Raw genomic sequence first — 227266 nt, forward strand, 5'->3', positions numbered from 1 at the left:
CGGCTCGCAACGCTGCCGACCCGCACCGCGCCAGCCTTGCTGCCGATCATCTACCTGGGCGTGATCGCAAGCGCCGGCATGCTGTTCCTGCAAGCGGTCGCGCAACGCCACATCTCGGCCGAGAAGGCGACCGTGATCTACGCAATGGAGCCGGTGTTCGCCGCGCTGTTCGGCTGGCTCTGGCTCGCCGAATCGCTGGGCCTGCGTGGTGCGGCCGGCGGTGCGCTGGTGGTCGTCGCAGTGATCCTCAGCGAGTGGCGCTTCAACCCGCGCGCAAGCACCGACGCCGCCTGAAAGCCGCGGATCGCGCGGGCGGCCAGCGCCCGCGCAGCTTTCATCCGGCTCGGCCGTGCAGCGGCGGCACCCGCTACTTGAGGATCAACTCCTGCATCATCTGTGAGCCGAGCACCTCGCGCATCACGCCACGGTCAGCGCCTGCCTGCTCCATCTGCTTCATCGTGCCCATCACCTTGGCCGAGACCGCCTCATCCTCGGCAACCCGATCGAGCGCCGCCCAGTTCGGATAGGTGGTGCTCAGGATCATGTCCGGCTCGGACGGGTTGCGTGCCGCAAACGAATAGACCGCATAGCTCGTAATCAGGCCAGCCTTCTTACGCGCCTCCATCAATGCCTTGTAAGGCCCTGCGAGATAAGCGACGTAATCGCTGAACTTGCCGGGCTTGATCTTGATGAAGCTCTGCTCCACGACCTGGCCTTCCTTGTACTGCTTGTCCTGGGACATCGCAGTACCGGCTATCAGCGCAAGTACGGCACACAACGCATAGCGGAAGATCGTACGCATCACGTTACTCCTCATGAGGGTGCCGACCGGACGGCCGGTCTGTTGGGTATAGACGGCGCACGCTCGGAAGCAAGGCTGTTGGCGTAGCCGAGGGGTACAGCTGCGCAGCTGACCGTTCATCGCCCGGCCGACGGGCGCAAGTGGGCCAGCAGCGCAATCGCTTTGTCGCCCACCGGCTGCAGCAATGCGCGCGGCGGCGATCGGCACCAACGTCACCGCAAGTCGCCACCACTGGCGGACTCCGTGACGAAAGTCGCGCTCAGGCGCCACTGCGGGGGCGGCCGTCACAGCCGCGTCATTGCCTGGCAACAGGCTCTTCCGGCCTTGCCGACCTTGCGTGCGGCACCGGCGATCCGACCACCCGACCCTGACGGACATCCACCATGCACAAGAAGACCCTGATTGCCGCCCTGCTCGCGGCCATCACCACGCCCGCCATCGCCGCCTTTGACCTGGTTGCGATTGGCGATCTGAACGGCAGCGCTGCCGGCTCATTTGCCGATCTCTCGGGCCTGAGCGGAACCCTTGAAAATGGCGTCGCGGCCAACATCCTCGGCGGCCTCGGATCTGGCCTCGCTTGGGCGGGGGGCAACACCTTCATCGCACTGCCGGATCGGGGGCCGAACGCCGTCTCCTACAACAGCGCGATCGACGACACGACCAGCTACATCCCGCGCCTGCAGACGGTGACGATGAAGCTGACCGCCTCGGCTTCCGGCGCGCTGCCCTACACGCTGACGCCAACGCTGAGCGCCACGACGCTGCTGTACAGCAACAGCGCGCTGGCCTACGGCAGCGGCGCCGGGCTTGGCGTCGGCAATGGCGCGCTGGCGCAAAACAGCGCCGGCAAGTATTACTTCAGCGGGCGTTCGGACAACTTCAACGCCGCGCTGCCCTCGACCAGCGGCAACAACGCGCGCCTCGACCCGGAAGGCATCCGCGTGTCGAACGATGGCAAGAGCGTGTTCGTCTCCGACGAGTACGGCCCCTACGTGTATCAGTTCGACCGCGCGACCGGCGCACGTACCAACAGCTTCGCGCTGCCGGCCAACCTCGCGGTCAGCAACCTGAGCCCGAAGGGTGACATCGAGATTGCAGGCAACACGATCGGCCGTGTCGCGAACAAGGGCATGGAAGGCCTCGCGATCACGCCGGACGGCAAGACCCTCGTCGGCATCATGCAGGCGCCGCTGGAACAGGACACGAAGAAGAACGTGCGCATCGTGACGATCGACATCGCCAGCGGCACGACTCACCAGTACGCCTACAAGCTCACGACCGGCAGCGGCGTGAGCGAGATCGTCGCGATCAACGACCATGAGTTCCTTGTCGACGAACGAGACGGCAAAGGCCTCGGCGACAACAGCAGCGCGGCCGTGAAACAGTTCTTCCGGATCGACCTCGCCGGTGCGCAGGACGTCAGCGCGCTGAGTGGCGACCTGAGCAGCAAGGCCGTCGGCAAGACCCTGGTGCTGGACTTCGCCAGCAAGCTCAGCGCGGCGGGCGTGAAGGCCAACGACATCCCGGCGAAGATCGAGGGCCTTTCCTTCGGCCAGGACATCGTGGTCGGCGGCGAAACCCGCCACACGCTGTACGTGGCGAACGACAACGACTTCCTCTCCAGCGTGACGGACAGCAATCACCCGGCCGGCATCGCGAATCCGAACAAGTTCTACGTGTTCTCGTTCAGCGACAGCGATCTGCCCGGCTACCAGGCCCAGCTGATCAGCGCCGTGCCGGAACCCGAGACCTACGCGATGCTGCTTGCCGGCCTCGGCATCGTCGCGCTGGGCGCGCGCCGCCGCCGCACAGCACGCTGAATCAGCACGCCGAACACCGCCCCGCGAAGGGGCGGTTCTGTTTCAGGGCACGGTGCGCGGTAACAAGCGGCCGCTGAACCCAAGCCATGCGGTACGCAGCGCCAGCGTGCCGATGAACAGATTGGCCGCGATGAATACTGGCAACGCCAGCATGCCGGCCGCCGGCACGCCCGCAATAGCCAACTTGAGGCCAACCACCGTCGCCGACGCCACGCCGAAGGTGTAGGCCCAGTAAGAGGGCGCAAACGGCTGTGCGGCAAGCCAACGACGCAGGCGCACACCCAGCAGCAGTTGGAAAAGGCCATAGCCCCACAGCATCAGCAGCCAATGGTCGTGCCCCGCGGGCTCCAGCATCAGCCAGGCCATCGCGCAAACCACCGGCGGCGCAAACTGGATGCCGATCAGCGGACGCTGTGGGGCCGGCACCGCAGGCCCCTGCCAAAGCCGCTGCATCACCAGCGATTCAAGCGCAAACCATGAGAACACCCCAGCGCCAAGGAACAGCCAGCCCCAGTCCGCATGCCCAAGCGCACCGAGCGCCGCTGCGCTGGTGAAGTTGCCCGCGACCGTCGGCAGGTAGATCGCTGGCACCGTGTGCTGCGCCTCGCGCCCGCCCTGCCACAACAAGCCCGTGTGCCACAGCGCGAAGGCCAGATGCCAACCGATGCCGGCAAGTGCCAGCCCCCACGCCGCCGCCAGCGAGTAGGGCAGCACCGCCAGCACCATCAGCAAGGTCGCGACCCCCAACAAGGCCGGCGTGCTGCCTTGCACCGGGTGTTTGAACTCGGCGGCTGCATGCGCAGGTGCGCGCAGTGCCTGAAGTGCGTAGGCGAGCAACAGTGTCGCCCAGACCAGGGCCGCCAGCAGCAGCACGGCTTCGCCGATCCATGGCGGCACCCCCCACATGCGATGCGCCAGACGCCAGGCCTGCCCGAGCCCGGACAAACCGAGCACCATGCCGAAGAACGAAGCGGGGAGGGGAGCTGCACGCATGGTCGACTGCACTGGAAGACGAGAAGGCCGCGATTGTAGGGGCTACCGCGCCGGCCGCCCTTTGCGTATCGCAAGGTATCGAATGACACTTGCGCGCCAACGCACCGATGCTAGCCTGATGAAGTCGCTCCTTCCCCCCGGAATCCGATGCCAGCCGCACCGCAAACCCCGCTGATGACACCCGCGGTCGCCGACTTCATTGTCAGCGGCCTCTCGATCACGGTCGCATCCTGCGACAGCCGCCTCGTCCCCTCGATCGCGAAGGGCGTTGGCTGCCGCCCGGCGGACGACCTGACGACGCTCACCGTGTTCCTCTTCGCTGAAAGCGCGGAGGCCACCTGCCGTGACATCGCCGCCAACGGCCGCATCGCAGTGACTTTCAGCCGCCCGAGCACGCATGAGACGGTGCAGATCAAGGGCCGCAACGCGCGCACCGTGCCGCTTGAGCCCGGCGACGTCGCCCGCGTCCGACGCAATCTCGACCTCTTCACCGAAGACATCGGCCTGCTCGGCTGGGGTGGGGACTTCGTCGACGCCGTGTTCTGGCGCGACCCGGCCGATCTGCTCGCGGTGCGTTTCACGCCCGATGGCGTGTTCGGCCAAACCCCCGGCCCGCGCGCCGGCGAAGCCCTGGCGAGGCGCCCATGATCCAGCTCGAAGCGATCCGCGGCTGCCTCGAAGGCTCGATTCCAGCGGTGCTCGCCACTGCCAGTGCCGATGGCACGCCGAACGTGACCTACGTGTCGCAGATGCATTACGTCGATCCGCGCCATGTCGCCCTGTCATTCCAGTTCTTCAACAAGACGCGCGAGAACATCCTTGCAAACCCGCGCAGCACGGCGCTGGTAATCGACCCGATCAGCGGCGAGAGCTTCCACATCGAACTGCTCTACCTGCGCACCGAGACCGAAGGCGCGCTGTTCCAGCACATGAAGGCGAAGCTCGCCGGCATTGCATCGCACTCCGGCATGGTGGGCGTGTTCCGCTTGCAGGGTGCAGACGTTTACCGCGTGCTGGGTGTCGAGCGCATCCCCGGCCCGGTGCTGCCAAATCCGCAGCCACGCCGCAACCTGCTCAACGCGATGCGCAGTGCCAGCGCACGGATCGCGGCCTGCGTTGACCTCGATGGCGCCGTCGACGCCGCACTCGATGCGCTCGCGAGTGACTTCGGCATCGAGCATTCGATGTTGCTGTTCGCCGAGGAAGCCTGTGGACGCCTCTACACCGTGGCAAGCCGCGGCTATCCGGTGACCGGTGTCGGCTCCGAAATCGCCTACGGCGACGGCGTGATCGGCGTCGCGGCGCAGTACCGCACGCCGATCCGCATCAACCACATGACCATGGAGTACAGCTACGGCCGTGCCGCGCTCGACGGCGCTGGCGCCCATCCATGGCCGCTCGAAACGCAGATACCGTTTCCCGGCCTGCCGGAACCGCACAGCCAGCTCGCCGTACCCGTACTCGCGCACGGTCGCCTGCTCGGTGTGCTGTGCGTCGAAAGCCCGCAAGACCTGCGCTTCACCTATGACGATGAAGATGCCCTCGTCGCGCTCGCGACCCAGCTCGGCTCTGCAATCCATGCGCTGCAACAACAGGCACTGGTCGAATCCGCCGTCACCGAACGCGAAGCACGCCCTGCCGCGCCACTCGCCGGTCAGGCGCTGGAAGTCCGCCACTACGCCGCCAACGACAGCATCTTCATTGGCGGCGACTACCTGATCAAGGGCGTTGCCGGCGCGATCCTGTGGTGCCTGCTGCAAACCCGTGCCGCAACCGGCCGCGAAGACTTCTCCAACCGCGAACTGCGCGTTTCACCTGACCTGCGGCTACCCGAGATCAGCGACAACCTCGAAGCCCGCCTGATCCTGCTGCAGCGGCGCCTCGACGAACGCAACGCCGGCATCCGCCTGCGCAAGACCGGGCGCGGGCTGTTCCGGCTTGAGGTCGACATGCCACTCGATCTGCGCGACCTGTAGGTTCGTCGAAAGAACGGAGGCGACCATTGGCCGCCCCTCGTTTTTTTTCAGCAGATCCGGTCACGCCGCCGCAGCGCCGGCCGGTAAGCGATGCCTGATCACATTCACCGCGAACAGCACGACCGATGCGAACACCAGCACGCTGCTGACGGCCACCACCGGTTCTGCTGCTGGGGTGCCCAGCAGCAGGGCGGCGAGGCCCGCCATCATCACCGGCAGCGCGAGGTTGTAGAGCCAGAAGTGCAACGTTGCGGCGCGATTGGCGGCTGCGCGAGGGAACTGGGTGTAGACCCAGCCGGTCAGCGCGAGCGACACCCAGCCGAGCAGATTGAGGTGCACGTGGATCGGGCGCAGGCGGAAGTCGTGGCTCGCCGCCATACCGACGCCGAGCGCAACCGCGATGACGAAATAGAGCAGGGCGAGCAATACCCAGCGTTGTGCCTGTCGGGTCATGGTCGCCTCCTTAAATGCCCAGCGCGAGCGTGAGCTTGCGCCAGTCTCGGCCGCCGAGCAGCGGGCGGATCAGGTTGAGTACGCCGTCGAAGACTTCCGCCGGTGCGGTGCGCCGCATTCCGCCCAGCATGCCGGCACGCTCGTTCGGCGTCATGTGCGGCAGCATCCAGCGCATTGCAAGTTGCAGGCGATCCGGGGCTTCGCCGGACACGATGGCGTGCTCGATTGCGCGGATCTCGTCGTCGCTGTAGTGCGCCCACAGCACCGCGTTGTGCTCGCGCTCTTCCTTGCCCATGTGCTCGAAGTTGTGGCCGACGAAATCGGACAGGCGGCGGTAGAGACCTTGCGCTGCCTCGTCATTGCCCGGCACCCGTTCGAGCAGCCAGCGTAGTTGTGCGATCTCGAGGGCGTGCGCCTCGTGCTCCGCGGCGACGTCGGCGCACGAGCCGGGCTGGCGCGCTTCCATCGCCGGGTGAACATGGCGGTTTTCGTTCTCAAGATGGTGCTCGCAGATATCGAGCAGCGCACGCACTTCTTCGCTGACTACTGCGATGTCGGCACTGTCGTGCGCATCGAGCCGGCCGACGCGGACCAGCGTATGCGCCATGAAGGCACGCAGCCCTTTGTGGATGAAGGCGTAAATGTCGTGACGGGGGTGTTGCATGATGTTCTCCAGCTGCTGTCTTGGGGTGAGCCGATACCTGCGCATCGGATGACTGGAGAATAGAAAGGCGGCGCCCACGCCGTTCCTAAATCTTGGCTCGCGGAATCCTAATTTTTCCCTATTGCCGGCGGCCGCGTGACGCGCATCACGCGCGATGCGGCGTCACTGGGCAATGCCGGCAAAGCGCGCTGCGCTCTCGTTGCCCTCTGCGTCGAGCGCAATCACGCCGAAGAGGTAGTCGTCCTTCGATATGCCCTTAAGCGTCAGTTCGCGCGCCTTGCCCGCGTCGCGCTGATGCTGCCAGACCGGCGAGGTGGTCTCGCGCCATACCACCCGATAACCCGCTACGTTCTGCTCCGGGCTCGCCTCCCAGGTCAGCCGTGTGTCGTTGCTTAGTGACTGCGTATCGAGCACGACGCGCGCGGGTGCTGCGGGTGCACGCGCCAGGCTGGCCAGCCCGGCCGCATTGGCCCGGGCAACCCGCGCGACGTAGTCGAAGTCGACATAGTCCGGCAGATCGCCGTATCGATGGCCATCGGACTCACGCAAGTCCTGGTGCTGGTGCCGGAAGTCTTCAACCGGCTCGGTGAAGCGCAGCGCGGGGAAGCCCCGCTCGAGGAAGGGCAGGTGGTCACCCCCGCGCAGGAAGCGGTCGCGTCGCGCGACGAGCTGCACCTTGAAGCCCGGCTGCCACTGCTCGGCCGCCCGCTTCACGGCACGGGCGAACTGGTGCGTGGGCGTGTCGTGCTCGCCGCCGATGCGGGCGATCTGCAGCAGTTGCTCGCGTGCCTGCTTTGCGAAGCTGTCTTCACCCGGCTGGTTGCGCTCGTTAGCCAACACCGTCTTGAGCATTGGCGTCAGGCCGTCGGCGAACAGTCGCACCGTATCGGCGCGGCGCACGCCGTCGTCACCGAGCGAACTACCGATGATGTCGTTGGTGATCATGCCCTCGATGCGGGTGTGCTCGGCAGCCGCGTCGCGCGCGAGCCGGTCGGCACCGAGAAGGCCCTGCTCTTCGCCGGCCACGGCGGCGAACACGATCGTCGCACGGGTGGGCTGATCCGCCATCGCGCACGCTATGGCAATCACCGCAGCAACGCCGGAGGCATCATCGTTCGCGCCCGGTGCGTCGGACCTCGCGTCCATCACATCACTGGCGCGCGAATCGTAGTGGCCGCTCACGAGATACACCCGCTCCCGGCCAAGCGGGTCGAAGCCGGGCAGGGTGGCGACGACGTTGACGATCTCGGTCGGCCGGTCGATGCGCCGGCCCGCCGGCTCCACATGACTGAGAAAGCGCACGCTCAGTCGCCCCTTGCGCTCAGCGTTGCAGGCTTCAAGCCGCTGCTTGATCCAGCGCCGCGCAGCACCGATGCCGCGGGATTCCGATTGCGTGTCGGACATCGTGTGGCGGGTGCCGAAAGCCACCAAGGTACGGATGTCCGATTCGATCTGGCGACCGTCGATGCGTTCGAGCACGCGCGCGATCACGGCATCGTCGGCGAGGGCTGAGGCGGCAAGCGCTGCGGACAACAACAGTGCAGCGCCATGGATGGCACGCGAGCGGCGCATGTTCGGGGCTCCTTGCGGGAAGCCGCCAGCATACACACGCCTCCGTTGATCGGCGTGTGTGGCGCTACGAGGCCGGTATCACCAGATGTAGCCGACGCCCGCGATCACTGTCACTTCGTTGTCGTGCGCGACGATCGGGCTCTTTGCGGTACCGCTGTCAAAGTGTTCGATGTTGCCGGATACCGTGCCGAGCCAGTGGCGGTCGAAACGATAGCTGGTGATCAGGCTCATCATCGGCGACCAGGTCGCGCCGGTGTCGTGCTGCGGGCGGCCGGGCCGCGCTTCGTCGGCCGACACGCCGCCGAAGTAGTAATTCGCGAGCTTGCTCGAACGCCACAGCAGGCCCAGGCCGGGCATCACCAGCAGGCGGCCGCGGATCACGGGAAAGTCCGACCACAGCAGGCACTCCTGCCCCTTGCTGGTACCGCTGATGTCGCTCGCCGCACGCATCGTCAGCAACGCATACGGCGTAATCAGATTGGCGCCGATGCCAGCCTCGGGCTCCCATTCCCGCTTCGTCATACCCGCCAGCTCCGGCGCATCGGCCGGGTCGAGATTACCGAAGCGCACGCGGCCGTATGCGAAGGCCGCAAAACCGCCTTCGCGATAAAAGTAGTAACGGGCACGGTCGCCGAGGTACATGAAGCGTTCGCCGAAATACACGCCGCCCGGCACCACAAGGTTCATGTCGTCCAGCGCCTTGTAGCGCGCATTCGCGCCGATATAGACGCCACCCAATACCAGGCCCTGCGGCACTGGCGAATCCTCGGAGGCACTACTGATCAGATCCAGGGAGCCCAGATCGGTCTCCGCCCGAACCGGCGAACCCGTCATTGCGCCCAACGCGAGCAGTGCAGCAACCGCCATGCGGAAACGACGAGAGGGCTTGGTCATCGGATGGATTGGCACGTCAGCACTCCTCGGCGTCGGGAAAGGGTCACTTCAGTGTAGCGACTCGCGCAACGGCGGAGCTTTGCGCCCGCGCAATTCGCCCTCATGGGCCAGATCACGGCCGTGCCGGATCAAAGCGGCCTACTCACGCGACGTTTGAGCGACACAACACACGGTCGGCCGACTCAGAGGCGGGACGACTTGACGAGAAAGGGCAGAGCGTTGCGGAAGCGCTCTGCCCATGCGGCCTCGCAATGCTCAGCATCCTGCTCGCAGTAGCGCAAATCACTACCCGCGCGGTAGCCCTGCTGCTCTAGCAATGCGCGCAGCCGGCGCGCGTCCGCCAGCATCTCGTCGCCTTCAAGCGTGCCAATATCGAGATAGAAACGTCCGCTGCGCCGGCCTTGAGCGACGAGCCAGGCGAAAAGCGGCTCGCGTCCGTACCAGAGCGACGGGCTCATGACCGCAGCGCAGCCGAACACATCGGGCCGTGAGCGTTGGGCATAGAGACTGATCAACCCGCCCATCGAGGCGCCGCCGATGACGGTGCTGGCCGCGTCACGACGGGTGCGGAACGCCTGGTCGATGATCGGCTTGACGGTCTCCACAAGGAAGTCGACATAGGCCTCACCGCGCCCGCCGCCGCACTCCCAATCCGCGAAGGGGCTGTACTCGGCCATGCGCACCGAATCGATGTTCGGGATCGCCACGACAACCGCCTCGCAACCCGTTGCGACGATGGCGTCGTCGATGCCCCATTCGCCGGCAAAACTGATCGCCGGATCAAACAGGTTTTGCCCGTCGTGCATGTACAGCACCGGATAGTCGGCGGAGGAGCGGTGGTAGCTCGGCGGCAGATAGACATGGATGTCGCGCCAGTTACCCAACTGCCGGCTGTGCAGCGCCGGCAGCACATGCAAGCTGCCGGCGCTGCACGCAAAGGGCGCGCTGACTGTGCCGAAGTACTCGTGCCAATCACTGTGTTTCATGCGTTAGCGCTAAATCCCTGGCGACCCCGCTCTTCGGCTACTTTGCCAAGTCATCGAACGAGCCCTGCCCCGTGCCGCCAGTCACATCATGACTAGACAGCGGTACCTCGGGCACAGCATCGGCATATTGCGGAAGATACTTCCGCACCAGAGAGGCTGACACCTCCCGCCCGACGGTCAACCTTCCGGGTTGTTGCACGAACTCGCGCGGTACCAGCTTGTGTATGTCGGCTGGCAATGCGGCACCTTCAGGCTTCGTCCGGGCAATGGCAAGATCGAGCGCCTGCCAATCTGCGATCGAGATATGGAGTCCGGACAGCATATTCCGTCCAGAGCTGGGGCGAACTTCAAGGTTGCCAACATAGGCGCACTCGCCAGCGTCCAACGTGAAATTGACGCCAGACGTCCACGGCGCCCTTACGTCGAGACGGACAGGCGTAGTGGTCGCACGGCTAACCTCAACATTTATGAGCTCAAAATGGCCGGGCGCCATGCGCAGCACCCGTACCTCCCCGAACGCGACCTTGCCATAGTCCGACGCAGCGCCAAAGGGCCACGGGGCATGGTTCATCATGACGCGCCCAACTTTTCCCGACTCGACGTGGCGCAAGTACACAGTGACCAAGCCTTCGTACTGGAAGCGGATCCCGAGAATGACCGTCGCAGCTTCCGGCGCGCTTGATTTGAAGTCAATTTCATCTTCGCCACTGCTGAACAGCCCCGCACAAGCGACGTTCGGCAACAGCGTCAATGCGCCACAGAAGGCCAATAGCATCAGGAAAGAAAGGCGCTGACGCATCACAACACCGGCGCCAGCCAGCGCGCCGCTTCTTCCACGCTCATCTGCTTCCGCTTCGCCCAATCTTCGAGCTGGTCGCGACCGATCTTCGGCACGGCGAAGTAGTGCGATTCAGGGTGGCTGAAGTAGAAACCGGACACCGCGGCGGCGGGGGTCATCGCGAAGGATTCGGTCAGGTGCAGTCCGGTCGCACGCGGAGCGTCAAGCAGGTCGAAGAGCGGGCCCTTCTGCGTGTGGTCCGGGCAGGCGGGGTAGCCGGGCGCCGGGCGGATGCCTTTGTACTGCTCGGCGACGAGGGCCGCGGTGTCGAGCGACTCGTCGGCGGCGTAGCCCCAGTCGGACTTTCTTACCTTCTCATGCAGGTACTCGGCGAAGGCTTCGGCGAGGCGGTCGGCCAGCGCCTTGAGCATGATGCCGCTGTAGTCGTCGTGCGCGGCGGCGAACTCTTCGAGCTTCTTCTCGATGCCGACGCCGGCGGTGACCGCAAAGCCACCCAGCCAGTCGGGCTTGCCGCCCTCGGGCGCGAGGAAGTCGGCGAGGCACCAGTGCGGCTTGCCGTCCGGGCGCTCGTGCTGCTGGCGCAGCTGCGGCAAGACCTGGCGCACTTCGCTGCGTGACTCGTCGGTGTAGACGACGATGTCGTCGCCACGACGGGCGGCCGGCCAGATGCCGAACACGCCGTGCGCGGTGAGCCAGCGGCCGTCGATGATCTTCTTCAGCATCGCCTGCGCATCGGCATATACCTGCCGCGCGGTGGCACCGACCACCTCGTCGTCGAGGATGGCCGGGAAGGGGCCGGCGAGATCCCAGGTCTGGAAGAAGGGGCCCCAGTCGATGTACTCGGCGAGCTTCGCCAGATCCATGTTGCGCAGCGCGCGCAGGCCGGTGACGTCCGGCTTCGGCGGCGTGTAGGCGTCGAAGTCGAGCTTCGCATGGTTGGCCGCAGCCGCGGCGTAGGGCACCAGCTGCACGCCGCGCTTCTTGCCGTGCTGCTCACGCACCTTCTCGTAGTCCTCGGCGACTTCGGCGACGAAGGTGTTGCGGTGGTCGATGGAGAGCAGCTTGGTGACCACGCCGACGGCGCGCGAGGCGTCCGGCACGTAGACCACCGGGCCTTCGTAGTTCGGTGCGATCTTGATCGCGGTGTGCGCGCGGCTGGTGGTGGCGCCGCCGATGAGCAGCGGCACTTCAAAACCCTGGCGCTGCATTTCGGCCGCGATATGGCTCATTTCTTCGAGCGAAGGCGTGATCAGGCCGGAGAGGCCGATCGCCTGCGCGCCGTGTTCGCGCGCGGCGTTGAGGATCTTCTCCGCCGGCACCATCACGCCGAGGTCGACCACGTCGTAGCCGTTGCAGCCCAGCACCACGCCGACAATGTTCTTGCCGATGTCGTGCACATCGCCCTTCACGGTGGCGATGACGATCTTGCCCTTCGCGGCGGCGCCGGTGCGCAGCTTCTCGGCCTCGATGTAGGGGATCAGGTGCGCGACGGCCTGCTTCATCACGCGGGCGGACTTGACCACCTGCGGCAGGAACATCTTGCCGGCACCAAACAGGTCGCCAACGACGTTCATGCCGTCCATCAGCGGACCTTCGATCACCGACAGCGGCGGCTTGCCAGCAGCTTCGAGCGCAGCGCGCGCTTCCTCGGTATCAGCCACGACGTAGTCGGTGATGCCGCGCACCAGCGCGTGCTTCAGGCGTTCGCCGACCGGCTGCTCGCGCCACGCGAGATCTTCCACGCGCTCTTTCGCGGAGCCCTTCACCTGCTGGGCGTACTCGACCAACGCTTCACCGGCACCGGGGTGGCGGTTGAGCACCACGTCCTCGACCAGTTCGCGCAGCTTCGGTTCGAGCTCGTCGTACACGCCGAGCTGGCCGGCGTTGACGATGCCCATCGTGAGGCCCGCCTTGATCGCGTGGAACAGGAACACGGTGTGGATCGCCTCGCGCACATGGTCGTTGCCACGGAACGAGAAGGACACGTTCGAGATGCCGCCCGAGGTCTTGGCGTGCGGCAGGTTCTGGTGGATCCAGCGCACCGCCTCGATAAAGTCGACGCCGTAGTTGTCGTGCTCGGCGATGCCGGTGGCGATGGCGAACACGTTCGGGTCGAAGATGATGTCTTCGGGCGGGAAACCGACTCCGCCTTGCTCCGGCGATGCCGTGAGCAGCTTGTAGGCGCGCTCGCAGATCTCGATCTTGCGCTGGTAGGTGTCGGCCTGGCCCTTCTCGTCGAAGGCCATCACCACGGCGGCCGCGCCGTAGCGCATCACCAGCCGCGCCTGTTCGAGGAACTTCTCTTCGCCTTCCTTCATCGAGATCGAGTTGACGATGCCCTTGCCCTGCAGGCATTTGAGCCCCGTCTCGATGACTTCCCACTTCGAGGAATCGATCATCACCGGCACGCGGGCGATGTCAGGCTCCGAGGCGATCAGCTTCAGGAAGCGTTCCATCGCCGCCTGCGAGTCGAGCATCGCCTCGTCCATGTTGATGTCGATGACCTGCGCGCCGTTCTCCACCTGCTGGCGGGCCACCGCCAGCGCGTCGTCGAAGCGGCCTTCGAGGATCATCTTCGCGAACACGCGCGAACCGGTGACGTTGGTGCGCTCGCCGACGTTCACGAACAGCGAGTCGTCGGAGATCGCCAGCGGCTCCAGGCCAGAGAGGTGCATCACATGCGACTTCTTCGGCCGGTAAGCGGGCTTCACACTCGACACCGCTTCGCCGATCGCCTTGATGTGATCCGGCGTCGTGCCGCAGCAACCGCCGACGATGTTCACGAAACCGCTCTGCGCCCATTCGCCGACCTGGCGCGCCATGTTCTCCGGCGTGTCGTCGTACTCGCCGAAGGCATTCGGCAGGCCCGCGTTGGGGTGGGCCGAGCGCCAGGTCTCGGACACGCGCGCCATCTCCTCGACGTACTGGCGCAGTTCCTTCGCACCGAGCGCGCAGTTCAGACCAATCGTGAGCGGATTGGTGTGAGCGAGCGAGTCCCAGAAGGCTTCGGTGGTCTGGCCCGAGAGCGTGCGGCCCGAGGCGTCGGTGATGGTGCCGGAGATCATCACCGGCCAGCGGCGGCCGGCTTCGTCGAAGAAGCGTTCGATCGCGAACAGCGCGGCCTTGGCGTTGAGCGTGTCGAAGATGGTCTCGACCATCAGGATGTCGGCGCCGCCCTCGACCAGGCCCTTGGCCGACTCGATGTAGTCGGCGACCAGCGCATCGAAGGTGATGTTGCGGAAGCCGGGGTCATTCACGTCCGGCGACAGCGACGCGGTGCGCGAGGTCGGACCGAGCACGCCGGCGACGAAGCGCGGGCGCCCGGTCTTCGCGGCGAACTCGTCGCACACTTCGCGCGCGAGCCGCGCACCGGCGACGTTGAGCTCGTAGGCCAGATCCTGCATGCCGTACTCGCCTTGCGACACGCGGGTGGCGTTGAAGGTGTTGGTCTCGATGATGTCGGCGCCGGCATCCAGATACGCCGCGTGGATGCCGCGGATAATCTCGGGCTTGCTCAGCAGCAGCAGGTCGTTGTTGCCCTTCACGTCGCTCGCCCAGTTGGCGAAGCGCGTGCCGCGGTAGTCGGCCTCCTGCAGCTTGTGCTTCTGCACCATCGTGCCCATCGCGCCGTCGAGCAGCAGGATGCGGGTTTCGAGCAGGTCGCGGAGTTCTTCGGTACGGTCGGCTTGCATCATCGTTCTCGTCTGTCGTGTCGCATCGCCGGTGTGCGGTGGCAATGCTGAAATCTGGGGGGCAGAAGGCGCGTCAGCGGCTCTGCATCAGGGTGTTCATCATCAGGCTGGCGATGGCGTCAGCGTCCGGGTTGTCCTGCTGGCCGAGGGCGCTGACGACGCGCAGTCGATCGGCCGGCGACTTGTTCTGCGAGAGCTTGAACTTGGCCTCGACCCGCTGCATCTCAAGCGCGAAGCAGTGGATGTGGGCCAGCATGCCGGCGCGCTCATCCTGCCGCATGTGCCGCGTACCCGCCTCGCCGAGCGGATCGGGGTCGAAGGTATCGACCAGGTGGTCGAGCATTGCCTGCGCGGCCTCGCCGTTGATCACGCGCACCTTGGCATGCACATGCACTGTCGCGTAATTCCAGGTCGGCACGCCGGGCTGTTCGTACCAGGTCGGTGACACATACACATGCGGGCCGTGGAACACCGCGGTAACGGTGGCGCCTTCAGCCAACAGCGCGGCGTGCGGATTGGCACGCGCCACATGCCCGACCAGCGTGCCGGTGGCGTCGGCCACCAGCGGCAGATGGGTAATCACCGGTTCGCCGCCAGCCACGCTGATCAGCGTGGCAAACGGGTGCTGCGCGATCAGTTGAACGATCGCGTCGCGGTCCGGTGCGGCAAAGTGGTTGGGAACGTAGAGCGTCATCGCGGCCCTGAAAACAGAAAACCCGTTCGGCCTCGGCGGCGGAACGGGTTCTTGTGAAACGCGTCTCGCTTTAGCTGATTTCGGCCCGGTCGGGGTCGGCGCCCAGCAAGCTGAGGTCAAAGCGGCGCAAGGGGTGGCAGTTTGTTGCGACCCTGCAAAATTGTCAAGAAACCCTTGGATTCAGGGACTTGCCGCGCGCCAGCCTGGCCGGGCCACGCGCAGCAGGACCACCGCCTTGCCCGGTTCGCGCCGCGGGGGCAGCATGTGGCCCAGTCGTCCCAATCACCGGAGCTGCCATGACCCTCATCCTTACGGGCATTGCCTTGTTCATGATCGCGCATGTGGCAAGCGTGTTTCCGCCGATCCGCAGCCGCATCGTCAGCCGCATTGGCGTCAACGCGTGGCGCGGCACGCATTCGCTGTTGTCTCTGGCCGGGCTGGTGATTGTCGGGATGAACTGGTCCCACGCACCGACGACGGCGATCTTCGCGCCAAGCCCGCTCGCGATCCGGCTCGCCCCCTATACCAACACGCTGGCATTGATCCTCTTCGTCGCCGGCGGGTTCAATTTCCCCGGTTATCTGCGGGCACGGCTGCATCATCCGATGGTGATCGGCGTATTGATCTGGTCAGTCACCCACCTGCTTGCGAACGGTGGCATGCGCCAGACGGTGTTGTTCGGTGGTTTCGCGGCCTATGCGAGCTTCGCTTTGCTGGTGGCGGTGGCATTTCGCAAGCGCGCAACGCTGACGCCGCACTTCGCAGCGGACATCAAGGCCGGCGTGATCGGCGTCATCGCGAGCGCGGCCGTCATGCACGGGCACGTCTGGCTATTTGGCGTGCCCGCGGTGCTTGGCAACTGATCAGACGCGGAAGCGGGACGTCACGCTATCCAGTTCAGCGGCGGTCTGCTCGAGCGCTTGGGCGGTATGCGCTGCGCTCGACATCTCGGTCGCGGTTTCCTCCACCTGATGTGCGATCCGGTCCACTTGCTGCGCAAGGAGGCTGCTCGCCTGGCTCTGTTCGCGTGTTGAAGACGCAACGTCGCGAACCAGGGCCTCGGCCGCCAGCGAGCCGGCCGCGATGCGCGACAGGGTTTCCGCCGCCGTCGCCGCAGCATCGCGTGCCTTGTCGGCCAGCGGCATTGCATGGTCCATGGTCTGCGCGGCGTCGAGCGTGTCGCGCTGGATACGCTCGACGACATGCGAGATCTCGGAGGTTGCGGTTTCCGTTCGGGCCGCGAGCTTGCGCACCTCGTCCGCCACCACCGCAAACCCGCGCCCGTGCTCGCCCGCTCGCGCCGCCTCAATCGCAGCATTGAGGGCAAGCAGATTGGTCTGGCCGGCGATTTCCTTGATCACCTGCGCGATGCGCGATACCTCTTCCGCGTTCTGGGCGAGCGCGCGCACCTGCGTCGCGGCACCGCTGAGCGTGGAAGCCATCGTGCCGATATCCTCGGCGGCCCGCGCGACCTGGCCCTTGCCCTCGCCCGCCAGCTCCGCCGCGTCGCTGGCGTGGCGTGCCGTCTCGCTGGCGCTATCGGAAATATGGTTGATCGACACCGTGAGTTCTTCCATCGATGCCGCCATCGCTTGGGTACTGTCGGTCTGCTCGGCGGCAGCGGCGGCCACCGCCGATGAGGCGGCGTTGATGTCCTTGGCGGCCCGCGTAACACGGGCCGAGCCGGCGCCGATCTCGCCAATCACCGCGTGAAGTTTGCGCACCAGGCGATCGAGCTCGCCCAGCAAACTGTCGCCATGCGCGTTATCGAGGCTGACTTTCAGGTTGCCGTCCGCCACTTCGCGCATCACCGCAACGGCCTTGGCCGGCTCACCCCCAATGTCACGCATCACCGCCCGCACCACGGCAACAGCGACAAAGCCGACGACTGCGAGGATCACGGCGATCGCGGCGAGTACCTTGAGCAGCTCTTCCTTGAACACCGCGTCCAGGTCGTCGACGTAGAGCCCGGTCCCGATCGCCCAGTCCCACGGTTCGAAGTGCCGCAGGTACTGCAGCTTGGGCACCTGCACATCGCTGCCCGGCTTGGCGGTCAGCGTGTTGGCGAAGCCGCTCTTGTCGAGCGCGGCGGTGATCATGGCGCGGATCGTGTAGGTGCCCGATTTGTCCTTCCGGTCCCAGTGATTCTTGCCTTCGTACTCTGGCCGGATCGGGTGCGCGACGCCGTTGCCCTTGGAGTCATAAACGTAGAAATACTCCTTGCCCTGATAGCGCATCGATTTGATGGCCTGCTTGGCCAGCGCCTGGGCCTGATCCTTCGGCAACTCACCCTTTTCAACCCGCTCCTGCAGGCCCGCGGCCACGCTGTAGGCGATGTCCACCGCCGAGGTCAGCGTCAGCTTGCGGTCGTCGAGCAGTTGCGTTCGCAGGTGGGCAATCTGCAGCGCGGCGAGGAACAGCATGCCGAGCAATGCAACCGCAACGAGCACCAACAAGCGGGTCTTGAGGCTGAGTTTGGCGAACATCGGGCGTACTCCTTCTTCACGGGCGTTCTCGGGGCGAAGCGTTGAAGCACCTGGCCTGAAGGCCAGACCAGCTTTAACGGCAAGGCGCCAAGCCAACTTGAGGCGATACGGACGACCGAAGCGCGGCATGCGCTACAGTGGCGTCCGATTCTCATTCGCCCTGCCCCATGAAGCTCTACCTTGCCGGCCCCGATGTATTCCGAACCGATGCGCGCGAATGGGCTGCAGCCGCCCGCGCGCTGTGCCAGCTCTTCGGCCATGACGCGCTGGTGCCGCTCGACAGCGATGCGCACGACGCCGCCGGCATCTACACCGCCAACATTGCAATGATCCGCGCCGCCGATGCGGTGCTCGCCAATCTGGCGGAATTCCGGGGTGCCGAACCCGATTCCGGGACGGCGTTCGAAGTCGGGTTCGCCATCGCGCTGGGCAAACCCGTGATTGGCTACCTGCCTACGAACGAACCACTGGCAGATCGGATCACGCGCCATTGCGGGCCATTGACGCAGGACGACGGCGGCCTGCTCGATGGCAGCGGCTTGCGCGTCGAGCAGTTCGGCCTGCCGCTCAATCTGATGCTCGCGGTGCCTGCCCGAATCGTCGTGGGGGATCTATCGGTCGCGCTTGGCGCCTTGCCTCGCCAGCCAGCCGGCGGCTGACCCGCATCAATCGGGATTCATCGTATCGCTTGGCGGCGTCACACACTGGGGCCAGAATCGGGTCTCCCTACTTCGTACGAGCGCCCGCCATGCATGCCTCCAGACCGGAAGTAACGCGAACTTTGCTCGCCGTGATGACGATTGCGCTGCTGATCGTCACCTCGCTTTGGGTACTGAGACCCTTCCTGGGTGCCCTGATCTGGGCAACGATGATCGTGGTGGCCACCTGGCCGCTGATGACGGCGCTGCAGAGACGGTTGTGGGGCAAGCGGGGCCTCGCGACGGCGGTGATGGTGGGCGCATTGCTGCTGGTGTTGTTCGTACCGCTCACGATTGCGATCACAACCGTCGTATCGAACGCCGACAAGGTGGCCGAACTCGTACCGAAGTTGCAGGAAGCCACGGTGCCCGAACCGCCTAGCTGGGTCTCGGGCCTGCCGATGGTGGGCGACAAGATCGCCAGCTTCTGGCATGGGGTCGCCGTCAACGGCGTGGCGCCGCTGCTCGCGAACATCAAGCCCTATGCCGGCGATGCGCTGAAGTGGCTGGCGTCGCAGGCGGGCGGCCTCGGCATGGTGGTGATTCAGTTCCTGCTGACCGTAGCCGTGGCGGGGATTCTGTACAGCACCGGTGAAACCGCGGCGCGCGGCGTGCGTGGTTTCGCGCGACGGCTCTCCGGCGTGCAGGGCGATCGCGTGGTGATCCTGGCCGGTCAGGCGATCCGCGGCGTCGCGTTGGGCATCGTGGTCACGGCTCTGGTGCAATCGACGCTCGGAGGGCTCGGGCTGCTGATTACCGGCGTTCCGTTCGCGGCGGTACTGTCAGCGATCATGTTCATGTTCTGCCTCGCCCAGCTCGGCCCTGTGCTTGTGCTGCTGCCTGCGGTCGGCTGGCTGTTCTGGAGCGGCGACAACACGATGGGTAGCGTGCTCTTGGTGTGGACACTGATCGTCGGCTCGCTCGACAACTTCCTGCGGCCCTGGCTGATCAAGAAGGGCGCGGATCTACCGTTGCTGCTGATCTTCTCGGGCGTGATCGGCGGCCTGCTTGGTTTCGGCATGATCGGCCTCTTCATCGGCCCGGTGGTGCTTGCCGTCACCTACACGCTTCTGGATGCCTGGATCGGCGACGCCTGGCCGCCTGAAGACAACGCCACGCCTGCCAACGACGGCAAGCAGACTTAATCGCCGAAGAGCTTTCTCAGGCTCTCGCCAATCCCACCGGCGGCCTTGCCAACCCCTTCCGCAAGGCCGCCGATGCTGACACCCAACCCTTCGGCCACCGCAGCCGCAAAGCGCGAAGCCATCACCTCGTTGAGCGAGAACTTCGGATCATCGAGGTTGCCCTTCAACGTGAAGTCGACCTGAATCCGCCCCGCTCGGTCCTTCAACGCCGATACCACCAGCGCGCGCGGTAGGCCCAGCGCGCTGTGGCCATGCTCAACCAGCTCAAGTTCACTCAGGGTCAGGCGGCCGGGCGCATCGAGACGCCGCTTCAGCACCTTGGCGTGCATGGAAAGATCAAGCACGCCGCGCTTCACTCCCGCATCGGCCGCTTTCACCAGATATGGCTCCACGCTGCGCAAGTCGACGCCCGTCAGGTCCAGCTTCAGATCCATGTCACGCGTCGCCATGGTCAGCGAACCTTCGAGCGCCAGATGACCGTCGCGGGTCGGGCCGGCAACGGTGCCGGCCAGTCCCAGCGTGCTCGCCGCATCCAGGGTCGGAATCCGCAGATCAGACAAACGCCCGTCGAGCGCACGCAGCGCAATGCAATGCGGCTTGCGTGCCACGGTGGCATCGCAGTAGTCCAGCGCGCCATCGACCAGTACGATCGAATCGAAACGGATGACGCGGGCTGGCGCATCGTCGGAATACGCCTCCACGGCCGCATCACTTTGCGTTCCCGATGGGCCATCCTGCCTGCCCTGCGGTGCGGCAGCCGGCTCCAGCACCGCCGGCAACACCCGCAGACGCCCGTTCCGCGCGCGCAGCATCGACAGATAGGCACCTTCGAGACGGAGCGCACGTACCTCGATATCGCCGCGCAGAAGACTCATCAGCGCCGGCACCACCCGCACCACCCGCGCCCGCAGCTCGTCCTGCACCGGCCACCCATCCGCCGCCCGCACCACCACGTCGTGCAGTTCCAGCGCGTTCCACCGCACCACCACATCCCCGACCTGCGCCCTCGCCCCCAAGCCCTGCTCAACCGCCACCTTCAAACGCTGAACGGCCAGGTAGTAGGCAGCCGGCACGAGCAGAAAAAGCGCGAGCAAGGCGGCAAATAAGAAACGGGCGGCGCGAGAACGGAGCATTGGAATAGAGGAAATCGATCAAGACGATGGGCGCAATTGTAGGAAATTGGCTAGCAACGCTGCGCTGGGTCGAATCGAACGCACCGGCCCACTGGCTGGCCCGGTGAGGTTCTTCCGTTTTGCCTTTAGGTTCGCGCAGCGCGGTAAGGGCGATTTTGCCGTTTGCGTTGACGCTTCCGCCGCTGACTTCGTTGCCTTACGCGTTGTCTTGCACACAGCTTTTGTGGGCGAGCCCTATCACGATTTGTCGGTCGATGTCGCCCTCGGAGAAGTCCATCAGCGCTTCCACCTCATACGCGGCGTGAATTGCGCGCCCTGGTTGTATCTGGCCTAACCTGCCGCTGCTCCACAACTCTCAGTCAGGACGGTTCGAAAGGGCCCGCCCTGCAAGACTAGCGTTGTGGTCTCTCGCTGCTCGATAGGCAATCAGTTCGGAAGATGGCCGAGCTCTGGGCCCGAAGAGCAAGAGTCGCGCGTACACGCGTGCTGCGCTTATTCGTCGAATGACTCTCTCTCGATCTCGGTCTTCAGGATCAGTCTGAGTACGCGTCCATTCCAAAGGTGGTAGACCTTTCCCCCGTCCTCGTCGTTCTTGCGTCCAGTGATCACGAATAGACGGCCGTTGAGCCGATAGGCCAAGCGGTCTTCAGCGTTCCCCATGACGCCGGCGACGTAGTCAACGCCTGGCATCGTATAAACGTTGCCATTACGTTTGTTGATGATCGCAAAGCCGTGGCAATCGGTGCCGCATCCCCAAGTAGCAACACGGTAGTGGCCGGCGAGGTCAGCGCCCTCGCGGGACGGCTGAGTGATGACCGTACGGTACTGCTTGGCGAGTCTGGTTTGCAGGATGAGGCTGATCGACGGAAATGGCTGGCTGTGTTCGACCACAGGGTAATCATCAAAAGACGGGGCACACTTCGCCGCGCCACATTCGGTGGCGGAAGCGGAAGCCGGTAAGGCGAACGCGATCGTTAGCGCGGCAAGTACGGTAAGTACCCTATTTATGATTTTGATACAGCCGCTCGCCTTCGCGCGATAAGCAGAGCGGTGTTTGCCCGTTGTCACCAGCCAGCGCGGTTACCACACGCAGCCACGTGATCGGTCTCGTTCGCACGCGCGTTGTCGTCACCGTTCGGGTGGGCGAGGTGGTTTTGTGCGTTGCCGCCGCGCCGCCACGAGAGCTGAATCTGATGCGGCGACCCTAATCGGCGGTGCGCGGGTTGCCACGCAGTCTTTGCTTGCGCTCGCACCGGGTTCATTCGCACTCGCTGGGTGCGTCCTTCAACTGCTCGGGGGTGAGTTTCGTCGCCGATTCGTAGCCGCAGGGCCGCGTCTGAAAAGAGGCCTTACCGAGGATCGTCAGGACGTTGGTAATTCGCCACCCAATTTCGGTCTTTGACAGATAGAAAATGTTCCGGTCGTACAGGGCTTGCCCGGGCTCCTTGTTCTTGAAGCCCCGCACATAGACAACCACCCTGGCGCTGCTATTGGTCACAGACGGGGGCTCGATCAAGGGGCGGGCAATGTCCTCATAACGGGTGCTTGCAGAGAGCTGTTCTGGGCCGAGGTGGGGGAATAGATTGGGTGCGTAGCACGCAACGAATGTCTTCTTTTCCGTTCGCGTAATGATCGAACGGTCAAAGAATTCCTCGATAAGTTCGCACTTTTCTTTAGGCATGTACTTCGACGCCGTGTGACTGTCGGGTGCCTTATTCAGGAGATATGGCTTCCGGGTCTTCACATCAAACTGGCCGTTATCAAAGGATTCTGGATCGTATGAGTACAGTCGTTTCATGAAAGCCTGAACCTCCAGTTGCTCTGCGTTCAAGGGTGCCGCGTTTGCGGCCAAGGCGTTCAGCACTAGCCCCATGAAAAGCGCATTCACAATTCCGCTCATTCCCATCTTATTCTCTCTTCTGACAAATACTGGTCAAACAAGCTCTGCAGGTACGTCATATTCATCGGCTTTCCATCAGCGGTTCTCCTGCGCGCATTCTCGCCGCCACCAGGAAGGCTGGTCCATTCTTTGGGCAAAGTTGTGCCTTCTATCGCTTCCTTAATCTTGCCCATACGGATGAGGTGCAAGGCGTTGCGTTCCTCGATCTTCATAACGGCAATACGATCCTGAATCGCCGGGCTGAATATGTCACCTCTATCGGTAATCAAACCCTGGTCAATCTTCTCTTGCCACGTGCTCGCGAGGATCTGATAAGCGCCAGCCGCCGTGGAATAGGGTCGGGCGGGCGGCGGGAAGCCTTTCCAGGGGTGCGTCCGGTAGCTACTGAAGCGCCGCGCTGACGTACCCGGGACTGCGCAGTTGAGCATCTGGTAGCGCTTGGTATCGTCCTGCTCCGCCTGGCACTCGAACTCGCGCAGGCAGCGCAAGAACGCTCGTATCCGCTGAGTCGGCAGCGGATCGAACACCTTGCGGTAGATGCGGATGTTCGTGTATTCCGCCCATCTCGGGTGTGCGGGTTTGTTGGGTGGGAGCGTCAGGAAGTCGCTCACGTAGAACTCGTAGTCACGAATATCGATATGGCCGTGGTTGGGCAGTTTGTCGTTCTTCTTCTTCTTCTTTCTCCTCGCCCAAGTCTCGTCAGTCCATTCGTAGACGATGACATCTCCCGCTGCGGCCCAGCGGGCGTCAGGCACTGAAGCGGTGACATCGCGAAAGCCCTTCGCCAGCAGCGCGGGCCCGGCCTTGCTGGCGCTGTCTTGCATCGCGTAGTGCTCGGCCGCGCTCTGCCTATCCAGTTTCTTATCGCCCAAAATGCCGTCGACGATCTTGCTGCGTGTAAGTGCAACCTTGACGTAGGTGTAGCAAAGACCCGTGGAATCATAAGCTTCCTTCTCGCCGCTCTTGTGCTTGAACGTGCGATTGGTCATTGATGTGAGGACGCCAGCCGTGCCTTCCGTGTAGTCGTATTCAGTCTGCTCCTTCGCAAACGCCAACAGGGCCTGAACCTGCTGGACCATCTCGGCGTTGACCGCCACACGGGTTTTCGGCGCAGTCCCTTGCACCGCTGACTCACCCCACAAGTTGAGCGTCGGTAGGCGCCAACTGCCCCACCAGTCAATTAACTTCTGCGTGTGAAACGCGATCGGGTGGCCACGTTCGTTGCGCCCGGTCTGCGGCGCTTGCTTGGTATTGTCAGCGCCCGAAATCTTTCGTGGGGCGGAAGTCGCGCTGTGCGCGGCAGTCGGCACCGCTGTGGCTGGTTTTGGTGTGGCTTGAACTGGCACAGGCTTGGTCGACTGCGCTGGGGCAGCCTTGCCTGTAGCCTGCGGCGTCGCGGCTTTGTCTGCATTCCTTGCGGGCGGAGCAGATGGCGCGTGCTCCGGCGCTGCACCCGTGGCGATGCCCGGGGGCGTCGGCATGAGGTCGCCGGCATCGCTTGCCTCCGATTTCGGAATCGCCGCCTCGGCCGTGCCCGGCGTGCCCACATGGATTTCGGTCTTGGTTTCAAGTACGAGACTCGGGCTGATCGCGGTCAGCAAGCCATTTGAGGCGGGCATCACCGTTGCGCCTATCTCCTTGTATGTCTTGTTGAAACGCTGCACCGCCAGTGTGAGCACGGCCCCCGGGGGCGCTTTGACAGGGGGCAGCAAGCCTTCGGCATTTGTGAAGGCGGTAAGCTCGCCACCGTCCCAGCAAACATTCACGCCGAGTTTGACGATTGGCTCGCCGTCAAGCGCGCGCACACAGATCGACAGCTCTGGCGGTTGGGCAGTCGCTGATCCTTCCGCAGGTGCTGCTTCATCTACAGCGGAAGTCTGTAGTGCGGACTCTTCGGGCGCTGGTTCATGCGGCGTGGCAGCCTCAATGTCAGCCAGCTCTTCATAAGTGTTCATGAGGGAATATCCAGTGGGCAACGGGCGAATCAAAGGTGCTCGATGTCTTGCAACAGAATCCACTCACCGGTCTTGACGACCACTTTGAGTTTTTCGGATTTGCTGGTGAATACCCGGTCTGTGTTGCCATCGGGTTTGATCTGCCCGGCCGCAAGTCTTTGCCCGCTTTGGTCGAAAACCTCATAGCTCATGTTTCCATGCAGTGCTTTCGTCTCAGGGTCCAGCCCGAGAAGGCCCGCGACGTTGAGTTTCTGGCTGAAACGGCTGTGTTTTTGCAGCGCGGGAAACTCAGGGGTGCTCACAGGGAAATTGGGCGTCACTACTGCCGCGCTCGCCCCCCCGGTCAAGTTCTTCTGACTCGCCTTGAGCATCACGCTGCCAGGTGCGGTCAGCGTGATGTTGCCGCCTTCGATCTGGATCGCAGCACCGGCAGCGGTGAGCTGGACGTGGCTCTTGGCGCTGATCTGGATGCTGGCGTGCGTGCTCGCGATCGTGACCTGCTTTTGCGCCGCCACTGCGGCGGTGTTGTCGTGGGCGTGCGCGGTGACTCTGCCGGCGGCGGCGTGCAGCTTTATTCCAGTGTCGGTGATCGGTCGTGCGCCCTCGGGCTTCTTGCCCACGGAGTAGAGCACAAGGCCGGCACCGCTCGCCCAGCGAATCGCGCCTTGCGCGGCGGCCTCAAAAGTCTGGCCGCCGGTGACGGTGAGGTCGTTGGCCACGGTGGTGCTGTGGGCCGGGGTGGTGAGTGCGATGCCCGCTTCACCGAATAGTGAAAGGTGCGGCGCAGCCCAAGCGCTGACGGTACCGGTGCCGCCTGCGATCCCGGCGGGGCTTTGGTTGATGCTGGTCGTCTCGGCCAGTTCCTTGGATTGCGTGGTTTGGCCTTCCAGCGGCGGCAGCTGCTTCGGTTCCGACGGGTCTTTCGGGAACTTGGCGCGCGAAGTGTTCGCGGCCTTGGCGAGGGCGGTCGCGAGTTCGCTGCTGCTTTCCAGCACCGAGGTGGCGCCACTCGCATCAACGTGCGGCACACCACGATGGCCGGATTCGCCGGCGGAGAGTTGCAGACCCTGTGCGGCGCGCACGGCGCCGGCGGCACTGGTGGCTAATTCCGCACCGTGGCCGCGAGCGGCTTCGCGGGCGTTGTCAGTTTGTGCGCGCAGATGCCCGAGTTGCAGACGGCTGTCGTGTTGCGTGGTGGACAGGCGTAGTCCGTCCTGCCCCGGGGTAGCGTCAAACACCAGTGCGTTGTGCTCGCCGCTGCCGGCTTGGCTGGTCGCGAGTGCCTGGGTCTTGATGCCGGCGAACACCGGTTTGTGCGCATGGGCACCGGCAGTGCCGGGGAACCAGGCTGGCGCGTTGCCCGTGGCATTGGCGCTGCCGCTGGTGACCTGATTGCCCTGCGCATTCTCTTGCCCGCGGCCGTTGTAGGCGAGCCCGATCACGATCGGGCGGTCGATGTCACCCTCGGAGAAGTCCACCAGCACTTCCTGGCCTAGGCGCGGGGTGAAATGGGCACCCCAGTTGTCACCAGCTAGCGCAGTCGCCACGCGGACCCAGGTACCGACGGTTTCGTTCGCGCGCGCGTTGTCGTCCCCGCTTGGATGGGCGAGGCGGCTTTGGGCATTGCCGCCGCGTAGCCACGGCAACTGAATCTTGATGCGGCCATCGCGATCCGCAGTGAGCGGCGTACCCGAAACGCCGACGACCAACGCCGTCTGCGTGCCACGCACGGTGGGTTTGGCATGGATGCGTGCACCGTGCTGATCCCAAGTCAGCGGGCGGTAGGGTGCGTCGGCGGGAATGCTGTGCGCGCGGTTGCAGTAGAGCGGGGCGTCTGCGTCATTGCGCACTGCTTGCGCGCTGTTGGTTACATCAACCAATGAATCGAGCAGGGCCATTGAAGGTGCCGGCCCCAGGACTTCGCGGATCTGTGCCAGTACATCGGCGGCGAGGTTGTTGCGCGCTTCGTGCTCGACGCTGAGCACAGCAATCGGCACACCGGTCGGCAGGCCAAACGGGCCATCGGTAATCACGGTACGAGTACCCGGTGCGAGCCGGCGCACGGTGCTGCGGATCGGGTATGTGTGAATTCGGCACTGCCAAGCTTGCAGCTGGCGCTGAGCGTAGCGCTCGCCGTCTTCGACTGTCGGGAAGGCGTAGAGGCCGGGCGAATCGCTGCGCACGAGCGAGATTGGGCCGCACTGCTGTCCACGCGCTTCCACGGTGACACGCTGGTGGGCACGGTAGTCCCAAGTCACGATACGCACGGTGTCGGGCATCACGCGCGAGCTTCGCTGCAGGCTTTGCACGGTGTCGGCCACTTCGGTGGCATCGGCGCGGTGAAAGCGCATCGGCGGCACTTGCTTGAAAGCGCCGTTGTGATCGGCGATGACCAGGGTGTGGGAGTCGGCGGCGTGCTCGAACCAGTAGAACAGGCCTTCCTCGGCAAGCAAGCGTTCGACGAAGACCAGATCGCTCTCGCCATGCTGCACACACAGGCTGCGCGGTAGCAACGCGTCGGGCTCAGACAGCTCCCAGCGCCACTGCGGGACCAGCTTGCCTTGCCCTTGCCAGCCAGCGAAGAGCTCATCGCAGATCGCAACGACGTTCTGATCCTGGAAGGCCCAGCTATCGCGGTTGTGGCCAAGGAAGGCGAGCCACGGCTGTACCCGCATGCGGTAGCGCGCAAGCCCCCCATCAGCGCCTTGCAGACCAAATCCGGTCACATAGCCGTGAAAGGGGCGATCTCGACTCACGAGGCCATCGGTTAGCAGCGTCAAACACACCGGTTGCCCGATCAGCGATTTGTGCGCGATCTGCGCATCCTCGCTCAAGAGCATCAAGTCGAGTTCAAAGCCACCTTCCCCCACCGACTCGCGGATTCGCGCGGTTTCCACCAGCAGTGCATCGTTGCCCAGCGGGGTGGTAAGACGCAGCAAGCGGTGGGCGTCGGAAAAACTGCGCGAAAGCAGACCAGGGATTGAGAAACCAGGCATCGGAACGGTCCGTCGAGGCACGACATTTTGGTTAGGCCGACAGCATATCGCTATGGCATATCAAGGACCGTGAAATGCGACAGGTTGCCGGCGCCTTTGGGCAAGCGAATCCGCCTCCGTCTGGTGTTGAGGCTGTTTCGCCCTTGGGACCGATAGGCAATTGAGCCGCACTGTGACGCCCGACGCACGGCCGCTCACGCTTTTGACGTGAGCCAGTCACGCGCGGGAATGCCGACGGTATGATTTGTTCGCCAACCGGATTTGAACCAAGCTCCGCGCCTGGGCGCACTCAGCAGAGGTAATCGTGGGACTTTTCGATCAGCTCAAATCGATACTTGCCAAATCGCCGACCCCCCAAGCGCCGGCAAACCACGCTGACGCGGTTGGGACCAGTCTTGGCCAGCCCCCGGAGCGACGCGTCCGTGATCGCCAGAATGCGCGGCCGGGTACGAGCGCGCTGATTGTTGACGACTCGCCAACCATCGTTGCCGCGCTTCGCAAGATGCTCAATTCCGCCGGCTACGTCACCCTTGAAGCGCTGACCGCCGAAGAAGGAATCGAGATAGCCCGCGACCTGACGCCGGACATCATTTTTCTCGACATCGTCCTTCCCGGCATGAACGGCTTCGCAGCACTGCGCACGCTACGGCGTGATCCGCTGACGAAGGATATTCCGGTGATCATGATCAGCGGCAACGAACAAGCCACCGAACAGTTCTTCGGCACCCGAATCGGCGCCGACGATTTCATGAAGAAGCCTTTTTCACGGCTTGAAGTGTTCGCTCGAATCGAACGACTTCTTGATGCAGATATGGTGCCGCGCCGGCTGGTTACCGCTTCGCAGCCAGAAGTGGCGAGCACAGGCAGCGTCTAGCCGATACGACAGAGATTGCCGCTGGTGAGCGGCGAACGAACTGGCGGGAATGCTATTCCCAAAAGAACAAAAGGCCCTTTATGGGCCTTTTGTTCATTCGCATCTCAGAAGTTGTTCAGAGACAAACGCTTTTCATATCAGACATCGATGTTGCGCGCGTAGAGCGCATTGCTTTCGATGAATTCTCGACGCGGCTCTACCTGGTCGCCCATGAGCGTGGTGAAGATTTCGTCGGCGGCGATGGCGTCGTCGATCTGAACTTTCAGCAGGCGACGAACGGCTGGGTCCATGGTGGTTTCCCACAGCTGGTCGGGGTTCATTTCGCCGAGGCCTTTGTAGCGCTGCTTGCTGAGGTTACGTTCGACTTCGTTGAACATCCAGCGAATGGCATCGGCGAAGGATGTAACCGGTGCCGCTTTTTCGCCGCGGCGCATTTCCGCGCCTTCGCCGATCAGGCCATTGATCATTTCGGCGGCGCGACGGATCTGCGCGTAATCACCGGAGACAAGGAATTCAGCGTCGATGATGCCGCGGCGTACGTTGCCGTGGTGCATGCGCTCCACCGCCAGTTCCCACGCTTCGCTTTCCTGATCGAAGTGGGGCCGGACGTTAACACCCTTGGGCATCGAGGCTTGCAGTCGCGCTGCGGAATCGGTTGCAGCGGCCTCGTCGGTGAGCGAAACGTTGATATCGCCGGCCAGCATGGCGTGCAGCGCAGCGGGGTCGATGAAGCCGGAGACCCGGTTGATCACCGCTTCGGCGAGCAAGTAGTTGCGGGCGAGTTCGCCGAGCGTTTCGCCTTCGATTGGCGCTGCTCCCGATGAGGGAATGAGTTGCGCGGTGTCGAGGCCCATCCGCAGCAGGTGGGCGTCGAGTTCGGCGTCGTCCTTGATGTAGCGCTCGTTCTTGCCGTGCTTGATCTTGTAGAGCGGCGGCTGCGCGATGTAGATGTGACCGCGCTCGACGAGCTCGGGCATCTGGCGATAGAACAGCGTCAGCAGCAGGGTGCGGATGTGGGCGCCGTCGACGTCCGCGTCGGTCATGATGATGATGCGGTGGTAACGCAGCTTCTCTGGCTTGAAGTCGTCCTTGCCGATACCGGTCCCGAGCGCGGTGATCAGCGTGGCGATCTGTTCGGAGGAGATGAGCTTGTCGAAGCGCGCGCGTTCGACGTTGAGCACCTTGCCGCGTAGCGGCAGGATCGCCTGGAACTTGCGATCGCGGCCTTGCTTGGCTGAGCCACCTGCGGAGTCACCCTCGACGATGTAGATCTCGCACAGCGCGGGATCCTTCTCCTGGCAGTCGGCGAGTTTGCCGGGCAGACCAACGCCGTCGAGCACGCCTTTGCGGCGCGTCATTTCACGCGCCTTGCGGGCGGCTTCACGGGCGCGCGAGGCCTCAACGATCTTGCCGCAGATGGTCTTGGCATCGATCGGGCGTTCGAGCAGGTATTCGGAAAGCTTGGCGGCGACGACTTCTTCCACCGCCGGGCGGGCTTCGCTCGAGACCAGCTTCATCTTGGTCTGCGAAGCAAACTTCGGATCGGGCATCTTCACCGACAGCACACAGGCAAGGCCTTCGCGCATGTCATCGCCGGTGATCTCGACCTTGGCCTTCTTGGCGATCTCGTTTTCTTCGATGTACTTGTTGATGACGCGGGTCATCGCCATGCGCAGGCCGGTGAGGTGGGTACCTCCGTCGGACTGCGGAATATTGTTCGTGAAGCACAGCACCTGTTCCTGGTAGCTGTCATTCCACTGCATCGCGACTTCGACGGTGAGTTCCACCGTGCCGCCGCCACCGCTGACCGGCACCTGAGTGGCACCGGCCGCGTAAAAAACGTTGGGGTGCAACACCGTCTTCGCACGGTTGATGTACTCGACGAACCCACGCACGCCGCCGGAGAAGGCAAAGTCTTCCTCGCGGTTGGTGCGCTGATCGATCAGGCGGATGCGTACGCCGTTGTTCAGGAAGGAGAGTTCGCGCAGACGCTTGGCGAGAATCTCGTAATGGAACTCGACGGTGCCGAAGATTTCTTCATCGGCAAGGAAGTGCACTTCGGTGCCGCGCTTCTCGGTGTCACCAATGACGCGAAGCGGCGAGACTTCGACCCCGTTCTGCACTTCGAGCAGGCGGTCCACGGCGTGGCCGCGGTTGAACTCGAGGAAGTGCTTCTTGCCGTCGCGACGAATCGTCAGCCGCAGCCATTTCGAGAGCGCATTCACACACGACACACCAACGCCGTGCAGACCACCAGAGACCTTGTAGCTGTTCTGGTTGAACTTGCCGCCTGCGTGCAGCACGCACATGACGATCTCAGCCGCCGAGCGCTTGGGTTCGTGCTTGTCGTCGAATTTGATGCCGACCGGAATGCCACGACCGTTGTCGGTGACCGAGATCGAGTTGTCGGTGTGGATCGTGACGACGATGTCGTCGCAGTGGCCTGCCAGCGCTTCGTCGATCGCGTTATCGACGACTTCGAACACCATGTGGTGCAGACCGGTGCCGTCAGAGGTGTCACCGATGTACATGCCAGGGCGCTTGCGTACGGCCTCCAGCCCTTCAAGCTGCTGGATGCTGTCTTCGTCGTAGGCGGGTTGCTGGTTCTGTTCGGACATCGGGTGACCTTGCTTCAAAAACTGAGATTCATCGCCGCGGATCATACGACCAGGCGCGAACGGCTGAATGAGCCGTTCGCGCCCGCCTGCAATTCCGTGGCCTAACGCTGGGAATGACTGTCGGCTTAGATCCGCATCGGCATCACGACGTACTTGAAGCGCTCGTCGCCCGGCAGGGTGATCAGCGCGCTGGAGTTGCCGTCGTTGAGCCGCAGCTCGATCTCGTCGGTGGCTGAGTTCGTCAGCACATCGAGCAGGTAGGTGACATTGAAACCAATGTCGACCGAGTCGCCGGCGTAGTCGACTTCGATCTCTTCCTGAGCCTCTTCCTGCTCGGCGTTCGAGCTGATGATCTTGAGGCTACCGGAGGACAGTACCACACGAACGCCCCGGAACTTCTCGTTGGTGAGAATTGCGGCGCGGTGCAGCGACGCCAGCAACATCGTCCGGCCAAGAATCAGCAGCTTCGGATGGTTTTGCGGAATTACGCGCTCGTAGTCCGGGAACTTGCCGTCGATGAGCTTTGTGATCAGTTCGATCGGGCCAAAGCGGAAGCGTGCCTGATTGCCGGCGAGGGCGATTTCGAGGGGTTCATCGCTATCCGCCAGCTGGCGAGCGAGCTCAAGCACCGTCTTGCGGGGCAGGATGACTTCAGTTTTCGGCAAATCCGCGTCGATTTCGGCCGAAGCGAATGCAAGGCGGTGACCGTCGGTGGCCACCATGCGCAGTTCGTTGCCCTGTGCAACGACCAGCAGGCCGTTGAGATAGTAGCGGATGTCCTGTGCCGCCATTGAGTAGGCGACTTGGGCAAGCTGGCGTTTGAAGGCCTTCTGCGACACCGTGAAGCTGACCGCCTCGGCATCGTTGAACTGCATACGGGGGTAGTCGGACGCGGGCAGCGTCTGCAGCGCAAAGCGGCTCTTGCCGGCGTGCAGGGACAGGCGGTTGGCCTCGAGCTTGAGGTTGACCTCGGTGCCATCAGACAGGGCGCGGAGGATGTCCTGGAACTTGCGTGCGCCGACTGTGAAGCTGGCGTCGGTACCGCCGCTGGCAAGGCCAGAGGTGCGGATCTGGATCTCGATGTCAGTGGCAAGCAGCGTGACGTCGTCACCGTGCTTTTCGATCAGCACGTTCGACAGGATCGGCAGCGTGTGCCGCTTTTCGACGATCCCTGAAACCGACTGCAGGGGGCCCAACAAGGCTTCACGAGAAGCTGTTAACAGAAGCATTTAAGTAAACCTCTATTATTAGTTAACTGCACCCGGTTTCTGTGGATAAACACAGAATATCCAATAGATACAATCGCTTAATGCACTTAAAACCCTGTTCATAAACTGCGTAGCGTTTGATGAACAACTGGGGAGTGTTTTGCTGATCGACCGAATTGATGCGCTTATCCCCAAATCTTGCCACGGTCTTCCCACTGAATATTCACACGGATGCGGTTTCGATTTTGGTCAGCCGATGGTCAAACAATCGACGCAGAACACGCATTCGCCTCACAGTCAGTTGTTAACAAGATCTTGTAAACATATAACTACTATTAGTAAACCAAGACCTGTTTCTGTGCATAAGTGAAAATTACACAATAAAAACAATCGCTTGAACGGTCTGAAACCCTGTTTGAAACGACGGTACTATCCGATGAACAAGTGGGGACGGTTTCCAGCCATCTCGATATCTTCACGCTTGTCCCCAAACGCCCCCTTGCTCTATCCACTCTGAATCCACAGTTTTCGGCGTCAACCACGCAATGTCTGCGTCAACACATGCAGATCGTGGTTGAGCTGTTGATCAGCGAGTCGAAGCTCAGCAATCGTCCGGCATGCGTGCAACACCGTGGTGTGGTCGCGCCCACCGAAGGCCTCGCCGATGGACGGCAGCGAGGACGGTGTGAGTTCCTTGGCGAGAAACATCGCAACCTGGCGTGGGCGGGCGATGGCGCGAGTGCGTTTCTTCGAATGCATGTCGGCGACCTTGATCTTGTAGTAGTCGGCGACGGTCTTCTGGATCAGCTCGAAGGTGATCTGGCGGTTGTGTGCGGCCAACAGGTCGCGCAGGGCTTCCTTGGCGAGCTCAAGGCTGATATCCCGGCCATGGAAGCGGGCGAAGGCCAGCACCTTCTTCAGCGCGCCTTCGAGTTCGCGGACGTTCGAGCGCAGGTTTTTCGCGATGAGGAAGGCGACGTCGTCGCCAAGCAGCGTGCGTTCGGCTTCCGCTTTCTTCTTCAGGATCGCGACGCGCATTTCGAGTTCCGGCGGCTCGATCTGTACCGTCAAACCCCAGTCGAAGCGAGAGATGAGCCGGTCAGCCAGCCCCTCGACATCCTTCGGATAGGTGTCGCTGGTGATCACGATCTGCTTGCGTGCCTCGACCAGCGCGTTGAAGGCGTGGAAGAACTCTTCCTGCGTTCGATCCTTGTTCTTGAAGAACTGGATATCGTCGATCAACAGCAGGTCCAGCGAGCGGTAGTACTTCTTGAACTGGTCGAAGCTCTTCTGCTGGTAGGCGCGCACGACGTCGGCGTAGTAGTCCTCGGCGTGCACATAGCGGATCACCGCTTTCGGGTTGTGCTTCCAGACCGCGTTGCCGAGGGCGTGGATCAAGTGGGTCTTACCGAGGCCTACGCCGCCGTAAACGAACAAGGGGTTGTAGCTGGTGCCGGGGTTCTGCGCCACTTGCATGGCTGCGGCGCGTGCGAGGTCGTTGGCGCGGCCGGTCACCAGGTTGTCGAACGTGAAATCGGGGTTCAGTCGCGTGCGCTCATAGGCATCGGTCTTGCGTGCTTCAGCGGGCTGCGCCGCACGGGCCTCGTCCTGCGACTTCTGAACGGCGGGTGCGCGGGGCGCGTCGGCCGTGTGCACGGGCGAAGTGGCTGCGGGCTTACTTGCGGCCACGGCGCGCGGCGCAGCGGGCTTGGCGGCACCGCCAATCGCAAGGCTGACCTGTACCGGTTCGCCGTACAACTCGTTGCCGATCTCTTCGATGCGCCGCAGGTAGCGCTCGCGCACCCACTGCAGAACGAAGCGGTTAGGGGCGAGCAACTCCAGGCTGCGGGGGTTGGCAGCCGGAGAAGCGGACAGGGCCCGGATCCAGGTGTTGAACTGTTGTTGAGGCAGTTCAGCTTCGAGGCGGGACAGGCAGGTGGACCAGAATTCGTGACTCACGTTTTGCGCGAATGGCGCCCACCCCGCGGCGGCGCGGTTAGCGTCGTGCGGTTCGGCATCAACTCTTTGTTTTTTATGTGGTTTTTAAGCGCGTCCGGGGCTTGCGACCGGCTCTTCCCGGTGCATGTCGGACGGCCATGGAAAGCGGGTTATTCTACGCTTCATCGACAGATTTATCCACAGGCGCTGAGCTGTGGAAAAGATAAAAACGCTTGACAAACAGAGCTTTACGCTGTGTAATCGCGCGTTTTTCCCGGTTAGCAAGGAAACAAGAACATGAAGCGCACTTACCAGCCTTCCGTCGTCCGCCGCAAGCGCACGCACGGCTTCCTCGTCCGTTCGCGCACCCGTGGTGGCCGCGCTGTCCTCGCCGCTCGTCGCGCCAAGGGCCGTCATCGTCTCGCCGTCTGAACGGCAGGCTGAATCTGTCGGATTCGAGCTGCTGGCAGCCTACAGGCTGCATACCGGCGACGAGTTCTCGACTGTTTTCGCCTTCCGCAGGGTTGTGAGGGGCAGGGTTTTCAGCCTGCACTACCGACCCAATGCCTTGCCAAGTGCGCGAATCGGCTTCGTTGTTGCAAAGAAGCTGGCGCGCCAGGCAGTGCAGCGCAATCTGATCAAGCGGATCGCCCGAGAGGCGTTCCGCCTGCGGCGCGCGCAGCTGCCGTGCTGTGACCTCGTACTTCGACTTTCGGCATCGCCCAAGACTGCCAGCCGCGCGGAAATGCGCGCTGAGGTCGAGGCCTTGTTCGACCGATTGCCGCAAGGATGATTCGCGATGAAAGCCGTGTTGATCATCCTGCTGCGCGCCTACCGATTTTTCCTCAGTCCGTTCCTCGGACGTAACTGCCGCTTCCACCCGAGCTGTTCCGCCTACGCGATCGAAGCCCTGCAACGTTATGGTGCTATCAAGGGCACTTGGCTTGCTGCTCGTCGCGTCACGCGCTGCCATCCGTGGAACCCCGGCGGGTATGATCCGGTACCCTGAGTCGCGTCGCCGACGCCACTGTCTGATACACCTATCCGAAACGACCGAATCCGATGGACAACCGCCGCCTGATCCTTCTGGTGATCTTCAGCATGTCGCTCGTCATGCTGTGGGATGCCTGGCTAAAACATAACCAGCCTAAGCCTGTCGCCGGGCCGAGCGTGACGCAGAGCGCTACGCCGACGCCGACTGCATCGGGGCAAGTCGCCGCGCCCGCAGCGTCACCAAATGCCGCGACGACTGCCGAGCGCGCCAAGGCGCCCAAGCTGACCGTGGAAACCGATACGGTGCGTGCGCAGATCTCGGCGCTGGGTGGTGATCTGGTCCGCCTTGAATTGCTCAAGCACGGTGCGAACAACGATCGCACCAAGCCGTTCGTGCTGTTCGAAGAGGGTGGCGCGCACAGCTACATCGCACAGAGTGGGCTGATCGGTGCTGGTCTGCCGAATCACAAGACCGTGTTCGCGCTGCCGAGCGCCGACAAGCTGGTGCTGAAGGATGGCGAACAGGCGCTGAGCGTTCGCCTTGAGGCGCCTGAGCAGAACGGTGTGAAGGTCGCGAAGGTACTGACGTTCCACCGCGGCAGCCATGTCATCGACGTTGCTTACGAGATTGCGAACGGCGGCAATGCGGCTTTGGCCGGCCACTCCTACTATCAGCTGACCCGCGACACGAAGGCCGCCGAGAATACGGCGGGCTTCTTTGGCGGTGCGCAGACCTATACCGGGCCGGCTTTCTACACCGATGCTGAGAAGTACAAGAAGGTCGATTTCAAGACGATCGGCAAGGGCGAGGCGAAGTTGCCGAAGACTGCACCCGATGGTTGGGTGGCGATGGTTCAGCATTACTTTGTTTCGGCCTATGCGCCCAAGCAGGGCCAGCGCGAGTTCTTTGCCCGTCCGCTGGACGGTGATCTTGTCGCAGCTGGTCTGATCCAGCCTTTGCCCCAGATCGCAGCGGGTCAGAAGGCGACGGTGTCGGTGCCGCTCTACGCGGGTCCGCAAGAACAGCGTGAGTTGTCTGACCTGGCGCCGGGTCTCGATCTGGTTGTCGACTATGGTTGGCTGACCGTGATCGCCGCGCCGATCTTCTGGGGCCTGTCGTGGCTGCACAAGCTGGTCGGCAACTGGGGCTGGGCGATCATCCTGCTGACGGTGCTGATCAAGCTGGCGTTCTTCCCGCTGTCGGCGGCGTCCTACAAGTCCATGGCCAAGATGAAGACGGTCATGCCGCGCATGAAGCGGATCCAGGAGCAGTACAAGGATGACCGGATGAAGATGAACCAGGAGATGATGGAGCTGTACAAGAAGGAGAAGGTCAACCCGATGGGTGGCTGCTGGCCGATGCTGATTCAGATGCCAGTCTTCATCGCCTTGTACTGGGTGCTGCTGGGTGCGGTGGAGATGCGCCAGGCGCCGTGGCTTGGCTGGATCACCGACCTTTCGATCAAGGATCCGTACTTCATTCTGCCGATCATCATGGGTGTGACGAGCTTGGTGCAGATGAAGCTGTCGCCCTCGTCGCCGGATCCTGTGCAGCAGAAGGTCATGATGTTCATGCCGATCTTCTTTACGGTGATGATGGCGTGGTTCCCGTCCGGTCTGGTGCTGTACTGGGTGGTGAACAACATGCTGTCGATCGGTCAGCAGTGGTATATCACCCGGATGTTCGACAGTGGCGCAAAACCTGCGAACAGCTGAGTCAATAGCGGCGATTGCCACGGCGCCAGGGCGCGGTGGCATCGGCGTGGTGAGAGTGTCGGGCGGCCAATTGGCCGCCTTTGCACTGGCGCTTACCGGAAAGCAGCCGACACCGCGGCTCGCGCATTTCGCGAAGTTCCTCGACGCTGAAGGCCGGCCGATTGATGCCGGCCTCATGCTTTTCTTCCCCGGACCGAATTCCTATACCGGCGAGGATGTGCTCGAACTTCAGGGCCACGGTGGTCCGGTGGTGATGCGCATGTTGCTCGGTCGTTGTATCGAATTGGGCGCTCGTTTGGCGCGGCCGGGTGAATTCACCGAGCGGGCATTCCTCAACGACAAGCTGGATTTGGCGCAGGCCGAGGCGGTTGCGGATCTGATCGATGCGGATACCTCTGCGGCGGCGCGTTCTGCGCTGCGCTCGCTCGACGGTGACTTCTCGCGACGGGTGCATGACTGGCGCGACAAACTGGTCGACCTGCGGATGCTGGTTGAAGCGACGCTGGATTTCCCGGAAGAGGAGATCGACTTTCTCCGCGCAGCGCGAGCATTCGAGCGCCTCGATGTGCTAGGTGCTGACCTTGATGCGCTGTTGCTGAAAGCCAAGCAAGGTAGTCTGCTTCGCAGCGGTTTGCATGTGGTATTGGCGGGTCAGCCGAACGTTGGGAAATCAAGTTTGTTGAATCGTCTGTCGGGCGAGGATCGAGCGATCGTGACCGACGTGGCCGGTACCACGCGGGATGTGTTGCGCGAGACGATTCAGATCGAAGGCATTCCGCTGCATATTGTCGATACCGCTGGTTTGCGCGACGCAACCGACACTGTAGAGCGGATCGGCATCGAGCGTAGCTGGAAGGAGATTGGTCGGGCCGACGTTGTACTGCGTCTGGTGGATGCACGCGCAGGAATCAGTGCGGCCGATCACGAGATTGATGCGCGCTTGCCGAAAGGCGTTCCGGTGGTCTGGGTCTTCAACAAGATCGACCTGGCGGGCAGGTCGCCGGCGCGCGTCGATGAGGAAGATGGCGTCGAGGTGTTTCTGTCGGCGGCAACGGGTGAGGGGATCGACCTGTTGCGTTCAGAGTTGCTGAGGATCGCCGGTTGGGAAGCGCACGGCGAGGAGGTGTTTCTTGCTCGCGAGCGTCATCTCGAAGCCTTGAGAGAAGGGCGTGACAGCATTGCTGCTGCGTTGGCGCGGGCGCATGAAGACGCGCTGGACTTGATGGCGGAAGAGTTGCGTCTGGCGCAAGAGGCAGTCAACAGGATCACCGGAGAATTCGGTGCGGACGATCTCCTCGGAGTGATCTTCTCCCGCTTTTGTATCGGTAAATAGATTTCCCCCCCGGTAAAGGTATTCGCGATGAGTGAGTTCGATCTGAAGTACTACAACGAAGAGGCCTCGAAGCTTGCACTGGAAATTGAACGCAAGCTGGTGATTCTTGGGTTGGATTGGCAAGACGATTCGACGATGCGGAAGCTCGCGCTTGAGGTGCTGGAGGTCAATCACGCAGGTCGTCAGATCGGCAGTGGTGCCGAGTTCTCACAGGATCAGACCTACGAGGAGTTGTGTGGCCTGATTGGATTGATGAACAAACTGATGGGCGAAGCTGCGGGTAAGGGCGTTTCGGTCCATGGTAACGATGCGTGGAAGGCAATCGCGCGGGCTTTGTGGGCGCAGAAGGAAGTCAGGGATACCAGCGTCTGAGTGACGCGAGCGATGTTCCACGTGGAACATCGCTACGGAGGTCTGCATGGATTCGGCGGTACTTGTTGTGGGCGCGTTCCTCGCCGGCATGGTGGACGCAGTGGTTGGCGGTGGTGGCCTGATCCAGATACCGCTCCTGCTCTCCGCTTTTCCGGCGGTCTCTATTCCGGTGCTGTTCGGGACGAACAAAGTATCGTCGGTGGTTGGCACCTTGAGTGCTTGTGTCCGATACGCCCGCACGATCTCGATTCCGTGGCGAATCGCGATGTGGGCAGCCACAGCTGCTTTCGTCGGATCGTGGTTTGGTGCGCAGGCTGTATCGCTCTTGCCCAAGGAGACGATGAAACCGTTGGTGCTCGGGCTCCTGGTCGTGGTCGGCGCATACACTTTCTGGCGGAAGGATTTTGGCAAGCTGGAGCGCCACGCAATGACCCCCCGGTGGGTGGTTCCGGCTTCGCTCGCCGCAGGCGCCGTGATCGGCTTCTATGACGGGTTCTTCGGTCCAGGCACCGGCAGCTTCCTGATCTTCATCTTCGTTCGCTGGTTTGGTTTTGATTTCCTGAAGGCCTCTGCATCGGCCAAGGTGGTGAACGTTTCGACGAATCTTGCAGCGATCGCTTCGTTCGCGACGCACGACGGTATCCTCTGGCGCGTTGGACTCGTCATGGCTGTGGCCAATCTTGGCGGCGCCCAGGTTGGGTCTCACCTGGCGCTGAAGCACGGCAATGGTTTCATCCGCTGGCTGTTCCTGATTGTGGTCGTCGTGCTCGTTGCTAAGCTTGGATGGGAACTCACCGCGGCTCAAATCGAAGCTGATGTTCCACGTGGAACATTCATCGGTTTGCCCAGCCGCGACGACCCCGCCTAGGCATTTTCAGGCTCACGCCTTATCATTCCGCCCCTTCCCCTGAACCGGTCCCTCCGGGAGCACAACATGCTGTACCCCACTCGTTTTGATGTCATCGTTGTCGGCGGCGGTCATGCCGGCACTGAAGCCGCGCTCGCCGCTGCCCGTATGGGTTGTGCCACGCTGCTGCTCACCCACAACATCGAGACCTTGGGGCAGATGAGCTGTAACCCGTCGATCGGCGGAATTGGCAAAGGGCATCTGGTCAAGGAAGTCGACGCCCTTGGCGGTGTGATGGCGGAGGCCACCGACGAGGGTGGAATCCAGTTCCGCATCCTGAATGCCAGCAAGGGCCCGGCCGTGCGCGCAACGCGCGCTCAAGCCGATCGGATTCTCTACAAGGCGGCGATTCGACACCGGCTTGAGAATCAGCCGAATCTGACCTTGTTTCAACAGGCCGTCGACGACATCACCGTCGCCGGCGATCGTGTCACCGGTGTCATCACGCAGATCGGCCTGCGCTTTGAGGCGCCCACGGTCGTGCTGACCGCAGGCACTTTTCTGAACGGGTTGGTCCACGTCGGGCTCGAGCACTACACCGCTGGCCGCGCCGGTGATCCGGCGGCTGTCACGCTGTCACATCGCTTGCGCGATCTGAAGCTCCCGGTCGGGCGCCTCAAGACGGGCACGCCGCCCCGCATCGACGGCAAAACGATCGACTTCTCGCAGATGGAAGAACAGCCGGGCGATGATCCGGTGCCGGTGTTCAGCTTCCTTGGCAACGCGGCCCAGCATCCGAAGCAACTGCCTTGCTGGATCACGCGTACCAACGAACGCACTCACGACATCATCCGCGCCAATCTCGATCGCTCACCGATGTATACCGGCGTGATCGAAGGGGTCGGCCCACGCTATTGCCCGTCGATCGAAGACAAGATTCATCGCTTTGCCGACAAGGACGGCCACAACGTCTTCCTTGAGCCGGAAGGTCTGACCACTCACGAGTTCTACCCGAACGGGATCTCGACTTCACTTCCGTTCGATGTGCAACTGGCGATCGTGCGCTCGATCCGCGGCATGGAGAATGCCCACATCCTGCGCCCGGGCTACGCGATCGAGTACGACTACTTCGACCCGCGCAACCTGAAGAGCAGCCTTGAGACCAAGTCCATCGCCGGCTTGTTCTTCGCCGGTCAGATCAATGGCACAACGGGTTACGAAGAGGCCGCCGCCCAAGGCCTGCTCGCAGGTGCGAACGCCGCGCTGCTGGCACAGGGCAGGGCGAGCTGGTGCCCGGCGCGTGGCGAAGCCTACCTCGGCGTGCTGGTCGATGACCTGATCACGCGCGGCGTCTCCGAGCCGTACCGGATGTTCACCTCGCGTGCCGAATACCGCCTCAGCCTGCGTGAGGACAACGCCGACCTGCGTCTGACCGAGGCAGGCCGCGAGCTTGGCCTGGTGTCCGATGCGCGCTGGGATGCCTTCTGCCGCAAGCGCGATGCGATCGACCGCGAGACCGAACGCTTGCGCTCGACCTGGGCCGTACCGCACAAGCTCGCCGAAGGCGAGGCTGAGACGCTGCTCGGGCAGCCGCTTGAACGTGAGGCTCGCTTCTTCGACCTGCTGCGCCGCCCCGGCATCAGCTACGGCGCCCTGATGGCACTGTCGACGGCGCCGGCTGATCCGGTCACCGATCCGCAGGCCGTCGAGCAGATCGAGATCTCGGCCAAGTATCAGGGCTACATCGACCGTCAGCAGGACGAGGTTGCGCGCCAAGCGGCGCAAGAGAACACCGCCCTGCCGATCGACCTCGACTACGCACAAGTGCGGGGCCTTTCCAACGAAGTGCGGCAGAAGCTTGCCGCGCACAAACCGGAAACGATCGGTCAGGCGAGCCGCATCCAGGGGGTGACCCCGGCAGCCATCTCGCTGCTGCTGATCCATTTGAAGAAATCCAGCCAGATCCGCGACGCTGCCGCATGACGCCCAATCAACTGCTCGAAAAGGGCCTCGCCGAGCTTGGCCTCGACCTGCCCGCCGATACCCGCGAACGCCTGCTCGCCTATGCCGCGCTGATCGCGAAGTGGAACAAGGTCTATAACCTCACCGCGATCCGCAACGCGGACGAGATCATCACGCTGCACCTGCTCGACTCGCTCACCGTGCTGCTGCACGTGACCGTCGATCGCATCGCCGATATCGGCGCAGGTGCGGGCCTGCCGGGCATCGTACTGGCGATCGTTCGGCCGGACCTCGAAGTGCACACCGTCGATACGGTGCAGAAGAAAGTCACCTTCATGCGCCAGGCAAAGATCGATCTCGGGCTGAAGAACCTCGAATCGCATCATGTCCGCGTCGAGCAGTGGCAGCCGGCGAAACCCTTTCCGGCAGTGATCTCGCGCGCCTTTTCCGACATGGCCGACTTCGTCCGGCTGACGGATCACCTTGTTGCTGACGGCGGACACTGGCTGGCCATGAAGGGCGTGTATCCTCATGAAGAACTCGCACAGCTGCCCGCTGGTGTGCGAATGAAAGAAGCAATCGCCCTGCGGCTGCCCGGCGCAGCCGATACCCACCGACACTTGATCGTTCTCGAGCGCAACTGATGGCCCGCATCTTCGCAGTCGCCAACCAGAAGGGTGGGGTCGGCAAGACCACCACTACCGTCAACCTTTCGGCCGCCCTCGCGGCGCACGGCCAGCGCGTGCTGCTGGTGGACCTCGACCCGCAGGGCAACGCCACGATGGGCTCGGGGGTCGACAAGCGCAGTCTGGCTGCTTCGGTCTACCACCTGCTGGTCGGTCTGAAGACCTTGCCGGAAGTACGTGCGAAATCCGAGGCCGGCGGCTACGACGTACTGCCGAGCAATCGCGACCTCGCGGGCGCTGAAGTCGAGATGGTCGACCTCGACAACCGCGAGAACCGCCTGCGCGACGCTTTGCGCGCGGTGGATGACGAATACGACTTCGTGCTGGTGGATTGCCCGCCATCCTTGTCGATGCTCACCCTCAACGGCTTGTGCGCGGCGCACGGCGTGATCATCCCGATGCAGTGCGAGTACTACGCGCTGGAAGGCCTGTCGGACCTCGTGAACACCATCAAGCAAGTCCATGCCAAGCTCAATCGTGACCTGAAGATCATCGGCCTGCTGCGCGTGATGTTCGACCCGCGCAGCACCTTGTCGCAGCAGGTTTCGGCACAGCTCGAATCCCACTTTGGTGACAAGGTCTTCAAGGCCGTGATCCCGCGCAATGTGCGGCTCGCCGAAGCGCCCAGCCATGGCTTGCCGGGCGTGGTGTTCGACAAGGCGGCCAAGGGCTCGCAGGCCTACCTCGCATTTGCCGCGGAAATGATCGAACGGATCAAATCGATCTAGTCCGACGATGGCTGCCGCATTCGATCCGCGCTCGGTTCCCGAGGCGCTGCGCGATGCGCGTGATGCGCTCGCCGCCCAGGCTGAAGATGCCGGGCTCAATGCCACCCATGTGCGCGAGCAGGCACTGGTCGACGGTTGGCTGGTGCGTTTCGCCAACAGCCGGGCAAAACGGGCACGCTGCGTGAACGCGATCGGCGACGGCCTCATGCCGGTTGACGAACGCATCGAACGCGCTGCTGCCCTGCTGGCGGCTGCGGGTTTGCCGCTGACCTTCCGCATCACGCCGTTTTCGCAGCCACAGGGGCTCGACGCCGCGCTCGCCGAACGGGGCTTCGTGGCCTTTGAGGAATCCCGCGTCATGTACCGTACGCTCGAGGCTGGCACAGCCCCGGCAAGCGCCTTGCCCCTGCATGAAGTCGGGCCGCGCGAATTTGCCGACAAGGCCGGGCGCCTCTACGGTGACGCACCGGAGCGCATCGCGGTGGATGTTGAACGCGCTGTATCGTTTGCGGGCACCGGCATTCGTTTGCTGATGGGCGAACGGGACGCGCCGGTTGCGGCAGGCTGCGTGCTGTTCGATGGCAGCATGGCGGGCCTCTATGGCGTGCATACGCAGGCCGAGATGCGTGGCAGGGGGTATGCCGCCACGCTCGTCGAAACGCTGCTCCAGCGGGCACAAAACGCCGGCGCGCGGCATGCATGCCTTCAGGTGGGCGCCGGCAATGCCGTGGCGCGTGCCCTGTATCAACGACTCGGCTTTTCCGATTGCTACGCGTACTGGTATCGGGCGCGCGAGATCGAATAGCCGGCCGCAACACCGAACACCGGGCGCTGCTGCACTCTGCGCGGCGACGCCCTTGAATTTGCACACCAGGAATCAGAAACATGGTCAAGAAACCCAAGGGCCTCGGCCGCGGGCTGGAAGCCTTGCTCGGCGCCGACACTTCGGCCGACAACAAGGGCCGCCTCGACACGCTGGCGATCGACGAGCTGCAGCCGGGCAAATACCAGCCACGCACCCGCATGGATGCCGGTAGCCTGGAAGAACTCGCTGCGTCGATCCGCGCGCAGGGCGTGATGTCGCCGATCCTGGTGCGCCCGATCGGTGGTGGCCGCCACGAGATCATCGCCGGCGAACGCCGCTGGCGTGCCGCGCGGATTGCCGAGCTGGCCGAAGTGCCGGTGCTGATCCGCGAGATCCCGGACGAAGCCGCGCTGGCGATGTCGCTGATCGAGAACATCCAGCGCGAGAACCTCAACCCGCTTGAAGAAGCGCAGGGCATCCAGCGCCTGATCGACGAATTCGGCATGACGCACCAGCAGGCGGCCGATGCCGTCGGGCGTTCGCGTCCGGCGACGTCGAACCTGCTGCGGCTGCTGGCGCTGCCGGAACCGGTGCGCGAGCTGCTGATGCTGGGCGATATTGAAATGGGCCATGCGCGCGCACTGCTGGCGCTGGATCCGGCTCAGCAGATCCTGCTTGCGAATCAGGTCGTCGCACGCCGCCTGTCGGTGCGCGAAACCGAGAAGGCGGTGCAGAACGCGCTGAAGCCGGAAGCCGAAAAGCTGCCGAAGGTCGTCAATCGCGACGTCGCCCGGCTTGAGGAAGACCTAGCGGACAAACTCGGCGCCACGGTGAAGATCGCGGCCAACAAAAAGGGCGCCGGCAAGCTGGTGATCGAGTTTGGCAGCCTCGACCAGCTCGATGGCATCCTTGGCCGGATCGGTTGATCCGGGTTGTGCCCCAAGCAAGCCGCCTTCGGGCGGCTTTTCTATTTTTTGGACTTTTTACATCTCGCGCTCAAGTCGATACCGGAAAAACCCGTCAACTGCCTGACGGGGCAAGCTGCACCAGGAGACGGAGCGTGTAATGAAGCAACTGCAGTTGCTGGCCGACCATGTGAAGATCGGCGTACCACTGCCGTGGAATGTCCGCGATGCAGGTGGCAACCTTCTGCTCAGTCGCGGCTACACCATCCAGAGCGAAGCGCAGCTGCACTCCCTGCTGGCGCGAGGCATGTTCGTCGATGAAGACGAATTCCGCCGCCAGCGGCAAGCCTCCGAGAAGCCCAAGGCGCAGGCCTTCGATCCGATCTGGTTGTGGTCCGATCTGCAGGTGAAGCTGTCGCTGCTGCTGCGCGACAACGTGAAGGATCCGGACTTTCTCGACAAGCTTCAGCAGCTGTCGATGCTGCTCCAGCTGCTCACCGAACGAGACGCCGACGTCGGTGTCTTCGTCATGATGCAGGCGGATGCGACCAAGTATGCGGTGGCGCATTCGCTGCACACCGCAGTGATCTGCGAGCTGATTGCACGCAAGACCGAGGCGTCCGACGACGAGCGGCGCACGCTGATCAACGCCGCGCTGACGATGAACCTGGGCATGCTCGAACTGCAAGCGGTGCTTGCGGCGCAAAGCACGCCGCCCACCGATCGCCAACGCGCCGAAATCCAGGCTCACCCGGCGCGCAGCGTGGCGATCCTGCAGCAGGCAGGCCTGCGCGACACCGATTGGCTGCGTGCAGTCGCCGAACACCACGAGACGCCGGACGGCAAGGGCTATCCGCGTGGCGTCACGAATATCTCGCCACTGGCCGAGCTGATTCGCCACGCCGACATCTTTGGCGCCAAGATCAGCCCGCGTGCCGGCCGCAGCGCCTTGCCGCCGAATCGCGCTGCACGCGAGAGCTTCCTCTCGATGGGAGGGCAGGAGAACCCGCTCGCGGCTATGCTGGTGAAGGAGATCGGCATCTTTCCGCCGGGGGCGTTCGTCCGTCTCGCCAATGGCGAGGTGGCAGTGGTGTTGCGTCGCGGCAAGCTGGCCACCACACCAACCGTCTACAGCGTCAGCAACAGCAACGGCGTGCCGTATGTCGAGCCGGTGCGGCGCGATACGTCGCGCAAGGACTTTGCGATTGATTCGATCGTGCCGCGCCAGAGCGTGATGGTGCGGATCAACCCGTCGCGCCTGTTCGGCTACGAGGTGCATTGAGCCGCCGTGCCACGGCCATCCACGGGAATAGCGGCCCCTTCGAGCCAGGAGGTGTTGGATGAAGTTCTGGTCGATCCTGTTTGCCCTCATCACCTGGGCGCCGGCCTTGGTCGCCGACGACACGATTCCCGTCTTTGGCGACGACAACTATCCGCCGGTGATCTGGGCCGACAAGGGAGAGCCGCGCGGCGAGCTGCCGCGAATCCTGAAGCTCCTTGAGCCGGCCATGGGCGTGCGCTTCCGGCTAGAGCTCTCGCCTTGGCGCCGCGCCTACGAGAGCGCCGCTGCCGGTCGCGGCGGCCTGATCGGTGTGTCATTGACCAGCGAGCGGCAGAAGCTGTTCGACTTCTCCGATCCGGTGTACGGCGACAACATCAATATCGTCGTGCTCCGCGGCAAGGAATTCAGCTACCGCGAGCTGGGCGACCTGAAAGGCAAGCGTCTAGGGGGCCAGCTTGGCGCAAGCTATGGCGAGGTGTTCGACCATGCCCTGCAGCAGGGCGAGGTGGCCGTCGAACGGGATACCAGCCAGGTACAGCGCCTGCGCAAACTGCTCGCCGGTCGGCTCGATGCGGCCTTGATCGGCAATGGTCAGGCGGGCATCGACGCCACCATCGCGGCCGACCCGGAACTGCAGCGCAACCGCGATCGCTTCGTCGCACTCGATCGGCCGTTGACGGTGGATCAGCTCTACCTCGCGTTTCCCAAGAGCATGGGGGCCACTGCCATGCTTCAACAGTTCAACGCTGCACTGCGCACGATCAGGCCGCTTGCGAAGCGCTGACTAGGCGGGGGCGGCTGGCCAGCAGACGCGCACGCGCAGCCCGCCTTCTGCGCGGTTTTCCAGCACCACGGTTGCTGCATGTCGCTCGGCAATGCTTTTCACGATGGCGAGCCCGAGCCCGGTGCCCGGCTGTTCGGCGCCAGCGAGTCGGAAGAAGCGCTCGAACACGCGCTGGTGTGCGTCTTCCGGAATGCCTGGCCCGCTGTCTTCCACACGCAGTTCGACAGCGCCGGTTGCGGTCCTGTGCACCGATACGTCCACTTGCCCTCCGGCCGGGGTGTAGCGCACCGCGTTGTCGATCAGGTTGTTGAGTAGCATGCGCAATTCGGCGTCGCTGCCCTCGACCGACACCGCATCGCAATCGCCAAGGCCAAGGTCGATGCCGCGCGCCTCGGCAAGCGGGGATTGCGCAATCACGCCCTCGCGGGCGATCAATTCAAGGGCTACCGGCGCGCGCCCGGGGCCATTGTCCGGGTCCAGTCGCGCCAGCGCGAGCAGTTGTTCGACGAGGTGGGTCGCGCGCAGGCAGCTCGCTTCGATGTTCGCGATCGCACTATCGCGGTCCGCTGCGGTGTCGGCGCGCTGCGCCAGTTGCGCATACAGGCGGATCGCGGTGACCGGCGTACGCAGTTCATGTGCCGCATCGGCGATGAAGCGGCGTTGGCCCTCGAGCAGCCCTTCCACGCGTCCAAGCAGCCCATTCAGCGTGCCGACCAGCGGCACCAGTTCGCGCGGCGCATCGTCCACCGGCACCGGCGTCAGCGAACTCGGGTCACGCGCCGACAAGGCGGCGCGCAGCGAGGATAGCGGTGCCAGCGCACGATTGACGCGTATCCCGAGCAATACCGTGAGCAGGGTTGCGAGGCCGGCCAGCACCGTCAGCATCGGCAGCGAGATCCGCATGAACAGTTCGCGCCGTGCACCGGCCTCGCGCGCGACAAGGATGGTCTGACCGCCGTAAGTGCGCGCGAACCCGTGCCAGGAACGGTCGTCGTACAGGAAATCGAATTCGCCCAGCTTCTTCGGCTTCGGCACCGCCGGGTCGTGGCTCGCGTAGGCCAGCCGCCCGTTGGCGTTCCAGACCTGGCTGAGGAAGTCGCCCGGTTGCTCGTCGTCGTCGGTGTCGGGCTCCACGCCGTGGCGCGCGACTGCGTCGGCGATCTGTGCGAGTTCCAGGTTACGCAGCGTCTCGAACGAACGCACCGCCAGCGTGTAGGCGGCCAGCACCGCGACGCATCCGAGCAGCAGCATCGCGCCCAGCTGCCAGCCGAGCACCGTGGCACGGATCGAGCGCGGAGCGCTCACGCGACCACCTTGTAGCCCACGCCGCGCACATTGCGGATGCGATCGGCGCCAAGCTTGCGACGCAGGTTGTGCAGATGCACTTCAAGTGCATTGGAGGAGGGCTCCTCGCCCCAGCCGAAGAGCTTTTCCTCCAGCTTCTCGCGCGACAGCACCGCGCCCGGCTTTTCGAGCAGGATTTCGAGCAGCGACAGCTCGCGTGCCGACAACGTGACCGGTTCGCCATCGAGCTTGACGGTGCGTGCCTCGGTGTCGAACGCGATCGCGCCGCAGGTGATCACGCGCTGCGTGCGGCCGCTGTTTCGCCGAATCAGCGCGCGCAGGCGGGCGACCAGTTCGTCCAGGTCGAAGGGTTTGGTCAGGTAATCGTCGGCGCCGGCGTTGAGGCCGGCAACGCGGTCCGACACCGCGTCGCGCGCCGTGACCACGATCACCGGCAGCCGGTTGTCCTGCTGGCGCAGATGCGACAGCAGCGACATGCCGTCAATCTTCGGCAGCCCCAGATCCAGCACCGCGGCGCTGTATTCGTTGGCTTCGATCGCCAACTCGGCGGCGCGCCCGTCGCGCACCCAGTCGACGGTGAATCCAGCTGCAAGCAAACCCAGCCGGCTTGCATCGCCGACCATCGGATCATCTTCCACCAGCAACACGCGCATCCAGCTCGTCCCTTCCGGTTTTCGTGGCGGCGATTATCGTTCAGGCGCCGCCAAAAAAAACGGGCTCCGGCAGGTTGCCGGAGCCCAACTCTCCCCCTCCGCCGCTAGGGCGGCCGGATGGGTTACTGCTTGGCCGGCGCAGCCTTGCTGGCTTCGTCGGTGGTCGTCGGGGCAGCTTTGGTCTTTTTCTTGGTGCTCTTCTTCTTTGCCGGGGCGGCGGGTTTGCTTGCTTCGGCGGCCGGCTTTTCCGCCGGGGCCGGGGCAGCGTCAGCGGCGAATACACCCGCGGCAAAGCTCATCGCAAACAGGGCAGCTAACAGCTTCTTCATGTTCATGGTTCCGATTTCCGTTTCAATTCAAGGGGTTTTCCGCGGCTCGCGGAGCTCGTCCAGCGCGAGCCGGGTGCTGGTCTGTTGATCCGATTACTTGGCCGGGGCCGCTTCGGTCTTTTCGGCGGCGGGCTTCTCAGTCTTCTTGTGACTGGTCTTCTTCTTCGTCGCCTTGGCCGGCTTGGCGGCTTCAGCAGCCGGCTTCTCGGCCGGCGCAGGTGCGGCGTCGGCGGCGAACACACCGGCAGCAAAGGTCATCGCAAACAAGGCAGCAAGCAGCTTCTTCATGGTCATCACTCCTGATCGGTTGGGTTCGTTGGTGTTCAACGCGCTTGCATCTTGCAGGCGCGAGACTTAACACCGACTGAAGCCGACTTAAGCGAGACTTAAGACTGCCACCGCGCGGCCGAGCGCGAGATCGAGCCGGGCGAGGCCGGCGGCATCGGGCGGCAGGCCGAAGCGCAGGCTTTCCGGGTAGTCGAAGCGCCGCACCAGCACACCCTGATGTGCCAGCGTGTGGGCGATTTCCGCCGCATGCTCAGTGCGTACCCACTGGAACAGCGCGTTGCAGCCGGTGGGCGGCAGGCCGTGGCGCGCGAGCAGGGCGCGCAGCGCTTCGGCCTGTTGCGGCAAGCGCTGGCGTTGGGTTGCCTGCCATGTGTGGTCGCCCAGCGCGAGCATTGCCACAGCCCGCGCCGGCCCGCTGACGGCCCAGGGGCCCAGCAGATGTGCCAGCCGGCCGCGCAGGGCCGCGTCGGCGAAGACAAAGCCGACGCGGGCGCCCGCCAGCCCGAAGAACTTGCCTAGCGAGCGCAGCACGATCAGCCCGCGCATGCCGGCATGGGTGACCAGGCTTTCCGCCGGCGTGGCGTCAATGAAAGCTTCATCGACCACCAGCCAGCCGCCGCGCGCTGCCAGCTGGCGGTGCCAGGCAAGCAGCTGGCCGATCTGGTAGCGCTCGCCGGTGGGGTTGTTCGGATTGACCAGCACCAGTGCGTCGAGCGCCGGCAGCAGGCTGTCGATCGTGTCCGGCTCGACGTCCTCAACATGGTGCCCGGCGCGCAGCCAAGCAGCGGCGTGCTCCGCGTAACTCGGCCCGACCACGCCGACGGCGCCGTGCGGCCGCAGCCAGGGCAGCGCCTGCAAGGCGGCCTGCGAGCCCGCCACCGGCAGCAGCGTCTCGCTGCCGTAGTACTGCGCGGCTGCGATTTCGAGCCCATCGTCCTCTTCCGGCAGGCGCTGCCAGCAGCTCAACGGCAGCGGCGGCACCGGCCAGGCGACCGGATTCACGCCGGTCGATAGGTCCAGCCATTGGTCGAGCGCAATGCCATAGCGGCGCGAGGCTTCGCGCAAGCGTCCGCCGTGCGGGCTCGCCAACTCAGGTGCCGATGCGGGTCGCAATGAGGCCTCCCAGTGTGATTGCCGCGAGCCACAGCAGCAGCGCGCGGCGCGTCAGGCGCAACGCCGCGTCGATGTCAGCCGGCGTGGCATCGCGGCCACGGCCCAGCGTCGGGCGGTGCTCCAGCTTTCCGTGATACACCGCCGGGCCGCCGAGCGCCAGCCCCAATGCACCGGCGCCGGCTGCCATGACCGGCCCGGCGTTCGGGCTGTCGTGTCGGGCCGCCTGGGTGTGCCAGCAATGCAGTGCGTTCGCGCAGCTCCCGGCGAGCGCATAGCCCAGCGCGGTGAGCCGCGCCGGGATCAGGTTGAGCAGGTCGTCCAGCCGCGCCGCGGCCCAGCCAAAGTGCAGCAGGCGTGGCGTGCGGTAGCCCCACATCGCATCCAGCGTGTTCGCCAGGCGGAACAGCAGCGCCCCCGGCGCCCCCGCGACGACGAACCAGAACAGCGCACCGAAAACCGCGTCGTTGCCGTTTTCCAGCACCGATTCGCAGGTCGCGGCGGCGACACCGGATTCGCTGAGCGCGGTGGTGTCGCGGCTGACGATCATCGACAAGGCCTGCCGCGCTGCCGGCAGCTCGCCGCGCAGCAAGGGTTCGGCGACGGCGCGGGCGTGCTCGGCGAGGCTGCGTGCGCCGAGTGCGAAGTACAGCACCAGCGCGCCGAAAAGCGTACCGGCCGGGGCAGGCAGGGCCAGCGCGCACAGCGCCACCGGCGGCAGCACCAGCACGGCCCAGCAGAGCAGACCGGTCATGCGCCCAAGGCGATTGCCCTGCCGGTTGCAGCGCACTTCAAGCGCCTGCGCCAGCCGGCCGAAGCCGACCAGCGGATGCCAGCGCCGCGGCTCGCCAAGCAGTGCGTCGAGCGCCAGCGCTAGCACCACGCTGGCCAGGGTGCTCATTGCGTGCGCCCTTGCTGCGCCTGGCTCATGTGCGCTGCCCGCGCGGCGCGGTGTGCGCCAGCATCGCAAAGCAGGCGTGCACACCGGTCGCCATGACGATCCAGAAAGCCGCGTTGCCCAGGTCGCCCGGCAGGTAGGTCGCCAGCCGTTCCGCGAACACCGCAAGCGTTGGTTCGGCGAAGCGGCCGGAGAAGAAGTAGAAGCTGCCGCTCGAAATCAGTTCGCAGATCACGACCCCGCCGAGCGCGCACACCGCCAGCCAGGGCAGGGTACGCACGGTGTCGCTGTGGCGCGCGGCGTACAGCCGGCCGGCACCCCACAGTGCCGCGTAGGCCGGGATCAGTGCCACATAGGCGGCACTGACGCAGAAATCGCTGACGCCTTGCCAGGCAATCGCGACATAGTCGAGCGAGAAGGCCAGGCCGAGCAGGGCAGGCAGCGCCGAGCGCGGGCGCAGATAGGCGCCGGCGAGGAAGAACACGGCCCAGGATGCGCCCGGCAGGTGCGCGAGCGAGGCAAGGTGATGGCCACGGCTGGCGGTCATCAGCAGAACGAGTGCGGTGGCGATGGCCAGTTGCGGACGGCGGGCGGGTGCGAGCATCGAATAACCCTTTCGGAGCGGACCGGGGCCACGGCGGGCCGGCACGGTCGCATAGCAACACCCCGAGGCAGCGCAACGCCCGCGCCACATCGGGAACGAACGGGCTGGCCGGAGGGAAGCTCGCGCAAGGGGATACACCTCACGCGGCATCGCCCACCCGCAATGCCCGCTGTCAGCATCAGGCCGGTCTCCGGGCTTGCGAGCGTGCCGGCTGGCACCGACGCAGCGCCTTCCCGTGTTGCCACAGTGGCGTCTTGCCGCGTCTTCACTCGCTTACCGTTGCGGGGGCAGCGCCGGAATGGCCCGAAGGCGCACCGGCTTCCCGTTTCACCCCTCCGGCGAACGCCATCGGGGCACCTGCTGCTGTAAGGGCTGAGTGTACCCGCACGGCGTGGCGGCGGCGAGCGCGGCGCGTGTGATCGGATCGGCACCGAAATCGATCGACTTGGCACGCACGGCGCCCTGCTCAGTGCCGATACTGATGACACCGAAACCCTGCAAGGAAGCCTGCCATGCAACTCAGATCCCTCGCCCTGATTGCCACCCTTATCGCGATGCCGGCCAGCGCGGCCGATTTCACGCTCAAGAGCGATGCGCTCGCGAGCGGCAAGCTGGCGCCCGCGCAGTACGCCAATGCCTTCGGCTGCAGCGGCGGGAATGTCTCGCCCGATCTGCGCTGGGACAACGCGCCCGCCGGCACCAGGAGCTTTGCGGTGACGGTGTACGACCCCGATGCGCCGACCGGCTCAGGCTGGTGGCACTGGGTGGTCGCGAACCTGCCGGCCGACACAAGCGCCTTGCCGGCCGGCGCCGGCAGCGCAGCGGGCAAGCTGCCGGCGGCCGCGATGCAGCTCAACACCGACACCGGCCAGCCCGGCTTCCTCGGCGCCTGCCCGCCGGTGGGTGAAACGCACCGCTACATCGTCACCGTGCATGCGCTGAGCGTGGAGCGCTTCGACCTGCCCGCGCACGCCACGCCGGCGATGCTCGGCTTCATGATGCGCAGCGTGACGCTCGGCCGCGCGTCGCTGAAGGCAACCGGCGGGCGCTGAGCGGCCCGGATCGGCGACACTGGCGGGCATCACCGCCCGCCACGCAATCCATGAGCCCCGAGATCCATACCCGCCCCGGCGTCGGCAGCACCGCGCGCATCGTGCAGCGCCAGGCGCTGCGTTTTGCGCGGGTGTTCATCGACACGCCGATCCTGATCTTCATCACGCACGGCGAGAAAGCGCTCAGCTGGGCCGGTGGCGACTGCGTGTTGCACGCTGGTGAGGCCCTGGCGATTGCCGGCGGGCAGCATTTCGATGTGACCAACCGCGTTGGCCCGGATGGCCACTACGAGGCTTTCTGGCTGGTGTGGGAACCGGCGCTGCTCGCCGCACAAGTTTGCGACGCGCCGCCGATCCGCGATGTGCTGGCGATCCATCCGCAGGGCGATGCGTTTGCCAACGCCTGCCTGCATGCGCGTGATGCGATCGCACAGCCCGACGTGGTGCCTGAAGGCGTTGCGCGCCATCGCATGGCCGAGTTGCTGGTGTGGCTCGCGCATCACGGCGGCCGTTTTGCCGAGGCACCGCCGCCGTCCTTCGTGCGGCGGGTGCGCGGCCTGCTCGACGCCGAGCCGGGCCGCGCGTGGAATACCGACCAGATCGCTGCTGCGATGGCGATCAGCGAAGCCACCTTGCGCCGCCGCCTGGCGGCCGAGGGCACCGCGCTGAGCGAACTGCTGGTCGATGTGCGGATGACGCGTGCAATGCAGCTGCTGCAATCCACCGCGATGCCGGTTACGCGCATCGCCGAGGCGGTCGGTTACGAGTCCGCGTCCCGCTTCGCGTTACGTTTCCGCAGTCGCTTCGGCTTTGCGCCCACAGCGATCCGCGGCCACCGCCGCGCAGTGGCCGAGCCGGCGTGAACTAGGGTTGTTGCGGGCTTGACCAGCCCGCACCCGCGGCACCACCATCGGCGACTCATCAGAACCCGTCGGAGAGCCCTACATGGACCGCAGCGCGCCGCAGATCACCTCCTTCCACCCGCCTCGTCGCGTGCTGATGGGCCCCGGCCCGAGCGATGTCCCGGCGCGTGTGCTGCAGGCGATGGCGCTGCCCACAGTGGGCCACCTCGACCCGGCCTTCAGCGGCATGATGGAAGAGCTCAAGACCCTGCTGCGCTGGGCCTTCCAGACAAAGAACGAACTGACTTTCCCGGTCTCCGCGCCCGGTTCGGTCGGCATGGAAACCTGCTTCGTGAACCTCGTCGAACCGGGCGATACCGTGATCGTGTGCGTCAACGGTGTGTTCGGCGGCCGCCAGGCCGAGAACGTGCGCCGCTGCGGCGGCACGCCGGTGATCGTGGAAGACGAGTGGGGCGCGCCGGTCGACCCGGACAAGGTGCGCAAGGCCTTTCAGGCACATCCGCAGGCGCGCATCCTTGCCTTCGTGCATGCCGAAACCTCCACCGGCGCACTGTCGGACGCCGCCACGCTGGCGCAGATCGCACGCGAACACGATGCGCTGACGATCATGGACTGCGTCACCTCGCTTGGCGGCGTGCCGGTGCTGCTCGACGAATGGGGCATCGACGCGGCGTACTCGGGCAGCCAGAAGTGTCTTTCGAGCACGCCAGGCCTCTCGCCGGTGAGTTTTGGCGAGCGCGCGGTGGCCAAGCTCAAGGCGCGCAAGCACCCGGTGCAGAGCTGGTTCCAGGATCTGAACCTGGTGCTCGGATACTGGTCCGGCGCCGGCAAGCGCACCTACCACCACACTGCGCCGGTCAACCCGCTCTACGGCCTGCACGAATCGCTGGTGATGCTGGCCGAAGAGGGGTTGGAAGCCTCCTGGGCGCGCCACCGCGCGATGCACGAGATGCTGCGCGACAAGCTCGAAGCGATGGGCATCGAATTCGTCGTGCGCCCTGACGCGCGCCTGCCGCAACTCAACGCGGTGCGCATTCCGGCCGGGGCGGACGACGCCGCGGTGCGCGCGGCGCTGCTCAACGACTACGGGCTGGAGATCGGCGCAGGGCTCGGCGCGCTGGCGGGCAAGGTGTGGCGTATCGGCGTGATGGGCTACGGCGCGCGGGTCGAGAACATCCGCCTGTGCACTGCCGCGCTGCGTGAGGTGCTGGGCCGCCAAGGATAACGATGCTTCGCGTCGCGCCACTCGGTATTGCTGGCTTTGTGCTTGCCGCGATGTTGACCGCTTGCACGCTTGGCGATGTGATTGCCACATGGGGCGTGTTGCACTACGCGATAGACCAGCAGTGCGACGCCGCCGATCGCTTCGATGCTCGCGCGCGTCGCCAGTCTCCACTGGGCGAGGGCATGGCGCGCCTTGTTGTGTTCCGCCAAGCAACGGTAATCGCCTCAGGTTTGCGGCCGGATCTAGCCCTTGACGGGCGCAACCTGGGCGCACTTGAAGCTGGCCGGGTGATCGTGGTCGACGTGCCTGCAGGCGAACACCGCCTCGACGGAGGTAGCGACGCGAAGCACGCGCTCGTGCTGGCGCTGACTGCGGGCGAGACAAGGGTGGTGCAGGCGACGCCGCAACCCGGTTGGTGGAACGGTTGGTTGCTTCTTGCCGAGATTACGGGCGAGCAGGCGGCTGGTCAGCTGGGCACGCTTTGCGTGCGCCCCCTTCCGGATAAGGCCACGGTCCAATGACCCCGCTCTGCGCCAACGCTCGTGCGCTGCACCAATGTTTCCGCGCAGGAAGTCTGGCTCTTTGGGTGCTGCTGGTCGCTTGCAGTGAAGGCCGGCCCGAACTTGCGCAGGCGATCGAAGGTTGCCGCCGCGGCGTCCGCTTCGACGCGAAGGAGCGCAGCGCGCTCGCATCCACCAAAGCCTTCGTTGCGTGTGTCGATAGCCATGCTGGCAAGGATGGTCGGCGCCTGTTTGCCGAGAAGCGTGCAATTTTCGATGCGTTGCCCAACACGCCCTGCGAGTACGTCGGCATCTGGGCGGCGACTCGCGGCAAAGAGCACTACCGCGTGGTGCTGGACGAAGACGGCAGCTTCCATGCCGACGCTTACCGCGACACCGCCCGCCCACGCACCGCGATGTCCGGTTCCTGGGGAATCGCCGGCCAGCAGATCGTTTGGATGTACGACACCGGCCTGACCTGGCCGCCCGATGTAAATGCGATCACGCCGCTCGGCAAGGATGCCTTCGAGTTGAAGGAAGTCGATGGCAGCACGACTCGCTACGACCTGCTCGATCGCTCAGTGTTCGAGCGGTGCGGGTCGAATTCCTGAGGCCGTTTGCGTTAGCTTGTCAGCCGGATCGGCAATGTAACGAGGAAGGCGCTGGCGCCAGTCCCCGATTCAAGGCATCGCGCATCACCGCCGTGGTGGCGGGCGATCTTGCGCACCAAGGCCAGTCCAAGCCCGCTGCCGCGCGTCGATACCGCGCCGGCGGGGCGGTAGAAGGGTTCGAAGACGCGCTCACGGTCGCTTGAAGGCACGCCGCTGCCCGCGTCGGAGACGCGGATCACCGCCTCGCTCGGCGTGGTGTGCAATCTGACGGTGGTCGGGGCTTGCCCATGCTTCTGTGCATTGTCGAGCAGGTTGCGGATCAGCCGCCGCAGCAGGCGGCCGTCACCGGCAATCACCGCAGCTTCGCCCGCCAGCGTGGTGTCCGGGTACTGCGCACACTCTTCGGCGAGCAGCGCCAGCAGATCGATCGCTTCGGTGGTGGTGGGCGTCGCGATGGCGTCGAGGCGGCTCGACAGCAGGATCTCGTCGATCAGGGCGTCGAGCTCGGCGATATCGCGTTCCAGCCCCGCTTTGCGTCGCGGCTCGGCCGCGTCCTTCATCAACTCGACCGCCATGCGGATACGCGCCAGCGGTGTGCGCAGCTCATGCGATGCGTGGGCGAGCAGCGAGCGTTGCGCGCCGACCAGCGACTCGATACGCGCGGCAGCATCGTTGAAGCGCGCGGCCAGGCGTGCCACTTCGTCGTGCCCCTCCACCGCCACGCGCGCGCCGAGGTTGCCGGTGCCCAGCGCGGTGACGCCGGCCTCCAGGCGTTCCAGTCGTCGCGTGATGCGGCGCACGATCGGGTAGGCCGCCAGCGCAACGAGCAGCGCCAGGGCCACCAGCGCCAGCAGCAGAACATGCGCCGGGTGGCCGAACCCGATCGGCACGCTGGCCAGCAGCCAGCGCCCGTCCGGCAGTCGGATCACCCAGGCGGGTGAAGGACCGCCGTGTTCGGCGGCGTGACGCAGGCGTAGCGGCATGCCGATCGTTGCGATCGGCGTTCCATCCGCGCGCAGCAGGCTGACATTGGCCGAGAGGCCGGATACCAGCCGTGTGACGGCCGACTGTTGTTCGGCGAGCGGCGCATCGGCCGGCGGCAGTGCGTTCTGCACAACCCGCGCGAGTGCTTCGGACGCTTGCGAAACCGGCCCGCCGGCGCGATGCATGACGAGCGTTCCGGCCAGGGCGAACAGCACGAGGCAGACGAGCAGCGTGAGGTAGAAGCGCAGGTAGAGGCGCGACATCTCAGGCCTGCGCCTTCGCGAACAGGTAGCCGGCGCCACGTACGGTGATGATGCGGCGCGGCTGCTTGGGGTCGTCTTCGATTGCCGCACGGATGCGCGACATGTGCACATCGATCGAGCGGTCGAAGGCTTCGAGTGTTTCGCCCTTGGCGTGATCCATCAGCGCCTCGCGCGACATCACGCGGCCCGCGTTCTCCGCCAGGGTTCGCAGCAAGGCGAACTGGTAGCTGGTGAGGTTGCACGCGTGCCCGTCGAGCCGCGCGGTGTGCGCGGCGCGGTCGATCTCGAGCCGTCCGAAGTGCAGCGCCTGTTCGGCGCCGAGCGGCCCGCGGCTGCGTCGCAGGATCGCGCGCAGCCGAACCAGCAGCTCGCGCGGCTCGAATGGCTTGGGCAAGTAGTCGTCCGCGCCCAGTTCGAAGCCGACGATGCGGTCGATTGCGTCGCCGCGGGCGGTCAGCATCAACACTGGCAGATCCGACCGGGCGCGCAGTTGGCGGCAGACGTCGAGCCCATCCATGTCGGGCAGCATCAGGTCGAGCACGAGGGCATCGAAATCCGTCCGCGCGAGCTGTTGCAGCGCGCCAGCGCCGGTGGCCGCATGCGTGACCACGAAGCCCGCACTGCCGAGGTACTCGGTAAGCATCTCGGCAAGCGGGGCGTCGTCTTCAACGAGCAGCAGGTGTGCGGCCATATTGGCTATGACTCTAGCACCCGATGTGCGGCGAGCGCCGGGGGCCTTCAGCCGCGGCCGAGGCGGTGATGTTCCGCGATGTGCTCGGCGAGCTGCTTGCGCTGGGTGGGCGTCAGCACGTCGCTGACATCGGCGATCAGCTGTGTGAGGCGCCGTGAGGCCTGGTCCATCGCCTGCATCTGGCCGGCACGGAAGCGTTCCAGCGCGGCGCGGTCGGGTGCTTCGGCAAGCAGGTTGAGCGCATCGGCGTGGCTGGCGTGAAAGCGATCGTGCAGCGGCATCAGTTCGGTTGCAGTCTGCTTCACCAGCGGTTCGATGCGCGCGCGCTGTGCGTCGGTGGCGTCGATCTCTGCATAGAAGTGCTTGAGCATGTGCTCGATGTGCCGGTTCATCTCGTCCGGGCTGTGCTGTGTCGAGGACGCATGGCCGTGCATGCCGTTGGCGAGGCCGTGCCCGGCCGCGATCGCGCCGACACCCAGGGCGACGGCAATGCCGCCAAGGAAGGCAGCGATGGTTCTACGCGCCGGCAGGATACGGCGTGCGGTGCGGAGGAATTCGGTGGCTGGCATGGTGAGACCTTTCATCAGAGTGTGGGAGAGCCCGATGAAGAGTCTGCGAGCGCTGCGTTGGCGCGATTTGTAGGCTGGGTAAAGTTATGTGAAGCGGGTTATGTGAAGCGACGCCGGGCCCGGCTGTGCGCCGGCGCGCTTCGATCAGAGCTGCGATTCGATCGGCAGCAGGCCAAGGAACCACACACCGATACGGCGCATCAGGCCAACATCCGGCTCTTCGGTGCGCGTCAGTGCGCCGTCCGGCGTTTGTTCGATCCAGACCAGTTGCTTCTGGCCGTTCGCATCGGGTGCCAGCGCGAGCCGCCAGGCGACGGCATCGAGATTGTTTTCCAGCCCTTCGGCCATGCGGCGCGTCATGTCCGCGCTGTCGCAGAGCAGGCCGATCTCGGTGTTGAGTTCGATCGATCGCGCGTCGAGGTTCAAGGATCCGATGAACACGGCGTGCCGGTCGAACAGGAAGGTCTTGGCGTGCAGCGATGCGCGCGACGCGCCGAAAAGCTTCTTCTTCTTGTCCTTCGCTGCTTCGATGGCGGTGGGCTTGAGTTCATAGAGCCGCACGCCAGCCTCAAGCAGCGCCTCGCGATAGCGCTTGTAGCCCGAGTGCACCGCGCCGACGTCGCTGGCTGCGAGCGAGTTGGTCAGGATGGTGACCTTCACGCCGCGATCGGTGAGCTTGCGAAACCAGGCAACGCCGGCGTCACCTGGGATGAAGTAGGGCGACACCACGAACAGGTCGGTGCGCACCTCGTCGCCGATGTTGCCGAACTGGGTCAGCAGGGTGCCTTGTGCCTGCCCGGGTGCATGCTGGATCTTGTCCGGGTCGTCGTGCAGCAGCCGCGCTTTGCCCCAGAACCACTGGCCGTCGCGCTCGTCCGTCACGCGTGCAACCTCTGCGGCAAGACCCTGGACATAAGGGCTTTCGTTTTCTGCCGCTACGAAGGCATCGAGTGCCGCGCGGGTACTTGCAAGCGCCGCTGCGTCGCCAGCGCGCCCGGCGAGCGCTGCGATCGGCAACGAGGCCGCGGCGTTCCAGAAACTGTCGAAGCTGGCCGAGACCTCCGGCACCACCGGGCCGAGCGTCAGCACGTCGAGGTCACCAAAGGCGACATCGCTGCCGGCATCGAAGTACTCGTCCCCGATATTGCGACCACCGAGAATGGCGGCCTGGTTGTCGGCGATGAAGGCCTTGTTGTGCATGCGCCGGTTCGTGCGCGAAAAGTCCGACGCCATGCCCAACATGCGGAAACTGCGGTTGGCGACCGGGTTGAAGAGCCGGATCTCGATGTTGGGATGGGTGTCGAGCGCCAGCAGCACGTCGTCGTCGGCGCCGGTGCCTACATCGTCGAGCAACACCCGCACCCTCACGCCACGGTCCGCGGCGTCGATCAGCGCATGGGCGAGATGGCGGCCGGTCAGATCGTCACGCCAGATGTAGTACTGCAGGTCGAGCGTGCGCTCCGCCGCCTTGGCAAGCGCGAGCCGTGCGAGCAGCGCGTCGACGCCGTCTGGCAAGGGGCGGAAGGCATTGCTGCCGGCGTGGGCGCCGGTCAGCGTTGCCGACGCTCGGCCCAGCCGCGTCGTGGCGGTGTCGGTCGCTGCATGGGATTCGTTGCGCGCGATGTCGGTCGGCAGGCTGGCGCAGCCACCCAGCGCCAGCGCGATGGCGAGCAGGGCGGCGCGCAGTCCGGTCAGCGGCCGCATTCGAAGGCGAGGTCCGCGTAGTCGCCGGCCGCCTTGGCGCCGGTGTTGTCGGTGTCGCTCATCACGGCCACGCCGAGCACCGGGCCCGGTTCGCTGCCCCAGGCGCGGCGGTAGTCGGCCGCCACATCGCGCGACAGGGTTTGCCATTGGCCCAGCGTGCCCGGTGCGATCGCGATCATCTTGACCTGGCTGCTGTGTGCCGAGGGCACCACCGTGTCATTCGCGATCTTGTCGCTCCAGGTGTACATCAGCACCGCGTAGGGCACGCTCTTGCCAAGCAGGGTTTTGGCACGCTTGAAGCGCTTCTGCTCCTCCTCGGGCAGTGTGCTGACGTCGCCGTCGAACGCCACGATCACACGCAGCGGGGCGTCTTCCTTCTTCTTGTCACGGTTGTCGGCGCCGGGTACCGCGGCGTCTGTCTTCCAGCGCCATCGCAGCAGCGGTGGCGCGGCGACCGGGCGCGCGAAGGCGTTGACGAAGTACGAGGCCGAACCATCGGCATCGGCATGCAGCACCTTGGTGCCGCCGTCGTCCGCCACGCTGTACTTGGTGTCGCGTTTGGTCTTCGACAGCGGCCGGTGTGCCCAGCCGGGCTGGTCGAAGCCCAGCTTGCGCGGGGCGCAGGGTGCGTCGGCGAGCGCGGCGCCCGCGAAGCATCCAAGGATCAGGACAAGCAGCGACTTGCGAAGGGCAGCGGGCATGCGGAACTCCGATCGTTGGCGGAACGCCGGCATCTTGCACCGGATCGCTCGCCCATGCATCCCGCTCAGCGGGCCAGCTTGTCGCGCAACAAATCGATCAGGGCCTGGTTGGCCTTATCCGGATTGATCGGCGTGCCATAGCCGTAGTACAGCGCAAAGTGGTCCTCGTGGTAGCTGTGCCAGGTCCAGGGCAGGTTCGCGGCCTCGGCGAGGTCGATCATGTCCGCCGCCCAGGCCAGGCCGTTGCGATTGGCTTCAAAGGCAGCACGGATCAGCCCGAACTCGCCGAGATAGAGCGGCACACCCTGGCGCGCGCCCCAGTCGAGGTAGCGCTTGAAGCCGGTGGTGATCTCCGAGTGTCGTTGCGGCCCCCACTGCCCGCCCTCCACACGGGCCATGCCGGCCCAGGGCGCATGGGTGTGGGTGAAGGCGAAGGGTTCGTAGAAGTGGAAGGTGTAGACGACGTTGGGGTCGCTGATGGTGACGAAGTTCATCTCGGCATCGTTGTCCCACTTGCTGGCGACGGCATTCACGCGCTCGACGATCACGCTGTGGCGGCGATCGACTTCGCGGATCGCGTTGGCGGTGCGCTGCGCGAGTTGCTGCCATTGCTGCTTGCCGCGCGGCACGACGGGTTCGTTGAGCAAGTCATAGCCGGCGATGACCGGTTCGTCGGCATAGCGCGCGGCGATCGCCCGCCACAGCGCAACGAAGCGGTCCTGGTTGGCCGGCTGCGACCACAGCGCGCCGCCTTCGCCGAGCGACTGGAAGCCGCCCTGCGGGACGTGGAGATTCAGGATCAGGTAGATGCCGTGCGCGCGCGCCCAGGCGACGTTGCGATCCAGCCAGTCCCAGCCGCTTTGCTTGTATCGGAACGGCGCGGTGTCGTCTTCCAGCGTGCCGTAGTAGAGGTAGAAGCGCACCAGGTTCATGCCCATGTCGCGCAGCCGCGCGTAGTCGGCCTCGCCGTGGTGGGTCGTCGGAAGCGGGTTCTTCGAGTACACCTCGTTGCCGAAGGCCATGCCGCGCAGCCGCACCGGGCCGCCTGCTTCATCCACCCATTGCGTGCCGGCCGCGTGCAGGAAGCGGTGCGGCCCCGTTGTTTCGGGTAGGGCATGTTTGCGCGAGGGCTCAGCAGGCGGCGGGTAGTCCGGTGTGCTGGCGCACGCCGACAAGGCAAGCAGCAGAAGGGCAGCGAAGAGACGGGGCATCGGTGGGGTCTCGGCTCACGAGGCGCCCATCTTCCCGCCCCGCCACGGCGATGCATAGCGCCCCGCTGTGGCTTTGCTGACCCAGCTCAGAAGCAGGCGGCAACGAGGTAGAGGTCGAGCAGCACGATCAGCGTGGTCGCCGCGATCAGGGCTGCCTTCGCGAAGCCGCTGAGCGCCAAGCGCCCCATCAGCGTGCCGCGGCACGCCAGCCAGGTGAGCGGCACCAGCGCGAAGGGCAGAGTAAGCCCGAGTACGACCTGGCTCAGCACCAGGAGGCCGTCGGGGTCGCCCACGCCGCGCCAGGCCATGAAGGCGAGTGCGATGCTCACGGCTGCCAGGCGCGTCATGATGCCGCGATGGCGCTCAGAGCCGGCGTCGCCGCGGAAGCCGCGCGTCAGCGCGCTGCCGGCCATCACACCGGTGATCGCCGAACTCTGCCCCGCCGCGTAGAGCGCCACGCCGAAGGCGATCGCAGCGAGCGGGCCGAGCTGGTCGCGCATCGCGCTGTAGGCCCCATCGAGGCTGCTGACGTTGGCACCGCCGGCGAAGGACGCGGCGGCCACGATCATGATGGCCCCATTGATCGCCATGGCCAGCGTCAGCGAAACCAGCGTGTCGTTGCGCGTCACGCGCAGTGCGTCGATTTGCGCTGTGTCGTCGAGGCCCTGCGCACGGTGCGCGATCTCGCTGCCGTGGAGGTAGAGGTTGTGCGGCATCAGCGTCGCCCCGACGATGCCGAGCGCGATCATCAGACCTTTGGGGTCGGCCAATGCAGTACCGGTCTGCGCCACACCCTGCGCCGCCGCGCCCCAGTCCGGCCCGATCTTCACCAGCAGCAGCAGGAAGGCCAGCGCGACCACGGCCACCAGCGCGCTGACGAGCTGCTCATGTGCGCCACTGCGCAGGCGTGACACCGCCAGCACGCTGATCGTGCCGATCGCGGTGAGCACCACCCCCAGCGGCAAGGGCAAGCCCAGCAACAGCTTGAGCGCAATGCCGCCACCCACCAGTTCCGCCAGCGCGGTTGCGAGAATCGCGGCTTCTCCGGCAAGCCAGGCCACTTTGGCGAGTGGCGTGGGCAAATGGCGGCGTGTGAGGCTTGCAAGGTCTTCACCGGTGGCCAGCGCAAGCCGCGCCACGAGCACCTGAAAGCCCATCGCGAGCACGCTGGCGAATACCACGACGGCGAGTAGCCGATAGCCGAAGCCCGCACCGCCGGCGATGTCGGTCGCCCAATTGCCCGGATCCATGTAGCCAACCGCGACCATCAGCCCGGGGCCGACCATGCGGCGCAGCGTCGCGGGCGGCAAGTTCGCTTGGCGGCTGCCCGATATGGCAAGAATCAGCTGGGTCATGCAACGGCTCTGGACGGTTTGGTCTAGGCGACAGTGTCGCGTGCCGCCCGAGGCCCGGTCGAATTGCATCTTGCTGTTGTGGCGATTGATCAGTGCTATCGCTACAAATAGAAACGAGCCGGACTCGCTATCGAGTCCGGCTCGTCCTGGCAGCTTGTTCAGGTAGTTACTTTTTCTGCGTGTCGGTGCTGGCCGGCGTTGCAGGTGCCTTGGTGGCCTTCACCTTGTGCGTCTTGGCCTTCTTCGTCGGCGCGGTCGTCTTGGCCGGGGTGGTCGCGGCGGTGGCTTCACTTTGCTTGGCCGGCGCGGCTGCTTCGGTCTTCGTCGTCTTCGCCGGTTCGGCGGTCTTCACCATCGGTGTTGCAGTCGGCGCGGTCTTCGCGGCGGGCGCCGCATCGGCAGCAAACACGCCGGCAGCGAAGGTCAGGGCGGACACTGCAAGGATCAGCTTCTTCATGGTCATTCTCCGGTTGTTGGCTTGGTTCGGCGACTCGTCATCGAGTGCACGACCGCATTCTGCAAACCGCCGGCTTAAGCCTTGATTAGCGAGGCTTAAGCGGAAATGAAGGCCTCCTTCACGGAAAGCTGCACAAAGCCGATCGTCATAATCCAGCGCCACCTATACTGACGTCCCCCGTTGATGGAGTGCGTCATGAGATCGTGTCGTCGTTCCCTGATTCTGGCTCTGCTCGCGAGTGCCCTTATGGCCGCTTGCGGCGGTGGTAGCGATGCCAGCAAAGTTGAGCCGCAAAGCGGCCAGCTGGACTTATCGCCGGTCGCGGTGGCGGCGAGCCCGAGTGCGCTGCCAGACGGGTGGTATCGCGATGCCGTGTTTGTCGAGATCTACGTGCGCGGCTATCAGGACAGCGATGGCGATGGCCAGGGCGACATCGACGGCCTGATCTCACGTCTGGACTACCTCGCCGAACTCGGCGTGAAGGGCATCTGGCTGATGCCGGTGTTTGCGTCCGGCGATCACGACCATGGCTACGGCGTTGCCGACTACCGCAAGATTGAAACGGAATTCGGCGGCGAAGCAGCACTCAAGCGCCTGATTGATGCCGCCCATGCGCGCGGCATCGGCGTACTGCTCGACTATGTGATGAATCACAGTTCATCGAGTAACCCGCTGTTCCACGATTCGACCTATGGCCTTGAGAACAAGCGCGACTGGTACATGTGGCGCCGCGAAGATCCCGGCTGGTCGTGGTGGGTGCCCAGCCCCTGGCGCCGGCTCAACAACGCGTACTACTACGCGCCCTTCGACGTGGCGATGCCGGACTTCGATCTGACGAACGAGGCGGTGGTGAGCTATCACATTGCCTCGATGCGCAAATGGCTGAACCTCGGCGTCGATGGTTTCCGCATGGATGCGGTGCAGAACTTCATCGAAAACGATTACCTGACCGAGAACCAGCCCGAGACCTTCGCGCTGCTCAAGCGTCTTCACGACGAACTCGACAAGTACCCGAACCGTTTCATGGTTTGCGAAGACGTGCCGGCACCGGAATATGCGGCGCAAAACGGTTGTGGATCGGCGTTCTTCTTCGGCCTGCATTCGGCCCTGGTGGCCAGCGCACGCGACGGCGTCGTCGACAGCAAACTCGGCGCCTACCTGGCGAGCCCGGCACTGCCGCAGATGTCCACGATCCTGACGAATCACGACACCTTTGCCGGCGACCGCTTGTTCAACCAATTCGGCGGAGACGAAGCGAAATACAAGCTCGCGATCGCATCGCTCCTGACCTTGCCAGGTACGCCCTTCATCTACTACGGCGACGAGATCGGCATCAGCCTAGCGACCAAAGAGTCCGGAAGCGCAATCAACCATGACCACCAGCTGCGTCCGCCGATGAGTTGGACCGCGGATGCGAAGACCGCCGGCTTCACCACCGGCAGCCCCTTCCGCAGCCTTGCCGACAATTCGGCCGCGTACAACGTCGCGTCGCAGCACGCCACGGGCGGTTCGATCTACGCGACCTACAAGCAGCTGATCGCCTTGCGCAACGGGGAAGCTGCGCTGCGGCGTGGCGACATCACGCCAATCGCGAGCGGGAGTGCGTCCGTACTTGCATTCACACGGGTGCTCGGCGGCGAGAAACTGCTTGTCGTCATCAACTACGGTGACGCGGCAGCCGAGCTCAGTCTGACCACGCCGGGCGGCAACGCCACTTGGAACAACCGTTATCCGGGTAGCGCCGCGTCACTGATCTCGGATGCGACCGGGGTGGTGTCCTTCAAACTTCCAGCCAGGAGCGCGCAGGTCTACAAGCTGGCGCCCTGAAAAGCCCTAAGGGGCGCCACGCAACCAGCGGTGGCGCCCATGCGTGGCTCAGCGCCAGGCGTCGAACATCGGGCCGACTTCGATGGTGGCCACTTCAGCGCGCGCGCTGAACCAACCCTCCACCGCTGCGCGGTTGGCTTCGCTCGGCGAGCCGCGGTCGCGAGAGGCGACGCTGCCGAAGATCGCGCCATCTTCCTCAAGGCGCGCCATACCGCCGACGATCGGGCCGGTGTCACCGACAAAGCGGCCGAAGGCCTCGGAGAAATGGGCGAACTCGCTGGCGGACAGCGGCGCATGCGTCGCCAGCCGGAACGCGAAGACGAACTCCTGGAATTCGCCGACGCGGATCTTCTTGCGTTGGCGGCGGTTCATTCCACGGATGCGGGTTCGGGTATTGGCGTGGGGCATGGCAGATCCTTCGCGTTGACGCGGCAAAGCCCGGGCACACCGGTGGGTGTGCAGGGCGGGTGGTGCGGGATGGCGCATCGGCGGGCCGGGTAGGCCGCGCCAGAGGGCAATCGGTGTCCGAGCGGGAACCGAACTGAGGAGGGCCGGTGACCGGCGCGGCGCGGGGCCCGACGATCAGCGAACGGCCTCTGAGCGATCGTTGCTGCGGGCGCCATTATCGCCCGGATTCGTGCCCGTAACGGGAGCCATCGCAACTTGCCGGCAGCCGCCCGACTGAACCGCCTGCACGGGCCCGGCACCGCCGATGACGTGGGCATCGGGTAGACTCCGCCTCAGGCGGCGCGCAGGCGTATGCGTGGCCCGCCCGATGAACGGAATCGCACACATGCATGCAGCCAGATTGACCTTGCTCGCGCTGACCGCAGCGCTCACCAGCCCGATCGCACAATCCGCCACACCCAATACGGTGTGGCAGAACGGCGGCATCACGATGTCGCTCTACGGCCCGGATTCGGCCAACGAAGCGCAACAGAACTGCATCAACAACCGGCTTCAGCCCTTGGTTCGCCAGATGCGCGATGAACGCCTCAAACCGGTTGGCGAGGCGTTGAACTTCAACCACCCGACCGTGCTCGCGTTGATGGACGGTGCCAGTGTGAAGGTGGTGCCGGTGGTCGGCGGCCGCACCGAATACTGGTTTCCGCTCAAGCCCGACGCGAAGTCGGTGATTGTGCGTCGTAACGGCATCAACTACGAGGGCGTCGCGAGCGCCGAACGCACGCCGCTGCCGGATCTGCAGGGCTGCCTGGCTGGCCGCTGACAAAGCGCCCGGCGACTGCCGCAAGCCTGCCGCCTACACCTCGCCGATCTCTTCCAGCTCGGTGTGGATTTCCAGCCAGCGTAGTTCGCCGTCGTCGATCAGCGTTGTCAGTTCGCCCTGGCGTTTGAGCAGGGTCTGGATCTGCGCGTTGTCGGTGCTGCCGTTTTAGAGCGCGGGGTCGGCTAGGCGGGCGTCGAGCAGTTTCCTTTCGCCGTCAAAGCTTCTTCACCAGCGGGCGACGGCGAGAGGGCGCCACACTTCCGGCTGGGCGAATCCCCTCTTCGTTCGCGAACCGCCGCGAGGCCTGGCATTCAATTCAGTGAGAGGCTGCGCCGGGTTTGAGGTTCCATTAGCCAAGTCTCCCTCTTTTACGGGTTTGGGCTGCCCATCGCTCATTTGTCGCAGCGGTTTGCCAATGTAAGTTCCCCCGCGAAGTTTACGTTTCGTGCAAAGACCGGGCGGAATACACGTTGCAATGACAGCAAGTTGATGCACAGCCCAAGTATTGGATCGATCATCCGGTTCAACGCTGCTGCGTTCCCAGCGAGCAAAGAGATAACGAAGGAGATGTGGATGTTCTGTCACGTCGGCACGTGCCGGATTTTGGCGATAGCGGCACTTTTGGCGTTGGCTGCCTGCGGAGGGGGCGAAGGTGCGTCTACGCCCGTTGTCTTACCCCCAGCAATCACCAGCCAGCCTCAGGCGATGGGCGATGGCACCGGAAGTACGGTCCAATTCCGAGTTGAAGCGTCGGGAGGAGAGCTCGCTTACCAATGGCAAAAGGCGAGCGGCAAGAACGCCGCGTTTGTCGACATTCAAGGCGCCACGGCTGCCACACTCAGCGTCGTAGCCTCTGGGGATGCCGACGGCACTTTGTATCGTGCCGTAGTCACCAATCCTGCTGGTCGGACGATCAGCGACGCGGCCACACTGACAGTTTTCTTTTCGGCGCGGGCGCTTTCGGTAGGGGCCCCGGCCGTGAGCTGGCGTATTCCAGGGACGACCGAGTTAGTCTCCCTCTCATCCTCGGATATCGGCACCACCGACTGGATTGATCGGTTACCTGATTTCGGCCCGGTTGACACCGTACTTGCTGCAGACGGTAGAGCACTCGTTCGCTGGAGTGCCATGACTGGCTCGGAGTATCCAAGAGATCCATTTCCCCACCGCGAGGTCTTTGTTTCGCGTGGTCCGTCGGGCAGTTGGTTTCCGGCCGAGCAACTCGACGTGACAATGTGGATGCCGAGGCTCGTTGCAAATGAGTCTGGCTGGGTTTCAATGTTCAAGCAGGATATGCGTCTAACCTCCTACTGGCGGTCCACTGTAACGGCCAAGGCGCAGCAGATCGGACCGGGAGTTGGCGCGCAGCTTCTGGCGTCCAGCGAACTCGAAATTCCCGACGAAAATAGTGGGGCGTGGATTGCATCGGATGGAACCCAGTTTGTGAGATGGGCGCCCGCAGCGATCCGCGATCGGGATACCTACCTTCAGGTCATCTCCCCGGAGGGAATCGCATCGCCGGCTCAGAGTATTCTTTCATCGTCCGGGAACGTTGATGCGCCAGCATTTTCAGAAAGCGCTTGGGAAGATCGAGCTGACGCGTTGCCAATTGTCTGGAAAGACGTCGCTGATAACTCGATAAACGTCAAGTTTCTCGCGCCGTATCTAAATAGCATCAGCGATACGGGCAAAATGGCGCGGCTGCCGAGCAACGCTGTGTCCTGTGGCAAAAACCGTGTTTTTCACAACGGTGCGCTGACGGTCGCGATTTGGGCTGAGTATGACGGTAAAAGCGCTATTGAATTCTGTCCCCTTCATGTGTCCGTTCTTGATCAGCGCAATCATCGCCAATTGTCATACGATCAAGTTGTGAACGACGCTACGTCGACCGTAACAGGCCCAGTATGGGTGAGCATCGACTCGGTGGGTAATCTCGAAGTGCTATGGGTTAGCGAGCGGTGGCAGCGCGTGCTTATGCACAGTCACACCTCCGTTCCGGATCCGGAACGCGCGACCAGTGGTTCGAATGCATTGGTTTGGTCCGTTCCGCAGACCTTGAAGGACGATAATGGGGAAACAATCTCGCCTTTACGCCTTGATCGGCGGGACCCTGTGATACGTACTGGACCCGCGGGCCACATCGCGATTGCCTTTCCCAAGCCCCATGATCGGCTGGCGCTAAAGATCTATACGCCGGGACAGGGGTGGAGTGCGGATAAGCATTTTGCGACGGGCTACGTTGACATGCTTGGAAGCGGAAATCTGGCTTTGGATCGGTCAGGGAAGGTACTGGCGACCTACTTTGCGGCTACGGTTCTGAATTCCTTCACCGGTGCAGTGGATCACAAGAGGCGCACGCTGATGGCCGCTGTAATCGAATGACGTCCCCGGAGGGGGACGAGATGCAATGCGAATTCGGACGAGTGAAAGGCCGCGTGGTTTTCCAGTGCGGCCTTTCTCGTTGATATGTTCTTGCCAATCCGCCCTGGTTCAGACTTCGCCGATCTCTTCCAGCTCGGTGTGGATTTCCAGCCAGCGTAGTTCGCCGTCGTCGATCAGCGTTGTCAGTTCGCCCTGGCGTTTGAGCAGGGTCTGGATCTGCGCGTTGTCGGTGCTGCCGTTGTAGAGCGCAGGGTCGGCGAGGCGGGCGTCGAGCAGCTTCTTTTCGCCGTTCCAGCCTTCCATCTTGCGTTCGAGTTGCTCGAGCTCCTTCACCAACGGGCGGCGGCGGGCGATCTTGGCTTGCCGCTCCGCCTTCTCGTCGGCGCGTGCCTGCAGGCGTTCGGCCTTGTCCTGCGCGGCGACCTGGCAGGCGTTGGCCGCGGCGGTGCGGGCGCGGCGCGCCTCAAGCCAGGCGAGGTAGTCGTCGAGATCACCGTCGAAGGGCTCGACCTTGCCATCGGCGACCAGCAGGAAGGCGTCGCACACCGTGCGCAGCAGCGCGCGGTCGTGCGACACCAGCACCATGCTGCCCTCGTATTCGGCAAGCGCCTTGGTCAACGCGTGGCGCATTTCTAGGTCGAGGTGGTTGGTCGGCTCGTCCAGCAGCATCAGGTTGGGCTGGCCGCGCACCAGCAGCGCCAGTGCGAGTCGCGCCTTCTCGCCACCCGAGAAGGGCCCGATCGGCGTGTCGGCCATCGTGCCGCGGAAGTCGAAACCGCCAAGGTAATTGCGCAAGTCCTGCTCGCGTGTTTGCGGCTCGCGGCGGATGAAGTGGGCGAGCGGCGATTCGTCCTCGCGCAGCTGTTCGAGCTGGTGCTGCGCGAAGTAGCCGACCGCGAGCCCCCGCGCTTCGGTGCGGGTGCCGCCAAGCGGCGAAGTGTCGCCGGCGAGCAGCCGGATCAGGGTGGATTTGCCGGCGCCGTTCGGCCCCAGCAGGCCAATGCGCATGCCGGGCCGCAGCGTGAGCTTCACATGTTCCAGCACGCGCTTGTCGCCGTAACCGGCGGCGATGTCCTCAAGTACCAGCATCGGGTCCGGCGCCCGCTCGGGTGCCGGGATCGTGAAATCGAAGGGTGTGTCGACATGCGCGGCGGCAATGCGCTCCATCCGATCGAGCGCCTTGATCCGGCTTTGCGCCTGGCGGGCCTTGGTGGCCTTTGCACGGAAGCGGTTGATGTAGCTTTCCAGATGCGCCACTTCGCGTTGCTGGCGCTCGAACATCGATTGCTGCTGCGCTAGCTGCGCCGCCTTCTGGCCCTCGAAGTCGCTGTAGTTGCCGGTGTAGAGCGTCAGTCGCTGGTCGGCCAGATACAGCACATGGTCCACCGTGCCGTCGAGGAAGTCGCGGTCGTGCGAGATCAGCACCAGCGTGCCGCGATAACCGGCCAGCCATTTTTCCAGCCACACCACGGCATCCAGGTCGAGGTGGTTGGTCGGCTCGTCGAGCAGCAGCAGGTCGGAGCGGCACATCAGCGCTTGCGCGAGGTTCAGGCGCATCCGCCAGCCACCCGAAAAGCTCGCCACCGGGCGTTCGATCTCGTTCGGCAGGAAGCCGAGGCCATCGAGCAGCGCGGCCGCGCGGGCGCGGGCGCCATAGGCGTCGATCTCGAGCAGCCGGGCGTGGATCTCACCGATGCGGTGGCCGTCGTGCTTCTCCTCGGCCACCTTCAGTTCGGCCTCAAGCCGGCGCAGCTCGGCGTCGCCGTCGAGCGCGTACTCGATCGCCGGCTGGTCCAGCGCCGGGGTTTCCTGCGCCACATGCGCGATGGTCCAAGTTGCCGGCATCTCGAGGTCGCCCGACTCGGCATGCAGCAGCCCGCGCAGGGCCGCAAACAGCGTCGATTTGCCGCTACCGTTGGCGCCGACCAGGCCGATTCGCCAGCCGGGGTGGATCTGCAGGCTGGCGCCGTCGATCAGGCGCTTGGCACCGCGGGCGATGACGAGGTTGCGGAAGAGGATCATGGGAAGGCCGGGCAGCGAAAACCCACAATTGTAACGGCGCGCTGCGCTGCAAAATCGGCTATCGTTCTGCCTCCCCGATTCCGTCTCTTCGCATGTCGCGTTCCGTCACGCCCCTTCTGCTCGCCCTATGCCTGTTTGCCACGCCGGCCTTGGCCGAAGACGAGGGCTCGGCACGCGACAAGGCCGATCGCCAGCAGGCCGAAAAATTGCGCGCCGAGGCCGCGGGCGAGTTCGCGACCATCGAGCGTGATCGCCTTAGCGGCGAGGCCGAGTGCGCAAAGAAGATCCTCGTCAATCGCTGCCGAGATCAGCTGCATGAAGCCTTGGTCGAACGCCGCAAGGCTGTCCGCGAAAAGGAAATCGCCGCGAGCCGGCTCGAGCGTGCGGTCAAGGCGCGAGAAGTTGCCGCACGCGAAGCGGAGCGCGAAGCCGGGCGGCCTGAGCGCGATCGAAAGCAGGTGCAGGAAGCTGAACAGAACCGGGCGGACGATGTGAAGCGCCGCGCCGATATCGCCAAACGCCAGGCCGAACACAATCAGCGCTTGGCGGATGCCCCGGTGCGTGCGCAAACGGAGCTCGCCGGAAGGGCCGCGAAGGATGCGGCGCTCGCGGAGAAACGCACCAAGGATGCCGAGGCGGCTGCCAAGCGGGCCAAGCAAGCAGAGATCGACAGACAGCACTACGAGAAGAAGCGCCAGGAATACGAAGCCAAGCGCGCAGCGAAGGCCGGTGCGGGCAAGCCGGATTTGCCGCCACTCGAAGAGCAGGGCGGTGGCGCGCCGAAAGGCGCCGCACCGCCGCCACCACCACCGGCGGGCAATGTGCCCGCGCAGACGCCGGCACCGGCTGCGGGCGACGGCGCGCCGCCACCGCCACCGCCACCACCCGCGATCTAACGCGCACTCACCTACTCCAATTCACTGGGACAAGTCGTTTGTCCCCGAACCGATATGAAGCTCAAATACTTGATCTGTGGCGCCATGGCCGCGGCTGCGGCCGTTTCCGGCCAGGCACAGACGGTCAATTTCTCCGCCCACTACGACATCAGCGCCGCGGTGGATGCAAAACGCGCCAAGGATCATCCGGACATGGCGCGCTACGCAGAGAAGATGATCGGCATGTTCGGCGGCGCTATCCCGGTGGGCGGCGTGACCGATACCGTTGCGTTGACCCCGACCACCTATCGCATCACCTCCAGCGGTAAGGCCGCCATGGCGATCTCGGCGGTGCTGCCCGGTGACACCCTGGTTCGTACCAGCGAAGGCACGGCCGGCGGCGGCGCTTACCTGACGTCGCGCCGTTTCTCCGAGACCCGCGGCAACGGTCAGCCACGTCTGGTGACGCTCGATTACGGCCAGAAGATCGCGGCGTACTACAAGGGCGGCAAGATCACCAAGCGTGAGGCGATCAAGTACCGTACCGCGGATGTCGCGGCGCTGCCCTACCTGTTCTACAAGCAGCCGCTGCCGAAGGCCGAGACCACGATTGCGGCGACCGACGGGATTTCGACGCGCCTGATGAGCTTCGTGCCCGGCAAGGACGTTGTGAAGCTCGGCGGAGCCACGATTCCCGCCGTCAAGCTGACGCGCAAAGCCTACAACCGCGACGATGCAATGATCGAACTGTGGCTGCGCGAGAGCGACGGCTTCCCGCTGCGCGTGCGGCTCGACCTGAACGCCAAATATGGCGTGGTATTCGATCAACGCTTGACCGCGCTGCCGGCGCTGCCCCGCTGAGGGGGCTTCGTTCAGCCTGCCGCGATCTTTACTTCCGCTTCCAGTCCGCCATCCGGATGGTTGCGCAGCTTCAGGCGCCCGCCCTGGGCGTTGACGAGGTTGGCGGCGATCGCGAGTCCGAGACCGGTGCCGCCGGTTTCGCGTGAGCGCGAGCCTTCGAGCCGGAAGTAAGGTTTCAGCACGTTTTCCAGCTGGTCGGGCGGAATGCCGGGGCCGTGATCGCGCACCCGCACCGCGATCTCGCCGCCCTGGCGGCTGACGCTGACCTCGGCGTCACCGCCGTACTTCACGGCGTTGTCCATCAGGTTCAGGAATACCCGCCGCAGGGCGTTGGCCCGTGCGGGGATGATGATGCCGGCCTCGCCCTTGAATGCCACCCCTTGCCCGGTGTCGCGGGCGTCTTCGCACAAGCTGTCGAGCAGGGCCGAAAGGTCGATCCGTTGTGCCTGTTCCTGTGCATCCACACTGCGGGCGAAGTCGAGGCCTTCGTCGATTAGCGACTGCATGGCGCCCAGATCCTCGCTGAACTTGTTGCGCAGCGCGTCCTCGTCGATCAACTCCAGCCGCAAGCGCATGCGCGTGAGCGGTGTCTTCAGGTCGTGTGCGATCGCGGCCAGCATCTGCGTGCGCTCATCGATCTGGCGGCGGATCTGCGCCTGCATCGTGTTGAAGGCATGTGCGGCGTCGCGCACTTCGGTGGGGCCGTTCTCGTCCAGCGGCTTGCGCCGCAGGTCGCGCCCGAGCCCGGTGGCGTGCTCGGCCAGGGCACGCAGCGGCCGGGTGGCGATGCGTACCGACAGCCACGCAAGCACCACCAGCATCGCGATGCCGATCACCCAGGGTACCCAGTCCGCGTCGCCGATCTTGATCCAGCGCGTCGTGTATTCGACCCGCACCGGTTGCCCGTCCGCGAGCGCCAGTTCGGCCGCGAAACGTTTGGCGAGATCCTTGCAGTCCGGCATCACGTCGGGCGTGCAGGGCGGCGGCGGCAGCGCCTCGAGGCTGACCTTGCCCGGCGCGCGGCGAATCCCGCGCGCGAGTTTCTCGCTCAACGCCGGCTCGACCTCGGCGCCGTTGCCGATCTGTGCCGGAAAGCTGACCGCCAGGCGCTCGAAGGAAATGCCGGCGGCCGCCTGTGGGCGCGCTTCGCGCGGTATTGCATCGAGCACCCGCACGACATCGCTGATGCGTTCGATCGCCGAGGTGCGGCCGAGCTGCTCCAGTTCGTTGATGTAGAGCTTCTCGATCACCCAGCGCGACAGGAAGGTCGCCGCCACGATGCCACCCGCCATCAGGAAGAAGATGCGGACCGCAAGTGACTTCGGAATCAGGCGCAGCTGCATCAGGCGGCCTCGGTTTCGACCGGCACTGCGAAGACATAGCCCTCGCTGCGCACCGTCTTGATCAGTCGCGGGCTGCGGGCATCTTCGCCAAGCCGCGTACGCAGCCGACTGACCTGAAGGTCGATCGAACGGTCGAAGGGGTCGGCGTCGCGTCCCTTGGTCAGATCCATCAACTGGTCGCGATTGAGTACGCGGCCGGGGTGGGTCAGGAAGGCGTTGAGCAGGCGGAACTCGGCGCCGGAGAGCGGCACCAGCACACCATCGGGGGACGTCAGCTGGCGCGTCTCGACCGCCAGGTGCCAGCCCTCGAAGCGGAAGTTGCGCGCCCCCGGGGTGCTCAGGTTGGTCGGCAGGGCCTGCGCGCGGCGCAGCACACTGCGGATGCGCGCGAGCAGTTCGCGTGGCTCGAAGGGCTTGGGCAGATAGTCGTCCGCGCCCATTTCCAGGCCCAGGATGCGGTCCACCGGCTCGCCACGCGCGGTCAGCATGATCACGGGCGTGCGATCGCCGGTGCCGCGCAGCGTGCGACAGAGTGAGAGGCCGTCCTCGCCGGGCATCATCAGGTCAAGCACGACAAGGTCGATGCGTGAGGCTTCCATCACTTCGCGCATCTGGCGGCCTTCGCCAGCGAGGCTCACACGGCAACCGTTGCGGCCCAGATAGGCGGCGAGCAGGGCACGGATCTCGCGATCGTCGTCGACGATCAGGATGTGGGGAATCTGTTCCATGCTGCGTTTATACCGCCAAGCGCGGTGCTCCGACAGCCACGCGGTAACACCAGTTGTCGCTCGGCGAGCGCGACACAGAACGATACACGGCGCACGGTCACCGACATGGTGCCGACATGTGGCCGGGTTCAGATGCCGACCTGCGCGGTACCGCTCTACCCCGAGTCCTCCCGCCGCGCGGCCGAAGCCCGTCCGGCGGTACGGGCAGAAACGAGGAAGCCATGAAATCCACAGTCTTGCTGCTGGCCGCCCTGCTGGCGGCTGGCGCCGCGCATGCCGCGGAGCAACGCCCGCGCCCGGCCAAAGCGCCGATCACCTTGCCCCTTCAAGCCGATGCGCCGGTGCCGCGCATCGTGGTGGTCGGGCATCGCAGCCCCGCTGCGCAAGCGCGCCTGAGTGCGGAGAAACCTGTCGCGGTGGCGCAGGCGAAGGCGCGTCGCGATGCGAACTGCCGGGGGTGACGCGGCGCGCCCACCCCTTCTGAAGCGTGCCCTTGGCCGAGCCGCCGCCCACGAGGCGGGCTCGGCTTCTTTTTATGCGCTGCCGACCGCCGCGAGGTAGGCGTCGCGCAGGTCGCGTTCGCGTCCGATGCTCATGTCCAGATCGCGCACCAGACCATCCTGCAGGCCATAGCACCAGCCGTGCACCGTGACCGGCTGGCCGCGTTGCCACGCATCCTTCATGACCGTCGTCTGCGCAATGTTGACGACTTGCTCGACGACGTTCAGCTCGCACAGCCGGTCGACCTTGGCTTTGTCGTCGTCGATCGTGGCGAGTTGGTCGCGATGTTTGTCGCGCACGTCCTGCACATGGCGCAGCCAGTTATCCACCAGCCCAAGGCGCAGATCGTTCAGTGAAGCCTTGATGCCGCCGCAGCCATAGTGACCGACGACCAAAATGTGCTTCACACGCAGCACGTCGACGGCATACTGCAGCACTGACAGGCAGTTCAGATCGGTGTGCACCACCAGATTGGCGACGTTACGGTGAACAAACACTTCACCCGGCGCGAGGTCTACGATCTGGTTGGCGGGCACGCGGCTGTCGGAACAGCCGATCCACAGGTATTCGGGGTTTTGCTGGGCGACCAGACGCGAGAAGTATTCAGCGTCCTCCGCGACCATCTCGCGGGCCCATTCCTGATTTCGTTCAAGCAGTTGGTCAAGTCGTTTCATGTTGGCGGCCAGAGCGGGGGGATGCGCGATTTTACCCGGCTGCGGCCGCCCTGCCTGCACCGCAACAAACAGCGCAACAGGAGGGCAGCATGTCCATCGTTACATTCAAGTCCCGCGCAGCGGGCGACGTCATCATGTTCGGCAAGGTTGCGCGCGTTCTGCTGGAAGTCATTGGCAAGGATCCGGACGACGCCCGAGGCATCGTCACCGTTGCACAGTTGCCGGGCGCGATTGCTGCACTGCGTGAAGCGGTGGCCGCGGACAAGGCGCGTACGCCGGCACCCATGGACGAGGCCGACGACGAGGAAGCGCCGCGGGGCATGGATGGCCCGGTTGCGCTGTGGCAGCGAGCAGCGCCGTTGATCGAGCTGATGCAATACTCGCTGGCCGAGGAACAGCCCGTTATCTGGGAATGATGCGCAGGCTACTGCTTGCACTGCTGCTGCTCTTCGGCGCCTTGCGCGCCGTGGCGGCCGATGACGTGCCAACCCTCACCGTGGTTGGCGACGCGGCGCCGCCCTTTCGCATCTTTGCCGGCGCGGAGCCCCGCGGCATCTATTTCGACCTGATCAAGCGCCTTGCGCAGCGCGTCGGTTGCCGTTTGCGTTTTGTCGAAGTGCCGCCGGCGCGGGCACTCGCGATGATGCGGCAAGGTGAGGCCGATCTGATGATCGGCCTGCTGCTGACGCCCGAGCGCGCCACTTTTCTGCACTACCTGCAGCCGAACCTGCCTCCGGTGGACAAGCGCTTCCTCGTGCGCCCCGACGGCCCGCGGATCGAGCGCTACGAGGATCTGGCCAAGCTGCAGATTGGTGTCGAGATGGGCAAGTCCTACTCGCCCACCTTCGACCACGATGCAAAACTCAGCAAGGATGTCTCCGACAACTACGCCGCGGCCCTGCGCAAGTTGCGGGCCGGCCGCATCGATACCGTCGTGATCCCCGAGGCCGAGGCGGACTGGATGATGCGCGAAATGCAGTTGCATTTCGACAAGGCGCCCTATCGCATCGTAGGCCAGCCCACCTACCTCACGCTGTCGCGCGCATCACCGCACCAACGCCTGCTGGCACCGCTTGAGCAGGCGCTGAGCGAACTGGCGGCCGCCGGCGAGTTCGCTGCCCTGATGCAGCGCTATCGCTGATATCGCTCAGCTGCTGCGCACCTCGTTCGCGAGCGCCTCGCCGCGCGCGAAGGCACTGGCGTTGCCGAGCGCGGTGCTGGCAATCGCGGCGAGCGCTTCCCGCGTCAGGAAACCCTGGTGCGATGTGATCAGCACATTGGGGAAGGTCATCAGGCGGGCCAGCGTGTCGTCCTGCAGCGGCTGGTCGGACAGGTCGTGGAAGAACACGCCTTCTTCCTGTTCATACACATCGAGGCCGACGCCGCCGATCTGCCCGGTCTTCAGGCCGTCGATCAGGGCCTGGGTGTCGATCAGGCCGCCGCGGCTGGTGTTGGCGATCACCACACCGCGCTTCATCTGGGCGATCGCGGCTGCGTCGATGATGTGGTGGCTTTGCTCGCTCAGCGGCAGATGCAGCGAGATCACGTCCGCTTCCGCCAGCAGCCGGGCCAGCGACACATACTCGAAGCCGATGTCGGCCGCCACCGCGGGGTTCTCGTACGGGTCATAGGCCAGCAGCTTGCAGCCGAAGCCCTTGGCGATACGTAGTGCGCACTGGCCGATGCGGCCCGCGCCCAGCGCCGCGTAGGTCTTGCCGTGCAGGTTGAAGCCTTCGAGGCCGTCGAGCGAGAAATTCTGTTCGCGCACCCGGTTGTAGGCGCGGTGCGTCTTGCGGATCAGTGTCAGCAGCAGTGCGAAGTTGTGTTCCGCCACCGCTTCGGGCGAATACGCCGGCACGCGCGTGACCTTGATGCCCAGGCGTTCAGCCGCGGCGATGTCGATGCCGTTGTAGCCGGCGGCGCGCAGCGTGACCAGCTTGACGCCAAAGCCCGCCAGCTTGGTCAGCACGCGCTCGCCAAGGCGGCAATTGACGAAGGGGCACACGGCATCGAAACCCTGCGCGAGGTCGGCAGTCTTGCTGTGCAGGCGCTCCTCGAAGAACTCCAGCTCATGTTCGCCGGCCGCATTGGCTTCGTTGAGCGCGCGCTCGTCGTAAGGGTGGGTATCGAAAACGGCAATTCGCATCGGGGCCTCCGGGGGGTGAGGAATCTGACTTATTTGCGGGCGTCGCGGTCGACCACGACGAAGTGTTTGCGTACTGCTTCGAGCACCTCGAAGCTGCCTACAAAGCCGGCCGGGATCACGCCTGCATCGCCCGGCCCGAATTCGCGTGCGGCACCGGCGGTATCCGCGATCCGGATCCGCCCCTCCAGCACATGGAAATACTCCTCCTTGCCGGCCGGGAACGCGATCCGCCATGCGCCGGGTTCGCACGCCCAGATGCCGGCACTGGTCTGGCCGTCGGCGCTTTCGTGCAGCGTCCAGGTCAGGCGGGCCGGGTTGCCGCGGATCAGGCGGTCCGGCCGTGGCCGGTCGGGCGTCGGGGTGGGGAGTGGGTCGGCGAAGTGGGTCAGGGTAGGCATGGCGGAGAGGGCAGGGCGGCGTTGTACTCAGGTTCGGGCAAGGGCGGATGGCAGTGCAGGGCTGTTACATTGCTCGGCATCGATTTCTAGATTCTGTTCCATGCGCACGCACGACGACGACCCCTTCGATCCGATGCCCGAGCCGCCTGAACCGCCGCACGACGGCGAGTGCTGCGAAAGCGGCTGCGGCGATCAGTGTGTGTGGAACCGCTACAACGAGTCGCGTGCCGAGTTCGAACGGGCGATCACCGCCTGGCGCGCGCGGCATCCGGCCGACGCGCACTTTCCGTAAAACACCCTACATCGCCCGCAGCGGGCTGTGTTCGATCAGTGCTGCGAAGCGGTCGAACAGCCACGGGTCAAGCTTGCGGCCGCGCTCGGCCTCCAGGGTTTCCATCGTGTGGTGATGCGGGCGCGCATCGCGATACACGCGTCGTGTCGCAATCGCATCGTAGCTGTCGGCCATCGCGATGATGCGCGACACCACCGGGATCGACTCGCCTGCGATGCGGTCCGGGTAGCCCTCGCCGTTGAACTGTTCGTGGTGATGGCGGATTGCGAGCCCCACCGCATCCGCGTGGTCGAGCCCGAGCGTCGAGAGAATCCGCTGACCGCGCTCCGGATGCGTGCGCATCACCGCCCAGCCCGCGGCATCGAGCGGGCCCGGGTTGTGCAGTACCTCATCGGGCACCCCCAGCTTGCCGATGTCGTGCAGGCAGGCCGCCACATGCAGCACGCGCAGTTCAGTGCGGCTCAGCTTGCAGGCGGTGCCGAGCATGTCAGCGAGCGCCACGACGCGTTCGCAATGCGCACGGGTGCCTTCGTCACGTTCGCCCAGCGCAGTGGCCAGGGTGCGCGCAACACGCAGGGTAATCGGTACATGAGAACGGCGGTCAGGGGGCATGGGTGGCGCGGGGGAGTGAGGCCAGCAGCGAGATTACACCGGCTTGGCGCCCGCGCGAATGCTAGCCCGACACAGCACCGCGGGAGGATAATGCCGGCGTGCTGAAAAGCACGCGCCGGACCACGATAGCCTTCATCGCAGCGAGTGGGAGGGGACATGGAAGTCATGCTTGCCGACATGGTGTTTGCGCTGTCCGACGCGGTGGATCTGGTCGGCGTGGACGACGATCTGCACGGCAAGCGGGTCGCCGTGATGGCCGCCGAATGCGGGCGCGAACTGGGTTACGACGACGACCGCTGTGCGCGCTTGCTGCACGCCGGCATGCTGCACGACTGCGGCGTCTCTTCCACCCGCGTGCATCAGCACCTGGTGGGCGAGTTCGACTGGATCGGCTCGCAGGCCCACTGCGTGCTGGGCGCCCGCTTGCTGGCCGATGTGCCGGCGCTTGCGCGGCTCGCGCCCGTGGTGCGCTGGCACCACACGCACTGGTCGGCGATGCCGGCTGATCTCGACCCGGAGCTGGCGCACGATGCCAACCTGATCTTCCTGGTCGACCGTGTCGATGCGCTGACCGCGCCCTTCTACGGCGCGCCGGATTACCTGATGCGCAAGGAAGAGGGGCGCCGCACGATCGCCGCTAACGCCGGCGGCCTGTTCTGCCCCGATCTGGTCGACGCCTTCATGGCCGCATCGCGGCGCGAAGCCTTCTGGCTGTACCTGGAACGCCGCTATCTGTGGCGCTACCTGCACGACGTGGCCAAACGCGGCCTCGCCACCGACATCGACCTCGCCGGCCTGCGGCAGTTCGCGCTGATGTTTGCGCAGATCATCGACGCGAAGAGCCCCTTCACGACCGAGCATTCCCTCGGGGTCGCGCGCCTCGCGCTATATCTGGCGCGCCGACTGGGTCTCGACGACGCGACCTGCGCGCGGATCGAGATCGCCGCGCTGCTGCACGATGTGGGCAAGCTGCGGGTGCCGGATTCAGTACTCGAGAAACCGGCGCCGCTTGAGCCGGGCGAGCGCGCGGCGATGCTGCGGCACTCCTTCGAGACCTACCAGATCCTGCACTGGATCGGTGGCATGGAAGAAATCGCGCTGTGGGCCGCAAGCCACCACGAGAAGCTCGATGGTTCGGGCTATCCCTTCCACCTGGCGGCAGGCGAATTGCCGCTTCCGGCGCGCATCATCGCGGTGGCCGACGTGTGTCAGGCCTTGGTGCAGAACCGCCCCTACCGCGCGCCGATGGCTGATGCGGCGGTGCTGGCCGAACTGCATCGCCTGATCGCGGCAGGACTGCTCGACCGAGCGGTGGTTGAAAGCGTTGAAGCGGACCTCGCGCCGTGCTTGGCGGTGGCGCGTGGTGAGGGTTTGCCGGCCTAGTCGTTGCGCGCGTGGGCGGCGGCCATCGCCTGGCCGAGCGTATGCGCGCCCGGGTGCAAGGTCTGCACCGCAAAACCGAGCAGGGCAAGCATGAGGGCGGTTACCGCGAAGGGGGTTCGGGTTCGCCGCCAGGCGGTCTCGAGCCAGTGATTCGCGTCGCCGTGGCGCATCCGATGGTAGAGGCTGGCACTCAGCGCACTGTCGACCAGCAGCTCGGCGAACAGCGTGGGGGCGCCGGTCACGATCCACAACGCCGCGAGCAGCAGCGTCACGACAAATACGATCGCGATCAAAGGCAGCGCGAATTCATCGGCCGCGGCGAGGCCATCGAATAGATCGCCGGCGCCGGCGTCCGATGCGGCGTTGCCAGCACGGGCGGGTGCGCCGCCGCTCTCCGGCAGCAAGTCGAGCGCATCGCCGGCATCGGCGACGTCTTCCCTTTCGCGTGCCTTCAGCCACACCCACAGCAGCGCCAGAAAGGCGCCCCACGCGACCAGCACTGCGAGCGGATAGCGCAGCGCCATCTTGCCGAAGCCCGCGTGCAGCAGACCCCAGTTGCCGAGAAACCCCGCAGCCCCCGCGAGCGCGACCAGCAGACTCATCTGCAGGCGTGGCCAGCCCTGTGTTTCGAGCCGCTGCCGCATGGCGCGGACACGTTCGTTGCGCGATGGCCACTTCATGACCGGCAGCGACCCAAGCCGGCGCGCAGGCCGTGTGTGGCAAGTGCGGCGGCGGTGGCAAGGCCAAAAGCCGGAACGGCCGCCAATGTCGGCAACAGGGCGGCGAGCACGCCGCAGAAGGCGACCACCGAGATCATGCCGCGCACCATGCCTTGCAGCAGCCGCGCGGCAAAGCTTGCGCCGTCGTGGCGCTGCGTGGCGATCGCCATCACGCTCATCATCACGGGAAACAGCGATAGCAAGCCGCTGATGCGCGCATCCAGCACTGCGGCGGATAGGGTTACTGCCAAGGTCAGCAACGCGCCGGCGAGCATGCGCCCGGCCAGCGGCGGTGCGTGGCCGGATGCGCGCGTGGCTTCCTGACCCGACGGGAAACAGGAGGGCAGTGCCAGCACCCCCGCCAGTGCGAGCAGCGTTGCGAGCGGCAACTCGGGCTGCCACGCCAGCACCAGCGTGCCGAGCAAGGCCCACGCTACCAGCGCGACCAGCTCGGCCTGCGCCCAGCGTGTCCGTTGCGCAGCCCATGCGTAGGCAAACGCAAAGCCGATCGATGCAGGCACCGCTGCGAGCGCCCCCAGCGCGGCGTGAGCGGCGTAATCAGCGCCTTGTTCCCAGGCGACCAGCGCCAGAATCGGCCCAACGATGATCGGCAGGCCGGCGAGGAAACCGGCCATGCCCGCCCCCCAGCGACGGCCTGCCGCCGTGACCGCCGCGATCAGCAGCGGTACCAGCCCCAGCTTGAGCAGCAGCACGGTCATGCGGGGGCTTGGGCGATCAGGCCGGCGGGTGGGTCTGGGCGAACGAGGGGCGCTGCATCAGCCGTTCCACCCAGGCGGCGAGCGCCGGGTACTGGGCAGGCAGACCGGCGTGTGGGAAGCGCAGCAACAGCCAGCCCCACATGCAGCCGATCGCAATGTCCGCAAGGCTCATCGCATCGCCGACCACCCAGGTACGCCCGGCGACGAGCGATTGCATTGCGTTGAGCCCGCTTTCCACCTTGCCCCACTGGCGCGCGCGCCAGGCCTCGCTTTGCTGTTCGGCGGCGCGGCGGCTTTCCATCAGCACCAGAATGCCGGCGTCGGTCACGCCGTCGGCGAGTGCTTCCACCTGCCGCACTTCGAGCGCCGCGAGGCGGTCTGCCGGCAGGAAGAAGGGGGCTGCGGAGAGGGTTTCGATGTACTCGGCGATGACCGGCGAATCGAACCAGGTTCGGCCGTCGTCCGCCACCAGCGCTGGCACCTTGCCGAGCGGGTTGAAGCGGCCGATCGGGCTTGCCGGATCGTGCGGGTTCTCCGGCACGAGAACGAAGGGCAGGCCTTTTTCGGCCAGTTGCACGCGGATCTTGCGCGCGAACGGGCTGGTCAATGACGCGATCAGTTGCATGATGGCTCCTTGTACGGCGAGGGGCGCAGCATACGCTGCGCGGCGGATCGGCGCGTCAGCGGCGCGGTCTTCTTTGGCGGGCTTCGATATGCGGCAAGGCGCGCAGGTAGATTTGCGCACCGATGCCGCATACGAGGCAGCCGATCACGGAATCGGCCAGCCGCGCGAGCGCGAAGGCATGCGCCGATGGAATCTCGTAAGGCTGGCCCATGTCCAGCACCACCATCACCAGGCCGGTGATCGTGATCGTCGCGACCCAGTAGTTGCGCGCCTGTGCGACCGGCGTGAGTGCCGCCATCAGCGTGACGATCGCGGCCAGCATCCAGTCGGTGTGCACATACTGAACCACGGCCCAGCCGAACAAGGCACCGAAGAGTGAGCCGGCCAGCCGCTGTATCAGGCGCTGCACGCTGTGGCGCGGGTCGTAGACGGTGACGATGACGATCGTCAGCGGCACCCAGTACGGCCGTGCCAGGCCCAGTGTGTGGCCCAGCACATAGCCGATCACCACGAGGCTGGCGAAGTAGAACGAGAACGCACCGTTGTTGTGGCGCCGCCGTAGCAGGTTGCGGGCGGCATCTGCCAGCATTGGCGCGCTTTGCGGTTCGGGCGAGCGCCACAGCACGCGGTCGATCAGCACCGAAAGTACGCCGGCGAGCCCGCCGAGGATCACGTAGGTGCCGCACAGCGGAGGCAGATCCCCGCCGCCATCACCGAACAGGAAGGCGAGCAGCCAGTACTTGCCGATGAACTCCACCGAGGTGCCGGCGCCCTGCAGCCAGCCGGCCAGTGTGGCAAAGCCGAGCAGCAGGATCAGCGGCGCGCCCGGCACGAAGTGGCCCACCACGCCGGCAATGCCGGCCAGCAGCATGCCGACCGTCATGTACAGGATCGCGGTGATTCGCTCGTAGGTGGAGCCGCCGTAGTCCACGAAGATCGTGTAGAAGCCGGCGATGGCGCCATACACGGCGGGGAGTAGCTCGTGGCGGATCAGCGCGATCACCAGCGGCAGGCCGACTGCGATGATTGCGCGCAGTACCTTGCGGCGATTGACCGGCTGGGCGTCGAGCGATAGTGCTGGGTGAAACAGGGGGCGTCTCCGCGGGGCTACTCGCGCCAGGCGCGCACGATGATGTCGCGCAGGATGTGCAGGCGGGTGTGGAAGAAATGATCCGCGCCCGGCACCACCACCACCGGCACCTGGAGTGGCTCTGCCCACGCCAGCACATTCTCGAGCGGCACCGTCTCGTCGCGGTTGCCGTGGATCACGATCGTGTCCGGCGTCACCGCCTCGGTGTCGTAGGTGCGCGCGCCTTCGATGAAGCCCGATGCGGTACCGACCAGCACCAGCCGCTTGGCCGGCCTGCCGGCGGCAGCCAAGCGCTTGGCCACCCGCGTCTGCACGAAGGCGCCGAACGAGAAACCGGCCAGCACCAACGGTCCGTCGCCGAACCCTGCGCCCCCTGCTTCGCCGCCATGCGGCGAGCCACCCCCCGAGGGGGTATCGGGAAACTTGGGGCGGCCCGGCGTTTCCCTCGGCGCCTGCGCCCAGTCGATCACCGCGAGTAGGTCTTCCGATTCGCCGTCGCCGTGGTCGTGCGTACCGGCGGTGCCGCCGACGCCACGGAAATTCGGCCGCAGCGCGCAGTAACCCAAGCCGCACAGCGTGCGTGCCAGCGTGTGTGCCACCTTGTTGGTGTTGGTACCGCCGAACAGCGGATGCGGGTGCGCGATGATCGCCAGCCCGTGGGCACCTTCCGGCGTGTCGCGCAGGATCTCGATCGGCCCCACGGGGCCATCGATGAAGAACTTCTCGGTCGGCAGGACTTTTCTCATGCGTCGTTCTCCGGCGTGCGCCGGGCAGCCCCAAGCGCGCCGCGGCCCTCGTCGGGGGCCGGGAACCGTGTGATCGTGGAGGCCGTCATTTGAGCTTCAGGCGCTCCACGACCTTGCCGCCGACGATGTGCGAATCGATGATCTCGTCGATGTCGGTCTTGTCGACGTAGGTGTACCAGGTCCCTTCCGGGTACACCACTAGTACCGGCCCTTCGTCACAGCGATCGAGGCAACCCGCCTTGTTCATGCGGACCTTGCCCTCGCCGTTGAGCTTCAGTGCCTTGATGCGGTCCTTCGCATAGGCCTGCATCTCCGCCGCCCCATGGTCGGCACAGCAGCTCTCGCCCGCCGGGCGCTGGTTGCAACAAAAGAACACGTGATGCTTGAAATAACTCATTACCGGACTCCGCGTTGGAGCCGGAACTATAGCGCTCCTGGTCCGCATCAGAGCGGACGTCGGATTCAGGCGAGGCCGAGCAACTCAGGCCTGGCTGTCCAACGGTGCAGTTGCCCTGCCGCTCAACCAGTCTTTACATGCGGTTTGCGTTCGGTCGAGCAGGGAACGAAGCCTGCCTTCAATTCGCACCAGCGCTCGGTGAGCGGTGAAGCTCACCCGGTTTCGCAATGTCTGGCGAACCAGGTAGATCCGCGCTCGTTCGACGAGGCGGTTTGACGAGCTGTAGGTTCGGCCTGGTTCCCCGAAGCCGAAATCGACCAGACGGAAGCCCGAGTTGGCAATCATCCACTCGTTGAGCATGTGGAGCGTGGAAGTGCCGGGCGAATAGGGTGCGAGACTCTGTGCGTAAAGCACGCGGTGAATGCGATACACCGAGCCCGAGGGGATACCAAGGATCACGGCGATAGGGGTCCCGCCGGCCTGGACCACGAAATTCAGCAGGAGCCCCTGCGTGGCAAGGGCCTCGTACTCGCTCCGAGCAAGCAGCGACCCGCCGTCATTTCCGATCGTCTTTACGGCCGAGAACAGCGTGTCGATCTGGTTGACTTCGGTGATCGGTACCACGGTTGCCGTGCCGCCAAGGTTCTCACCGATCTGACGAATCTGGCGTGAAAGGTTGTAGCGCTTCTTGCGGGGAAACTGCGCAAGATAGGCTTCCTGACTATCCGGCAATGGAGACTGGTGGCACGAGCGAACGCCATTCGGAAGATAAACCCGGAATCTGCGCTGCACCTCAGGCGAGAAGACCGCTCGCCACAGGCCGCTATCAACATCTACCGACTGCAGTTCAAGCGCATCGAATTCGCCGGGGGCGTCACCCAGTGCGCACAGCATTCGCGTGATTGAATCATCGGATTTCTGGGGGTTGGACACGAGCGGTTCGCTGCCCGACAACCCCCAGACCCGCATGTGACGGCGAAGAATGCGCCCCGCGATGCCGTGCGGATCGATCAGTTGCTCGCGCATTCTCAGCGGGGCGATGCCGAGTATTTGCCCGGTCGCAAGACAACGCCGCGTCGCGATGACCAAGCCACTTGCGGGCTCTGTGCGTGATAGCGCAGCAAAAAAGGCTGGGCTCGAATAGACCGACTCGTGGTTGTTGTATCCAGCATGTAGTTCCCGCCATGCCTCGACGACAGCCGCGGTCATTCCATCAAAGCGCTCGAAGGCGATTTGGTCGACGGTCGGGGAAGCATGGGCTTGATCGAGCACCTGCACCGGTTGTGATCCTAGGGGGAGTTCGTGGGCCTGACCGAAGGCGGCGACGCTTCGGCAGAATGGGCGATAGCGTATGCGCCCGGCACCTCGGAGGGCGCCAACTACCGCACGTGGATCACGTTTTTACAATCTATGCAAATGGGTTTTTCGATGCGAACGAATTGCGCCGGAGGGCGCACTGGGCGGTCGGGTGGCTCTGGTTTGCCCGTCTGCAACCGTTTAGCGACGAAAACGACACTGTGCAGCAAGTCACAAACGGAATGTTTCCGGGCGGTCGGGCACGAGCGGGGACACGCTGCCCTTCCTGGCGGAGTGATCACGCCGGCGCCACTCTGGATAAGCGCGGCGATTCGGGGGTATGAACCGCCGCGTTGGGCCAAATGCCGCCCTCAGTCGTGCCCGTGCCCCTTCCCGTGTCCTTTGCCGTGGCCCTTGTCTTTGCCCTTGCCGTGCCCCTGGTCGTCATCGTCGTAGCGGTCGCCTTCGCCGTAGCGGGCCCGGTAGGCGGGCACGTATTCGCGCTCGTACCAGTCGTCGCGCACGAAATACACCGGCCGCCCGCATGCGTTGTACTTGGCGCAGTGCTTGCCCCAATGCTTCTCGTGACCGGGCGGCACGCGGAGGTAGACCGGTCCGCCGTAGCTTCGCCCGGGTTCGATGATCACCGGTTGCCTGTAGATCACCTGCGGTCGCGGGAAGCTGCCGATGTCGATCTGGCCGTAGAAGCCCGGTTGGCCGATGCTGATCGATACGCCGACATCGGCCGCCAATGAGGGCGCGGCCGACAGCGCCAGCGCGATGGCGCACAGTGAGTGTTTGACGGACATGCTCTGGTTCCCCCGTTGGCTTTTGCTATTTGATTGTGTTTCGGGCGCGAAGGTTGCAACGACGCCAAGTCATTGTCGGCATCCTGGCCAACACCTGTAGCCATATCCAATGCGCGGGGCCGGGTTTTCGATGACCGTCGTGGCTTGGCCGCAAGTTCTGGCGCGCCGAACCAGGCATTTCGAAACCTTGAAGCAATCGCCTTGTCGGACAGCTTTGCCGCGCCGCCCCGGTTCCGGAGTGCACCGCATGCGCGTGCAGGCTGGCAATTTATACAGTTAGAATATCCGATCCCCGCTTCCGAAAGCCCAGGCCAGCCATGACGACCCCCGGTCCCGACACGATCCAGATCCGCGGCGCCCGCCAGAACAACCTGAAGAACCTCGACCTCGACATCCCCACCGGCGAGTTGGTCGTGGTGACCGGGCCGTCCGGTTCGGGCAAGAGTTCGCTGGTGTTCGACACGCTCTACGCCGAGGGCCAGCGGCGCTACGTCGAGACCTTCTCGCCCTACGCGCGGCAGTTCCTCGACCGCATGGACAAGCCGCAGGTGGACCGCATCGACGGCGTGCCGCCCGCCATCGCCATCGACCAGACCAACCCGGTACGCACCTCGCGCTCCACGGTCGGCACGATGACCGAGCTCAACGACCACCTGAAGCTCTTGTTCGCGCGCTGCGGCCACCTGCATTGCAAGCGCTGCGGCGCGGCGGTGAAGCGAGACAGTTCCGAGAGCATCGCGGCGGCGCTGGCCGAGCGCACCCAAGCTGAAGACCCGCGCCTCGCGCTGGTTGCGCCGGTGGCGATTCCGGCCAACTTCAGCGAGGCCGAGATCCGCGCCGCGCTCGAAGCGCAGGGTTATGCGCGGATGCAGCCGGTGGGCGAGCGCACGATGGCCGTGGTGGCCGACCGCTTCCGCTTCTCCAACGCCGAACCTGCGCGTCTGGCCGAGGCACTGGAGGCGGCGCTGCGGCTGGCCAACGGCCGCGTCGAGGTGCATGTTGGTGGCGAGGTCAGCGACGGCACCAAGCCAGTCTGGAAGTTCTCCAGCGATCTGCACTGCGCCGACTGCGACATCCACTACGCCGACCCCACGCCGGCGCATTTCTCGTTCAACAGCGCGGTGGGCGCCTGCGAGGCCTGCCGCGGTTTCGGCCGCGTCATCGGCATCGATCCCGGCCTGATCATCCCCGACGAGTCGAAGAGCCTCGCCGACGGCGCGATCAAGCCTTGGCAGACCGAGAGCTACAAGGAATGCCAGACCGACCTCGCCAAGTTCGCCAAGAAGCGCGGCGTGGCGATGGACATCCCCTGGCGCGACCTGCCCGAGGAGCACCGCCGCTGGGTCTTCGAGGGCGACGACGGTTGGGTGAACTGGGACAAGTCCTGGCCCGGCAAGTGGTACGGCGTGCGCCACTTCTTCGACTGGCTGGAGACCAAGGCCTACAAGATGCACATCCGGGTGCTGCTGTCGCGCTACCGCGCCTACACCCCCTGCACCGTGTGCGACGGCGCGCGGCTCAAGACCGAGCCGCTGCTGTGGCGTGTCGGCAGCCGCGAAGAAGCAGATCGCGCGCTGGCACCCAAGCTGCGCCGCTTCCGCCCGCACGGGGTGACGATGCGGGCCGAGATTCTCGACACGCTGCCCGGCCTCAATGTGCAGGACGTGATGCAGCTGCCGATTGCGCGCGCCAAGCAGTTTTTCGACACCCTAGCGCTGCCCGGCGCACTCGACCAAGCGACCGAGCAGCTGATGGGCGAGATCCGCAGCCGACTCGGCTTCCTGTGCGACGTGGGGCTGTCCTACCTGACGCTGGACCGCCAGAGCCGCACGCTCTCCGGCGGCGAAGTGCAGCGCATCAACCTCACCACCGCGCTGGGCACCTCGCTGGTGAACACGCTCTTCGTGCTCGACGAACCCTCCATCGGCCTGCATCCGCGCGACATGGACCGCATCAACGGCGTCATGCACCGCCTGCGCGACGCCGGCAATTCGCTGATCGTCGTCGAGCACGACCCGGCGGTGATGTTCGCCGCCGACCGCATTCTCGACATCGGCCCCGGCCCGGGCAAGCAGGGCGGCGAGATCGTGTTCTGGGGTTCGCCCGATGAACTGCGCGCCCGTACCGATACGCTCACCGCGCAATACCTCGGCGGCCACCGTCGCGTCGATGCCGGCCTCACACCGCGCGAAGTCGCCGGGTGGACGCCGCGTCTCACGCTGCGCGGCGCGAGTGCAAACAACCTGCGTGGCGTCGACCTCGCGCTGCCGTTGCACCGCTTCGTCGCGGTCACCGGCGTGTCGGGCTCGGGCAAATCCACGCTGATCCAGGACGTGCTCTACCCCGCGCTGCAGAAGCATTTCGGCGAAGCCACCGAAGCGCCCGGCGCCTTCGATTCGATCGACGGGCTGGACGAAATCACCGGCGTCGTCATGGTCGACCAGACGCAGATCGGCAAGACCACGCGCTCCAACCCGGCCAGCTACGTCGGCGCCTTCGACAGCATCCGCAAGCGCTACGCCGCGCTGCCCGAAGCCGCGCAGCGCGGCTACACCGCCGGCACCTTCTCCTTCAACGCCGGCGACGGCCGCTGCCCCACCTGCGGCGGCAACGGCTTCGAGCACGTCGAGATGCAGTTCCTCTCCGACGTGTACATCCGCTGCCCGGACTGCGACGGCCGCCGCTTCCGCGCCGAAGTCATGGAGGTGAAGCTCGAAGGCAGGTCGATCGCCGACGTGCTCGACATGACCGTAGCCGAGGCGCTGGACTTCTTCTCGAAGGACGGCGAACTCGCGCGCGCGCTGCAGCCGCTGGTGGACGTTGGTCTCGACTACCTGACGCTCGGCCAGCCGGTGCCCACGCTCTCCGGCGGCGAGGCGCAGCGCCTCAAACTCGCCGGCCACCTCGCGCAGACCGCCGAGGCGCTGCACCGCAAGGGCAGCAAGGCGAAGAAGGCGGCGCCCAAGGAACACCTGCTGTTCCTGTTCGACGAACCCACCACCGGCCTGCACTTCGACGACGTGGCCAAGCTGCTGCGTGCGCTCTCCAAGCTGGTCGATGCCGGCCACTCGGTGCTGGTGATCGAGCACAACCTCGACGTGATCGCCGCCGCCGACTGGGTGGTGGACCTCGGCCCCGAGGGTGGCGACGGCGGCGGGGCCATCGTCTTCGAAGGCACCCCGGGCGCCCTGCAGCAGGCCGACACCCACACCGGCCGCGCGCTGGCCGATTACCTGGTGCGTCTCACCGCGCCCGCACAGCTGGCCAAGGCCGCTGGCAAGGCCAAGCGCGTGGGGGCCGCGGCGGCGGCCAACGACAACGCCGCGCGCCTCGTCGCCGAACCGAAACACCGCTACCTGCCCGCGCGGCGCGACGCCATCGGCGTGGTGCGCGCACGTGAGCACAACCTGAAGAACGTCTCGGTCGAGATTCCGCACCGCCGCTTCACCGTGGTCACCGGCGTGTCGGGCTCGGGCAAGTCCACGCTGGCCTTTGACATCGTCTTCGCCGAAGGCCAGCGCCGCTACCTCGAATCGCTCAACGCCTACGCGCGGCAGTTCGTGCAGCCGGCCGCCAAGCCCGATGTTGACGCCATCCACGGCATTCCGCCCACGGTGGCGATCGAGCAGCGCACCAGCCGCGGCGGGCGCAAGAGCACGGTCGGCACGCTCACCGAAATCCACCACTTCCTGCGCCTGATGTTCGTGAAGCTGGGCACCCAGCACTGCCCGGACTGCGACTGCGCGATCGAGCCGCAATCGCCTGAGGCAATCGCCGCGCGCCTGCTGCGCGACTACAAGGGCCGCGAGGTCACGCTCGCCGCGCCGCTGGTCATCAACCGCAAGGGCCTCTACACCGATCTCGCGAAGTGGGCTGCCGGCAAGGGCTACGCGCAGCTGCGGGTGGATGGCGACTTGCTGCCCACCAAACCCTGGCCACGTCTTGATCGCTTCAAGGAACACATCATCGAGCTGCCGGTCGCCACGCTGAAAGTTGGCGCCCGCAACGAGGCCGAGCTGCGCGATGCGCTCGCCAAGGCGCTGGAGTTCGGCAAGGGCGTGCTGCACCTCATCGACGGCGATGAGGTCGTCGTGTTCTCCACCAAGCGTGCGTGCCCAAGCTGCGGCACCAGCTTCCCGGAACTCGACCCGCGCCTGTTCTCTTACAACTCCAAGCACGGCTGGTGCCCTGACTGCATGGGCACCGGCAACACGCTGCCCAAGTGGCTGCGCGACGCGATGCGCGACCCCGAGGGCGACGCCACCGCCGCCGAATTCACCGGCCTGCGCTACGAAGGTGAAGCGGGCGAGGACGAAGAGGTGGAGCCCGAAACCGAGTGCGCCGCCTGCGAAGGCGCGCGCCTCAACCCCACCGCGCTTGCAGTGCGCTACCGCGACAACAGCATCGCGGACTATGCGCACCTGTCGGTCGAGGGGCTGGCGGATTGGGTCGGCACGCTCAAACTCGCGGGCCGCGAGGGTGAGATCGGCCGCGATATCGTCGCCGAACTCAAGTCGCGCCTCGCCTTCCTGAAAGACGTGGGCCTCGGCTACCTCGCACTGGACCGCGCCGCGCCCACGCTCTCCGGCGGCGAGGCGCAGCGCATCCGCCTCGCCTCGCAGCTGGGCACCAACCTGCGCGGCGTCTGCTATGTGCTCGACGAACCCTCGATCGGCCTGCACCCGCGCGACAACGCGATGCTGCTCGACACGCTGCACGCGCTCGAAGCCAAGGGCAACACCGTGGTCGTCGTCGAGCACGACGAAGAGACCATCCGCCGCGCCCACCACGTCATCGACATGGGCCCCGGCGCCGGCACGCGCGGCGGCAACATCGTCGCGGAAGGCGATGCCGCGGCGCTGATGGCAGTGCCCGAATCGGTCACCGGCCGCACGCTGCGCGCGCCGCTCGCGCACCCGCTGCAACCGGCGCGCAAGGTGGATGCCGAGACGCCCATGGTCACCGTCGAAGGCGCGGCGCTGCACAACCTCAAGAACGTCACCGCGCAGATCCCGCTCGGCCGTCTCATCGTCGTCACCGGCGTGTCGGGCTCGGGCAAGTCCACGCTCGCGCGCGACGTGCTGCACAAGAACCTGCGCCGCCTCGTCGCCACGCAGGCCTTCAACAGCCGCACCAAGGGCGCCAAGGTGGTGCTGGAAGGCTGCGAGGCGATCACCGGCTGGCAGCCGGTCGGCCGTGTGCTCGAAGTCGACCAGACCCCGATCGGCAAAACGCCGCGCTCCTGCCCGGCCACCTACATCGGCTTCTGGGATGCCATCCGCAAGCTCTACGCCGACAGCGAAACCGCGCGCCTGCGCGGCTGGGCGCCGGGCCGCTTCTCCTTCAACACCGCAGGCGGCCGCTGCGACGCCTGCGACGGCCAGGGCCAGCGCACCGTCGAGATGAGCTTCCTGCCGGATGTGAAAGTGCCCTGCGACGTCTGCAACGGCGCGCGCTTCAACACCGACACCCTCAGCGCCACCTGGCGCGGCAAGAGCATCGCCGACGTGCTCGCGATGGAGATCGACGAAGCCGTCGACTTCTTCGCCGCCCACCCGACGATCCAGCACCCGCTCAAGCTCTTGCAGGACGTCGGCCTCGGCTACCTCACCCTCGGCCAGCCCTCACCCACGCTCTCCGGCGGCGAAGCGCAGCGCATCAAGCTCGTCACCGAGCTGGTCAAGGTCAAGACCGACCCCGCCGCGCGCGCCCGTGCCAGAACGCCGCACACGCTCTACGTGCTGGATGAACCCACCGTTGGCCTGCACATGGCCGACGTCGAAAAACTCATCCACGTCCTCCACCGCCTCGTCGACGCCGGCAACACCGTGCTCGTCATCGAACACGACCTCGACGTCATGGCCGAAGCGGACTGGATCGTGGACCTGGGGCCGGAAGGCGGCGACGGCGGCGGCGAAATCGTCTTCGCCGGGCCGGTGGCGAAATGCGTCAAGGCGAAGACGCATACGGGGCGGGCGTTGAAGGGGTTTCTCGCCTCACGGGTGCGGCAAGCTTAGAGCGTGCGCACGGAGACGAAGGCCCGCGGTTCTCGCACAACCTGCCTTACGGATCGAGAGCGTTGGGCTTTGCCTGCTCAACCCGAGCGACCTGCGGTCGGTTCCGAATACGCAAAGAGATAGCTGCGTCCGTTTGAGCTGTGTTGCCTTGGGCGGCTTTAAGACTGTGATAATCCGAGGACTTTTGTTTGTCACCATCGGATCAAAAAAATGCAGAAGGCCTTCGTCTTGTCGTGTTTGTCCGCCGTGCTCGTAGCGGCGTGTGCTGCGCCGAAATTGATGGTGGCGCCTGAAAGCGTGCAGCCCGTCGGACGTCTTGCTGTCTTCGTGGTGCTTCCCAGCCCAGATCCTACGACGATAATCGGTAACTGCTTCAAGGGGCTTGGCTACTTTGGCCCGACGTTCCAAAAAGACTTTGCCGCCAAAGCTGCGGATACGTTCGGCTACAACCTTGCGGACGTCACCTTCACGCTAGCTTACGACCAATATGCCCGCGTTCCCGACAGGGAGCCTCAACCTACGCACGTCCTCACAGTCGTGCCGAAGGAGCTTCATGCGACAAAGTCGTGTGACGGACTTGGCGCGAGCGCCCGATTCGAACTCTTCGAGAGAAGCAGCAGCCGGATCGTGGCGCGCGGCTCAACGGACATGGCATTTGACAAAGACGCACGGGATTCCGCCGATCTCATCTCCCTCCGGTTGCTTAACGACCTCGCAGGAACAGGCGTTAAGCTTCAGCGCACCCAGCCAAAGTTCACTACGCGTGAGGGTAAGACCCGCTGGAATCCGCTGGGTGGCGGCTTGATCTGAACTCTGTCGCCCCGCAGCGTCGGGCGGGTTCGTCGACGGCCAATCCGTGCGCCATCAAGGGATGCCGAATGGGGACGTCATGAAAGGCGGGTTACGCCTTTGGCTAACCCGCCCTACCGCTACCGCAGGTCAGCGTGCCGACTGCGGGGGCTCCCAAGTACCGACTTCCCCCCAAACGCAGCATCAAAAGACGAACCAATCATGCCCACAGGAACCATCCGACTTCATCGTGTGCTTCGGGCGACGCCCGCGCGTGTCTTTCGTGCGTTTCTGGACGCTGATGCGATGGCGAAGTGGCTGCCGCCGTACGGCTTCACCTGCAAGGTGCATCAGCTCGACGCCGTGGTCGGTGGCAGTTACCGGATGACGTTCACGAACTTCTCGACCGGCCACGGGCATTCCTTCGGCGGCGAGTATCTGGAGCTGGTGCCGTTCGAGAAGCTTTGCTACACCGACAAGTTCGACGACCCAAACCTGCCCGGCGAGATGCAGACGACGGTGACGCTGAAGCCCGTGTCCTGCGGCACCGAGATCAGCGTGGTGCAGGAGGGCGTGCCGGAGGTGATTCCGGTCGAGATGTGCTACCTCGGCTGGCAGGAGTCGCTCGCGCAACTGGCGACGCTCGTCGAGCCCGATATCCCGGGCTGACCCGTGATCGAACCCGTAGCGAAGAATCGCCCGCCCGCTCCACCTGCGGCCCAGTAGGGCGGGTCGTTCCGACCCGCGCTGGCCGAGCTGACATGCCCGCAAGCCCGCGCCGGACGATGACCCGGCGCAGCCGACGCCGCGCCCGGTGCGCTTATGATTCGTCCCTCACCCAGCGCAATGCCATTGCGCGCGCCAAAGAAGGGACATCTCTTGCTGGACTATTTCCTTCCGGCCCTCATCTCGCTTGTTTGCCTCTTTGCGGTAACCGGCCTGGCGAGGCACTTCACCAAATCGGCGGCCTTACGAAGCACCCTCTCGGTTGTCCTGGTGATCCTCGGGCTGCTGATCTCGTTCTTCTTCTTTTTTGGCCTTGGCACCCTGCGGCGCGGCCATCAGCAGCCGGCCCCGACGCACGGCAGCATCGAAGCGCCGGCGCTGCATTCGCCTGTGCGCCTGAGCTGATCGGGCGCGCTACGCGGCGGATGCGTTGGGGATGAGCTTCTCGGCGGGCACCGGCGGCGAGAACAGGTAGCCCTGGAGGTATTCGCAGCCCAGCCCGGCGAGGATGCGGGCCTGGTTTTCGGTCTCGACGCCCTCGGCGACGATGCTCATGCCGAGGCTGTGGCCCATGGCGATGATGGCGCGCACCAGCGCGAGGCTGCGTTCGTCCTGGTCGATGCCGTTGACGAAGGCGCGGTCGATCTTGAGCGTGCGCAGGTGGAAACGGGTGAGGTAGCTGAGCGACGAGTAGCCGGTGCCGAAGTCGTCCAGCGAGGTGCTGAGCCCCTTCTCGTGCAGGGTGTCGATGACGCGCACCACCGTGTCCGCCTCGTTGATCAGCACCCGTTCGGTCATCTCGATTTCGAGTTCCGTCGGCGCGGCGCCCGCGTCGGCGATCGCGCGGTCGACCACGTCGATGAAGTCCGGGTCGACAAGCTGCGCGGCGGACACGTTCACAGCGATGCGGATCGGCCCTTCCGGCCGCGAGTGCCATGCGCGGGCTTGTCGCGCAGCTTCCTGCACGACCCAGGTGCCGATGCTGATGATCTGCCCGTTGTCTTCGGCGATCGGGATGAAGCGGTCCGGCCCGACGAAGCCCAGCGTCGGGGTGCGCCAGCGCAACAGGGCTTCGACTTTCACCAGCCGACGGCTGCGGGCATCGACGATGGGCTGGTAGACGAGCTGGAACTCGTTGTTGGCAATCGCCTGCTGCAGGGCTTCTTCGATCAGCAGCGCGTCGCGCGACTTCGCGCCCATCCGCTCGTCGAAGAACTCGTGACGATTGCGGCCCCTGTCCTTGGCGGCATACACGGCGGCGTCGGCTGCACTGAGCACGCTCTCGGGGTCGAGCCCGTGGGCGGGTGCGAAGGCAATGCCGATGCTGGCCTTGATCGAAATGCGGAACGAGGAGAGCGGGATCGGCTCGTGCAGCGCGAGCAGGATCGCGCGCGCGAAGCGTTCCGCGGCATCGTGGGCGGTGGCCGGGTCTGCTTCGGTGAACATCAGCGCGAACTCGTCACCGCCGAATCTCGCCAGCGCCAGGTGGGGGAGCTGCAGTTGTTGCAGGCGCGTGGCCACCCGCTTGATCAGGGTATCGCCGACGGTATGCCCCAAGGTGTCGTTGACGCGCTTGAAATGGTCGATGTCGATCAGCAGCACGATCGTGACCTCGTCTTGCCCGCGGCTGGCCGCCAGCCGATCCCCCAGCGTCTGCCTGAAGGCGAAGCGATTGAGCAAGCCGGTGGATTCGTCGAGCATCGCCGCGCGCTGGCGTGTGGCCTCAAGCGCCTTGCGTTCGCTGATGTCGATGACCTGGCTCAGCACATGCAGCTCGCCGCGATCCTCGAAGGGGACGCTGATGATCTCGAGCGGTACCTCGCGCCCATCCCGGTGCTGATGCACGACTTCGTCGATGCATGGCCGCGGCGCATCCGGCGCGGTGACGTGCTGAAACCAGGCGGCGCCCTCTTCCTTTGAGCGACCGTAAGCGAGCGAAGTGATGTGTTGGCCGACCATCTCCTTGGCGCCAGCGAGGCCGATAGAGAGGGCCAGCTTCTCGCTGGCAAAACGGACGATGCCACCGGCGTCACGGATCAGGAAGCCGTGCCCGAGCCCGTTGAGCACATCGAAGATCCGCCGCTGGTTGTCGGCAAGGATGGCGTGGATCAGCCCGAACGAAGCCAGCAGCTTGAGTACGAATCCGATGGCGAACAAGCCTTCGAGGTGGGTGCCCATAAGCATGTTCAGCGAGAAGACCACGTTCGTGGCCGCACGCAGCCAGAGCGTGAGGGCGAGTAGCTTGTAGGGGTGCTTGCGGCGAGAAAGCTGCCAACCGCACCAGGCGAGCACGGCCCCCAGTGTGAGGAGGCTCAAGCCGTGGCTCAGCCGTGGCCACGCGGCGGCAATGAGGGTTTGCACGCAGGCGTAGGTGATCCAGCCGAGCGCTTGACGGCGCCAGAGGATGGGTTTGCCGCAGAAGAGCAGGGTGCCTGCGACATGGCAGACCATACCCAGGGTGCCCGCGCCGATGATCAGCACCGAGGCCCAGAGTTCGAGCACGCGCAGACTCCATACGGCTGCCGCGACGGCGAGCAGGATCTGCGCCGAACCCCAGTAGAGCGCGTGGCGGTCGCCTCTGCGCATGAGCCAGAGGAAGATCAGCATGCCGCCGAGGATCAGGTCGGCGAGCAGTGAGAGGTGGATCGTGGCGACCATCGGCAGCCCTCAGTGACCGCATGCGGTGCAGCCGCACCACAAGACTCATGCATATCGGCATCGCCGGGCGTAACTTGACCTGCGCGCGGCGCCTGTCCTGCTGAGCGCGCTGGTCACCCCTTCGGCGCCCTGATTCAGGCGCCGATTACGCCGACGGCCTTGCGTTCGACCCCGATGAGCCCGTGCCAGTGCAGCGCTTTGCAGGCTTTGCCGTTGGGTACCCGGCGGCGATCTGGTCGTTGCGCCGCATTCCGCTGAATGGGCCGCATGGCGGTCGATTGGCCAGCTTCCAGGCGTTTCACGCCCGCCTTCCCCGCGAGCTCTGCTTTGCCAAGCGACTTGCGCTGCCGCGGCGAGCGGCAGAAACTGAATCGGTCAGCGGCGCTGGTGACGGCGACCCGCGGACTCACTCACGCTGAAGGACGCCATGAAAACAATGCAGAAAGCGATGAGCAACCCATCTTTTCCCGAGGGTTTTGTGCCGCTGACCGGCACGCAACGGGATTGTGAGGACTGCGGTAAAGCCGAGCGTGTCGGCTTTCAGTTCGAGTTCGCGTACCAACCCATTGTCGATGTGAATCAGAAGCTCCTCTTCGCGCATGAAGCCCTGGTTCGCGGGCCGAACGGCGAGGGCGCGTTGAGTGTGCTTTCGCAGGTCAATGACCAGAACCGCTACCGTTTTGATCAAGCCTGTCGCGTCAAGGCGATCAAGGGGGCGAAGGAACTCGGGATTCGCGAACACATCTCGATCAACTTCCTTCCGAATGCGATCTACAAACCGGAACTGTGCATTCGGACCACCCTCGAAGCGGCGCGGGTGCATGGTTTCCCGCTCGATCGCATCATCTTCGAGGTGACCGAGGGCGAACGCATTGAAGATGGCCCCTGGTTTGCCAAGATCCTGCGCGAGTACAAGCGCTGCGGGTTCAAGACCGCGATCGACGATTTCGGTGCGGGTTATGCAGGCATGAAGCTGCTCGCGGATTTCCAGCCCGACATCGTCAAGATCGACATGGACCTGATCCGCGGCATCGAGGGCCATCGGCCGCGGCAGGCGATCGTGCGTAGCCTCGTCCGGCTGTGCGAAGAGCTGGCCATCACGGTCGTGGCAGAAGGCATCGAAACCCCGGCGGAACGAGACTTTCTGCGTGACGCCGGCATTGCGCTGATGCAGGGTTATCTGTTTGCCAAACCGGCGTTCCGGGCGGTCGCGGATATTCCGGATACCGCCTTCCCTGCCGGTTGAAAACCGCGGCGGGCGACCTGCCGCAGAGGTGCTGGTGGCTCAGTCCGCCGGTGTCCTGATCCACGCCGCAATCACCCCCACCGCCTCCCGTTCCATCCCGATGTATCCGTGCCAGTGCAGCGCCTCGCAGACGTTGCCGCTGGGGTTGTCGCCGCCGCTGACCATCTGCAGCTTCTTCACCGGTGCGTTCTTCAGACCGCGCAGGATGGCGGGCACGCCTTGCGGATCGCAGACCGGGCAGGCGTCCTTGCTGTGATGGAGGACGAGCGTCGGCACGGTGATGGCGGCGAGGTCCTGCGTGGGGACGGCACCGGGCTTCTTGGCACTGACAACGCTGGAACTGAGCACCAGCCCGGCGATCTGGTCGGGCATGCGGATTGCGGCTGCCGTGGCTGACACAGTGCCGCGGCTGGTGCCGACCAACCAGATCGGTACGTCGGCCTTCTCGCGCACGACGGCCATCACCTTGGCGATGTCGGCGAGGTGGGGTTCGGCGATGCGGTCGGCGTAGTCGAGATCTTGCGAGTCGCTCGGTCGGCCGAAGATTGCAACGTTGAAGCCTTGGGCAATGAAATCGCCCTCCGAGCGCACGAGGAAGTTCTGGCCCGTGGGCTTGCCGTCCTCCACCCGCCCGAAGCCCCCGCCACCGCCGGGGAAGAGCAGCACGGTGGCCCTGGCGTTCGGCGCAGTCTCCCAGAAGACGGCGGTGGTGACGCCGTCGCGTGTCGGCACGCTCAGCAGGCTGCCCTCGGCGTGCGCCGCGCAGGCACAGAGCGCGATCAGCGTAGCGAGAAGGTGGCGTGTCATGACGTGAGCCCTACGAAGCGTCGGGAATCGGGAGTGTTGCACGCCGTGCCGGAGCACAACAACGCGCAGGGGAGGCGGCGCCCAGCTTCTCGCGGCCACGCGATGCCGGTAGCATGCGGCGCTCCAAAACCAAAAAGTATAAGGCCCCCCAATGAGCGTTGCCGGCAGGATCTCGCAGTGTCTGTTTCTCCTCGGTTTGTCTCTTGGTGTCGCGCACGCGGCCACCGTGATTGATGAAGGTTTCGACTCACCCGATGCGCTCAAGGATTGGCGCTGGCTGAGCGATGTCGAAGGCTGGGCGGACCAGGTAGCAAAGGTCTCGGTGGCGGGCGGCGAACTGCTGATCGAGCCTTACACCAGCTACTGGCTTGCCGGCTTTCACGCCCCTTTCCTGATGCAGGAATTCGAGGGCGATTTCGTCATGACGGCGCGGGTGAAGGCGGAGGGTTTGAAACCCGGCTCGGTGCCACGCAGCTATTCGGACACCTATATCGGCATCATGGCCCGCCAGGCAGCGCCCAAGGCGGCCGACTGGAAGCCGAGCGACGAGAACTACGTGTGGCTGGCGATGGGCGCGGACGGCACCGAAAGCCCGTCGATCTCGGTGATGCGCACCGTGAGTGGCAACTCGCAACAGCTGGTCTATGCGACGCGGCAGGCTTGGCACGAGCTGCGGCTGGTGCGGATCGGCAGTACCTTCGTCGCGCTGCATCGGGTTGAGGGCAAACCGTGGCGAGTCACGCAGCGCGACACCCAGAGCCTGCGCTTCACATGGCAGAAGATGAGCGAGCGCGACATGACCCATCCGGGCTTGCCAAGCCGGTTGCAGGTCGGCATCACCGCCACCACCGATTTCCTGCCGACGATGCAGCAGCGCTTCGCGGGCTTGTCCGACGAACCGGCGGCGCGCGAATTCAACTTGCTCACCGTCCGCGATGGCAAGCGCGACCTGCGCGCCCACATCGACTACTTCAGGCTTGCCCGCTTCCAGGCGCCCGAACGCTGGGTCGGGAAAGACACCAACAGCTTGTCGGAGGCCGAGTTGCTGTCAGAGCTGGGGGAATCGCTACGCTAGGCGTCGGCGCAGGCGCAAGCAATCATGCTCGCTGGGCCGCTTCCTTAAGCGCGCCGCAGGCCGGCCGATAACAGGGGGATGGCTTCTGCTCTGTTCCTGATAACCCGCCACGACCCGCTGCTCGTTGTTGCCTCGCTGGTCGTTGCGGTGTTCGCTTCCTACGTTGCGCTGGATCTGGCGCGCCGGGTGCGCGTGGCAGAGACCGGGCTGCGGCGGTGGTGGCTGGCGGGTGGTTCGGTTTCACTGGGTACCGGCATTTGGGCGATGCACTTTGTCGGCATGCTCGGTTTCGATGCCGGGGTGCCGCTGGGCTATGCCGGCGGCCCGACCCTGCTGAGTTGGCTGGCTGCCATTGGCGCCGCCGCGGTGGCGCTGCGTATCGCGACGCACGACAGGCTGACGCCGTGGGTGCTGCTGGGTGGCAGCAGCAGCATGGCGTTGGGCATCTGCGCGATGCATTACCTGGGCATGGCCGCGCTCGAACTGGTACCGCCAATCGTGTGGCGCTGGCCGGTGGTGCTTGCCTCGGTGGCGATCGCATGGCTCGCGTCAGCCGCCGCCCTGAGGCTGTTCTTCGCGCTGCGTGAACAGCACGGTGCCCTGCGCCTGCGTTTGCAGGGGCTGGCCGCGGTAGTGATGGGCCTCGCGATCGGCGGCATGCACTACACCGGCATGGCCGCGGCGCAACTGCCGCAGGGCACGATCTGTCGCAGCGTCGATGGCCTTTCCGGTCAGCCGCTCGCCGCGGTGGTGGTGACGGCGGCGCTGTTCCTGCTTGCCGGCGCATTGGTGCTTTCAATCAACGATGCAATGGCGCGGGCGCGCGAGGCGCAGCTGGCCCGCTCGCTGCATCGTGCGACCGAAGATCTGCAGGAGGCCAACGAAACCCTGCAGCGTCGCGCCTTTGAAGATGCGCTGACCGGCTTGCCGAACCGTGCCCTGTTCAACGACCGCCTGCAGCACGCAGCGGCGCGTATCGCGCGACGTGGCCCAACGCCGACGGCTGTGGAGCGGCTGGGGGTGCTGTTCCTCGATCTCGACGGTTTCAAGCCGATCAACGACTCCTTCGGCCACGAGGCGGGCGACGAAGTGCTGCGCGAACTCGCGCGCCGGCTGCAGCTCACGCTGCGCGAGAGCGACACCGTGGCGCGGCTCGGCGGCGACGAATTCGTTGCAATGGTCGAGTCGCGCGATGCCGAGGCAGCGGCGGTGACACTGGCGCAACGTATTCTTGACGCGATGCGCCAGCCGATTCGCGTGTCGGGGCAGGATGTTTCGCTGTCGTGCTCGATCGGTGTGGCGGTGTTCCCGGATCACGAAGACCACGCCCCGCGCCTGCTCGCGCGCGCCGAGGCTGCGAAGGGCGCGGCCAAGCGCGCCGGCGGCGGTTGCTGCGTGGTCTACGAGGCCAGCATGGCGGGCGACGCGGCCGAACAGGTGCTGCTGCAACAGGCCCTGCGTCACGCGGTCGCGCGCGGTGAGCTGCTGCTGTACTACCAGCCGAAGGTCGACGCGCGCAGCGGCCAGGTGCACGGGCTTGAGGCCCTGCTGCGCTGGCGCCACCCGGAACGCGGTCTCGTCAGCCCCGCAGTATTCGTGCCGCTGGCCGAACGCTTCGGGTTGATCGGCGAGATCGGCAACTGGGTCATCGACGAAGCCTGTGCGCAACTGGCGCGCTGGCATGAGCAAGGCCTGCGCTGCCGCGTCGCGATCAATTTGTCGCCCTACCAGCTACGCAACGCTGCGCTGCCGGAGCGGATAGCCGCTGCGCTGGAACAGCATCGCCTGCAGCCTTCGCAACTGGTGTGCGAGATCACCGAGACGGCAATGATGGAGAACCTCGATGCCGAACGCAGCGTGCTCGACCAGATTGCGGCGCTCGGTGTGCGGCTGTCGATCGACGATTTCGGCACTGGCTATTCCAGCCTCGCGCACTTGCGCAACATCCCCGCGCGGCAGTTGAAGATCGACCGCAGTTTCGTCATCGACCTCACCGCCAACGCCGACGCCCAGGCGGTGCTGGAAGCAGTGGTGGGGCTGGCCCACGCGCTGCGCATGGAGGTGGTGGCCGAGGGTGTGGAGACCGCCGATCAGCATGCCGCGCTGGTGCGCCTTGGTTGCGACATCCTGCAGGGCTATCTGATTGCGCGGCCGATGCCCGCCGAGGCCGTGCCGCAGTGGCTCGAAGCGCTCAAGGCGGGCGCGGCCGCCGCCGGCCCCTGACGCGGCCGCCCGCTTGCGTTCAGACGAGCAGGGCCTCGATGCGGTTGCGCCCGCCCTGCTTGGCTGCGTAGAGCTGTTTGTCGACCGCCTCGATGAAGCGCGTCGGCGTCAGGTCGGCGCTTGGCGTCACGGTGCCGACACCGATGCTCACGGTGATGCGCTCGCCGTGGGGGTTCTGCCTGTGTTCGATGGCGAGCTTGTCGATCAGGCGCTGGCAGCGTTGGGCGACGATGTGGGCGCCGGCGGTATCGGTTTCCGGCAGCAAGAGCACGAACTCCTCACCACCGTAGCGGGCGACCAGATCGCGTTGGCCGACCAGCGCAAGGTTCAGCGACTGCGCGACGTCGATCAGGCACTTGTCGCCAGCGGTGTGGCCGTAGAGGTCGTTGAACTGCTTGAAGAGGTCGACATCGAGCATGATCAAGGACAGGGGTTTGCCGCTGCTGAGCGCGCTTTGCCACTCGAGTTCGAGGGTGTAATCGAAGCGGCGGCGGTTGGCGATGGCCGTCAGGCCGTCCTTGAATGACAGGGCTTCGAGTTCCTTCTGCAGCGCGAGCAGCTTTTCTTCGGTCTTCTTGCGTTCGCTGATGTCGAACATGAAGCCGATCAGCGATTCCACCTCGCCCTGCGCGTTGCGCACCACGTGCACCACATCGCGAATCCACACATAGCCGTTCTGTTTGGTCAGCGCGCGGTAGTCGGCTTCGTGGTCGACGCCGGCCTTTGATTGCGAGATGCAGAAGTTGACGACGTACTCGCGGTCTTCCGGGTGGATGCGCTCAGCCCAGTCGTTGGCGGAGACCCAGCTCTCCCTGCTCCAGCCAAGCAGGGGTTCGATCTGCGGGCCGATGTAGGCGAACTGCATCGTCGCCCAGTCGATCTTCCAGGGGATTGCCTTGGTTGATTCCAGCAGGGTCTTGCAGACCGCGCTGTCACTGCTGAGGTCGCTGAGGTCAGACATGCGTGAGCGTCTCTCTGATGGTGCTTATGGTGGTGGAGCGGGCATGTAGCTTAAGGCCAAGCGCGCAACCTCAGGCTCTGAGCGGAGCCGGCGCGGCGTTCAACCGATTTGACCAGCGGCTTACGAGGCGAATCCGCGTATGCCGGCGAGCGGCGACGCGGCGTCGTGGTCCAGGCTTGCCGTGTGGCAGGTGCTCGATGGGTGCTTCAGGCCGGGGCTTTGGGCAGCCGCATCACGACGCAGGCATCGGCTCAATACAAGCGCACAGCCGTATCGAACTGCCAGGTGCGCCGGATCTCGACCACGTCGTACTGCCGCGCCAGGATCGGCGAGAAGGCGGGGTAGGGCGCGTGGCTCTGCACGATACGGCGGATCGCTTCGTCCACTTCCGCGACGCCGCTGGAGAGCGCGAAGGTGATCGCCTCGATGCTGCCATCGCTGCGGATCGCGACCGTGACCATCGGTTGCGTGTGCGGCCGTTTTGCGATGTCGCGCACGGCTTCGACCGGCGTGTTGAGCTGGATGCGGCGTGCCCAGGCCTCGGCGTACTGCACCAGCTCGGCGTTGGGGTCGGCACGCCCCCAGAGCCTTACCCGCCGCGCAGTGCTCAGCGATAGTGGCAGGCTGTTGGGCGCGCGAGCCGGGTTGGCGGCGTCGCGTCGCGCAGCCTCTTCATCGAGCTGGCGCCCCATGGCGCGGCGCCGTGCTTCGCGCCGCTCGTTCTCTTCCTGCTCCGCCTTGGCGGCGGCAACACGGGCTGCGTCGCGTCGCGCGGCTTCCTGGCGGTCGTCCTCCGCCTTCGCGGCAGCGACGCGCGCCGCCTCACGACGCTCACCCTCCAGCCGATCGGCTTCGGCCCGGGCAGCGGCCTGGCGGGCGTCTTCGATGCGCTTGGCTTCAGCCTGAGCGGCCGCAACGCGGGCGGCTTCGCGACGCTCTGCTTCAAGCCGCGCCGCCTCGGTGCGGGCTGCTGCCTGGCGGGCTTCCTCAACCCGCAGGGCTTCGGCCTTGGCCGCGGCAACGCGAGCAGCTTCCCGACGTTCCGCTTCCAGCCGCTCGGCCTCGGCGCGCGCGGCAGCCTGGCGCGCCTCTTCGATGCGCTGGGCCTCGAGCTTCGCGGCGGAGAGTCGGGCGGCTTCCTGGCGCTGCGCTTCGGTGCGGGCGGCGGCCTGCCGTGCCTCTTCCTGTCGTTGGGCCTCTGCCTTGGCGGCGGCCAGTCGCGTCGCGTCGCGACGTTCCGCCTCCAGTCGATCGGCTTCCGCGCGTGCGGCCGCCAGGCGGGCTTCCTCTTGCCGCTGGGCTTCCAGCTTCGCCGCTGCGACCCGCTCGGCTTCCCGGCGTTCTGCTTCCTTCTGCGCCGCCGCCTTGGCTGCCGCCTCGCGGGCTTGTTCCAGGCGTTGCGCTTCAACCTTGGCGGCGGCCAGGCGGGTGGCTTCGCGGCCCTCGGCTTCCAGGCGATCGGCTTCGGTGCGCACTGCGGCCTCGCGCGCTTCCTGTTGCCGCAGTGCCTCAAGCTTTGCGGTGGCCAGCCTTTCCGCTTCGCGTCGCGTGGCTTCGGCGCGTTGGGCTTCGGCCAGGCGGGCTTCCTCCTGGCGCTGCGCTTCCAGTTTTGCGGCGGCCACGCGCGCAGCTTCGCGCTGCTCTGCCTCTTTCCGCGCAGCTTCAAGGTTGGCGGCCGCCAGGCGTTCGGATTCTGCACGCGCCGCGGCTTGCCGCGCGTCCTCCAGGCGCTGGGCTTCCAGCTTCGCGGCGGCGAGCCGCTCTGCCTCACGACGTTCGGCGTCCAGCCTTGCGGCCTCGGCGCGCATCGCTTGCTGCTCGTCGGCAAGGCGCTGCGCTTCACGCGCTGCGGTGTCGGCCTCCGGCGGCTGGGCGGGGGGTTCCGTTGGCGCCTCGTCGGCTTCCGGCGTTGCGGCATCGCTGCCGCGCTGGCGTGGCGATGGGTTGGCGACGGTGTTGAGCGACTGTGCCCCGAGCACCCCGCCGGGGCTCGACACGGCGTGCGGTGGCGGGACGAAGAAGGCCGGGTCATCCGAGCGCTCCACCGCGATCAGTGCAACGGTGGATGCTGGCGTCGCCGCATCGGCGGGTGGCGGCGTGTCGGCCGTTGGCTGGCTGCCGGAGTCCGGCGTGGCGCTGGCCGGTGCGCGCGGGATGACGGCTTGTTTCGCGAGGTTCAGGGCGGCGAGCGCACCCTCGGGCGCAGGCTGGTCGGCGTTGCCTGTCCGCTCGAGCGAGTCGGGCCATTGCGGCGCGGTGATTGGCGGCAGCGCGGTCTGCCCGTTCTCGATCGGGGCTGGCCGCAGCACCACGCGCAGTTCGGGCGCAATGGCCCAGCGCTTCTGCCAGGCGAAGACCAGGCCCGGCAGGCCGAAACCCTGGCCGCCGAAACTCAGGCTCAGCATCAGCGCATGCGCGAGCAGCGAGATCAACAGCGATAGGCTTAGCCGCCGGCGTTCAGCGTTCATGCGTCCGTTCGGCGGCTTGGGTGGCGGAAGACATCGAATCCGTAAAGGTCGACCAGAGGGGGGATTGTGCCAACTGCGCTCCCCCGCGTGACGCGGGTGTTGCACCGGCGCCTAAGGCGGGCGCCGCGGCCCACCGCAGCCTGGCTATCGGAGTGTGCCACCGAGGGGGCGGGCCGAGCACGCGCATCCAGCTAGCGCCGCGTCGTCACTGACTGGAAGAAGTCCCAGATCACGTCGTTGGCGTTGATTGCCTGGCTCGGCTGCTGACGCGACAGCGTGGTGACCCCGCCGCCGGGCCAGCTGTGCTTGCCGTCTTCGGTCACGCACAGCTCGATCGTGGCGCCACCACGGCAGCCCTCGTGCACTTCGCAGCGCGCACCGGGCACTGCCAGCACTTCCCGCGCGGCGCTGCGGCAAGCGTTGCGGGTGACCCAGTTCGAGATCGTCTGCGGCACCGAGACAAACTGCGTGACCTTGCTTTCGTCGCGGAACGCACCCGGCCCGGCGCCGCCGTCGAACAGCACATGGTCGTCGTTGCGTGCGTGGATATGCAGCACCGGAATCGGCCTCGCGGGCGCGCAGCCGAGCGTGTTGTCGGTGCCCGCAACCGAGGCGATGCCGGCAAACAGATCCGCCGCATCGCAGGCGAGGCGGTGGCTCATCATGCCGCCGTTGGACATGCCCATCGCGAAGATGCGCCCCGCGTCGATCGCGTAGCGCCCTTGCAGGTCGGCCACCACTGCGCGCAGGAAGGCGACGTCGTCGACCCGCGTGTCGCGCGCCTTGCCGCAGCACGCGCCGGCATTCCAGGTGGCGAACTTGTCGCCCATCGCGCCGGTGCCATTGGGGAAGGCCACGATGAAGCCGGCACGATCGCTCTTGCTGACGATGCCGTAGTGCTCATCCTTCGCCATGTGCTGCATGTCCCCGCCGCCGCCATGGAGTGCGAGGACCAAGGGGGCGGGCCGCGTCGCGTCATAGCTGGCCGGGATGTGCACCAGATATCGCCGCGTTGCGCCGCCAACGTCGAGGCTGTACTCCGCGTTCGCTCCGGCGGGGGCTGACTGGTTTCGGCGTTGCTTCAGAAGCTCGCGCAAGGGGCCGTCAGCGTGGGCGTCGGCGCAGACGAGTCCGGCGACGGCGATCAAGCCGATTGCAAGGCGACGGGCATGGTGGATCAGCGGTCGCGGCATCGCGGTGCTCCTCGGTGAGATGTCGTTCCCCAGCGGACGTGAGCGCCAGCGGAGATCGCGTTGAATGCTATCGGCGCGGCTGGCGGATGTCATGCGACATGAATGAGCCTGCTCGCGGCGTTACAACGGGTCGGCCAGGAAACGGTCGCAGGCATGTGCGTCGGGCAGCGCCGCGGAGGCCTCGTCGAGCAGGGCTGCCAGAAAAGCCGCGCGCCATTGCTCGGGTGCGTGGGTGTGGGGCCACCAGCGCAGCTTCACGGTGCCGCCTTTGGCGTGCAGGCGCTGCGCGAAACACGCCGTGGCGAGTGCGAACGGTGGCTCGAGCGCGCCGCCGCTGAGCTCGAAACGAGTGTTTGGCGCATCCGGAATCGCATACTCCACCACCATGATCGGTGACATGACGACGGCGCGCCCGAACAGATCCGGGTGCCGCAAGGCCATCGCTGCGGCCCAGTCCGCGCCATTCGAAAAGCCGGCGACGCTGCGCGAGCCGGGCTCGTTGGCAGCGCCGAACTTCGATTCGGCCCATGGCAGAACTTCATCCACGAAGAAGCGTTCATGCGCCGCAAAGCGTGCCGGGTCGCTCGGAATGCCCTCGCGCTTCGGAAAGTCCACGTACTCGGCAAAGCGCGCCGCCTGATCGGCCTCGATCCCGACGACCACCATGGCAGGCAAGCGGCCCGCCTGCATCGCGGCGAGCAATTCGTTGCCGAATTCCGCGGCGCCGTCGGCGATGTAGACCACCGGGTAACGCTGGCTTGCCGAGTGTCCCGGCGGTAGCCAGACGTTCACCTGGCGGCTTTGCGAAAGGTGCCGGCTCTCAAGCGTAAACGCCTCGATCGCCCCTCGTTCGGGCGTCGGCGGACTGGCCGCCGGGCCGTTGAAGTGCATCGTTTCGCGGACGACTTTGCCGTCTGCGTTGGTGGCGACGAAGGCGAAGCGTTCAACGAGTGTGGCGAGATTCGGGACGCGCACGCTCGCGGCCCACTCGTTCGCCCCGATTCGGTTCAGCGCAAAGCCGTAGTCGCCATACGCGCCCTCAACGCGCACCGCGCTGGCGGCGCCACGCCAGCGGAAGTCGAGCGTGTCGCCACGGCGACCAATTCGCCCGCCACGCTCGTAAGCCGGCGACTCGGCCATGGTTGTGGGGGTGGCCAGACAGGCGAGGTAAGGCATGGCAGCGCTTGCCGAACAATCAGGCAAGCCGTCCGGCGCCGCCTGGGCGTTGGCGAAACAGAGTCCCGAAAGCAGGGATAGGCAAGTCAGTGTGCGTAGAGAGAGCATCGCGCGATTGTGGTGCCGTGAAGCGTGTCGACTCTAAAGCCGAACGAGGGCGCATGTACTACGTGGCGCGCGGTGCTGCGTTGCACCTGTCACAAGGTTCGTCCCTGAGACCACGACGGCGTCTGAGAGCTGTGTCGCCGTGCACGGCGACGATCGCCGTTCGGCGCGGCCGCAATCGCAAGGAAGAACGGGGCGCCCGCTGAGGGCGCCCCGTGAGGCCTACTTCACCAGGGTGTAGAGCACTGCGTGGGCAACCGGCGCGCCGCCGCTGCTGATCCACAACACGGCTTGTTTGCCGCCGGCTGTTGCGCCTTGTGCGGCGTTGGCGCTGACGCTGACAGTGGTGCTCGCGCCGGCGGCCAGGGTCACGCTCGGTGTCGAGACGCTGAAACCGACGCCGCTGCCGCTGACCGGGCTGACGGCGAGCGAGTAGGTCTGCGCCGCGCCGCTGAGGTTGGTGAGTGTGACGGTGGCGGAACGCGTCTGGCCGCTGCCCGAGGGCACTGCACCGAATGAGACGCTGACCGGATCAAGTGCGACCTTGGCGTTGACCGCCGCGGCGAGGTTCTCGCGGCCTGCGCCGGCGGTGTTGCCGTCGTAGACGATCGTGCTGCCGTTGCTTGCGGCCTTCAGCACACCCCAGTCGGCGGTGTTCACGATGGCCGAACGCACGTTTGCGGCAGACCAGTCCGGATGCTGCTGGCGCACGATCGCCGCCGAGCCGGCGAGGTGCGGCGTGGCCATCGAGGTGCCCTGGAAGAAGGCGAAGCAGGGCGGGGCGCTGCAGAACTGATGCGGGATCGAACTGAGCACGTTGACGCCGGGCGCGACGACATCTGGCTTGACGCGGACATCCACATCGGTTGGCCCCTGGCTGCTGAAGCCGGCCATGATGTCCGCGTTGGCGCTGCTGGTGAGGAAGTAGGCGGCGGTGTTGCTGATTGTCGTGGCGGCACCGGCAGCGGCCTTCAACGACATGCCGTCCTCCAGCGCGACCATGTAGGCGGGGATCGTCGGCTGCCCCGCGGTGCCATCGGTGCCCATTGCGATCGGCGTGCCCGCGACGTTGTTCGACACCACCACGGCGGCGGCGCCCGCACCCTGCACATTGCGGATCTTGGTCGAGAAGCTGCAGCTGCCACGTGTGATCAGTGCGATCTGGCCACTCAGGCTGCCGGCGGGCAGCGCCGAACACGCGGTGTTGAGGCCGTTAACGCTGCCGGTGACGACGGCGAGCGGGGCCGTCAGCGGCGCGGTAACGGTTCCGAAGTCGCCGGTTGCGCCGCCGTAGCTGCCGCCCGCGGCGCTGATCGGTACGCCAACGAAGTGCGGCACCGTGCTGGCGCCGGCGGAGAGCGCACGGGCCGCCATGCCCGGTGATTCGACGGTGGAGAAGCCGGGGCCCGAATTGCCGTTGGCCACCGCGACCACCATGTTCGCCTGGTCGAGGTTGTCCACCGCCACGGTCAGCAGATCCTGCGCGCCATGCGAGCCGCCACCCAGGCTCATGTTTGCCACGTCGAAGCCATCGGCGTAGGCGGCTTCGAGCGCGTTGAGGATGTCTTCCGAGCGCGCGTTGGCGAGGTCGCCCGGGAACACGTTGTAGTTGCCCAGCAGTGCGCGCGGTGCGACACCCGAGATGCCGTACGGGATCGTCACGTTGCCGACCTTGGCCGGCGTGGCGTAGTTGCACGCCACCGTGCCGGCCACATGGGTGCCATGTTCGCCCACCGCTTCGGCGGTATAGCCGCGCTGCGGCGTGCGGTTGCTGAAGACCTTGGCAGCGATCACCTTGTTGTTGGTGAAGCTGCGGTCGCCGACCTGGGTTTGCGCCGGGTAGCCGGTATCGGCAAAACACGGGTGGGTGGTGTCGATGCCGCTGTCGACGATTGCGACGCGGATGCCATCACCTGCCGTGGCGCTGCCGCCCGCCGTGGCCCATGCGGCTGGCGCCGAGATCAGCGCGAGATCGGGGTCTGCCGCGCTCGGGTAGTAGAGCGCCTGGTACTGCGCGGATTTCACCATGCTGGTGCCGGACACCTGCGCCAGGCTGGCGCCATTGAGCTGTACCGCCACCGCATTCAGGGCGATATCGAATTCGCCGGTGACCTTGGCGCCGGGCACGTTCGCGCGCAGCCAGGCCTTGTAGTCGTTGCGCAGCGCGGAGAGCTGGGCACGGTACGCCTTCACGTTGGTGTTGCCGAAGTCGATCTTCTTGCCCTTGGCGGGCTTGGTCTTCACGTAGGTCGAGAGCGGATCGCCGTTGAGCACCACCAGCGCGACGCTGTTGTCCTGCGTGGGGCGCGCGGCGGTGTTGTCGCTGTTCTGCCCGGCCACTGCTGGTACGCTCAACGCACCCAGGCCGAGGGTGGAGATTGCGGCAGCCATCGCCGCCATGCGGAAGGCGTTTCTTGTCATCGTGAGGATCCTCTCTGTGGACGTGAAGCGGCGTGCCGGCACCGGATGGGCACCAGCCCGGTGAAAGGACCCAGCCTAGTGATCGCTGCGCTGCGTCGTCCATGGGCGATCCCGAGAAAATGTGAAAAATTCCCGGGGTTGTCTGGGCAGCAGACTGCCCTGGCCCCTTTACCGCAGCGTCACGGCTCCCGCACCGTTGGCATCGAGCGGCAGTGTTTCGGTGTGCAGCCGGCCCGCGAGCCGCACCCCGATCGTCGGCGTGGGGCCCTGCAGGCCCTGGTGCGGCGTGTGGATAGATAGCGCGCTGGTGGCGTCAGACCAACGGATGGCGCGAGTGGTGTAGGCGCCGCGCTCGTACGCGTAGCCGTCGCGATCGTCTTCGTACAGCGTGAACGCGGCGTCGGCGCCGGGATAGACCAGCAACTCGATCGGCGCGCCGCGTTGCGCGTCGCTCTGCGTGACGACCGGCCCCAAAGGCAGGACGCTGCCGGCGCGCACGAACAGCGGGATGTGCGAGATCGGCGTCGGCACCGTGAGCGTTTGCCCGCCGCTGTGGCGCTCGCCGCTGTGGAAGTCGTACCAGTCGCAGCCGGCAGGCAGGTAGACGCGGCGCTCGGCCGGCACCAGCTCGGATTTGGGCGCATGGCCGGGGCGGCGCCACGAGAGGCTCATCTGCGCGGCGCCATGGCGGTGCAGGTGCTCGACACGCAGGCGGATCTTCGTGCCGGCGGCGAGCGTGCGGCGCAGCGTGGTGGTCTGCATGCCCTGCGCCTGCCATGCGTCGATCACGGGCTCGTCGTCGAACCACATGCGGCGGCCGTCGTTGCCGTAGAGCAGGAATTCGTAGTCGCCGCTGTCGGGTACGGTCAGTTCGGCATCCCAACGCAGGCGGTAGCCGGCGAAGGGCAAGCCCGGCGGCGGCCCGCCCGCCCAGCTGCCGTTGAGTTCCCCGACCGGCTTGGCGAACACGGCATCGTCGGATGCTTCATCGGCATAGCCGCGCCAGATCAGGCCCTGTTCGCCCTCGGGCGTGCGCAGGAAGTCGGCCGCGAGGATCTCCGCTTCGCGGCGCGGCTCATGGAACATCGGCGCGAGTACCGGGCAGACCATGATCGCCGGGCCGAACATGAACTGGTCGGCGATGCCGTAGGTGGCCGGGTCGTCGCGGAAGTCCATCGCCAGCGGGCGCATCGGCGTTCCCCCCTGCGAGGTGACGTCCCACGCCAGCGAATAGATGTAAGGCAGCAACCTGTAACGTAGTTGCGCGGCGGCGAGTAGCGCGTCGTAGGCCCAGCTGCCGGGCGCGCCGAAGTGCCAGGGTTCTCGGGCGGTGTTGGTGCCGTGCGAGCGGAACAGCGGGCAGAACGCGCCGTACTGGAACCAGCGCACATAGAGCTCGCGGTAGGCCGGGTCGCGGTTGCCGTCGGGGAAGCGTGCACCCAGGCCAGTCGTGAAGAAGCCGCCGATGTCGGTGGTCCAGTACGGCATGCCGGCTGCCGCGAAGTTCAGCCCCGCCGCCACCTGCTCGCGCAGCACATTCCAAGTCGCTGCAATGTCGCCCGACCAGCTCGCGGCCGCGTAGCGTTGCTGCCCGGCAAAGCCGGAGCGCGACAGCGTGAACACCCGTTTGCCGTTGTTCAGTGTGCGCTGGCCTTCATAGACGCCGCGCGCGGTGAACATCGAGTAGCCGTTGAGCACCCGGCGCCAGCTGCCCAACGCGGTGTCGCGCTGCGCGTAGCAGGCGCGCACGCCGTCCATCGGGTCGTGGGTGGAGACGAATTCCGGCTCGGTGCCGTCCATCCACAAGGCGTCGACCCCCTTGTCGATGAGCCCGCGCTGCACATGCTTCCAGTAGATCGCGCGGCCGCGCTCGCTGAAGGCGTCATAGATGTGGCCCTGGGCCCAGTGCGGATACTCGAACAGCTCGCCCGCAGCCTTGAGTTCGTCGAATAGCGCGCAGCCCTCGCCGACTACCGGCCACAGCGTCGTCATCAGGCGCAGGTGGTGCTGCTCATGCAGTTCGCGGATCATGCCTTCGGGGTCGGGGAAGACCTTGTCGTCCCATTCCATGCTGCTCCAGGGCTTGTCGCCCCAGTACTTCCAGTCCTGGATCAGCGCGTCGATCGGGAACCCCAACTCGCGGAAGCGGCATGCGGTGTCGAGCAACTCGGCGCGGTCGACATAGCGTTCCTTCGATTGCCAGAAGCCGTAGGCCCAGCGCGGGAACAAGGGTGCGGTGCCGGTGAGCAGGCGGAAGCCGGCGACGATGCGGTCGAAATCCGGCCCCCACACGACGTAGTAGCGGATGCCGTCGGCGCAGTCGGTTTCGAAACGGAAGCCCTGGCCCTTGCTCGCGAAGCGCGTCAGCGCCATTGAATCCCACAGGATGCCGTAGCCGGCGGTGGAGACCAGGCAGGGCACGGCGATGCCCTGGTTCGACTGCGCCAGCAGCACCTCGCGCCCGCGCCAGTCCCATGCGCCGCCGGGGTACTGACCGAGGCCGTAGAGCGCGTGTGCGGGGTCTGCGCGAAAGTGCTGCACGACCTGCAGGGCCTCGTCGGCGGGCGACCAACTGCTTGCCACCTGCGTCAGAAACACGGCGCCGCCAGCGTCGGCGAACTGTAGACCACCGCCGACGCGCGCGATGCGCAGCGCGGCGGTGCGCAGGCCTGCGGCGTCAACGTTGGCCTCTCGGGCATCGGTTTGCGGCAGTACGAACAGCGACTCTGCGAGCGCATGGCCATCGGGTGCGATGCTGACGCACACGATGTTCGCGGCCACCGCGCGAACGCTGACGCGCCCACCGATGATCGAGTAGTTGAACGGCGCGGGCATACCGATACCTCCAAGACGCGTTGGCGGCCAGCATAACGCCGCGTTGCACGGGCGAGGCCGGGCAGATCAAATCGGCGCCTGGCTGCCGCGCAGCCGTGGGGGTGTGGATCAGGCCGCGACCGGTTCCGCGAAAGCCGCCAGGGCTGGGTGGGCGGCGCGTGCGACGAACTCGATCACGCGGTAGCGCACCACGCCGGCCAGCACGAAGGGGTCGCGCTCCATCATCACATCCACCTCGGCGTGGGTTCGCACGCAGGCGACGATGACACCGCCCTCGCGCGGCACTTGCGGGCCGGACAACAACAGCCGCCCGGCGGCGTACTGTTCCGCCAGATGCGTGCGGTGCGCGTCGACATGGCGGTCGATCTCTGCGGCCGGTGCGACGTAGTCGAGCAGGATCAGGAACATCGCCTCAGGTCCTCAGCTGATTGATCGAGACCAGTGGCTCGAAGAAGTCGACCTCGGGCGCCACGGCGCAGAGTTCCGGCACGCGTTCGAGCAGGCGTTTCAGGTACGGCGTGGCCATGTGTGCGTCAACGGCGCCCTGATCCGCATAGCGCTCGTAGAAGTAGAAGCGTCCGGGTGACGTAGGGCTGCGATGCAGCGTGTATTCGATGGCACCAGGCTCCAGCGCGACGTGGCGGACGAGTTCGCGCAGCGCGGTTTCTAGTTCGGCTTCGCGGCCGGGGTGGGCTTCGAACAGGGCGGTGACGACGGTCATGTGTGCTCCTTGGTACCAGCGCCGGAGCAGGTGGGCGCTCCGTCTCAACGCGGCAGGGGCACCTTATCGGGCGTGAAGATCGGCGGATTGTAAAAATGCGCCGTCGGTGTCGTCGTTTGCAGGAAGCGCGCCGGTGCACGGCCGACGAAGCCCTGGAAATCGTGGATGAAGTGCGCCTGGTCGTAGTAGCCGTGGTCGAGCGCCGCGGCGAGGTAATCGCCGTCGCCGCCTAGCAGCAGATCGCGCACCGTAAGATGGAAGCGCGCGGTGCGATGGAAGGCCTTGGGCGTCAGTCCGATCTCCTCGCGGAACACGCGCTCGAAGTGACGCCGGCTCATGCCCAACTGCTCGGCCAGCGCGTCGATGCGGACCTCGCGGTGGCGGTAGTACAGCGCACGCACCGCCAGTTCGATCGCCGGCTGCCGCTTGCCGTAGCGGGTCAGGCAGGTGAGCAGCCAATCCTGCAGCAGCGCGATGCGTGTGTCGGTATCGGGCGCCAGCGCCACGCGCTCGGCGATTGCGGCGCCCTCGGCGCCCCAGATGTCGGCGGCCGGGATCGCGTCGTCGCCAAGCGCCAGTGCCGGCAGCGGGCAGAAATGCCGAAGCGCGCCGGAGCGCAGGCGTATCGATACAAAACCCACATCGCCTTGCACCACTGGCTGATGCGGCGCACGCCGCGCACACAGCAGGTAGGCTGCGCCGAGATCGCGCCGACCGCGCACGCCGTCGATCGCCATCGGCGCGCGGTAATGGAACATCAGCTCTGCCCCGGTGCCCGGCAACAGCAGCGGCATCGTCGGCGCGCACGCGCTCTCCCAGCCCCACAGTCGGTCAACGTAGGGCTGCAAGGCGGGGCGGGGGATGACGAAGTAGCGATGCACGCGGGCGCCTCCGAAGTCAGCCCGATTCTATCGCTGCAGTGTTGAAAGCCCGCGACGTGACGGGGGCCGGGCGGGGGATCTTGCACTTCGCGGCGCGAGGCGAGCATTAGTGCGATTGCTAAACAAATGACGTCCGCATCGACGACCTGCGCTGGCTCAATTGCAGGCGACCTGGCGACCGGTACGGTGGCGACTTTCACACGTTTTGTGCTGCGCCAGTGCGGCACCCACCCTACGAGGAGCCCCCCAATGCTGCCCCCCGTTCGACATCTGCTGTTCGCCACCTCGTTCAGCCTTGCCGTCTTCGCCGGCACCGTGCAGGCCGCCGAAGCCCCCGGCATCACCGACAAGGAAATCGTGATCGGTCAGACCGCCGCACAGACCGGCCCCGCCGCAGATTTGGGGCACGACGTGCGTCTTGGCATCGAGGCCTACTTCAAGGAGATCAATGCGAAGGGTGGCGTGCACGGGCGGCAGTTGCGGCTTGTGTCGCTGGACGACGGTTACGACCCGGAACGCGCCGCCGCCAACGCGAAGCAGCTGATCGAAAAGGACAAGGTCTTTGCGATGCTCGGCAACGTCGGCACCGCCACCGGGCTGGCGGTGCTGCCGGTGATGAACGAAGCCAAGGTGCCGCTGGTTGGCCCCTACTCGGGTGCCGAATCACTGCGCGGCCCGGACAGCGGGCTGATCTTCCATGTGCGCGCCAGCTATTCGGATGAAGCGCAGGCGATCATCAAGTCGATTGCGAATCCGGCTGGGCGGCGCCTTGCAGTGCTGTACCAGAACGATGCCTTCGGAAAATCCGGCCTCGCCGATGTGGAGCGCGAGCTCAAGCGGCTCAATGTGGCGCTGGTTGCCAAGGCACCGGTGGAGCGTAACTCGACCGACGTCGCCGCGGCCGTGGACGCGATCAACAAGGCCAACGCCGACGGCGTGATCATGATGAGCGCCTACAAATCCAGTGCTGCCTTCGTGCGCGAACTGCGCCGCCGCGATCCGCAATCCTTCACGCAGTTCTGGGCGGTCTCCTTCGTCGGCGGCAAGGCGCTCGCGAGCGAGCTGGGCGCGGATGGCCGTGGCGTGGCGGTGTCGCAAGTCGTGCCCTTCCCGTGGGGCGATGTGCTGCCGGTGGTGCGCGAGCACGCCAAGGCGCTACCGGCCGATGCAGTTTCGTTCGCGACGCTGGAGGGCTACATCGACGCCAAGGTGCTGGTCGAAGGCCTCAAACGCGCCGGCAAGAATCCGACTCGCGACGGCCTGGTGCAAGCACTCGCCAGCGCCGGTAAGCTGGACGTTGGCGGCTTCGCGGTGCAGTTCTCGCCGACGGACCACAAGGGCTCGCGCTATGTGGATCTGACCATGATCGGGAAGGGCGGCTTCATCCATTGAGCGTTGCCAACGCGGGCGCCGGGCTTTGGCGGATAATCCGGCGCCACAAGGCGGTCGCAAAAGGCCGCCGCCACTTTCTCCAGGATGCACCGATGCCGCGCCGCCTTTGTCCGATACCTGCCTTGCTCTTCGCCTGCGTGACCGCCGCGGCGGACGCTGCGCCGCTCAAGATCCTGGGCTTCGACGATATGAGTTGCGCTGCATGGAATGCCGCCAAGGGCGACGCCGACGTCCGCGCCCAGCAGCTGGCCTGGGTGCGCGGTTTCCTGAGCGGCCACAACTACGCGCGGCAGAGCCAGCAGGTGTCTGAAGTCTCGAATGGCACGGTGGAGACCTTCGTGAATCGCTACTGCAGCGAGAAGGCGCGCGGCAACTTCGCCGAGGCCGCCCAGCGCATGAGCGATCAGTATTCGGGTCGCAACACAGCGATCACCAAATGAAAAAGGCCGCGTGAGCGGCCTTTCTCTTCTGCGTGGTTGGTTCAGAGCTTCGGAATCCGGATCCGGCTGATCATCAGCGAACCGGAGATCGCGAACATCAGCACCAGCGGATGCAGCTGGAAGCCGGCGATCTTGACCACGCCGCCCCACATTGCGTCGCCCAGCGCGTCGTTGGCAGCGGCAATGGCCAGCACTGCGACGAGAGCAAATGAAGTCGGGATCGGCGTGCCTTCGAAGTACTTCACCTTGCCCGAATCGTCGGCCAGCTCTTCCGCGGTGACGTTGTAGCGTGCGAGGCGCGACACGCCGCAGGCGACGAAGAAGACCAGGATGATTCGGTCGTAGAGCCCTTGCATGCCGGCGGCGTAGGCGATCGCGGCGGGCGCAACGCCGAACGAGATCACATCCGCCAGCGAATCGAGCTCGCGCCCCATTGCCGAACTCTTCTGCCGCCAGCGCGCGATGCGGCCGTCGAGCACGTCGAATACCAGCGCAAGCGGGATCAGCGCGCAGGCAAAGTAGAAGTGCTTCACGTCCTGCAACTGCAGGAAGCTCATCACCGCAAACAGCGCACCGACACCGCAGAAGGCGTTGCCGAGCGTGAACCAGTCCGCGAGGTGGAACTCGCGGATCATCGAGAACGGTTTGGGTTTGTTCATCGCAGAGCCTTGCGCCGCTCAGCGCGGCAGTTGGGATTCGGCATACAGCGCCGCGCCCACGATGCCCGCCTGGTTGAGAAAGCTCGCGGCCACCACTGGCGCCCGCACGGTGATCTGTGCGGCGTATTTTTCGAGCTTCGCGCTCGCGCCGCCGCCGAGGATCACCAGATCAGGCCAGAACAGCGCTTCCATGGTCGTCAGGTAGCGGTTGAAGCGCTCGCCCCATTGCTTCCACTTCAGGCCCTCGGCGTCGCGCACCGCTTCGGACGCGTAGTGCTCGGCTTCCATGCCGTTCTTCAGGTAGATGTGGCCCAGCTCGGTGTTCGGAAGCAGTTGGCCATTGGTGAAGAAGGCGGTGCCAAGGCCCGTGCCGATCGTCACGATCAGCACCACGCCGCGGTGGTCCTTGCCGGCGCCAAAGCGCATCTCGGCCATGCCGGCAACGTCGGCATCGTTGGCGACGAAGCAGGGGCAGCCGGTCTGCTCGGAGAAATAATCGGCGACCGACAGCCCGATGAAGGCCGTGTCGATATTCGCGGCGGTGCGCGCGATGCCATGCTGGATCGCTGCCGGGAAGCCGATGCCGACCGGCCCGGTCCACCCATGCTGCTGGACCAGCTCGCGCAGCGTCAGGCCCACCGCTTCGGGCGTGGCCGGCTGCGGTGTCTGGATACGGATTCGTTCGGTCAGCAATTCACCGGTTTCGGTGTCGACGATGGCGCCCTTGATGCCGGATCCGCCGACATCCACTCCCAGGATCTTCAAGGTGGTTTCCCCAAGTCTTTTCGCGGCTGCTGCCGCACCGCTGGCGATTATCGCCGACACAGCCCCTTGCGCGTGCATCGTTCAGATCAAGGATTGCGGCTCGGGCGGAACGGCCGTGCCGTGCTGGCAGGCACGTAGAATCGCCCCACGTAACCCGCTGGCCCGTTCATGCACCGTCTGCTACTGATTCCCGCCCGTATCGCCGCACGTCTGCGCCAGGATGAGTTGTTGCTGATCCTGCTGCTCTTGTGTGTCGGTTTTACGCTGCTTCACCCTTCCGCGGTCACCAGCTATCCGCAGCTGGTGGATTGGCCGACCATTGCTGCCCTTGCGGGCCTGCTGCTGCTGACCACCGGACTGGAGGAGAGCGGCTTCCTGCAGCATGCCGCCTTCCATGTGGTGACCCGCATGCACACCGAGCGCCACCTTGCGCTGCTGCTGGTGGGCGTGTCGGCGCTGCTCGCCACGGTGCTGACGAACGATATTGCACTCTTCATTGTGGTGCCGCTGACCCTGGGCCTGCATGGCATGGCCCAGCTACCCACCGCACGGCTGGTGATCTTCGAAGCGCTTGCGGTGAACGCCGGCTCGGTGCTGACTCCCATGGGCAACCCGCAGAACCTGTTCCTCTGGCATCGTTCCGGCGAGTCGTTCGGGCGCTTTGTCGCCGAAATGGCGCCCCTGGCTGCAATCCTGCTCGGCACCTTGGCGCTGTTCACAGTTGTCGCCTTCCCGCCCCGCCGCATCGACACGCACGAAGACATCGCACCGCCGCCGCTCGCGCGCCGCTTGCTGTGGGTGAGTCTCGCGCTGTACCCGGTGTTTCTGTTGCTGCTCGATGCGCACCAGCCCTGGCTTGGTCTCGCCCTGGTGGGCGCGGTGTTCCTCGTTGCGTTTCGCGCCGTGGTGCGCGAAGTGGATTGGGCCCTGATCGTGGTGTTCATGTTGATGTTCATCGATCTGCGCCTGATTGCCGAACTGCCAGCGGTCCGCGACGCGGTCGCCGCGATCGGCCTGCACGACCCGCAGCGGCTGTACGCGGCCGGCGTGCTGGCCTCACAGCTGATCAGCAACGTGCCGGCAGCGATCCTGCTCGCCGAGCATTCGGATCAGTGGCGCGTGATCGCCTGGGCGGTAAATGTCGGCGGTTTCGGCTTCCTGATCGGTTCGCTCGCGAACCTGATCGCCTTGCGCCTGCTGGGCGACCGTCGCGCCTGGCTGGGCTTCCACTTCTGGTCGCTGCCCTTTCTGGCCGTGGTCGCCACCCTGGTTTGGCTGTGGCTGTTCGTCGCACGGGGCGGCGCATGAGCGCATGGCGTTGCGCCTTGGTGGCGCTGTTCATCTCGGTGTCGCTGCCGGCGAGCGCGATTCTCGGCGGCTTGCCCGATGGCGATGCGCCGGACTCGCCGGAGCGTCGGGTCGATCCCGATGGTTGCGAATCGCCCTGGGCTGGTGTGGTGAGCGTGCTGATCGGCAATGGCGTGTTCTCCGGCGTCGTCGTGGGCGATCGCTGGGTGCTCACCGCCGGCCATGTGGCCGCTGGGCGGCGCCTGAGCCCCGGTGACGTGCGTGTGCGGGTGCCCTGCGGCCCGCTCACCGAGGGCGTGCTTGAAGTCGTGCCGCATCCCGGATTCACCGGCTACAAGTCCGACCGCATCAACCTCGATGATCTGGCCTTGCTGAGGCTGCGCGAGCCGCTCCCCGAGGCCGTGCCGCGCTATCCGCTGTTCGATCGCCCGCCGGCGCGCGGCATTGTGCTGACGCTGGTTGGCTACGGTGGTGGCGGCAACCCGCGCGATGGTGTCACGGTCGGCGCGCGCGCCGACACCAAACGGGTTGGCGAGAATGTGCTGGACGATTGGGTGAGCCGCCCGGGCCAGGGCCCTGCCGCCTACGTGTGGGATTTCGACGGCCCCGACCCGGCCAGCAGCTTGCTCGGAGGCCCCAGCCTCGGCAGCCGCCGCGAGGCCACCGTGGCGAGCGGCGACTCCGGCAGCCCGGCCTTCGTGCGCGACGGCGAGCACTGGTCATTGGTCGGCATCAACACCTTCCAGATCCAACTGCCCGCGAAGCCGCCGAAGATCTCGGTGCCTCCGCCTCACTTCGGTTCAGGCGGCGGAGGCATGCTGATCGCGCCCTATGCGGCGTGGATTCGCAGCGTAATCGACGCGGCGCGCTGACATGCCCGTGCGTTTGCGGCGCCAGCAGAGCGGAAGCCACGTCGCGGCGCTGCTGCGGTACCTGCCAAAAAAAGAGCACCGCTGATCGGTGCTCTTTTGTCGTCTGCGCGTAGCGCTTCAGCGCATGCGACGGCGCCGTGCGGCCGCTCCGACCAAGCCCAAGCCGGCGAGCAGCATCGCGTACGTCTCGGGTTCCGGCACCGCATGCACCGCGGTCAGCGTGAACTGCACGTCGCCACCGGTGCGCACGGCATCAAAGGTGTAGGTGTCGGAATGCGCACCCGCATGCGCGAGCAGCGACGTGGTGCTGCCGCTGAAGCTCGATACGTTGCTTTGCACCCAGACGTAATGGAAGGCATCGCCGGTACCCGCGTCGCCGCTGTGCGGGGCGCTCACGTGCTGCGCATCCAGCGTGGCGGCGAGCATCGCAAACGACCCCAGATCTGGCACCGATACCGATTTGGTGTAGGAGGCGAGGCTGACATTCCAGTTCACCAGCTTGGGTGTGGAGAACAGATTCAGCGTCGAACTCGCGTTGAGCAGATCCCAGGTCCACTGTACTTTCAGATCGGTCGCGGTGTCGGTGATCACCGTCGGCGTCAGATCAAGCGCCAGCGACGCGGGCAGCGCAGAGGGTTTGCTTGCGGCAGCAAAGGCGTGCGCATTGCCCGCCGCAAGGGTGGCCAGGGACACGGCCATGGAGAGAACGATCGGCTTCAAACGCATGCATGACTCCCGGAGAGGGCATGCGGACAGGGTTTGCTGCGCATGCCGGATTCAGACTGGGTGTCGCCGGGGTTTGTGGCCCGCGGCGACGCTGCGCTGCACAAGCAGAAACAGTGCCAATGCGCTGCATGGTGGGCCGACGGGCCGCCGACGATGCGGTGATTGATCGGGCGTCGGACGATCAAATCAAGCATTGGCGCGGTTTTCGGGTGATCTAACCTGGCGCGGTGATGGCTGCGAAAGCGGGCACTTCCGCTATGGTCGGCGCAAGAACACGCCGGGCGCGCTGTAAATTGGGTCGACACCACGTCTGAGGTGCCGCCTCCGCAGTCTGCCCGGTTGTCTATCCAGGCGACTTTGCACGCGATAAACGTCGTCGACTTCGCCGCCGATGACGGGCTGCCGGTGGTATTCGGTTCCTCGGCGATGCGGTGAGGCAGTCGATCAGCGCGTCCGACACGCAAACTGGAACAACTACGCAGCGTTGGCATGAAGTCTTAACCTTCGCGCAAATCGCATTGGCATACTTGTCGTCCCCCAATCGTTGGAGTGACGCGATGCCGTCCATTCGTCGCAGGAAGTTCCTGAAGTCTGTCAGCGCGGCCCTTGGCGCCGCACCGCTTCTTGGCGCATGCGGCGGTGGGGGCGGTGGCGGCGAGCCCGCGAGCAATGCACGGGAATGCACGGTGACAGGAGTTCCAAGCAGTAAGCCGCCCCTGCTGCCGAGCGGGCCGGCGCTGCCGGCGATCTCGAATACCGCCCTGCCACGGTTGCGCGGCGCGCACCTGAATGAATACGCTGACTGGACCGATCCGCATTACTCAGGCTGGATTCAGCTTCCCCAATTGCCTGCATGGGGCGCGAACGTGCTTCGTGTGTTTCTCTGCCCCTTCGACCAGACCGGCGCGCCGTATTTGCCAGGTAGCCCGTTGAAGGACCGGCTTGCTGCGTCGCTCGCGTCACGTCAGCCGGTCATCGAATGGTGTCTTTCGAACAATGTCCATGTGATGCTGTGCTTCAGCAGTTTCCTGATTTGGCCGGTATCCCGGAACTGGCCCGAAGACGACGGCCGTTCGCTGTGGCGAGACGCCAGCGCGCAGTCCGAACTGATAGCCGCGTGGGCCGCATTGGCCGAGCGTTTCAAAGGTCGCCCCGGTCTGATCTTCGAGATCCTCAACGAGCCTCAACCGCATTACCCTGGCAGCCCGAACGGTGACGAGCGCCTGCCCGCGGGGGCCTTGAACAAGCTCTATCCTCCGGTCATCGAGGCGATCCGAGCGGTCGATCCTGAGCGCTGGGTCGCCATCGGGCCAGAGTGGAATTTCGCCGACTATATCGACGAACTTGCGCCAATTGCCGATCCGCGACTGCTATACGCCGTCCACTTCTACACGCCAAGCTCGGTGACCCACCAAGGGATCGCGGACCCGTCAACCGCCGGGACAGTCCACTATCCGACATCCGGTGGCCAATTCGAGACGGCCCTCAACAAGGCGACGCTGGAGGCTGCGCTGAAACCGGCGCTGGATTACCAGGCTGCGCATGGCGTGAGAATCGCGGTCACCGAATTCGGATGCAGCAAGACGGCACCCGCTGAGACGCGGCTTGCGTGGACGACCGACGTTTACAGCCTTTTCGAAGCATGGGGCTGGGATTCGGTGATATTCCGCTACGAGGCCGGGATGTGGCCTGCGTGCTTTCGCCAAAGCTGGGCGCTCGAGAATTCGGAGATCGAGGGGCTCTGCCGAAGCATCTTCGCGCGTAATCTGCCGACGGCTTAGGGTTTAGTCAGGGCAGGTGCGCGTCGTCGTGCAGTGTCGTACAAGACGGGCGCGTCCTGCCGACGTGCGAACGAAAACGGCCGCTTGCGCGGCCGTCGACGGTACTGCGCGAGAAGCCGGCGTTCAGAACGCTGGCACCACCGCGCCCTTGTACTTCTCTTCGATGAACTTCTTCACCGCCGGCGTGCGCAACGCGGCGACGAGCTTCTTCAAGGCTGCATTGTTCTCGTTGCCGGCACGTACGACGAGGATGTTGGCGTAGGCCGATTCGCCGCCTTCAATTGCGAGCGCGTCGCGCGTCGGTACGAGGCCGGCTTCCAGGGCGTAGTTGGTGTTGATCGCGGCGAGGTCCACCTGGTCGATCACGCGCGGCAGCGTCGCGGCTTCGAGTTCGCGGAACTTGAGCTTCTTCGGGTTGCTCGCGATGTCCTTCGCAGTGGCTTGCAGGTTCTTCGGATCTTTGAGCTTGATCAGGCCGGCCTTCTCAAGCAGCAGCAGGGCGCGCCCGCCGTTGGTCGGATCGTTCGGAATCGCCACCGTGGCGCCTTCCTTGACGTCTTGCAGAGACTTCACCTTGCGGCTGTAAACGCCGAAGGGCTCGACATGCACCGCGGCGATCGATACGAGGTGCGTGCCTTTCTCCTTGTTGAAGCTGTTCAGGTAGGGCTGATGCTGGAAGAAGTTGGCGTCGAGGCGCTTTTCTTCGACCTGCACGTTCGGTTGCACGTAGTCGGTGAATACCTTGATATCGAGCTCGACACCTTGCTTGGCCAGTTCGGGCTTGATGAACTGGAGGATTTCGGCGTGCGGTACCGGCGTCGCGGCGACGGTGAGCTTGTCGGCGGCGGAGGCGTTCAGGGCAAGCGCGGCGAGCAGGCCGGCGGCGAGGGAGGGGATGATTTTCTTCATTACGCGTTCCTGCAATTCGGACGAAATAACAAGGCCCGGGCAGTGCCGGGCCGGTGTGTTGATGATCCTTGCCGTGGCAGGCAGGGTCAATGGTCAGCTTGGAATGAGGAAATCAGAATTCGTGATTAGGACGAAGCGATATCGGCTCACTTGCGGCTGAAGTGGTGCACCAGCCGGTCGCCGGCCATTTGCAGCACTTGCACGAGGATCAACAGCAGCAAGACGGTGACCACCATCACGTCGGTGCGGAAGCGCTGATAGCCGAAGCGTACCGCGAGGTCGCCAAGACCACCGCCGCCGATGACGCCGGACATCGCGGTGTAGGCGACCAGCGTGATCGCGGTGACGGTCAGCGCAGCGATGATGCCCGGCAGGGCTTCCGGGAGCAGCGCCCACAGCACGATCTGCCGAGTACTGGCACCGCTGGCGAGCATCGCCTCGACAATGCCGCGGTCCACCTCGCGCAGCGATGTTTCGACCAGACGCGCGAAGAAGGGCGTGGTTGCAACGACGAGCGGCGGAATGGCCCCGGCAACACCTAAGGAGGTGCCGGTGATCTTCACCGTGATCGGGATCATCAGGATCAGCAGGATGATGAAGGGCAGCGAGCGCAGCACGTTCACCGCGAAGGACAGCGCACCGTAGACCGCCGGTTGACGCAGCAGCTGGCGCGGACCGGTGAGGAACAGCAGCACGCCCAGCGGCAGGCCGGCCAGCGCGGTGAACAGCAGCGACGCGCCAAGCATGATCAGCGTATCGAGCGAGGCGGTGCCGATCTCGGGCCAGTCGATCGCCAGGATGATTTCAAGCAGGGCCTGCATCATTGGCCTCCTTCGGCCGTTGCCGTAGCGCGCAGGGTTTCCACATGGACGCCGCGCCCGGCGAGTTGAGCGAGCGCCGCATCGACCGCGGCGGGATCGCCGTCCAGCGCGAGCGTCAGCTGGCCGCAGGGGGTGTGTTTGATGCGTTCAACGCGGCCAAAAAGGATCGAGAAATCCACGCCGTGCTCGCGCGCGACGCTGGCGAGCAGCGGCGCGTAGACCTGTTCGCCGACGAAACTCAGGCGCACGATGCGCCCGCCCACATGGGCGAAGTTGTCGTGTTCTTCGTCCGCGTCGAGGTGCTCGGATTCCTGCACGAAGCGGCGCGTTGTCGGGTGCTTCGGATGCAGGAAAACGTCGGTCACCGGCCCTTGCTCGACAACTTCGCCGCCGTCGAGAACCGCTACGTGGTCACAGATCGCGCGCACCACGTCCATCTCGTGGGTGATCAGCACGATGGTGAGCCCGAGGCGTTCGTTGATCTGCAGGAGCAGGTCCAGCACCGAACGGGTGGTCTGCGGGTCAAGCGCGCTGGTGGCCTCGTCGCACAGCAGCAGCTTCGGTTCGTTGGCGAGCGCGCGCGCAATGCCAACGCGCTGCTTCTGCCCGCCCGAGAGCTGCGAGGGGTATTTGTCGCCCTGGTCGGCGAGGCCCACCAGATCAAGCAGTTCGGCGACGCGTGCGGCGATCTGTGCCTTGTCGCGCACGCCTGCGATGCGCAAGGGCATCGCGACGTTCTGTGCAACGGTGCGCGAGCCGAGCAGGTTGAAGTGCTGGAAGATCATGCCGACACGCTGGCGTAGCTGGCGAAGGCCCGCATCGTCGAGCGCCGTGATGTCGTCGCCGGCCAGTTCAATGCGGCCGCTGCTCGGCGATTCGAGCCGGTTCAGCAGCCGGATCAGTGTGGATTTGCCCGCGCCCGAATGACCGATGATGCCGAAGATTTCGCCTGCGGCGATACTCAGGTTCACGTCGCGCAGGGCGTGGATGTCGCGATTGCCGGCCCGATAGATCTTGCCGACCGCTTGCAGTTGGATCATGCGCTCCTCGCTTGGCTTGCCCCGGCGCAAAAACGAAAAACCCGCAGAGCAAGGCTGTGCGGGCGGCCGGTAGCTTCGTGGGCGAGGCGGGAACTACCTCTTCGCGGTGGATTGCCCGGCAGACGTCTGACGGATCCGGCGTTGAGGCTGGCAGGCCTGCCGCGCCACGGCAAAGCGCAAGTATACCAAGTTCGCGCAGGCCCAGCCGGCGCCCAAGGGCGACCAACTCCGGGCCCGGATTCGCCCGGGCGCGGCGGTGTCGTTCTGACCCAAGTCATGCCTGCGAACGATGCAGGATGACAAGTTCATCGGTCGAACCTAGAGTGCCGGGGCGCCGTCGGCCTGCAAGGTGCGGCGCTTCCCCCCAACTCGCCGGGTCAAGACCGATGATCGTTTTCCGCCGCGCGCTGCGCCAGCTTTGCCTTGTCCTTACCGTTTCGCTGTTGGCCGCATGCGGCGGCGGCGACTCCACGCCGGTGGATCCGGCGACCCAGCCGACGCGCGATACCAGCCTGCGCATCGAGTCTGCCGGCAACCAGGTCAACTACCCGATTCACGTCTACCTGCCACCCGGCTATGCGACGAGTACCAAAACCTACCCGGTGCTCTACACGATGGATGCGGAGTGGTCGTTCCTGCCGCTGAGCACCGAGCTCTTCGAGCAGCATAAAGAGGTGATCGTGATTTCGATCGGCAACTCCGATGGCCAAGCCACAGGCCAGCGCTGGATCGACTATCAGATGCCGGGCGCTGCGGCGCACTACCGCTTCCTGACGCAGCAGGTGATTCCATACGTCGAGGCGCGCTACCGCATCGACCCCACGCGACGCACGCTGATCGGCCATTCGATGGGTGGGCTCTTTGCCGGCCTGGTGCTGCTGCTGGAAGACCCGGCGCACCGGTATTTCGCGAACTACATTTCCCAGGACGGCAGCTTCTGGGTGCAGGAGGATGTCGTCGCCGGCCTGGAGGCGGCCCTGGCGCAGCGCACCCAATCCGTGCCGGCGCGACTTTTCATCTTTTCCGCGTCGCAGGGTGACGGTAACCTGTCCACGGTTGAACCGTTCCGCGATCTCTTCGTTGCACGCAACTACCAGAACCTCGTGTATAGCTACGAGGCATTCCCGACGACGCATTCCGGCATGGTGATACCGTCGTTTCGTCGCGCGATCGCCGAGCTCTATCCCTGAGCCCGGTCCGCACTCAAGACCTTGCATCACTGCGTCGTTGAAGCCTTGGGCTGCGCTGCAGCCCGGTTTCATTTCGCCGCTGCACGATCGGGGGGCTCGGGATGTTGCTGCAAGCAGGTCACACGGATGACGCAAGGCGCGGGCGCTGGCCCAGCCGTGCGCTGGTCTGTGCGCTGCTGGCCGCGATGCCGATTCTGGCCGCCGCGGCGGGGCCTGCTTGTCGCAAGGTCGTCATTTCCGCTGATCCGAAGTACCCGCCGTTGCACTGGTACGACGGCACGACGCTGACCGGCGCCAGCGTCGAGATCGCGACGCGGGTGTTCACTCGCCTCGGCGTGCGCTGGGAGCTGCAATACCTGGGCCCGTGGCCGCGCGTGCTGAGCGCTGCGGAGCATGGCGATGTGGACGTCGTGACGACCTTGAAGGACACGCCTGAGCGGCGTGCCTTCCTCGAGTTCACCCAGCCGGTGCTGAACAACCCGATCGCGGTGTTTGTGAAGGTGGATTACCCGATCAACTACCTTGGCCGTGATTCGCTGATCGGCCGCAAAGGCGGGCTGACGCGCGGCAACCGCTTCGGTGAGGAAGCCGACCGTTTCATTCGCGAGCGTCTCGATGTGGAGGAGCTCAACGATCCGCTCACCGGCTTCCGCATGTTGATGGCGGGGCGTATCGACTATTTCATGACCGGCCTGCACGCCGGGCGCGCAACGCTGATCGAGGCCGGGCTCGAAGGCCGCATCGTTGCGCTGGCGCCGTATGTCGCCGAGACCGGCAACGCAATCGGCTTCGTACGTAACAGCCCATGCCGTGCGCTCGTGCCGGCGGCCAACCGTGTGTTGTCGGAGATGGCCGCACGTGGCGAGATCAAGCAGATTGTCGATCGCAACCTCGGGCGCTGGCGCCAGAACCCGGTGCTGCCGGAGGGCTGATCGACGCCGGGTTCGACAAAGGCGGGCGCTGTGGTGCCAATCGGTGCATGCTGGTCGACCATGCCCAGCAAACCGGCCGCACCATGATCGAATCCCTGTTGCTCAGCACCACGCCGATTGCCACCTTCTTCGGCAACCAGCGGCTCACCGGCGCAACCGGCTTCTTCTTTGAACGTAACGGTTGCAGCTATCTCGTCACCAGCCAGCATGTGCTGCTCGACGATGCCACCGGGCATCGGCCCGACCGCATCGAGTTCGAAGTCCATGTTGATGACAGCAACGTGGCCGCGGTGCACGTGATCAGCCTGTGGCTATACCGCGATGGCCTCTCGGTCTGGCATGTCGGCGACGACGCGGGCGGCGCGGTGGACATGGCAGCGATACCGCTCGACCCAGCCTGCTGGCCGCCTGGTTGCCGGCGCGCGGCCTTCGGCCCGCAGCATCTGGCGCAAAGTGCGCCGATCGAAGTCGGCGCCTCGGTGTTGATCGTTGGTTATCCGCTGGGCTTTCACGACACGCTGCATCACCTGCCGATTGTTCGACAAGGCGTCATCGCGTCGTCCTTCGGCCTTCGTTTTCAGGGTGTTGGCTATTTCCTGACCGATGCGCGCACGCATCGCGGCGCGAGCGGCGCGCCGGTCGTGATGCGCATCGAACACCCCTCGCCCGAGCAGGCGGCGCTGCCGTGGCAGCTCCTGGGCATCCACTCCTCGCGGCTCGACATGGGCGGACGCGACCGCGTCGAGGATGAAGCGCTGGGCCTCAATTGTGCGTGGTACGCCGACATGCTGATGGTCATCACCTAGGCCCTCGGGTAACGATTCCGTACGCGGCGGCGAGGCCGCGGCCGGTCTGGCGCAGTCCGGCGCTGGCGCGCAGAATGGCTGATCGTTTGCGCCGTGAGGTCGCCATGACCGCGCTACAGTCCCCCGCTCTGTACAAACTAGAACGCCTGCTGCGCCTGGCGCGAGAGCTGATGCAGGCGGCCGGGCAGGAGGGCGTATTCGAACTGGTCGGCGCCGCGATGCGCGAGCTCTTCGAACCCGACCGCGCGCTGATGATGGCGCCGGTGGGCGATGCAGTGCTGGCGCGCGAGTTCGACGCAAGCGGCGTGCCGCGCATCAAGGATGGCGATCCGCTGCTGCACTTTTGCGCCCAGCGGGCGATTGAACAAGGCCGCGCCCAGCTCGACCCGCCGGTGCCCGACGATGTGCGCGCCCGCGCGGCACTCGACGCACCGTTCCAGCTTTGCGCGGTGCCCTTCCCGGCGATCGAACCCAGTGGCGTGATCTGCCTGCTGTGGCGTCGGCGGCGCATCGGGCGCAGCAAGGAGCTTGCCGCCCTGCGCCACATCGGCGAGCTTGCGACCGCCGCCCTCATCAACGCCACCTTGCGGGACCAGCTCGAATGCCGCATCCGCGAGGGCTCCGAGAGCGCCGATCGCCTGGATCGCGCCCACGAAGCCGAGCTGACGCGGCGCAACCAATCCGAGCGCCTGCTGCACAGGTTGTCGGTGACCGATGTGATGACCGGTCTGCTGAACCGCCGGGGCTTCGATTTCTACGCGCAGCAAAGTCTTGTGCTGGCGCGTCAGCAGTGTCTGCCGGGCCTGCTGCTGTTTGCCGACATCAATGGCCTCAAGCAGGTGAACGATGAACTCGGGCACGAGCAGGGCGATGAGCTGATCCAGGATTGTGCCGGCATCCTGCGCGAGGCCTTCCGCAAGAGCGACGTCGTCGCGAGGCTGGGCGGCGACGAGTTTGCGGTCTTCAGCATCGACGACGAACTCCCCGACGGGGTGCGCGAGCGCGTGCAGCAGCGGGTGGCACGGTTCGTCGCCGAGCACCCGCGCCCGTATCCGGTCTCGATGAGTCTCGGCATCGTGCATAGCCCGTCTGGCAGCGAGCAGCCGCTGGCCGCGCTGGTCGCAGAGGCCGATGCGTTGATGTACGCGCAGAAGCGGCTCAGCCACGCGGTACGCGGCGCGCGCGACCCGCAGCGGGGCCGCTGATGCGCTTGGCGGCCCGCCACACGCGTCTTCGCTGAACGCGATCCCTCGCGCCACCTCATTCCGGCCGCGCGGCGCCTGATCCGCAGGCGTGCCGGACAATCCGCGCCGCCGTACTCAGGCGGTCGCGTCCGCGCGTTCCAGTTGGCGCTTGACCCTGTGGAAAAAGTTTTCTAAAGTGAATTGGAAAACTATTTCCAATCGCCATGAAACCAGCCCAAAACGCGTCACTCCGCCTGCCTCCGGGCGACGAAACCCGGACCGCGCTGATCCTCGCCGCCACCGAAATCTTCATCGACGAGGGCTTCCGCGCCGCGCGGGTGCAAGACATCGCGCAGCGCGCCGGGGTGCGCCTGTCGGCGATCAACTATCACTTTGGCGGGAAGGAAGGGCTTTACCGCGCGGTGTTGCAGCACCATGCGGAGCTCGCCTTGAGCCGCACACCGTTGCCGGCACCTGACCCGGCCCATCCGCGTGCAGCGTTTGAGGCTGCGGTGCGAACCCTGGTCCGCCGCTTCCTGGACCCGGCGGGCGAGAGCCGCATCGCGGCACTGTTGATGCGCGAGCTGGTGAACCCGACCGAGGCGCTGACGATGATGATCGAGCGCTTCACCCGCCCGCAGGCGCAGATGCTGCGGCCAATCATCGCGGCGGTGCTTGGGCCGCGTGCGAGCGACGAACAGCTGTCGCGCGCGATGCTCAGCGTGCTGAGCCAATGCATGGTCTACATCAGCGCGCGTCCCCTGATCCTGCAGGTCATGCCGGTCGCGCTGAGCGGCGATGACCTCGTCGAACGGGTTGCGCAGCATGTCACCGCCTTCAGCTGGGGCGGGCTCAACGCGCTGCGCGCCGAACTGGAGTCCGCCGAATGAGCGCCCGCGCCGCCCTGCTTGTCCTGGTTTCGTCTGCCTTGCTCTGCGCCTGTGGGCCAAGCGGCGAGAGGCCATTGCTCGGCTATGTCGAGATCGAACCGACGCGCGTTGCCGCGCAGCAGGCCGGTCGCCTGGTCAGCCTGTCGGTGCAGCGTGGTGGCGAAGTGGCCGCCGGTGCGCCGCTGTTTGCGCTGGATACCGAGCTCGAGCGCCCGGCCCTCGACGAGGCCGAAGCCCGCCGCGCGCAAAGCGACGCGCAGGCGCAGGATCTGGCGAGCGGCAAGCGGCCGGCCGAGCTCGATTCCTTCCGCGCTCGCGAGGCCGCCGCGCGTTCTGCGCTATCGCTGGCCGAGAGCGACCTTGCGCGCCAGCAATCGCTCTCTGCCCAGGGCTTCGTCAGCCCGATGAGCCTCGACAGCCTGCGCGAGCGGGTGCGCAGTGCGCGCGCGCAGCTCGACCAGGCCGCGGCCGACTTGCGCGCGGCCGAACTTGCCGGGCGCGAGGCACAGCGCGCCGCGGCAACGGCGGCGGTGAAAGTGGCCGAAGCCCAGCGCGCGCAGGCACAGACACGCTTGGCGCAGAAGCAGCTCGTAGCACCGGTTGCCGCACATGTTGAGGACACCTACTACCGCATCGGTGAATGGGTGCCGGCGGGTAGCCCAGTTGTCAGCCTGTTGCCGGCGGGCAGCACCAAGCTGCGTTTCTACATTCCGGAAGCCAGGCTCGCGGCGATGCGGCCGGGCCAGCGCATCCGCGTTCGCTGCGACGGTTGTGGCGAGGGCTTCACCGCGCGCGTCACCTGGGTCGCCAGCAGCGCGGAATACACACCGCCGGTGATCTACTCGAAGGACAACCGCGCCAAGTTGGTCTTCAAGGCCGAGGCGCAACCCGAACGCGCAGTCGCCCTGGCGCCGGGGCTGCCGGTCGACGTGTTGCCCGAGGCGGGCCAATGAACGATCTGATCGCGCCGCTCGACATTCCGCCCGAACAGCGTGCGGTGGATGTGGTTGGCCTCACCAAGCGCTTCGGCGACAAGACGGTGGTCGACCAACTGTCGATGCGGGTGCGCCGGGGTGAGGTGTTCGGCTTTCTCGGCCCCAACGGCAGCGGCAAGACGACCTCGATCCGCATGATGTGCGGCCTGCTGACACCCGACGCCGGCAGCGGCCACACGCTGGGTTACGACATCCTGCGCGAGGCGGCGGCGATCAAGCGCGAAGTCGGCTACATGACGCAGCGCTTCGGGCTCTACGAAGACCTGACGATCCGCGAGAACCTCGACTTCGTGGCCGGCGTGTACCAGATGGACCGCCGCCGCCAGCGGGTGGATACCGCGATTGAGCGCCTCGGCCTCGGTGGCCGTGCGAACCAGCTTGCCGGCGGGCTTTCCGGCGGTTGGAAGCAGCGCATGGCGCTGGCGGCGTGCATGCTGCACGAACCTAAACTGCTGCTGCTCGACGAGCCCACCGCCGGCGTCGACCCCAAGGCGCGACGCGACTTCTGGGAAGAGATCCACGCACTCGCCGCCGAAGGCATCACTGTGCTGGTGTCCACCCACTACATGGATGAGGCCGAGCGCTGCCACCGTCTCGGCTACATCGCCTACGGTCAGCTACTGGCGCTGGGCACGCCGGCTCAGCTTGTGGAACGCAGCGGGTTTGCGACCTGGCATGTGCGTGGCAACGATGTGTCGCCGCTGGCGGCACAGCTGCGCGGCGCACCCGGTGTCGACATGCTGACCCGCTTTGGCAACACGCTGCATGTCAGCGGCAGTGATGCGGCGGCGCTGGTCGCCGCGATCGCGCCGTGGCGCGACGAGCCGGCGTTCGAATGGTCGGCGGCGGCGCCGCAGCTGGAGGATGTGTTCATCCATCTGATGGGGCAGACGCGCGACAACTTCCAGGAGGCGCACTGACATGTTCGCCCTGCTGCGCGGCTTGTCGTTTGCGCGCCTGATCACCGTGATGCGCAAGGAATTCATCCAGCTGCGCCGTGACCGGCTGACCTTCGCGATGATGGTCGGCATACCGATCATCCAGCTGACGCTGTTCGGCTACGCAATCAACGGCGACCCCAAGCATCTGCCGATCGTGGTCGTGGCCGAGGAGCAGAGCGCATTTGCGCGCAGCCTGACCGCCGCGCTGACGGTGTCGGACTACTTCGACATCCTCAGCACCTCGGCCACGCAGGCCGACGCTGACCGCATGCTCGCCGAGGGCAGCGCACAGTTCGCGCTGGTGATCCCGCCAGATTTCTCGCGCAAGCTGATCCGCGGCGAACGCGCTCAGGTGCTGCTCGACGCGGATGCGACCGACCCAACGGCCACCGGCAACGCCATCGCCGCGCTCAACCAGCTGGCGCCCGGCGCGCTCGCGCGAGACCTGGGTGGCCCGCTGGCTTCGCACGCCGCCGCGCCACCGCCGTTCGACGTGGTGGTGCAGCGCCGCTACAACCCGGATGGGCTCACCGCGTGGAACGTCGTCCCCGGCCTGATGGGCGTGATCCTGACGATGACGATGATCATGATGACCGGGCTCGCGCTGACGCGTGAAGTCGAACGCGGCACGATGGAGAACCTGCTCGCCACGCCGGTACGGCCGGTAGAGGTGATGGTCGGCAAGATCCTGCCCTTCATCCTGATCGGCTTCGTGCAGGTGGTGCTGATCCTGATTGCCGCGCGATTGCTGTTCAACGTGCCGTTCATCGGCACCAAGCCGGTACTGCTGCTCGGCGTGCTGGTCTTCATCGCCGCCAACCTGGTCGTCGGCATCACGATCTCGAGCGTGGCGCGCAACCAGATGCAGGCGATGCAGATGACCTTCTTCTTCTTCCTGCCGTCGATCCTGCTGTCCGGCTTCATGTTCCCGTTCCGTGGCATGCCGGGCTGGGCGCAATTCATCGGCGAGGCGCTGCCACTGACCCATTTCCTGCGGTTGGCGCGTGGGGTGATGCTCAAGGGCAACGGTGTCGTCGAGATCTGGCCACACCTGTGGCCGCTGCTGTTGTTCATCACCGTCGTGCTGGCCATCGGGCTCAAACGCTTCCGCAAGACGCTGGACTGAGCGGGCACGCACCACGACGGGGCGCGTCCGGGCGATGCGCCGGATTGGTGCGCCGCCGCGTCGCCCCATCGTTTTCGCGCGCCGTAAGCGTGCATGAGCGGCCCTGGATGACCCGGAAAACCCATGTTTTCCGGTTGGCACAGTTCTCGCAAAGCCCCTGCTGCCGGCTCGCAACGCAGCGAGCCGTACGCGGAGGCGAGCATGGGAGCAAACGGGGCGTTCTTCGATGAGATGAACGGCGCGGCTGGCGAGACACGGCCGCATTACGAAGCCTTTGAGCGCTGGCTGGAGGCGACCGCGTCTTCACGCATCGAGCGCAAGCGGGTGCAGGCCGATGCGCTGTTCCGGCGCGTCGGCATTACCTTCGCCGTGTATGGCGAGGCGGCGGGGACAGAGCGGTTGATTCCGTTCGACCTGATTCCCCGCATCATTCCGGCTGCCGAATGGCAGCAGCTTTCCGCCGGCCTGTCGCAGCGGATCCGCACGCTCAACGCCTTCCTGCATGACATCTACCATGACCAGGAGATCCTCAAGGCCGGCGTGATTCCCTACGAGCAGGTGCTGCAGAACGCGCAGTACCGGCCCGAGATGAAGGGCGTGGACGTCGCTGGCGGCATTTATTCGCACATCTCCGGCGTCGACATCGTGCGTGCCGGCGCCGGCGAGTTCTACGTGTTGGAAGACAACCTGCGCGTGCCGTCCGGCGTCTCGTACATGATCGAAGACCGCCGCATGATGATGCGGCTCTTCCCCGACCTCTTTGCCACCCACCGCATCGCGCCGGTGGAGCACTACCCGGACCTGCTGCTCGATACGCTGCGCACCGTAGCGCCGAACGGCGTGTCGGACCCCACGGTGGTGCTGCTCACGCCCGGCAGCTACAACAGCGCCTACTTCGAGCACGCCTTCCTCGCGCAGCAGATGGGCATCGAGCTGGTCGAAGGGCGCGATCTCTTCGTCACGCACGAAGGCGTGTTCATGAGCACCACCCGCGGCCGCCGCAAGGTGGACGTGATCTACCGCCGCATCGACGACGACTTCCTCGATCCGCAGGCCTTCCGCAAGGATTCGATGCTCGGCGTGCCGGGCCTGTTTGCCGCCTATCGCGCCGGCAAGGTCACGCTCGCCAACGCGATCGGCACGGGCGTGGCGGACGACAAGTCGATCTACCCGTATGTGCCGGACATGGTGCGCTTCTACCTTGGCGAGAAGCCGCTGCTCAACAACGTCCCGACCTACATGCTGAGAAAGCCCGACGATCTGGCCTACACGCTCGATCACCTGGCCGAACTGGTGGTGAAGGAAGTGCACGGTGCCGGCGGCTACGGCATGCTGGTCGGGCCGGCATCGACCAAGGCGGAGATTGAAGCCTTCCGCCAGCGCATCATCGCCGCGCCGGAGAAGTACATCGCCCAGCCAACGCTCGCGCTGTCCACCTGCCCGACCTTCGTCGAATCCGGCATCGCGCCGCGCCATATCGACCTGCGGCCCTTTGTCCTTTCGGGCAGCGAGATCCGTTTCGTACCCGGCGGCCTCACGCGCGTCGCGCTGAAGGAAGGCTCGCTGGTGGTGAATTCCTCGCAGGGCGGGGGCACCAAGGACACCTGGGTACTGGAGGCCTGAAAACATGTTGTCCCGTACCGCAGACCACGTTTACTGGATGGCGCGCTACATGGAGCGCGCCGAAAACCTCGCGCGCATCCTCGATGTGCACCACCGCATGTCGCTGTTGCCGCAGAGCGCCGGCGAGATCGAACGGCAGTGGACCGCCACGCTCGACATCATGGGCATGCTGGGCGCCTACCGCGCACAACATGACGTGATCGACACCGACACGGTGATGCACTTCCTGATGTTCGACCGCGACAACCCGTCGAGCATCGTCTCCTGCCTGCGCGCGGCGCGCGAGAACGCGCACACCGTGCGTGGCACGCTGACTTCCGAGCTGTGGGAGGCCATCAACGCGACCTGGCTGAAGGTGAATGACTTCGCGCCTTCGCGCCTCGCCGAAACCGGCCCGACCGAGTTCTTCGACTGGGTCAAGTACCGCTCACACCTGTCGCGCGGCGTCACCGTCGGCACCATGCTGCGCGACGAGGCCTTCCACTTCACCCGGCTGGGCACCTTCATCGAGCGTGCGGACAACACGCTGCGCATCCTCGATGTGAAGTACCACCTGCTGCGTGGCGCCCACACACCGAACGATGCCGCGGTCGACTACTACCAGTGGAGCGCGCTGCTGCACTCGGTGTCGGCCTTCGAAATCTACCGCCGCGTGTATCGCGATCAGATCACGCCGAGCCGCGTTGCCGAGCTGCTGCTGCTGCGCCCGGACATGCCGCGCTCGCTCGCCTACTGCATGCGCGAGGTGTACGGCCTGCTGCAGGCGGTGGCGAACGGCCGTTCGGCCGAGACCCAGCGCCGCGCCGGCGAGTTCGAGGCGAGCCTGCGTTTCGGCCGCATCGAGGAACTGATGCGCGACGGTTTGCATCCCTACCTCGACAGCGCGCTGGAACGCATCCTCGATCTCGGCCAGCGCATCTCCGACGACTTCCTGGTTCCCGTTACCACCTGAGGAGGCTTGTCATGACCCGTTCGCACCCGAATCAGCCAACGCCCGACGCGCCTGCCACGCCACCCGCTGCGATGCTTGCGTTGTGGACCAATCCGCTCGAAGACACGCCCTACACACTGCAGGCCGAAGCCGGGCGCTTTGCGCCCGAGCCCTGGCAACTGACACCGGCCGAGCGCGGCGCGCCGCCCGGCTGATCCATGGTTCGCGGCGGCCCGCACGGTCGCCGCGAACAAGCGCTGGCCCCGCCCCGCAAGGGCGGCGACAATCCCGCCTTTCTGCGACCAAGCCTTTTCCCATGACCTACTGCGTCGGCATGCTCCTCGACGCCGGCATCGTGTGCCTGTCCGACTCGCGCACCAATGCCGGCGTTGATCACATCAACTCCTTCCGCAAACTCAACGTCTTCGAGCGCCCGGGCGAGCGGGTGATGGTATTGATGACAGCCGGCAACCTCGCGATCACGCAGGCGATCGTGACGATGCTCAACGAACGCCTCAGCAGCACCGAGGGCACCAGCCTGTGGAGCGTGCCCAACCTGTTCGAGGCGGCGCGCCATGTTGGCGACACGATTCGCGACGTGCACCGGCGCGACGCCGAATCGCTGCAGGCCTTCGGCATCGATTTTTCAGCCAGCCTGATCCTCGCCGGGCAGATTCGCGGCGAACGCCCGCGCTTGTTCAACATCTACGCCGCCGGCAACTTCATCGAGGCGACGCCCGAGACGCCGTACTTCCAGATCGGCGAATCGAAGTACGGCAAACCGATCATCGACCGCGTCATCACGCGCGGCACCTCGCTCGACGAAGCAACGAAGTGCGCGTTGATCTCGATGGATTCGACGATCCGCTCGAACCTGTCGGTCGGCCTGCCGCTCGATCTCGCGTTGATCCGCACCGACGAATGCCGCATCGCGCGCCACCGCTCGATCGAGTCGCAAGACCCGTACTTCAGCATCGTGCGCAGCGAATGGGGCCAGGCGCTGCGCGACGCCTTCAACGCGCTGCCCAACCCGGATTGGTCGCGCGACTGAGGCGCCTGCTGTCGCGGCGGCGCCACGCAATGTGCTGAGCCGATTGCGGCGGCGGTCGGCCGGTTCGGGGCGTGCCGAAGGCCGGGCGGCCGCTGCACTGCAGCATCCGAACTGTGTTCGTGACCCGGTGTCCAACCCCCGATTCCCGCAATTTTCTTGCCCCCACAGCCCGTAAGGTCTTGAATTTTCGGGTGCATGGGCGGGTCCGGCGGGATAAAATGGCCGGCTTCCCCAGAAGCGTGCCGTGCCGCACACAAACAGGACACCCTGATGCAAGCCGCCCCCGAGTTTGTCCGCGAGACCCCCGCGTCGACCCGCCTGCGCGAGATTCCGTACAACTACACCTCTTTTTCCGACCGCGAGATCGTGATCCGCCTGCTCGGCGAGGAGATGTGGTCGGTGCTCGAATCGTTGCGCGCCGAGCGCGTGACCGGCCGCTCCGCCCGGATGCTCTACGAAGTGTTGGGCGACATCTGGGTCGTGCAGCGCAACCCCTACCTGGAAGACGACCTCGTCGCCAGCCGCGAGCGCCGTGGTGCGCTGCTGAGCGCGCTGCGCCACCGCCTTGACGAAGTGGAAAAGCGCCGTGCCGCGGCCGAGGGTGAAGACCCGGTGCGCGCCGGCATCGTCGCGCAGCTGGTGGCCGCCGCGAACAAGGCGGTCGACGCCTTCCAGCGCCACTTCGAGACCACCTACGACCTGCGCAAGCGCACCGAGAAGCTGCTTTCCAAGCACACGCGCCGCGACAACATCGCTTTTGATGGCATGGCGCGCGTCTCGCATGTCACCGACGCGACCGACTGGCGCGTCGAGTACCCCTTCGTCGTGCTGTACCCGGACACCGAGGAGGAGATCGGCCATCTGGTGCGCGGCTGTATCGAGCTGGGCCTGACGATCATCCCGCGTGGCGGCGGCACCGGCTACACCGGCGGCGCCGTGCCGCTGTCGCCGTATTCGGCCGTGATCAACACCGAGAAGCTGATCGATCTGGGCAAGGTCGAACAGCAGATGCTGCCGGGTGTTGACCGACCCTACGCGACCATCACGACCGGCGCGGGCGTCGTCACCCGCAGGGTCATGGATGCGGCAGAGGGTGTTGGCCTCGTATTCGCCTGCGACCCGACCTCGGCGGATGCCTCCTGTATCGGTGGCAACATCGCGATGAACGCCGGCGGCAAGAAGGCGGTGCTGTGGGGCACCGCGCTCGACAACCTGGCCTGGTGGAAGATGGTTACGCCGGACGGCAACTGGCTCGTTGTCGAACGCCTGAACCACAACCTCGGCAAGATCCACGATCAGGAAACCGTCCAGTTCCGCCTCAAGAAGTTCGACGAATCCGGCAAGCGTCCGCTCGGCGAAGAGATCATCGAGATGCCGGGCGCCGCCTTCCGCAAGGTCGGGCTGGGCAAGGACGTCACCGACAAGTTCCTCGGCGGTGTGCCGGGTGTGCAGAAGGAAGGCACCGACGGCATCATCACCTCGGCCTGCTGGATCCTGCATCGCCTGCCGACGCACACCCGCACCGTGTGTCTGGAGTTCTACGGCCAGGTGCGCGAAGCGGTGCCGGCGATCGTCGAGATCAAGGACTACCTCGACCAGCAGCCGGGCGGCGTGCAGCTTGCGGGCCTCGAACACCTCGACGAGCGCTATGTGAAGGCCGTCGGCTACGCGCCGAAAGCCAAGCGCCATGGCCGGCCGAAGATGGTGCTGATCGGCGACATCGTTGGTGACGATGAAAACGCGGTGATGCTAGCGACCTCCGAAGTCGTGCGGATGTGCAACGCGCGCGGCGCCGAGGGGTTCATCGCGGTGACGCCGGAAACGCGCAAGAAGTTCTGGCTCGACCGCTCGCGCACTGCTGCGATTGCGAAGCACACCAACGCGTTCAAGGTGAACGAGGACGTCGTGATCCCGCTCGATCGCATGGGCGACTACTGCGACGGTATCGAGCGGCTCAACATCGAACTCTCGATCCGCAACAAGCTCCGCCTGGCCGATGCGCTGACCGAGTTCCTGCACGGCGAGCTGCCGCTGCATCGCGGCGAAGCCACCGTGGAAGCCGAGGAACTGATCGGCGACCGCCGCGCGCAAGCGCTCGAACTGCTGTCCAACGTGCGCAACCGCTGGCAGTGGGTCTTCGATCACCTCGATACGCCATTGGCCGACGCCGAAGCGCGCTTCGCCGAGCTGGGCGTCGTCGCTGGCGAACTGACCAACAAGGCGGCGCAGCCGCGGCTCTTCCACCGCGTGCAGGATTATTCGGTGCGCATTTCGTGGAAGGCTGAACTGCAGCCGCAGCTCGAAGACATCTTCGAGGGCAAGGTCTTCGATCCGCTGCGCGAGCGCATCGTTGCGATCCACAAAGAAGTGCTGCGCGGCCGCGTGTTCGTGGCGCTGCACATGCACGCCGGCGACGGCAATGTGCACACCAACCTGCCGGTGAACTCCGATCACTACGAGATGCTGCAGGAGGCCAACGCCACCGTCGCCCGCATCATGGAACTCGCACGCAGTCTCAACGGCGTGATTTCCGGCGAGCACGGCATCGGCATCACCAAGCTCGAATTCCTCACCGACGCCGAGATGGCGCCCTTCCGCGCCTACAAGCAGAAGGTGGACCCCGAGGGCCGCTTCAACAAGGGCAAGCTGATGCCCGGCGGCGACCTGACGCACGCCTACACGCCCAGCTTCAACCTCATGGGGCATGAGTCGCTGATCATGCAGCAGAGCGACATCGGCTCGATCGCCGACTCGGTGTCCGATTGCCTGCGTTGCGGCAAGTGCAAGCCGGTGTGTACCACTCATGTGCCCCGCGCGAACCTGCTCTACTCGCCGCGCAACAAGATCCTCGCGACCTCGCTGCTGATCGAAGCCTTCCTGTACGAGGAGCAGACGCGGCGCGGCATCTCGATCCGCCACTGGGAAGAGTTCGAGGATGTGGCCGACCATTGCACCGTGTGCCACAAGTGCGTCACGCCTTGCCCGGTCGACATCGACTTCGGCGACGTGTCGATGAACATGCGCAACCTGCTGCGCAAGATGGGCAAGCAGAGCTTCAACCCGGCGAAGAAGCTGGGCATGGCCTTCCTCAACACGAAGAATCCGGAAACCATCAAGTTCCTGCGCAAGACCAGCATCGAGTGGGCCTACAAGGCGCAGCGCCTCGGCGTCGACCTGCTCAAGCCCTTGTCGAAGGAAACCACGAAGCAGCCGCCGTCCACCGTCGGCAAGGCGCCGCTCAAGGCGCAGGTGATCCACTTCGTGAACAAGAAGATGCCGGGCAAGCTGCCGAACAAGACGGCACGCGCGCTGCTGGACATCGAAGACGCGGCCGTGGTGCCGGTGATTCGCGATCCACAGAAGACGCGGCCGGATTCCGAGGCGGTGTTCTACTTCCCCGGGTGCGGCTCGGAGCGCCTGTTCTCACAGGTCGGGCTCGCGACCCAGGCGATGCTCTACAACGTCGGCGTGCAGACGGTGCTGCCGCCGGGCTACCTGTGCTGCGGCTACCCGCAGCGCGGCTCGGGCGACTACGACAAGGCCGACAAGATCACCACCGACAACCGGGTGCTCTTCCACCGCGTGGCGAACACGCTCAACTACCTCGACATCAAGACTGTGGTGGTCAGCTGCGGCACCTGCTACGACCAGCTCACGATGTACGAATTCGAGAAGATCTTCCCCGGCTGCCGGCTGATCGACATCCACGAATTCCTGCTCGAGAAGGGCGTCAAGCTCGAAGGCGTGAAGGGCGTGCGCTACATGTACCACGAGCCCTGCCACAACCCGATGAAGCAGCAGGATTCGGTGAAGACGGTGAACGCACTGGTACAGACCGCCGACGGCACGAAGATCACGAAGAACGACCGTTGCTGCGGCGAGGCCGGCACCTTCGCGATCGCGCGTCCGGAAATTGCGACACAGGTGCGCTTCCGCAAGGAAGAAGAGATGCAGAAGAATGCCAGCGCACTGCGTGCCGATGGCTTCGAAGGCGATCTCAAGATCCTGACTTCCTGCCCGGCCTGTCTGCAGGGGCTGCATCGCTACAAGGACGATATCGCCGGCCTCGACGCCGATTACATCGTCATTGAAATGGCGCGCCACCTGCTGGGCGAAGACTGGCTCGAACGCTTCGTCGAAACCGCCAACAAGGGCGGCATTGAGCGCGTGTTGCTGTAAGGCGACACAGCCTTCGGCGGATCAAAAAACAAGGGGCCTTTCGGCCCCTTGTTCATTCACACCGAAGTGCGAAGGCTTACTTCATGCGGCGTCGGGCCATTGCGCCGACCATGCCGAGGCCAGCCAGCAGCATCGCGTAGGTCTGGGGTTCCGGCACGGCCGGCACGCCGTAGCTGTACCCCGACGCCGAGGTCAGGCCAACGCCGCTGCCGAGCGAGAAGTTCAGCGTGGCGGTGTCCTTGAAGTCGGCGATGCCGCCGTTCTTGGCGCTTGCGCTCAGCGTGGCGACCAGCGCGTAGGTCTTGCCGAACGTGAAGCTGAAGTCGCTTTCGTACTCGTTGCCGACAGTCAGCTTGCCCTTGCCGTAGGTGTGGCTATCGGACACGAGTAGCTGCGAGGTGCCTGCAGCGACGTCGAACAGCGAGATGTTGTACTCGTACGTCGCGGAGCCCTTGGCGCCGCCCTTCAGGCTGCCTTCCAGGGTCGACAGGAACAGGCCGTCGGCTGAACCCGAGCCACCGGTGAAGGTGACGTAATCGGTGAAGCTGGCGGTGCCAGCGGCGTTGCTGGCCGAGCCGATTGCTGCGCCCGGTGCGAACGAGGTTGCGGCGTAAGCCTTCAACGCGCCGCCAACCGCTTCACCGCTGGCTTCGAAGCCGAAACCCTTGCTGCTGCCGCTGACAGAGGACTCGGCGCCGGTTGCATCGGAATCAGATCCTACGCCGCTGCCGGACTTGCCGCCAAGGGTGTACGTATAGTTGCCCGAGGCAGAGCTGGAGCCGGTGGCTGCCGGCAACGCCCAGGCGCTCGACGCGGTCACGGTGGCGACCAGCGCTACGACCAGGGGGGACATTTTTTTGGTAAGCATCTAACTCTCCTGAAAAACACACGTGTGCGACCGCGGGGTACGCGGCCGCTTCAGGAGTATGCAATTTGCACACCAGTGCACGATGAATCTTGCATGACGGGCATGAAATGCTGCATAGCACACTGATTCGTAAGGCCTTTTCGGTGCCGCTGACCATGTTCGGGTGACGGATCAATGCGGCGGCGCAGCAAAATGCCATCGCCATGTCAGCTTTTTCGACAGAGGGATGTTTGCGCTGCAGCAGGCTGCGCAGCGCTCATGGCGAACGATGCAAGGAAGCAACTTGTCGCCCGGTGGCGACACGACTAGGCTGAAGCCATCGGCGCCCGACCTCGGGCGCCCTCGCCTGGGAGTACGTCATGGCCCGACTGCATCGCTTCGCGCTGGTCCTGGTTCCGTTGCTGGCTGCTTGCGCCAGCGCACCCGCGCCCGTCGATCTCGCTCAGCTGCGTGCTGAAGTGATCGAGACCGAGACCGCGTTTGCGCAGACGATGGCGCGGCGCGACCACCCGGCTTTTGCCACATTCATCGCGGAAGACGCTGTCTTCTTCAACGGAGCGACAAGCTTGCGCGGGCGGGCGGCGGTGGTGGATGCCTGGCGGCGCTGGTACAGCGCGCCGCAGGCACCGTTCTCGTGGGCGCCGGAGCGGGTGGAGGTGCTGGAGACCGGTTCGCTCGCGCTGAGCAGTGGCCCGGTCCATGATCCACAGGGCAAGCGTATCGGCAGCTTTTCGTCGATCTGGCGGCGCGAGGCGCCGGGTGTCTGGCGCATCGTGTTCGACAAGGGTGAGAACAGCTGTGAGCCCGAAGCACATTGAGTTTTCACCGCTGCTACAAAACGATACGAAACGGATACGCAGCCGCGCTGCTCTCCGTTAATCTGCGCCCTCAGCCTGGCGTGGCCCGATCGGTCTCGCCTGTCGTTTTTGCTCCCACGAGGACATTGCATGAAAGCATTCCGCCTGGCGCCGCTTGCTGCGCTCCTGCTCGCGGCTGGCGTCGCCGCTGCCGCCCCACTCAATGCCGGTCTCGATTCGGCAGGTTTTGATCCCGCCTCGCGTGCTCAGGACGACCTGTTCCGCGCCGCCAACGGCCGTTGGGTCGACACCACCGAGATCCCCGCCGACAAGGCCGACTTCGGCACCTTCATCCAGTTGCGCGACAAGTCGGACAAGGAGGTCCGCGCGATCGTCGATGAACTGGCCGCGAAGAAGCAGAAGGCAGGCAGTGTCGAGCAGAAGATCTCCGCCTTCTACGGCTCGTACATCGACACCGCTGCGATCGACAAGGCTGGCATGAAGCCGGTCAAGACGATGCTGGCCACGATCGACGCGATCAAGACGCGCCAGGATCTCGCCGTCTGGATGGGCACGGTGCAGGGCGCCATGGATACCCCGGTGAACCTGTGGGTGACGGCGGACTTCAAGGAGCCGACGGTCAACCGCGTGATGACCTGGCAGGGCGGGCTGGGCATGCCCGATCGCGATTACTACCTGAAGGACGACGAGCGCATCGCCAAGGCCCGTGGCGCCTACGAGCAATACCTTGCGACGCTGGCACGCCTTTCCGGCGACAAGCATCCGGACGCCACGGCAAAGCAGGTGCTGGCGCTGGAACGGCGCATCGCCGACGTCCATTGGGACAAGGTGGAAAACCGCAATCCGGTGAAGATCTACAACCCGATGACACCGGCCGAGCTGAAGAAGAGCGCGCCGGAGCTCGACTGGGATGCTTTCCTCAAGTCGGCCAAGCTCGAAGGCATCGATCGCCTGTCCGTGTCGCAACCCAGCGCCACGGTTGCGATCGCAAAGCTGCTGGCGGAGACGCCGCTTCCCGAAGTGAAGACCTATCTGAAGCTGCGTGCGCTTGATGAATCCGCGGACGTCCTGCCGAAGGCATTCCGTGATGCACGCTTCGCCTTCCGTGGTGCCGCGCTGACCGGGGCGAAGGAAGACAAGCCGCGCTGGCAAAAAGGCATCGCCGAAGTGAACGGCGCGCTCGGCGAGGCGGTCGGCCAGGTCTACGTGGCGCGCCACTTCCCGCCGGCCTACAAGGCACGCATGCAGGAACTGGTCGCCAACCTGATGAAGGCGTACAGCGATTCGATCGACGGCCTCGCATGGATGTCGCCGACGACCAAGGCGCAGGCCAAGGACAAGCTGTCGAAGTACATGACCAAGATCGGGTACCCCGACAAGTGGCGCGACTACAGCAAGCTCGTGGTGAAGGAGGGCGACGCGCTCGGCAACCGCCAGCGCTCCACCCGCTTCGAGTGGGAGCGGCTCGCCGCCAAGGCCGGGAAGCCGGTCGACCGCGCCGAATGGGAGATGACGCCGCAGACGGTGAACGCCTACTACAACCCCTCGCTGAACGAGATCGTGTTCCCCGCTGCGATCCTGCAGCCGCCCTTCTTCGACATGGGCGCCGACGATGCGGTGAACTACGGTGCGATCGGTGCGGTGATCGGCCACGAGATCAGCCACGGCTTTGATGACCAGGGCAGCCAGTTCGACGGCGACGGCAAGTTGCAGAACTGGTGGACCGACGATGACCGCAAGGCCTTCGACGCACTGGGCGCCAAACTCGTCGCGCAGTACGAAACCTATGAGCCGATTCCGGGCCACAAGCTCAACGGCAAGCTGACGCTGGGCGAGAACATTGCTGACCTCTCTGGGCTGCAGATCGCCTACAAGGCCTACACGCTGTCGCTCGGTGGCAAGGAAGCACCGGTGATCGACGGCTACACCGGCGCCCAGCGCTTCTTCCTCGGCTGGTCGCAGGCGTGGCGCAACAAGGTGCGCGAAGAGCGCGCGCTGCAGTTGCTGACGATTGATCCGCACTCGCCGCCGCAATTCCGCGCCAACGGCGCAGCGGTGAACCACGATGGGTTCCATGCGGCCTTCGGCACCAAGCCGGGCGATGGCATGTACAAGGCGGACGCGGATCGTATCCGCATCTGGTAAGTCCGCCCGTTGCAATGTGAAGGCCGCCTGCGGGCGGCCTTTTTCATTGCGCTGGGCTGTCGCCGAGTGCGGTCAGCAGGGTGCGGTAGCGGGTGCGTTCCGATTCCGGCAGGAGCGCTGCATAGGCGTCCCGCAGTCGCCGGCGGGCATCGGCGAGTCGTGGCTGCGCGGCATCGATGGCGCGCAGCGCGCGGAGGGCGTCCGGGTGGCGGCTGCAGCCGATCTGCGCCGGCACCAGCGCGGGTGCCTCGGTCAGCGGGAAGTAACGCAGTTCCTCGATGCTGGGGTCGTTGAGCCGCAACTGCTCCACCTCCAGCGAGTAGCCGAGTGCCAGTTCGAAGCGCCCTCGCTGCATCAGCTTGAGCAGGCCGGCGACGACGCCTTGCTCGGCAAATTCGAGCACCGAATCCGGATGCTGACGACGCGCCGCGGCGATGACTTCATCGATGCTCGGGCCGAAGCTGCGTTTCGGCACCACCCCGAGATGGAGCTTGCCGAGCGCCAGCGTGCCGCCGAGCGAAACCGAGCCGTTTCGCTCCACCGGCAAGGCGTTGTCTTGTGCCACTGCGCGCGGCACGATCAGCACCACCGGCAACTGCAGCTGGATCGGTTGCTGCGCGAAGTGCATGAAGCTCTCGCGTTCCGGAGTGCGCAGCATCGACAGCGTGCACACCGGCTGCGCGGCCCTCATCAGCGCCGTCTGGCGTTCCGCCCCGCTGACCTCGATCTCATGGCGAAAGCCGGGCAATTCGGCGATCAGGGTCTGCAGAAACTGGTCGCGCAAACCCTCGCCGCGATTCGGGCCGCTGACGATGTGGTAGGGCGGGAAGTCGAGGATCTGCCAGCGGATCAGGGGTAGCGGCGGCGTCGCGGCGAGTGCGGGCGCCGCACCGAGACCAAGGCAGAACAGGATGCCGAAAAGTCGCCGTTTCATTCGTGTCGCCCCCCTTGCCGTGCGCGCCGGCACGGTCTGCTGGGGAAACAGCTTACCCCCAGCCGCGCCCGCCGCGGTAGTCCGGCCGGGCGTGGGTTGGACATGAACGCCGGGAGTCCGCGCGAGAGAAGGCAGGAGACGCTTCTCGCAGCCGAATCCAAACACGCCTGGATGCTGGTGTGCAGCAAGCCGGGTGGTAAGGTGTGAGCTCACAGCAACCGGATTCACCATGACGCCCGACGCCGCGCACCCGTATTCCCGCCTCACGCCCGATACGCTGCTCGATGCGGTGGAGTCCGTCGGCTTGCGCGCAGACGGTCGCCTGCTTGCGCTCAACAGCTACGAAAACCGTGTCTGGCAGGTGTGGATCGAGGACGAGGCGCCCCTGGTCGCCAAGTTCTATCGGCCCGAACGCTGGAGCGACGAACAGATCCTCGAAGAACACGCCTTCGCGATCGAGCTGGCGGAGGCCGAGATTCCGGTGGTCGCGCCGCTCGCCTTCGCAGGCCGCACGCTGCATGAACACGGGGGCTTTCGCTTCGCGCTGTTCCCGCGCCGCGGGGGCCGCGCGCCCGAGTTCGATGACCCGAAGGTGCTGGAATGGATTGGTCGTTTTCTCGGCCGTATCCATGCCCGCGGTGCGACGCGTGCGTTCGCGCATCGGCCGGCCCTGAGCATCGCCAGCTTTGGCGAAGGCCCGCGCGACTGGATCGCCGCGCATGACTGCGTGCCACGCGATCTGCTGGAGAGCTGGACGACCACGGTGGACCACGCCCTCGCCGGGGTGCGCCGTTGCTACGAGCGCGCCGGCGATGTCGCCACGATTCGCCTGCACGGCGACTGCCACGCCGGCAACATCCTGTGGACCGACGAGGGGCCGCATTTCGTTGACTTCGACGACGCGCGAAGCGGGCCGGCGATTCAGGATCTGTGGATGTTGCTGTCCGGCGAGCGCGCCGATCAGCAGCGGCAGCTGTGCGATGTACTCGCTGGCTACGAGGACTTCGCCGACTTCGATCCGCGGGAGCTCAACCTGATCGAGGCGCTGCGAACCCTGCGCCTGCTGCACTACGCCGCGTGGATCGCCAGCCGTTGGGACGACCCCGCCTTCCCGGCTGCCTTCCCGTGGTTTGCCACGCAGCGCTGGTGGCAGGACCAGATCCTCGGCCTGCGCGAGCAGATCGCGCTGATGGACGAGGCGCCGCTGGTGGTCTGACGCGGCTCAGGTGTCGTCGCGTCGCATCGAATAGGCACGCTCGACGCGTGCCACCCGCACCTCGAAGCCGGCGTACCACGCCGATCGCCCCATGCTGCGGGCGATCTGGTGTTCGGCGTTCGCTTTCCAGTCGGCGATCGCCTGCTCGCTTTCCCAGTACGACACCGTGATGCCCAAGCCGTCGGCGTCACGCGTGCTCTCCACGCCCAGAAATCCGGGTTGCTGTGCCGCCAGCTCAACCATGCGTGCCGCCATGTCGGCATAGCCGGTGTCGGCTGCGCTGCGCTGATTGGTGAAGATCACCGCCCAATAGGGCGGCTGCGGGGTCTTCGCAAAACGCGCTTCATTCATGCTTTCCCTCGTCTCGGGTGGGGTGCCTTATTACCCATGCGGCTAATAAGGCCTTGTTTTATTACTTTTTTGTTGTCACTTATACCCAACTGGTCGCGCCGATGCTGCAGTGCGTTCGTACAATGCACGCCTTCCGAATATTTTGCCCAGTTGCGACCATGGCGGCCTACATCACCGAAAAAGTACTCAGCGTGCATCACTGGAACGACACGCTGTTCTCATTCACCACCACCCGCGATCGTGCGCTGCGCTACGAGAACGGCCAGTTCGTGATGATGGGGCTGGAGGTGGAGGGTCGCCCGCTGACCCGTGCCTACTCGATCGCCAGCGCCAACTACGAGGAAAGCCTCGAGTTCTTCAGCATCAAGGTACCGAATGGTCCGCTGACCTCGCGCTTGCAGCAGATCCAGCCCGGCGACGACATCCTGGTGTCGCGCAAGCCCACTGGCACGCTGGTGCTGCACGATCTGCTGCCGGGCAAGCACCTCTACCTGTTTTCCACCGGCACCGGCCTCGCACCGTTCATGAGCGTGATCCGCGATCTGGATGTGTATGACAAGTTTGAGAAGATCGTGCTGATCCACGGCGTGCGCACGGTGTCCGAGCTGGCGTACCAGCACTACATCGAGCATGAGCTGCCGCACCACGAGTTTCTCGGCGAGCTGGTCAGCGAGAAGCTGATCTACTACCCGACGGTGACGCGCGAGCCCTTCCGCAACCAGGGCCGCCTGACCGATCTGATCGAGTCCGGCAAGCTGTTCGAGGACATCGGTTTGCCGCCACTCGACCCGGCTGTCGATCGCGTCATGATCTGCGGCAGCTCGGCGATGCTGAAGGATTCGCGCGAGCTGCTCGACCGTCGCGGCTTCAAGATGTCCAAGCGGATCGGCGAGCCCGGCGACTACGTGATCGAACACGCCTTCGTCGAAAAATAAGCGCCCCGACTGCTTGCCGTACCCAAAGCCCGGCCCCGTACCGGGCTTTTTGTTTGTGCCTGCACGCAACTCGATTTGAAAACATTGCGGCATGACAAGGCGGCAATTCGCTCCGCGATCGGTAATGTCGGATCAGGGCTTGGGGGGGCCATGGTGGTACGCCCTTGGCCGTTCGCAACCACGCAACCCGAGCGAGGGCATCATGACCGCCTTGCACAGCGCAGCCGAACGCGGCAACACCGAGGAAGTCCAACGTCTGCTGGCCGCGGGGGAGGACGTCAACCTGCTCGACGAATTCCGCCAGAGCGCGCTGCAGCTCGCGGCCCAGTCGGGCAACGAGGCGCTGGTAGGTTTGCTGTTGGCCGCCGGCGCCGACGTCAATTCGGCCGACCGCTTTGGCCGGCGCGCGCTTCACGGCGCCGCCTGTCACGGCCATTTGCGCATTGCGCAGCGCCTGCTGGCCGCTGGCGCAATGCCCGACGCAACCGACTCGGAACGCAGCACCGCTTTGTTCTGGGCGGCGGGTGATGGTCACGCCGCGCTGGTGACCGTACTCATCGCGGCGGGTGCGAACGTCAATGCACGCAACGTGTATCAGTCCAGCCCGCTCAACTGGGCGGCGCGTAACGGCTGGACCCAGGTGGTCGCGCTCTTGCTGGCGGACGGCGCCAAGGTGAACGTGGCCTGCGTGAATGGTTGGACGCCGCTGCACGAGGCCGCGATGTACGGGCGCGATGCCGTTGTGCAGTGTCTGCTCGATGCCGGGGCGGACGTCTCGCTGGTCGATCGAAAAGGGCTGACCGCGCAGGCGCGGGCGCTGCAGCAAGGCCTGCACGCGACGGCCGATCTGCTGCGGCCGCATAACACGGCACAGGCTGCCTGATCGGCAAGCCCTCTGGCGTGTCAGCGCCGCGGGCTTGCGGGCGCGGCGGCTTCCAGCCGGCGCAAGCCTTCAGCGAGCAGTTTCCCGGCGCGCCGCCCTGCGCTGTCGGGGCGGAACGCAACATGCAGCGTCTTGCGTTCAAGCAGGTGCGGATTGATCACCAGCTCGCCGAGATACGGATGCAGCATCGGATCGTTGGCCATCAGCCAAGCGAAGACCATACGGTCCACCACCGCGACATCCACGCGGTGATGGGCGAGTTTCAGCAGGTTGATCCGGTCCGACACCGAGCGCTCGAAGGGCTGATCGCCGCTTGCGATGCGGGCGTCCAGCGCTTCAGTGTTCACATAGTCCTGCACGACGCCCACGCGCAGTGGCGCGAGCGTGTCCGGGCCGCGCCACACGATCGGCCGGTCGTAGGGTTCGGCAAAGCCCAGCTCGCTGTTGCCGACCGGCTCCGACAGCAGCCAGTGCTTGCGTACCGTAGCAGCATCGTATTCGGGAAAGTAACCGATCACCGCCGGGTCGGTACGCGCCGCCATCACTGCGCGGGACCACGGCAAGTATTCAACCTGCAGTTGCACGCCGACCGCCGCATAGGCGTCGCGCAGGCGAGCGACTGCGGAGCCGCCGTCGGGCAGCGTCTCGCCGGTGTAAGGCGGCCATTCGAGTGATGCGATGCGAACCGTCATCGACTCGGCCGCGATCGCCGGCCCGGCGAGGACGGCGCCGGCGAGCAAGGTGGAAAGCAGGGCGCGGAGCGGTGACTTCAGTATCGACATGGGCCGCACGCTAGCCCACCTGGATGACGTGCGTACTGATCGGGCGCAGCCATGCCTCACGGCGGTGTGCCGATGCGTGCTGGCAGTTCGCGCCGCAGCCAGTCGACAAACAACCGGGTACGCGCTGGCAGCAAGCGTGCTTGCGGATACACCACGCTGACCGGCACCGGTGGCAGGCAGTATTCCGGCAACACCAGTTGCAGCCGTCCGGCGGCGAGCAGATCGCTCACCTGGTAGGAGAGGAACATGCCGATGCCAAGGCCGTCGACGCAGGCATCGATCAGCGGCGCGGCCTGGCTGGCAGCAAGCGGGCCGCTGACCACCACCTCATGCCGCACGCCATCTTCGAGGTACTGCCACTCCGCGCGCGGCGTAACAACGGTAAAGCGCAGGCAGGCGTGCCGGGCTAGTTCGCGCGGATGGCGCGGCGTGCCGGCGCGCGCGAGGTAGTCGGGGCTTGCACACCACATGCGGCGCACCTCGCCGACCGGATGCGCGATCAGGCCGGAGTCGGGCAGGTGGGCGATACGGATGCCGACATCCACGCCTTCCTCGACCATGTCCACGATGCGGTCGAACAGCAGGGCCTCGACGCGCACCTCGGGGTGCTGGCGCGTGAACGCACTCGCCAGCGGCACCACGTGCATGCGGCCGAAGAGCGCCGGCGCGGTAAAGCGCAGCGGGCCGCGCGCCACTTCCCCCGGTTGTCCGAGCAGGGCCTCGGCATCGCTGATTTCGGCCAGGATGCGCTGGCAGCGCGCATGGAATTCGCGCCCCTCCGGCGTCAGCGCCATGCGCCGCGTGGTGCGGTTGAGCAAGCGCACGCCGACGCGTTGCTCCAGCCCGGCGAGCAGACGCACCATCGATGGGGTCGACAGTTGCATCGCCTCGGCCGCTGCCGTCAGGCTGCCGGCCTCGACGATGCGTACGAAGGCTTCCATCTCGCGCAGTTTGTCCATGGGCCGATTATTTATCCGAATCGCGGAACAATCCATTCCGGAATTACACATTTATCCGGCGGACGAATCGATCGATCATGCGCGCCTTCCCCGCAGCCCTGTCGCACGCCGCGTCATCGTCCTGACATGTTGCGTCGCGCATGCTGCGCCCCTCGACTTCCGGAGGCCCGAGATGATCACGCTCTACACCTACGCCCAGTCCGGCAACTGTCACAAGGTTCGCCTCTTCCTTGGCCTGCTTGGTCTGGCCTTCGAGGCGCGCGAACTGAACCTCGCACAGGGCGAGCACAAGACCGAAGAGATGCTCGCGCTCAACCCGTTTGGCCAGGTGCCTGTGCTCTCCGATGGCGAGAAGACCTTCTCGGATTCGCAGGCGATTCTGGCCTACCTCGCGCGTCGTTATGGCGCCGATCACTGGTTGCCGCTCGACCCCGAAGGCCTCGCCAAGGTGACCCGCTGGCTTGCGGCGGCCGCTGGCGAAGTGCAATACGGGCCTGCGGCCGCGCGCGTGGCGGTGATCTTCCGCGGCGAAGCACCCTCGGACGATGCTCGCACCCGCACCACCCGCCTGTTGCAGGCGATGTCGCGCACCCTCGCGCTGGGCGAATGGCTGGCGGGTGACCAGCCGACGATCGCTGATGTCGCGGTCTTCCCCTACCTCTCGGTTGCTCACCACGGCCTGATCGACCTGAGCCCCTTCCCACGTGTACGCGACTGGCTCGTCCGCGTGGCGGCGCTGCCCGGCTTCGTGCCCATGCCGGAACTGACGCCCGCCTTCGCCGACCGCCTCGCCACCGTCCGGGCTGCGCAGACGATCAAGGCGGCCTGAGTGGCGTAGCCGGGCCGATCGGCTTTGACCTGAGTCGCATCCGGCGCGCCACCAGCGCGCACAATGGGGCTGCCCGCCGGGTGCGCGCATTGGCTGCGTGCCGCGGGCGCGAGGGCAGCCGATGGCCCACATTGCACATCTACCGCCGGATCAGGCGCTCACCAGCCTGCGCAGTTCGCTGCAGGGCTTGAGCAGCGCCGAGGCTGCGCGCCGTCGTGTCGAGTTCGGCCCCAATCGCGTTGAAGCGGCCAGGCGGGTCTCGCCCTGGCTCTCGTTCCTGCGCGAGTTCACCCACTTCTTTGCGCTGATCCTGTGGCTCGCAGCGGGTCTGGCGCTGATGGCCGATTACTATCAGCCGGGTAGCGGCATGCGGCCGCTTGCCTTTGCGATTCTCGGCGTCATCGCGGTCAACGGCGTGTTCTCGTTCTGGCAGAGCTGGCGCGCAGAGCGCGCGCTTGCGGCCCTGCGCGAGCTGCTGCCGCAACGTGTTCGTCGCCTGCGCGACGGGGTCGAGCAAACCGTCAAGGCCGCCGAACTCGTGCCGGGCGACATCGTCATGCTTGGCGAGGGCGACAAGGTGCCGGCCGACTGCCGCATCCTCGCCACCGACGGCATCCGCATCAACCTTGCGACGCTCACCGGCGAGGCGCAGGCGCGTTCGGGCCTGGTCGAAGCGGTGGCGGAGCCGGATCCACTGGCAGCCCGCAACCTGCTGCTGGCGGGCACGCTGGTCGTGTCGGGCAACGCAACGGCGCTGGTCTTCGCCACCGGCATGCGCACCGAATTCGGCCGTATTGCTCACCTGACCCAGACCGCCGGCGAGCCGGAATCACCGCTGCAGCGCGAGATCCGCCGCGTCTCGCGCATCGTCGCAGTGCTGGCCGCCGCGTTGGGTGTGGTGTTCTTCGTCATCGGTCGCGCGATTGGCCTGCCGTTCTGGGACACCTTCATGTTCGCGATCGGCGTCATCGTCGCCAACGTGCCAGAGGGCCTGTTGCCCACTGTCACCTTGTCGCTCGCCATGGCGACGCAGCGCATGGCGCGGCGTAACGCCCTCGTGCGGCATCTGCCTGCGGTCGAGGCGCTCGGCTCCACGACCGTCATCTGTTCGGACAAGACCGGCACGCTGACCGAGAACCGGATGTCGGTGCGGCGCTGGCATGTCGCGCCGGGGGTGAATGCCGTACCGGAAGCGCTACGCGCCATTGCGGGCCTCTGCCACGACCTGCGCTTCACGGCGGGCGACGCAAGCGGCGACCCGATGGAACTCGCACTCTGGCAGTTCGCCGGCAAACCGCCAGCCTCCCTGCGCTGCGGCGAACTGCCCTTTGACGCGGATCGGCGCCGCATGTCGGTGATGCACGCCGTCGACGACGCGGTTCATCTGCGCTGCAAAGGTGCGCCGGAATCAGTGATCGCCTGTTGCAGCACGCGCTGGACGCCCCAGGGCGAAGCACCGCTCAACCATGCCGAGCGCGTCGAACTCACGCGCGTCCAGGAAGCCATGGCTGCCGACGGCCTGCGCGTGATCGCGTGTGCCGAGCGGCGTTTTGCGCCCGGTACGGCGGCACACGAAGGCGGGCTTTGCCTGGTCGGTCTCATCGGGCTGGAAGATCCGCCGCGCGCCGATGTGGCCGAGGCGGTGTCACGCTGCCACATCGCCGGGATACGCGTGATCATGGTGACCGGCGATCACCCCAGCACGGCGCTTGCGATCGGGCGCGAGATCGGACTGGTCCGTGGCGCAACGCCGGTGGTGCTGCGCGGTGAATCGATTCGCCGCATGACGCCAGCGCAACTGCAACTGGCGCTCGATGCGCCCGAGGTGATCTGCGCCCGCGTGAGCGCGGAGCAGAAGATGCTCGTGGTGCAGGCACTGCAACGCAAGGGCGAGATCGTTGCGGTGACCGGCGATGGCGTGAACGACGCGCCGGCTTTGAAGACCGCCGACATCGGCATCGCGATGGGGCGCAGCGGCACCGACGTCGCGAAGGAAGCCGCCGATCTCGTGCTGCTCGACGACCACTTCGGCAGCATCGTCAATGCGGTGGAGGAGGGGCGTGCGGTGTTCGCCAACATCCGCAAGTTCCTCACCTACATTCTCACGTCGAACATTCCGGAGGTCGTTCCTTACCTCGCGTTCGTGCTGCTGCGCATTCCGCTGCCGCTGACGGTGATCCAGATTCTCGCCGTCGACCTCGGCACCGATCTGCTGCCGGCCCTGGCGCTGGGTGCCGAACCGCCGCGCGACGACGTGATGCACCAGGCGCCGCGCAGGCGAGGCGAAAGGCTGCTCAACTGGCCGCTGTTGCTGAGGGCTTACCTGTGGCTCGGCCTGATCCAGGCGGCGCTGGCGATGACGGCATTCTTCGTCGTGCTGCAGCACGATGGCTGGCGTTGGGGCGAGGTGCTCAGTCCGCAGGACCCGACTTACCTTGCGGCCACCACCGCTTGCCTGGCCGCGATCGTCTGCGCCCAGGTCGCGAATCTCTTTGTCTGCCGCGATCCGCTCGAAGCATCATGGCGGCTTCCGCTCTGGAGCAATCGTCTGCTCTGGGTCGGGCTGGGCTGCGAGCTGCTTCTGCTGGCTCTGATCGTGTACGCACCGGCACTGCAAAGCCTGTTCGGCACCGCTGCGCTGCCGCTCGGTCTGTGGCCCTGGCTGGCATTGGGTGCTGCGCTGCTCTTCGCGCTCGAAGAAAGCCGCAAGGCTTGGATGCGGCATCGTCAGCGCGGGCGCCCGTCGCCGCGTTAATCGGTGTGTGAAATACGGCGATACGTTCCTGCCGTGGAAATTCCGGCAACGCCTGCCACACTGAAATCGAACCGGAGACCATCAAGATGATTCGATACTCGAAGCTGGTGCTCGCAGCGGGCGTTTGCATGGCGCTCAGCGGCTGCATGTCCACCTTGTCCGGCGACAGCTATTCGCGCGACGAGGCCAGGCGTGTTCAGACGGTCGAATACGGCCAGATCGTTGCGCTGAGACCGGTCGTGCTGGAAGGCACCAAGACACCGATCGGCACGATTGCCGGTGCGGCGATCGGCGGGATTGCCGGCAGCGCCGTAGGGCAGGGCAAGGGTTCGGACATCGCCGCGGTGGTTGGCGCTGTCGCGGGCGGCATCGCAGGGTCGTCGGTGGAAGAGGCCGCGACGCGGTCGCAGGGCGTGGAGATCACCGTCAAGACGCAGCGCGGCGACACCATCGCGATCGTGCAGCAGACCTCACCACAGGACGATTTCAAGGTCGGCGATAGCGTGCGCCTGCTATCCAGCGGGGGCACGACGCGGGTCAGCCGCTGAGTAGGGAGTTGCTAGCGCCGCCAGCGGCCTTTTTCCAGTATGCATGACAATGGCATTGATTTGCGTCAGGCTCGCCTGATTTCCTGGTGCGACAACGTTTAATCATTTTTGCGGCGCAAAATCCAGTTCCGACAAGGGTTTGGTGTGGTTCGTGACCTAGTTCACGGGCTGGTCGTGCTGCGATGCACCAACAAAAAATGTTGAAATCTGATCTATTCGCTGATTAACTGATAAAAATATTGAATCGAGGCACCTCAAGGTGCCCGTCACTCCGTTGCGGAGCCACGTGCCGTCCCTCCCGGGCCGGCTAGCGCGTCGTGGTAGGGCATCTCCGCCAATGGTCCTGGATGGTTCCATGGAGTTGCAGCATGAAGCTGAAGTGCGCGCGCGCAGCGCTTGATTTCCAGCCCCACCGGGCATTCCGTCGATCTTCCCGGCTACCCGCCGGCGTTGCCGTAACACCCATCCGACACCTGCGCTAGGCCTCAGGTCAAAGCCGTTTCCATGTCTGCCATCGCCGCCCCGCTTGACGGGCGGCCATGTGCTGCCTTGCACGCGTTCGCGCTGAGTCTCCTGCTCCGACTCCGCAATGCGCCCCCGCAAGGCTCTTCAACCCGATTCGCCGGCCGCCAGTTGCGGACCGGGGCAGCACCCGTCACAGCAGCGGAGCAGGCCCAAAACAACAGAAGGCTCTGAAGGAGACAACCATGCGTTTTCGCATGAAGCCCCTGGCGCTATGCGTGGCGACCCTGTTCGCCACTGGCCTGCCGGTGGCACAGGTGGAGGCCGGCATTCCTGCCGCGCACGTGTATCACAACCATATGCCGAACTTCTGGCCGTTCTACGGCGTCGACGTCACGGCAACGTACAACGGCACCGCAGTGGGTGCCCCCATCCGCTACATGTACGACGGCCAGGTGATCAACCTGAAGAAAAGCCCCCCGGCCGGCTACAGCTACTACCTGCCAGCCTCGGCTGGCGGCGGCATCATGCCGCACGACGATCTGGTGTCGTACTACACGCCGGACGCCAAGACCGGGGCCTACCAGTCGTGGCCGCAGACCGTCGCGAGCGAACTGCAGAGCTTCTCGGGCGGCAGCGGCCAGGTGCACGTGACGATGTCCGGCGCGGTCATCAACAACGTCAACAGCCTTGAGAACCTGCAGAACGTGCCGGGTTACACGAACCCGAGCTGGGGCACGTCCTGGACCAACAGCTTCAACAGCCTGAAGACGACCAACGGCTACCGCACGCTGGATACGATCCACTTCACCGGCCACCATTCAATGGGGCCGCTGGTTGGGTCGGACTACTTCCTGAAGGACCTGATCTACCAGAACGCGACCTTGGCGCAGCCGTACTTCCTCGGCAGCAGCTTTACCTCGTCAAAGGGTTTCTTCCCGACCGAGCTGGGTTTTTCGGAGCGCCTGATCCCGGTGCTGGCGAAGATGGGTGTGCAGTGGTCGGTGCTCGGCAACAACCACTTCTCCCGCACGCTGAAGGATTATCCGTACTCGACCTATGACGCGACTGGCGACACGCTGGTTTCGCCGCCCAACCGCGCGGATCTGCGCAATACCTCGACGGTGGGCAGCTGGGTTGCGAACGGCATGGCCCACGAGCAGCAGGTCATCGTCAACAAGTTCCCGTTTGCCTCGACGCCGCACTATGTGCGCCATGTTGATCCGGCGACTGGCGCCGTTTCGCAGGTGGCCGGCATCCCCGTCAGCCAGAACGGTTCCTGGCTCGAAGGCTGGGATGGCTCGACCTCGGTGGACGAGGCCGTGCCCTATGCCAGCATCGAGCCGCGCCAGTTCTTCGTCGTCGCGCACGACGGCGACAACTCGGGCGGCCGTGCCGGCTCGCTCGACACCTGGCGTGCCGGATACAGCGCAACCTGTACCGGCAACGGCTACTGCCTCGGTATCGACGAGTACCTGAAGAAGTTCCCGATTCCGGCGACCGATGTGGCGCATGTGCAGGATGGCTCCTGGGTCGATACGCGCGACTCGTCGTCCGACCCGACCTGGTATCACTGGCATTTGCCGCTGCTGATCTGGAAGGGCCAGTTCACCGCCTTCAACACCGCGACCGGCATGAACCTCGCGCCGAAGAAGAACCTCAAGGGTCTTGAGGAAGGTGCAACGGTCTCGCTCGAATACGGCTGGCACTACCTAGAGCGCAACTTCGCGTTGCTGCAGGCTGCGCAGAACTATGCGAAGACGGCCGAGCAGATCTGGCTGGATGCGCACCCGAGCTACTGGTCGCCCAGCACCACGCTGGACAACCAGATCACCTACCCGGGCAACCAGCTCAATCCGTGGATGCTGTCCTACCCGGTCAAGGGCGATGCAAGCAAGGACTACGCAGGCGGCGCCAACCCGGCGGAACTGGCCTGGTACTTCCTGCTGCCGGCGATGGATTCGGGCTTCGGCTACTACGACGAGAACAAGGACGACAGCGTCAAGCCGACGCTGGCATTCAACAACTCGCTCGCGTTCTCCAAGCCCTACGTCACGGCGAACATCGCCAACGACAAGACCGGCCCGTCGGTCTGGTGGCCGCAGCGCTATCCGTACAACCCGGGCTCGGTAAATGGTTCCAAGGCCGAGGGCTGGACGGTTCAGCACTACAGCAAGGACTTCGCGATCTACACCTACGGCTACGATGTCTCGGGCATCGCCAGCGCGAAGGTGATGGTGCGTACCCACGCCACCAAGACGATCGACGCGAGCGACGACACCTACAAGGTCTATGACCCCGCCGCGATGGTGGGCAAGGCCGGGCTGTCGATCACGCCGGCGAGCGTCAGCGCATGGAAGTCCTACCCGATGCAGATGCGTGACCTCAAGCCGGTCATGAACGGCGTCGCATGGAACAAGACCACGCAGGACACGCTGGCCGTGCTGCCCGCGCAGGAGATCGGCAACCTCTACTACAGCTACATCTCGGACTACCGCGACCAGTTGCTCGACTACTACGTCGAGATGACGGACTCGAAGGGTAACGTCACCAAGTCCGAGATCCAGCAGGTGTATGTGGGCGCCGGTACCTACACCGCGAGCGCCACCGGTTCCGGCTTCGTCGAAGACGTCAACGGCACGGTGCCGGGTGTGTATCCCTTCCTGGTCGTCGATACCACGGCGCCGACCGTACCGGGCACGCCGGCCGCCTCCGTGACCACCGACCGCAGCATCAAGCTGACCTGGACCGCCGCCACCGACAACATCGGCGTCACCGGCTACCAGGTCTTCCGTAACGGCACCCTGGTCGGTACCAGCGCCACCAACAGCTACACCGACAGCGGCCTCACTGCTTCGACTGCCTACACCTACCAGGTGCTGGCGGTGGACGCGGCCGGCAACCAGTCGGCCAAGAGCGGCACGCTCAGCGTCACCACGCAGGCACCGGACACGGTTGCCCCGGGTGTGCCGGGTACGCCGGTGTCGTCGGCCGTGACCTCCAGCTCGGCCACGCTGACCTGGACCGCCGCGACCGACAACTACGGTGTCGCAAGCTACCTGGTGTTCCGCAACGGCGTGCAGGTGGGTACCACCACCGGGCTGAGCTACAGCGATAGCAACCTGTCGCCCTCGACCACCTACAGCTACACGATCAAGGCGCAGGACGCGGCCGGCAACACCGGTGCCGCCAGTGCAGCGGCGAGCGTGACCACGCTGACAGGCAACGTCGCGACGGTGTACTACAAGCCGGCCTCGACCTGGACGACCGCCTACATCCACTACTCGCCCACCGGCGGTACGTGGACCACGGTGCCGGGCGTGCAGATGAGTGCCGCCTGTACCGGCTGGAAGGTCTACAGCGCCAACCTCGGTAGTGCCACCGGCCTCGCCGCGACCTTCAACAACGGCTCCGGTACCTGGGATAACAACGGCGGCAAGAACTACGCCCTTGGTACCGGTATCCAGGTCGTCGAGAACGGCGCAGTGACCAGCGGCACCAACCCCTGCGCAGCGGACACCGTGGCGCCGACCGCCCCGGCCACCGTGACCGCCACCGCGATCGATGCCAACAGCGTGAACGTGACCTGGACCGCCGCGACGGATAACGTCGGCGTTGCCGGCTACTACGTCTATCGCGCCGGCGTGCAGGTTGCCAATGTGACGACCGGCACCGCCTATGTCGACAACGGTCTCACCGCTTCGACCGCCTATGCCTACACGGTGAAGGCCTACGATGCGGCAGGCAATGTGTCGGCTGTCAGCGCGACCGCGAACGTGACGACCCCGGCCAAGACGGACACCACGGCACCCACCGTGCCGACCGCACTGGCTTCGTCGAGCATCACGACCACCGGCGCCACGATCAGCTGGACGGCGTCGACCGACAACGTTGCTGTGGCCACCTACCTGGTGTTCCGTAACGGTACGCAGATCGCGACAACCGCCGCGACCAGCTACACCGATTCGGGCCTCACTGCGGCGACCACCTACAGCTACACGGTCAAGGCGCAGGATGCGGTGGGCAACACCTCGGCGGCGAGCACGGCGCTGAACGTGACCACCTCGGGCGGCAACACCGCGACGGTCTATCACAAGATCCCGACCGGCTGGACCACCACCAACATCCACTACGCCCCGACAGGCGGCAGCTGGACGGCGGTACCGGGTGTGCTGATGGACGCGGCCTGTACCGGCTGGAAGATGCAGACTGTTTCGCTGGGCGCCGCCACGGGCCTGCAAGCCGTCTTCAACAACGGTTCCGGTACCTGGGACAACAACAGCGGCAACAACTACCAGCTCACGAGCGGCATCTCGGCAATCAACGCAGGTGTGGTGACCAAGACCAACCCCTGCACCGGTGGTGACACCACTGCGCCGACGGTCCCGACCGCGCTGACCAAGACTGCTGCCACTGCCACCAGCGTGTCGCTCTCCTGGACGGCCTCTACCGACAACGTTGGCGTGACTGGCTACGAGGTGTATCGCAATGGCGTGAAGATCGGTACCGTCGCTGGCACCACCTACACCGACACCGGAGTGGTCGCCAGCACCACCTACAGCTACACGCTGAAGGCCTACGACGCAGTGGGCAACACCTCCGCGGCCAGCACGGCGCTGTCGGTGACCACGCCTGCAGCGAACGCATGCCAGGTGACCTTCACGATCGCCAACGCAAGTACCGTCACGGGCCAGAACCTGTATGTCGTCGGCAACCAGACCGTGCTCGGCAGCTGGGCACCGGCTTCGGGCTTCGCGCTGACGATCCAGGGCTCGGGTGCCAACGTGCCCTGGACGGGGACGGTGACCTTGCCGGCAGGCACGGCGATCCAGTACAAGTACGTGAAGTGGAACGGTTCGACCGCCGTATGGGAAAGCAACCAGACCACGACTTCGGGTAACCGCGAACTGACGACCCCGGCAAGCTGCAGCGCCGCGATCAGCCAGAACGACGGCAACTTCAAGTTCTAAGTCACAATCGGCAAAGGGTCGCGCAAGCGGCCCGCAACGGCACCGCCCCGAAGGCGGTGCCGTTTGCGCAGCAGGCCCCCCTGTCTGTTGCGCAAACGGCTCACCGGAAGCACCGCAGCATGAAGAACAGAACGCAAGTCCCCCATCGCAAACACACTGATTCCGCCGGCTTCACGCTGCTGGAACTGCTCGTTGTCGTCGCCATCATCGGCATGCTCGCCGCGCTGGTCGGCCCGCGTGTGTTCGGCCATGTCGCCAAGTCGGAAGTCACCACGGCGAAGGCGCAGCTCGAATCCTTCTCGCGTGCGCTCGACGCCTATAGGCTCGATGTCGGGAGCTACCCGGATTCCGCACTCGGGCTCCAGGCCCTGCGTGTTGCACCGGCAGGCGCCGCGAAATGGAATGGCCCCTACATGCAGAAGGACATTCCCAACGATCCGTGGGGCCATCCGTATCAGTACCGCAAGCCCGGTGCCCGCGGCGAGTACGACATCCTGTCGCTCGGCCGCGACGGTGCGCCCGGCGGCAGCGGGGAAGACGCCGACATCATCGTTCCCTGAGCCTCGCGCAGCATGCGTTTTGAAGTCCGCGCGCTCGGGCCCGAGCAGATCGAGACCCTGATCGTCGATGCGATCGACGAGGCCGAGGCGCGTCGCCTCGTCGCCGCGCGCCAGCTCACCGCGCTCGCGGTCAAGCGCGCCGCCAGCCGGCGCGGTTCGGCCTTCGACCTCACGCTCTTCGCGCAGGAGCTGATCGAACTGCTCGATGCCGGCCTCGAGCTGGCGGAGGCAATTGAAGCGCTCGACGCGCGCGGCGGGCAGGGCGAGGGCGCACGCGTCACGCATGCCTTGCTGACACGGCTGCGCGAAGGGCAATCCTTCTCGCAGGCCCTCACCGCCGCGGACGAGGACTTCCCGCCGCTTTTCATCGGCCTCGTACGTGCGGCCGAGCGCACCAGCCATCTGCAGGACGCGCTCGCGCGCTACCTCGAATACCGCAACCGCTTCGATGCGCTGCGGCAGCGCATCGGCGGCGCGCTGATCTATCCGTCCATCCTGCTTGGCGTTGGCGGCGCGGTGAGCCTCTTCCTGCTTGGCTATGTGGTGCCCAAGTTCGCCACGGTGTACCGCGGTAGCGCACACAAGCTGCCGTGGCTGTCGCGCGTGATGCTCGATCTTGGCGAGTTCGTCGCCGCGCACGCCGGCGTACTCGGCCCGGCGCTGCTGATACTGCTGGTCGGCGGCGGCTTGGCCCTGCGCGGTGCATGGCAACGCGGTCAGCTTGAGGCGGCGCTGCGCCATTTACCGATGCTCGGGCCGCGCATCGAACTCTTCCGTATCGCGCAGCTCTACCTCGCGCTCGGCACCTTGCTCAACGGGGGGCTGCCGGCCTTGCAGGCGCTCGCGCTGGCGGAAGGCGTGGCGACGCCCGCGATGCTGCCGCGCCTGCGCGCGGTGGGCGCTGCACTGCGGCGGGGCGAAGCCGTGACCGACGCACTCGCCGCGGCCGAACTGGTGACGCCGGTCGCGCTGCGCCTGTTGCGTGCCGGCGAGCGCAGCGGCCGGCTTGGCGAGATGTTCATACGCGCCGCGCGCCATCACGATGCCGAACTGGGCCGCTGGATCGAGCGCTTCTCGCGCATGTTCGAGCCGCTGCTGATGGCCGCCATCGGGGTCACCGTCGGTGTCATCGTGGTACTGCTCTACCTGCCGATCTTCGACCTCGCCGGGAGCCTGCAATGAACGCGCGAACGCCGCTCCCGACCTTGACTGCTGACGCGCTGCGTGGCGCGCGTGCGACCGCACAGGCGACCGCGCGACCGCTGTTCGATCTGCTCGCCGAGCAGTTGGGTGTCGACACCCGTGATGCCGCGCGCTGCGTCGCCGACACGCTGCAGTTGCCGTTCTTCGACAGCGATCAGCTGCTCGCCGCGCAGGCCGACTACACGACGATTCCGCTCTCGCGCGCCCTCGCGCGCGGCTGTGTCGAAGTGGTGTCGCAAGGCGCGCGCCATGTCTTGATCGGTGATCCGTTCGACGCGACCCTGCTCAACTGGATCGAGGCGCGCTACCGCGAACCGGTCAGCTTCGCGGTGGCGGCACCGGCCGATCTGCACGCGCTGCTGGCCAGCGCAGAAGCGGCGGCGCGCGCACTCGACGCGGGTAGCCAGGCGACGCACGAAGGCGAGGGCAACAGCCGCGGTGAGGAACTCTCGCTGGTGTCGATCAGCGAAGACGGGTCGCCTGTCGTGCGTCTGGTGAACTCCACGCTGTACGACGCACTTCGCGCTGGCGCCAGTGACATCCACTTCGAATGCGGCCCGGCCGGCATGGAGGTGAAGTACCGCGTCGACGGCGTGCTCGATGTGGCGACCCGCATCGCCGGCCGCACCTTGGCCGAGCAGGCGATCTCACGCATCAAGGTGCTTGCCGAGCTCGACATTGCCGAACGCCGCTTGCCGCAGGATGGTCGCTTCCGCGTATCGGCGGGCGGCCGCACGACGGATCTGCGTGTGTCGGTGATGCCCAGCATCCACGGTGAAGACGCGGTGCTGCGCATCCTCGACAAACGTCAGCTGGTGCCGGAAGGCAGCGCACTGACGCTGGATCTGCTCGGCTTCGATGCCGAGTCGCTCGCCCGCATCCGGCGCTTGTCGGCATTGCCGTACGGCATGTTGCTGGTGACGGGGCCGACCGGTAGCGGCAAGACCACCACGCTTTACGCCGCGATTTCGGAGACGCGCACCGGGCGCGAAAAGATCGTCACGATCGAAGACCCGGTTGAGTACGAATTGCCGGGCGTGCTGCAGATTCCGGTGAACGAGAAGAAGGGTCTCACCTTCGCGCGTGGCTTGCGGTCTATCCTGCGCCACGACCCGGACACCATCATGGTCGGCGAGATCCGCGATGCCGAGACGGCCGAGATCGCGGTGCAGTCCGCGCTGACCGGCCACCTGGTGCTCTCCACGGTGCACGCCAACAGCGTGTTCGATGTGTTCTCGCGCTTCTCGCACATGGGGGTCGATCCGCATGCGCTGGTGTCGGCGCTGAACGGCATCTGGGCGCAGCGGCTGCTGCGTGCGGTGTGCCAGCATTGTGCAGTGGACTATGTGCCGGACGAGGCGGAGCGCGCGTTGCTCGGCTTCGCACCCGATGCGCACCGCGGCCACCGCTTCCTGCGCGGACGCGGCTGCGGTGATTGCCGCGGCACCGGCTACCGCGGGCGCCGTGCGATCGCCGAGATCCTGACCCTGACCGACCCACTGCGCGAAGCGATCCTCGCGCGGGAATCCATCCTCGCCGTGAAAGCCATCGCCGCCCAAGGGGGTACGCGCAGCCTGCGCGGTGCCGCGCTCGATCTGGCCTTGCGCGGCGAAACCACCTTGCAGGAAGTGCTGCGCGTGACTTTGCAGGACAGTGCATGAAGCGCCCCATGATTCCACCCCGCCCGCAGATGTGGGTCGGCGCAGACACTGTCAGTCTGCGCGACCCGCAAGGAGCGATCCACTGCATCGCATTCCACGACGTCGCGGCGCTGCGTGCCGGCGTCGCCACGCTGGCTGCCGAGCAGTCGCGCTGGCGTGCGATCGACGTGGTGGTGAGCGACGCGCACTGCCGCTATCTCGTGTTGCCCCGCATCGCGGGCACACAGGGCCGCCGCGAGCTGGCCGAAGGCATCGCCGCGCGTTTTGCCGCCGGCTTTGGTGATGACGCCGCCGACTGGGTGTTGCAGCACGATGCGTCGCCCCTGGGCACCGAGGACCTCGCCTGTGGCATGCGCCGCACGGTGGTCGAGGCGATTCTCGGTGGCCTTGGCGATGCGCGCAGGCGCGCATACCGCGTGCAGCCCCTGTGGGTGTGGTGCAGCCAGGCGCCGCTCGGCAAGCCGCACGCACCGCACTGGCTCGCGAGCAGCGATGGCCACACCCTGACTTTGGGCCTGTTTCATCAGCGGCGTTGTGTCGGTGTGCGTGCCACTCGTCTCGGTACTTCGGGCCTGGCTGCGGCGCTCAACCGCGAAGCTGCGCTGCAGGCAGCACACAGCGCGGGAACGCCGGTCTGGCTGTTCGGCGGCGTGGGCACGCCGGCGCGTCTCGCTGACGGCAGCCCGGTGGTCACCGCATCGCTGCCACTCGCCCTGGTGCCCGGAGGTGTCGCGTGAGCCGCGTGCGGATCGACTTTGCGCCCGCAGCGCGCTGGCGCCCCGGTCTCCCCGTCGGTTTCGGCGTGCTGGCGCTGATCGCAGCCCTGGGGATCGCCGCGCACACCGCCTGGCAGCGCGATGCTCAGCTGCAGGCGCTGCGCGCCCAGCTTGCTGCGCGCGCGCCAGCGCCCGCTCCGGTCGTACGGTTTGCGCCGCCCAGCCACGAGCAGGCTGAGGCGGTGAATTCCGCGATCACCTTGCTGAATCTGCCGTGGCCGGCGCTGCTCGATGGTCTGAACGCCGCGAGGCCGAACGATGTTGCCGTGCTGCGCATCGAACCCCGCGCCGCACAGCGCAGCCTGCGCGTGGTGGCGGAAAGCGAACGCGCCGATGCGCTGTTCGACTTCTCCGATGCGCTCGCGCATCAGCCGCCCTTCGTTCGGCTCAAGCCGATCAGCCAGGTGCGGCTCGATTCGCCGCCGCGGGTACAGGCGACCCTCGATCTGGAGTGGCAGCAATGAGGATGCCCACGCCACCCAATCTGCGCAGCGCCACGCGCGGGCCGGTCACCGCCCAGGGCTTGCGACTCGCGCTCGAATTGCTGCTGGTGCGGCACGGCCTGGCATTGGTCGGCCTGGGCCTGCCGACGATCGTGCTGCTCTGGCTGTTGCTGGGCGTGCTACCGGCGCAGCAGCGTGAATTGGCATCGCTGCGCGCACGCGTGAAAGCGCCGGCGCCGGTGGTGCAGGCCGTAGCGCCGCAGGACCCGATGGCGCCTTTCCGCGCCGTATTGCAGCCGGACGAAACGAAGATGGAAGTGGCGCGTGCGCTGTGGCGCGCCGCGGCGGATGCGGGCCTGCAGCCTTCCCGCGTGGACTACCGCAACAGCCCGGTCACGCCGGCAGGTTTCTCGCGCTTCGATCTGACGCTGCCGGTCGCGGGGCCGCCGGATGTGATCCGCCAGTTCGCCTTCTCGCTCCTCGAACGCTATCCCGGCCTTGCGCTGGAGAAGATCGAACTGCAACGCGAAGCGGCCATGCAGGATCAGGTTGAGGCGCAGCTTGCCTTCGTGCTGTTGCTGGAGGCGCCGAAATGACGCCCAGGAAACGCATGGCGACGCTGCTTGCCGGCTTTGCGATTTGCGCCGGTTTGGTGATCGCGGATCGCCAGTCGCCCGCAGCCGACGACGAAGTGGTGCAGCCGGTCACTCGCAGCGCGGCCATGCCGGCCCCGCGCACGGCGCCCGCCGCGGACGAGGGCGGCATCCTCGCGCTCGCACCGCGCACCGACTATGGCAAGGCCGGTGACGGCTTCTTCGCGCCGGTGCGGCCACCAGCGCCCCCGCCGCCGCCCCCGGCTCCACCCCCGCCACCGCCCAGTGCACCCCCGCCGCCCTTCGCGGTGATCGGCAAGCAGCTGGTGGATGGCAAGTGGGAAGTCTTTCTCGCCTTTGGCGAAGCGAGCCTGATCGCACATGCGAACGAACGGCTCGACGCGAACTGGCAGGTGGTGGCTATCCGCCCGCCGGTGATGGAACTTGAATACCTTCCGCTCAACCAGCGAACGACGCTGGCGATTGGTGCCAACTTTGATGACTAGACTCTCCCGGATCCGCGCCGCTTCGGCGCTGGTGTTGCTGCTGCTGGCCGGTTGCGCAGGGCAAAAAGCCTTTCGCGCTGGCGGCGAGCTGATCGAGCAGAAGCAGTACGAAGCGGCGCTCGAGCAATACCGCGCAGCAATTGCGGCTGACCCGAACAACGCCGAGTTCCGCCTGACCTACCTGAAGGCGCGCGATCAGGCGGTGGCGCAATGGCTTGCCGAAGCCGAACGGGCACAGGCCGCAGGCCGCAGTGGCGAGGCAGCGCCGCTCTTCATGCAGGTGCTGCGTGCCGACGAGAAGAACGCGCGGGCGATCCGCGGTCTACGTGCGATGGAACGCGACAACCGCCATGCGCAATACGTGGCCGAGGCGCAGAGTGCCTACTCGCAGGGCGATCTGGATGGCGCCCAGGCGCGGCTCCGCATCGTGCTGAGCGAGAACCCGGCCTACCCGTCGGCGATCGAGCTCAACGGCCAGATCGAGCAACGCCGCGCGCAGCCACGCGGCGCGAGCGAGCAGCGCCTCGCCGAGGCCTTCCGCAAGCCGATCTCGATCGAATTCCGCGATGCGCAGCTGCGTCAGGTGTTCGAGGTGATCTCGCGCGCATCCGGCCTCAACTTCGTGCTCGACAAGGAAGTGCGCGGCGACCAGCGCACCACGATCTTCCTGCGCAACAGCACCGTCGCCAACGCGCTTGCATTGACGCTGCTGACCAACCAGCTCGAGCAACGCGTGCTCGATTCCAGCTCGGTACTGATCTTCCCGTCGACGACGCAGAAACTGCGCGACTACCAGGCGCTTGCCGTGAAGACCTTCGTGCTCGCCAACGGCGACGCGAAGAATGTTGCGAACACGCTGCGCACGATCCTGAAAACCCGCGACGTGGTGGTGGACGAGAAGCAGAACATGCTGATCGTGCGCGATACGCCTGAGGCGCTGCGCATGGCGGAGAAGCTGATCACGCTGCATGATCAGGCGCCGCCGGAAGTGATGCTGGAAGTCGAGATCCTCGAAGTGCAGCGCAACCGCCTGCTCAAGCTCGGCATTGAATACCCGGGCCGTGCGTCGCTCACACCGCTGGCGTCGGACGGCAAGACGCTGACGCTCGCCGACCTGCTCGATCTGGGCTCGCACAACATCGGCGTGACGATCGATCCGCTCGCGATCAATGCCAACCGCACCGTGTCCGACGTGCGGGTGCTGGCCAATCCGCGCATCCGCGTGCTCAACCGCGAGAAGGCGAAGATCGTGGTCGGCCAGAAGGTGCCGACGATCACCAATACCGCCACCTCCACCGGCTTTGTCGCCGGTTCGGTGTCCTACCTCGACGTGGGCCTCAAGCTCGAAGTGGAACCGAACGTGTCGCCGGACGGGGAAGTGACGATCAAGATGGGGCTGGAGGTCAGCAACATCCTCGACCGCATCCAGCAGAAGGACGGCACCACGGTCTACCAGCTCGGCACCCGCAATGCCGATACGATCCTGCGGCTGCATGACGGCGAGAACCAGGTCCTGGCCGGCCTGATCAACGATAGCCAGACCAGCGGCGGCAGCCATATCCCGGGGCTCGGCGACATCCCGGGCCTGGACCGCGTGTTCGGTTCCAAGACCGACGATTCGCAGCAATCCGAAGTGGTGCTGTCGATCACGCCGCGCATCGTGCGGCCGGCGGTGCGCCCCTCGGTGCGTGATGCTGAATTCGAAGCCGGCACCGAGGCGAGCCTCAAGCCGCTGAGCCTCGGCGATATTCCCGCGCCGACGCAGCAGGGCAACCCGAACAACGTACCGCCACCGCCGCCAAACAACCCGCCGCCACCACCGCCTCAGGCTCCGGCGGCTCCTGCTGCGGCATCGCCGGCCGCGCCGGCGGCTGTTGCACCCTCGGCCAAGCATGGCGATGGGCGGCTGGCCTTGCGCAGCAGCGTGCAACTGAGTCAGCCGCCGGCCGCACGGCCGGCCGATGAGGCACCCAGCCACGAATACCGCTTCGCACTCGCGGGCGACGCACTGCCGCAACGATGAAACGCATTGTCGGCTTCACGCTGATCGAACTGTTGGTGACGCTCGCCATCATGGCGCTGCTGGCCACGCTCGTGATGCCGGTGGCGGAGCTGGCGCTGCAACGCTCGCGCGAGGCCGAACTGCGCACCGCACTGCGCACGCTGCGCAACGCGATCGATGCGTACAAGCAGGCCAGCGACGACGGCCGCATCGCCTTGAAGGCCGGTGGCTCCGGCTATCCGCCCAAGCTCGAAGCATTGGTCGAAGGCGTCACCGATGCGAAGTCGCCGAAAGGCGCGAAGCTCTACTTCCTGCGCCGCATTCCGCGCGACCCGACGAGTACCGACACCTACGCCGAGCCGGCCGCCACTTGGGCGACCCGCAGCTACGCGAGCGACCCGGATCACCCGCGCTCGGGGGACGATGTGTTCGATGTGTTTTCCCGTTCGCCCGGCATCGGGCTGGACGGCACGCCCTACGCGGAGTGGTGAACATGCGCCAGCGCGGTTTCACGCTGATCGAACTGCTGGTGGTGCTCGCGATCGTGGCGCTGCTGCTCACGCTCGCGCTGCCGCGCTACATGGGTAGCGCCGAGATCGCGAAGGAACGGGTGCTGGTCGAGAACCTGCGTGTCACCCGCGACGCGATCGACAAGCACTTCGCTGACCGTGGCCGTTATCCCGAATCGCTCGACGCGCTGGTCGAGCGGCGCTATCTGCGCGAGCTGCCCTTCGATCCACTGCGCGATAGCCGCACCGCGTGGAACGTCGTACCCCCGCCGAGCGGGCGCGATGGTGGCGTGTACGACCTGCACAGCAGCGCCCCCGGCAACGCGCACGACGGCCGTGCGTTCTCAGAGTTATGAGCCGCCAGCAGGGCTTCAGCTACATCGGCATCCTGATCCTGCTCGCGATCATCGGCGCGATATCGGCGCAGACCATGGAGTTCGCCAGCACCGTCGCGCTGCGCAGCAAGGAAGCCGAGTTGCAGGCGCAGGGTGACGAGTTCAGCCGCGCCTTCAAGCGCTACTACCGCGCAAGTCCGCAGGGCTCGCCGTCGTATCCGAAGGATCTGCGCGATCTCCTGCGCGATCCGCGCTTCCCCGGCACCGTGCGCCACCTGCGCCGCATTCCGCGCAACCCGCTGACCGGCAGCACCAACTGGATGCCGATCCCCGCGCCCGGCGGCGGCATCATGGGTGTTGCGGTGATCGCGCCCGGCGAGCCGATGCGCAAGCCGCAGCGCACGCTGGCACCGGCTACCGTCGGCGCCCCGACGCCGGCCGGAGCGACCGCACCGCAGGTGGCAGCGCCGGCCAGTGGCTATGCCACCTGGCGCTTTGGCTACGACCCGGCACAGGCGACCGGCACCATCACGCCGGACGCCAACCCCAGCGCGCCGCAAGGCGCTGGTTGAGCGATCAGAGCGGGTAGGCCCAGGGCAGGGCCGGCAGCGCACCGTTCGTGACGTCGATGTAATGCGGCGTCAGTTGCGACCAGTCGGTCGTGAACCACGAGGACAGGTCGAATACCGTGTCCGAGTCGCCGAGTTTCTGCACCTCGATGTTGGGCATCGTCAGCGGAATCTTCACCGCGCACACGGATGGGTCCGCCCGCGGGCGCACGAAGTACACCGCGCTTTCGGTCGTCGTGGAGACATTGGTGACGCGCCGTGCGCTCAAGCTCGGCGCGCTCGCGTTCCCCTGCACCAGCAGTGCGGTTTCCACATCGACACCGATACCGCGCGCGCCGTTGCTGCCGGTGCCCGATGCCAGCACGCCGCCGCTGCAGCCACCACCCGCGATGTTGGGCTTGATCATGCGCGCGACGAATCCGAGCAGGCGGCCGAGCCGGTCGCGTGAGTCGAGGTGGGAATCGAGGATCGTGTTGTTCAGCGCGGGCGGCATGATGAAACCGGCGCCGCCAAGCGGGCTCGGGTCCAGGGTCATGTAGCGGTTGTAGGGGTTGTCGAGCGCCTGCTTGGTGGTGACGCTGCCGTTGAGCGCTGCAAAGTCGGCCCAGCCGAGTACCGCCAAGCCTGCGCTGGTGCCGCCGAGCGGCACGTTTCGAGCCATCAGCCCGCGCAGCGTGGTGTCCAGCGCGGTGCCTTTCCAGTACTTGATGTAGTCGCTCTGGTCGCCACCGGCGATCCATACCGCGTGCGCCTTGCCGACCACGTTGTTGACGAAGGCGTCGTTGGCCGCGGCGACGCTCGGGATCACCAGCGTCTCGACCGAGGTGAGGCCCAGCGCTGCACCGCCGACCCAGCCGTCGGCAAAGCTCGACGATGTGCCGGATGCTGCATCGCTGTAGTAGATGTAGGGGTTGTATGCGTCGGTGCCGGTGGCGCGGATTACGACGAAACGGCCACCGTGACCCGGCGTGATGCCGGCACGCTGGATCATCCAGCGGAAGGCCTCATCCACGTCTGGCCCGCCGCCCATCAACACGAAGCTGGGTTGCACTGGCGCCGAAACGCTTGCGGGCGCGGCGGCATTACCGAGCACCGAATACGTGTATGGCGCCTTCGCGGCCAGCGCGATGTTGCAGGCCGCGAGCAGGCTGCAGCCGGCAATCAGGCGGAGCAGGGTATGCGCGAAGCGGCGCGCGGTCGTTGCCCGGTTGTGGCCGGGATACGCGGTCGAGGTGCCCATGTTGTGATTCCCTTCAGCGCTGCGTCGCACGGCGGCGGGACGCCGTCGGGGCGTGTCCTCAGTATAGGCAGGCCCCACGCGGGCTTCCGGCGGCATCGGGCCGAGGCGCGCAGCGCGTCACGGCCCCGGTGTCGCTCAGAGGGCCTCGCTCGCGGTGGCGAGCGTGACGCGTGTGGACAGCGCGTTGAGCGCGATCAGGTGAAGCATCTGGCTGACGGTGGTGCAGCAGTCGCTCAGCACCGTCACGGCGTAGGGTTCGGCGGCCTTCGAGATCGCGGTATGGGTCACGCAGTTCTGCGTCATCATGCCGCACACCAGCAGCTCGGTTGCGCCCAGCGCATCGAGCGTTGCCTTCAGCGTGGTGTCGTGGAAGGCATCGGCAAAGTGCTTCACCACCACTGGCGCGTCCGGGGCCGCGGCGAGAATGCGCGGATGGATCTCGACCCCCGGTGTGCCGGCGTTGAAGAAGGGCGCGATCCCGCGTGACGCGTCGGCGATGTGCTGAACATGGATCACCGGCACGCCCTTGGCACGCGCTTGCTCGATTGCGCGCTCGACGTTGGCGAGCGTTGCCTCCGGATTCCACTGCGGGAATTTGCCGTCGGGGAAGTAGTCGTTCTGCAGGTCGATGACGATGAGTGCCTTGCTCATGGACGGGCTCCTTGTTGGGAGGTGCGTGTTGGTGAGGCGCATTGTTCGCCTTGCGCCGCCCGCGACGTGAGTGGCCTGAACGACAAACTCCGATAAGATCGGGCCAATCCCTTCGTCGGGCCTCCCGCCCGTGCCTACCCGGAGTGCAGCGATGGAAAAGCCGGTGGTCGCCGTGGTGGCCTTCGACCAGATCAGCCCCTTCCACCTGTCCGTCCCCTGCGTGGTGTTCGGCGACACCCACCCGGGCGTACCGCGTTTCGATCTGCAGGTCTGCGCCGCCGAAACGGGCCCGCTGCGCACCACGGCGGGCTTCCGGGTGCAGGTCGATCATGGGCTGGAGGCCTTGGCACGGGCTCAGATCGTGATCGTGCCGAGCTGGCGCGACCCGGCCGAGTGCGCGCCGCAGGCGCTGTGCGAGGCGTTGCGGGCCGCCCATGCGCAGGGCGCCCAACTGGTCGGGCTGTGCCTGGGCGCCTTCGTGCTGGCCGACGCGGGCTTGCTCGATGGTCGCCGCGCCACCACCCACTGGGCGGCGGCACATGCCTTCGCGCAGCGCTACCCGAAGGTGGTGCTGGATGCCGACGTGCTCTACGTCGAGGACGGCCCCATGCTCACCTCGGCAGGCACTGCGGCGGGCATCGACTGCTGCCTGCATCTGCTGCGCCAGCGCTACGGCGGTGAAATCGCCAACCGTGTTGCGCGCCGCCTCGTCACACCGCCGCACCGCCAGGGCGGGCAGGCACAGTTCATCGAGCAACCGCTGCCGGCGCACCCGCGCGATTCGCGCCTCACCGATCTGCTCGACTGGGTCCGGGCGCATCTCGACCAGCCCCACTCGCTCGACAGCCTCGCCGCGCGTACGCTGATGAGCCGCCGCACCTTCACCCGCCATTTCCGCCACATCACCGGTACCACGGTTGGCGACTGGCTGCTCGGCGAGCGCCTGGCGCTGAGCCAAAGGCTGCTCGAGACCACCGACCAGCCGGTCGAACGCATCGCCGCGCTGGCCGGCTTCGGTTCGGCGGTGTCGCTGCGTCAGCACTTCGGCCGTGCCTTCGGTGTGTCGCCGAGTGCCTGGCGGCAGACCTTCCGCGGCGACTGATCGGGCTGCGCTCAGCCGCGCCAGACTTCGAGGAAGCAGCGCAGCTTGGCCGGTGGCTGGCGGCGCGAGGGGTAGTAGAGATGAAAGCCGGGGAAGCGGGGCGTCGCTTCGGGCATCACTTCGAGCAGGCGGCCGGCGGCCAGATGCGGCTGCGCGGCGCTCGCCAGCACATAGCCGAGGCCGAGGCCGTCGAGGGCCAGCGCGAGCATCGCGCCGGTGTCGTTCACCGTCAGCGTGGCCGGCGCATCGAGTGTGATCTCGCGGCCGCCTTCCAGCAGTTCCCAACGGTACAGCGCGCCGCTCGACGGCATGCGGAAGCGGATGCAGGTGTGCTGCGTGAGGTCGGCGATCGAGCGCGGCGTGCCGTGCTGGGCGAGGTACACCGGCGTGGCGACCAGCGCGATGCGTTCCTCGCGGCTCAGCGGCACGCTGACCATGTCCTTCGCGATCGCTTCGCCAAGCCGGATACCGGCGTCGTAGCCTTGCTCGACGATATCGACGAAGCCGTCGTCAAAGCCGAATTCCAGCCGCACATCAGGGTAGCGGGCACGAAAGCTGGCGAGCCGCGGCTGAATCACCGCCGCAAAGGCAACGCGCGAGAGGTTGATGCGCAGCAGGCCGGACGGCGTATCGCGCAGTTCGCCGATCGCATCGGCCGCGTCGAGCAGCTCGCCCAAGGCGGGGCCGACGCGCGCCATGAAGCGTTCCCCGGCTTCGTTGAGTGACACGCTGCGCGTGGTGCGGTTCAGCAGCCGCAGTTGCAGGCGCGATTCCAGCGCGCGTACCGCCTGACTCACGGCCTGCGGCGACACGCCCAGCTGCGCGGCCGCGGCAGTGAAGTTACGGGTGCGTGCGACCGCGGCGAAGGCGATGTAGCCGTCGAGCTGGTGGATCTTCATGAGTATTTTCAATTACAGCTTGATAGTGCATCAAGATTATCCGTCTTTGTTCAAGCCTGCCGAGCGCCCACACTGAGCTCATCCCGATTCCTCACCCCAAGGAGCCAAACGATGAGCCTTGCTTCCACCTACACCCTGGGCCGCAGTGGCCTGCGCGTCAGCCGCCTTGCGCTCGGCACGATGACCTTCGGCACCGACTGGGGCTGGGGCGCCGACAAGGCGACGGCCCGCGCGATGTTCGATGCTTACGTCGATGCCGGCGGCAACCTTGTCGATACCGCCGATCTCTACACCAACGGCAATAGCGAAACCTGGCTGGGCGAGTTCGTACGTGAGCGAAGCCTGCGCGACCGCATGGTCATCGTCACGAAGTACGGCTACAGCGCGCAGCCGGATAACCCGAACGCCGGCGGCAACGGCCGCAAGAACATGATCCGCGCGGTGGAGGGTTCGCTGCGCCGGCTCGGCACCGACTACATCGACCTCTACCTGCTGCACAGCTGGGACCAGCTGACGCCGGTAGACGAGGTGATGCGCGGCTTCGATGACCTGGTGCGTGCCGGCAAGGTGCGCCATGTCGGGCTGTCGAACGTGCCGGCGTGGTATGCGAGCCGCGCGCAGACGCTGGCTGAACTGCGCGGCTACGAGCCCCTGAGTGCGCTGCAGCTGGAGTACTCGCTGGTCGAACGTGCGGTCGAACATGAATTCATCCCGCTCGGCCAGCAACTGGGCATGGGGCTGATGGCCTGGAGCCCGCTGGCAAGCGGTCTGTTGTCCGGCAAGTACCGGACCTCGCGCGATGGCCAGTTCGGCGATGGCCGGCTGCAGACCATGGCGGGCGCTGACAACCCGGCCTTCGCCAAGCTCACCGAGCGCAACTTTGCGATCGTCGCCGAGCTGGAGGCGGTCGCCCGCGAACTTGGTCGCAGCATGGCGCAGGTGGCGCTGAACTGGGTGGCCCATCGTCCGGGTGTGGCCTCGGTGTTGGTCGGCGCAACCCGCCCCGAGCAGCTCGCCGACAACCTGGGTGCGCTCGACTTTGTGATCCCGCCCGCCTTGCGCGATCGCCTCGACGCTGCGAGCTCGATGCCGCCGGGCTACCCCTACAGCTTCTTCACGCCCGGCATGCAGGCAATGCTGGCGGGGGCCAATCCGGTGGGCGACAAGCCGGCCGGCTACCAGCCACCGATCCGGATCAAGGCGCCGGCCGCCGCCGTGGGGGGCGCGGCGCCCGCCGAAAACGCCTAGTGCACACGCAAAGAAAACGGCGCCCGGAACTGCGGGCGCCGTTGAGGCGGGCTGCGTGCGGCCTACTGGCCACTCACTTGCCGCCGATGCTCTCCATCGCTTCCCACTTGCCCTTGACCACCTTGTAGACGGTAATGCCGCCTTCCTTGAGGTCGCCCTTGGCGTCGTAACCAAGGCGTGATGTGGTGACGCCTTGCAGCTGCGTTGCGGCGAGCGCAGGCAGGTACTTGGCCGGGTCAACCGAGTCGGCCTTCTTCATCGCCATGAACATCGCCATCGCGCCGTCGTAGGCGTAGGGCGAGTAGGTTTCGACCTTGGCGCCGAAGCGCTTCTCGTACTTCGCCACATAGGCGGCGCCACCCGGCATCTGCTCGATCGGCAGGCCGGCCAGCGAGGCGATCACGCCCTCGGCGGCGTCACCGGCCAGCTTGATGAAGTTGTCGCTCTTCACCATCTCGCCGGAGATCAGCGTCGCGCTGATGCCCAGCTCCTTGATCTGGCGCGCCATCGGTGCGGCCTGCACTTCCGAGCCGCCGTAGAAGATTGCCTGCGGCGCCTGCGCCTTGAGCTTGGTGAGGATCGCGCGGAAGTCGACCGACTTGTCGGTGGTGAATTCGCGCGCAACGATGGTCGCGCCGGCGGCCTTGGCGGCCTTCTCGAACTCGTTGGCGAGGCCTTGCCCGTAGGCGGTGCGGTCGTCGATCACGGCGATCTTCTTGAAGCCCAGCTTGCCCACCGCATAGCTGCCGACCACCGAGCCCTGCTGGGTGTCGGAGGTCATCATGCGGAAGGTGGTCTTGAAGCCTTGCTCGGTGTAGGCCGGCGCGGTGGCCATCGCGATCTGCGGAATGCCGGCGCGTGCGTAGATCTTGGACGCCGGGATCGTGGTGCCGGAATTGAAGTGCCCGAGCATGCCGGCGATGTTGTCGTCCACCAGGCGCTGCGCGACGACGGTGCCGCTGCGTGGGTCGGCCTGGTCGTCTTCGGCAAGCAGTACGAACTTCACTTCCTTGCCGCCGATGGTGGGTTTGCTGGCATTCACTTCTTCGACGGCGAGCTGCACGCCGTTCTGGAAATCCTTGCCGTAGTGCGCCTGCGGCCCGGTCAGCGGGCCGGCAAAGCCGATCTTCACTTCCACCGGTGCAGCAAAGGCGGTGCTGCCAAGCGCGAGCAACAAGGCTGCGGCGGACATCTTCATCGTCATGCGTGCCTCTCCCATGTTGTGTGGCGTGTGGCCACGGATCGGGGCGGCCGCTCGGTGAGCAGCCTAAACCCCGATTCTGCGCCTGAATGACTCAGCCAATCATCATCAGGGTGGCATTTCCCCCAGCGGCCGAGGTGTTGAGTGACACGACCCGCTCCGCCAGCAGGCGTTCGAGCGGGTAGCGGCCGCGGCCGTCGCTGGCGGCACAACTGAGCAGGGGGCCTTCACGCTCGGCCAGGGCGCGCTGGATGTCGCGCAGCTGGTCGGCGTCACCGGTGAACAGTGCGGCATCCACGTCGGCGGCCAGTGGCGCGTCTACCCATTCGATGCGTTCGGCGAGCGGTGCCGGCAAGCTGGCGAACAAGGCCTCGGCCCGATCCTCGCGCGCCAGCGCCGCGCGGTTGCCCGTCGCAAGACAGGCCGCCAGTTGCGGCACCAGCGCCTCGGCCGTATTGGCGAGGCACAGCACGGTGCCGCGCGGCAGCAGCGCATACAGGTTGGCCTCACCGGTCGGGCCGGGCAGGGTGATCAGGGTGCCGACCGGTGGAGCGGCCGCCAGCGCTTCGGCGATGGCGCGTTCGGGCGACGCGTCGGCGCACCAGCGCGCAAGCAGGCCAAGCCGTTCGCGCGCTTCGGCGTTGAGCAGGCTGCAGCGTGCTTCGAGCGGCGTCAGCGCGCCGCGTGCTTGCAGGCTGGCCGGCGCTCCGGCACTGCCCGGCAGTTTCGCCGCGCCGCCGAGCACCAGGCGCGACAGCGCCAGCGGCCCGCCGGCCTTGGGCCCGGTGCCCGAGAGCCCCTCGCCGCCGAAGGGCTGCACGCCGACCACGGCGCCGATCACGTTGCGGTTCACATACAGGTTGCCGACCTTCGCATGCGTGGTGACGTAGCCGATCGTCTCGTCGATGCGGGTATGCAGGCCCATCGTCAGGCCGTAGCCGGTCGCGTGGATCTGTTCCAGCAGTGCCGGCAGCGCCTCGCGGCGGTAGCGCAGCACATGCAGTACCGGGCCAAACACTTCGCGCTGCAGCGCTGCGAGTTCCGGCAACTCGATTAGCGTGGGCGGCACAAAGCTGCCGTGCGCGCAGCTGTCGGGCAGCGGCGTCTGGTGGATGCGGCAGCCGCGCGCACGCAGGCGTTCGATATGGGTGAGGATGCCGTTGCGCGCTTCGGCGTCGATGACCGGGCCAACGTCGGTGGCAAGCCGGTCCGGCGGGCCGATCACCAGTTCGGCCATCGCGCCGCGCAGCATCTCGATCACGCGGTCGGCGATCTCTTCCTGCAGGCACAGCACACGCAGCGCCGAACAGCGCTGCCCGGCCGAATCGAAGGCGGAGCCGATCGCGTCATTCACCACCTGTTCGAGCAGTGCGGAGGAGTCGACCAGCATTGCGTTCTGGCCGCCGGTTTCGGCGATCAGCGGTACCGGCGAGCCATCGGGCAGCAGGCGGCCGGCGAGCTGGCGGGCGATCAGGCGGGCGACCTCGGTGGAGCCGGTGAACATCACGCCGCGCACCAGCGGGTCGGCGACCAGTGCGGTGCCAACGGTCTCGCCGCGGCCGGGCAAGAGTTGCAGCGCGCCGGCCGGCACGCCGGCTTCATGCAACAGGCGCACCGCGGCGGCGGCAATCAGCGGTGTCTGCTCGGCCGGCTTGGCGAGCACCACGTTGCCGGCTGCGAGGGCCGCGGCGATCTGCCCGGTGAAGATTGCGAGCGGGAAGTTCCACGGGCTGATGCAGACCACCGGGCCGAGCGGGCGGGCGCCATCGTTGGCACGCGCCAGGCCGGCGTAGTAACGCAGGAAGTCCACCGCCTCGCGCACCTCGCCCACCGCGTTCGGCAGCGATTTGCCGGCTTCGCGGATCGCCAGCCCGATCAGCGCATGGCGTTCCGCTTCGAAACGGTCGGCGGCGCGCTCCAGCACCGCGGCGCGTTCGCCGGCAGGCGTGGATTGCCACACCGGCTGCGCCTGGAAGGCGTGGCCCAGTGCGTCGGCCACATCCTGCGTGCTAGCTTCGATCACCTCGCCGACCACATCGCGCCGATCCGCCGGATTCGTGACCGGCTGTGCGAGACCGGCGCGCGGGCCATCGGCCAGCAGTGGCACGGCGCGCCAGGTTTGCTCGCGCGTTACCAGCAAACCGGCTGAGACGGAGGCGAGCCGCTGTTCGTTGGAGAGATCAAGCCCCGCCGAATTGAGTCGGCCATCCGGGAACAAGGCGCGCGGCAGCGGGATTGCCGGATGCGGCGCGCCCACCGGCTGCAGCGCTTCGGCCTCGGCGACCGGGTCGCCGACCAGTTCCGCGACCGGCACCTTGTCGTTGCCGACCTTGTTCACGAAGGAGCTGTTGGCGCCGTTCTCCAGCAAGCGGCGGACGAGGTAAGGCAGCAGCGTCTCGTGCGAGCCGACCGGCGCATACACGCGGCACGGGCGGCCGAGCTTGTCTGCGCCCACCACCTCTTCGTACAGCGGTTCGCCCATGCCGTGCAGGCACTGGAACTCGTACTGGCCTGCGTAGTAGTTCTGCCCGGCCATCTGGCAGATCGCGGCGACGGTGTAGGCGTTGTGTGTGGCGAATTGCGGGTAGATCGCCTCGGGTGCGTCGAGCAGCTTGCGCGCGCAGCCGAGGTAGGCGACATCGGTGTGCAGCTTGCGCGTCCACACCGGGTAGCCTTCGAGGCCGTCGACCTGGGCGCGTTTGATCTCGCTGTCCCAGTAGGCGCCCTTCACCAGCCGCACCATCAGGCGCCGGCGGCTGCGGCGGGCGAGTTCGATCACATGGTCGACCACATGCGGCGCGCGCTTCTGATAGGCCTGAATCACAAAGCCGATGCCATGCCAGCCGGCAAGTTCGGAGTCAAAGCAGAGCCGTTCCAGCAGATCAAGCGAGATTTCGAGCCGGTCGGCTTCCTCCGCGTCGATGTTGAGCCCGATGTCGTAGCGGCGCGCGAGCTTCGTCAGCGCGGCGAGCCGCGGGTACAACTCGTCCATCACGCGGTCACGCTGGGCGCGGCTGTAGCGCGGATGCAGCGCCGACAGCTTGACCGAGATGCCGGGCCCTTCATAGATGCCGCGTCCGGCGGCGGCCCGGCCGATGGCGTGGATCGCCTGCTCGTAGGCGGCGTAGTAGCGCTCGGCGTCGGTGGCGGTCAGCGCGGCTTCGCCGAGCATGTCGTAGGAGTAGCGGAAGCCCTTGGCCTCGTGGCTGCGCGCGTTCTCCAGCGCTTCGGCAATCGTTTCGCCGGTGACGAACTGTTCGCCCATCAGACGCATCGCCATATCGACGCCCTTGCGTACCACCGGCTCGCCGCTCTTCGCGATCAGCTTCGACAGCGCGTTGTTGAGGCCCGATTCCGACTGCGTGCCGACCAGCTTGCCGGTGATCAGCAGCCCCCAGGTGGCGGCGTTCACGAACAGCGAGCCGGATTGCCCTAGGTGGGCGGCCCAGTCGCCGCGGCCGACCTTGTCGCGGATCAGCGCGTCGCGGGTGGCGCGGTCGGGGATGCGCAGCAGCGCTTCGGCGAGGCACATCAGCGCCACGCCTTCCTGGCTGGAGAGTTCGAACTCGTGCAGCAGGCCTTGCACCAGCCCGTTGCGGCCGCCGCCGGTGCCTTTCGCGCGCAGCGCTTCGACCAGCTGCGTCGCGAGCGAGCGGGTCGCATCGGTGCGTTCGGCCGACTGGCGTGCCAGCGGCAACAGCATCGCCAGCGCTTCGGGTTCCGGCCGACGGTAGGCGGCGGTGATGGCGGCGCGCAGTTCGCTCTGCGGTTGCACCCCAAGCGCCAGGTCGAGGAAGGGTTGCGGCCCTTCGGCCGGGGCCGGGCGCTCGTCCGCCTCGATCAGCGCACCGCTGCCGTCGTATTCCGGCGGTGTGTGGCCGTGCTCCAACGCGTCGAGGTAATGGAAGATGGCCTGCTTGATCAGCCAGTGCGGCGTGCGCTCAAGCCCTTGTGCGGCCAGGCGGATGCGTTCGCGTGCGGCGTCGTCGAGTTTGACGCCGAGGGTGGTGGCGGACATGGTTGCACCTTTGCTCTCTGTGGGTGCAACCAGTATGGTTCGCGGTGGCGCCGGCCGCTACCCGGTGCACGACAATCTCGTTCCGGATTGCGGCGGCGCGGCGCTGGCTCAGATCAGGCGGCGGCCCTGCGCGTCCACCACCGCTTCGCCGTCCTCCTTGGTGAAGGCACCTTGCTGCGGCTGCGGCAGGATGTCGAGTACCAGTTCCGAAGGCCGGCACAAGCGGGTGCCGAGCGGCGTGACGACGATCGGCCGGTTGATCAGGATCGGATGCGCGAGCATCGCGTCGATCAGCGCGTCGTCGCTCAGCGTCGGGTCGGCGAGGCCCAGCTCCTCGTAAGGCGTCCCCTTCTGGCGGATCACGTCGCGCACCGCGAGGCCGCTGTCGCGGATCAGCGCCAGCAGGGTGTCCCGGCTGGGCGGCGTCTGCAGATAGAGCACCACCTCCGGCTCGATGCCGGCATTGCGGATCATCGCCAGCGTATTGCGCGAGGTGCCGCAGGCGGGGTTGTGATAGATCGTCACCTGACTCATCGGGGGTGTCCTGTTCTCAGCGGGGTTGTTGTTCGTACCAGGGCTTGCTGGCATTGACGATGCGCACGACCAGCAGCATCACCGGCACTTCGATCAGCACACCGACAACGGTTGCGAGCGCTGCACCGGACTGAAAACCGAACAGGCTGATCGCGGCCGCGACGGCCAGTTCGAAGAAGTTGGAGGCGCCGATCAGCGCCGAGGGGCAGGCCACGCTGTGGCGCTCGCCAAGGCGGCGGTTGAGCCAGTAGGCCAGCCCGGCATTGAAGAAAACCTGGATCAGGATCGGCACGGCGAGCAGCGCGATCACCAAGGGCTGGCGAATGATCGCTTCGCCCTGGAAGGCAAACAGCAGCACCAGCGTGGCCAGCAATGCGCTGATCGACCACGGGCCGATGCGCGTCATCGCGGCGTCGAAGGCGGCCTGGCCCCTGGCGAGCAAGCTGCGGCGCCACAATTGCGCGAGGATCACCGGAATCACGATGTACAGCACGACCGAAGTCACCAGGGTCGCCCACGGCACCGTGATCGCCGAGATGCCCAGCAACAGGCCGACCAGCGGCGCGAACGCGAACACCATGATCGAATCGTTCAGCGCCACTTGCGACAGCGTGAACAGCGGGTCGCCATGGGTCAGGCGGCTCCACACGAAGACCATCGCGGTGCAGGGCGCGGCGGCAAGCAGGATCAGCCCGGCGATGTAGCTGTCGATCTGGTCGGCCGGCAGCAGCGGCGCGAACAGCTGGCGGATGAAGAGCCAGCCGAGCAGGGCCATCGAGAAGGGCTTCACCAGCCAGTTCACGAACAGCGTCACGCCGATGCCGCGCACATGCTGGCGCACCTCGTGCAACGCGCCGAAGTCCACCTTCACCAGCATCGGAATGATCATCACCCAGATCAGCAGGCCGACCGGCAGGTTCACCCGCGCGAACTCAAGCCGCCCGATGGCCTGGAACACCCCGGGTAACAGCTGGCCGAGCGCGATGCCGGCCAGGATGCAGAGAAAGACCCACAGGCTGAGGCCACGTTCGAAGGCGCTCATGGGGGTAGGCGTTTTGGCGGTGTCAGGGGTGTGCGTCATGGTGTGCATCGATTTCGTCGGGGGCGTCGGGGCAACAGGGGGTGGTAAGCAGATCCGCACAGGCCTCGGGCCGGCCGCCGCAGCATTCGGCGGTGAGGTAGGTAACCAGCTCGGCAACCCGTGCAATGTTCGGGCGATAGCGCTGGAAGCGCCCTTCCTGTTCAACCGTGGCGAGCCCGGTATGCAGCAGTGATTTCAGGTGGAAGGAGAGTTTGTTCGGCGCGATATCGAGCGCGCTGGCAAGGTCGCCCGCCACCATGCCGGCCGGCCCTTGCCGGACGAGCAGGCGGAATACATCGAGCCGGATGCCCGATGCGAGCGATTCGAAGACCGTAGCGGCGTCGTCCCTGTTCATCATTCAATATTACAAGAAATATTGAAATGACGGACCGACAAAGCGGCGCCTTTGCGCCGCTGGGGCTCAGGCCAGCAAGGCCGTGATCGAGGCGATCTGCGCGCTGGGGCGCTCTGCCATAGCGGCGTTGTCGGCCTGGCTCGCCGGTGCAACGTCACCGAACAGCGTGGCGTCCGCTTCCACCACGAGGCTGCCATAGCGCACCTTGCCGCGGATTTGCGCGCCAGCGCGCAGCTTGAGGCGGCCGGTCACATGCAGTTCGCCCTCGAAGCGGCCGCTGATGTCAGCGGCCTCCACCCGTGCGGCGCCGTTGAAGCTGCCGCCGGCGGCGATCTCGATGACGCGGCTCTCCAGCGCGGCGTCGACATGGCCTTCCACCCGCAAGGTGTCGCAATCGAGGATCTGCGCGCCGCTCAGTTTCACGCGCGGCCCCACCACCAGCCGGTTATCCGCCACCGGGCTGCTCGATGTGGCCGGGAAGGGGGCGGGCTTGAAGGGTTCGGGTACGCCCGGCTGGGAATCGGATGCCGGCGGGCGCCGGATGCTGCGGGATTCGCGGTGCTGGTCGAGGATGCTGGGTTTGGCGATCATGTTGACTCCTGCCGGTTCGGTGATGCGCCCGGATGCATGGGCAGGGCCGTCAATGCAGTTTGCATGCCAGTGCCGGCGGGCCGGGCGATTGCGCGATAATCGTCGAAGCCTGTCGGTGCCATTGGCACAAAAGTGTCGCTCCACGGCGACGCGAAAATCGGTGGCAAGCCCCGATCCGGCTGGCCTTGCGGCACTCAAGTGTGTCGGGATGTGACGACAGCGTCGCTGCCTCTGGTCAAGCGGGCGCATGCGTGTTCTGATCGCGGCTCCTGATTCCATTGGCATCACCGGCGGCGCGCCGTGGATGGCCACGCTCGCCGCAGATGTCCCGGGTTTCCTTCCGCCAGCTTCTCCTTGTCGCCTTCCTGCTGATCGCGCTGCTCCTTGGCAGCACGGCCTGGCGTGGCGTACGCATGCTCGAAGCGTTTGCGGCCGAAAGTCGCGCCGCCGCGGCCCACGCGGTGGAGGTGACGGCCGCGACGCAACTGGTCGGCGAGCGCACGGTGGACATGGCGCGCAGCGCGCGGCAGTTCCGTGTGTTGCGCGACGAGGCCTTGCGCGGCCGCTTCATGCAGGCGCGCGACGAGGCACTCGCGTCGCTGCAGCCGCTGCGCCCGGCGCTCGGCGGCCATGTCGCCGACTGGGAGTCCGCCGCCAGCGCGGTGGCCGGTCTGCTCGACGACACCGCGGCGCAACCGCTGCAGGAAGGCTTGCAGCGGCTGGGTGACGTCAACGAACAACTCGCCACCGCAGCGCAGCAGGTGGTGGAACACCAGAACCGCGAGCTGCTCGATACGCTGGATGGCAATCGTGCGCGCCTTGGCCTGCAGGTGTTCGCCGCCCTGGCCGGCAGTGTCGTGCTGGCGCTGGTGTTCGGCCTGTGGCTGGTGCGTCCGCTCGGGCGACTGGAGCGCAGCATCGACGACCTGGGCGCCAATCGTTTCGATACGCCGGTGGATATCCGCGGCCCGGCCGACCTGCGCCGCGTCGGGCGGCGGCTCGATTGGCTGCGGAGCCGGCTTGCCGAGCTTGAAGCCGATCGCCAGCGGGTGCTGCGCCATGTGTCGCACGAGCTGAAGACGCCGCTCGCGTCGCTGCACGAAGGCATCGCGTTGCTCGAGGACCGCGTGCTCGGCCCCCTGCAGGATGGGCAGGCCGAAGTCGTGAAGATCCTCACCGAGAACAGCGTGCTGCTGCAGACTCGGATCGAGGCGCTGCTCGGCTACAACGCGGCGGCTTTCGACGCGCGCCGGCTCGACTGCAAGAAGCTCTCGCTGCGCGAGGTGATCGAGGCGGTGATGCGGGAACAGGCGCTGCCCTGCCAGTCGCGCCGTATCGAAGTGCAGTTGAGCGGGCCGGACACCTTCGTCGTGGCCGATGCCGGCAAGCTCGCGATCGTGTTCGGCAACCTGCTCTCCAACGCGATCCGCTTCAGCCCCAATGGCGGCCTCGTGCGCTTCGTGCTCGGGCGCAACGAGCGCAACGTGTGGGTGGATTGCATCGACCAGGGGCCCGGCGTTGCGCGGCAGGACCGCGGCCGCATCTTCGACCCCTTCTACCAGGGCAGCCGTCAGCCGGAGGGCGCGCGTGGCGGCAGTGGCATTGGCCTGTCGATCGTGCGCGAGATGGTGCAAGCGCACGGCGGCAGCATCGCGCTGCTGCCGGACGACGGCGGTGCGCATTTCCGCGTGGAGTTACCGCATGAAGCCTGAGATGAGCGCGGTGCGCGCGACGCTCGCCGCGTGGCTGCTGGCCATGCTGGGCGCCTGTAGCACCCAGCCGACGCGCGTCGAGGAGCCGGTGCGTGCACCGGACGACAGCGCGCTGCATGCGGCGCTGGCCTTCTACAGCGCGAGCCAGAAGCCGGGTGCCGCGGTGGCGCCGGCACGGCCGCAAAACCCGCTGCAACAGATGCAGCTCGCGATGCAGCTTGGCAGCGGCGCAAATCCCGACTTTCCACGCGCTCTGGCGCAGCTCGACGCGGTGTTGCGTTCCGATGCGGCGCAGGCGCAGATCCTGCAGCCGCTGGCGCGCCTGCTGCATGACCAGTATCTCGCGCGCCAGCGCGCCGAACTGGCGGCGGACCGTGCCAGTGCCAGCGCACGCGAGGCGCAGCGCCGTGCCGATGCACTGCAGGACAAGATCGATGCGCTCGCCGAAATCGAGCGCAGTCTCCCCAACCGCCCGGCACGTCCGGCCCCTCGAAAGGAGAGCACGCGATGAGCGTTCCCTACGTGGTTTCACAGTCCGACACGGCGCGCGCCGCCCACCTGCTGCTGGTGGATGACGATGCCGACCTGCTGCGGCTGATTTCGATGCGCCTGTCGGCCAATGGCTACCGCGTGACCGCTGCCGCCTCGGCGGAGGCGGCGCTGGCGCGCCTGTCGGTCGAGCGACCGGATCTGGTGATCAGCGACGTGCGCCTGCCCGACCGTGACGGCCTCGCGCTGTTCGGCGACATCCAGCGCAGCCATCCGTCCTTGCCGGTGATCCTGCTGACCGCGCACGGCACCATCCCCGATGCGGTGGAGGCGATGTCGCGGGGTGTCTTCGGCTACCTGACCAAGCCTTTCGACAGCCGTGTGCTGCTCGACAAGGTGACGCAGGCCTTGTCGCTCGGTGCGACCACCGAGTCCGCCGGTGCCCATGACGACGCCAGCTGGCGCGCCGGCATCGTCAGCCGCAGCAACCGCATGGCCGAAGTGCTGGAAGAGGCACGCATGGTGGCGGCCTCCGACGCGAGCATCCTGATCCGCGGCGAGAGCGGCACCGGCAAGGAATTGCTGGCCCGCGCGATCCACCGTGCCAGCCCGCGCGCTGCTGCACCCTTCATCGCGATCAACTGCGGTGCGATCCCAGAGCAGTTGCTCGAATCCGAGCTGTTCGGCCATGTGAAGGGCGCTTTCTCCGGCGCAATCGCGTCGCACAATGGTCTGTTCCAGGCGGCCGACGGCGGCACGCTGTTCCTCGACGAAATCGGCGATATGCCGCTCGCGCTGCAGGTAAAGCTGCTGCGTGTGCTGCAGGAGCGCGCGGTGCGGCCGGTGGGGGCAACCCGCTCGGTGCCGATCGATGTGCGCATCGTCTCGGCGACCCACCGCAACCTCGACACTGCGATGGCCGAGGGCCAGTTCCGCGAGGATCTGTTCTACCGACTCAACGTCGTGTCGCTGCTGCTGCCGCCGCTGTCGGAGCGGCGCGAGGATATTCCGTTGCTGGCGGCCTCCTTCCTGCGCCAGCTCGCGACGAAGTACCGCAAGACGCTCAGCGGCTTCGCGCCGGATGCGATCGAGGCGCTCGCCACGGCGGCCTGGCCTGGCAACGTGCGCCAGCTCTACAACGTGGTCGAGCAGGTCAGTGCCCTGTCCACCGCGCCTTTGATCCCGGCGTCGCTGGTGCAGCGCGCGCTGCGGGTGCGCAGCATGGAGGCGCTGACTTATGCGGAAGCGAAGCAGCGCTTCGAGCGCAACTACCTGACCCAGCTGCTCAAGCTCACCGATGGCAACGTGTCGGACGCCGCGCGGCTGGCCGACCGCAACCGCACAGAGTTCTACCGCCTGCTGCAGCGCCACGAGCTGACGCCGGCGATGTTCCGCAACACCGCCTGAGCGTCGCACCGACGCGACGCCGCGAGGCACCGCCAAACGGGCGAATGCAGCAGATCCCTCGTCCGGCGTCGTGGCAGCGCGACGGTTTGGGCCGCAATGCCTGTGGCGACGGCCGTTCCGGTTCGCACAACGCCTTGCAGGCTAACGCTTTCCGGGCGATGGCACGGCGGTTGCGAGATGGGGCGTGCCGTGGCGCTCCGCGCCGCGCATCCGATCATCCTGATTCAAGGAGCGTCCCATGAACTACCCCAAGACGATTGTTGTACTGCTGACTTCCGCTTCGCTGGCCGTCGGCCTGAGCGCAGTGCTGCAGGCGGCCGAACCTGCCGCCAACGCAAGCACGATGGCCACGCCGAGCGCGAAAGACAAGGCGCTGCAGGCGCAAGTGAGTGCCACGCTGAAGGCCGACCCGGCCCTGGCCGAAGCACGCATCGAAGTCGAGGCGCTCGAAGGCGTAGTGACCCTGCGCGGCGGGCTGCGCGATGCTGACAGCGTGTCGCGCGCGCTGGCGCTGGTGGCCAGCGTCGACGGCGTGCGCCGTGTGGAAAACGGACTGGAAGTCGACGCCAGCCGTTAAGTGCTTCACCGATGCCGCAGCAAGTGGCCGTGCTGCGGCATTTTCTGACAGGCCCGCAGGCGATGCGCCGCTAGAATCGACAAATCCGTCAATTCCGTTGCAGCACGCCCCATGGCCCGCACGCTGTACCAGGTTCTCGGCGCGCATCCGCGTGCCAGCGAAGTCGAACTGCTCGCCGCATGGCAGCGGCTCGCCGATCCGCTCGAACGCGAAGCCAGGATCTCCGGGTCGGCTGCGGAGCGACTGAGCGAACTCAACGCCGCCTGGGCGGTGTTGGGCAACCCGGAAGCGCGCGCCGCCTACGACGCTACCCTTCCCGACAGCGTCTTCACCGAACCCCCAACAGACGAGGTTCTGCCCGATCTGGATGCCGCCGCTGGCCGGCCGCTTCTTGACTGGCGTGTCGGGCGTCTGTTGGTGCTGATCACTGTGCTGAGTCTGCTGGCGATCGGATGGCGCAGTTGCAGCTTCTCCTTTTCGAGTGATCGTGCCCGCGCGCAGGCCGAAGCGATGGAAGCCGAGGCGCGTGCCCGCGACGCCGAGACCCGCGCGCGGATTGATGCGCAGATCAACGGTCGCGATGACGGCCTTCCAGCCGGCGAGGCGCGTTGGCAGCGCGAGCAGGACGAACGCGCCAACGAGGAAGCACGGCGCGAATCCGACGCCCAGATTGCAGCCCGCGAGGCTGCGCGCGAGCGTGAAGCGGCCGAAGCGGCTGAACTTCGCGCACGGGCCGACGCCGAGCGCGCGCAGGCTGAAGAAGAGGCGGCCGAGCGTGCCGCTGAGAACCGCGCCCGCCTGGAACGCGAAAAGGCCCTGCTGGAGCGTTTGCAGGACGACAACAACCGCGCGATGCGCCTGCATTGACGCGATCCACCTGAACCCCTGATCGACACCGCAAGCGCGACGGACCCCATGAAGCGAACCCTCTACGACGCCTTGCAAGCCCGCGCCGATTTCACTGATGCGCAACTCAAGCGTTGTTACGAACGCCTGATCGAATACCTCGACAGCCCCGCGGCGGCCGAGCAACCTGATCGCGACGCGCAGCAATTTGCCGTGCGGGAGGCCTGGAGCGTGCTCGGCAATCCGGTCACGCGCGCCGCCTACGACGAACGTCTACGGGGCGCGCCGCCAAGCCGAGAGGCGCTTGCGTTGGCCGGTGTTGGCGCTGGCGACGAGACCGCTGGGCGCATGCGCTGGCTGCTGCTCGGACTGGTCGTCCTCTTGGCCTTCGGCCTGTGGCAGGGCGTGCGTAGTTTCCTGCACCAGAGTGACCGATGGGCGCAGGGCGTGTCGTCAGAAATCGAGGCCAAGCGTCGCGAGGCCGCCAGTCGGATTCAGATGCAGGAGCGCGTCGGCGGCGCGCCCCAGGCGGAGAGCGCGGACGCGCGCCGCCAACGCGAATACGAAGCGGCGATGAAGGCCGCCGACACCAACGAGCAGGCGCGCGAAGCGGCCGCTGATGAGGACGAACCGATGTCGGCGCGCGACACCGCGTTGGCTGAGCGCGAGGCTCGTGAGCAGGAGGCCAAGCGTGCGGAGGCGCAGCGCGCCTACGAGGCACGCCGCCGGCTGGAGCGCGACAAGGCCGAACTCGAACGCCTGCAGGAAGAGAACAACACTGTGATGCGCCTGCGCTGAACGCTATCATCCGGCCCATGAAAAAGACCCTGTACGACGTGCTAGGTGTGGCGCAGAACGCGGATCAGGCGACGCTGCGCGCCGCGACTGATCGCCAGCTCGCCGAGTACGCGCCCGAGCGCGCCACGCCGGCGACCGCCGAGGACTACGCGATTCGTTGTGTTGCGGTGCGTGAGGCCTGGTACGTGTTAGGCGACGAACAACGGCGCGCCGCTTACGATGGCTCGTTGCGCCCGGTCATGACGCCCGACGAGGCGATCGCTGCTTTTGCACCGGAACTGCAGTCGTCCGGTCTTCGTCTGCCTGGATCGCCGCGCCTGATCGGAGCGCTGCTCGCGCTTTTGCTGATCCTGCCGGCTGGCTGGTGGTTCCGCCTGGGTGCCACGGTTGGATCGCCCGAGGACGCGGCGGCGCGCCAGCGTGCAGAAGTCGAGCGGATCGAACGTGAGCAGACCGAGGGATCGCCCGAAGACCAGGCGCGTGAGCGCGAGGCGCGCGTGGCACGAGAGGCGGAGTGGCGCGAACGCCGGGAGCGCGAAGCTGCCGAGCGGGCCGAGCGTCAGCGGCAGCAGGAAGTGGAGCAGGCGCGCCGGGAGGCCGACAGCGTGTCGCGCGATCTTGAGTACAGCCGACAGCGCGCCGAGCAAGACGAACGCCAGCAGGCTGAGCGTGCCCGCCGCGAGGCCGAGCGGTTGGCGGCCGAGGACCGCCGCGAGCGCGAACGCCAGGCGGCGGAAGCCCGCCGCCGACTCGAACGCGACAAGGCCTACCTAGAGCGACTGCAGCGCGAGAACCAGGGCTATCGCAGCGACTACTGAGCGGCGGTCGTCCTGAAAGCGATTAACTGTCCTGCTGAGCCTGCTGTTCTGCACGGATGACGCGCCGGACATCCATTCGGTAGAGCTTCCACGCCGCCCAGCCGGCGAAGCCGAGGACGAAGGACGCCAGCGCAAGGCCAGCGACGCTGGCCATTGCGATCGGTGCAACGAGCCCGGCGACAATCGCGTTTGACAGGCTGGCAAGGCAGGCCTGCAGGGACGAGGCCAGACCCAACCGTTCCGGGAAGCGATCCAGCACCAGCAGCGTCACGCAAGGTGCCAGCATCGACCAACCGAAGCCGATCAGGCCGACCGGCAGAATCGCGGAGAACACGTTGGCCGGCACGAAGGCGTGGTACAGCGTATTGACGAACGCGACCACCAGCAGGATGCCGAAACCCCAGCGCACCTGCCGCTCGCGCGGAATGCGCCCGGCCAGTCGGCCGCTTGCCCACGCACCCCCCATGATCCCGCTGATGCCCCAGCAGAAGAGCCAGAAGAACTGCGTCGGCGCGAGCTTGAGATGGTGGCCGAGCAGCATCGGCGCCGACAGGATGAACACGAACATCGCATTGAACGGTACGCCGGCTGCCAGCGTCAGCAACAGGAAGCGTTTGTCCGACACGACCTGCCAGTAACCGCGCGATAGCGCCAGCGGTGTGAAGGGCTGGCGGCGCTCGGGAGGCAGGGTTTCGGGTAGCGTGCGGGCGGCCAGCACCAGCACGCTGACGGCGACGAGCGCGAGGAACCAGAAGATCGCCCGCCAGCCGAATCCGGCGAACAGCCAGCCGCCGATGATCGGCGCAATGGCCGGCGCGGCCCCGAAGAACAGGGTAATCTGGCTCATCAGTTTTTGCGCATGCACCGCGGCGAACAGGTCGCGCACGATCGCGCGGCCGACCACGATGCCGGCGCCGCAACTCATGCCCTGAAGCACCCGCCCGGCAATCAGCACGCCCACATGCGATGCGGTGGCGCATACGACGCTGGCCAGCGCGAACACCGCAAGCCCGACGAAGACGACGGGGCGGCGGCCAAAGCTGTCCGAAAGTGCGCCGTGGAACAGCATCATCACCGAGAAGCCGGCGAGATAGCCCGACAGCGTCTGCTGCAGATGGACCGGCGTCGTCGCCAGCCCCTGCGCAATCCCCTCGAAGGCCGGAAGGTAGGTGTCGATCGCGAACGGACCAAGCGAAGACAGTGTCGCCAGCAACGCGGCGAGCACCCACACCGGCCGATGCCAGGTCACGGCGGGCTGGAACTCAGCGTTGGGCGGGGCTGACATGGCTTGTGCCGGGCAGGAACGAAGCCGCTGCGGAAACGCAGCTGGCGGATGAAGCAAGCGCAGAAGGGCGCTGCGCCAGGGTGAGGCGGGGTGTCACAGTCAAGCTTCCTTGTCGCAATGGACAAGGATACCGCGACGACGGCCGACGCTGCGCCGGTGCGGCACGATTGCCACACCGGCGCAGTGCGCGTGCTTGCTAGCGCACGCGGATGATGCGGACGTTGGGCACGTCTGTGCTTCCGTTGGCTTGCACGGCGGGCATAGCCATCAGCACACCGTGTTTGCGGTCAAACACGAAGCGGCTGTAATACCCGTAACGCGCAGCGCTTGGGCCGGTGCCAGTCGTGCTGATCAGCTTGCCGTTCCAGTCGTTCGGGTTGATCTCCCAAAGCCGCCCGTTGCTCGCGTTCTCGAGGATGTAAACGCGATCCTCGGCGCGCGTGGCGCCGGGCGCGAAGGCTGCCCCCGCGACGTCACCGGTGTAGGGCAAGTCATTCACGACAGCTTCCCAGCCCTTGCCGGTGGGATCGACCTTGTAACTGCGCGTGAAGTCATCCAGTGTCAGCACGTGCACTGGTGTGCTGCTGTCCTTCGGACGGAAGCGAAGCACCTCGCCGCGTTCCGGCATGTGCACCGCGATCTCTTTCCAGCGGCACGGGTAGCTCGCCGCCAAGCCAGCGATCGGGGTATAGCTACCAACGGCTTTGCTGCCATCGGCCAGCGTTGTCTGGCCGGCCGGGTCGAATACCCAACCGCCGTATTCGCTGCTGGCGCAGAAGACGTAAACTTTGCCCTTGTGTGGCCAGGCCTGAATGTCGCTCGACCACTTCGAGTTGCTCCAGTCGAGGAAGGGTTTGCGCCATTGTTTTGCCGTCAAGTCCCAGAGCACACTGCGTCGAACGCCGAGGAAGAGTTCATCCCGCTCAGGAATCCAGGCATAGCCGTACCAGCCGTGTGAAGACATCGGATTACCGTCGGCGTTGAGCGAGTCCGTACCTTCCACGTTGTTCGACCAATTGAGCGTATTGCCGAGGATCTGCTCCCGCGGTGTGCCACCCCAGGTGGTGCTCCAGCGATAGTTGTCAAAGCCGAAGAACAGCAGGCCGTTCCACTTGCCGTCGCCGTGGCCGCCGCCGAAAAGGTGCAGGCCGTTGCGTTTGGTATCGAGTGCCGCCCCGCCCCATGCGTAGACGATCGAGGTCAGATCGCTGGCTGTGAAACCGGCTGGCACGGCGACATTGTCGAGCAGGCGGGAGCCCGGCATCTCGGTCCATGCGTTCAGTGGCAGGGCCGCAAACCACTCCGGCTTGATTGCGCCGTTGGCGTCGCGCGGCAGGTCATCGACGACCGGCGGCAAGGGTGGCGTCGGCGTTGTGCCGCCGCTGTTGAGCCCCGGTGATCCGCTGATGCCGGCTACCGCGGTTCGCGGAACGATGTTCCAGGTCGGGTCTCCGAGGTAGGCGTTGGTGCCGCCCTTCTTGAGGATCTGTTCGCGCACGAATACGAAAGCGTCGTCCGCTTTGGCGACGCCGGCGTCATGTGCTGCGCTGAGCGCGGCGTACGCCTGGATCGCGTAGCCGGCTGAATCGCCGGTCGAGTGCAGGTCGGTCGGTGCCCCGGTGGTGCGGGTGTAGAAGCTGTAGCGGGTCAAGTCCGCCATCGTCTTGATCGGCACATTGCCTTTGAGGAGGCCGGCCAGGCGATAGCTGGTGCCATCGAAGGGGCTGAAGTCAGGGCCGCTGGTGAAGCGCTTGGCGGTGAAGCCCAGCGTCCAGTCGCGTGTGGCTGCGGCGGGGTAACCCAGATCCGAGCAGTACGCCAGCATCAGCGCGAAGAAATCGTTCATCCACGGTGAGAACCAGTGCGTGACCTCGGGCGACATGCCCGGCTCGGGTGCCTGCTCCAGCGATCCATCGGTGCTGGAGGTGCCTTTCCACCAGCCGAGTGGATTCATTGGAATCGCGTTGGCGGCGTACCAGCTAAGGTTCTGGCGCACCTTGTCGTCGAAGTACGCGGCTTGCCAGTCGGTGCCCGGCGCGATCCATGCCGCTTGCGTGAGCGTGCGCATCGACCATGCCTGTCCGCGGACCTGGTCGTTATGGACGAGGCCTTTTTCCTTCTCGCGGTAGTCATGGTGCATCGAGATGAGGTTCCAGTCAGCCCAGAAGTACAGCTCGTCGAGGTAGTAGCGATCACCGCTGATCATGTACGGCACGAAGGCCAGCGAGGGCTGGTGGGCGGTATCCGGCTGATGCGGTGTCGTGCGCGGCAGCGTGGTGTTGGGCAGGCGGTCGGCCGGGTCCGACCACTGCGAGGCGCTGCCGAGGGTGACGGTTGGATGCTTGTTGATGCTGATGATGTCGCCCGTCTCTGCGTCGCGGTAATGGACCGAGAACACGCCGGCACGCTCGCCGGCGTCATACATCACCGCCAACGCCTTCGGATCGCCTGAGAGCAGGGCGACGACGGTCCACCCCGGAAGCGGGCCGATGTCCATCCGCCCGCCGGTGTTGGGCATCGCCGATGTGACGATGCCGCTGTCGAAGAGCCCGCGTTTGGATTTGGTCCATTGGCTGACGATATTGTCGACAGCGCTCGCCGGCAGCGGCGTGTCGGTGTAGTTCAGGATGGCGCGGCTCTTCTTCAGCAGCGCTACATCCGGTGCCACGATCGGGCTTGCTGCGCCACCGAACTGGAACACCTTGCGGTAGCGTGTCTGGAAGGGCTGCGTGATGGCGGTCTGCGTGAACAGCACGGTGCCGCGCTCGTCGGTCATCGTGATGTCGTACGTGCGGTCACCGCGCGCTGCGGTGGATTCGACGTTCTCGATCGTGATCGACGCCCGGCCCCGCTTGCTGTTCTCGAAGCGTGCGTCGAACAGCACGCGCAGACCCGGGTGGGCGACCTTGTTGGCGTCCACGGGCGCTACGCGCGCACGCCATTCGTTCACCAGCGGCCCGCTGAGCCACGGGTCGCCGCCATTCTTGAGCGCGTCGCGCAGGCTGGTGCGATAACTCGTGCCGGCTTCGCGGATCTCCACCGTGTAGTTGACGGTGCCGGCCAGCATCGTGGCGAGTTCGGCACCCCCCGTTGCACTGGTATTTGCAGTGGCCAGCTTGATCGGGCCACCTGCGGCGTCCGGCAGCTGGGTCGAGATGATCGCGTGGCGGATCGTGCCGTCGGCGTGGCGACGCTTGACGTCGATCTGCGTGGCGATATTCGCGCCGGCGCGCTGCGCAATGATGTTCTCGGCCGTGCCAGGCGGCAGCGTGACGCCGAAGGTGGCAACGATTGGGCCGCTGGCATCGGTGACCGGGGCCACCGTGACGGTGCCGATTGCCTGGCCAGCAATGATGTTGGGCGGCGCGACCACTTCGCCTTCGTTGCCGCTACCGCCACCGCCGGTTGTGCCACCTGTGCTGGCGCCTGATGCGGCGCCGCCGCCGCCACATGCCGACATGAGGGCGACTGCGACGGCCGAAAGGCCTGCGGAGCGAAGCCATTGAAGCGATGTGAATCTCTGAATACCCATGTGCTGCCCCGCAAATCGCTGAAAACTACAAAAAGTGAGTTTCGGATGATGCATCCGTAATAAATGACAAGCAACTGCCCCGACTGGCTTGCTGGCGACTCAGGCCGGCACGGCTGGCCGCGCGCTGACCCCGCAGAGCGCGAGGAAGGCCTTTTCAAGTGGTGCGCGGGGCAGATCGCGCGTGATGAAGACCAGCCGGGTGTCCCGGTCGGCGTCGGGCCAATCCGGCAGGCTGCTGTCCGGATAGCGTTCTTGTTGTACTGCGTGGACAACGCGCGGGCCCGATTCGCCGGCGATGTGTACGAGGCCTTTCACGCGCAGGATGCGCTCGCCGGTGACTTGCAGCAGCAGATCCAGCGCGTCGGCGAAGGCATCCCACTCGAATGGGGTTTCAAAGCGCAGCAAGTGGGTCTGGATGTCGCGTGAGTGGGTCGCGCGCACGCTGCGGCCGAACGCGTCGCGCGCATCGGCGGCTTCGATTCGCCCGCTGCCCAGCCAGGTGCCGAGTGCCGCCGTCGCGCTCGGCCCGGCGCTGAAGGCCATGCCGGCCAGCAGTTCGCTCGGTACTCGTCCCATGTGGCCTTCAAAGCGTGCTGCCGAGGGGTTGAGCCGATCAAGTGCCCGGCCGGCGGCATCGCGTTCGGCCTGCGTTGCGATGTCGCACTTCGTCATCACGATCCGGTCGGCGTAGGCCACCTGGCGTTCTGCCTCCGGGTGCTGGGCGAGTTGCCAGCTCGCATGGCGCGGGTCGACCGTCGCCACAACGCCGTCAAGCCTGAAACGATAGGCGAGGAACGGGTCGCGCATCAGCGTGTGGATCACCGGTGCCGGGTCGGCGAGGCCAGTTGTTTCGATCACTACGCGGTCGAGCCGGGCAAGGCGCCCTTCTTCCTGTCGCACGCATAGCTCACGCAGGGTGCGGGCCAGGTCGCCGCGCACCGTGCAGCACAGGCACCCTGATTCGAGCAGCACGACCTCCTCGTCCACCCGTTCGATCAGCAGATGGTCGAGCCCGACCTCGCCGACTTCGTTGATCAGAACGGCGCAGCCGGCCAAGGCCGGGTCGCGCAGCAGGTGGTTGAGCAGGGTGGTCTTTCCGCTGCCCAGGAAGCCGGTCAGCAGGGTGACGGGAACAGGAGGTCGCATCTGCTGATTGTAGGTCGGCTATTGGCGCGTGCCGGTATCAATCAACCCGTCGTAGAGATACGCCTTCAGCGCCATGCGTTGGTGCCAGGGCAGATGTTGATGGGTGTCGCCAAACGAGAGGCCGTAGTGCAGCAGGCCGCCCTTGCGTGTCTGCTGGTTCCGGATGATGCATGGCAGCGACAGCATGTAGGCCTCGTTGTCGAGGCGCATGCGGAAGGTCAGTGTCACCTGGCTGCCGATCTCGCCGATCACGAATTGCGTGTCGACGGCACAGCCCTTGTCGGACATGTCCGAGATCGCAACCTTGAGCTTTTCCTTGCCGGCTGCGTCGATCACCGCAGGCAGCGCTGCGCTGACCCGCAGCGACGAGCGATAGGCCTTGCGCTGTGCCACTTTCGGGTAGCCGAGCATCAGATAGGCGGTGGGCGCGGCGCCGTAGCGCGTCACACTGGTCTCGAAGGCGTACAGGTAGCGGCCGCTACGCAACTTCACGAACAGCGGCAGGCCCTCGTGGTCTCGCCAGAAGAAGTTGCGACTGATGAACGGGGCGCCGACGATCAGCGCCTGCATCGGCATCAGGCCAAAGAACGGCACGCTGTATGGGCGCGTGTCATCGTCCCCGGGCAGGCGCAGGAACAGCTCGATCGATTCGACCGAGTGACCCAGCTCGCGGAACGGGTCGCGGCTCTCGCCGATCAGCAGTTCCTTGTCGCTCTCGTCCACCAGCGCCATGCCAGCGCGCGCGATGCCCTCGGCGGTGCGGAAGGGGCGCGTACTGAGCAGGCGGCTCAGCATGTCGTCGTCGGCCACCACCGAACCGGCCGCCAGCACCAGGATGCCGCCACGCGTGAACAGGTTGTACGGCACCGGCTTGCCGACGGTGAGCTCGAAATCTGCGACCGGAATCAGGACCTGCTGCTTGTCGGACATCGGGCACGGTTTGCTTGATGGCCCGTCGCGGGTTCGCCTGGGCCCAACAGCATTGTCGGCGAAATCCGTAAAAGCTGAAGGGCCCCAGGCAACGCAGCCCTACGGCGTCGCGACGCTGGCGATTGCCGCACCATGCCGTGTCGGGCGGCGGCGCTGGTTCGGCCGCGGCAGGCGCAGGAACAACAATGCGCCCACGAGGCCCAGGGCGACTACGCCCACGGCCACGCCAGCCTGTATCCACTCGATGGCGTCCTTCCATGCCGGGTGCCAGCGCCACATGTGGGCGACAGCGAAGACGCTGCTTTCCAGTGCGTCTGTATCGCTTGCGCGCACGACCACGCCGCTCAACGGTTCGACGTACAGGCGGGCGTCCGGCGCATCGACACGAAACACCGGCAGCCGCTTGAAGCGAAAGCCGTACTCCCCCCCGAAGCGGGTGATCCAGACGCCGGCGCGCAGCGGTGTGGCGGGCGCCCCCGTTGCGCTCGCTGCCTGGGCGAGTGCGAGCGCATCAATGCGATGGCCGAGTTCAGCGCCACTGCCCGCTGCAAATCGCACCCAATGAGGCAGATTGACGCTGCCGCCATGCCCCGAACGGCCGCCGGACGCAACGCCGCTCGCTGCGAGGTCTTGTGTGTGGGCGGGCTGACCCAGCCATTCTGCGTGTGACCCGGCCGCGACCAGCGCCAGTTGCGTGAAGCGGCCCGCGGGCACCGCGCCGAGCTCGCTGCTTGGCACTGACAGCTTGGCCTGCAGTGGGGGCGCGGCGTCCTGTGTGACACCGACCCAAAGATGCAGCAGCCCACTGAGGCTGAAGGCGAGCATGACCAACGCAAGCGGCCATGCGAGCCGCCGATGCCAGCGTGCCAGCGGACGTCGTGCCAGTCTGCGTGCCGCGTTGTGCCGCAAGGCCCACCAGAACCACAAGCCGATCATTGCCGAGAGCGCGTTGAACACCAGCAGTAGCGATACCAGGGCTCGTTGCGGCCCGGGCCAGCCGGCCAGGGGCTCGAAGTTGTGGCCGATGCGGAACAGGCGGCTCAGCAACGCGCGGCGATCATCGGTGAGGCTGAAAAGGCGCCCCTGCGCGGTGTCGACATAGGCGCGCAGCCCGCCGGCGTCGGCGAAGTCGACGCGCCAGACTGGGAGGATGCGGTTGCTGGATCGGTAGTCGCCATCGAAACGGTGTACTGGTGTCACGGCGCGCAGGGGCGCGTCCGGCCGCCCGGCGTAGTGCCGCGCGAGCGCGATGGCCCGCAGTTGATCCGCGCCATCCAGCTCGCCCCCGGTGTCGAGCGCGAAATAGCGCGGCGTGGTGCCCGGTTGGGTTTCGACCCGCCATGTGGCCTGCCCCGCCACGTCAGCGAGCGACAGCGCGGCGACGCGTTCTACGCCAGCCGCTTGCAGCAGGCTTGCGAGCGGTGCGGCGGCATCGGTGTCGATGCTGCGCATCGGCGGCTGCATTGCAGCGGCCCTCGGCTGGACACGTGAGAGCACCGGATGCAGTGCGCCAGACAACCCCCACAACACGCTGCCGATGCAGCTGAGCATGCCGAGCCAGCGGTGTGTCGCCCAAAGGATTGCTCTCATGAGCGCACCCCGTCGTTGTGGGTTTGGGCGGTCTCGGTGGCGCCTGCCTCTGGCGGGGTGCCGCCGAAGTGGTAGCGCAGACCGAGGAAGAAGGTGCGTGGTGCGCCGGGCGTGTAAGTGTCCTGCTTGTCGGGGGCGCGTAAGCCGCTTCCGGTGTAGCTGCTGGCCGCAATCTCGGCGTAGCGGGCGTCGAACAGGTTGGCGATGCGGCCGAATATTTCCCAACCGCCCTCGCGCCAGCTCGCACGCAGGTGCGCCAGGGTGTGGCCGTCGTAGCGCACGGTGTTCGCGTTGTCCATCCAGTAGGCGCCGACATGTTGGCCTTCCAGCGCGATGCGCGCGCGCTCGCCCGGCAGCCATGCCAGCTCGGCGTTGGCGAGCAGGCGTGGTGCGCCGGGCATGTCCTTGCCGCTGAAGTCGAGTGTCGAACTCGGGCGGTAGTTGCCGTAGCGGTGCTTGGCCCATGCGCCGGAGAACATCGCCTCGAAGCTGCCCAGCCGCGCCTGGCTGCCGAATTCGACGCCGACATGGCGGGTGCTGCCGGCGTTGCGCGGTTCCGACACCCCGGGGCGGATCGTGTAGCTGAGGATCTCGTCGCTGCCGGCGAGGCGATAGACCGTCAGTTCCGCGCTCAGGCGGTGGTCTGGCCGTGCCCAGCGCGCGCCGGCCTCGATATTGTCGAACACCGCCGGGCGCAGATCAGGCGTGGCGAGCGCGCCACCGTACTGGCTGCTGACCTCGGGCGGCGTGAAACCCTGGCTGTAACGGGTGTAGAGGTTGAGCGTGCGGGTCGCGTCCCACGCCGCACCAATGCTCGGGCTGGTGTGCGAGTAATCGCGCGAGCCGGAGGTCGCGCCGGTGGTGGCCGATGGCGTTAGATGGTTGGTGTAGTCGTAGCCGATGTCGTCGTGCCGCGCCCCGGCGGTCAGCGTGAAGCCGCGCAGCGGTCGCCATTCGCCCTGCAGGTAGGCGGCGGCGCTGTGCACCGTGACGTCGTAGTCGCGCCGTGCCGAGACGACGCGGTGGCCGGTGTAGCGGCCGCTGGCCGGGTCGCGCGTGATTGCGAGGTTGTCTTCGCGGGCGTCCACCGGCGAATGGTCGAGGCTTACGCCGCCGATCAGGCGCAGCGTGCGGGCGACATCCTCGCGGTGCCGCAGGTCGACGCCTAGCGAGCGGAAGTGCTGGTCGGTGGTGCGGCCGGACGCGGTGCTCGCGCCGGTATCGAAGATCAGGTAGCTTGGCAGTTGATCAGTGGAGTTGTCGCGCCACCAGGCCGTCAGCGTGCTGAGGCTCTCGGCGCGCCAGCGCGACTCCAGCGCCGACGACAGCCGCATCGCCTCGACATTGCGGAAGGTGAATGTGTTGGGCGAAAACGCCGGCCGGCTGGCGTAGTCGGACGCATTGAGCGAGCCGGGCATGTCGGTATCGAGGTAGTTGTAGCTCGCCACCGTCTTGAGCCGCAGCTGCGACGCGATCTGCCAGTCCCAGCGCAGCGACAGGCTGCGCTTGTCCGCGTCGGAATGCGCCTCCCAGCCGTCGTGTTGTGTGCCAACGTAGCCGCTCGCACGCAGGCCGTGCGCGCCGAAATTGTTCGAGGCATCAAACTCGGCGCGGGTGTAGCCGTCGTTGCTGCGCTGAATTCCCAACTGCAGTTCGGGCGCCTCGCTCGGCGCCGCGGTCAGCAGATTGATCGCACCGCCGACCGAGTTGGCGCCATACAGCGAGGATGCAGGCCCTTTGATGACCTCGATGGCGCCGGCCGAGGCGAGGTTCAGCTCGTACAGTGCGTTGTGGTTGAACAGGCCGACCGGGCGGATCGGTAGGCCGTCTTCCAGGTACAGATACACCGCCTGGTAGGACAGTGGCTGCCGGATCGAGGTGTTGTGCTGCTCGTTGCCAAGGTCGGTGATGTACACGCCGGGGGCGGTGTTGAGCACCTGGCTGATGAAAGTGGGGCGGCGCGCATCGAGCATCGCGTCATCGATGCGTTCAACCGCGGCGGGCGTGGCGCGCAGTGAGGTGGCTTCGCGCGAGCCGGATACGACGATGCGTTCGACCTGCGCGACTTGCGTGGCCGGAGGGGTGATAACGGGTTCTTCGGCGTGCGCACAAGCACACGCCATCGCGGCCGCGAGCGGCGCGAGACGGAAGTGTTTCGACATGATGGACCTGATTGAAGTGCGATCGATGGCGCAACGCCCGGGTTGGGCAGCGCGTGGGAGTGCGGAACTTCAGCTCAGGTGCGGAGGCTCATGCTTTCGTAGCGCGGTCCACAAGGTGCCGCCCTGGGGCGCAGGTGGCAGCGTTGGCGGTACCGGCGCCTGGGCACGCAGCGCCACGCGGTACCACGCTGCTTCGGCCGATTGCGTGTGCAGCGCGGGGGCGTGTCCTGCCCCTTGGCACAGCTTGCAGTGGCCGTCGTGCTCGGCAGCGGGAAGCTTCTCGACATGACCGTCCGCAAACTGCAATACCTGGTGCGTGCCGCGTACCGAACAGAGTTCAAGCAGCGTCGCGCCTTGCCAGATCCGCACGCCGTGCACGAGTGCCGGCGCCAGCAGTGCGAACAGCACGGCAATCAGCGTGAGGCGGACGATCAGGCGGCGATACAGGAACAAGGGGCGAACGCTCGGTGACAAACCGGCCGCCATTCAATCATGCGGCTTTCGGCGCGGTAAAGGCAGCGCAGCGCGTTTTCTTGACCGGTGCAAAGCGGACCGGCACGCCGGGCATTCCATGAAGTGCTTCTGACTCTGGCGCCGGGCGGCGCGAATCTGCTTCAATCGCGACTTCGTCTTGAAGGGCTCCGCCTGTGATCCAGAGAATTGTCCTGATCGCGCTGCTGCTGTGCTGCAGTGCGTGTGCCACCCAGGTGGCGGAAAAACCGCTTGAAGCGCTCGAGCCGGGTGGCCAGCCGCCGATCGCCTTCCAGCGCGCGGCACTGTCTCCGCACAACGGTGGCACGCTGATCGGTGCGCAACTGCTGCGCGCGGGGGACATCCTGCTCTCGGCCGCCAACGGCATCACCTCGGCGGGGATCCGGTTGTTCACGCTGGCGCCGGTGAGCCACGCCGCGTTGTACATCGGCAATGGCGAAGTGGCCGAAGCCGTCGGCGAGGGCGTGCGGGTGCGATCGGTGGCCGAGGTGCTGGACGAGGAGTCGGTTGTTGTCGCCTTCCGCCATCCGTCGCTGGACGATACTGGCGCTGCGCGCATCCGCAGCTTCGCGCAAGAGAAAGTGGGCGATCGCTATAACTACGTCGGTGTGATGATGCAGGCGCCGTTCTCGATCGAGCGCCGCTTGTGCGAACTGCCGACGGTGCCGGCCTCGATCCGCGATGCGTGCATCAACGGGCTGGCCACCGTGCAGTTGGGCAATGGCAGCGCGGCGGACGACCGCTTCTTCTGCTCGCAGTTCGTGCTGGAGGCCTACCGCGAGGCGGGCCACCCGATCACCAAGTCCAATCCGACCTGGGTTTCGCCGGCGGACATCCTCCACATGCGGGAGGGCGACGTGTCATCGATCCAGGTCGACCAGCCGCTCACCTACGTTGGTCACCTCAAGTTCCCGCCCGCGCCGACGCCGATGGTTCGTATCCCCGACGGCGCCTGAGTCGGACTCAGCGCAGTGACACAAAGGGCGCCCGTGGGCGCCCTTGTCGCATCAGTGTCAGCCGCGCGTCCGGCCGTTTAGTCGTTGGTCTCCAGCACCTGCAACTGCACCTTTTGCGCCACCGTTTGGCCGGGCGGGTTGTAGCGCCACTGGCGAATGGCGTCGACCACCGGCTGACGCAAGGCGGCGTTGCTGATCTCCAGCACCTCCAGATCCGCTACCGCACCTTCCGGCGTCACGTTGAAACGCAGCGTGGCGCTCTGCGCGCCCTTCAAGCGCCGGCGCACCGGTGTCGGAATATCCGGCTCGACCATCGTGACCAGCGTCGGCTGGGGAGGCGGCGGCAGGGCGGCAGGCTCCGGCGCCGCGGGTGGTGGCGCCTCAAGCGCCGGTGCCGCGATGGCGAGCTTCTCGGGCGCTGCTTGTGCTTCCGCTGCCGGCGTGGCCGTTGCGGGCTTGTCGGCCGCCGCCGTGGCGGGCGCCGGCGCCGGTGCTGGGCGAGGTTTCGCGGTAGCGACAGGGGCGGCGGGCTTCGCCTCGCGCGGCGGCGCCGGCTTCTTGTCCTTGTCTTTGTCCTTTGCCTGTTCCACCTGCAGGATGAAGCGCATCGGCCCTTCCGCCTGCCGGCGGGTGGCTTCCGAGACCTCGGTCTCCGACATCACCTGAGGCATCGGTTTTGCGTTCTGTGCGCTTACCGGCGCGTGCCAGCCTGCCAGCAGCGCGGCGCCGCAAAGCCAGTTCCAGCGATGTTTCCTGCTCTGCGCGCGGACTCCGGTGCGCGCGCCTTCCCATGCAGCCAAGCGCTTCAATCGAGCGACCCCCCAGATCATCAATCCCAAGGCAGCCGCCGGTAGCAGCCACCCCTTGCGCGCCAGACGGTCTCCAGCGCCAGAATTGCGAGAAGCAAAAAATACGCCGAATCTGCCGCGGCAGACTTCGCGCCTGGCTGCAGCTCGGATGATGTTCGATTGCGGCATTGCGCCCCCCGGCGCAATGACTTGGAAAATCAGGCTGATACGGGGCGATTTCACGGCGTCGCTCGTATCAGGGCGGCAATTGTGGCGTGCAAGCCGCGCGGCGCACAACCCGCCCGGTGACAATTTTGGTGTTACTGCCAAAGCGCCGGCGATGCACCGCCGTGGCGCCTGTTGCGCCACCCCAAGGCACGCAATGACAAGTGTTGACGCAGGCACTGGCGCTGCCATCGCGCCGCGCTCACCATGCGACTTGGCACACCACGGCGACGGAGGCAAACCATGGGACTGTTCGATTGGCTGCGTAAGCAAGAGGGCCCCGCGCCGGCTGAAACGGTTTCGCCGCAGCTGGTGCGCGATGCAACAGACTTCCTGATCCGGCAGACCGATCCGAAGCTGGCGTTGTGCTCGCGCTACGACGAGCGCTTGGCTCCCGGCGTTGGCGCGACGATCCGCCACATTATCGCGAGCGTGAAGCAGATGCCGACACCGTGCGATGCGTCGCCCGACCACTGGCATGGCACGCCCGAGCTGGCGGCCTTCTTCGTCTCGCCCGACGAGTTGGTGAATGCGTTCAGCCGCTCCGAACCGCTGCAGGCCTTGTTCGAGCAGAACCCGACGCTGGACGCTGCGTACGCGGTGCTGGGCACCACGCTGATCGAGCGCAAGGGGCTCGGGATGGCGATGGAGGGCGAAATGCTTCGTCGCGACGTGGTGCAGACCAGCGTGAGCTTCTCCAACCCCAGAGTGCATATTGTCGCCCCTGACGCGGAGGGGCTTGGTCGCACCGTCGCGTGGCGGATGTTCGAAGAACTGGCGATGGTGGCCCTGGAGCGCATCGACGCCCTGCGGGACGAGCGCAAGAGCCTCTCCGACGACCGTGCCTTGCTGCAAACGCGCTTGCAGATGCTGCATGGCCACGGCACCGGCTTCGATGTGCACGACGGGGGGAAGGACGGCGAAGCGCTCAAGGCCTTGCTGGAGGAGAACACCCGCGCGCTGGCGGCCTCGGGCGCCGGCGTTGATGCGCTGGAACACGAGCTGGAAGTGGTGCGCGGGGTGCTTGAGAGCGCCGAGTCGCTGGTCTCGATCACCACGCGCACGATGCGCCTCACCGCGATGAACCTGCTCGTCGAGGGCGAGAGCAACGAGCCGCTGCGCGAGATCCGCTTCGCCTATGCCAGAGCCGAGCGGCTTCGCCCAGTCACCCGCGCAGCCCTGCAGGTGCGTTTCCCGCGCAGCGCGATGCGCAAGGTGACGATGAGCTTTGCCGAGGCAAGCCGCCTGCCGATCTGACGCCGATGCGCAGCGTGGCGCCGGCCCGGCGCGACGGGCGTCAGACTGGTGCGGCGAGAAAGGTGTGCGCAGCGGCCAGCGCGGCCGTGTCGGCCAGCACGGCGTCCGGTGCGCCGCCCTTGCCCCACAGCGCGCCCATCCACTGCATGCCGAGGAAGTCGGCGCACAGCTTGTAGCTGTCGAACATCGGCTGCGCCTTCGCACGGTCGCCACTGGTGGCGACCACCCACAGGCGTTTCTGGCCCATGTGGGTCTTGAAGTCGACGCCGGGCACCCGCATCCAGGCGCTCCACTGGTCAAGGTAGGCCTTCAGCGGCGAGGGTACCGAGAACCAGTAGACCGGCGATACGAACACGATGTCGGTGGCTGCCAGCGTGGCATCCAGCAGCATGGCTGCGTCGCCCACCGGCGGTGGGTAGCTGCCGGCCGTGTGGCGCAGGTCGACGAAGGCTGGCAGCTGGCATTGTGCGAGCGCAATCCACTGCTGGGGCGTGTCCGCTGGCAGCGCCTCAGCGGCTGCACGGGCAAGGGTTTCGGTGTTGCCAACATGGCCCGGCTCGCGGGTGCTGGCAGTCAGAAAGAGAAAGCTGCGCATCGGGTGTTTCGTTTTGAAAGGGTGATGGGGTGTCGCCGGTTCAGCGTTCAAAACGCATGCCGCAGCGTGCGTCCGTGCTTGGCGCCGGCCAAAGCTGAACCTGCTCCAGCGTAAGGGTTCTGCCTTGCAGGACTGTCGTTCCCTGCAAGCGTAGCCCTTCGGGAATCCGGTTGCCGCCCTCGGCGGTGAACGTGATTGTGCCGCGCTCGGGATCGTGACGATAGCGACCCCAGTAGTCCTTGTACGCCTCGAAGGGTTGGCGGGTGACGCTGAACTCGCCGCCGGCGTCGAGGATCAATTCTTGTACCGGCTCGCCGGGGCTGAGTTCGCGGCCGTCGCAGGCGAGCTCAGCAACCTGGTGCCAACGCCCTGCGAGGGGGTGACGGTGCGCGTCGAATACGCGCAGAGAACCCTTCACTTCGCGTCCGCCGACTTGCGCGCGTACGTGGACGAGACTGCCGTCCAAGGTGTCTGGCGGGATGCGGATGAGGCCGTGCTGATCGACGCTTGCCGGCAGGTCCACGGACCAGCGATCGACACAATCGTCAGGAAGCGCGTGCATCAGACCGGGCCGCTCGACACGCCAGACCTTCGCATTGACGACGCTGGCCGGTGCGGTGTCGACGGTATGGTCCCAGATCATGAGGCCGCCCGGTCCGCCGCAGGCCTGCGCTTCGGACGGATGGGGCGCGAAGGCCAGCTCACCGCGTTCCGCATCCCAGCGCCAGGCCGCGGGTGCGGGTAGACGTGCCGAGATTCGCAGCAACAGCGGCCCGGGGAGCTGCTGCGGATCTGCCGGGCGGGCTCGCAGCCGCGCGGCGAGCAGGTCGCTGTGAAGGTCGTCGCCAGCTAGTGCCTTCCGCCAGCGTTCGCGTGCGCTTGCGCTCAGGCGCCAGGCGGACGCCTGCCATGGATCGGGCCAGGCTGCGGCGGGGCGGACATCGCAGCGCGACAGCGAGAGCACGACGGTCTCGCGCGCCGCGTCGAGGACATCGAGAAACGGCTCGCAGGCGGCCGCCCCGGCGATGCCCGGCGCAGCGAGCAACGCCGTTGCAAGCGGTGCGGCCCGCCAGCGCATCGACAGTGCTTTCATTGATCAGGTCTTCCTATGCTCGGGCGATTGTCCTGCGTGGGCCGCAAGGTATGCGTACGCGACAGACCGGATTGACCCCGCGGGGGCTCACCGCTAAGGTGCGGCCTCGCTCTTTTTCCTACCCGGTATCGCGCACGGCCACAAACTGCAGCGCGAACCATGTGCCAAGCCCAGACCCGGGGGCGGCGCCAATCCCAACACCCACAGGGAGCACCAACATGGTCTTCGATCACACCGACTTCGACCAGCATGAGCAGGTCGTCTTTTGCGCCAACCCGATGGCCGGGCTGGCTGCCATCATCGCCGTCCACGATACGCATCGCGGCCCCGCGCTGGGCGGTTGTCGCCACTGGCACTACACCGATGACGCTGCCGCGTTGACCGATGCGCTGCGTCTGTCGCGCGGCATGAGCTACAAGGCGGCGCTCGCGGACCTGCCGCTTGGCGGCGGTAAATCGGTAATCCTCGCCAACCCGGCGGCGGAGCGCGCCCGCATGTTCGAAGCCTTTGGCGAAGCGGTGGAGCGTCTTGGCGGACGCTACATCACGGCCGAGGATGTCGGCACCACCACGACCGACATGTCGGCGATACGCCGTGCCACGCGCCATGTCAGCGGCGTCGCGGCAAGTGAAGGTGGCCGCGGCGATCCGTCCCCGGCGACGGCGCTCGGCGTGCTGAGGGGTATGCTCGCGGCGCTCGAAGCGCGGTTTGATTCCGATACGCTGCAGGGGCGACGCGTTGCTGTGCAGGGCCTCGGCAGTGTCGGCTTCGCACTGTGCCACCTGCTGCACGAACGCGGTGCGCGATTGATCGTTGCCGATATTGCCGCAGAGCGTGTCGAACGCGCAGTACGCGAGTTCGGCGCGGTTGCGGTTTCGGTCGATGTGATTCACGCCGTCGAAGCCGATGTGTTCGCCCCATGCGCGTTGGGCGCCGTGCTTGACGAGGTACGCGTGCCACAGCTGGCTTGCGCCGTCGTGGCCGGGGCCGCCAACAACCAGCTTGCCCATGACGGCATCGACGAAGCGCTGCGCGCACGTGGGGTGCTGTACGCACCGGACTACCTGATCAACGCCGGCGGGCTGATCAAGGTTGCCGGCGAGTACCTCGGCTTCCCGGTCGAGGAAGCCGACCGCCGCGTGCTGGCCATCCGCGAACGGACGACCGAGGTGCTGCTCACCGCATTGCGTGAAGGCGTGCCAACTGCGCAGGTGGCTGACCGGCTGGCGCGCGCGCGTATCGGCCGCGCCTGATCCGCCGGCACCGCGGCGTGGGTTCATTCGAGCAGCCCCGCCGCGTGCTCGGCGATCGCCTGCGGGCAGATCGCGCAGAAGCGTTTTACGCTCAACGCGATCTGCCGCGCCGTAATGCCGCCGGCGAGCAGCAAGTGATACGAAAACCGTAACTTGCCGCGCTCGTCGATGGCTGCGCGCACCAGCACGTATTCCCGATTGATCCGGTTCGCGCATTCGAGCCGGGCAAGATGCGGCACGTCGTCCATGAAGCTGTACTGAGCCGCAAGCGTGATGCGATCGTGCTCCGGCTCGGGGAGCAGCACGTAGCAGACGATGCCCTCACGCACCAACACATCGCCGTCGCCATCGACCTCGACCTCCATCAGTGCGGCGTCCAGAACCTCGTAAAGCGTGTCGCGCGTGACGGCCTCCCGCGCGAAGTAGCCAGTGCTCATCATGTTGTTCCTCCGTAACGCAGATCACGGTGTCTGCCCTGTATAGGACGAACCGTTTGCGATTTGTCAGGAGGCGCGCGCTGCGAACTGGCGAAAGCGTGTCTGCGGGTCTATAAACGGCTCGCGGGGCCGTGACAGTTGTCTATCCCCGGCCCGCAGTCCCGAAGACCAATAACAAGCAGTGTCTAGATAGGAGATCAGCCATGTCCGCGCTACGTATGCGCATTGCCGCGTTGGGGATTCTTGCGCTCGCAGGAACCGCTCACGCACAGGAAGCCTACAACCCCTCTTGGTATGCGCTCCCCAGCGTTACCACCCTTGATTCGGACAAGGACTGGAAGTCGGACGATCTGAAGGTTGGTGGTGGTTTGGCTTTTGGTGGCCCGCTTTCGCAGGCTTTTGACATGCAGATTGGCGCCTATGGCAACCGCACCGACGGCCCGAACGCCTATCGTCAGAACATCGTGGGTGCTGACGTGCTGTGGTTGTTCTCGCGCAGCAGCTTCCGTCCCTTCCTGCTTGCAGGTGGCGGCTTCGAGTTCGACAAGCTGGACGACCTGAGCGGTGCCTATGGGAAGAACAAGGGCTACGGCAAGACGACTGGCTACCTCAACGGCGGTCTGGGCTTCCAGTGGTTCTGGGGCCAGCAGCTGTTCCTGCAGGGTGATGCGCGCTACGTCTACGGCTTCACCGACAAGGAGTTCTGGGGCGACAAGCTGAGCTCCAGCGGCAACATCATGTACCGCGTCGGTTTGGGCTGGGTTTTCAGCCCGCCGCCGAAACCCGCTGCGCCGGTTACGGTCGCTCGGGCCGAGGCACCGAAGCCAACCGCACCGGCGCCGGTGGCGCCTAAGCCGTCGGCTGAGAAGGTGACGCTGGCGGCAGATGCCTTGTTCGATTTCGACAAGGCCGTGCTGCGCGAAGATGGCAAGGCGAAGCTGGCTGAGTTTGCCGCCGCGACGAAGCAGCTTTCGACGCTGGAAGTGATCACTGCAGTGGGCTACACCGATCGTCTGGGCAAGGACGCCTACAACCAGACCCTGTCGGAGCAGCGTGCCGCAGCGGTGAAGAACTTCCTCGTTGAACAGGGGATTGATCCGAACCGCGTGGCGACCGAAGGCAAGGGCAAGGCCAACCCGATTGCGCCCTGTACCGGTCTTGGTGCTGAGTCCAACCGCAACAAGGTGCTGGTCGAGTGTCTGCAGACCAACCGCCGCGTCGAGGTGGAAGTCATCGGCACGCGCATGCCTCAATAAGCGCAGCACAAGCAGAAAACCCCGCCGAGGTCTGGCGGGGTTTTTTATTGTTGCGTGGCCGATTCAGGGGCCGAAGCGGCGCAGCCCTTCGAGATCCTTGATCGTCAGGCCGCCGTACTCAACATGCAGCAGGCCTGCCTGTTCAAGCACCTTCAGGGCCTGGTTGACCCGCTGGCGCGACACGCCGGCGAGGTAGCCGATTTCTTCCTGTGAGATCTGCAGCTGGGCGCCAATGCCCGGATACAGCACCGTGTTGAAAAGCCCCGCCAGGCAGCGCGCAACCCGCGCATCCGGGTCGAGCAGGCGGTCGTTTTCAACCGTGGCGATGAACTGCCCGAGCCGCTCGTTGAGTTGCTGCAGCAGGAAGCGGTTGAACGGGATGCTGGTGTCGAGCAGCCACATGAAGGTGGCTTTGGGCATCAGCGCAATGTGCGAATCGCGCAAGGCGATCACATCGTATTTCCGCAGCTCGTTCTTCAGGATCGAACCTTCGCCGAACCAGCCGCCACGCGGCACGCCAGTGAAGGTGGTTGAACGGCCATCCGCCGAGAAGGTGTTGATCTTCACCAGGCCGTCGACGATACCCAGCCAGTGTTCGACCGGGTCCCCCTTGCGTACTACCGTCGCCCCGGCGGCGAAGAAACGCACCTGCACTTCGCGTTCGACGCGCATGCGCTGGATATCGGTCAGGTCGATCGTCCAGAGGCTGTCGCGCAGCAGGTCTGCAAGCGTGCTCATTTTGATTGTCCGTATGGTGACAGCACGCTGTAAGCGCGCTTGGCTATGGTGCAAGCGATCTTGGCAAAAGCGTGCTTGCGGCAGTGCACGATTGAGCCGACGACCGGGACACAGTACAAAGCGTTGTGCGCGGGGGTGACGCAGGGCCGCGGGGGATTCGGCCAAGTGTCAGCGCACGACACCGGAACGCACAGGCAAAGAACCTGGGCGCGAACAAAGGAGGATTCTGGCACAAGTCGCGGCCTCGCGATTCGCGCCAGACGGCGTACTGCGCCGACAAGACGAGGAGGGTGGGGAATGCCGGAATCCGGCTTGTCGCGCCACGCACCGGACGCTGCGCTGGATACCTTTCCACGCCTGCTCGCCCATCACGCCCAGGTCCGCGGCACCCGGCCTGCGGTGCGTGAGAAGGAATTCGGCATCTGGCAAACGTACACCTGGGCCGACGCTGCCGAACAGGTGCGGGCGATCGCCTGCGGGCTTGCCGAACTCGGCTTCCAGCGCGGTGATCGACTCGCCATCATTGGCGACAACCGGCCACGGCTGTACTGGTCGATCTGTGCGGCGCAGGCACTGGGCGGCATCCCGGTGCCGATGTACCAGGACGCGGTGGCGCAGGAGATGGCCTTCGTCATGGCCGACGCCGAGATCCGCTTCGCGATCGCGGAGGACCAGGAACAGGTCGACAAGCTGCTCGACGTGCGCAGCACCGTACCCGCGCTGGGGCACATCCTGTACGACGATTCGCGCGGCATGCGGCATTACGCTCAGGCGGGGCTGCTGTCGCTTGACGCGTTGCAGGCCAAGGGGCGCGAACGCCACCAGCGCGACCCGCACTTCTACGCCGCCGAAGTGGCGCAGGGTGCCGCCGACGACGTCGCGATCATGCTCTACACCTCTGGCACCACAGGTACGCCCAAGGGGGTGATGCTGTCGCACGCGAACCTGTTGCGAACCGCCAAGAACGCGGCGGATTTCGACGGACTGACCGATCAGGATGAGATCCTCTCCTACCTCCCGATGGCCTGGGTGGGCGACAACATCTTCTCATGCGCGCAGGCCTACGTCACCGGCTTCTGCATCAACTGTCCGGAATCGTCCGAAACGGTGATGACCGATCTGCGCGAGATCGGGCCCACCTACTACTTCGCGCCGCCGCGGGTGTTCGAGAACCTGCTCACCAGCGTGATGATCCGCATGGAAGATGCCGGGGCGATCAAGCGCGGGCTGTTCCACCATTTCATGGCGGTGGCAAAGCGGGTCGGCCCCCAGATACTGGATGACAAACCGGTCGGCCTGCTCGATCGCCTGCATTACGGCCTCGGCCAGTTGCTGGTGTACGGCCCGCTGCGCAACGTGCTCGGCTTCTCACGAGTGCGGGTGGGCTACACCGCGGGTGAGGCGATCGGGCCGGAAATCTTCAGCTTCTACCGCTCGCTCGGTATCAACCTCAAACAACTCTACGGCCAGACCGAGGGCTGCGTGTTCATCTGCATGCAGCCGCACAACGAGGTCTTTGCCGATACGGTGGGGCCGCCCGCGCCGGGGGTCGAGATCCGCATTGCCGACAACGGCGAGGTGCTCTACCGTGGCCCTGGTGTGTTCCAGGCCTACTTCAAGAACCCGGAATCCACCGCCAGCACCAAGACTGCAGACGGTTGGGTGCACACCGGCGATGCGGGCTACTTCGATGCGCGCGGCCACCTCAAGATCATCGATCGCGCCAAGGATGTCGGCCGCCTGACCGACGGCAACCTGTTCGCGCCGAAGTACATCGAGAACAAGCTCAAGTTCTTCCCCAACATCAAGGAAGCAGTGGCCTTCGGCGACGGCCGCGGGCAGGTGTGCGCCTTCATCAACATCGACATCAGCGCGGTCGGCAACTGGGCCGAGCGGCGCAACCTCGCCTACGCGGGCTACACCGATCTTGCCGGCCGACCCGAGGTGTATGCGCTGATCCGCGAATGCGTCGAACAGGTCAATGCCGATCTCGCCGCGGACGAGAAGATGGCCGCCTGCCAGATCCATCGCTTCCTGATCCTGCACAAGGAACTCGATGCCGACGACGGCGAGCTGACCCGCACCCGCAAGGTGCGCCGCCGCTTCATCGAGGAAAAGTACGGCACGCTGATTGCCGCGCTCTACGATGAAACGAAGACCAGTTGCTATATCGAAACCCAGGTGAAATACGAGGACGGTCGCAGCGGCATGATTGCAGCCGATCTGCGCATCGAAGCGGCGCGGGTGTTCCCGCTGGCTGCTGCGCAGCGGGCGGCATGACGATGAGGCTGAACGAGTTGCAGCAGGTGGGAGATGCCGTGGCGGAAACCGCAGGGCGCAAGATCGGCGATGTGATCCTGAGCCTGGAACACATCTCGCTCGCCTTCGGTGGCGTGAAGGCGCTCACCGATATCAGTTTCGACGTTCGCGAAGGCGAGATCCGCGCCATCATCGGCCCTAACGGCGCGGGCAAGAGTTCGATGCTCAACGTCATCAACGGCGTCTACCACCCGCAGGAAGGGCGCATCGTCTTTCATGGCAGGGAGCGCCGCGCGATGGAGCCGCACAAGGCGGCGCGCCAGGGCATCGCGCGCACCTTCCAGAACATCGCGCTGTTCAAGGGCATGTCGGTGCTCGACAACCTGATGACCGGCCGCGTCACCAAGATGCACCACGGCCTCTTTGCACACATGCTCGGTTTCGGGCCCGGCCGCCGCGAAGAGCTCGCACACCGCCAGAAGGTCGAGGAGGTGATCGACTTCCTCGAAATCCAGCACATCCGCAAGACGCCGGTCGGTCGCCTGCCCTACGGCTTGCAGAAACGCGTCGAGCTGGGTCGCGCCCTCGCGGCCGAGCCAAGCCTGCTGTTGCTCGACGAACCGATGGCGGGCATGAACGTCGAGGAGAAGGAGGACATGTGCCGTTTCATCCTCGATGTGAACGACCAGATGGGCACGACGATCGTGTTGATCGAGCACGACATGGGGGTGGTGATGGACATCTCGGATCGCGTCGTCGTGCTCGACTATGGCAAGAAGATCGGCGACGGCGTACCGGCCGAAGTGAAGGCTAATCCAGACGTAATCAAGGCCTACCTCGGCGCCGGGCACTGAAGGGAGCAAGGCATGCAATTCTTCTTTGAAGCGCTGATCGGCGGCCTGCTCTCGGGCGTGATGTACTCGCTCGTCGCCTTGGGCTTCGTGCTGATCTACAAGGCGTCCGGTGTGTTCAACTTCGCGCAGGGCGCGATGGTCTTCTTTGCGGCGCTGACGGTGGTCGGTTTTGTCGGCAAAGGGGTGCCGCTGCCGATCGCGATCGTGCTGGCCTTCGGCGCGATGGTGCTGCTGGGCTTGGCGACCGAGCGCTTCGTGCTGCGCAAGCTGGTGGGCCAGCCGCCGATCTCGCTCTTCATGGCCACGATCGGGCTGACCTTCTTCATCGAAGGGCTCGCACCAATGCTGTGGGGCGACGCGGTGCAGCCGATCGAACTGGGCATTCAGGACGAGCCGATCCCGTGGTTGCTGGAGCGCTTCGACATCGTCGTCAGCCGCTTCGATCTGGTGGCTTCCGGCATCGCGGCGGCGCTTGTTGTCGTGCTCGCGATCTTCTTCCAGAAAACCCGCATCGGCCGCGCGCTGCGTGCAGTGGCGGATGACCACCAGGCGGCCCTTTCGATCGGCATTCCGCTGGAACGCATCTGGGCCATCGTGTGGGCGGTTGCCGGCTTCGTCGCACTGGTGGCGGGTCTGCTGTGGGGCTCGCGCAATGGCGTGCAATTCGCGCTCACCTTCACCGCGCTGAAGGCGTTGCCGGTACTGGTGCTGGGGGGGTTCGACTCGGTTGCTGGCGCGATCGTCGGCGGGCTGATCATCGGTGCCTCCGAGAAGCTCGCCGAGATCTACTTGCCACCGCTGATGCAGGCTGGCTTCGGCGGCAATTTCGGCGGCATCGAGGGCTGGTTCCCTTACGTGCTGGCGCTGCTGTTCCTGCTGGTGCGACCGGAAGGTCTTTTCGGCGAACGCCACATAGACCGCGTTTGATTGGGAGATCCTGAATGCTCTACCGTGAAGCCGGTCAGTTCAAAGCCTCGTTCGCCGAGGACATGCAGATCTTCCCGATCCGGCAAGATCGCATTGCGATCGGGCTGCTGCTGGCATTCGCCTTCTTTGGCGTACCGCTGTTCGCCAGCGAGTACTGGTTCTCCGCGATCCTGATTCCGTTCCTGATCTTCGCGCTGGCTGCGCTGGGCCTCAACATCCTTACCGGCTATTGCGGCCAGCTTTCGCTGGGGACGGCGGCCTTCATGGCGGTCGGCGCCTACGCGGCATACAACTTCCAGTTGCGGGTGGAAGGTATCCCGATCCTCGTGTCCTTCGTGCTGGCCGGCTTCACTGCGGCGGCGGTGGGTGTGCTGTTCGGCCTGCCGAGCCTGCGCATCAAGGGCTTCTACCTCGCGGTAGCGACACTCGCTGCGCAGTTCTTCATCGTCTGGGTGCTGACGAAGTTCCCGTGGTTGTCGAACAACTCCTCGTCGGGCGTGATTTCGGCGCAAAAGATCCAGATTCTCGGCTTCAGCTTCGATACCCCTGTCTCGAAGTACCTGCTGGTGCTGGGCATCGTCGTCGTGATGGCCCTCGCGGCGAAGAACCTCGCCCGCAGTGGCACCGGGCGTGCGTGGATGGCGGTACGCGACATGGATGTGGCGGCACAGGTGATCGGCATTCCGCTGATGCACACCAAGCTCACGGCCTTCGCGGTCAGCTCGTTCTACTGCGGGGTCGCCGGCGCGCTGTATGCCTTCTGCTATCTCGGCTCGGTGGAGCCGGATGGTTTCAATCTGGATCTCTCCTTTCGCATTCTGTTCATGGTGATCATCGGCGGCGTCGGCACCGTGCTCGGTTCCTTCCTCGGGGCGGCCTTCATCCTGCTGTTGCCGATCTTCCTCGACAACACGCTGCTGCCGACCGCGCATGCGCTGGGCTTGCCGTTTTCGAACGCCACCGTGTCGCACATCCAGTTCATGGTGTTTGGTGCGCTGATCATGTTTTTCCTGATCGTCGAACCGCATGGTTTGGCGAGGCTTTGGCAGATCACGAAAGAGAAGTTGAGGCTTTGGCCATTTCCACATTGATCGGGGGATCGACGTGGCCATGGAAAACACAACGAGAAACACCCGGAGGAGACATCGCATGAAACGCATCGCACTCGCCGTCGCGGCTGCCGCGACCCTGGCACTGGGCAGCATCGGCACGGCTCACGCGCAGGCGAAGGAACAGTTCTTCCCGATCCTGTCATACCGCGTCGGGCCTTACGGCGCGAACGGCCAGTCCTTGTTCGGCGGCATGATCGACTACCTGCAGTACGTGAACATGAAGGGCGGTGTGAACGGGGTCATGATGACCTGGGAGGAATGCGAGACCGAGTACAACAACGCCAAGGGCGTCGAGTGCTACGAGCGGCTCAAGGGCAAGGCAGGTGCGAACTCGGCACCGGTGTTTCCGCTTTCCACTGGCATCTCCTACGCGCTGATCGACAAGTCCGCGGCGGACAAGATTCCGCTCGCGATGGTGGGCTACGGCCGCACCGATGCGGTCGATGGCTCGGTGTTCCCCTTCGCCTTCACGATGGTCGGCACCTACCAGATGCAGGCCACCGCGATCGTCAAATACCTGAAGGATCAGAACAAGGGCAGCCTTGCCGGCAAGAAGATCGCCTACATGTATCACGACTCCGCGTACGGCAAGGAGCCGATCGTCGCGCTCGAAGCCGAGGCGCGGGTGAACAAGTTCGAGCTGGTACAGATCCCGGTCGCGCATCCGGGCAACGAGCAGGGTGCACAGTGGTTGAAGGTGCGCCAGGAGCGGCCGGACTACGTGATCTTCTGGGGCTGGGGCGTGATGAACCAGACCGCGCTGAAGGCCGCGCAGAAGGTCGGCTTCCCGCGCGAGAAGATGATCGGTTCCTGGTGGGCGGGGTCGGAAGAAGACACCGTGCCGGCGGGTGATGCGGCGAAGGGCTACATGAGCGCGACCTGGAACGTCGCCGGCAAGGATGTGCCGCTGGTCGCCGACATCGAGAAGGTGGTGTACGGCGCCGGCAAGGGCAATCTGAGTGACAAGGGCAAGCTCGGCTCCGTCCTATACAACCGTGGCGTGTCGTACGGCATTCTCGCGGTCGAAGCGATCCGCAAGGCGCAGGAGAAGTACGGCAAGGGCAAGACCATGAGCGGCGAGCAGATCGCCTGGGCCATGGAGAACCTCGACCTCAACGACGCCAAGCTCAAGGCACTGGGCGCCACCGGCCTGCTGCCGCCGATCAAGACCTCGTGTGAGGACCATGAGGGCTCCGGCAAGATCAAGCTTCAGCAGTGGGACGGCACCAAGTGGGTGGTGAAGACGGACTGGATCGACGGTAACCGCCAGCTGGTGCACCCGCTGTTCAAGGCGAGCGCGGCGCAGTTCGCCAAGGACAAGGGCATCACGCCGCGCGACTGCAAGAAGGCGATGTAAGTCGCGCGCCGGCGGCGCACCAAAGCGCCGTCGGCTACCCGCCACCGTACCGGATCCGCCCATGTCGAACGCCCAGCCCGCACCTGCAACCGAGCGCTACCTCTCGGTCAACAACATCGAGGTCATCTACGACCATGTGATCCTGGTGCTCAAGGGGGTGTCACTCGAGGTGCCCAAGGGCCGCATCGTCGCGCTGCTGGGCGCCAACGGGGCCGGTAAGAGCACTACATTGAAGGCGATCTCGAACTTGCTCGGCGCCGAGCGGGGCGATGTCACCAAAGGCAGCATCGAGTTCGCCGGCACCCGTATCGACCGCCTCACGCCGGCCGAACTGGTGCGCCGCGGCGTGATCCAGGTGATGGAAGGGCGCCACTGTTTCGGCCACCTGACGATCGAAGAGAACCTGCTCACTGGCGCCTTCACGCGCAACGGCTCCCGCAAGCAATTGGCCGACAAGCTCGACAAGGTCTACACCTACTTTCCGCGTCTCAAGCAGCGGCGTACGTCGCAGGCGGGCTACACCTCGGGCGGCGAGCAGCAGATGTGCGCGATCGGCCGTGCGCTGATGGCCGAGCCCGAGATGATCCTGCTCGACGAGCCCTCGATGGGCCTCGCACCCCAGATCGTCGAAGAGATCTTCGAGATCGTGCGCGACCTCAACCAGAAAGAAGGCGTGAGCTTCCTGCTCGCCGAGCAGAACACGATGGTCGCGCTGCGCTACGCGCACTTCGGCTACATCCTCGAATCCGGCCGCGTTGTGATGGAAGGCGACGCCGAAACGCTGCGCAATAACGAGGATGTGAAGGAGTTCTACCTTGGGCTGTCGAGCACCGGCCGCAAGAGCTTCCGCGACGTCAAGCACTACCGCCGCAGGAAACGCTGGTTGTGAGGTACGGCCGCTTCGGCGACGTGCTGCGTTGAGGCGGTGCGGTGTCGCCCGCACCGTGCGTGATCAAGATCAGGGTGGCGTGAACTCGTAACAAGGGCTGCCGCCCCCGTTGGACCAGCCCTTCGCCCATTGATCCTTCGCGGCAGTAATGATCGCGAGCTGACTGTTCGTAAGCGTGCTCTCGTATGAACCGATCATGTCCGCCGCGAAATTGCTCGTCTCGCAGGGCGGCCGCAGGCGTGTCCGCTTGGTTGCCTTCGCACGCCGTAGCGGCTGCCCCGGCATGGTGTCGTAGATGTGGCCGCCGTACTCGATCCACATATGCTCCGGTGCGCCGTCGGTGGCGTACTGAAAGCCACCATAGATGGTGCATGCCAATGCCGTCGAAACGTCGGTCCGACACGCTTCGACAAGGCCCTGGATCTTCGCGTCGAGGTTGGTGTCAGCGACGAGCTTCCTGCGTTTGCGTGCTCTCGTGCCGTCGAGCGCGGCCAGCAAGGCTTCGCTGGACTTGTTGTCGTACAGCATGTTTACGTTGTGCGCCAGAACATCGCTGCGATATCCGTCAATTGCCCAGACGTGGCAGGAACACCCCTCAACGAATGACATCATCAATCTCCGGTCTATGAATTCGTCATGGCGAGACGCGAACGATAGGTGCATTGCGTTGTCGCGTCCACCGCGACCGGGCCCATCCAGGCAGTCACGCGTACCTGCTTCGGAACCGGGTCGTGGTGCGGCATGACCGGGTAACGCGGGCGTCACGAAAAACCCTATCGACGGTATGCCTTTCGGGTTGCGAGAACGTGACCAATACTGAAGCTCCAGGGTACCGAGAAAGGATGGAGTAATGCGCCATCCTGTACGCGTCGCTGAAGCGCTGGATGATGCGGTGCTTCTTGAAGAGTTGTGTGAGGTGGTGCCGGTCGGGATTGCGGTGCTGGATGCTGACCTGCGCTATCTGCGCGTCAATCGCGCGTTCTCGGCAACCACAGGCGCTGATCTCGCCGAGCATGTTGGTCGCAGTGTGCGCGAGTTGCTGCCAGAGGCAGCGGACGGCATCGAATGCGCGATGCGCCAGGTGCTCGCCAGCGGTGAGGCCGTGCTCGACGAGCCGCTCTTCGCGGCGCCGGGCGAGCCGCGTAGCTGGCTTGCCTCCTATCATCCGCGCCGCAGTGAGCATGGTGATGTCGTCGGCATTCTTGCCGTGACGCGGGACGTCACCGCTCAACGCGATGCGCTGCAGGAGAGCGAAGCGCGCTTCCGCCAGGCGGTTGAGTCGGCACCCGATGGACTCACGATGGTGGACGCGGTGGGCCTCATGCAGCTGGTGAACAGCAAGATGGAGGTGCTGTTCGGCTACACCCGCGCCGAGTTGCTGGGGCAACCGATCGACATGCTGATGCCGGAGCGATCGCGCGCCCATCACCCGACGCTGATGCGCGGCTTCTTTGCCAACCCCAGCGTGCGCGACATGGCGAACCGTCGCGAACTCTACGCACGGCGCAAGGATGGCAGCGAGTTTCCGGTCGAGATCGGCCTCAACCCGATCCCAGCCAGCAATGGCCAGCTGGTGCTCGCTTCGATCGCGGACGTCACCGCACGCAAGGCTGCGCAGGCGCAGATCGAACGCGCGCTGGCGGAGAAGACCGCCTTGCTGGACGAGGTACACCACAGGGTCAAGAACAACCTGCAGGTGGTGTCGAGCCTACTCAACCTGCAAACCCGAAGCGCCACCCCGGAGGCGCAGGCCTTGCTCGCAGAGAGTCAGCGGCGCGTCCGCGCGATGGCGCTGATTCATCAGCTGCTCTACGAGCGGCGGGATTTCAGCGAGGTCGATCTCGGGACCTATCTTGAGCGGCTCGTGGCCTTGTTGCGTGACTCGATGGCACGTGGTCGCGCGGGGCTGCGTCTGCGGCTCGAATGCAGTGCGCGTGTGGTGCTTGATCTGCAGCGCGCGGTGCCGTGCGGGCTGGTGGTCAACGAGCTGGTCACCAACGCGATCAAGCATGCCTTTCCGGATGGTCGCAGCGGTGAGGTGCTGATCGCGTTGCAGCGCGATGCCGACGGCGCCGGCCGGATCATCGTCGCCGACGATGGCGTGGGCCTGCCGCCAGCGGTGCAGCCGGGTGAAGTGGTCACGATCGGTTTCCAGTTGCTGCCGTTGCTGGTCGACCAGCTACAGGGTCACTTCATTCTCCACCGCGACACCGGGACGCGCTTTGAGATCGTATTCCCGGCCGACAAGGAGGCAACATGAAGGGTATCCGCGTGCAGATCGTCGAGGACGAGCGAATCGTTGCGCTCGACCTCAAGCACAGCCTTGAAGCCTTGGGTTGCGAGGTCACCGGTATCGCCGCGCGCGGCGACGACGCGGTTGGGCAGGCCGAACGCCATCACCCCGACCTGGTCTTGATGGACATCCATCTCGACGGTGCGATGGATGGCACCGAGGCGGCGCGCCAGATCCATGAAAGCCTGCGCATCCCGGTCGTCTTCCTCACTGCATACGCGGAGGATGAGACGCTGACTCGCGCGGCTGCCAGCGTGCCCTACGGCTACCTCCTGAAACCCTACGAATTGCGCGAGCTGCGCGCCACCGTGCGCATGGCAGTGAACCGCCGCAATGCCGAGCTTGCGACCGAACGTGCGGAAGAGCGCTTGCGCATGGCGGTCGACGCCGCCGAGCTGGGCGTGTGGGAGTGGGATGCCGCGGGGGATTGCATGCAGGTCGGCGGCCATTTCAAGCGGATCCTCGGAAATGAGCCGCGCGCCTTCAGCGAGGGGCATGCCGCGTTTCTTGAACAGGTGCATGAAGACGACCGCGCGGCGCTGATGTCCGCGTTTGAATCAGAGGATGGTATCCATGCCACCGTTCGAATGCGGCGCGAGGACGGCATCTTCATCTGGGTCGAAGTGCATGCGAAGAGCTTCCGTACGATGCCGGACGATGGCTGCCGTCTCGTCGGCGTGTTGTGCGATGTCACGGAACGGCGCGAGATGGAGGAGAAGCTGCGCCAGGCCAGCGTCGTGTTTCGCACGACAGCGGAAGGCATCGCGATCATGGATGCGACGCGCAGCATCATCTCGGTGAATCCCGCTTTCTGCTCGCTGACTGGTTACACCGCGCCCGAGGTGATTGGCCGTAACCCGGACGAGTTCCTGCATGCGCGCCGTCACAGCGATTCCTTCTACGCGCGGCTTGAGGCCTCGGAGCAGGGTTACTGGAACGGTGAGATCAATTGCCGCCAGAAGGGCGGCGCGATGTTTCCGGCCTGGGAGCATGTCTGTGCCGTGCGCGACGAAGCCGGTACTGCGCTGCAGTTCGTGCTCGCGTTCTCCGACATCAGCGCGATCCGCGAAGCGGAAGCCCAGCTCAATCACCTTGCTTACCACGATGCCCTGACGGGGCTTGGCAACCGCCATTTGCTCGGCGAGTGTCTGGAAACCGAAATCGACCGCGCACGCCGCAGCGGCATGCCCCTGGTGCTGCTGTTCATTGATCTGGATGGCTTCAAGACGATCAACGACACGCTGGGCCATGCGATCGGCGATGCGCTGCTCAAGGAGATCGCAATGCGGCTGCGCGGCGCCACCCGGCGCAGCGATACCGCGGTGCGCCTCGGTGGCGACGAGTTCTTCATCATCGCGCCCGACATCGCCCGCGTGGAAGACGCCGCCGCGCTCGCCGAAAAGCTGCTGCAGGCGATCGCCACGCCGATCGACGTGGCGGGCGAGCAGCTCGTCGTTTCCGGTTCGATCGGCATCGCGATCTATCCGGCCAATGGTGATGACGCCGACTTCCTGATCCGCGCGGCGGACAGCGCGATGTACGACGCCAAGGCGCGCGGCCGCAACCGCTACTGCTTCTACGCACCGGATATGGCAGAGCGGGCGCTGGAGCGGATGACGATCGAGCAGGGCTTGCGCCGTGCGCTGGAGCGGCAACATTTCGAAGTGCACTACCAGCCGGTGGTGGCGCTCGATGATCGCCGCGTGATCGGCTTCGAGGCACTGGTGCGTTGGCGGCATCCCGAGCGTGGTCTGATCGGGCCCGACCGATTCATCCCGGTCGCCGAGGAATGCGGCCTGATCGAACCGATTGGCCGCTGGGTACTTCGGACTGCTTGCGAGCAGGGGGCGAAGTGGCTCGCGGAAGGCCACGCCCCGAGCCAGATTGCGGTCAACGTTTCGGTGCGTCAGTTTGGCGCCGAGGACTTCGTCTATACCGTCCGCAGTGTGTTGGCCGAAACCGGTTTTCCGGCCGCGCAGCTCGAACTCGAGATCACCGAGAGCGTGCTGCAGGAGATCGAGCACAGCCAGCATGTCATCGAGGCACTCAAGACGCTCGGCATCCGTATTGCGATCGATGACTTTGGCACCGGTTTCTCGTCGCTGTCCTTGCTCAAGCATCTGCCGATCGATCGCCTGAAGATTGATCGTTCCTTCGTGCGCGATCTGCCGCACGACGCGAACGACGCGGCCATCACGCGCGCGATCATCGGCCTGAGCCACACGCTCGAACTTGAGATGACCGCCGAAGGCATCGAAACCGAAGCCCAGCTCGAATTCCTCCGTGAGCTGGGCTGCCAGTGCGGCCAGGGCTACCTCTTCGCGCGGCCGGCGCTGGCCACTGCGCTATTCGTCGACGGGCAATCCAAGGACCTCAACTAGCGATTTCACCGCGCCTGTGTCATCGCGCCTCAAGTTCGCGGCGGGCGGGCCGTTGGTGCGAGCATTGAGGTCGTACCCCTTGCCCATGATCCGCACGCCCGCCACGCAGGTAATGATTGCCCGGAGTCGCCGCGCGCGGCTGCGGCAGTGTGCGTACGCGGCTCGCTGGTTGGCGATCGTGGCTGCGCTGGCGTTCATGGGCCCGGCTCACGCCAGCGAGCCGGATTGGCAGCTCAACGGCTTCGCCAGCCTTGGGGTGGCGCGGTCCAGTTTTGACGACGCGGCCTACCGATACCAGCCAACCGCCGATGCGGCGATCGGCAACGATCCCTCTCCGCGTATCGACACCCTCGCGGGCCTGCAGCTGCGCTACCAACCGACGGATTCGCTGAACTTCACGGCGCAACTGCTGGCGCGTGACCCGCCGGTCAGCGGCTCACCGGTCGTCCTCAACTGGGCTTACCTCGGCTGGCAGATGGCCGACCGCACCGAGCTGAAGCTCGGGCGAATCCAGCTGCCATTCTTCATGTACTCCGACACCCGCAACGTTCGTTACGCGCAGCCATGGGTGCGCCCGCCAGGTGAGCTCTACGGTCTGGTCGGCAACAGCGAGCATCACGACGGCGCCTACCTGCGTAACCTTCAGGCGCTCGGCAGCTGGAGCATGGTGACCGAGTTGTTTGTCGGCTACGGCGCCAATCAGAACCGCAACTCGTCGCCATCCGGTACCTACTACGGCATTGCGCTGACCGGCTACGACGCGCACTGGACCTTGCGTGCCATGTGGCTCAACGGCAACACGCACATGGAATCGCCAGCGCTCGCGGCGGTACTGGCCACCCTGCAGCAGCGTGCCCCGGACGTCGCCGCCGACTACGCCTACGAAACCTTGAAGAACGCGGGCTACCACACGATCGGGCTGCGCTATGAGGACGAGCGCTGGCTGCTGCTTGGCGAAATCGCCGGTACGCGAACCGGCAATACGCGAATCCTCGCCGACGACGTGGCCGCCTACCTCACTGCCGGTTGCCGCTTCGGCGCCTGGCAGCCTTACCTGAGCTACGCCGCACGGCGCAGCGCCGGTGTCGATGCCGACCCGCGCATCGTCGATCCGATCGCTGCGCGCACCGTCGGTGCGGTGCTGGCGGCGCAGAACTACTCGCAGGACACGGCCAGCCTCGGGCTGCGTTGGGACCTTGCGCTGAACCTCGCCCTCAAGGCGCAGTTTGATCGCGTCATGCCGCGTGACGGCGCGCGCGGCACGTTCACCCAGCCGCTGCCTGCCGGGCGGCAGCACAGTGACGTGATCAGCTTCGCCGTGAATCTGATCTTCTGATCATGCGGCGCGCCCTAGTCCTTCTCCCCCTGCTGGCCTTCGCGCTGGGCATGCCTGCGCAGCTACGCGCCGCCGAGCCTGGCGAAGCCGTCGTGGTGGTCGCCGGACACGCCAGCGCCATCACCGGTCTGACCCGCGATGAAGTCACCCGGCTCTATCTGGGCGAGCGACTCGATGGCGGCAAGGCGCCCTTGAAGGCGCTTGAACTCGATATCCCGCCGTGGACGCGCGAAGCCTTCTACGCGCGACTGTTGGGGCGTTCGCCGGTGCAGATGCGGGCGCTGTGGGCACGCTTGGTGTTCAGTGGCAAGGGCCGGCCGCCTCGCATCGTGGCCGATGTCGATGCGGCCATGCGCGAGTTGGAGAGCGATCCGAACACCGTCGTCTTCATGCCCGCCGAAAGTGCCGTGATGGCCCGGCTCAAGCCGTTGTTCGCGTTCTGAGCCGCTGCTTACGTATCCAGCCTGTCAGCAAGGGTTGCCAAAGATGTCGGCGCGGCCGCACGCGCTGGCTGCGGTTCACCCGTGTGCGCGGCGCGTGCCGAGCGGCAGCGGCGGGCGGGCCGCCCGGTGGCGGCGAGCCTGCGGCAAGACACACCTGCACACATCCTGTCGCTCACGGGTCACAGGTGCTTGCTGCCTAGACTCTGCGCACGGCATGTGCCGTGTTCCGGAGTCCAATCGTGATGACTCGAAATCGCAACTGGCTGCAAGGCGGGATCCTCGTCGCGCTGATCGCAGGCGCCACCCCGGCGTTCGCGGCGCGCGATGCCTCGCAAGCATCGGCGCAATCCTCCGCGGCGGTCTCTTCGGCCGTTGGCGCGGTGGTGGGCGGCAGCGCCGAGGCGTTGTCGGCAGGCGGTGAGTTGTCGGTGGTGGCGATCGAGCGTGGCAGCGAGGCGACGGTGCTGGTGCTCAAGCAACTGGGCAGCGGCGTGGAGGTCTCGGTCAAGCTCGCCGGGCAGGCGGCCGGTGGGTTGTCGGTCGCCGTGGGCACCACCGTGCAGGTGATGACCGAAGCGGCCGGCTATGTGCTGACCTCCGCGGGCAAGGCGATCGCCTTTGTGCCGAATGAAGTGGGCAACAGCCTGTTGCACCACACCCGCCTGACCGAGGCCGCAAAATGAAGCGACTGCGCGCGTGGCTGCTTCTGCTGCCGCTGCTGGCGGCGCCCAGCGTGCAGGCGGGCCAGGCTTGCACCGAACATTCGCTCGAGCCTGAGAGCCTGCGCAAGGCCTTCGGGCTGGCCCTCAAGACGCGTGAGGCGCTGGACCAGAGTGGCGCGGAAGTGGTGCTGCTGGCGCGGGTGGGGCAGGACTTGTCGAAGTGGGGGCTGCGCTACACACACCTTGGCTACGTCTGGCGCGATTCACCCGACGGCCGCTGGACCGTGCTGCACGAACTCAATCAGTGCGGCAGCGCGAGTTCAGCACTGTATGCCGAGGGCCTGGCGAACTTCTACGCTGACGACCTGTTCCGCTGGGAGGGCCTGATCCTGGTACCGCCGCCGGAGCTACAGCAGCGCCTTGCCGCCGCCTTCCGCAGCGGGGCGTACATGACGATGCACGACGCGCGCTACAACATGCTCGCCTATCCCTTCGACGCGCACTACCAGAACTCCAACCAGTGGGCGATCGAAGTGCTGGCGGACGCCGAGGGCGGGCCGTTTACCGGCCGCCCGGAGGCGCAGCGCTGGTTGCGGCAGGCCGGCTATCAGCCGACCACGCTGAAGATCGACGCTGCCACCCGCCTGGGCGCGCGCATGTTCCGCGCCAACGTGGCATTCGATGACCAACCCTTTGACCGCCGTATGGCGGGCCAGATCGATACGGTGACGGTGGAGTCGGTCTACACCTGGCTGGCGCGCTACACGCCGGCGGCCCGGCGCACGCTGGTGCGCCTGTAGCGCAAGCGGGCGGGGCGGTGGCGGCGATCCGCTAGAATCGGGCGGATGACTCACGCTGCAAAACCGCTGCCGCCCCGCCGCCTCTCCGTCGCGCCGATGCTCGACTGGACCGATCGGCACTGCCGCTACTTCCACCGCCTGCTGGCGCCGCACGCCTGGCTGTACACCGAGATGGTGACGACCGGCGCGCTGCAGTATGGCGATGTCGAACGCCATCTGCGCTTTCATGGCGAGGAGCACCCGGTTGCGCTGCAACTGGGCGGCTCCGACCCGGCCGCGCTGGCACATGCCGCGAAACTCGGCGAGGCGTGGGGCTACGACGAGATCAACCTGAACTGCGGCTGCCCCTCGGAACGGGTGCAGAACGGTGCTTTCGGCGCCTGCCTGATGGCCGAACCCGCGCTGGTGCGCGATGGCTGCCGCGCGATGCGCGACGTCGTGTCGATCCCGGTCACGGTAAAGCATCGCATCGGCATCGACCGGATCGAGGACTACAGCTTTGTGCGCGACTTCGTCGGCACGGTCGCCGAGGCAGGTGTCACCACCTTCATCGTGCATGCCCGCAATGCGTGGCTCAAAGGCTTGTCACCGAAGGAAAACCGCGAGATTCCGCCGCTGCGCTACGAGTTTGCACATCGCCTGAAGCAGGAATTCCCGCAGTTCGAGATCCTCGTGAACGGTGGGCTCGCCAGCACCGAGCAGATCGAAGTCCAGCTCGAGCATGTCGATGGCGTGATGATCGGGCGCGAGGCCTACCAGAACCCCTGGGCGCTCACAGAATGGGAGCGCGCCCTGTTTGCGCCGGAATGGGCGCCGTCGCGGGAACATGTGATCGCCGCGCTGGTCAGCTACTGCGAGCGCGAGAAGGCGCAGGGGACCACGGTGCGTGCGATCGTGCGCCATGTGCTGGGGCTGGCGAACGGCTTGCCCGGTGCGCGCGGCTTTCGCCGGCTGCTGTCCGACCCGCAGCGCCTGCGCGCCGACGACCCGCAGCTGCTGTGGGAAGCGTGGGCCTGTGTCAGCACAAGCCCGACCGATGCGACAACCGACTGACGAGATCCACCCATGGCCCATGCTGAAAGAGTGATCCTCATTACCGGCGCCGCGCGCCGCGTGGGGGCCTGCATCGCGGCCACCCTGCATGCCGCCGGCTGCAGCATTGCAATCCACTGCCGCGGATCCCGCAGCGAGGCCGATGCACTGGCCGCTTCGCTCGAAGCGGCGCGGCCGGGCACGACGCTGGTGCTGCAGGCTGATCTGCTCGACCTCGATGCGCTGCCCGGCCTTGTTTCAGGCGTCACGACGCGTTTCGGGCGACTCGATGGTCTGGTGAACAACGCGTCCAGCTTCTTCCCCACGCCCGTTGGCACCCTGACTGCCGCACAGTGGGAAGACCTGTCCGGTTCCAACCTGCGCGCGCC

General features: G+C 65.8%; 204 protein-coding genes and 1 riboswitch (2 of these 205 only partly in view). Of the genes, 109 read left to right on the forward strand and 95 right to left on the reverse strand.

Going from position 1 to position 227266, the window contains the following annotated elements:
• Positions 1 to 294, forward strand: partial view of a DMT family transporter gene (locus HH302_RS10620; RefSeq protein ID WP_172202075.1) — the final stretch only. 573 nt of this gene lie to the left of the window's left edge; only the last 294 of its 867 coding nucleotides appear in the window; its start codon lies beyond the left edge, outside the window; its stop codon occupies positions 292 to 294.
• 73 nt (positions 295 to 367) lie between these two features.
• On the opposite strand, the gene HH302_RS10625 is transcribed toward HH302_RS10620, so the two are convergent.
• Positions 368 to 802 (reverse strand): hypothetical protein, encoded by a 435-nt coding sequence (locus HH302_RS10625; RefSeq protein WP_172202077.1) that lies wholly within the window; start codon positions 800 to 802, stop codon positions 368 to 370.
• Between the two features lie 383 nt (positions 803 to 1185).
• Between HH302_RS10625 and HH302_RS22470 the strand changes: the two genes are divergently transcribed.
• Entirely contained in the window at positions 1186 to 2622 is a 1437-nt protein-coding gene (locus HH302_RS22470; RefSeq protein ID WP_172202079.1) for an esterase-like activity of phytase family protein, read from the forward strand.
• 42 nt (positions 2623 to 2664) lie between these two features.
• On the opposite strand, the gene tehA is transcribed toward HH302_RS22470, so the two are convergent.
• Complete coding sequence (tehA, locus tag HH302_RS10635) at positions 2665 to 3615, reverse strand: dicarboxylate transporter/tellurite-resistance protein TehA (RefSeq protein WP_172202081.1); 951 nt, start codon at positions 3613 to 3615, stop codon at positions 2665 to 2667.
• Between the two features lie 174 nt (positions 3616 to 3789).
• On the opposite strand from tehA, the gene HH302_RS10640 reads away from it, so the two are divergent.
• Both HH302_RS10640 and HH302_RS10645 read left to right on the forward strand, forming a co-directional pair.
• The gene (locus HH302_RS10640) at positions 3790 to 4263 is read left to right on the forward strand and encodes a pyridoxamine 5'-phosphate oxidase family protein (RefSeq protein WP_172202083.1); all 474 of its coding nucleotides are present in this window, start codon (positions 3790 to 3792) and stop codon (positions 4261 to 4263) included.
• The gene (locus HH302_RS10645; RefSeq protein ID WP_172202085.1) at positions 4260 to 5591 is read left to right on the forward strand and encodes a GAF domain-containing protein; all 1332 of its coding nucleotides are present in this window, start codon (positions 4260 to 4262) and stop codon (positions 5589 to 5591) included. Before HH302_RS10640 ends, HH302_RS10645 begins: the two co-directional genes overlap by 4 nt.
• 60 nt (positions 5592 to 5651) lie before the next feature.
• Here HH302_RS10645 and HH302_RS10650 read toward each other — a convergent pair whose 3' ends face one another.
• From HH302_RS10650 to HH302_RS10685, 8 genes are all read right to left on the reverse strand, one after another.
• A complete protein-coding gene (locus tag HH302_RS10650) occupies positions 5652 to 6044 on the reverse strand; it encodes a cytochrome-c oxidase (RefSeq protein ID WP_172202087.1) in 393 nt (130 codons plus the stop codon).
• 10 nt (positions 6045 to 6054) lie between these two features.
• Positions 6055 to 6708, reverse strand: coding sequence for a hemerythrin domain-containing protein (locus HH302_RS10655; protein ID WP_206254637.1), 654 nt, complete (start codon positions 6706 to 6708; stop codon positions 6055 to 6057).
• Between the two features lie 162 nt (positions 6709 to 6870).
• A complete protein-coding gene (locus tag HH302_RS10660; protein WP_172202091.1) occupies positions 6871 to 8280 on the reverse strand; it encodes a M20/M25/M40 family metallo-hydrolase in 1410 nt (469 codons plus the stop codon).
• 78 nt (positions 8281 to 8358) lie between these two features.
• The gene (locus HH302_RS10665; RefSeq protein ID WP_216661865.1) at positions 8359 to 9189 is read right to left on the reverse strand and encodes a MipA/OmpV family protein; all 831 of its coding nucleotides are present in this window, start codon (positions 9187 to 9189) and stop codon (positions 8359 to 8361) included.
• A gap of 167 nt (positions 9190 to 9356) precedes the next feature.
• A complete protein-coding gene (locus tag HH302_RS10670; RefSeq protein WP_172202093.1) occupies positions 9357 to 10160 on the reverse strand; it encodes an alpha/beta hydrolase in 804 nt (267 codons plus the stop codon).
• Between the two features lie 37 nt (positions 10161 to 10197).
• Positions 10198 to 10959: a hypothetical protein gene (locus HH302_RS10675; protein ID WP_172202095.1), complete on the reverse strand. Its 762-nt coding sequence runs from the start codon at positions 10957 to 10959 to the stop codon at positions 10198 to 10200.
• Complete coding sequence (gene metH, locus HH302_RS10680; protein ID WP_172202641.1) at positions 10959 to 14651, reverse strand: methionine synthase; 3693 nt, start codon at positions 14649 to 14651, stop codon at positions 10959 to 10961. The genes HH302_RS10675 and metH overlap by 1 nt, the downstream gene beginning before the upstream one ends.
• A gap of 73 nt (positions 14652 to 14724) precedes the next feature.
• A complete protein-coding gene (locus HH302_RS10685; RefSeq protein WP_172202097.1) occupies positions 14725 to 15345 on the reverse strand; it encodes an FMN-binding negative transcriptional regulator in 621 nt (206 codons plus the stop codon).
• Between the two features lie 296 nt (positions 15346 to 15641).
• Between HH302_RS10685 and HH302_RS10690 the strand changes: the two genes are divergently transcribed.
• Positions 15642 to 16208, forward strand: coding sequence for an NnrU family protein (locus HH302_RS10690; protein WP_172202099.1), 567 nt, complete (start codon positions 15642 to 15644; stop codon positions 16206 to 16208).
• Here HH302_RS10690 and HH302_RS10695 read toward each other — a convergent pair whose 3' ends face one another.
• A complete protein-coding gene (locus HH302_RS10695; RefSeq protein ID WP_172202101.1) occupies positions 16209 to 17831 on the reverse strand; it encodes a methyl-accepting chemotaxis protein in 1623 nt (540 codons plus the stop codon). It lies immediately after the preceding gene.
• Positions 17832 to 17998: 167 nt separating this feature from the next.
• Between HH302_RS10695 and HH302_RS10700 the strand changes: the two genes are divergently transcribed.
• Together HH302_RS10700 and ydiK are read left to right on the forward strand one after the other, a co-directional pair.
• A complete protein-coding gene (locus HH302_RS10700; protein ID WP_172202103.1) occupies positions 17999 to 18490 on the forward strand; it encodes a nucleoside 2-deoxyribosyltransferase in 492 nt (163 codons plus the stop codon).
• Positions 18491 to 18579: 89 nt separating this feature from the next.
• Positions 18580 to 19674 (forward strand): AI-2E family transporter YdiK, encoded by a 1095-nt coding sequence (gene ydiK / locus HH302_RS10705; RefSeq protein WP_172202105.1) that lies wholly within the window; start codon positions 18580 to 18582, stop codon positions 19672 to 19674.
• Here ydiK and HH302_RS10710 read toward each other — a convergent pair.
• From HH302_RS10710 to HH302_RS10730, 5 genes are all read right to left on the reverse strand, one after another.
• A complete protein-coding gene (locus HH302_RS10710) occupies positions 19671 to 20807 on the reverse strand; it encodes a DUF748 domain-containing protein (protein ID WP_172202107.1) in 1137 nt (378 codons plus the stop codon). The two genes, ydiK and HH302_RS10710, sit on opposite strands and share 4 nt — an antisense overlap.
• A 492-nt stretch (positions 20808 to 21299) precedes the next feature.
• Complete coding sequence (locus HH302_RS10715) at positions 21300 to 21875, reverse strand: hypothetical protein (protein WP_172202109.1); 576 nt, start codon at positions 21873 to 21875, stop codon at positions 21300 to 21302.
• 190 nt (positions 21876 to 22065) lie between these two features.
• Positions 22066 to 22707 (reverse strand): hypothetical protein, encoded by a 642-nt coding sequence (locus tag HH302_RS10720; RefSeq protein ID WP_172202111.1) that lies wholly within the window; start codon positions 22705 to 22707, stop codon positions 22066 to 22068.
• Positions 22704 to 24662, reverse strand: coding sequence for a hypothetical protein (locus tag HH302_RS10725; protein ID WP_172202113.1), 1959 nt, complete (start codon positions 24660 to 24662; stop codon positions 22704 to 22706). Before HH302_RS10725 ends, HH302_RS10720 begins: the two co-directional genes overlap by 4 nt.
• Before the next feature lie 29 nt (positions 24663 to 24691).
• A complete protein-coding gene (locus HH302_RS10730; RefSeq protein WP_172202115.1) occupies positions 24692 to 27658 on the reverse strand; it encodes a type VI secretion system Vgr family protein in 2967 nt (988 codons plus the stop codon).
• 304 nt (positions 27659 to 27962) lie between these two features.
• Between HH302_RS10730 and HH302_RS10735 the strand changes: the two genes are divergently transcribed.
• Positions 27963 to 28532 carry a PleD family two-component system response regulator gene (locus HH302_RS10735; protein WP_172202117.1) on the forward strand — a complete coding sequence of 190 codons (570 nt, stop codon included), beginning with the start codon at positions 27963 to 27965 and terminating at the stop codon, positions 28530 to 28532.
• Positions 28533 to 28669: 137 nt separating this feature from the next.
• Here the strand turns inward: HH302_RS10735 and gyrB are convergent, their stop codons facing one another.
• The 3 genes from gyrB to dnaA form a co-directional block, all read right to left on the reverse strand.
• A complete protein-coding gene (gene gyrB, locus HH302_RS10740; RefSeq protein WP_172202119.1) occupies positions 28670 to 31150 on the reverse strand; it encodes a DNA topoisomerase (ATP-hydrolyzing) subunit B in 2481 nt (826 codons plus the stop codon).
• Positions 31151 to 31275: 125 nt separating this feature from the next.
• Positions 31276 to 32379: a DNA polymerase III subunit beta gene (gene dnaN, locus HH302_RS10745; RefSeq protein WP_172202121.1), complete on the reverse strand. Its 1104-nt coding sequence runs from the start codon at positions 32377 to 32379 to the stop codon at positions 31276 to 31278.
• Between the two features lie 513 nt (positions 32380 to 32892).
• Positions 32893 to 34317, reverse strand: coding sequence for a chromosomal replication initiator protein DnaA (dnaA, locus tag HH302_RS10750; protein WP_172202124.1), 1425 nt, complete (start codon positions 34315 to 34317; stop codon positions 32893 to 32895).
• 276 nt (positions 34318 to 34593) lie between these two features.
• Between dnaA and rpmH the strand changes: the two genes are divergently transcribed.
• The 14 genes from rpmH (at position 34594) to HH302_RS10820 (ending at position 46709) form a co-directional block, all read left to right on the forward strand.
• Entirely contained in the window at positions 34594 to 34728 is a 135-nt protein-coding gene (gene rpmH, locus HH302_RS10755; protein WP_114403167.1) for a 50S ribosomal protein L34, read from the forward strand.
• Positions 34670 to 35089 carry a ribonuclease P protein component gene (gene rnpA / locus HH302_RS10760; RefSeq protein ID WP_246479723.1) on the forward strand — a complete coding sequence of 140 codons (420 nt, stop codon included), beginning with the start codon at positions 34670 to 34672 and terminating at the stop codon, positions 35087 to 35089. The genes rpmH and rnpA overlap by 59 nt, the downstream gene beginning before the upstream one ends.
• A 6-nt stretch (positions 35090 to 35095) precedes the next feature.
• On the forward strand, positions 35096 to 35305 hold the full coding sequence (yidD, locus tag HH302_RS10765; RefSeq protein ID WP_172202126.1) for a membrane protein insertion efficiency factor YidD: 210 nt from the start codon (positions 35096 to 35098) through the stop codon (positions 35303 to 35305).
• A gap of 53 nt (positions 35306 to 35358) precedes the next feature.
• On the forward strand, positions 35359 to 37005 hold the full coding sequence (gene yidC / locus HH302_RS10770; protein WP_172202128.1) for a membrane protein insertase YidC: 1647 nt from the start codon (positions 35359 to 35361) through the stop codon (positions 37003 to 37005).
• Entirely contained in the window at positions 36992 to 38338 is a 1347-nt protein-coding gene (mnmE, locus tag HH302_RS10775; protein ID WP_216661906.1) for a tRNA uridine-5-carboxymethylaminomethyl(34) synthesis GTPase MnmE, read from the forward strand. Before yidC ends, mnmE begins: the two co-directional genes overlap by 14 nt.
• Positions 38339 to 38365: 27 nt before the next feature.
• Positions 38366 to 38710 (forward strand): hypothetical protein, encoded by a 345-nt coding sequence (locus HH302_RS10780; RefSeq protein ID WP_172202132.1) that lies wholly within the window; start codon positions 38366 to 38368, stop codon positions 38708 to 38710.
• Positions 38711 to 38756: 46 nt separating this feature from the next.
• Entirely contained in the window at positions 38757 to 39578 is an 822-nt protein-coding gene (locus HH302_RS10785; RefSeq protein ID WP_172202134.1) for a TSUP family transporter, read from the forward strand.
• Positions 39579 to 39644: 66 nt separating this feature from the next.
• The gene (gene mnmG, locus HH302_RS10790; protein ID WP_172202136.1) at positions 39645 to 41540 is read left to right on the forward strand and encodes a tRNA uridine-5-carboxymethylaminomethyl(34) synthesis enzyme MnmG; all 1896 of its coding nucleotides are present in this window, start codon (positions 39645 to 39647) and stop codon (positions 41538 to 41540) included.
• Positions 41537 to 42163: a 16S rRNA (guanine(527)-N(7))-methyltransferase RsmG gene (rsmG, locus tag HH302_RS10795; protein ID WP_172202138.1), complete on the forward strand. Its 627-nt coding sequence runs from the start codon at positions 41537 to 41539 to the stop codon at positions 42161 to 42163. The genes mnmG and rsmG overlap by 4 nt, the downstream gene beginning before the upstream one ends.
• A complete protein-coding gene (locus HH302_RS10800) occupies positions 42163 to 42933 on the forward strand; it encodes a ParA family protein (RefSeq protein ID WP_172202140.1) in 771 nt (256 codons plus the stop codon). Before rsmG ends, HH302_RS10800 begins: the two co-directional genes overlap by 1 nt.
• A 7-nt stretch (positions 42934 to 42940) precedes the next feature.
• On the forward strand, positions 42941 to 43738 hold the full coding sequence (locus HH302_RS10805) for a GNAT family N-acetyltransferase (protein ID WP_172202142.1): 798 nt from the start codon (positions 42941 to 42943) through the stop codon (positions 43736 to 43738).
• 80 nt (positions 43739 to 43818) lie between these two features.
• The gene (locus tag HH302_RS10810) at positions 43819 to 44664 is read left to right on the forward strand and encodes a ParB/RepB/Spo0J family partition protein (protein ID WP_172202144.1); all 846 of its coding nucleotides are present in this window, start codon (positions 43819 to 43821) and stop codon (positions 44662 to 44664) included.
• 139 nt (positions 44665 to 44803) lie between these two features.
• On the forward strand, positions 44804 to 45925 hold the full coding sequence (locus HH302_RS10815; RefSeq protein WP_172202146.1) for an HD-GYP domain-containing protein: 1122 nt from the start codon (positions 44804 to 44806) through the stop codon (positions 45923 to 45925).
• Positions 45926 to 45983: 58 nt separating this feature from the next.
• Positions 45984 to 46709: an ABC transporter substrate-binding protein gene (locus HH302_RS10820; protein WP_172202148.1), complete on the forward strand. Its 726-nt coding sequence runs from the start codon at positions 45984 to 45986 to the stop codon at positions 46707 to 46709.
• On the opposite strand, the gene HH302_RS10825 is transcribed toward HH302_RS10820, so the two are convergent.
• The 7 genes from HH302_RS10825 to HH302_RS10855 all read right to left on the reverse strand — a co-directional run bounded on the left by HH302_RS10825 (position 46710) and on the right by HH302_RS10855 (position 51896).
• Positions 46710 to 48014: an ATP-binding protein gene (locus HH302_RS10825; RefSeq protein ID WP_172202150.1), complete on the reverse strand. Its 1305-nt coding sequence runs from the start codon at positions 48012 to 48014 to the stop codon at positions 46710 to 46712.
• Positions 48011 to 48667: a response regulator gene (locus HH302_RS10830; protein WP_172202152.1), complete on the reverse strand. Its 657-nt coding sequence runs from the start codon at positions 48665 to 48667 to the stop codon at positions 48011 to 48013. The genes HH302_RS10825 and HH302_RS10830 overlap by 4 nt, the downstream gene beginning before the upstream one ends.
• Positions 48668 to 48789: 122 nt before the next feature.
• A complete protein-coding gene (locus tag HH302_RS10835) occupies positions 48790 to 49002 on the reverse strand; it encodes a hypothetical protein (RefSeq protein ID WP_206254614.1) in 213 nt (70 codons plus the stop codon).
• An 87-nt stretch (positions 49003 to 49089) separates the two neighbouring features.
• Positions 49090 to 49284: a hypothetical protein gene (locus HH302_RS10840; protein ID WP_172202154.1), complete on the reverse strand. Its 195-nt coding sequence runs from the start codon at positions 49282 to 49284 to the stop codon at positions 49090 to 49092.
• An 87-nt stretch (positions 49285 to 49371) separates the two neighbouring features.
• Entirely contained in the window at positions 49372 to 50397 is a 1026-nt protein-coding gene (gene cobD, locus HH302_RS10845; protein ID WP_253946084.1) for a threonine-phosphate decarboxylase CobD, read from the reverse strand.
• A complete protein-coding gene (gene cbiB, locus HH302_RS10850; RefSeq protein ID WP_172202156.1) occupies positions 50375 to 51295 on the reverse strand; it encodes an adenosylcobinamide-phosphate synthase CbiB in 921 nt (306 codons plus the stop codon). Before cbiB ends, cobD begins: the two co-directional genes overlap by 23 nt.
• 25 nt (positions 51296 to 51320) lie before the next feature.
• Positions 51321 to 51896, reverse strand: a complete 576-nt coding sequence (locus HH302_RS10855) for a hypothetical protein (protein ID WP_172202158.1) — start codon at positions 51894 to 51896, stop codon at positions 51321 to 51323.
• Between the two features lie 163 nt (positions 51897 to 52059).
• Positions 52060 to 52272, reverse strand: a riboswitch (cobalamin riboswitch).
• Between the two features lie 136 nt (positions 52273 to 52408).
• Between HH302_RS10855 and HH302_RS10860 the strand changes: the two genes are divergently transcribed.
• The 5 genes from HH302_RS10860 (at position 52409) to HH302_RS10880 (ending at position 56147) form a co-directional block, all read left to right on the forward strand.
• The gene (locus HH302_RS10860) at positions 52409 to 52948 is read left to right on the forward strand and encodes a YbhB/YbcL family Raf kinase inhibitor-like protein (RefSeq protein ID WP_172202160.1); all 540 of its coding nucleotides are present in this window, start codon (positions 52409 to 52411) and stop codon (positions 52946 to 52948) included.
• Between the two features lie 50 nt (positions 52949 to 52998).
• Positions 52999 to 53811: an AraC family transcriptional regulator gene (locus HH302_RS10865; RefSeq protein WP_172202162.1), complete on the forward strand. Its 813-nt coding sequence runs from the start codon at positions 52999 to 53001 to the stop codon at positions 53809 to 53811.
• 82 nt (positions 53812 to 53893) lie between these two features.
• The gene (locus HH302_RS10870) at positions 53894 to 55036 is read left to right on the forward strand and encodes an alanine--glyoxylate aminotransferase family protein (RefSeq protein ID WP_172202164.1); all 1143 of its coding nucleotides are present in this window, start codon (positions 53894 to 53896) and stop codon (positions 55034 to 55036) included.
• Between the two features lie 2 nt (positions 55037 to 55038).
• Complete coding sequence (locus tag HH302_RS10875; RefSeq protein ID WP_172202166.1) at positions 55039 to 55557, forward strand: hypothetical protein; 519 nt, start codon at positions 55039 to 55041, stop codon at positions 55555 to 55557.
• The gene (locus HH302_RS10880; RefSeq protein ID WP_172202168.1) at positions 55554 to 56147 is read left to right on the forward strand and encodes a hypothetical protein; all 594 of its coding nucleotides are present in this window, start codon (positions 55554 to 55556) and stop codon (positions 56145 to 56147) included. Before HH302_RS10875 ends, HH302_RS10880 begins: the two co-directional genes overlap by 4 nt.
• Positions 56148 to 56158: 11 nt before the next feature.
• On the opposite strand, the gene HH302_RS10885 is transcribed toward HH302_RS10880, so the two are convergent.
• From HH302_RS10885 to HH302_RS10920, 8 genes are all read right to left on the reverse strand, one after another.
• On the reverse strand, positions 56159 to 57394 hold the full coding sequence (locus HH302_RS10885) for an ATP-binding protein (protein ID WP_172202170.1): 1236 nt from the start codon (positions 57392 to 57394) through the stop codon (positions 56159 to 56161).
• A gap of 1 nt (position 57395) precedes the next feature.
• Entirely contained in the window at positions 57396 to 58085 is a 690-nt protein-coding gene (locus HH302_RS10890; RefSeq protein ID WP_172202172.1) for a response regulator, read from the reverse strand.
• A gap of 47 nt (positions 58086 to 58132) precedes the next feature.
• Entirely contained in the window at positions 58133 to 58654 is a 522-nt protein-coding gene (locus tag HH302_RS10895) for a Spy/CpxP family protein refolding chaperone (protein ID WP_172202174.1), read from the reverse strand.
• A 144-nt stretch (positions 58655 to 58798) separates the two neighbouring features.
• Positions 58799 to 60358: a phospholipase D family protein gene (locus tag HH302_RS10900; protein WP_172202176.1), complete on the reverse strand. Its 1560-nt coding sequence runs from the start codon at positions 60356 to 60358 to the stop codon at positions 58799 to 58801.
• Positions 60346 to 61059, reverse strand: a complete 714-nt coding sequence (locus HH302_RS10905) for a DUF3047 domain-containing protein (protein ID WP_172202178.1) — start codon at positions 61057 to 61059, stop codon at positions 60346 to 60348. The genes HH302_RS10900 and HH302_RS10905 overlap by 13 nt, the downstream gene beginning before the upstream one ends.
• A 65-nt stretch (positions 61060 to 61124) precedes the next feature.
• A complete protein-coding gene (locus HH302_RS10910; protein WP_172202180.1) occupies positions 61125 to 62270 on the reverse strand; it encodes a glycoside hydrolase family 5 protein in 1146 nt (381 codons plus the stop codon).
• 86 nt (positions 62271 to 62356) lie between these two features.
• A complete protein-coding gene (locus HH302_RS10915; RefSeq protein ID WP_172202182.1) occupies positions 62357 to 63625 on the reverse strand; it encodes an Nramp family divalent metal transporter in 1269 nt (422 codons plus the stop codon).
• 166 nt (positions 63626 to 63791) lie between these two features.
• Entirely contained in the window at positions 63792 to 64082 is a 291-nt protein-coding gene (locus HH302_RS10920; RefSeq protein ID WP_216661866.1) for a hypothetical protein, read from the reverse strand.
• A 195-nt stretch (positions 64083 to 64277) separates the two neighbouring features.
• Between HH302_RS10920 and HH302_RS10925 the strand changes: the two genes are divergently transcribed.
• Positions 64278 to 65909, forward strand: a complete 1632-nt coding sequence (locus HH302_RS10925) for an alpha-amylase family glycosyl hydrolase (protein ID WP_216661867.1) — start codon at positions 64278 to 64280, stop codon at positions 65907 to 65909.
• A gap of 48 nt (positions 65910 to 65957) precedes the next feature.
• Here the strand turns inward: HH302_RS10925 and HH302_RS10930 are convergent, their stop codons facing one another.
• A complete protein-coding gene (locus tag HH302_RS10930; protein ID WP_172202186.1) occupies positions 65958 to 66317 on the reverse strand; it encodes a 50S ribosome-binding protein YggL in 360 nt (119 codons plus the stop codon).
• A gap of 385 nt (positions 66318 to 66702) precedes the next feature.
• Between HH302_RS10930 and HH302_RS10935 the strand changes: the two genes are divergently transcribed.
• A complete protein-coding gene (locus HH302_RS10935; RefSeq protein WP_172202188.1) occupies positions 66703 to 67137 on the forward strand; it encodes a hypothetical protein in 435 nt (144 codons plus the stop codon).
• 573 nt (positions 67138 to 67710) lie between these two features.
• On the forward strand, positions 67711 to 69519 hold the full coding sequence (locus tag HH302_RS10940) for a hypothetical protein (RefSeq protein ID WP_172202190.1): 1809 nt from the start codon (positions 67711 to 67713) through the stop codon (positions 69517 to 69519).
• 108 nt (positions 69520 to 69627) lie between these two features.
• Here HH302_RS10940 and HH302_RS10945 read toward each other — a convergent pair whose 3' ends face one another.
• Positions 69628 to 71541: an ATP-binding cassette domain-containing protein gene (locus HH302_RS10945; RefSeq protein ID WP_172202192.1), complete on the reverse strand. Its 1914-nt coding sequence runs from the start codon at positions 71539 to 71541 to the stop codon at positions 69628 to 69630.
• Between the two features lie 92 nt (positions 71542 to 71633).
• Between HH302_RS10945 and HH302_RS10950 the strand changes: the two genes are divergently transcribed.
• Together HH302_RS10950 and HH302_RS10955 are read left to right on the forward strand one after the other, a co-directional pair.
• Positions 71634 to 72437 (forward strand): hypothetical protein, encoded by an 804-nt coding sequence (locus HH302_RS10950; protein ID WP_172202194.1) that lies wholly within the window; start codon positions 71634 to 71636, stop codon positions 72435 to 72437.
• Between the two features lie 54 nt (positions 72438 to 72491).
• The gene (locus tag HH302_RS10955; RefSeq protein ID WP_172202196.1) at positions 72492 to 73277 is read left to right on the forward strand and encodes a DUF3108 domain-containing protein; all 786 of its coding nucleotides are present in this window, start codon (positions 72492 to 72494) and stop codon (positions 73275 to 73277) included.
• A gap of 11 nt (positions 73278 to 73288) precedes the next feature.
• Here HH302_RS10955 and HH302_RS10960 read toward each other — a convergent pair whose 3' ends face one another.
• Positions 73289 to 74620: an ATP-binding protein gene (locus HH302_RS10960; RefSeq protein ID WP_172202198.1), complete on the reverse strand. Its 1332-nt coding sequence runs from the start codon at positions 74618 to 74620 to the stop codon at positions 73289 to 73291.
• Entirely contained in the window at positions 74620 to 75348 is a 729-nt protein-coding gene (locus tag HH302_RS10965; RefSeq protein WP_172202200.1) for a response regulator, read from the reverse strand. The genes HH302_RS10960 and HH302_RS10965 overlap by 1 nt, the downstream gene beginning before the upstream one ends.
• Positions 75349 to 75569: 221 nt before the next feature.
• Here HH302_RS10965 and HH302_RS10970 point away from each other — a divergent pair, with 221 nt between their 5' ends.
• Positions 75570 to 75809 (forward strand): hypothetical protein, encoded by a 240-nt coding sequence (locus tag HH302_RS10970; RefSeq protein ID WP_172202202.1) that lies wholly within the window; start codon positions 75570 to 75572, stop codon positions 75807 to 75809.
• A 72-nt stretch (positions 75810 to 75881) separates the two neighbouring features.
• Here HH302_RS10970 and can read toward each other — a convergent pair whose 3' ends face one another.
• Positions 75882 to 76523 (reverse strand): carbonate dehydratase, encoded by a 642-nt coding sequence (can, locus tag HH302_RS10975; protein WP_172202204.1) that lies wholly within the window; start codon positions 76521 to 76523, stop codon positions 75882 to 75884.
• Positions 76524 to 76612: 89 nt separating this feature from the next.
• Between can and HH302_RS10980 the strand changes: the two genes are divergently transcribed.
• Both HH302_RS10980 and HH302_RS10985 read left to right on the forward strand, forming a co-directional pair.
• Positions 76613 to 76939 carry a DUF1840 domain-containing protein gene (locus tag HH302_RS10980; RefSeq protein ID WP_172202206.1) on the forward strand — a complete coding sequence of 109 codons (327 nt, stop codon included), beginning with the start codon at positions 76613 to 76615 and terminating at the stop codon, positions 76937 to 76939.
• A complete protein-coding gene (locus HH302_RS10985; RefSeq protein WP_172202208.1) occupies positions 76936 to 77664 on the forward strand; it encodes an ABC transporter substrate-binding protein in 729 nt (242 codons plus the stop codon). The genes HH302_RS10980 and HH302_RS10985 overlap by 4 nt, the downstream gene beginning before the upstream one ends.
• A gap of 6 nt (positions 77665 to 77670) precedes the next feature.
• Here the strand turns inward: HH302_RS10985 and HH302_RS10990 are convergent, their stop codons facing one another.
• Together HH302_RS10990 and HH302_RS10995 are read right to left on the reverse strand one after the other, a co-directional pair.
• Positions 77671 to 78669 carry a 2-hydroxyacid dehydrogenase gene (locus HH302_RS10990; protein WP_172202210.1) on the reverse strand — a complete coding sequence of 333 codons (999 nt, stop codon included), beginning with the start codon at positions 78667 to 78669 and terminating at the stop codon, positions 77671 to 77673.
• A gap of 29 nt (positions 78670 to 78698) precedes the next feature.
• Positions 78699 to 79067, reverse strand: a complete 369-nt coding sequence (locus HH302_RS10995; protein WP_172202212.1) for a cupin domain-containing protein — start codon at positions 79065 to 79067, stop codon at positions 78699 to 78701.
• A 100-nt stretch (positions 79068 to 79167) separates the two neighbouring features.
• Here HH302_RS10995 and HH302_RS11000 point away from each other — a divergent pair, with 100 nt between their 5' ends.
• Positions 79168 to 79359 carry an oxidoreductase-like domain-containing protein gene (locus HH302_RS11000; RefSeq protein WP_172202214.1) on the forward strand — a complete coding sequence of 64 codons (192 nt, stop codon included), beginning with the start codon at positions 79168 to 79170 and terminating at the stop codon, positions 79357 to 79359.
• Positions 79360 to 79365: 6 nt separating this feature from the next.
• Here HH302_RS11000 and HH302_RS11005 read toward each other — a convergent pair whose 3' ends face one another.
• Positions 79366 to 79971, reverse strand: a complete 606-nt coding sequence (locus HH302_RS11005; RefSeq protein WP_172202216.1) for an HD-GYP domain-containing protein — start codon at positions 79969 to 79971, stop codon at positions 79366 to 79368.
• A 156-nt stretch (positions 79972 to 80127) separates the two neighbouring features.
• Here HH302_RS11005 and HH302_RS11010 point away from each other — a divergent pair, with 156 nt between their 5' ends.
• Positions 80128 to 81354: an HD-GYP domain-containing protein gene (locus HH302_RS11010; RefSeq protein ID WP_172202218.1), complete on the forward strand. Its 1227-nt coding sequence runs from the start codon at positions 80128 to 80130 to the stop codon at positions 81352 to 81354.
• Here the strand turns inward: HH302_RS11010 and HH302_RS11015 are convergent.
• The 8 genes from HH302_RS11015 to HH302_RS11050 all read right to left on the reverse strand — a co-directional run bounded on the left by HH302_RS11015 (position 81351) and on the right by HH302_RS11050 (position 87755).
• Entirely contained in the window at positions 81351 to 82034 is a 684-nt protein-coding gene (locus HH302_RS11015; RefSeq protein WP_172202220.1) for a hypothetical protein, read from the reverse strand. The genes HH302_RS11010 and HH302_RS11015 overlap by 4 nt on opposite strands.
• The gene (locus tag HH302_RS11020; protein WP_172202221.1) at positions 82031 to 82792 is read right to left on the reverse strand and encodes a hypothetical protein; all 762 of its coding nucleotides are present in this window, start codon (positions 82790 to 82792) and stop codon (positions 82031 to 82033) included. Before HH302_RS11020 ends, HH302_RS11015 begins: the two co-directional genes overlap by 4 nt.
• Before the next feature lie 16 nt (positions 82793 to 82808).
• Positions 82809 to 83417 (reverse strand): glutathione S-transferase, encoded by a 609-nt coding sequence (locus tag HH302_RS11025; protein ID WP_172202222.1) that lies wholly within the window; start codon positions 83415 to 83417, stop codon positions 82809 to 82811.
• Positions 83418 to 83472: 55 nt separating this feature from the next.
• Positions 83473 to 84420, reverse strand: a complete 948-nt coding sequence (locus tag HH302_RS11030; RefSeq protein WP_172202223.1) for an FUSC family protein — start codon at positions 84418 to 84420, stop codon at positions 83473 to 83475.
• A gap of 104 nt (positions 84421 to 84524) precedes the next feature.
• Complete coding sequence (locus HH302_RS11035; RefSeq protein ID WP_172202224.1) at positions 84525 to 85253, reverse strand: alpha/beta hydrolase; 729 nt, start codon at positions 85251 to 85253, stop codon at positions 84525 to 84527.
• A gap of 85 nt (positions 85254 to 85338) precedes the next feature.
• Positions 85339 to 85650, reverse strand: coding sequence for a ferredoxin (locus HH302_RS11040; protein WP_172202225.1), 312 nt, complete (start codon positions 85648 to 85650; stop codon positions 85339 to 85341).
• A gap of 84 nt (positions 85651 to 85734) precedes the next feature.
• Positions 85735 to 86928: a GNAT family N-acetyltransferase gene (locus HH302_RS11045; protein ID WP_172202226.1), complete on the reverse strand. Its 1194-nt coding sequence runs from the start codon at positions 86926 to 86928 to the stop codon at positions 85735 to 85737.
• A 389-nt stretch (positions 86929 to 87317) separates the two neighbouring features.
• Positions 87318 to 87755 (reverse strand): hypothetical protein, encoded by a 438-nt coding sequence (locus HH302_RS11050; RefSeq protein WP_172202227.1) that lies wholly within the window; start codon positions 87753 to 87755, stop codon positions 87318 to 87320.
• Between the two features lie 317 nt (positions 87756 to 88072).
• Between HH302_RS11050 and uvrA the strand changes: the two genes are divergently transcribed.
• From uvrA to HH302_RS11070, 4 genes are all read left to right on the forward strand, one after another.
• Positions 88073 to 93772: an excinuclease ABC subunit UvrA gene (gene uvrA, locus HH302_RS11055; protein WP_172202228.1), complete on the forward strand. Its 5700-nt coding sequence runs from the start codon at positions 88073 to 88075 to the stop codon at positions 93770 to 93772.
• Positions 93773 to 93982: 210 nt separating this feature from the next.
• Positions 93983 to 94582: a hypothetical protein gene (locus tag HH302_RS11060; protein WP_172202229.1), complete on the forward strand. Its 600-nt coding sequence runs from the start codon at positions 93983 to 93985 to the stop codon at positions 94580 to 94582.
• Between the two features lie 201 nt (positions 94583 to 94783).
• Positions 94784 to 95230, forward strand: a complete 447-nt coding sequence (locus tag HH302_RS11065) for an SRPBCC family protein (protein WP_172202230.1) — start codon at positions 94784 to 94786, stop codon at positions 95228 to 95230.
• A 210-nt stretch (positions 95231 to 95440) separates the two neighbouring features.
• Positions 95441 to 95692: a hypothetical protein gene (locus tag HH302_RS11070; RefSeq protein WP_172202231.1), complete on the forward strand. Its 252-nt coding sequence runs from the start codon at positions 95441 to 95443 to the stop codon at positions 95690 to 95692.
• Between the two features lie 9 nt (positions 95693 to 95701).
• Here HH302_RS11070 and HH302_RS11075 read toward each other — a convergent pair whose 3' ends face one another.
• Positions 95702 to 97945 carry a bifunctional diguanylate cyclase/phosphodiesterase gene (locus HH302_RS11075; RefSeq protein WP_172202232.1) on the reverse strand — a complete coding sequence of 748 codons (2244 nt, stop codon included), beginning with the start codon at positions 97943 to 97945 and terminating at the stop codon, positions 95702 to 95704.
• Positions 97946 to 98079: 134 nt separating this feature from the next.
• The gene (locus tag HH302_RS11080) at positions 98080 to 98247 is read right to left on the reverse strand and encodes a hypothetical protein (protein ID WP_172202233.1); all 168 of its coding nucleotides are present in this window, start codon (positions 98245 to 98247) and stop codon (positions 98080 to 98082) included.
• Positions 98248 to 98393: 146 nt separating this feature from the next.
• Here HH302_RS11080 and HH302_RS11085 point away from each other — a divergent pair, with 146 nt between their 5' ends.
• On the forward strand, positions 98394 to 99191 hold the full coding sequence (locus HH302_RS11085) for an EAL domain-containing protein (protein WP_216661868.1): 798 nt from the start codon (positions 98394 to 98396) through the stop codon (positions 99189 to 99191).
• Between the two features lie 39 nt (positions 99192 to 99230).
• Here HH302_RS11085 and HH302_RS11090 read toward each other — a convergent pair whose 3' ends face one another.
• The gene (locus HH302_RS11090) at positions 99231 to 99998 is read right to left on the reverse strand and encodes an alpha/beta hydrolase (RefSeq protein WP_172202234.1); all 768 of its coding nucleotides are present in this window, start codon (positions 99996 to 99998) and stop codon (positions 99231 to 99233) included.
• 151 nt (positions 99999 to 100149) lie between these two features.
• Here HH302_RS11090 and HH302_RS11095 point away from each other — a divergent pair, with 151 nt between their 5' ends.
• Positions 100150 to 101073: a hypothetical protein gene (locus tag HH302_RS11095; RefSeq protein ID WP_172202235.1), complete on the forward strand. Its 924-nt coding sequence runs from the start codon at positions 100150 to 100152 to the stop codon at positions 101071 to 101073.
• A 78-nt stretch (positions 101074 to 101151) separates the two neighbouring features.
• A complete protein-coding gene (locus tag HH302_RS11100) occupies positions 101152 to 103296 on the forward strand; it encodes a bifunctional diguanylate cyclase/phosphodiesterase (protein ID WP_172202236.1) in 2145 nt (714 codons plus the stop codon).
• A 19-nt stretch (positions 103297 to 103315) separates the two neighbouring features.
• Here HH302_RS11100 and HH302_RS11105 read toward each other — a convergent pair whose 3' ends face one another.
• The 9 genes from HH302_RS11105 to HH302_RS22610 form a co-directional block, all read right to left on the reverse strand.
• Positions 103316 to 104257 (reverse strand): sensor domain-containing diguanylate cyclase, encoded by a 942-nt coding sequence (locus tag HH302_RS11105; protein ID WP_172202237.1) that lies wholly within the window; start codon positions 104255 to 104257, stop codon positions 103316 to 103318.
• Between the two features lie 251 nt (positions 104258 to 104508).
• Positions 104509 to 106725 (reverse strand): TonB C-terminal domain-containing protein, encoded by a 2217-nt coding sequence (locus tag HH302_RS11110; RefSeq protein ID WP_172202238.1) that lies wholly within the window; start codon positions 106723 to 106725, stop codon positions 104509 to 104511.
• 191 nt (positions 106726 to 106916) lie between these two features.
• Positions 106917 to 107918: a PHB depolymerase family esterase gene (locus tag HH302_RS11115; protein ID WP_172202239.1), complete on the reverse strand. Its 1002-nt coding sequence runs from the start codon at positions 107916 to 107918 to the stop codon at positions 106917 to 106919.
• A gap of 120 nt (positions 107919 to 108038) precedes the next feature.
• Complete coding sequence (locus HH302_RS11120; RefSeq protein ID WP_172202240.1) at positions 108039 to 109094, reverse strand: esterase family protein; 1056 nt, start codon at positions 109092 to 109094, stop codon at positions 108039 to 108041.
• 327 nt (positions 109095 to 109421) lie between these two features.
• Complete coding sequence (locus HH302_RS11125) at positions 109422 to 111620, reverse strand: S8 family serine peptidase (RefSeq protein WP_172202241.1); 2199 nt, start codon at positions 111618 to 111620, stop codon at positions 109422 to 109424.
• Positions 111621 to 111788: 168 nt separating this feature from the next.
• Entirely contained in the window at positions 111789 to 114455 is a 2667-nt protein-coding gene (locus HH302_RS11130) for a TIM-barrel domain-containing protein (protein ID WP_172202242.1), read from the reverse strand.
• A gap of 108 nt (positions 114456 to 114563) precedes the next feature.
• Positions 114564 to 114863 carry a YciI family protein gene (locus tag HH302_RS11135; protein WP_172202243.1) on the reverse strand — a complete coding sequence of 100 codons (300 nt, stop codon included), beginning with the start codon at positions 114861 to 114863 and terminating at the stop codon, positions 114564 to 114566.
• 4 nt (positions 114864 to 114867) lie between these two features.
• Positions 114868 to 115176 (reverse strand): putative quinol monooxygenase, encoded by a 309-nt coding sequence (locus tag HH302_RS11140; protein ID WP_172202244.1) that lies wholly within the window; start codon positions 115174 to 115176, stop codon positions 114868 to 114870.
• Between the two features lie 44 nt (positions 115177 to 115220).
• Positions 115221 to 116057, reverse strand: coding sequence for a helix-turn-helix domain-containing protein (locus HH302_RS22610; RefSeq protein WP_172202245.1), 837 nt, complete (start codon positions 116055 to 116057; stop codon positions 115221 to 115223).
• Between the two features lie 249 nt (positions 116058 to 116306).
• On the opposite strand from HH302_RS22610, the gene HH302_RS11150 reads away from it, so the two are divergent.
• Both HH302_RS11150 and HH302_RS11155 read left to right on the forward strand, forming a co-directional pair.
• Positions 116307 to 117449, forward strand: coding sequence for an ABC transporter substrate-binding protein (locus HH302_RS11150; protein ID WP_172202246.1), 1143 nt, complete (start codon positions 116307 to 116309; stop codon positions 117447 to 117449).
• Positions 117450 to 117541: 92 nt separating this feature from the next.
• Entirely contained in the window at positions 117542 to 117889 is a 348-nt protein-coding gene (locus HH302_RS11155) for a hypothetical protein (protein ID WP_172202247.1), read from the forward strand.
• Between the two features lie 41 nt (positions 117890 to 117930).
• Here the strand turns inward: HH302_RS11155 and pssA are convergent, their stop codons facing one another.
• Together pssA and ppgK are read right to left on the reverse strand one after the other, a co-directional pair.
• A complete protein-coding gene (gene pssA, locus HH302_RS11160; RefSeq protein ID WP_172202248.1) occupies positions 117931 to 118548 on the reverse strand; it encodes a CDP-diacylglycerol--serine O-phosphatidyltransferase in 618 nt (205 codons plus the stop codon).
• 18 nt (positions 118549 to 118566) lie between these two features.
• Positions 118567 to 119313, reverse strand: coding sequence for a polyphosphate--glucose phosphotransferase (gene ppgK / locus HH302_RS11165; protein ID WP_172202249.1), 747 nt, complete (start codon positions 119311 to 119313; stop codon positions 118567 to 118569).
• Positions 119314 to 119481: 168 nt separating this feature from the next.
• Between ppgK and HH302_RS11170 the strand changes: the two genes are divergently transcribed.
• A complete protein-coding gene (locus HH302_RS11170; RefSeq protein WP_172202250.1) occupies positions 119482 to 120621 on the forward strand; it encodes an SLC13 family permease in 1140 nt (379 codons plus the stop codon).
• A complete protein-coding gene (locus HH302_RS11175; protein WP_172202251.1) occupies positions 120618 to 121493 on the forward strand; it encodes a trypsin-like serine protease in 876 nt (291 codons plus the stop codon). Before HH302_RS11170 ends, HH302_RS11175 begins: the two co-directional genes overlap by 4 nt.
• Before the next feature lie 117 nt (positions 121494 to 121610).
• On the opposite strand, the gene HH302_RS22315 is transcribed toward HH302_RS11175, so the two are convergent.
• A complete protein-coding gene (locus HH302_RS22315; RefSeq protein WP_216661870.1) occupies positions 121611 to 122219 on the reverse strand; it encodes a PEPxxWA-CTERM sorting domain-containing protein in 609 nt (202 codons plus the stop codon).
• A 557-nt stretch (positions 122220 to 122776) separates the two neighbouring features.
• Here HH302_RS22315 and HH302_RS11185 point away from each other — a divergent pair.
• Entirely contained in the window at positions 122777 to 124000 is a 1224-nt protein-coding gene (locus HH302_RS11185; protein WP_172202252.1) for a glycoside hydrolase family 5 protein, read from the forward strand.
• Between the two features lie 123 nt (positions 124001 to 124123).
• Here the strand turns inward: HH302_RS11185 and HH302_RS11190 are convergent, their stop codons facing one another.
• The 3 genes from HH302_RS11190 to HH302_RS11200 all read right to left on the reverse strand — a co-directional run bounded on the left by HH302_RS11190 (position 124124) and on the right by HH302_RS11200 (position 126770).
• Positions 124124 to 124909: a MetQ/NlpA family ABC transporter substrate-binding protein gene (locus HH302_RS11190; RefSeq protein ID WP_172202253.1), complete on the reverse strand. Its 786-nt coding sequence runs from the start codon at positions 124907 to 124909 to the stop codon at positions 124124 to 124126.
• Between the two features lie 146 nt (positions 124910 to 125055).
• Positions 125056 to 125733 (reverse strand): methionine ABC transporter permease, encoded by a 678-nt coding sequence (locus HH302_RS11195; protein ID WP_253946085.1) that lies wholly within the window; start codon positions 125731 to 125733, stop codon positions 125056 to 125058.
• The gene (locus tag HH302_RS11200; protein WP_172202254.1) at positions 125730 to 126770 is read right to left on the reverse strand and encodes a methionine ABC transporter ATP-binding protein; all 1041 of its coding nucleotides are present in this window, start codon (positions 126768 to 126770) and stop codon (positions 125730 to 125732) included. The genes HH302_RS11195 and HH302_RS11200 overlap by 4 nt, the downstream gene beginning before the upstream one ends.
• Positions 126771 to 127156: 386 nt before the next feature.
• Between HH302_RS11200 and HH302_RS11205 the strand changes: the two genes are divergently transcribed.
• The 13 genes from HH302_RS11205 (at position 127157) to HH302_RS11265 (ending at position 142618) form a co-directional block, all read left to right on the forward strand.
• Entirely contained in the window at positions 127157 to 127960 is an 804-nt protein-coding gene (locus HH302_RS11205) for an alpha/beta hydrolase-fold protein (protein ID WP_172202255.1), read from the forward strand.
• A gap of 101 nt (positions 127961 to 128061) precedes the next feature.
• A complete protein-coding gene (locus HH302_RS11210) occupies positions 128062 to 128892 on the forward strand; it encodes an ABC transporter substrate-binding protein (RefSeq protein WP_172202256.1) in 831 nt (276 codons plus the stop codon).
• Between the two features lie 47 nt (positions 128893 to 128939).
• Positions 128940 to 129698, forward strand: coding sequence for a serine protease (locus tag HH302_RS11215; RefSeq protein WP_246479720.1), 759 nt, complete (start codon positions 128940 to 128942; stop codon positions 129696 to 129698).
• 104 nt (positions 129699 to 129802) lie between these two features.
• Positions 129803 to 130903, forward strand: coding sequence for a GGDEF domain-containing protein (locus HH302_RS11220; protein ID WP_172202257.1), 1101 nt, complete (start codon positions 129803 to 129805; stop codon positions 130901 to 130903).
• A 203-nt stretch (positions 130904 to 131106) separates the two neighbouring features.
• Positions 131107 to 131772 (forward strand): CerR family C-terminal domain-containing protein, encoded by a 666-nt coding sequence (locus HH302_RS11225; RefSeq protein WP_172202258.1) that lies wholly within the window; start codon positions 131107 to 131109, stop codon positions 131770 to 131772.
• Positions 131769 to 132725, forward strand: coding sequence for an HlyD family secretion protein (locus HH302_RS11230; protein ID WP_172202259.1), 957 nt, complete (start codon positions 131769 to 131771; stop codon positions 132723 to 132725). The genes HH302_RS11225 and HH302_RS11230 overlap by 4 nt, the downstream gene beginning before the upstream one ends.
• Entirely contained in the window at positions 132722 to 133687 is a 966-nt protein-coding gene (locus HH302_RS11235; protein ID WP_172202260.1) for an ABC transporter ATP-binding protein, read from the forward strand. Before HH302_RS11230 ends, HH302_RS11235 begins: the two co-directional genes overlap by 4 nt.
• A gap of 1 nt (position 133688) precedes the next feature.
• On the forward strand, positions 133689 to 134834 hold the full coding sequence (locus tag HH302_RS11240; RefSeq protein WP_172202261.1) for an ABC transporter permease: 1146 nt from the start codon (positions 133689 to 133691) through the stop codon (positions 134832 to 134834).
• 201 nt (positions 134835 to 135035) lie between these two features.
• A complete protein-coding gene (locus HH302_RS11245) occupies positions 135036 to 136457 on the forward strand; it encodes a circularly permuted type 2 ATP-grasp protein (RefSeq protein ID WP_172202262.1) in 1422 nt (473 codons plus the stop codon).
• Positions 136458 to 136461: 4 nt separating this feature from the next.
• Positions 136462 to 137409 carry an alpha-E domain-containing protein gene (locus tag HH302_RS11250; protein ID WP_172202263.1) on the forward strand — a complete coding sequence of 316 codons (948 nt, stop codon included), beginning with the start codon at positions 136462 to 136464 and terminating at the stop codon, positions 137407 to 137409.
• An 11-nt stretch (positions 137410 to 137420) separates the two neighbouring features.
• A complete protein-coding gene (locus tag HH302_RS11255) occupies positions 137421 to 137603 on the forward strand; it encodes a hypothetical protein (protein WP_172202264.1) in 183 nt (60 codons plus the stop codon).
• 101 nt (positions 137604 to 137704) lie between these two features.
• Entirely contained in the window at positions 137705 to 138439 is a 735-nt protein-coding gene (locus tag HH302_RS11260; protein WP_172202265.1) for a proteasome-type protease, read from the forward strand.
• A 270-nt stretch (positions 138440 to 138709) separates the two neighbouring features.
• On the forward strand, positions 138710 to 142618 hold the full coding sequence (locus tag HH302_RS11265; protein ID WP_172202266.1) for a DUF3683 domain-containing protein: 3909 nt from the start codon (positions 138710 to 138712) through the stop codon (positions 142616 to 142618).
• A 76-nt stretch (positions 142619 to 142694) separates the two neighbouring features.
• On the opposite strand, the gene HH302_RS11270 is transcribed toward HH302_RS11265, so the two are convergent.
• The gene (locus HH302_RS11270) at positions 142695 to 143486 is read right to left on the reverse strand and encodes a PEPxxWA-CTERM sorting domain-containing protein (RefSeq protein WP_253946086.1); all 792 of its coding nucleotides are present in this window, start codon (positions 143484 to 143486) and stop codon (positions 142695 to 142697) included.
• A 359-nt stretch (positions 143487 to 143845) separates the two neighbouring features.
• On the opposite strand from HH302_RS11270, the gene HH302_RS11275 reads away from it, so the two are divergent.
• Together HH302_RS11275 and HH302_RS11280 are read left to right on the forward strand one after the other, a co-directional pair.
• The gene (locus HH302_RS11275; protein WP_172202267.1) at positions 143846 to 144304 is read left to right on the forward strand and encodes a DUF4440 domain-containing protein; all 459 of its coding nucleotides are present in this window, start codon (positions 143846 to 143848) and stop codon (positions 144302 to 144304) included.
• 129 nt (positions 144305 to 144433) lie between these two features.
• On the forward strand, positions 144434 to 146449 hold the full coding sequence (locus HH302_RS11280; protein WP_172202268.1) for a M13 family metallopeptidase: 2016 nt from the start codon (positions 144434 to 144436) through the stop codon (positions 146447 to 146449).
• A 43-nt stretch (positions 146450 to 146492) separates the two neighbouring features.
• Here HH302_RS11280 and HH302_RS11285 read toward each other — a convergent pair whose 3' ends face one another.
• Positions 146493 to 147383: a hypothetical protein gene (locus HH302_RS11285; protein ID WP_172202269.1), complete on the reverse strand. Its 891-nt coding sequence runs from the start codon at positions 147381 to 147383 to the stop codon at positions 146493 to 146495.
• A 229-nt stretch (positions 147384 to 147612) separates the two neighbouring features.
• Here HH302_RS11285 and HH302_RS11290 point away from each other — a divergent pair, with 229 nt between their 5' ends.
• A complete protein-coding gene (locus HH302_RS11290; protein WP_172202270.1) occupies positions 147613 to 148599 on the forward strand; it encodes a serine/threonine protein kinase in 987 nt (328 codons plus the stop codon).
• Between the two features lie 6 nt (positions 148600 to 148605).
• Here the strand turns inward: HH302_RS11290 and HH302_RS11295 are convergent, their stop codons facing one another.
• Complete coding sequence (locus HH302_RS11295) at positions 148606 to 148950, reverse strand: antibiotic biosynthesis monooxygenase (RefSeq protein ID WP_172202271.1); 345 nt, start codon at positions 148948 to 148950, stop codon at positions 148606 to 148608.
• 158 nt (positions 148951 to 149108) lie between these two features.
• Here HH302_RS11295 and HH302_RS11300 point away from each other — a divergent pair, with 158 nt between their 5' ends.
• Entirely contained in the window at positions 149109 to 149885 is a 777-nt protein-coding gene (locus HH302_RS11300; RefSeq protein WP_172202272.1) for a ferredoxin--NADP reductase, read from the forward strand.
• Positions 149886 to 150087: 202 nt separating this feature from the next.
• Positions 150088 to 150768, forward strand: a complete 681-nt coding sequence (locus HH302_RS11305; RefSeq protein WP_172202273.1) for an ankyrin repeat domain-containing protein — start codon at positions 150088 to 150090, stop codon at positions 150766 to 150768.
• A gap of 20 nt (positions 150769 to 150788) precedes the next feature.
• Here HH302_RS11305 and HH302_RS11310 read toward each other — a convergent pair whose 3' ends face one another.
• Together HH302_RS11310 and HH302_RS11315 are read right to left on the reverse strand one after the other, a co-directional pair.
• Entirely contained in the window at positions 150789 to 151550 is a 762-nt protein-coding gene (locus HH302_RS11310) for an ABC transporter substrate-binding protein (protein ID WP_172202274.1), read from the reverse strand.
• Between the two features lie 56 nt (positions 151551 to 151606).
• A complete protein-coding gene (locus HH302_RS11315; RefSeq protein WP_172202275.1) occupies positions 151607 to 152509 on the reverse strand; it encodes a LysR family transcriptional regulator in 903 nt (300 codons plus the stop codon).
• Between the two features lie 172 nt (positions 152510 to 152681).
• Here HH302_RS11315 and HH302_RS11320 point away from each other — a divergent pair, with 172 nt between their 5' ends.
• From HH302_RS11320 to HH302_RS11390, 15 genes are all read left to right on the forward strand, one after another.
• Positions 152682 to 153338 (forward strand): glutathione S-transferase family protein, encoded by a 657-nt coding sequence (locus HH302_RS11320; protein ID WP_172202276.1) that lies wholly within the window; start codon positions 152682 to 152684, stop codon positions 153336 to 153338.
• Positions 153339 to 153459: 121 nt separating this feature from the next.
• Complete coding sequence (locus tag HH302_RS11325; protein WP_172202277.1) at positions 153460 to 156093, forward strand: cation-transporting P-type ATPase; 2634 nt, start codon at positions 153460 to 153462, stop codon at positions 156091 to 156093.
• A gap of 86 nt (positions 156094 to 156179) precedes the next feature.
• Entirely contained in the window at positions 156180 to 156641 is a 462-nt protein-coding gene (locus HH302_RS11330) for a glycine zipper 2TM domain-containing protein (RefSeq protein ID WP_216661871.1), read from the forward strand.
• Positions 156642 to 157348: 707 nt separating this feature from the next.
• Positions 157349 to 162073, forward strand: coding sequence for a carbohydrate binding domain-containing protein (locus tag HH302_RS11335; RefSeq protein WP_172202278.1), 4725 nt, complete (start codon positions 157349 to 157351; stop codon positions 162071 to 162073).
• A gap of 119 nt (positions 162074 to 162192) precedes the next feature.
• Positions 162193 to 162633: a type II secretion system major pseudopilin GspG gene (gene gspG, locus HH302_RS11340; RefSeq protein ID WP_172202279.1), complete on the forward strand. Its 441-nt coding sequence runs from the start codon at positions 162193 to 162195 to the stop codon at positions 162631 to 162633.
• 12 nt (positions 162634 to 162645) lie between these two features.
• Positions 162646 to 163815, forward strand: a complete 1170-nt coding sequence (locus HH302_RS11345; RefSeq protein WP_172202280.1) for a type II secretion system F family protein — start codon at positions 162646 to 162648, stop codon at positions 163813 to 163815.
• Positions 163812 to 165497, forward strand: a complete 1686-nt coding sequence (locus HH302_RS11350; protein ID WP_172202281.1) for a GspE/PulE family protein — start codon at positions 163812 to 163814, stop codon at positions 165495 to 165497. Before HH302_RS11345 ends, HH302_RS11350 begins: the two co-directional genes overlap by 4 nt.
• An 8-nt stretch (positions 165498 to 165505) precedes the next feature.
• Positions 165506 to 166234, forward strand: coding sequence for a hypothetical protein (locus HH302_RS11355; protein WP_172202282.1), 729 nt, complete (start codon positions 165506 to 165508; stop codon positions 166232 to 166234).
• Positions 166231 to 166737, forward strand: a complete 507-nt coding sequence (locus HH302_RS11360; RefSeq protein WP_172202283.1) for a hypothetical protein — start codon at positions 166231 to 166233, stop codon at positions 166735 to 166737. The genes HH302_RS11355 and HH302_RS11360 overlap by 4 nt, the downstream gene beginning before the upstream one ends.
• Complete coding sequence (locus HH302_RS11365) at positions 166734 to 167312, forward strand: hypothetical protein (RefSeq protein ID WP_172202284.1); 579 nt, start codon at positions 166734 to 166736, stop codon at positions 167310 to 167312. The genes HH302_RS11360 and HH302_RS11365 overlap by 4 nt, the downstream gene beginning before the upstream one ends.
• On the forward strand, positions 167309 to 167815 hold the full coding sequence (locus HH302_RS11370) for a hypothetical protein (protein ID WP_172202285.1): 507 nt from the start codon (positions 167309 to 167311) through the stop codon (positions 167813 to 167815). The genes HH302_RS11365 and HH302_RS11370 overlap by 4 nt, the downstream gene beginning before the upstream one ends.
• Complete coding sequence (locus HH302_RS11375; RefSeq protein ID WP_172202286.1) at positions 167808 to 169838, forward strand: secretin N-terminal domain-containing protein; 2031 nt, start codon at positions 167808 to 167810, stop codon at positions 169836 to 169838. Before HH302_RS11370 ends, HH302_RS11375 begins: the two co-directional genes overlap by 8 nt.
• Entirely contained in the window at positions 169835 to 170308 is a 474-nt protein-coding gene (locus HH302_RS11380) for a type II secretion system protein (protein ID WP_172202287.1), read from the forward strand. The genes HH302_RS11375 and HH302_RS11380 overlap by 4 nt, the downstream gene beginning before the upstream one ends.
• A gap of 2 nt (positions 170309 to 170310) precedes the next feature.
• Complete coding sequence (locus HH302_RS22660; protein ID WP_216661872.1) at positions 170311 to 170682, forward strand: type II secretion system protein; 372 nt, start codon at positions 170311 to 170313, stop codon at positions 170680 to 170682.
• Entirely contained in the window at positions 170679 to 171233 is a 555-nt protein-coding gene (locus HH302_RS11390; protein WP_172202289.1) for a type II secretion system protein, read from the forward strand. The genes HH302_RS22660 and HH302_RS11390 overlap by 4 nt, the downstream gene beginning before the upstream one ends.
• 4 nt (positions 171234 to 171237) lie before the next feature.
• On the opposite strand, the gene HH302_RS11395 is transcribed toward HH302_RS11390, so the two are convergent.
• Complete coding sequence (locus HH302_RS11395) at positions 171238 to 172470, reverse strand: cyanophycinase (RefSeq protein ID WP_172202290.1); 1233 nt, start codon at positions 172468 to 172470, stop codon at positions 171238 to 171240.
• A 135-nt stretch (positions 172471 to 172605) separates the two neighbouring features.
• A complete protein-coding gene (locus tag HH302_RS11400) occupies positions 172606 to 173121 on the reverse strand; it encodes a cysteine hydrolase family protein (RefSeq protein ID WP_172202291.1) in 516 nt (171 codons plus the stop codon).
• Positions 173122 to 173272: 151 nt separating this feature from the next.
• On the opposite strand from HH302_RS11400, the gene HH302_RS11405 reads away from it, so the two are divergent.
• Complete coding sequence (locus HH302_RS11405) at positions 173273 to 174223, forward strand: helix-turn-helix domain-containing protein (protein ID WP_172202292.1); 951 nt, start codon at positions 173273 to 173275, stop codon at positions 174221 to 174223.
• Positions 174224 to 174234: 11 nt separating this feature from the next.
• Here the strand turns inward: HH302_RS11405 and HH302_RS11410 are convergent, their stop codons facing one another.
• Entirely contained in the window at positions 174235 to 175122 is an 888-nt protein-coding gene (locus HH302_RS11410; RefSeq protein WP_172202293.1) for a LysR family transcriptional regulator, read from the reverse strand.
• A gap of 111 nt (positions 175123 to 175233) precedes the next feature.
• Between HH302_RS11410 and HH302_RS11415 the strand changes: the two genes are divergently transcribed.
• Entirely contained in the window at positions 175234 to 176370 is a 1137-nt protein-coding gene (locus tag HH302_RS11415; protein WP_172202294.1) for an aldo/keto reductase, read from the forward strand.
• A 73-nt stretch (positions 176371 to 176443) separates the two neighbouring features.
• Here the strand turns inward: HH302_RS11415 and HH302_RS11420 are convergent, their stop codons facing one another.
• The 6 genes from HH302_RS11420 to HH302_RS11445 all read right to left on the reverse strand — a co-directional run bounded on the left by HH302_RS11420 (position 176444) and on the right by HH302_RS11445 (position 184150).
• On the reverse strand, positions 176444 to 177574 hold the full coding sequence (locus HH302_RS11420) for a branched-chain amino acid ABC transporter substrate-binding protein (protein WP_343073375.1): 1131 nt from the start codon (positions 177572 to 177574) through the stop codon (positions 176444 to 176446).
• Positions 177575 to 177665: 91 nt separating this feature from the next.
• Positions 177666 to 181589 carry a trifunctional transcriptional regulator/proline dehydrogenase/L-glutamate gamma-semialdehyde dehydrogenase gene (gene putA, locus HH302_RS11425; RefSeq protein WP_172202295.1) on the reverse strand — a complete coding sequence of 1308 codons (3924 nt, stop codon included), beginning with the start codon at positions 181587 to 181589 and terminating at the stop codon, positions 177666 to 177668.
• Positions 181590 to 181697: 108 nt separating this feature from the next.
• Positions 181698 to 182123 carry an arsenate reductase (glutaredoxin) gene (gene arsC, locus HH302_RS11430; protein ID WP_172202296.1) on the reverse strand — a complete coding sequence of 142 codons (426 nt, stop codon included), beginning with the start codon at positions 182121 to 182123 and terminating at the stop codon, positions 181698 to 181700.
• Between the two features lie 16 nt (positions 182124 to 182139).
• Positions 182140 to 183204 (reverse strand): ACR3 family arsenite efflux transporter, encoded by a 1065-nt coding sequence (gene arsB, locus HH302_RS11435; protein ID WP_253946087.1) that lies wholly within the window; start codon positions 183202 to 183204, stop codon positions 182140 to 182142.
• On the reverse strand, positions 183188 to 183559 hold the full coding sequence (locus HH302_RS11440; protein WP_172202652.1) for a helix-turn-helix transcriptional regulator: 372 nt from the start codon (positions 183557 to 183559) through the stop codon (positions 183188 to 183190). Before HH302_RS11440 ends, arsB begins: the two co-directional genes overlap by 17 nt.
• Before the next feature lie 66 nt (positions 183560 to 183625).
• On the reverse strand, positions 183626 to 184150 hold the full coding sequence (locus HH302_RS11445; RefSeq protein ID WP_172202297.1) for a polymer-forming cytoskeletal protein: 525 nt from the start codon (positions 184148 to 184150) through the stop codon (positions 183626 to 183628).
• 323 nt (positions 184151 to 184473) lie between these two features.
• Between HH302_RS11445 and HH302_RS11450 the strand changes: the two genes are divergently transcribed.
• The 7 genes from HH302_RS11450 (at position 184474) to HH302_RS11480 (ending at position 190797) form a co-directional block, all read left to right on the forward strand.
• Positions 184474 to 185862, forward strand: a complete 1389-nt coding sequence (locus HH302_RS11450) for a HAMP domain-containing sensor histidine kinase (protein WP_172202298.1) — start codon at positions 184474 to 184476, stop codon at positions 185860 to 185862.
• The gene (locus HH302_RS11455) at positions 185852 to 186373 is read left to right on the forward strand and encodes a hypothetical protein (RefSeq protein ID WP_172202299.1); all 522 of its coding nucleotides are present in this window, start codon (positions 185852 to 185854) and stop codon (positions 186371 to 186373) included. Before HH302_RS11450 ends, HH302_RS11455 begins: the two co-directional genes overlap by 11 nt.
• On the forward strand, positions 186370 to 187758 hold the full coding sequence (locus HH302_RS11460) for a sigma 54-interacting transcriptional regulator (RefSeq protein WP_172202300.1): 1389 nt from the start codon (positions 186370 to 186372) through the stop codon (positions 187756 to 187758). The genes HH302_RS11455 and HH302_RS11460 overlap by 4 nt, the downstream gene beginning before the upstream one ends.
• A 238-nt stretch (positions 187759 to 187996) precedes the next feature.
• Positions 187997 to 188335: a BON domain-containing protein gene (locus tag HH302_RS11465; RefSeq protein ID WP_172202301.1), complete on the forward strand. Its 339-nt coding sequence runs from the start codon at positions 187997 to 187999 to the stop codon at positions 188333 to 188335.
• 111 nt (positions 188336 to 188446) lie between these two features.
• Positions 188447 to 189202, forward strand: coding sequence for a DnaJ domain-containing protein (locus HH302_RS11470; protein ID WP_172202302.1), 756 nt, complete (start codon positions 188447 to 188449; stop codon positions 189200 to 189202).
• Positions 189203 to 189250: 48 nt separating this feature from the next.
• Positions 189251 to 189979 carry a hypothetical protein gene (locus HH302_RS11475; RefSeq protein WP_172202303.1) on the forward strand — a complete coding sequence of 243 codons (729 nt, stop codon included), beginning with the start codon at positions 189251 to 189253 and terminating at the stop codon, positions 189977 to 189979.
• Positions 189980 to 189996: 17 nt separating this feature from the next.
• Positions 189997 to 190797 carry a DnaJ domain-containing protein gene (locus tag HH302_RS11480; RefSeq protein ID WP_172202304.1) on the forward strand — a complete coding sequence of 267 codons (801 nt, stop codon included), beginning with the start codon at positions 189997 to 189999 and terminating at the stop codon, positions 190795 to 190797.
• A 22-nt stretch (positions 190798 to 190819) separates the two neighbouring features.
• Here the strand turns inward: HH302_RS11480 and HH302_RS11485 are convergent, their stop codons facing one another.
• The 7 genes from HH302_RS11485 to HH302_RS11515 all read right to left on the reverse strand — a co-directional run bounded on the left by HH302_RS11485 (position 190820) and on the right by HH302_RS11515 (position 201928).
• Positions 190820 to 192082, reverse strand: a complete 1263-nt coding sequence (locus HH302_RS11485; protein ID WP_172202305.1) for a multidrug effflux MFS transporter — start codon at positions 192080 to 192082, stop codon at positions 190820 to 190822.
• A gap of 196 nt (positions 192083 to 192278) precedes the next feature.
• Positions 192279 to 195542, reverse strand: a complete 3264-nt coding sequence (locus HH302_RS11490; protein ID WP_172202306.1) for a hypothetical protein — start codon at positions 195540 to 195542, stop codon at positions 192279 to 192281.
• A 171-nt stretch (positions 195543 to 195713) separates the two neighbouring features.
• Positions 195714 to 196760, reverse strand: a complete 1047-nt coding sequence (locus HH302_RS11495; RefSeq protein ID WP_172202307.1) for a GTP-binding protein — start codon at positions 196758 to 196760, stop codon at positions 195714 to 195716.
• Positions 196761 to 196778: 18 nt separating this feature from the next.
• Positions 196779 to 197690 (reverse strand): PilZ domain-containing protein, encoded by a 912-nt coding sequence (locus HH302_RS11500; protein ID WP_172202308.1) that lies wholly within the window; start codon positions 197688 to 197690, stop codon positions 196779 to 196781.
• Positions 197691 to 197789: 99 nt separating this feature from the next.
• Entirely contained in the window at positions 197790 to 199280 is a 1491-nt protein-coding gene (locus HH302_RS11505) for a PepSY domain-containing protein (protein ID WP_172202309.1), read from the reverse strand.
• A complete protein-coding gene (locus HH302_RS11510; protein WP_172202310.1) occupies positions 199277 to 201442 on the reverse strand; it encodes a TonB-dependent receptor in 2166 nt (721 codons plus the stop codon). The genes HH302_RS11505 and HH302_RS11510 overlap by 4 nt, the downstream gene beginning before the upstream one ends.
• A 69-nt stretch (positions 201443 to 201511) precedes the next feature.
• Positions 201512 to 201928 carry a DUF2946 family protein gene (locus HH302_RS11515; protein ID WP_172202311.1) on the reverse strand — a complete coding sequence of 139 codons (417 nt, stop codon included), beginning with the start codon at positions 201926 to 201928 and terminating at the stop codon, positions 201512 to 201514.
• 161 nt (positions 201929 to 202089) lie between these two features.
• Here HH302_RS11515 and HH302_RS11520 point away from each other — a divergent pair, with 161 nt between their 5' ends.
• Positions 202090 to 202890 (forward strand): YaeF family permuted papain-like enzyme, encoded by an 801-nt coding sequence (locus HH302_RS11520; RefSeq protein WP_172202312.1) that lies wholly within the window; start codon positions 202090 to 202092, stop codon positions 202888 to 202890.
• Positions 202891 to 202967: 77 nt separating this feature from the next.
• Here the strand turns inward: HH302_RS11520 and HH302_RS11525 are convergent, their stop codons facing one another.
• Positions 202968 to 203561, reverse strand: coding sequence for a TonB family protein (locus HH302_RS11525; RefSeq protein WP_172202313.1), 594 nt, complete (start codon positions 203559 to 203561; stop codon positions 202968 to 202970).
• Positions 203562 to 204146: 585 nt separating this feature from the next.
• Here HH302_RS11525 and HH302_RS11530 point away from each other — a divergent pair.
• The gene (locus HH302_RS11530; protein ID WP_172202314.1) at positions 204147 to 205160 is read left to right on the forward strand and encodes a hypothetical protein; all 1014 of its coding nucleotides are present in this window, start codon (positions 204147 to 204149) and stop codon (positions 205158 to 205160) included.
• Positions 205161 to 205200: 40 nt separating this feature from the next.
• On the opposite strand, the gene HH302_RS11535 is transcribed toward HH302_RS11530, so the two are convergent.
• On the reverse strand, positions 205201 to 205755 hold the full coding sequence (locus tag HH302_RS11535) for a flavodoxin family protein (RefSeq protein ID WP_172202315.1): 555 nt from the start codon (positions 205753 to 205755) through the stop codon (positions 205201 to 205203).
• Between the two features lie 40 nt (positions 205756 to 205795).
• On the reverse strand, positions 205796 to 206848 hold the full coding sequence (locus HH302_RS11540) for a hypothetical protein (RefSeq protein ID WP_172202316.1): 1053 nt from the start codon (positions 206846 to 206848) through the stop codon (positions 205796 to 205798).
• 218 nt (positions 206849 to 207066) lie between these two features.
• Between HH302_RS11540 and HH302_RS11545 the strand changes: the two genes are divergently transcribed.
• Positions 207067 to 208101 carry a Glu/Leu/Phe/Val dehydrogenase gene (locus tag HH302_RS11545; protein WP_172202317.1) on the forward strand — a complete coding sequence of 345 codons (1035 nt, stop codon included), beginning with the start codon at positions 207067 to 207069 and terminating at the stop codon, positions 208099 to 208101.
• Positions 208102 to 208124: 23 nt separating this feature from the next.
• Here HH302_RS11545 and HH302_RS11550 read toward each other — a convergent pair whose 3' ends face one another.
• The gene (locus HH302_RS11550; protein WP_172202318.1) at positions 208125 to 208541 is read right to left on the reverse strand and encodes a YbjN domain-containing protein; all 417 of its coding nucleotides are present in this window, start codon (positions 208539 to 208541) and stop codon (positions 208125 to 208127) included.
• A 200-nt stretch (positions 208542 to 208741) separates the two neighbouring features.
• Between HH302_RS11550 and HH302_RS22735 the strand changes: the two genes are divergently transcribed.
• The gene (locus HH302_RS22735) at positions 208742 to 209794 is read left to right on the forward strand and encodes an OmpA family protein (protein ID WP_172202319.1); all 1053 of its coding nucleotides are present in this window, start codon (positions 208742 to 208744) and stop codon (positions 209792 to 209794) included.
• A 63-nt stretch (positions 209795 to 209857) separates the two neighbouring features.
• Here HH302_RS22735 and HH302_RS11560 read toward each other — a convergent pair whose 3' ends face one another.
• Complete coding sequence (locus HH302_RS11560) at positions 209858 to 210532, reverse strand: Crp/Fnr family transcriptional regulator (RefSeq protein WP_172202320.1); 675 nt, start codon at positions 210530 to 210532, stop codon at positions 209858 to 209860.
• 297 nt (positions 210533 to 210829) lie between these two features.
• On the opposite strand from HH302_RS11560, the gene HH302_RS11565 reads away from it, so the two are divergent.
• The 6 genes from HH302_RS11565 to HH302_RS11590 all read left to right on the forward strand — a co-directional run bounded on the left by HH302_RS11565 (position 210830) and on the right by HH302_RS11590 (position 217930).
• Positions 210830 to 212812 carry an AMP-binding protein gene (locus tag HH302_RS11565; protein WP_172202321.1) on the forward strand — a complete coding sequence of 661 codons (1983 nt, stop codon included), beginning with the start codon at positions 210830 to 210832 and terminating at the stop codon, positions 212810 to 212812.
• Positions 212809 to 213645 (forward strand): ABC transporter ATP-binding protein, encoded by an 837-nt coding sequence (locus HH302_RS11570; RefSeq protein ID WP_371814710.1) that lies wholly within the window; start codon positions 212809 to 212811, stop codon positions 213643 to 213645. Before HH302_RS11565 ends, HH302_RS11570 begins: the two co-directional genes overlap by 4 nt.
• 12 nt (positions 213646 to 213657) lie before the next feature.
• Positions 213658 to 214572, forward strand: a complete 915-nt coding sequence (locus HH302_RS11575) for a branched-chain amino acid ABC transporter permease (protein WP_172202322.1) — start codon at positions 213658 to 213660, stop codon at positions 214570 to 214572.
• Positions 214573 to 214586: 14 nt separating this feature from the next.
• Entirely contained in the window at positions 214587 to 215663 is a 1077-nt protein-coding gene (locus HH302_RS11580) for a branched-chain amino acid ABC transporter permease (RefSeq protein ID WP_172202323.1), read from the forward strand.
• A gap of 58 nt (positions 215664 to 215721) precedes the next feature.
• Positions 215722 to 217041 (forward strand): ABC transporter substrate-binding protein, encoded by a 1320-nt coding sequence (locus HH302_RS11585; RefSeq protein ID WP_172202324.1) that lies wholly within the window; start codon positions 215722 to 215724, stop codon positions 217039 to 217041.
• A 61-nt stretch (positions 217042 to 217102) separates the two neighbouring features.
• Complete coding sequence (locus HH302_RS11590; protein WP_172202325.1) at positions 217103 to 217930, forward strand: ABC transporter ATP-binding protein; 828 nt, start codon at positions 217103 to 217105, stop codon at positions 217928 to 217930.
• A 69-nt stretch (positions 217931 to 217999) separates the two neighbouring features.
• On the opposite strand, the gene HH302_RS11595 is transcribed toward HH302_RS11590, so the two are convergent.
• Complete coding sequence (locus HH302_RS11595) at positions 218000 to 218542, reverse strand: hypothetical protein (RefSeq protein WP_172202326.1); 543 nt, start codon at positions 218540 to 218542, stop codon at positions 218000 to 218002.
• 238 nt (positions 218543 to 218780) lie between these two features.
• Between HH302_RS11595 and HH302_RS11600 the strand changes: the two genes are divergently transcribed.
• The 8 genes from HH302_RS11600 to HH302_RS11635 all read left to right on the forward strand — a co-directional run.
• Complete coding sequence (locus HH302_RS11600) at positions 218781 to 220190, forward strand: sensor histidine kinase (protein WP_172202327.1); 1410 nt, start codon at positions 218781 to 218783, stop codon at positions 220188 to 220190.
• Complete coding sequence (locus tag HH302_RS11605; protein ID WP_172202328.1) at positions 220187 to 222604, forward strand: EAL domain-containing protein; 2418 nt, start codon at positions 220187 to 220189, stop codon at positions 222602 to 222604. The genes HH302_RS11600 and HH302_RS11605 overlap by 4 nt, the downstream gene beginning before the upstream one ends.
• A 178-nt stretch (positions 222605 to 222782) precedes the next feature.
• Positions 222783 to 223940, forward strand: coding sequence for a hypothetical protein (locus HH302_RS11610; RefSeq protein WP_172202329.1), 1158 nt, complete (start codon positions 222783 to 222785; stop codon positions 223938 to 223940).
• Positions 223941 to 223942: 2 nt separating this feature from the next.
• On the forward strand, positions 223943 to 224383 hold the full coding sequence (locus HH302_RS11615; RefSeq protein WP_172202330.1) for a hypothetical protein: 441 nt from the start codon (positions 223943 to 223945) through the stop codon (positions 224381 to 224383).
• A 242-nt stretch (positions 224384 to 224625) separates the two neighbouring features.
• Entirely contained in the window at positions 224626 to 225066 is a 441-nt protein-coding gene (locus HH302_RS11620) for a hypothetical protein (RefSeq protein ID WP_172202331.1), read from the forward strand.
• Positions 225063 to 225845 (forward strand): DUF2145 domain-containing protein, encoded by a 783-nt coding sequence (locus HH302_RS11625; protein ID WP_172202332.1) that lies wholly within the window; start codon positions 225063 to 225065, stop codon positions 225843 to 225845. The genes HH302_RS11620 and HH302_RS11625 overlap by 4 nt, the downstream gene beginning before the upstream one ends.
• 45 nt (positions 225846 to 225890) lie before the next feature.
• Complete coding sequence (gene dusA / locus HH302_RS11630; protein WP_172202333.1) at positions 225891 to 226898, forward strand: tRNA dihydrouridine(20/20a) synthase DusA; 1008 nt, start codon at positions 225891 to 225893, stop codon at positions 226896 to 226898.
• A 12-nt stretch (positions 226899 to 226910) separates the two neighbouring features.
• Positions 226911 to 227266, forward strand: partial view of a pteridine reductase gene (locus HH302_RS11635; protein ID WP_172202334.1) — the 5' end (the start) only. 388 nt of this gene lie beyond the right edge of the window; 356 of the gene's 744 nt are visible here — the first part of the coding sequence; the start codon lies at positions 226911 to 226913; its stop codon lies off the right edge, out of view.

The organism is Niveibacterium sp. COAC-50 (genome assembly GCF_013184235.1).
Classification (GTDB): Bacteria; Pseudomonadota; Gammaproteobacteria; order Burkholderiales; family Rhodocyclaceae; genus Niveibacterium; species Niveibacterium microcysteis.

Bases quoted from the DNA above. Each gene is read 5' to 3' on its own strand.
- HH302_RS11420 (WP_343073375.1), bottom strand. From the start codon at position 177,574: ATGACGATGAAGATGTCCGCCGCAGCCTTGTTGCTCGCGCTTGGCAGC.
- HH302_RS11295 (WP_172202271.1), bottom strand. From the start codon at position 148,950: ATGAATGAAGCGCGTTTTGCGAAGACCCCGCAGCCGCCCTATTGGGCG.
- HH302_RS11105 (WP_172202237.1), bottom strand. From the start codon at position 104,257: ATGTCTGACCTCAGCGACCTCAGCAGTGACAGCGCGGTCTGCAAGACC.
- HH302_RS11220 (WP_172202257.1), top strand. From the start codon at position 129,803: ATGACCGCGCTACAGTCCCCCGCTCTGTACAAACTAGAACGCCTGCTG.
- HH302_RS11500 (WP_172202308.1), bottom strand. From the start codon at position 197,690: ATGTCCGACAAGCAGCAGGTCCTGATTCCGGTCGCAGATTTCGAGCTC.
- HH302_RS11605 (WP_172202328.1), top strand. From the start codon at position 220,187: ATGAAGGGTATCCGCGTGCAGATCGTCGAGGACGAGCGAATCGTTGCG.
- HH302_RS11510 (WP_172202310.1), bottom strand. From the start codon at position 201,442: ATGTCGAAACACTTCCGTCTCGCGCCGCTCGCGGCCGCGATGGCGTGT.
- HH302_RS11565 (WP_172202321.1), top strand. From the start codon at position 210,830: ATGCCGGAATCCGGCTTGTCGCGCCACGCACCGGACGCTGCGCTGGAT.
- HH302_RS11345 (WP_172202280.1), top strand. From the start codon at position 162,646: ATGCGTTTTGAAGTCCGCGCGCTCGGGCCCGAGCAGATCGAGACCCTG.
- HH302_RS11370 (WP_172202285.1), top strand. From the start codon at position 167,309: ATGACGCCCAGGAAACGCATGGCGACGCTGCTTGCCGGCTTTGCGATT.
- HH302_RS11225 (WP_172202258.1), top strand. From the start codon at position 131,107: ATGAAACCAGCCCAAAACGCGTCACTCCGCCTGCCTCCGGGCGACGAA.
- HH302_RS11035 (WP_172202224.1), bottom strand. From the start codon at position 85,253: ATGAGAAAAGTCCTGCCGACCGAGAAGTTCTTCATCGATGGCCCCGTG.
- HH302_RS11380 (WP_172202287.1), top strand. From the start codon at position 169,835: ATGAAACGCATTGTCGGCTTCACGCTGATCGAACTGTTGGTGACGCTC.
- HH302_RS10725 (WP_172202113.1), bottom strand. From the start codon at position 24,662: ATGAACACTTATGAAGAGCTGGCTGACATTGAGGCTGCCACGCCGCAT.
- HH302_RS10650 (WP_172202087.1), bottom strand. From the start codon at position 6,044: ATGACCCGACAGGCACAACGCTGGGTATTGCTCGCCCTGCTCTATTTC.
- HH302_RS11025 (WP_172202222.1), bottom strand. From the start codon at position 83,417: ATGCAACTGATCGCGTCATTGACCAGCCCGTTCGCGCGCAAGATCCGC.
- HH302_RS11005 (WP_172202216.1), bottom strand. From the start codon at position 79,971: ATGCCCCCTGACCGCCGTTCTCATGTACCGATTACCCTGCGTGTTGCG.
- HH302_RS10855 (WP_172202158.1), bottom strand. From the start codon at position 51,896: ATGCTCGCACCCGCCCGCCGTCCGCAACTGGCCATCGCCACCGCACTC.
- HH302_RS11440 (WP_172202652.1), bottom strand. From the start codon at position 183,559: ATGAACAGGGACGACGCCGCTACGGTCTTCGAATCGCTCGCATCGGGC.
- HH302_RS22470 (WP_172202079.1), top strand. From the start codon at position 1,186: ATGCACAAGAAGACCCTGATTGCCGCCCTGCTCGCGGCCATCACCACG.
- HH302_RS10955 (WP_172202196.1), top strand. From the start codon at position 72,492: ATGAAGCTCAAATACTTGATCTGTGGCGCCATGGCCGCGGCTGCGGCC.
- HH302_RS11395 (WP_172202290.1), bottom strand. From the start codon at position 172,470: ATGGGCACCTCGACCGCGTATCCCGGCCACAACCGGGCAACGACCGCG.
- HH302_RS10625 (WP_172202077.1), bottom strand. From the start codon at position 802: ATGCGTACGATCTTCCGCTATGCGTTGTGTGCCGTACTTGCGCTGATA.
- HH302_RS10965 (WP_172202200.1), bottom strand. From the start codon at position 75,348: ATGGAACAGATTCCCCACATCCTGATCGTCGACGACGATCGCGAGATC.
- HH302_RS11325 (WP_172202277.1), top strand. From the start codon at position 153,460: ATGGCCCACATTGCACATCTACCGCCGGATCAGGCGCTCACCAGCCTG.
- HH302_RS10980 (WP_172202206.1), top strand. From the start codon at position 76,613: ATGTCCATCGTTACATTCAAGTCCCGCGCAGCGGGCGACGTCATCATG.
- HH302_RS11485 (WP_172202305.1), bottom strand. From the start codon at position 192,082: ATGTCAGCCCCGCCCAACGCTGAGTTCCAGCCCGCCGTGACCTGGCAT.
- HH302_RS11595 (WP_172202326.1), bottom strand. From the start codon at position 218,542: ATGATGTCATTCGTTGAGGGGTGTTCCTGCCACGTCTGGGCAATTGAC.
- dnaN (WP_172202121.1), bottom strand. From the start codon at position 32,379: ATGCTTCTGTTAACAGCTTCTCGTGAAGCCTTGTTGGGCCCCCTGCAG.
- HH302_RS11470 (WP_172202302.1), top strand. From the start codon at position 188,447: ATGGCCCGCACGCTGTACCAGGTTCTCGGCGCGCATCCGCGTGCCAGC.
- HH302_RS10840 (WP_172202154.1), bottom strand. From the start codon at position 49,284: ATGAAGAAGCTGCTTGCTGCCTTGTTTGCGATGACCTTTGCTGCCGGT.
- HH302_RS10695 (WP_172202101.1), bottom strand. From the start codon at position 17,831: ATGTTCGCCAAACTCAGCCTCAAGACCCGCTTGTTGGTGCTCGTTGCG.
- HH302_RS11495 (WP_172202307.1), bottom strand. From the start codon at position 196,760: ATGCGACCTCCTGTTCCCGTCACCCTGCTGACCGGCTTCCTGGGCAGC.
- HH302_RS11455 (WP_172202299.1), top strand. From the start codon at position 185,852: ATGAAGCCTGAGATGAGCGCGGTGCGCGCGACGCTCGCCGCGTGGCTG.
- HH302_RS11265 (WP_172202266.1), top strand. From the start codon at position 138,710: ATGCAAGCCGCCCCCGAGTTTGTCCGCGAGACCCCCGCGTCGACCCGC.
- metH (WP_172202641.1), bottom strand. From the start codon at position 14,651: ATGCAAGCCGACCGTACCGAAGAACTCCGCGACCTGCTCGAAACCCGC.
- HH302_RS10905 (WP_172202178.1), bottom strand. From the start codon at position 61,059: ATGCCCGCTGCCCTTCGCAAGTCGCTGCTTGTCCTGATCCTTGGATGC.
- uvrA (WP_172202228.1), top strand. From the start codon at position 88,073: ATGACGACCCCCGGTCCCGACACGATCCAGATCCGCGGCGCCCGCCAG.
- HH302_RS11460 (WP_172202300.1), top strand. From the start codon at position 186,370: ATGAGCGTTCCCTACGTGGTTTCACAGTCCGACACGGCGCGCGCCGCC.
- HH302_RS11350 (WP_172202281.1), top strand. From the start codon at position 163,812: ATGAACGCGCGAACGCCGCTCCCGACCTTGACTGCTGACGCGCTGCGT.
- HH302_RS10970 (WP_172202202.1), top strand. From the start codon at position 75,570: ATGAAATCCACAGTCTTGCTGCTGGCCGCCCTGCTGGCGGCTGGCGCC.
- HH302_RS11585 (WP_172202324.1), top strand. From the start codon at position 215,722: ATGAAACGCATCGCACTCGCCGTCGCGGCTGCCGCGACCCTGGCACTG.
- HH302_RS11375 (WP_172202286.1), top strand. From the start codon at position 167,808: ATGACTAGACTCTCCCGGATCCGCGCCGCTTCGGCGCTGGTGTTGCTG.
- HH302_RS10910 (WP_172202180.1), bottom strand. From the start codon at position 62,270: ATGCCCCGTCTCTTCGCTGCCCTTCTGCTGCTTGCCTTGTCGGCGTGC.
- HH302_RS11450 (WP_172202298.1), top strand. From the start codon at position 184,474: ATGTCCCGGGTTTCCTTCCGCCAGCTTCTCCTTGTCGCCTTCCTGCTG.
- HH302_RS10685 (WP_172202097.1), bottom strand. From the start codon at position 15,345: ATGACGCTCTACGTTCCCAACCACTTTGCCGCACCGGACCGCGACGCG.
- HH302_RS10820 (WP_172202148.1), top strand. From the start codon at position 45,984: ATGAAGTTCTGGTCGATCCTGTTTGCCCTCATCACCTGGGCGCCGGCC.
- HH302_RS11085 (WP_216661868.1), top strand. From the start codon at position 98,394: ATGAGCAACCCATCTTTTCCCGAGGGTTTTGTGCCGCTGACCGGCACG.
- HH302_RS11545 (WP_172202317.1), top strand. From the start codon at position 207,067: ATGGTCTTCGATCACACCGACTTCGACCAGCATGAGCAGGTCGTCTTT.
- HH302_RS10730 (WP_172202115.1), bottom strand. From the start codon at position 27,658: ATGCCTGGTTTCTCAATCCCTGGTCTGCTTTCGCGCAGTTTTTCCGAC.
- HH302_RS11615 (WP_172202330.1), top strand. From the start codon at position 223,943: ATGCGGCGCGCCCTAGTCCTTCTCCCCCTGCTGGCCTTCGCGCTGGGC.
- HH302_RS11560 (WP_172202320.1), bottom strand. From the start codon at position 210,532: ATGAGCACGCTTGCAGACCTGCTGCGCGACAGCCTCTGGACGATCGAC.
- HH302_RS10815 (WP_172202146.1), top strand. From the start codon at position 44,804: ATGAAGCAACTGCAGTTGCTGGCCGACCATGTGAAGATCGGCGTACCA.
- HH302_RS11205 (WP_172202255.1), top strand. From the start codon at position 127,157: ATGATCGTTTTCCGCCGCGCGCTGCGCCAGCTTTGCCTTGTCCTTACC.
- HH302_RS10710 (WP_172202107.1), bottom strand. From the start codon at position 20,807: ATGCTCCGTTCTCGCGCCGCCCGTTTCTTATTTGCCGCCTTGCTCGCG.
- HH302_RS10780 (WP_172202132.1), top strand. From the start codon at position 38,366: ATGAGTGAGTTCGATCTGAAGTACTACAACGAAGAGGCCTCGAAGCTT.
- gyrB (WP_172202119.1), bottom strand. From the start codon at position 31,150: ATGTCCGAACAGAACCAGCAACCCGCCTACGACGAAGACAGCATCCAG.
- HH302_RS10860 (WP_172202160.1), top strand. From the start codon at position 52,409: ATGCAACTCAGATCCCTCGCCCTGATTGCCACCCTTATCGCGATGCCG.
- HH302_RS11300 (WP_172202272.1), top strand. From the start codon at position 149,109: ATGGCGGCCTACATCACCGAAAAAGTACTCAGCGTGCATCACTGGAAC.
- HH302_RS11120 (WP_172202240.1), bottom strand. From the start codon at position 109,094: ATGCCTTACCTCGCCTGTCTGGCCACCCCCACAACCATGGCCGAGTCG.
- HH302_RS11475 (WP_172202303.1), top strand. From the start codon at position 189,251: ATGAAGCGAACCCTCTACGACGCCTTGCAAGCCCGCGCCGATTTCACT.
- tehA (WP_172202081.1), bottom strand. From the start codon at position 3,615: ATGCGTGCAGCTCCCCTCCCCGCTTCGTTCTTCGGCATGGTGCTCGGT.
- HH302_RS11330 (WP_216661871.1), top strand. From the start codon at position 156,180: ATGATTCGATACTCGAAGCTGGTGCTCGCAGCGGGCGTTTGCATGGCG.
- HH302_RS10960 (WP_172202198.1), bottom strand. From the start codon at position 74,620: ATGCAGCTGCGCCTGATTCCGAAGTCACTTGCGGTCCGCATCTTCTTC.
- yidC (WP_172202128.1), top strand. From the start codon at position 35,359: ATGGACAACCGCCGCCTGATCCTTCTGGTGATCTTCAGCATGTCGCTC.
- HH302_RS11600 (WP_172202327.1), top strand. From the start codon at position 218,781: ATGCGCCATCCTGTACGCGTCGCTGAAGCGCTGGATGATGCGGTGCTT.
- HH302_RS11000 (WP_172202214.1), top strand. From the start codon at position 79,168: ATGCGCACGCACGACGACGACCCCTTCGATCCGATGCCCGAGCCGCCT.
- HH302_RS11445 (WP_172202297.1), bottom strand. From the start codon at position 184,150: ATGATCGCCAAACCCAGCATCCTCGACCAGCACCGCGAATCCCGCAGC.
- HH302_RS11090 (WP_172202234.1), bottom strand. From the start codon at position 99,998: ATGACACGCCACCTTCTCGCTACGCTGATCGCGCTCTGTGCCTGCGCG.
- HH302_RS11570 (WP_371814710.1), top strand. From the start codon at position 212,809: ATGACGATGAGGCTGAACGAGTTGCAGCAGGTGGGAGATGCCGTGGCG.
- HH302_RS10660 (WP_172202091.1), bottom strand. From the start codon at position 8,280: ATGCGCCGCTCGCGTGCCATCCATGGCGCTGCACTGTTGTTGTCCGCA.
- HH302_RS11250 (WP_172202263.1), top strand. From the start codon at position 136,462: ATGTTGTCCCGTACCGCAGACCACGTTTACTGGATGGCGCGCTACATG.
- HH302_RS11280 (WP_172202268.1), top strand. From the start codon at position 144,434: ATGAAAGCATTCCGCCTGGCGCCGCTTGCTGCGCTCCTGCTCGCGGCT.
- HH302_RS11480 (WP_172202304.1), top strand. From the start codon at position 189,997: ATGAAAAAGACCCTGTACGACGTGCTAGGTGTGGCGCAGAACGCGGAT.
- HH302_RS11065 (WP_172202230.1), top strand. From the start codon at position 94,784: ATGCCCACAGGAACCATCCGACTTCATCGTGTGCTTCGGGCGACGCCC.
- gspG (WP_172202279.1), top strand. From the start codon at position 162,193: ATGAAGAACAGAACGCAAGTCCCCCATCGCAAACACACTGATTCCGCC.
- HH302_RS10990 (WP_172202210.1), bottom strand. From the start codon at position 78,669: ATGCGAATTGCCGTTTTCGATACCCACCCTTACGACGAGCGCGCGCTC.
- HH302_RS11540 (WP_172202316.1), bottom strand. From the start codon at position 206,848: ATGAAAGCACTGTCGATGCGCTGGCGGGCCGCACCGCTTGCAACGGCG.
- HH302_RS11245 (WP_172202262.1), top strand. From the start codon at position 135,036: ATGGGAGCAAACGGGGCGTTCTTCGATGAGATGAACGGCGCGGCTGGC.
- HH302_RS10925 (WP_216661867.1), top strand. From the start codon at position 64,278: ATGAGATCGTGTCGTCGTTCCCTGATTCTGGCTCTGCTCGCGAGTGCC.
- HH302_RS11140 (WP_172202244.1), bottom strand. From the start codon at position 115,176: ATGACCGTCGTCACCGCCCTGTTCGAAGCCCACCCCGGCCGCGAAGCC.
- HH302_RS11200 (WP_172202254.1), bottom strand. From the start codon at position 126,770: ATGATCCAACTGCAAGCGGTCGGCAAGATCTATCGGGCCGGCAATCGC.
- dusA (WP_172202333.1), top strand. From the start codon at position 225,891: ATGACTCACGCTGCAAAACCGCTGCCGCCCCGCCGCCTCTCCGTCGCG.
- HH302_RS10950 (WP_172202194.1), top strand. From the start codon at position 71,634: ATGTCGCGTTCCGTCACGCCCCTTCTGCTCGCCCTATGCCTGTTTGCC.
- HH302_RS10675 (WP_172202095.1), bottom strand. From the start codon at position 10,959: ATGCGTCAGCGCCTTTCTTTCCTGATGCTATTGGCCTTCTGTGGCGCA.
- HH302_RS10930 (WP_172202186.1), bottom strand. From the start codon at position 66,317: ATGCCCCACGCCAATACCCGAACCCGCATCCGTGGAATGAACCGCCGC.
- HH302_RS11505 (WP_172202309.1), bottom strand. From the start codon at position 199,280: ATGAGAGCAATCCTTTGGGCGACACACCGCTGGCTCGGCATGCTCAGC.
- HH302_RS10870 (WP_172202164.1), top strand. From the start codon at position 53,894: ATGGACCGCAGCGCGCCGCAGATCACCTCCTTCCACCCGCCTCGTCGC.
- HH302_RS11185 (WP_172202252.1), top strand. From the start codon at position 122,777: ATGCCGTCCATTCGTCGCAGGAAGTTCCTGAAGTCTGTCAGCGCGGCC.
- HH302_RS11260 (WP_172202265.1), top strand. From the start codon at position 137,705: ATGACCTACTGCGTCGGCATGCTCCTCGACGCCGGCATCGTGTGCCTG.
- HH302_RS11290 (WP_172202270.1), top strand. From the start codon at position 147,613: ATGACGCCCGACGCCGCGCACCCGTATTCCCGCCTCACGCCCGATACG.
- HH302_RS11150 (WP_172202246.1), top strand. From the start codon at position 116,307: ATGCTGCCCCCCGTTCGACATCTGCTGTTCGCCACCTCGTTCAGCCTT.
- HH302_RS11210 (WP_172202256.1), top strand. From the start codon at position 128,062: ATGTTGCTGCAAGCAGGTCACACGGATGACGCAAGGCGCGGGCGCTGG.
- pssA (WP_172202248.1), bottom strand. From the start codon at position 118,548: ATGAACAAACCCAAACCGTTCTCGATGATCCGCGAGTTCCACCTCGCG.
- HH302_RS11020 (WP_172202221.1), bottom strand. From the start codon at position 82,792: ATGACCGTGCTGCTGCTCAAGCTGGGGCTGGTACCGCTGCTGATCGCG.
- HH302_RS10700 (WP_172202103.1), top strand. From the start codon at position 17,999: ATGAAGCTCTACCTTGCCGGCCCCGATGTATTCCGAACCGATGCGCGC.
- HH302_RS10985 (WP_172202208.1), top strand. From the start codon at position 76,936: ATGATGCGCAGGCTACTGCTTGCACTGCTGCTGCTCTTCGGCGCCTTG.
- HH302_RS10885 (WP_172202170.1), bottom strand. From the start codon at position 57,394: ATGTCGCGCCTCTACCTGCGCTTCTACCTCACGCTGCTCGTCTGCCTC.
- HH302_RS22660 (WP_216661872.1), top strand. From the start codon at position 170,311: ATGCGCCAGCGCGGTTTCACGCTGATCGAACTGCTGGTGGTGCTCGCG.
- HH302_RS11230 (WP_172202259.1), top strand. From the start codon at position 131,769: ATGAGCGCCCGCGCCGCCCTGCTTGTCCTGGTTTCGTCTGCCTTGCTC.
- HH302_RS10945 (WP_172202192.1), bottom strand. From the start codon at position 71,541: ATGATCCTCTTCCGCAACCTCGTCATCGCCCGCGGTGCCAAGCGCCTG.
- HH302_RS10915 (WP_172202182.1), bottom strand. From the start codon at position 63,625: ATGACCCAGCTGATTCTTGCCATATCGGGCAGCCGCCAAGCGAACTTG.
- HH302_RS11335 (WP_172202278.1), top strand. From the start codon at position 157,349: ATGCGTTTTCGCATGAAGCCCCTGGCGCTATGCGTGGCGACCCTGTTC.
- HH302_RS11285 (WP_172202269.1), bottom strand. From the start codon at position 147,383: ATGAAACGGCGACTTTTCGGCATCCTGTTCTGCCTTGGTCTCGGTGCG.
- HH302_RS11010 (WP_172202218.1), top strand. From the start codon at position 80,128: ATGGAAGTCATGCTTGCCGACATGGTGTTTGCGCTGTCCGACGCGGTG.
- HH302_RS11525 (WP_172202313.1), bottom strand. From the start codon at position 203,561: ATGCCTCAGGTGATGTCGGAGACCGAGGTCTCGGAAGCCACCCGCCGG.
- HH302_RS10935 (WP_172202188.1), top strand. From the start codon at position 66,703: ATGCATGCAGCCAGATTGACCTTGCTCGCGCTGACCGCAGCGCTCACC.
- HH302_RS11415 (WP_172202294.1), top strand. From the start codon at position 175,234: ATGAGCCTTGCTTCCACCTACACCCTGGGCCGCAGTGGCCTGCGCGTC.
- HH302_RS11490 (WP_172202306.1), bottom strand. From the start codon at position 195,542: ATGTCGGCATGTGGCGGCGGCGGCGCCGCATCAGGCGCCAGCACAGGT.
- arsC (WP_172202296.1), bottom strand. From the start codon at position 182,123: ATGAGTCAGGTGACGATCTATCACAACCCCGCCTGCGGCACCTCGCGC.
- HH302_RS11075 (WP_172202232.1), bottom strand. From the start codon at position 97,945: ATGGTCGCCACGATCCACCTCTCACTGCTCGCCGACCTGATCCTCGGC.
- HH302_RS11240 (WP_172202261.1), top strand. From the start codon at position 133,689: ATGTTCGCCCTGCTGCGCGGCTTGTCGTTTGCGCGCCTGATCACCGTG.
- HH302_RS11590 (WP_172202325.1), top strand. From the start codon at position 217,103: ATGTCGAACGCCCAGCCCGCACCTGCAACCGAGCGCTACCTCTCGGTC.
- HH302_RS10670 (WP_172202093.1), bottom strand. From the start codon at position 10,160: ATGAAACACAGTGATTGGCACGAGTACTTCGGCACAGTCAGCGCGCCC.
- HH302_RS11095 (WP_172202235.1), top strand. From the start codon at position 100,150: ATGAGCGTTGCCGGCAGGATCTCGCAGTGTCTGTTTCTCCTCGGTTTG.
- ydiK (WP_172202105.1), top strand. From the start codon at position 18,580: ATGCATGCCTCCAGACCGGAAGTAACGCGAACTTTGCTCGCCGTGATG.
- HH302_RS11535 (WP_172202315.1), bottom strand. From the start codon at position 205,755: ATGCGCAGCTTTCTCTTTCTGACTGCCAGCACCCGCGAGCCGGGCCAT.
- HH302_RS11305 (WP_172202273.1), top strand. From the start codon at position 150,088: ATGACCGCCTTGCACAGCGCAGCCGAACGCGGCAACACCGAGGAAGTC.
- HH302_RS10865 (WP_172202162.1), top strand. From the start codon at position 52,999: ATGAGCCCCGAGATCCATACCCGCCCCGGCGTCGGCAGCACCGCGCGC.
- HH302_RS11155 (WP_172202247.1), top strand. From the start codon at position 117,542: ATGCCGCGCCGCCTTTGTCCGATACCTGCCTTGCTCTTCGCCTGCGTG.
- HH302_RS10800 (WP_172202140.1), top strand. From the start codon at position 42,163: ATGGCCCGCATCTTCGCAGTCGCCAACCAGAAGGGTGGGGTCGGCAAG.
- HH302_RS11315 (WP_172202275.1), bottom strand. From the start codon at position 152,509: ATGGACAAACTGCGCGAGATGGAAGCCTTCGTACGCATCGTCGAGGCC.
- cbiB (WP_172202156.1), bottom strand. From the start codon at position 51,295: ATGAGCACCCTGGCCAGCGTGGTGCTAGCGCTGGCGCTCGACGCACTG.
- HH302_RS10805 (WP_172202142.1), top strand. From the start codon at position 42,941: ATGGCTGCCGCATTCGATCCGCGCTCGGTTCCCGAGGCGCTGCGCGAT.
- HH302_RS10830 (WP_172202152.1), bottom strand. From the start codon at position 48,667: ATGCGCGTGTTGCTGGTGGAAGATGATCCGATGGTCGGCGATGCAAGC.
- HH302_RS10720 (WP_172202111.1), bottom strand. From the start codon at position 22,707: ATGAGCGGAATTGTGAATGCGCTTTTCATGGGGCTAGTGCTGAACGCC.
- HH302_RS10880 (WP_172202168.1), top strand. From the start codon at position 55,554: ATGACCCCGCTCTGCGCCAACGCTCGTGCGCTGCACCAATGTTTCCGC.
- HH302_RS11215 (WP_246479720.1), top strand. From the start codon at position 128,940: ATGCTGGTCGACCATGCCCAGCAAACCGGCCGCACCATGATCGAATCC.
- rsmG (WP_172202138.1), top strand. From the start codon at position 41,537: ATGACGCCCAATCAACTGCTCGAAAAGGGCCTCGCCGAGCTTGGCCTC.
- HH302_RS11465 (WP_172202301.1), top strand. From the start codon at position 187,997: ATGAACTACCCCAAGACGATTGTTGTACTGCTGACTTCCGCTTCGCTG.
- mnmG (WP_172202136.1), top strand. From the start codon at position 39,645: ATGCTGTACCCCACTCGTTTTGATGTCATCGTTGTCGGCGGCGGTCAT.
- HH302_RS11015 (WP_172202220.1), bottom strand. From the start codon at position 82,034: ATGAAGTGGCCATCGCGCAACGAACGTGTCCGCGCCATGCGGCAGCGG.
- HH302_RS10640 (WP_172202083.1), top strand. From the start codon at position 3,790: ATGACACCCGCGGTCGCCGACTTCATTGTCAGCGGCCTCTCGATCACG.
- HH302_RS11620 (WP_172202331.1), top strand. From the start codon at position 224,626: ATGACTCGAAATCGCAACTGGCTGCAAGGCGGGATCCTCGTCGCGCTG.
- HH302_RS11235 (WP_172202260.1), top strand. From the start codon at position 132,722: ATGAACGATCTGATCGCGCCGCTCGACATTCCGCCCGAACAGCGTGCG.
- HH302_RS11310 (WP_172202274.1), bottom strand. From the start codon at position 151,550: ATGTCGATACTGAAGTCACCGCTCCGCGCCCTGCTTTCCACCTTGCTC.
- HH302_RS11405 (WP_172202292.1), top strand. From the start codon at position 173,273: ATGGAAAAGCCGGTGGTCGCCGTGGTGGCCTTCGACCAGATCAGCCCC.
- HH302_RS11550 (WP_172202318.1), bottom strand. From the start codon at position 208,541: ATGATGAGCACTGGCTACTTCGCGCGGGAGGCCGTCACGCGCGACACG.
- can (WP_172202204.1), bottom strand. From the start codon at position 76,523: ATGAAACGACTTGACCAACTGCTTGAACGAAATCAGGAATGGGCCCGC.
- HH302_RS11060 (WP_172202229.1), top strand. From the start codon at position 93,983: ATGCAGAAGGCCTTCGTCTTGTCGTGTTTGTCCGCCGTGCTCGTAGCG.
- HH302_RS11115 (WP_172202239.1), bottom strand. From the start codon at position 107,918: ATGCCGCGACCGCTGATCCACCATGCCCGTCGCCTTGCAATCGGCTTG.
- HH302_RS10890 (WP_172202172.1), bottom strand. From the start codon at position 58,085: ATGGCCGCACACCTGCTGCTCGTTGAAGACGACGCCCCGCTTGCCGAG.
- HH302_RS11175 (WP_172202251.1), top strand. From the start codon at position 120,618: ATGAGCGCATGGCGTTGCGCCTTGGTGGCGCTGTTCATCTCGGTGTCG.
- HH302_RS11195 (WP_253946085.1), bottom strand. From the start codon at position 125,733: ATGATGCAGGCCCTGCTTGAAATCATCCTGGCGATCGACTGGCCCGAG.
- putA (WP_172202295.1), bottom strand. From the start codon at position 181,589: ATGTCCGCCACCACCCTCGGCGTCAAACTCGACGACGCCGCACGCGAA.
- HH302_RS10810 (WP_172202144.1), top strand. From the start codon at position 43,819: ATGGTCAAGAAACCCAAGGGCCTCGGCCGCGGGCTGGAAGCCTTGCTC.
- HH302_RS11130 (WP_172202242.1), bottom strand. From the start codon at position 114,455: ATGCCCGCGCCGTTCAACTACTCGATCATCGGTGGGCGCGTCAGCGTT.
- HH302_RS11275 (WP_172202267.1), top strand. From the start codon at position 143,846: ATGGCCCGACTGCATCGCTTCGCGCTGGTCCTGGTTCCGTTGCTGGCT.
- HH302_RS22315 (WP_216661870.1), bottom strand. From the start codon at position 122,219: ATGCGTTTGAAGCCGATCGTTCTCTCCATGGCCGTGTCCCTGGCCACC.
- HH302_RS10875 (WP_172202166.1), top strand. From the start codon at position 55,039: ATGCTTCGCGTCGCGCCACTCGGTATTGCTGGCTTTGTGCTTGCCGCG.
- HH302_RS11355 (WP_172202282.1), top strand. From the start codon at position 165,506: ATGATTCCACCCCGCCCGCAGATGTGGGTCGGCGCAGACACTGTCAGT.
- HH302_RS11515 (WP_172202311.1), bottom strand. From the start codon at position 201,928: ATGGCGGCCGGTTTGTCACCGAGCGTTCGCCCCTTGTTCCTGTATCGC.
- HH302_RS11580 (WP_172202323.1), top strand. From the start codon at position 214,587: ATGCTCTACCGTGAAGCCGGTCAGTTCAAAGCCTCGTTCGCCGAGGAC.
- HH302_RS11050 (WP_172202227.1), bottom strand. From the start codon at position 87,755: ATGTCCGTCAAACACTCACTGTGCGCCATCGCGCTGGCGCTGTCGGCC.
- HH302_RS11530 (WP_172202314.1), top strand. From the start codon at position 204,147: ATGGGACTGTTCGATTGGCTGCGTAAGCAAGAGGGCCCCGCGCCGGCT.
- HH302_RS22735 (WP_172202319.1), top strand. From the start codon at position 208,742: ATGTCCGCGCTACGTATGCGCATTGCCGCGTTGGGGATTCTTGCGCTC.
- HH302_RS11040 (WP_172202225.1), bottom strand. From the start codon at position 85,650: ATGAGTTATTTCAAGCATCACGTGTTCTTTTGTTGCAACCAGCGCCCG.
- HH302_RS11320 (WP_172202276.1), top strand. From the start codon at position 152,682: ATGATCACGCTCTACACCTACGCCCAGTCCGGCAACTGTCACAAGGTT.
- HH302_RS11390 (WP_172202289.1), top strand. From the start codon at position 170,679: ATGAGCCGCCAGCAGGGCTTCAGCTACATCGGCATCCTGATCCTGCTC.
- HH302_RS11100 (WP_172202236.1), top strand. From the start codon at position 101,152: ATGGCTTCTGCTCTGTTCCTGATAACCCGCCACGACCCGCTGCTCGTT.
- HH302_RS11575 (WP_172202322.1), top strand. From the start codon at position 213,658: ATGCAATTCTTCTTTGAAGCGCTGATCGGCGGCCTGCTCTCGGGCGTG.
- HH302_RS11270 (WP_253946086.1), bottom strand. From the start codon at position 143,486: ATGCTTACCAAAAAAATGTCCCCCCTGGTCGTAGCGCTGGTCGCCACC.
- HH302_RS11255 (WP_172202264.1), top strand. From the start codon at position 137,421: ATGACCCGTTCGCACCCGAATCAGCCAACGCCCGACGCGCCTGCCACG.
- HH302_RS11135 (WP_172202243.1), bottom strand. From the start codon at position 114,863: ATGTTCCTGATCCTGCTCGACTACGTCGCACCGGCCGCAGAGATCGAC.
- HH302_RS10655 (WP_206254637.1), bottom strand. From the start codon at position 6,708: ATGCAACACCCCCGTCACGACATTTACGCCTTCATCCACAAAGGGCTG.
- HH302_RS11400 (WP_172202291.1), bottom strand. From the start codon at position 173,121: ATGAGCAAGGCACTCATCGTCATCGACCTGCAGAACGACTACTTCCCC.
- arsB (WP_253946087.1), bottom strand. From the start codon at position 183,204: ATGACGCACACCCCTGACACCGCCAAAACGCCTACCCCCATGAGCGCC.
- HH302_RS11190 (WP_172202253.1), bottom strand. From the start codon at position 124,909: ATGAAGAAAATCATCCCCTCCCTCGCCGCCGGCCTGCTCGCCGCGCTT.
- HH302_RS11110 (WP_172202238.1), bottom strand. From the start codon at position 106,725: ATGAACGCTGAACGCCGGCGGCTAAGCCTATCGCTGTTGATCTCGCTG.
- HH302_RS10920 (WP_216661866.1), bottom strand. From the start codon at position 64,082: ATGAAGAAGCTGATCCTTGCAGTGTCCGCCCTGACCTTCGCTGCCGGC.
- HH302_RS11625 (WP_172202332.1), top strand. From the start codon at position 225,063: ATGAAGCGACTGCGCGCGTGGCTGCTTCTGCTGCCGCTGCTGGCGGCG.
- HH302_RS10895 (WP_172202174.1), bottom strand. From the start codon at position 58,654: ATGCCAGCCACCGAATTCCTCCGCACCGCACGCCGTATCCTGCCGGCG.
- HH302_RS11410 (WP_172202293.1), bottom strand. From the start codon at position 175,122: ATGAAGATCCACCAGCTCGACGGCTACATCGCCTTCGCCGCGGTCGCA.
- HH302_RS11170 (WP_172202250.1), top strand. From the start codon at position 119,482: ATGCACCGTCTGCTACTGATTCCCGCCCGTATCGCCGCACGTCTGCGC.
- HH302_RS11365 (WP_172202284.1), top strand. From the start codon at position 166,734: ATGAGGATGCCCACGCCACCCAATCTGCGCAGCGCCACGCGCGGGCCG.
- HH302_RS10785 (WP_172202134.1), top strand. From the start codon at position 38,757: ATGGATTCGGCGGTACTTGTTGTGGGCGCGTTCCTCGCCGGCATGGTG.
- HH302_RS10995 (WP_172202212.1), bottom strand. From the start codon at position 79,067: ATGCCTACCCTGACCCACTTCGCCGACCCACTCCCCACCCCGACGCCC.
- yidD (WP_172202126.1), top strand. From the start codon at position 35,096: ATGAAAGCCGTGTTGATCATCCTGCTGCGCGCCTACCGATTTTTCCTC.
- HH302_RS10835 (WP_206254614.1), bottom strand. From the start codon at position 49,002: ATGAACATGAAGAAGCTGTTAGCTGCCCTGTTTGCGATGAGCTTTGCC.
- HH302_RS11125 (WP_172202241.1), bottom strand. From the start codon at position 111,620: ATGACAAGAAACGCCTTCCGCATGGCGGCGATGGCTGCCGCAATCTCC.
- HH302_RS10900 (WP_172202176.1), bottom strand. From the start codon at position 60,358: ATGCGGCCGCTGACCGGACTGCGCGCCGCCCTGCTCGCCATCGCGCTG.
- HH302_RS10690 (WP_172202099.1), top strand. From the start codon at position 15,642: ATGACCCTCATCCTTACGGGCATTGCCTTGTTCATGATCGCGCATGTG.
- HH302_RS10645 (WP_172202085.1), top strand. From the start codon at position 4,260: ATGATCCAGCTCGAAGCGATCCGCGGCTGCCTCGAAGGCTCGATTCCA.
- HH302_RS10940 (WP_172202190.1), top strand. From the start codon at position 67,711: ATGTTCTGTCACGTCGGCACGTGCCGGATTTTGGCGATAGCGGCACTT.
- rpmH (WP_114403167.1), top strand. From the start codon at position 34,594: ATGAAGCGCACTTACCAGCCTTCCGTCGTCCGCCGCAAGCGCACGCAC.